Origin of the sequence: Pseudoalteromonas piratica (assembly GCF_000788395.1) — a bacterium.
GTDB lineage: Bacteria > Pseudomonadota > Gammaproteobacteria > Enterobacterales > Alteromonadaceae > Pseudoalteromonas > Pseudoalteromonas piratica.
The window spans coordinates 1,983,656-2,214,341 of the sequence record NZ_CP009888.1 but is presented as its reverse complement, the minus strand read 5'-3'; the positions used below and the strand labels follow the sequence as shown (position 1 = coordinate 2,214,341).

The 230,686-nt window shown below is 39.6% G+C and carries 207 protein-coding genes, 3 tRNA genes and 1 pseudogene (2 of these 211 cut by a window edge); 95 read left to right on the top strand and 116 right to left on the bottom strand.

The annotated features are described in order from the left end of the window. The 4 genes in view from gltS to OM33_RS10300 are tightly spaced (each overlapping or abutting the next) and all read right to left on the bottom strand, a layout consistent with a single transcriptional unit that may run on beyond the window. Positions 1–307: the 5' end (the start) of a sodium/glutamate symporter gene (gene gltS / locus OM33_RS10315; RefSeq protein WP_038641446.1), read on the bottom strand. Its footprint begins 899 nt before the window's first position; only the first 307 of its 1,206 coding nucleotides appear in the window; its start codon is at positions 305–307; its stop codon lies beyond the left edge, outside the window. Beyond that, the gene (locus tag OM33_RS10310; protein WP_038641444.1) at positions 308–1,537 is read right to left on the bottom strand and encodes an FtsX-like permease family protein; all 1,230 of its coding nucleotides are present in this window, start codon (positions 1,535–1,537) and stop codon (positions 308–310) included. Beyond that, complete coding sequence (gene lolD / locus OM33_RS10305) at positions 1,534–2,217, bottom strand: lipoprotein-releasing ABC transporter ATP-binding protein LolD (protein WP_038641442.1); 684 nt, start codon at positions 2,215–2,217, stop codon at positions 1,534–1,536. Before lolD ends, OM33_RS10310 begins: the two co-directional genes overlap by 4 nt. Further along, positions 2,210–3,406 carry a lipoprotein-releasing ABC transporter permease subunit gene (locus tag OM33_RS10300; RefSeq protein ID WP_038641440.1) on the bottom strand — a complete coding sequence of 399 codons (1,197 nt, stop codon included), beginning with the start codon at positions 3,404–3,406 and terminating at the stop codon, positions 2,210–2,212. The genes lolD and OM33_RS10300 overlap by 8 nt, the downstream gene beginning before the upstream one ends. Positions 3,407–3,609: 203 nt before the next feature. On the opposite strand from OM33_RS10300, the gene OM33_RS10295 reads away from it, so the two are divergent. From OM33_RS10295 to OM33_RS10255, 9 genes are all read left to right on the top strand, one after another. Continuing rightward, positions 3,610–5,271 carry a SulP family inorganic anion transporter gene (locus OM33_RS10295; RefSeq protein ID WP_038641438.1) on the top strand — a complete coding sequence of 554 codons (1,662 nt, stop codon included), beginning with the start codon at positions 3,610–3,612 and terminating at the stop codon, positions 5,269–5,271. 79 nt (positions 5,272–5,350) lie between these two features. Continuing rightward, positions 5,351–5,932, top strand: a complete 582-nt coding sequence (locus OM33_RS10290) for a PilZ domain-containing protein (protein WP_038641435.1) — start codon at positions 5,351–5,353, stop codon at positions 5,930–5,932. A gap of 60 nt (positions 5,933–5,992) precedes the next feature. Next, entirely contained in the window at positions 5,993–7,030 is a 1,038-nt protein-coding gene (locus OM33_RS10285; RefSeq protein WP_038641433.1) for an agmatine deiminase family protein, read from the top strand. A gap of 2 nt (positions 7,031–7,032) precedes the next feature. Next, a complete protein-coding gene (locus OM33_RS10280; RefSeq protein WP_038641431.1) occupies positions 7,033–7,920 on the top strand; it encodes a carbon-nitrogen hydrolase in 888 nt (295 codons plus the stop codon). Positions 7,921–7,938: 18 nt separating this feature from the next. Then, positions 7,939–11,406 carry a transcription-repair coupling factor gene (gene mfd, locus OM33_RS10275; RefSeq protein ID WP_038641429.1) on the top strand — a complete coding sequence of 1,156 codons (3,468 nt, stop codon included), beginning with the start codon at positions 7,939–7,941 and terminating at the stop codon, positions 11,404–11,406. Beyond that, positions 11,406–12,479, top strand: coding sequence for a CsiV family protein (locus OM33_RS10270; RefSeq protein WP_038641427.1), 1,074 nt, complete (start codon positions 11,406–11,408; stop codon positions 12,477–12,479). The genes mfd and OM33_RS10270 overlap by 1 nt, the downstream gene beginning before the upstream one ends. A gap of 9 nt (positions 12,480–12,488) precedes the next feature. Next, the gene (locus OM33_RS10265; protein ID WP_038641424.1) at positions 12,489–12,737 is read left to right on the top strand and encodes a lipoprotein; all 249 of its coding nucleotides are present in this window, start codon (positions 12,489–12,491) and stop codon (positions 12,735–12,737) included. A gap of 98 nt (positions 12,738–12,835) precedes the next feature. After that, positions 12,836–13,780, top strand: a complete 945-nt coding sequence (locus OM33_RS10260; protein ID WP_038641422.1) for a LysR family transcriptional regulator — start codon at positions 12,836–12,838, stop codon at positions 13,778–13,780. Between the two features lie 122 nt (positions 13,781–13,902). Then, positions 13,903–14,355, top strand: a complete 453-nt coding sequence (locus tag OM33_RS10255) for a hypothetical protein (protein WP_038641421.1) — start codon at positions 13,903–13,905, stop codon at positions 14,353–14,355. On the opposite strand, the gene OM33_RS10250 is transcribed toward OM33_RS10255, so the two are convergent. The 4 genes from OM33_RS10250 to OM33_RS10235 form a co-directional block, all read right to left on the bottom strand. Then, complete coding sequence (locus tag OM33_RS10250) at positions 14,344–15,456, bottom strand: isocitrate/isopropylmalate family dehydrogenase (protein WP_038641418.1); 1,113 nt, start codon at positions 15,454–15,456, stop codon at positions 14,344–14,346. The genes OM33_RS10255 and OM33_RS10250 overlap by 12 nt on opposite strands. A gap of 55 nt (positions 15,457–15,511) precedes the next feature. Beyond that, on the bottom strand, positions 15,512–16,621 hold the full coding sequence (locus OM33_RS10245; RefSeq protein WP_038641416.1) for a DUF3083 family protein: 1,110 nt from the start codon (positions 16,619–16,621) through the stop codon (positions 15,512–15,514). Positions 16,622–16,860: 239 nt separating this feature from the next. Beyond that, positions 16,861–19,449, bottom strand: a complete 2,589-nt coding sequence (locus OM33_RS10240; protein WP_038641414.1) for a TonB-dependent receptor — start codon at positions 19,447–19,449, stop codon at positions 16,861–16,863. A 398-nt stretch (positions 19,450–19,847) separates the two neighbouring features. Further along, complete coding sequence (locus OM33_RS10235) at positions 19,848–20,252, bottom strand: hypothetical protein (protein ID WP_199922443.1); 405 nt, start codon at positions 20,250–20,252, stop codon at positions 19,848–19,850. Positions 20,253–20,578: 326 nt separating this feature from the next. Between OM33_RS10235 and ccoN the strand changes: the two genes are divergently transcribed. The 12 genes from ccoN to OM33_RS10175 all read left to right on the top strand — a co-directional run bounded on the left by ccoN (position 20,579) and on the right by OM33_RS10175 (position 31,532). Continuing rightward, positions 20,579–22,009: a cytochrome-c oxidase, cbb3-type subunit I gene (ccoN, locus tag OM33_RS10230; protein ID WP_038641411.1), complete on the top strand. Its 1,431-nt coding sequence runs from the start codon at positions 20,579–20,581 to the stop codon at positions 22,007–22,009. 10 nt (positions 22,010–22,019) lie between these two features. Next, a complete protein-coding gene (gene ccoO, locus OM33_RS10225; RefSeq protein ID WP_038641409.1) occupies positions 22,020–22,670 on the top strand; it encodes a cytochrome-c oxidase, cbb3-type subunit II in 651 nt (216 codons plus the stop codon). A 6-nt stretch (positions 22,671–22,676) separates the two neighbouring features. Further along, positions 22,677–22,865: a cbb3-type cytochrome oxidase subunit 3 gene (locus OM33_RS10220; protein WP_038641407.1), complete on the top strand. Its 189-nt coding sequence runs from the start codon at positions 22,677–22,679 to the stop codon at positions 22,863–22,865. Continuing rightward, entirely contained in the window at positions 22,862–23,815 is a 954-nt protein-coding gene (ccoP, locus tag OM33_RS10215; RefSeq protein ID WP_038641406.1) for a cytochrome-c oxidase, cbb3-type subunit III, read from the top strand. Before OM33_RS10220 ends, ccoP begins: the two co-directional genes overlap by 4 nt. Positions 23,816–23,975: 160 nt before the next feature. Next, positions 23,976–24,467 (top strand): FixH family protein, encoded by a 492-nt coding sequence (locus OM33_RS10210; RefSeq protein ID WP_038641404.1) that lies wholly within the window; start codon positions 23,976–23,978, stop codon positions 24,465–24,467. A gap of 3 nt (positions 24,468–24,470) precedes the next feature. Next, complete coding sequence (locus tag OM33_RS10205) at positions 24,471–26,840, top strand: heavy metal translocating P-type ATPase (protein WP_038641402.1); 2,370 nt, start codon at positions 24,471–24,473, stop codon at positions 26,838–26,840. A 12-nt stretch (positions 26,841–26,852) separates the two neighbouring features. Then, positions 26,853–27,023: a cbb3-type cytochrome oxidase assembly protein CcoS gene (gene ccoS / locus OM33_RS10200; protein ID WP_038641400.1), complete on the top strand. Its 171-nt coding sequence runs from the start codon at positions 26,853–26,855 to the stop codon at positions 27,021–27,023. Then, entirely contained in the window at positions 27,013–27,675 is a 663-nt protein-coding gene (locus OM33_RS10195; RefSeq protein ID WP_038641398.1) for a sulfite exporter TauE/SafE family protein, read from the top strand. Before ccoS ends, OM33_RS10195 begins: the two co-directional genes overlap by 11 nt. A 47-nt stretch (positions 27,676–27,722) precedes the next feature. Next, positions 27,723–28,454 carry a fumarate/nitrate reduction transcriptional regulator Fnr gene (fnr, locus tag OM33_RS10190; protein WP_038641396.1) on the top strand — a complete coding sequence of 244 codons (732 nt, stop codon included), beginning with the start codon at positions 27,723–27,725 and terminating at the stop codon, positions 28,452–28,454. Positions 28,455–28,535: 81 nt separating this feature from the next. Then, positions 28,536–29,465 (top strand): universal stress protein UspE, encoded by a 930-nt coding sequence (gene uspE / locus OM33_RS10185; RefSeq protein ID WP_038641394.1) that lies wholly within the window; start codon positions 28,536–28,538, stop codon positions 29,463–29,465. Positions 29,466–29,523: 58 nt separating this feature from the next. After that, positions 29,524–30,426, top strand: a complete 903-nt coding sequence (gene ttcA / locus OM33_RS10180) for a tRNA 2-thiocytidine(32) synthetase TtcA (RefSeq protein WP_038641392.1) — start codon at positions 29,524–29,526, stop codon at positions 30,424–30,426. A gap of 113 nt (positions 30,427–30,539) precedes the next feature. After that, positions 30,540–31,532 (top strand): ATP-dependent 6-phosphofructokinase, encoded by a 993-nt coding sequence (locus OM33_RS10175; RefSeq protein ID WP_038641390.1) that lies wholly within the window; start codon positions 30,540–30,542, stop codon positions 31,530–31,532. A gap of 26 nt (positions 31,533–31,558) precedes the next feature. On the opposite strand, the gene OM33_RS10170 is transcribed toward OM33_RS10175, so the two are convergent. The 6 genes from OM33_RS10170 to OM33_RS10145 form a co-directional block, all read right to left on the bottom strand. Continuing rightward, the gene (locus OM33_RS10170) at positions 31,559–32,383 is read right to left on the bottom strand and encodes a LytR/AlgR family response regulator transcription factor (RefSeq protein WP_038641388.1); all 825 of its coding nucleotides are present in this window, start codon (positions 32,381–32,383) and stop codon (positions 31,559–31,561) included. Positions 32,384–32,385: 2 nt separating this feature from the next. Continuing rightward, entirely contained in the window at positions 32,386–33,450 is a 1,065-nt protein-coding gene (locus OM33_RS10165; protein WP_038641386.1) for a sensor histidine kinase, read from the bottom strand. 161 nt (positions 33,451–33,611) lie between these two features. Next, positions 33,612–35,168, bottom strand: coding sequence for a SulP family inorganic anion transporter (locus OM33_RS10160; RefSeq protein WP_038641384.1), 1,557 nt, complete (start codon positions 35,166–35,168; stop codon positions 33,612–33,614). A 185-nt stretch (positions 35,169–35,353) separates the two neighbouring features. Next, the gene (locus OM33_RS10155; RefSeq protein WP_038641382.1) at positions 35,354–35,812 is read right to left on the bottom strand and encodes an Lrp/AsnC family transcriptional regulator; all 459 of its coding nucleotides are present in this window, start codon (positions 35,810–35,812) and stop codon (positions 35,354–35,356) included. Positions 35,813–35,918: 106 nt separating this feature from the next. Continuing rightward, positions 35,919–36,563: an MBL fold metallo-hydrolase gene (locus OM33_RS10150; RefSeq protein ID WP_038641380.1), complete on the bottom strand. Its 645-nt coding sequence runs from the start codon at positions 36,561–36,563 to the stop codon at positions 35,919–35,921. A gap of 3 nt (positions 36,564–36,566) precedes the next feature. Then, entirely contained in the window at positions 36,567–38,324 is a 1,758-nt protein-coding gene (locus OM33_RS10145) for a M14 family metallopeptidase (protein WP_038643257.1), read from the bottom strand. Positions 38,325–38,430: 106 nt separating this feature from the next. Between OM33_RS10145 and OM33_RS10140 the strand changes: the two genes are divergently transcribed. Then, on the top strand, positions 38,431–39,258 hold the full coding sequence (locus OM33_RS10140; protein ID WP_038641379.1) for an SDR family oxidoreductase: 828 nt from the start codon (positions 38,431–38,433) through the stop codon (positions 39,256–39,258). Positions 39,259–39,431: 173 nt separating this feature from the next. Here the strand turns inward: OM33_RS10140 and rplT are convergent, their stop codons facing one another. The 4 genes from rplT to thrS form a co-directional block, all read right to left on the bottom strand. Then, positions 39,432–39,791, bottom strand: a complete 360-nt coding sequence (rplT, locus tag OM33_RS10135) for a 50S ribosomal protein L20 (protein WP_010387194.1) — start codon at positions 39,789–39,791, stop codon at positions 39,432–39,434. Positions 39,792–39,806: 15 nt separating this feature from the next. Then, on the bottom strand, positions 39,807–40,007 hold the full coding sequence (rpmI, locus tag OM33_RS10130; protein ID WP_010560234.1) for a 50S ribosomal protein L35: 201 nt from the start codon (positions 40,005–40,007) through the stop codon (positions 39,807–39,809). 170 nt (positions 40,008–40,177) lie between these two features. Continuing rightward, positions 40,178–40,735 (bottom strand): translation initiation factor IF-3, encoded by a 558-nt coding sequence (infC, locus tag OM33_RS10125; protein WP_081991049.1) that lies wholly within the window; start codon positions 40,733–40,735, stop codon positions 40,178–40,180. Positions 40,736–40,797: 62 nt separating this feature from the next. Next, positions 40,798–42,708, bottom strand: coding sequence for a threonine--tRNA ligase (thrS, locus tag OM33_RS10120; protein WP_038641376.1), 1,911 nt, complete (start codon positions 42,706–42,708; stop codon positions 40,798–40,800). A gap of 228 nt (positions 42,709–42,936) precedes the next feature. On the opposite strand from thrS, the gene OM33_RS10115 reads away from it, so the two are divergent. Next, a complete protein-coding gene (locus OM33_RS10115) occupies positions 42,937–43,860 on the top strand; it encodes an endonuclease/exonuclease/phosphatase family protein (protein WP_199922442.1) in 924 nt (307 codons plus the stop codon). 88 nt (positions 43,861–43,948) lie between these two features. Beyond that, the gene (locus OM33_RS10110; protein WP_038641372.1) at positions 43,949–44,389 is read left to right on the top strand and encodes a DUF3010 family protein; all 441 of its coding nucleotides are present in this window, start codon (positions 43,949–43,951) and stop codon (positions 44,387–44,389) included. A 36-nt stretch (positions 44,390–44,425) separates the two neighbouring features. On the opposite strand, the gene OM33_RS10105 is transcribed toward OM33_RS10110, so the two are convergent. The 4 genes from OM33_RS10105 to cobU all read right to left on the bottom strand — a co-directional run bounded on the left by OM33_RS10105 (position 44,426) and on the right by cobU (position 48,265). After that, positions 44,426–45,667, bottom strand: coding sequence for an amidohydrolase family protein (locus OM33_RS10105; RefSeq protein WP_038641370.1), 1,242 nt, complete (start codon positions 45,665–45,667; stop codon positions 44,426–44,428). A gap of 11 nt (positions 45,668–45,678) precedes the next feature. Further along, entirely contained in the window at positions 45,679–47,061 is a 1,383-nt protein-coding gene (locus OM33_RS10100; protein WP_038641367.1) for an amidohydrolase, read from the bottom strand. 105 nt (positions 47,062–47,166) lie between these two features. Next, positions 47,167–47,760, bottom strand: coding sequence for a histidine phosphatase family protein (locus OM33_RS10095; RefSeq protein ID WP_052140973.1), 594 nt, complete (start codon positions 47,758–47,760; stop codon positions 47,167–47,169). Further along, entirely contained in the window at positions 47,741–48,265 is a 525-nt protein-coding gene (gene cobU / locus OM33_RS10090; RefSeq protein ID WP_038641365.1) for a bifunctional adenosylcobinamide kinase/adenosylcobinamide-phosphate guanylyltransferase, read from the bottom strand. Before cobU ends, OM33_RS10095 begins: the two co-directional genes overlap by 20 nt. A 42-nt stretch (positions 48,266–48,307) precedes the next feature. Here cobU and cobT point away from each other — a divergent pair, with 42 nt between their 5' ends. The 4 genes from cobT to OM33_RS10070 all read left to right on the top strand — a co-directional run bounded on the left by cobT (position 48,308) and on the right by OM33_RS10070 (position 51,275). Further along, complete coding sequence (gene cobT, locus OM33_RS10085; RefSeq protein ID WP_038643248.1) at positions 48,308–49,348, top strand: nicotinate-nucleotide--dimethylbenzimidazole phosphoribosyltransferase; 1,041 nt, start codon at positions 48,308–48,310, stop codon at positions 49,346–49,348. After that, positions 49,348–50,115, top strand: a complete 768-nt coding sequence (gene cobS, locus OM33_RS10080) for an adenosylcobinamide-GDP ribazoletransferase (RefSeq protein ID WP_038641363.1) — start codon at positions 49,348–49,350, stop codon at positions 50,113–50,115. Before cobT ends, cobS begins: the two co-directional genes overlap by 1 nt. Before the next feature lie 2 nt (positions 50,116–50,117). Further along, complete coding sequence (gene cobO, locus OM33_RS10075; RefSeq protein ID WP_038641361.1) at positions 50,118–50,714, top strand: cob(I)yrinic acid a,c-diamide adenosyltransferase; 597 nt, start codon at positions 50,118–50,120, stop codon at positions 50,712–50,714. Between the two features lie 210 nt (positions 50,715–50,924). Beyond that, the gene (locus OM33_RS10070) at positions 50,925–51,275 is read left to right on the top strand and encodes a DUF3718 domain-containing protein (RefSeq protein ID WP_038641359.1); all 351 of its coding nucleotides are present in this window, start codon (positions 50,925–50,927) and stop codon (positions 51,273–51,275) included. Positions 51,276–51,336: 61 nt separating this feature from the next. Here the strand turns inward: OM33_RS10070 and OM33_RS10065 are convergent, their stop codons facing one another. Beyond that, positions 51,337–52,041: a cation diffusion facilitator family transporter gene (locus tag OM33_RS10065; RefSeq protein WP_038641356.1), complete on the bottom strand. Its 705-nt coding sequence runs from the start codon at positions 52,039–52,041 to the stop codon at positions 51,337–51,339. Between the two features lie 204 nt (positions 52,042–52,245). Between OM33_RS10065 and OM33_RS10060 the strand changes: the two genes are divergently transcribed. Together OM33_RS10060 and OM33_RS10055 are read left to right on the top strand one after the other, a co-directional pair. Then, entirely contained in the window at positions 52,246–53,121 is an 876-nt protein-coding gene (locus OM33_RS10060; protein WP_038641353.1) for a fructosamine kinase family protein, read from the top strand. A gap of 69 nt (positions 53,122–53,190) precedes the next feature. Beyond that, the gene (locus OM33_RS10055) at positions 53,191–53,394 is read left to right on the top strand and encodes a CPXCG motif-containing cysteine-rich protein (RefSeq protein WP_038641351.1); all 204 of its coding nucleotides are present in this window, start codon (positions 53,191–53,193) and stop codon (positions 53,392–53,394) included. Between the two features lie 258 nt (positions 53,395–53,652). Here the strand turns inward: OM33_RS10055 and OM33_RS10050 are convergent, their stop codons facing one another. Then, positions 53,653–54,282, bottom strand: a complete 630-nt coding sequence (locus OM33_RS10050) for a riboflavin synthase (RefSeq protein ID WP_038641349.1) — start codon at positions 54,280–54,282, stop codon at positions 53,653–53,655. Between the two features lie 66 nt (positions 54,283–54,348). On the opposite strand from OM33_RS10050, the gene OM33_RS10045 reads away from it, so the two are divergent. The 7 genes from OM33_RS10045 to OM33_RS10010 all read left to right on the top strand — a co-directional run bounded on the left by OM33_RS10045 (position 54,349) and on the right by OM33_RS10010 (position 61,824). After that, positions 54,349–55,707 carry an MATE family efflux transporter gene (locus OM33_RS10045; RefSeq protein ID WP_038641348.1) on the top strand — a complete coding sequence of 453 codons (1,359 nt, stop codon included), beginning with the start codon at positions 54,349–54,351 and terminating at the stop codon, positions 55,705–55,707. Beyond that, positions 55,676–56,695 carry a DUF3080 family protein gene (locus OM33_RS10040; RefSeq protein ID WP_038641347.1) on the top strand — a complete coding sequence of 340 codons (1,020 nt, stop codon included), beginning with the start codon at positions 55,676–55,678 and terminating at the stop codon, positions 56,693–56,695. Before OM33_RS10045 ends, OM33_RS10040 begins: the two co-directional genes overlap by 32 nt. A gap of 98 nt (positions 56,696–56,793) precedes the next feature. Beyond that, a tRNA-Val gene (locus OM33_RS10035) sits at positions 56,794–56,870 on the top strand. A gap of 465 nt (positions 56,871–57,335) precedes the next feature. After that, positions 57,336–58,454: a hypothetical protein gene (locus OM33_RS10025; RefSeq protein WP_038641342.1), complete on the top strand. Its 1,119-nt coding sequence runs from the start codon at positions 57,336–57,338 to the stop codon at positions 58,452–58,454. After that, positions 58,451–59,095, top strand: coding sequence for an LOG family protein (locus tag OM33_RS10020; RefSeq protein ID WP_038641340.1), 645 nt, complete (start codon positions 58,451–58,453; stop codon positions 59,093–59,095). Before OM33_RS10025 ends, OM33_RS10020 begins: the two co-directional genes overlap by 4 nt. Positions 59,096–59,110: 15 nt before the next feature. Beyond that, positions 59,111–60,817 (top strand): bifunctional isocitrate dehydrogenase kinase/phosphatase, encoded by a 1,707-nt coding sequence (gene aceK / locus OM33_RS10015; RefSeq protein ID WP_038641338.1) that lies wholly within the window; start codon positions 59,111–59,113, stop codon positions 60,815–60,817. Between the two features lie 65 nt (positions 60,818–60,882). Then, on the top strand, positions 60,883–61,824 hold the full coding sequence (locus OM33_RS10010) for a LysR family transcriptional regulator (protein ID WP_038641336.1): 942 nt from the start codon (positions 60,883–60,885) through the stop codon (positions 61,822–61,824). A 41-nt stretch (positions 61,825–61,865) separates the two neighbouring features. Here OM33_RS10010 and OM33_RS10005 read toward each other — a convergent pair whose 3' ends face one another. Together OM33_RS10005 and OM33_RS10000 are read right to left on the bottom strand one after the other, a co-directional pair. Continuing rightward, positions 61,866–62,198, bottom strand: coding sequence for a lipoprotein (locus tag OM33_RS10005; protein WP_038641334.1), 333 nt, complete (start codon positions 62,196–62,198; stop codon positions 61,866–61,868). Positions 62,199–62,260: 62 nt separating this feature from the next. Continuing rightward, positions 62,261–62,539, bottom strand: coding sequence for a hypothetical protein (locus tag OM33_RS10000; protein ID WP_038641332.1), 279 nt, complete (start codon positions 62,537–62,539; stop codon positions 62,261–62,263). An 80-nt stretch (positions 62,540–62,619) separates the two neighbouring features. On the opposite strand from OM33_RS10000, the gene OM33_RS09995 reads away from it, so the two are divergent. After that, on the top strand, positions 62,620–63,960 hold the full coding sequence (locus OM33_RS09995) for an O-antigen ligase family protein (RefSeq protein ID WP_052140971.1): 1,341 nt from the start codon (positions 62,620–62,622) through the stop codon (positions 63,958–63,960). Here the strand turns inward: OM33_RS09995 and OM33_RS09990 are convergent. The 29 genes and pseudogenes from OM33_RS09990 to glk form a co-directional block, all read right to left on the bottom strand. Next, positions 63,957–64,628, bottom strand: coding sequence for a hypothetical protein (locus OM33_RS09990; protein WP_038641330.1), 672 nt, complete (start codon positions 64,626–64,628; stop codon positions 63,957–63,959). The genes OM33_RS09995 and OM33_RS09990 overlap by 4 nt on opposite strands. Further along, complete coding sequence (locus OM33_RS09985) at positions 64,622–65,350, bottom strand: tyrosine-protein phosphatase (protein ID WP_038641328.1); 729 nt, start codon at positions 65,348–65,350, stop codon at positions 64,622–64,624. The genes OM33_RS09990 and OM33_RS09985 overlap by 7 nt, the downstream gene beginning before the upstream one ends. Then, the gene (locus OM33_RS09980; protein WP_038641326.1) at positions 65,351–67,501 is read right to left on the bottom strand and encodes a GumC family protein; all 2,151 of its coding nucleotides are present in this window, start codon (positions 67,499–67,501) and stop codon (positions 65,351–65,353) included. Positions 67,502–67,509: 8 nt separating this feature from the next. After that, the gene (locus tag OM33_RS09975) at positions 67,510–68,028 is read right to left on the bottom strand and encodes a polysaccharide biosynthesis/export family protein (protein ID WP_038641324.1); all 519 of its coding nucleotides are present in this window, start codon (positions 68,026–68,028) and stop codon (positions 67,510–67,512) included. A 9-nt stretch (positions 68,029–68,037) separates the two neighbouring features. Then, a complete protein-coding gene (locus tag OM33_RS09970; RefSeq protein WP_038641322.1) occupies positions 68,038–69,225 on the bottom strand; it encodes an outer membrane beta-barrel protein in 1,188 nt (395 codons plus the stop codon). A gap of 15 nt (positions 69,226–69,240) precedes the next feature. Then, positions 69,241–70,641 carry an undecaprenyl-phosphate glucose phosphotransferase gene (locus OM33_RS09965; RefSeq protein WP_038641320.1) on the bottom strand — a complete coding sequence of 467 codons (1,401 nt, stop codon included), beginning with the start codon at positions 70,639–70,641 and terminating at the stop codon, positions 69,241–69,243. A gap of 448 nt (positions 70,642–71,089) precedes the next feature. Continuing rightward, the gene (gene rfbD / locus OM33_RS09960) at positions 71,090–71,947 is read right to left on the bottom strand and encodes a dTDP-4-dehydrorhamnose reductase (RefSeq protein ID WP_038641318.1); all 858 of its coding nucleotides are present in this window, start codon (positions 71,945–71,947) and stop codon (positions 71,090–71,092) included. Further along, positions 71,947–73,014: a dTDP-glucose 4,6-dehydratase gene (gene rfbB / locus OM33_RS09955; protein WP_038641315.1), complete on the bottom strand. Its 1,068-nt coding sequence runs from the start codon at positions 73,012–73,014 to the stop codon at positions 71,947–71,949. The genes rfbD and rfbB overlap by 1 nt, the downstream gene beginning before the upstream one ends. Positions 73,015–73,028: 14 nt before the next feature. Continuing rightward, positions 73,029–73,574, bottom strand: a complete 546-nt coding sequence (rfbC, locus tag OM33_RS09950) for a dTDP-4-dehydrorhamnose 3,5-epimerase (RefSeq protein ID WP_038641312.1) — start codon at positions 73,572–73,574, stop codon at positions 73,029–73,031. Next, the gene (rfbA, locus tag OM33_RS09945) at positions 73,571–74,467 is read right to left on the bottom strand and encodes a glucose-1-phosphate thymidylyltransferase RfbA (RefSeq protein ID WP_038641310.1); all 897 of its coding nucleotides are present in this window, start codon (positions 74,465–74,467) and stop codon (positions 73,571–73,573) included. The genes rfbC and rfbA overlap by 4 nt, the downstream gene beginning before the upstream one ends. A gap of 4 nt (positions 74,468–74,471) precedes the next feature. Continuing rightward, entirely contained in the window at positions 74,472–74,957 is a 486-nt protein-coding gene (locus OM33_RS09940; protein ID WP_038641308.1) for a glycosyltransferase, read from the bottom strand. Beyond that, positions 74,954–75,406, bottom strand: a complete 453-nt coding sequence (locus tag OM33_RS09935; protein WP_038641306.1) for a glycosyltransferase family protein — start codon at positions 75,404–75,406, stop codon at positions 74,954–74,956. The genes OM33_RS09940 and OM33_RS09935 overlap by 4 nt, the downstream gene beginning before the upstream one ends. Further along, positions 75,403–76,242, bottom strand: coding sequence for a glycosyltransferase (locus tag OM33_RS09930; RefSeq protein WP_052140969.1), 840 nt, complete (start codon positions 76,240–76,242; stop codon positions 75,403–75,405). The genes OM33_RS09935 and OM33_RS09930 overlap by 4 nt, the downstream gene beginning before the upstream one ends. Beyond that, positions 76,242–77,168: a glycosyltransferase family 2 protein gene (locus OM33_RS09925; protein ID WP_038641304.1), complete on the bottom strand. Its 927-nt coding sequence runs from the start codon at positions 77,166–77,168 to the stop codon at positions 76,242–76,244. Before OM33_RS09925 ends, OM33_RS09930 begins: the two co-directional genes overlap by 1 nt. A gap of 8 nt (positions 77,169–77,176) precedes the next feature. Next, positions 77,177–78,082, bottom strand: coding sequence for an endonuclease/exonuclease/phosphatase family protein (locus tag OM33_RS09920; RefSeq protein ID WP_038641302.1), 906 nt, complete (start codon positions 78,080–78,082; stop codon positions 77,177–77,179). Beyond that, complete coding sequence (locus tag OM33_RS09915) at positions 78,075–79,280, bottom strand: O-antigen ligase family protein (protein ID WP_038641300.1); 1,206 nt, start codon at positions 79,278–79,280, stop codon at positions 78,075–78,077. The genes OM33_RS09920 and OM33_RS09915 overlap by 8 nt, the downstream gene beginning before the upstream one ends. Positions 79,281–79,751: 471 nt before the next feature. Beyond that, a complete protein-coding gene (locus tag OM33_RS09910) occupies positions 79,752–80,456 on the bottom strand; it encodes an LbetaH domain-containing protein (protein WP_038641298.1) in 705 nt (234 codons plus the stop codon). 44 nt (positions 80,457–80,500) lie between these two features. Next, complete coding sequence (locus OM33_RS09905) at positions 80,501–81,766, bottom strand: flippase (protein WP_052140967.1); 1,266 nt, start codon at positions 81,764–81,766, stop codon at positions 80,501–80,503. A 97-nt stretch (positions 81,767–81,863) separates the two neighbouring features. Then, positions 81,864–83,030, bottom strand: a complete 1,167-nt coding sequence (locus OM33_RS09900; RefSeq protein WP_038641297.1) for a nucleotide sugar dehydrogenase — start codon at positions 83,028–83,030, stop codon at positions 81,864–81,866. Positions 83,031–83,114: 84 nt separating this feature from the next. After that, positions 83,115–84,032, bottom strand: a complete 918-nt coding sequence (galU, locus tag OM33_RS09895; RefSeq protein WP_038641295.1) for a UTP--glucose-1-phosphate uridylyltransferase GalU — start codon at positions 84,030–84,032, stop codon at positions 83,115–83,117. A 300-nt stretch (positions 84,033–84,332) separates the two neighbouring features. Further along, a pseudogene (gene galE / locus OM33_RS09890) lies at positions 84,333–85,328 on the bottom strand (UDP-glucose 4-epimerase GalE). Between the two features lie 119 nt (positions 85,329–85,447). Next, complete coding sequence (locus tag OM33_RS22050) at positions 85,448–85,918, bottom strand: hypothetical protein (RefSeq protein WP_052140966.1); 471 nt, start codon at positions 85,916–85,918, stop codon at positions 85,448–85,450. Between the two features lie 47 nt (positions 85,919–85,965). After that, positions 85,966–87,957: a bifunctional diguanylate cyclase/phosphodiesterase gene (locus OM33_RS09880; protein WP_038641293.1), complete on the bottom strand. Its 1,992-nt coding sequence runs from the start codon at positions 87,955–87,957 to the stop codon at positions 85,966–85,968. Then, a complete protein-coding gene (locus OM33_RS09875; protein WP_038641291.1) occupies positions 87,941–88,636 on the bottom strand; it encodes a transglutaminase-like cysteine peptidase in 696 nt (231 codons plus the stop codon). The genes OM33_RS09880 and OM33_RS09875 overlap by 17 nt, the downstream gene beginning before the upstream one ends. Positions 88,637–88,862: 226 nt before the next feature. After that, positions 88,863–89,867, bottom strand: a complete 1,005-nt coding sequence (gap, locus tag OM33_RS09870) for a type I glyceraldehyde-3-phosphate dehydrogenase (protein ID WP_038641289.1) — start codon at positions 89,865–89,867, stop codon at positions 88,863–88,865. A gap of 1 nt (position 89,868) precedes the next feature. Next, the gene (locus OM33_RS09865; protein WP_038641287.1) at positions 89,869–90,498 is read right to left on the bottom strand and encodes a bifunctional 4-hydroxy-2-oxoglutarate aldolase/2-dehydro-3-deoxy-phosphogluconate aldolase; all 630 of its coding nucleotides are present in this window, start codon (positions 90,496–90,498) and stop codon (positions 89,869–89,871) included. 12 nt (positions 90,499–90,510) lie between these two features. Beyond that, positions 90,511–92,373 (bottom strand): phosphogluconate dehydratase, encoded by a 1,863-nt coding sequence (gene edd, locus OM33_RS09860; protein ID WP_038643235.1) that lies wholly within the window; start codon positions 92,371–92,373, stop codon positions 90,511–90,513. Between the two features lie 418 nt (positions 92,374–92,791). Continuing rightward, entirely contained in the window at positions 92,792–93,808 is a 1,017-nt protein-coding gene (locus OM33_RS09855; protein WP_038641286.1) for a LacI family DNA-binding transcriptional regulator, read from the bottom strand. Between the two features lie 15 nt (positions 93,809–93,823). Further along, the gene (glk, locus tag OM33_RS09850) at positions 93,824–94,789 is read right to left on the bottom strand and encodes a glucokinase (RefSeq protein ID WP_038641285.1); all 966 of its coding nucleotides are present in this window, start codon (positions 94,787–94,789) and stop codon (positions 93,824–93,826) included. Between the two features lie 250 nt (positions 94,790–95,039). Here glk and OM33_RS09845 point away from each other — a divergent pair, with 250 nt between their 5' ends. Beyond that, positions 95,040–96,059 (top strand): LacI family DNA-binding transcriptional regulator, encoded by a 1,020-nt coding sequence (locus OM33_RS09845; RefSeq protein ID WP_038641284.1) that lies wholly within the window; start codon positions 95,040–95,042, stop codon positions 96,057–96,059. Between the two features lie 31 nt (positions 96,060–96,090). Here the strand turns inward: OM33_RS09845 and OM33_RS09840 are convergent, their stop codons facing one another. From OM33_RS09840 to OM33_RS22555, 6 genes are read right to left on the bottom strand one after another with little or no spacing between them, the layout of a single operon-like run. Continuing rightward, positions 96,091–98,505 carry a glycoside hydrolase family 15 protein gene (locus tag OM33_RS09840; RefSeq protein WP_038641282.1) on the bottom strand — a complete coding sequence of 805 codons (2,415 nt, stop codon included), beginning with the start codon at positions 98,503–98,505 and terminating at the stop codon, positions 96,091–96,093. A 25-nt stretch (positions 98,506–98,530) separates the two neighbouring features. Continuing rightward, a complete protein-coding gene (locus OM33_RS09835; protein ID WP_038641280.1) occupies positions 98,531–100,024 on the bottom strand; it encodes an MFS transporter in 1,494 nt (497 codons plus the stop codon). Between the two features lie 3 nt (positions 100,025–100,027). Beyond that, a complete protein-coding gene (locus OM33_RS09830) occupies positions 100,028–101,830 on the bottom strand; it encodes an alpha-amylase family glycosyl hydrolase (RefSeq protein WP_038641278.1) in 1,803 nt (600 codons plus the stop codon). Then, complete coding sequence (locus OM33_RS09825) at positions 101,831–103,327, bottom strand: tryptophan halogenase family protein (RefSeq protein ID WP_199922539.1); 1,497 nt, start codon at positions 103,325–103,327, stop codon at positions 101,831–101,833. It abuts the gene before it with no gap. A gap of 57 nt (positions 103,328–103,384) precedes the next feature. Continuing rightward, positions 103,385–106,180 (bottom strand): TonB-dependent receptor, encoded by a 2,796-nt coding sequence (locus OM33_RS09820; protein ID WP_038641274.1) that lies wholly within the window; start codon positions 106,178–106,180, stop codon positions 103,385–103,387. Between the two features lie 26 nt (positions 106,181–106,206). Further along, on the bottom strand, positions 106,207–106,350 hold the full coding sequence (locus tag OM33_RS22555) for a hypothetical protein (RefSeq protein ID WP_199922440.1): 144 nt from the start codon (positions 106,348–106,350) through the stop codon (positions 106,207–106,209). A gap of 476 nt (positions 106,351–106,826) precedes the next feature. On the opposite strand from OM33_RS22555, the gene OM33_RS09810 reads away from it, so the two are divergent. Beyond that, positions 106,827–108,428, top strand: a complete 1,602-nt coding sequence (locus OM33_RS09810) for an alpha-glucosidase (protein WP_038641270.1) — start codon at positions 106,827–106,829, stop codon at positions 108,426–108,428. A gap of 104 nt (positions 108,429–108,532) precedes the next feature. On the opposite strand, the gene OM33_RS09805 is transcribed toward OM33_RS09810, so the two are convergent. From OM33_RS09805 to OM33_RS09790, 4 genes are all read right to left on the bottom strand, one after another. Then, positions 108,533–109,153, bottom strand: coding sequence for an SDR family oxidoreductase (locus OM33_RS09805; RefSeq protein WP_038641268.1), 621 nt, complete (start codon positions 109,151–109,153; stop codon positions 108,533–108,535). Continuing rightward, on the bottom strand, positions 109,131–109,574 hold the full coding sequence (locus tag OM33_RS09800; protein ID WP_038641266.1) for an adenylyltransferase/cytidyltransferase family protein: 444 nt from the start codon (positions 109,572–109,574) through the stop codon (positions 109,131–109,133). The genes OM33_RS09805 and OM33_RS09800 overlap by 23 nt, the downstream gene beginning before the upstream one ends. 21 nt (positions 109,575–109,595) lie before the next feature. Continuing rightward, positions 109,596–110,666: a CDP-glycerol glycerophosphotransferase family protein gene (locus tag OM33_RS09795; protein ID WP_038641264.1), complete on the bottom strand. Its 1,071-nt coding sequence runs from the start codon at positions 110,664–110,666 to the stop codon at positions 109,596–109,598. Positions 110,667–110,734: 68 nt separating this feature from the next. Next, positions 110,735–111,808 (bottom strand): CDP-glycerol--glycerophosphate glycerophosphotransferase, encoded by a 1,074-nt coding sequence (locus tag OM33_RS09790; RefSeq protein ID WP_038641262.1) that lies wholly within the window; start codon positions 111,806–111,808, stop codon positions 110,735–110,737. 117 nt (positions 111,809–111,925) lie between these two features. Here OM33_RS09790 and OM33_RS09785 point away from each other — a divergent pair, with 117 nt between their 5' ends. Continuing rightward, positions 111,926–112,939 (top strand): CDP-glycerol--glycerophosphate glycerophosphotransferase, encoded by a 1,014-nt coding sequence (locus OM33_RS09785; RefSeq protein WP_038641260.1) that lies wholly within the window; start codon positions 111,926–111,928, stop codon positions 112,937–112,939. Between the two features lie 59 nt (positions 112,940–112,998). Here OM33_RS09785 and OM33_RS09780 read toward each other — a convergent pair whose 3' ends face one another. Beyond that, positions 112,999–114,288: an NCS2 family permease gene (locus tag OM33_RS09780; RefSeq protein WP_199922439.1), complete on the bottom strand. Its 1,290-nt coding sequence runs from the start codon at positions 114,286–114,288 to the stop codon at positions 112,999–113,001. Between the two features lie 143 nt (positions 114,289–114,431). Here OM33_RS09780 and OM33_RS22045 point away from each other — a divergent pair, with 143 nt between their 5' ends. The 3 genes from OM33_RS22045 (at position 114,432) to OM33_RS09765 (ending at position 115,911) form a co-directional block, all read left to right on the top strand. Continuing rightward, on the top strand, positions 114,432–114,902 hold the full coding sequence (locus OM33_RS22045) for a tetratricopeptide repeat protein (protein WP_052140965.1): 471 nt from the start codon (positions 114,432–114,434) through the stop codon (positions 114,900–114,902). Positions 114,903–114,985: 83 nt separating this feature from the next. Continuing rightward, the gene (locus OM33_RS09770) at positions 114,986–115,423 is read left to right on the top strand and encodes a SulA-like leucine-rich domain-containing protein (protein WP_038641258.1); all 438 of its coding nucleotides are present in this window, start codon (positions 114,986–114,988) and stop codon (positions 115,421–115,423) included. A 29-nt stretch (positions 115,424–115,452) separates the two neighbouring features. Continuing rightward, a complete protein-coding gene (locus OM33_RS09765; RefSeq protein WP_081991044.1) occupies positions 115,453–115,911 on the top strand; it encodes a YchJ family protein in 459 nt (152 codons plus the stop codon). Between the two features lie 129 nt (positions 115,912–116,040). Here the strand turns inward: OM33_RS09765 and OM33_RS09760 are convergent, their stop codons facing one another. Next, positions 116,041–116,550: a VC2046/SO_2500 family protein gene (locus OM33_RS09760; RefSeq protein ID WP_038641254.1), complete on the bottom strand. Its 510-nt coding sequence runs from the start codon at positions 116,548–116,550 to the stop codon at positions 116,041–116,043. A 112-nt stretch (positions 116,551–116,662) separates the two neighbouring features. Between OM33_RS09760 and OM33_RS09755 the strand changes: the two genes are divergently transcribed. Further along, a tRNA-Tyr gene (locus tag OM33_RS09755) sits at positions 116,663–116,747 on the top strand. A 323-nt stretch (positions 116,748–117,070) separates the two neighbouring features. Beyond that, positions 117,071–117,155: transfer RNA gene (locus tag OM33_RS09750), tRNA-Tyr, on the top strand. 16 nt (positions 117,156–117,171) lie between these two features. Here the strand turns inward: OM33_RS09750 and OM33_RS09745 are convergent. Beyond that, complete coding sequence (locus OM33_RS09745; RefSeq protein ID WP_038641252.1) at positions 117,172–117,861, bottom strand: M48 family metallopeptidase; 690 nt, start codon at positions 117,859–117,861, stop codon at positions 117,172–117,174. A gap of 60 nt (positions 117,862–117,921) precedes the next feature. Here OM33_RS09745 and OM33_RS09740 point away from each other — a divergent pair, with 60 nt between their 5' ends. After that, positions 117,922–119,562 (top strand): response regulator, encoded by a 1,641-nt coding sequence (locus tag OM33_RS09740; protein ID WP_038641250.1) that lies wholly within the window; start codon positions 117,922–117,924, stop codon positions 119,560–119,562. A gap of 62 nt (positions 119,563–119,624) precedes the next feature. Then, a complete protein-coding gene (locus OM33_RS09735; protein WP_038641249.1) occupies positions 119,625–120,602 on the top strand; it encodes a pentapeptide repeat-containing protein in 978 nt (325 codons plus the stop codon). Between the two features lie 2 nt (positions 120,603–120,604). Here the strand turns inward: OM33_RS09735 and OM33_RS22550 are convergent, their stop codons facing one another. The 4 genes from OM33_RS22550 to recC form a co-directional block, all read right to left on the bottom strand. Further along, positions 120,605–120,754: a hypothetical protein gene (locus OM33_RS22550; protein ID WP_199922438.1), complete on the bottom strand. Its 150-nt coding sequence runs from the start codon at positions 120,752–120,754 to the stop codon at positions 120,605–120,607. A 211-nt stretch (positions 120,755–120,965) separates the two neighbouring features. Continuing rightward, entirely contained in the window at positions 120,966–122,783 is a 1,818-nt protein-coding gene (gene recD, locus OM33_RS09730; RefSeq protein ID WP_052140964.1) for an exodeoxyribonuclease V subunit alpha, read from the bottom strand. Further along, entirely contained in the window at positions 122,776–126,345 is a 3,570-nt protein-coding gene (gene recB, locus OM33_RS09725; RefSeq protein WP_038641245.1) for an exodeoxyribonuclease V subunit beta, read from the bottom strand. The genes recD and recB overlap by 8 nt, the downstream gene beginning before the upstream one ends. Next, positions 126,332–129,613 carry an exodeoxyribonuclease V subunit gamma gene (gene recC, locus OM33_RS09720; protein ID WP_038641243.1) on the bottom strand — a complete coding sequence of 1,094 codons (3,282 nt, stop codon included), beginning with the start codon at positions 129,611–129,613 and terminating at the stop codon, positions 126,332–126,334. Before recC ends, recB begins: the two co-directional genes overlap by 14 nt. A 144-nt stretch (positions 129,614–129,757) precedes the next feature. Between recC and xthA the strand changes: the two genes are divergently transcribed. The 3 genes from xthA (at position 129,758) to rlmA (ending at position 132,165) form a co-directional block, all read left to right on the top strand. Then, positions 129,758–130,564 (top strand): exodeoxyribonuclease III, encoded by an 807-nt coding sequence (xthA, locus tag OM33_RS09715; RefSeq protein WP_038641241.1) that lies wholly within the window; start codon positions 129,758–129,760, stop codon positions 130,562–130,564. Positions 130,565–130,588: 24 nt separating this feature from the next. Beyond that, positions 130,589–131,236: an energy-coupling factor ABC transporter permease gene (locus tag OM33_RS09710; RefSeq protein ID WP_038641239.1), complete on the top strand. Its 648-nt coding sequence runs from the start codon at positions 130,589–130,591 to the stop codon at positions 131,234–131,236. Between the two features lie 119 nt (positions 131,237–131,355). After that, positions 131,356–132,165, top strand: coding sequence for a 23S rRNA (guanine(745)-N(1))-methyltransferase (rlmA, locus tag OM33_RS09705; protein ID WP_038643229.1), 810 nt, complete (start codon positions 131,356–131,358; stop codon positions 132,163–132,165). 60 nt (positions 132,166–132,225) lie between these two features. On the opposite strand, the gene yfbV is transcribed toward rlmA, so the two are convergent. After that, a complete protein-coding gene (yfbV, locus tag OM33_RS09700; protein WP_324607043.1) occupies positions 132,226–132,660 on the bottom strand; it encodes a terminus macrodomain insulation protein YfbV in 435 nt (144 codons plus the stop codon). 151 nt (positions 132,661–132,811) lie between these two features. Here yfbV and OM33_RS09695 point away from each other — a divergent pair, with 151 nt between their 5' ends. From OM33_RS09695 to OM33_RS09680, 4 genes are all read left to right on the top strand, one after another. Further along, a complete protein-coding gene (locus tag OM33_RS09695) occupies positions 132,812–134,008 on the top strand; it encodes an acetate kinase (protein ID WP_038641235.1) in 1,197 nt (398 codons plus the stop codon). After that, complete coding sequence (gene pta, locus OM33_RS09690; protein WP_038641232.1) at positions 134,008–136,155, top strand: phosphate acetyltransferase; 2,148 nt, start codon at positions 134,008–134,010, stop codon at positions 136,153–136,155. Before OM33_RS09695 ends, pta begins: the two co-directional genes overlap by 1 nt. Positions 136,156–136,233: 78 nt before the next feature. Next, on the top strand, positions 136,234–136,620 hold the full coding sequence (locus tag OM33_RS09685; RefSeq protein ID WP_038641230.1) for an ACT domain-containing protein: 387 nt from the start codon (positions 136,234–136,236) through the stop codon (positions 136,618–136,620). Continuing rightward, the gene (locus OM33_RS09680) at positions 136,620–137,129 is read left to right on the top strand and encodes a PTS glucose transporter subunit IIA (RefSeq protein WP_038641228.1); all 510 of its coding nucleotides are present in this window, start codon (positions 136,620–136,622) and stop codon (positions 137,127–137,129) included. The genes OM33_RS09685 and OM33_RS09680 overlap by 1 nt, the downstream gene beginning before the upstream one ends. Positions 137,130–137,183: 54 nt before the next feature. Here OM33_RS09680 and OM33_RS09675 read toward each other — a convergent pair whose 3' ends face one another. After that, positions 137,184–138,662, bottom strand: coding sequence for a KAP family P-loop NTPase fold protein (locus OM33_RS09675; RefSeq protein WP_038641226.1), 1,479 nt, complete (start codon positions 138,660–138,662; stop codon positions 137,184–137,186). Positions 138,663–138,920: 258 nt separating this feature from the next. Between OM33_RS09675 and OM33_RS09670 the strand changes: the two genes are divergently transcribed. The 3 genes from OM33_RS09670 to OM33_RS09660 are packed head-to-tail and all read left to right on the top strand — an operon-like array spanning position 138,921 to position 141,066. Then, complete coding sequence (locus OM33_RS09670; protein ID WP_038641224.1) at positions 138,921–139,265, top strand: ArsC family reductase; 345 nt, start codon at positions 138,921–138,923, stop codon at positions 139,263–139,265. Then, positions 139,262–140,395: a succinyl-diaminopimelate desuccinylase gene (dapE, locus tag OM33_RS09665; RefSeq protein WP_038641222.1), complete on the top strand. Its 1,134-nt coding sequence runs from the start codon at positions 139,262–139,264 to the stop codon at positions 140,393–140,395. The genes OM33_RS09670 and dapE overlap by 4 nt, the downstream gene beginning before the upstream one ends. Beyond that, a complete protein-coding gene (locus tag OM33_RS09660) occupies positions 140,383–141,066 on the top strand; it encodes a M15 family metallopeptidase (protein WP_038641220.1) in 684 nt (227 codons plus the stop codon). Before dapE ends, OM33_RS09660 begins: the two co-directional genes overlap by 13 nt. Here the strand turns inward: OM33_RS09660 and OM33_RS09655 are convergent. Both OM33_RS09655 and OM33_RS09650 read right to left on the bottom strand, forming a co-directional pair. Next, positions 141,047–142,264 (bottom strand): pyridoxal phosphate-dependent aminotransferase, encoded by a 1,218-nt coding sequence (locus tag OM33_RS09655; RefSeq protein ID WP_038641218.1) that lies wholly within the window; start codon positions 142,262–142,264, stop codon positions 141,047–141,049. The genes OM33_RS09660 and OM33_RS09655 overlap by 20 nt on opposite strands. 205 nt (positions 142,265–142,469) lie before the next feature. Next, positions 142,470–142,811 (bottom strand): Hpt domain-containing protein, encoded by a 342-nt coding sequence (locus tag OM33_RS09650; protein WP_052140963.1) that lies wholly within the window; start codon positions 142,809–142,811, stop codon positions 142,470–142,472. A gap of 128 nt (positions 142,812–142,939) precedes the next feature. Here OM33_RS09650 and OM33_RS09645 point away from each other — a divergent pair, with 128 nt between their 5' ends. Then, entirely contained in the window at positions 142,940–144,847 is a 1,908-nt protein-coding gene (locus tag OM33_RS09645) for a putative bifunctional diguanylate cyclase/phosphodiesterase (protein ID WP_038641217.1), read from the top strand. 61 nt (positions 144,848–144,908) lie between these two features. Then, positions 144,909–145,499: a tRNA-uridine aminocarboxypropyltransferase gene (locus OM33_RS09640; RefSeq protein WP_038641214.1), complete on the top strand. Its 591-nt coding sequence runs from the start codon at positions 144,909–144,911 to the stop codon at positions 145,497–145,499. Position 145,500: 1 nt separating this feature from the next. Here OM33_RS09640 and dcd read toward each other — a convergent pair whose 3' ends face one another. Both dcd and apbC read right to left on the bottom strand, forming a co-directional pair. Then, complete coding sequence (gene dcd / locus OM33_RS09635; RefSeq protein WP_038641212.1) at positions 145,501–146,091, bottom strand: dCTP deaminase; 591 nt, start codon at positions 146,089–146,091, stop codon at positions 145,501–145,503. 2 nt (positions 146,092–146,093) lie between these two features. Beyond that, entirely contained in the window at positions 146,094–147,206 is a 1,113-nt protein-coding gene (gene apbC / locus OM33_RS09630; protein WP_038641210.1) for an iron-sulfur cluster carrier protein ApbC, read from the bottom strand. A gap of 169 nt (positions 147,207–147,375) precedes the next feature. Between apbC and metG the strand changes: the two genes are divergently transcribed. Next, positions 147,376–149,403 (top strand): methionine--tRNA ligase, encoded by a 2,028-nt coding sequence (metG, locus tag OM33_RS09625; protein ID WP_038641208.1) that lies wholly within the window; start codon positions 147,376–147,378, stop codon positions 149,401–149,403. Between the two features lie 88 nt (positions 149,404–149,491). Here the strand turns inward: metG and OM33_RS09620 are convergent, their stop codons facing one another. From OM33_RS09620 to OM33_RS22040, 4 genes are all read right to left on the bottom strand, one after another. Next, positions 149,492–152,143, bottom strand: coding sequence for an ATP-binding protein (locus OM33_RS09620; protein ID WP_052140962.1), 2,652 nt, complete (start codon positions 152,141–152,143; stop codon positions 149,492–149,494). A gap of 20 nt (positions 152,144–152,163) precedes the next feature. After that, positions 152,164–154,392, bottom strand: a complete 2,229-nt coding sequence (locus OM33_RS09615; RefSeq protein ID WP_038641206.1) for a TonB-dependent receptor — start codon at positions 154,390–154,392, stop codon at positions 152,164–152,166. 71 nt (positions 154,393–154,463) lie between these two features. Further along, positions 154,464–154,736, bottom strand: coding sequence for an acylphosphatase (locus OM33_RS09610; RefSeq protein ID WP_038641204.1), 273 nt, complete (start codon positions 154,734–154,736; stop codon positions 154,464–154,466). 35 nt (positions 154,737–154,771) lie between these two features. Continuing rightward, complete coding sequence (locus OM33_RS22040) at positions 154,772–155,395, bottom strand: dienelactone hydrolase family protein (RefSeq protein ID WP_052140961.1); 624 nt, start codon at positions 155,393–155,395, stop codon at positions 154,772–154,774. Between the two features lie 97 nt (positions 155,396–155,492). Between OM33_RS22040 and OM33_RS09600 the strand changes: the two genes are divergently transcribed. Next, positions 155,493–156,683: a class I SAM-dependent methyltransferase gene (locus OM33_RS09600; protein ID WP_038641202.1), complete on the top strand. Its 1,191-nt coding sequence runs from the start codon at positions 155,493–155,495 to the stop codon at positions 156,681–156,683. A gap of 59 nt (positions 156,684–156,742) precedes the next feature. On the opposite strand, the gene OM33_RS09595 is transcribed toward OM33_RS09600, so the two are convergent. The 4 genes from OM33_RS09595 to OM33_RS09580 all read right to left on the bottom strand — a co-directional run bounded on the left by OM33_RS09595 (position 156,743) and on the right by OM33_RS09580 (position 162,560). After that, positions 156,743–157,018, bottom strand: a complete 276-nt coding sequence (locus OM33_RS09595) for a hypothetical protein (protein ID WP_038641200.1) — start codon at positions 157,016–157,018, stop codon at positions 156,743–156,745. Positions 157,019–157,155: 137 nt separating this feature from the next. After that, positions 157,156–157,452: a PilZ domain-containing protein gene (locus tag OM33_RS09590; protein ID WP_038641198.1), complete on the bottom strand. Its 297-nt coding sequence runs from the start codon at positions 157,450–157,452 to the stop codon at positions 157,156–157,158. 92 nt (positions 157,453–157,544) lie between these two features. After that, positions 157,545–161,438 (bottom strand): ATP-dependent RNA helicase HrpA, encoded by a 3,894-nt coding sequence (hrpA, locus tag OM33_RS09585; protein WP_038641197.1) that lies wholly within the window; start codon positions 161,436–161,438, stop codon positions 157,545–157,547. A gap of 105 nt (positions 161,439–161,543) precedes the next feature. Continuing rightward, positions 161,544–162,560 carry an isoaspartyl peptidase/L-asparaginase family protein gene (locus OM33_RS09580; protein WP_038641195.1) on the bottom strand — a complete coding sequence of 339 codons (1,017 nt, stop codon included), beginning with the start codon at positions 162,558–162,560 and terminating at the stop codon, positions 161,544–161,546. Between the two features lie 153 nt (positions 162,561–162,713). Here OM33_RS09580 and OM33_RS09575 point away from each other — a divergent pair, with 153 nt between their 5' ends. Together OM33_RS09575 and OM33_RS09570 are read left to right on the top strand one after the other, a co-directional pair. After that, positions 162,714–163,028, top strand: coding sequence for a TraR/DksA family transcriptional regulator (locus OM33_RS09575; protein ID WP_052140960.1), 315 nt, complete (start codon positions 162,714–162,716; stop codon positions 163,026–163,028). A 12-nt stretch (positions 163,029–163,040) separates the two neighbouring features. Then, positions 163,041–163,289: a YdcH family protein gene (locus tag OM33_RS09570; protein WP_038641193.1), complete on the top strand. Its 249-nt coding sequence runs from the start codon at positions 163,041–163,043 to the stop codon at positions 163,287–163,289. A gap of 61 nt (positions 163,290–163,350) precedes the next feature. Here OM33_RS09570 and OM33_RS09565 read toward each other — a convergent pair whose 3' ends face one another. After that, a complete protein-coding gene (locus OM33_RS09565; RefSeq protein WP_038641191.1) occupies positions 163,351–164,061 on the bottom strand; it encodes a SapC family protein in 711 nt (236 codons plus the stop codon). Between the two features lie 249 nt (positions 164,062–164,310). On the opposite strand from OM33_RS09565, the gene OM33_RS09560 reads away from it, so the two are divergent. Genes OM33_RS09560 through OM33_RS09550 form a run of 3 tightly spaced genes read left to right on the top strand, consistent with a single transcriptional unit; the run spans position 164,311 to position 168,103 of the window. Further along, complete coding sequence (locus OM33_RS09560) at positions 164,311–165,855, top strand: tryptophan halogenase family protein (RefSeq protein WP_038641189.1); 1,545 nt, start codon at positions 164,311–164,313, stop codon at positions 165,853–165,855. A 5-nt stretch (positions 165,856–165,860) separates the two neighbouring features. After that, positions 165,861–167,360: a tryptophan halogenase family protein gene (locus tag OM33_RS09555; protein ID WP_038641188.1), complete on the top strand. Its 1,500-nt coding sequence runs from the start codon at positions 165,861–165,863 to the stop codon at positions 167,358–167,360. Positions 167,361–167,419: 59 nt separating this feature from the next. Next, positions 167,420–168,103 (top strand): DUF6445 family protein, encoded by a 684-nt coding sequence (locus tag OM33_RS09550; RefSeq protein ID WP_199922437.1) that lies wholly within the window; start codon positions 167,420–167,422, stop codon positions 168,101–168,103. A 129-nt stretch (positions 168,104–168,232) separates the two neighbouring features. On the opposite strand, the gene OM33_RS09545 is transcribed toward OM33_RS09550, so the two are convergent. The 4 genes from OM33_RS09545 to pgi form a co-directional block, all read right to left on the bottom strand. Further along, a complete protein-coding gene (locus OM33_RS09545) occupies positions 168,233–170,833 on the bottom strand; it encodes a TonB-dependent receptor (protein ID WP_038641184.1) in 2,601 nt (866 codons plus the stop codon). Between the two features lie 901 nt (positions 170,834–171,734). Continuing rightward, on the bottom strand, positions 171,735–172,448 hold the full coding sequence (gene pgl, locus OM33_RS09540) for a 6-phosphogluconolactonase (protein ID WP_038641183.1): 714 nt from the start codon (positions 172,446–172,448) through the stop codon (positions 171,735–171,737). After that, entirely contained in the window at positions 172,448–173,917 is a 1,470-nt protein-coding gene (zwf, locus tag OM33_RS09535; protein WP_038641181.1) for a glucose-6-phosphate dehydrogenase, read from the bottom strand. Before zwf ends, pgl begins: the two co-directional genes overlap by 1 nt. Before the next feature lie 677 nt (positions 173,918–174,594). Continuing rightward, on the bottom strand, positions 174,595–176,256 hold the full coding sequence (gene pgi, locus OM33_RS09530; RefSeq protein ID WP_038641179.1) for a glucose-6-phosphate isomerase: 1,662 nt from the start codon (positions 176,254–176,256) through the stop codon (positions 174,595–174,597). Between the two features lie 287 nt (positions 176,257–176,543). Between pgi and OM33_RS09525 the strand changes: the two genes are divergently transcribed. Beyond that, positions 176,544–177,575, top strand: coding sequence for a LacI family DNA-binding transcriptional regulator (locus OM33_RS09525; protein WP_038643217.1), 1,032 nt, complete (start codon positions 176,544–176,546; stop codon positions 177,573–177,575). Positions 177,576–177,624: 49 nt separating this feature from the next. On the opposite strand, the gene OM33_RS09520 is transcribed toward OM33_RS09525, so the two are convergent. Together OM33_RS09520 and OM33_RS09515 are read right to left on the bottom strand one after the other, a co-directional pair. Then, positions 177,625–179,472, bottom strand: coding sequence for an aminotransferase class V-fold PLP-dependent enzyme (locus OM33_RS09520; RefSeq protein WP_038641177.1), 1,848 nt, complete (start codon positions 179,470–179,472; stop codon positions 177,625–177,627). 159 nt (positions 179,473–179,631) lie between these two features. Then, on the bottom strand, positions 179,632–180,969 hold the full coding sequence (locus tag OM33_RS09515) for an ankyrin repeat domain-containing protein (RefSeq protein ID WP_038643215.1): 1,338 nt from the start codon (positions 180,967–180,969) through the stop codon (positions 179,632–179,634). 133 nt (positions 180,970–181,102) lie between these two features. On the opposite strand from OM33_RS09515, the gene OM33_RS09510 reads away from it, so the two are divergent. Continuing rightward, positions 181,103–181,282 carry a DUF2897 family protein gene (locus tag OM33_RS09510; RefSeq protein WP_038641175.1) on the top strand — a complete coding sequence of 60 codons (180 nt, stop codon included), beginning with the start codon at positions 181,103–181,105 and terminating at the stop codon, positions 181,280–181,282. Here OM33_RS09510 and OM33_RS09505 read toward each other — a convergent pair. Beyond that, positions 181,279–182,679 carry a YjiH family protein gene (locus OM33_RS09505; protein ID WP_038641173.1) on the bottom strand — a complete coding sequence of 467 codons (1,401 nt, stop codon included), beginning with the start codon at positions 182,677–182,679 and terminating at the stop codon, positions 181,279–181,281. The two genes, OM33_RS09510 and OM33_RS09505, sit on opposite strands and share 4 nt — an antisense overlap. Positions 182,680–182,836: 157 nt before the next feature. Next, positions 182,837–183,901 carry an outer membrane protein assembly factor BamC gene (gene bamC / locus OM33_RS09500; protein ID WP_038643214.1) on the bottom strand — a complete coding sequence of 355 codons (1,065 nt, stop codon included), beginning with the start codon at positions 183,899–183,901 and terminating at the stop codon, positions 182,837–182,839. Positions 183,902–184,155: 254 nt separating this feature from the next. On the opposite strand from bamC, the gene OM33_RS09495 reads away from it, so the two are divergent. Together OM33_RS09495 and bcp are read left to right on the top strand one after the other, a co-directional pair. Next, a complete protein-coding gene (locus OM33_RS09495; protein WP_038641171.1) occupies positions 184,156–184,689 on the top strand; it encodes a glycine cleavage system protein R in 534 nt (177 codons plus the stop codon). An 11-nt stretch (positions 184,690–184,700) separates the two neighbouring features. Continuing rightward, positions 184,701–185,174: a thioredoxin-dependent thiol peroxidase gene (gene bcp, locus OM33_RS09490; protein WP_038641170.1), complete on the top strand. Its 474-nt coding sequence runs from the start codon at positions 184,701–184,703 to the stop codon at positions 185,172–185,174. Between the two features lie 75 nt (positions 185,175–185,249). Here bcp and rluB read toward each other — a convergent pair whose 3' ends face one another. From rluB to rnm, 5 genes are read right to left on the bottom strand one after another with little or no spacing between them, the layout of a single operon-like run. Beyond that, positions 185,250–186,125 (bottom strand): 23S rRNA pseudouridine(2605) synthase RluB, encoded by an 876-nt coding sequence (rluB, locus tag OM33_RS09485; RefSeq protein ID WP_038641168.1) that lies wholly within the window; start codon positions 186,123–186,125, stop codon positions 185,250–185,252. A gap of 53 nt (positions 186,126–186,178) precedes the next feature. After that, positions 186,179–186,757, bottom strand: coding sequence for an SMC-Scp complex subunit ScpB (gene scpB, locus OM33_RS09480; RefSeq protein ID WP_038641165.1), 579 nt, complete (start codon positions 186,755–186,757; stop codon positions 186,179–186,181). 17 nt (positions 186,758–186,774) lie between these two features. Next, on the bottom strand, positions 186,775–187,569 hold the full coding sequence (locus OM33_RS09475) for a segregation and condensation protein A (protein WP_038641164.1): 795 nt from the start codon (positions 187,567–187,569) through the stop codon (positions 186,775–186,777). 24 nt (positions 187,570–187,593) lie between these two features. Further along, a complete protein-coding gene (locus OM33_RS09470; protein ID WP_038641162.1) occupies positions 187,594–188,214 on the bottom strand; it encodes an L-threonylcarbamoyladenylate synthase in 621 nt (206 codons plus the stop codon). A gap of 9 nt (positions 188,215–188,223) precedes the next feature. Beyond that, the gene (gene rnm / locus OM33_RS09465; protein WP_038641160.1) at positions 188,224–189,078 is read right to left on the bottom strand and encodes an RNase RNM; all 855 of its coding nucleotides are present in this window, start codon (positions 189,076–189,078) and stop codon (positions 188,224–188,226) included. 156 nt (positions 189,079–189,234) lie between these two features. Here rnm and OM33_RS09460 point away from each other — a divergent pair, with 156 nt between their 5' ends. The 9 genes from OM33_RS09460 (at position 189,235) to OM33_RS09420 (ending at position 198,456) form a co-directional block, all read left to right on the top strand. After that, positions 189,235–190,080: a DMT family transporter gene (locus OM33_RS09460; RefSeq protein ID WP_038641158.1), complete on the top strand. Its 846-nt coding sequence runs from the start codon at positions 189,235–189,237 to the stop codon at positions 190,078–190,080. Between the two features lie 393 nt (positions 190,081–190,473). Next, a complete protein-coding gene (locus OM33_RS09455; RefSeq protein ID WP_038641156.1) occupies positions 190,474–192,057 on the top strand; it encodes an anthranilate synthase component 1 in 1,584 nt (527 codons plus the stop codon). Then, positions 192,057–192,656 carry an aminodeoxychorismate/anthranilate synthase component II gene (locus OM33_RS09450; RefSeq protein WP_038641155.1) on the top strand — a complete coding sequence of 200 codons (600 nt, stop codon included), beginning with the start codon at positions 192,057–192,059 and terminating at the stop codon, positions 192,654–192,656. The genes OM33_RS09455 and OM33_RS09450 overlap by 1 nt, the downstream gene beginning before the upstream one ends. Then, the gene (trpD, locus tag OM33_RS09445) at positions 192,656–193,663 is read left to right on the top strand and encodes an anthranilate phosphoribosyltransferase (RefSeq protein ID WP_038641153.1); all 1,008 of its coding nucleotides are present in this window, start codon (positions 192,656–192,658) and stop codon (positions 193,661–193,663) included. The genes OM33_RS09450 and trpD overlap by 1 nt, the downstream gene beginning before the upstream one ends. Continuing rightward, positions 193,656–195,017, top strand: coding sequence for a bifunctional indole-3-glycerol-phosphate synthase TrpC/phosphoribosylanthranilate isomerase TrpF (trpCF, locus tag OM33_RS09440; protein ID WP_038641151.1), 1,362 nt, complete (start codon positions 193,656–193,658; stop codon positions 195,015–195,017). The genes trpD and trpCF overlap by 8 nt, the downstream gene beginning before the upstream one ends. A 1-nt stretch (position 195,018) precedes the next feature. After that, positions 195,019–196,209, top strand: a complete 1,191-nt coding sequence (trpB, locus tag OM33_RS09435) for a tryptophan synthase subunit beta (RefSeq protein WP_038641150.1) — start codon at positions 195,019–195,021, stop codon at positions 196,207–196,209. Then, positions 196,206–197,012: a tryptophan synthase subunit alpha gene (trpA, locus tag OM33_RS09430; RefSeq protein ID WP_038641148.1), complete on the top strand. Its 807-nt coding sequence runs from the start codon at positions 196,206–196,208 to the stop codon at positions 197,010–197,012. Before trpB ends, trpA begins: the two co-directional genes overlap by 4 nt. Before the next feature lie 115 nt (positions 197,013–197,127). After that, positions 197,128–197,709 (top strand): inner membrane-spanning protein YciB, encoded by a 582-nt coding sequence (locus tag OM33_RS09425; RefSeq protein WP_038641146.1) that lies wholly within the window; start codon positions 197,128–197,130, stop codon positions 197,707–197,709. Between the two features lie 507 nt (positions 197,710–198,216). Further along, on the top strand, positions 198,217–198,456 hold the full coding sequence (locus OM33_RS09420) for a hypothetical protein (RefSeq protein ID WP_199922436.1): 240 nt from the start codon (positions 198,217–198,219) through the stop codon (positions 198,454–198,456). Between the two features lie 225 nt (positions 198,457–198,681). On the opposite strand, the gene OM33_RS09415 is transcribed toward OM33_RS09420, so the two are convergent. Together OM33_RS09415 and OM33_RS09410 are read right to left on the bottom strand one after the other, a co-directional pair. Next, on the bottom strand, positions 198,682–199,245 hold the full coding sequence (locus OM33_RS09415) for a hypothetical protein (protein WP_038641140.1): 564 nt from the start codon (positions 199,243–199,245) through the stop codon (positions 198,682–198,684). 152 nt (positions 199,246–199,397) lie between these two features. Further along, a complete protein-coding gene (locus OM33_RS09410) occupies positions 199,398–200,834 on the bottom strand; it encodes a sodium-dependent transporter (protein ID WP_038641138.1) in 1,437 nt (478 codons plus the stop codon). A gap of 149 nt (positions 200,835–200,983) precedes the next feature. Here OM33_RS09410 and OM33_RS09405 point away from each other — a divergent pair, with 149 nt between their 5' ends. The 5 genes from OM33_RS09405 to OM33_RS09385 all read left to right on the top strand — a co-directional run bounded on the left by OM33_RS09405 (position 200,984) and on the right by OM33_RS09385 (position 204,037). Then, entirely contained in the window at positions 200,984–201,283 is a 300-nt protein-coding gene (locus OM33_RS09405; RefSeq protein ID WP_038641136.1) for a YciI family protein, read from the top strand. Positions 201,284–201,350: 67 nt separating this feature from the next. Then, positions 201,351–201,662, top strand: coding sequence for a PepSY domain-containing protein (locus tag OM33_RS09400; protein WP_052140958.1), 312 nt, complete (start codon positions 201,351–201,353; stop codon positions 201,660–201,662). Next, complete coding sequence (locus OM33_RS09395; protein WP_038641134.1) at positions 201,662–202,336, top strand: response regulator transcription factor; 675 nt, start codon at positions 201,662–201,664, stop codon at positions 202,334–202,336. Before OM33_RS09400 ends, OM33_RS09395 begins: the two co-directional genes overlap by 1 nt. A gap of 62 nt (positions 202,337–202,398) precedes the next feature. Next, entirely contained in the window at positions 202,399–203,655 is a 1,257-nt protein-coding gene (locus OM33_RS09390) for an ATP-binding protein (RefSeq protein ID WP_081991040.1), read from the top strand. Then, the gene (locus OM33_RS09385) at positions 203,648–204,037 is read left to right on the top strand and encodes a hypothetical protein (protein ID WP_052140957.1); all 390 of its coding nucleotides are present in this window, start codon (positions 203,648–203,650) and stop codon (positions 204,035–204,037) included. Before OM33_RS09390 ends, OM33_RS09385 begins: the two co-directional genes overlap by 8 nt. A 43-nt stretch (positions 204,038–204,080) precedes the next feature. Here the strand turns inward: OM33_RS09385 and OM33_RS09380 are convergent, their stop codons facing one another. Continuing rightward, the gene (locus OM33_RS09380; RefSeq protein WP_038641130.1) at positions 204,081–204,836 is read right to left on the bottom strand and encodes a Nif3-like dinuclear metal center hexameric protein; all 756 of its coding nucleotides are present in this window, start codon (positions 204,834–204,836) and stop codon (positions 204,081–204,083) included. Between the two features lie 152 nt (positions 204,837–204,988). Here OM33_RS09380 and OM33_RS09375 point away from each other — a divergent pair, with 152 nt between their 5' ends. Continuing rightward, positions 204,989–205,381 carry a hypothetical protein gene (locus OM33_RS09375; protein ID WP_038641129.1) on the top strand — a complete coding sequence of 131 codons (393 nt, stop codon included), beginning with the start codon at positions 204,989–204,991 and terminating at the stop codon, positions 205,379–205,381. Positions 205,382–205,455: 74 nt separating this feature from the next. Here the strand turns inward: OM33_RS09375 and OM33_RS09370 are convergent, their stop codons facing one another. From OM33_RS09370 to OM33_RS09360, 3 genes are read right to left on the bottom strand one after another with little or no spacing between them, the layout of a single operon-like run. Continuing rightward, positions 205,456–206,436 (bottom strand): glutathione S-transferase family protein, encoded by a 981-nt coding sequence (locus tag OM33_RS09370; protein ID WP_038641127.1) that lies wholly within the window; start codon positions 206,434–206,436, stop codon positions 205,456–205,458. Between the two features lie 10 nt (positions 206,437–206,446). Next, a complete protein-coding gene (locus OM33_RS09365) occupies positions 206,447–207,145 on the bottom strand; it encodes a pirin family protein (protein WP_038641126.1) in 699 nt (232 codons plus the stop codon). A gap of 16 nt (positions 207,146–207,161) precedes the next feature. Continuing rightward, entirely contained in the window at positions 207,162–207,614 is a 453-nt protein-coding gene (locus OM33_RS09360; protein ID WP_038641124.1) for a DoxX family protein, read from the bottom strand. A 141-nt stretch (positions 207,615–207,755) separates the two neighbouring features. Between OM33_RS09360 and OM33_RS09355 the strand changes: the two genes are divergently transcribed. Then, complete coding sequence (locus OM33_RS09355) at positions 207,756–208,667, top strand: LysR substrate-binding domain-containing protein (RefSeq protein ID WP_038641121.1); 912 nt, start codon at positions 207,756–207,758, stop codon at positions 208,665–208,667. Between the two features lie 141 nt (positions 208,668–208,808). Here the strand turns inward: OM33_RS09355 and OM33_RS09350 are convergent, their stop codons facing one another. After that, positions 208,809–209,630 carry a M90 family metallopeptidase gene (locus OM33_RS09350; RefSeq protein ID WP_038641119.1) on the bottom strand — a complete coding sequence of 274 codons (822 nt, stop codon included), beginning with the start codon at positions 209,628–209,630 and terminating at the stop codon, positions 208,809–208,811. Between the two features lie 63 nt (positions 209,631–209,693). Further along, positions 209,694–210,641, bottom strand: coding sequence for a TRM11 family SAM-dependent methyltransferase (locus tag OM33_RS09345; protein WP_038641117.1), 948 nt, complete (start codon positions 210,639–210,641; stop codon positions 209,694–209,696). Positions 210,642–210,706: 65 nt separating this feature from the next. Here OM33_RS09345 and OM33_RS09340 point away from each other — a divergent pair, with 65 nt between their 5' ends. Next, a complete protein-coding gene (locus OM33_RS09340; RefSeq protein ID WP_038641115.1) occupies positions 210,707–213,073 on the top strand; it encodes a helicase-related protein in 2,367 nt (788 codons plus the stop codon). A gap of 21 nt (positions 213,074–213,094) precedes the next feature. On the opposite strand, the gene OM33_RS09335 is transcribed toward OM33_RS09340, so the two are convergent. The 3 genes from OM33_RS09335 to OM33_RS09325 form a co-directional block, all read right to left on the bottom strand. Continuing rightward, positions 213,095–213,742: a CatA-like O-acetyltransferase gene (locus tag OM33_RS09335; protein ID WP_038641114.1), complete on the bottom strand. Its 648-nt coding sequence runs from the start codon at positions 213,740–213,742 to the stop codon at positions 213,095–213,097. Between the two features lie 106 nt (positions 213,743–213,848). Continuing rightward, on the bottom strand, positions 213,849–214,889 hold the full coding sequence (locus OM33_RS09330) for a Leu/Phe/Val dehydrogenase (RefSeq protein WP_010560366.1): 1,041 nt from the start codon (positions 214,887–214,889) through the stop codon (positions 213,849–213,851). 449 nt (positions 214,890–215,338) lie between these two features. After that, complete coding sequence (locus OM33_RS09325) at positions 215,339–216,865, bottom strand: fumarate hydratase (protein WP_038641112.1); 1,527 nt, start codon at positions 216,863–216,865, stop codon at positions 215,339–215,341. A gap of 156 nt (positions 216,866–217,021) precedes the next feature. Here OM33_RS09325 and pabB point away from each other — a divergent pair, with 156 nt between their 5' ends. The 3 genes from pabB to OM33_RS09310 all read left to right on the top strand — a co-directional run bounded on the left by pabB (position 217,022) and on the right by OM33_RS09310 (position 220,442). Beyond that, positions 217,022–218,377, top strand: a complete 1,356-nt coding sequence (gene pabB / locus OM33_RS09320) for an aminodeoxychorismate synthase component I (RefSeq protein WP_038641110.1) — start codon at positions 217,022–217,024, stop codon at positions 218,375–218,377. A gap of 20 nt (positions 218,378–218,397) precedes the next feature. Then, positions 218,398–218,970, top strand: a complete 573-nt coding sequence (locus OM33_RS09315; protein ID WP_038641108.1) for an NUDIX hydrolase — start codon at positions 218,398–218,400, stop codon at positions 218,968–218,970. A gap of 95 nt (positions 218,971–219,065) precedes the next feature. Next, the gene (locus OM33_RS09310) at positions 219,066–220,442 is read left to right on the top strand and encodes an L-serine ammonia-lyase (RefSeq protein ID WP_038641105.1); all 1,377 of its coding nucleotides are present in this window, start codon (positions 219,066–219,068) and stop codon (positions 220,440–220,442) included. 63 nt (positions 220,443–220,505) lie between these two features. Here the strand turns inward: OM33_RS09310 and cysB are convergent, their stop codons facing one another. Further along, the gene (gene cysB, locus OM33_RS09305) at positions 220,506–221,483 is read right to left on the bottom strand and encodes an HTH-type transcriptional regulator CysB (protein WP_010560371.1); all 978 of its coding nucleotides are present in this window, start codon (positions 221,481–221,483) and stop codon (positions 220,506–220,508) included. Between the two features lie 168 nt (positions 221,484–221,651). Here cysB and OM33_RS09300 point away from each other — a divergent pair, with 168 nt between their 5' ends. The 3 genes from OM33_RS09300 to OM33_RS09290 all read left to right on the top strand — a co-directional run bounded on the left by OM33_RS09300 (position 221,652) and on the right by OM33_RS09290 (position 224,799). Further along, positions 221,652–223,241 carry a response regulator gene (locus tag OM33_RS09300; protein ID WP_038641103.1) on the top strand — a complete coding sequence of 530 codons (1,590 nt, stop codon included), beginning with the start codon at positions 221,652–221,654 and terminating at the stop codon, positions 223,239–223,241. A gap of 2 nt (positions 223,242–223,243) precedes the next feature. Then, entirely contained in the window at positions 223,244–223,927 is a 684-nt protein-coding gene (locus OM33_RS09295) for a sensor histidine kinase (RefSeq protein WP_038641101.1), read from the top strand. A gap of 110 nt (positions 223,928–224,037) precedes the next feature. Next, on the top strand, positions 224,038–224,799 hold the full coding sequence (locus OM33_RS09290) for a hypothetical protein (protein WP_038641100.1): 762 nt from the start codon (positions 224,038–224,040) through the stop codon (positions 224,797–224,799). A 61-nt stretch (positions 224,800–224,860) separates the two neighbouring features. Here the strand turns inward: OM33_RS09290 and OM33_RS09285 are convergent, their stop codons facing one another. From OM33_RS09285 to OM33_RS09275, 3 genes are all read right to left on the bottom strand, one after another. After that, on the bottom strand, positions 224,861–225,457 hold the full coding sequence (locus OM33_RS09285; protein WP_038641099.1) for a CBS domain-containing protein: 597 nt from the start codon (positions 225,455–225,457) through the stop codon (positions 224,861–224,863). 87 nt (positions 225,458–225,544) lie between these two features. Next, positions 225,545–227,695, bottom strand: coding sequence for a response regulator (locus OM33_RS09280; protein ID WP_199922435.1), 2,151 nt, complete (start codon positions 227,693–227,695; stop codon positions 225,545–225,547). A gap of 227 nt (positions 227,696–227,922) precedes the next feature. After that, complete coding sequence (locus OM33_RS09275) at positions 227,923–228,723, bottom strand: M48 family metallopeptidase (protein ID WP_038641096.1); 801 nt, start codon at positions 228,721–228,723, stop codon at positions 227,923–227,925. A gap of 200 nt (positions 228,724–228,923) precedes the next feature. Here OM33_RS09275 and OM33_RS09270 point away from each other — a divergent pair, with 200 nt between their 5' ends. Then, positions 228,924–230,102 carry a multidrug effflux MFS transporter gene (locus OM33_RS09270; protein WP_038641092.1) on the top strand — a complete coding sequence of 393 codons (1,179 nt, stop codon included), beginning with the start codon at positions 228,924–228,926 and terminating at the stop codon, positions 230,100–230,102. Between the two features lie 70 nt (positions 230,103–230,172). On the opposite strand, the gene grpE is transcribed toward OM33_RS09270, so the two are convergent. Then, positions 230,173–230,686 carry the 3' portion of a nucleotide exchange factor GrpE gene (gene grpE / locus OM33_RS09265; protein ID WP_038641091.1) on the bottom strand. It continues 68 nt past the right edge of the window, so 514 of the gene's 582 nt are visible here — the last part of the coding sequence; its start codon lies off the right edge, out of view — the gene reads right to left on this strand; its stop codon occupies positions 230,173–230,175.

Here is a 230,686-nt window from a genome sequence, read left to right as displayed (position 1 = left end):
ACCCAACCGCGAGCACTAATAACACCAATAAGCTTTTACCCCCTGTAATCAGGCTGCTTAATTGTGCATTTAAGCCAATTGTGGTGAAAAAGATAATCAGTAAAAGATCCCTTTGTTCAAGAGAAAAGGTCACTTCGAGGTTAAATAAATAAAAAAGTAAAGCAAACACGGATGAAGCAATGATACCGCCCGTAACCGGTTCTGGAATATTAAAGCTTTGTAACGGCTTATAACGGCGATTCAACCATTTACCCAAGAAGTAAACTAAAATTGCCGTCATTAATGTAAGCCGTTCATCAATTATCATTTAATGTCCTAGTATTTTGGCAGGGTCTGTTTTGCTGGCTTTAATCGCCGGGTAAATGCAAGCTAATATCGCCATAACAAACGTAATTCCTGCGGTGATGGCAAGGTCTTGTATCTTAATTTCGCTTGGCAGATAATCGATAAAATACACACCAGAGAGTACGTTTTTACCCATTATTTCACTTGTGAACAAGTAAATATCACTGATTGATAATGACAGTAAAATCCCCAAAGCCAGTCCTAAACCTAAGCCAATCGCAGCTTGGTGAACACCTTGCAAAATGAAGCAGCGAATAATAGTGCCATCAGTTGCCCCCATGGTTTTTAAAATTGCAATACTTGATTGCTTTTCTTTTACTTCCATAACCAGTGTAGAAACAATATTAAAACTCGCGACAGCAACAATTAAAAATACGGTTATATAAACAATTAATCGCACCATCTGAATGTCTTGATAGAGATTACCTTGCGAACGGTACCAAGTCTCAATATAGACTAATTCATCAAGTAATTGCCCAATAGCCAATGCGCTTTGTCTTGCAGCAAAGACATCCGCCACTTTTACTTGAAGTCCGTCAAACTGTGAATCTGAAAACTGCTTTAATTTTTGCGCTTGGCGCAACGATATTTGGCCAAAATTCATATCCAGTTGGCCGCCGAGGTTAATTGTGCCGACTAAGGTTAAGCTGATACGGTTGATACTTGCGAGTGATTGCGTTCCGGGTTCTGGTAATAAAACATTTACCTTATCGCCAACGGTTAGTTCAAGCTGCTGAGCGAGTGCCTCTCCTAAAATAATCTCGCCTTCATCAAGATGATTAAAACTTTGTGCTGGTACAACGTATTCACTACTTTTTGAAACTGATTGCTCACGCATTGAATCAATGCCTTTTAACACCACCCCATGCATTTTGCTCTGATGAGAGACCATGGCATTTAACTTTATGTAAGGTGCAACCGCTTTAACTTCGGCGTGAGTTAATAATTTCGTTTGGTGATGTGCAAAATTATCTAACGGTTTAGACGGAGCGTAATACTCAATATGCGGTATCACACTCAATAACCTATCTTTAAGCGCTAATTCAAAACCGTTAATTACTGACAGTGCTAAAATCAGTACGGATACACCCAAAGAGATACCGATGGTCGAAGACTTATTGAAGAACCCGCTTACAGACTGTTCTCCCTTGCCCCTTCTAAAGCCTTTAACTAAATAAATACTTAAACTCATTCGCTAGCCAACTTGCCGTCTTTGATAAACATCGTTTTATCGAGTTTCGCAGCCAACGCCAAATCATGGGTTACAACAACAAACGCTGTGTTATGACTTACTTTTAATTGATTAATTAATTCGTAAATTTTTTCACCATTGTCTTTATCTAAATTACCCGTTGGTTCGTCAGCCAATACCAGCGCAGGTTTTGTAATGAGTGCTCGAGCAATGGCAACACGCTGTCTTTCGCCACCTGATAGTTGATCGGGTTTATGCGATACACGGTGACTTAACCCCACATTCTCTAACATCGCAATTGCTTGTTTTTTTGCGTCAGATTTTGACACACCCGCTATCAATAATGGCAGCATCACATTTTCAAGCGCGCTGAACTCCATTAATAAATGGTGAAATTGATAGATAAAACCGATGTGTTTATTTCGAAAATCTGCTTGCTGCTTGCGATTTAACTGGGTGGTGTCAGTATCTTTTATTTTGATCGAGCCATGATTTGGCTTATCAAGCGTACCAAGTAAATGCAATAAAGTACTTTTGCCAGAGCCTGAACTGCCAACAATGGCTAATGTTGTTCCAGCTTCAAGTTCTAGATTTAGATCATTTAATATATCAAGCTGAACGTCGCCATCTTGGTATGATTTAGTTAAATGCTCACATTTAACAACAACGTGATTATTCATAGCGTAATACCTGTGCTGGAGCTAATTTAGACGCACGTCTTGCTGGGTAGAAGGTGGCAAGATAGCTCATAATAATGCTGAGATAGAAAATAATTAAAACTTGCAGAAGTGACACGTCCACGGGTAATTGCATGCCAGCAATAATTTGAATGCCCAGTAATGCTAAAATCTCATTGATATTCATTGCGACACTCAAACCCAACGCCACACCTAATATACTTCCGACTAATCCGTTAAACAGTCCTTGCACCATAAACACTTGCAAAACACCATTAGGCGTTAGGCCGAGAGTTTGCAATATTGCAATTTCAGATTGTTTTTCTGACACCATCATGGTGAGCGCCGAAAGTATATTAAAAACTGCCACTAAAATAATAAGCCCTAATAATAAGCTCATAATGCGTTTTTCCATGGCGACAGCAGAAAATAATGAACCTTGGCTATCTGTCCAATCTGCCACTTTTAGAGGCTGCAATTGTGGTATTTCAGTGAGCAGTGCATCTAATTGGAATGGATCGTTCAAATAAACAGCATACTCATTAAACTCTTTTGACTTTATGCGATTCAAACGTAGTAAATCAGCCGTATTGGTTAATACAACTTGAGCGTGAAACGCCGGATTGTCTATTAACACTGATATTGTAAAAAGTCGCTGCGACGGCATACGACCTACCGGCGTAAACGTTGTGACACTAGGTAGCATCAACCGCACTTTATCACCAACCTTAACATCTAATTGTGTTGCAAGACGCCTTGTAATGGCAATTGAATATTTGTCACTGGTTAGCTTTTGAATAATCGTCGGGTTTAGCATAGTAACAAGCGGGTTTTGTTGTGCCTTATCAACACCATATATTTGGGCGGCTAACAACTTGCTATTTGATACAATAAGGCCTTCACTGTTTTTGAACTTTGAAACAGACGCCACTTTACTATTCGTTTTAAGTAAATCGATTATTGAATGATGATTTTCATTTTTAAGCGACAGTGTTAAGTGCGGCACAATCTGCAACATGGATTGTTTTAAGCGATTTTCAAAACCATTCATAACACTGGTTACACAAATAAGCGCAACCATGCCAAGCGTAATTCCTGCAATTGAAAAAAATGAAATAAAAGAGATAAAGCCATTGCCTTTGGCTAATTTCGCATAGCGCATGCCAATAAACAAACTAGCTGGCTGAAACATAGATTAATGATTGTTTAATAAGTGTAATTTGCAGAAAGTTTAACATTTCTTTTTGATAAATGTATTTTTTTCTAGTGTATGAATTGTTTTGTTACACAACAGATCTGATCAGTGCTGTTTTATGCTTTAAATCGCATTAAGCTACTGTAACTTATTGGAGAGTCTAGGTAGAATACCGCGTCTGAAAAATTGGGGTAAAACTTTTGATTGAGCGATTTAAGCATTTTCAACTTCGTGGTGACCTATTCGGTGGTGTCACTACAGCAATCATTTCATTACCACTCGCCCTTGCATTTGGTGTTGCCTCTGGCGCAGGCGCTGAGGCAGGCATTTGGGGAGCTATCCTAGTTGGTTTGTTTGCTGCCTTATTTGGCGGTTCTAACTCGTTAATATCTGAACCGACTGGTCCCATGACAGTGATCATGACAGCAGTGCTGACTGCCATGATGGCGAAACACCCAGAACAAGGTGTAGCCATGGCATTCACTGTGGTTATGATGGCTGGTGCATTTCAATTTTTACTCGGTTCTTTGAAGCTCGGCAAATACGTAACTTTAATGCCTTACAGTGTGATATCTGGCTTTATGTCAGGTATTGGGGTTATTTTAATTATTTTACAGTTTGCTCCCCTGCTCGGTCACACACCGCCATCAGGTGGCGTTGTAGGCACGTTATCTGAGTTACCTAACTTAATTGCTAATTTACATTTTTCTGAACTATTTTTAGGACTTGCGACTCTGGCAATCCTATTTTATTTTCCAAAGAAATACCGTAAATACATCCCTGCTCAGTTAGTCGCACTCATCACAATCACCCTTGTGTCAGTCATTTTATTTAGTGATGATGGAATACGTCGCATTGGCGAAATCCCAAGTGGCTTACCTAATATTGTTTTCCCTACATTTACTACAGACCAGTTTGTTACCATGATAATTGAGGCCATGGTTCTTGGCACTCTTGGTTGTATTGATACACTTTTGACTGCAGTTATTTCAGATTCACTTACGCGTCAAGAACATGATTCAAACAAAGAATTAAAAGGCCAGGGTATTGCGAATATGATCTCAGGATTGTTTGGTGCATTGCCTGGAGCCGGTGCAACAATGGGAACGGTTGTCAGCATTCAGGTTGGCGCCCGCTCTCCTGCAGCGGCTATTATACGTGCCTTGATCCTTATGTTGGTGGTGCTTGTTGCAGGCAGCCTTATAGAACCTATCCCAATGGCAGTGCTTGCTGGTATTGCTGTTTATGTGGGTATTTCGATTCTCGACTGGAGTTTTTTACAACGCGCTCACAAAGCCAGTTTGCAACAAACTGCAATCATGTATGGTGTAATGTTGTTAACTGTTTTTGTTGACCTTCTAATTGCAGTCGGACTGGGGGTTTTTATCTCCAATATTATTGTGATTGAGCGGTTGAGCCGTGAACAAGCTAAACAAGTTAAAGCAATTAGTGATGCCGATGATGACGATGTGCCACTGAACCAAGCGGAACGTGCCATTTTAGATAAAGCAAAAGGCAAAATTTTATTCTTTTACCTGTCTGGCCCAATGATTTTTAGTGTCTCGAAAGCAATTTCGCGTCAACACTCATCAGTACATAAATACAAATCAATGATCCTCGACTTAAGCGATGTGCCTATGATTGATATGACTGTAGGCTTAGCACTCGAAAATGCAATTAAGGATGCCATAGAAGCCCATTGTGAAGTATTTTTGTATTGCCCTAATCAAGACGCTAAACACCAACTTGAGCGACTCGGTATTGATGAATTGATTGGTAAAGATCGTTTTGTTGATAATCGTTTAGATGCACTTAACCAGTCGTTAGAAGTAGTTGAAAACGTCCCTTTTACGGGTAGCTAACAATCAATGCATAAAGTCTTTGCCTGAACTGAGTTGTTCAGGCTAAGATATTTATTTATTTACTTAAATAGCACCGTATATGTCTAACTTGCTCGAGCAATTCAACCAATATTTTCAAATTGAACACGTTATTGCTGTCCATTTAGAACCCGTCGATGATGCACAGCTGCCAACGGATAACAGCGACATAGACAAACTTATCCCGCCTTTATTTAAGCTCGCAAACGAAGTAAACGTATTGGAACAAACGGCATTGCGCCCTTTGCGGCAGCTTGGCGATGTGGCTGAAGACCTAGCCCAATACTTAAAACTTCAATCACGTAAAATAGACCTGATCTTGTCGCATATTCTAGCGAATGAAAATCAGCAAGACGACAACCTCGAAACTCATAGTTTTGGTGGAAGTGGTTTTACCTTATGCACAAACACACCGTATAAACCGAACCAGTTCTATCGTTGTAAACTGTTTTTGGAGGACGAAGCTGCTGCTGTATTTTGCTTTGCTCAAGTGATTGATTCTGAACCGTTCGAAGAAGGTTTTAAAACACGCTTTGTATTTAGTCATATACGCGAAGAAGATCAAGAACTTATGGTGAGAGCGAGCCTGCATGCCCAAGCAAAAGTGTTAAAAAAGAAGCAATCAACGAAAAACATTAATTAAACACTAATAAATACGCTGACCATTTGCTAATATTGGCCAAAATTATCCTTTTAAATCACTATGAACACAGTATTCCCAGCTGAATGGACAGCCCAAGATGCCGTACTCTTAACTTGGCCACACCAAGATACCGATTGGGCCGATATCTTAACCTCAGTTGAAGTAACCTATATTGCAATTGCACGCGAAATTTTATCAGAACAGAGCCTAATTATTGTTGCCCATAATGACGCGCTTAAAGCGCATATTATTGAGTTATTTAAAAACAATCACGTAGCGACAGAAAGGCTTCATTTCGTTACTTGCCCCACTAATGACACTTGGGCTCGCGATCATGGTCCAATTAGCACCTACCAAGGTGAAAAATTACATGTGCTTGATTTTACCTTTAATGGTTGGGGTAATAAGTATCAATCGGATCTCGATAACGCGATTAACCAACATTTATTTAATTCTTTGCTATCTGCTGAGGCCTCAAGCAACAAAATTGACCTTACTTTAGAAGGCGGCGGTATTGAAACGGACGGTAAAGGTACTTTGCTGACTACCAGTGAATGCTTGTTAAACCAAAACCGTGGCAACAATCTCTCAAAGCAAGCGCTTGAAGCTCGACTTAAAGAAGTATTAGGGATTAATCATTTTCTTTGGCTTGATCATGGTTACCTCGCAGGTGACGATACAGATAGTCATATTGATACTTTAGTACGTTTTGCACCGAATGATGCCCTGGTCTATGTTGCCTGTAATGACCATGAAGACGAACATTTCTCTGCTTTGGCAGAAATGGCTGAGCAACTTAAAACGTTCAGAACACAAGATAACAAGCCGTATACCTTATATGCTTTACCTTGGCCAAGTGCAAAATATAATGATGAAGGCGATCGTTTGCCTGCGACCTATGCAAACTACTTAATTATTAACAACAAGGTGCTAGTGCCTACCTATCAGGATAAGAATGACCAAACTGCACTTGATGTTATCGCTAATGCTTATCCAGAGCATCAAGTCATTGGAATTGATTGTGTACCATTAATTCACCAGTTCGGTAGTTTACACTGTATTACCATGCAATTACCTAAGGGTTTTTTAGGGAGCTAATCATGACTCAGACAATTAAGGTTGCTGCGATTCAGCATTCAAACAGCAGTGATTTAAATCATAACCAAGACAAGACTGTTCTTGGTATAAAAGAAGCGGCCAAAAATGGCGCCAAACTCATTGTATTACAAGAGTTACACCGCAGCTTGTACTTCTGCCAGGTAGAAAGCACCGAGTGTTTTGATCTTGCAGAGCCAATTCCAGGTCCGAGCACTACGCTTTATGGTCAACTCGCAAAAGAGCTTAACGTTGTTATTGTGACTTCGCTTTTTGAAAAGCGTGCCACTGGTTTGTATCACAACACCGCTGTTGTGCTGGATACTGACGGTGAAATTGCGGGCACCTATCGCAAAATGCATATTCCCGACGATCCGGGCTTTTATGAGAAGTTTTACTTCACACCAGGCGATCTCGGCTTTCAGCCAATTGAAACATCAATTGGTAAACTCGGTGTGTTAGTGTGTTGGGACCAATGGTTCCCAGAAGCTGCGCGCTTAATGGCCATGGCTGGCGCAGAGTTTCTTATTTACCCAACAGCGATTGGCTGGGATCTTGATGATGAACAAGCTGAACAGCAACGTCAACTTGATGCCTGGGTTATTGCACAACGTGCACACGCCGTTTCGAATGGTTTACCGGTTATTGCCTGTAACCGTCAGGGCCATGAAAATGATCCAAGCGGCCAATCAAAAGGCATTCAATTTTGGGGCAACAGTTTTATAACAGGCCCACAAGGTGAAATCCTGGCGCATGCATCAAATAATGACGATGAAATTCTTTATGCCGATATTGATAGAGAACGCAGTGAATCTGTTCGCCGTATTTGGCCGTATTTACGTGACCGTCGTATCGACCATTACCAAGATTTAACCAAATTATACCGAGATTAATACTAAGGAGTGACATTAATGCAAAGTCAGTGGCTTAACTTACCTTGGGTTAAAACACAAAACGACAAAATTGCTTGGGGCAATTTAGTTGGTTCAGCCCTAAGTTTAGCAATTTCAGATGCAGTACAAAGCCATACTGGATTTAAATTAATTGTCACTCAAAATACGCAACAGGCGCTAAAGCTTGAAGCTGAATTACATTATTTATTGCCAAATACGCCTGTTAATTTATTTCCTGACTGGGAAACGCTGCCTTACGACCATTTCTCACCACACCAAGATATTATCTCGCAGCGTTTAAGTTTGCTTAGCCAACTGCGAACGCAAGAAAACGGTGTGTTGATTGTGCCAATCGCAGGCTTAATGCTTCGCACAGCACCCTGTGACTTTATTTATGGTAAAGCCATTAAGTACCGTGTTGGCGATACGCTTGATAGCATGTCACTTCGTAAAGCACTTGAATCAGTAGGTTATATCAATGTGCAACAGGTAATGGCACATGGTGAATTCGCGATTCGTGGATCAATTATTGATTTATTTCCAATGGGCAGTGATACGCCACTGCGCATTGATTTATTTGACGATGAAATTGATTCAATTCGTCAATTTGATCCGGAAACGCAGCGCTCCCGTGACAAAATTCAAGAAATTGACTTATTACCAGCCCACGAGTTTGGTACTGATGAAGAAGACATTGAGCGTTTTCGCATTAATTACCGTGAAGCTTTTGGCGTTGCCCATGAGAAAGGCTCGATTTATTCGCAAGTAAGCCAAGGTAGTTTGCCCGCTGGTATTGAATATTACTTGCCGCTCTTTTTTGATAACACAGCGACTTTGTTTGATTATTTACCGTCTGATAATGTGATTTTCACATTAGGTGATATTGAGCACAGTTGTCGCGAAACCTGGTTAGACATTGAGAAACGTTTCGAAAATAGAAAAGTTGATCCACTTCGCCCACTGCTTGAGCCAACTAAGTTATATCTCAATGTCGAGAGTTTATTTTCGAAACTCAATGACTCACCGCGTATTGCTTTGTCACAAGGTCAGTTGGGTACTAAAGCAGGCCATAGTAATTTAGCACTGCAAGCATTACCGGATATTCGAGTAAACCATCAGTTAAAACAGCCGTTTGAGTCCGTTTTAAATTACATTTCTCAGCTTAAAAGTGACAAACATCGCGTGTTATTTAGTGTTGAAAGTGATGGGCGTCGAGAATCATTGCTAACACTATTAAAACCAACTGGTTTAAAGCTAGCCGAGTTCGATACTATATCGCACTTCTTTGCTTCGGATAGTGATGTTGGCCTTATTGTCTCACCACTCGAACAAAGCATTTCGTTAGCAAAAGAAAAGCTCACTATTTTAACCGAGCAAGAATTACTGGGCGTAAAAATTTCTCAGCGTCGCCGTCGCAAACACAAATACGAAGTAAGCCAAGATGCCATAATTCGCAACCTTGCTGAGCTGCAAATTGGTCAGCCTATTGTTCATCTGGACCACGGGGTTGGCCGCTATCAAGGCCTTGAAACAATTGATGCCGGTGGTGTTAAAACTGAGTTTGTGACCATTCATTACCTTAATGAAGCGAAGCTTTACGTACCAGTTGCCTCTTTGCATTTGTTATCACGTTATTCAGGCGGTGATTTAGAAACGGCGCCATTGAATAAACTCGGCTCTGATACCTGGGAAAAAGCGAAACGCCGCGCTGCTGAAAAAGTCCGTGATGTAGCAGCAGAATTATTAGACATTTATGCACAGCGTGAAGTAAAACCGGGTTATGCCTTTAATCACGATAGCAATGCCTACCGTCAATTTGCAGACAGTTTTCCATTTGAAGAAACTGACGACCAACAAAATGCTATTGGTGCAGTGCTTAACGACATGCAAAAAGCCCAAGCGATGGACAGACTTGTGTGTGGTGATGTTGGTTTTGGTAAAACTGAAGTGGCCATGCGCGCGGCTTTTGTTGCGGTAAATGACTCAAAGCAAGTCGCAGTATTAGTGCCAACCACCCTACTTGCTCAACAACATTTTGAAAACTTTAAAGACCGATTTGCCAACTCTGCAGTTGAAGTTGCCCTCTTGTCCCGCTTTAAAACAGCAAAAGAACAAAAACAAACATTAGAAGGATTAGCTGAGGGTAAAATTGACATTGTTGTGGGTACCCACAAATTACTGCAACAAGACATTAAGTTCGATGATTTAGGCCTGCTTATCGTTGATGAAGAGCACCGCTTTGGTGTTCGTCAAAAAGAAAAAATAAAATCATTACGTGCCGATGTCGATATTTTAACCCTGACGGCAACCCCTATTCCACGTACCCTAAATATGGCAATGAGTGGTATGCGGGATTTATCAATTATTGCAACGCCTCCAGCCAAACGCTTGGCAGTTAAAACCTTTGTTCGACAAAATGACGATGAGCTGACAAAAGAAGCGATCATTCGTGAAATTAAGCGCGGTGGTCAAGTGTATTTCTTACATAATAATGTCGAAACCATTGAAAGCTTTGCTAACGATATCGCTGCCTTAGTGCCGGAGGCGAACGTGCAATTTGCGCATGGTCAAATGCGTGAAAAAGAACTCGAATCTTTGATGTCAGATTTTTACCATCAAAAATTCAATGTACTTGTGTGTACTACAATCATCGAAACGGGTATTGATATTCCAACTGCGAATACCATTCTTATCGATAGAGCTGACCGATTTGGTTTAGCGCAATTACACCAGTTACGTGGTCGTGTAGGACGAAGCCACCATCAGGCTTACGCATATTTATTAACGCCACACGAAAAGCTATTAAGTAAAGATGCTAAAAAGCGCCTTGAAGCCATTTCATCTTTAGAGGACTTAGGTGCTGGCTTTACACTTGCAACCCACGATTTAGAGATCCGTGGCGCCGGTGAATTACTCGGCGATGAGCAAAGTGGTCAAATTGAGAGTATTGGCTTTAGTTTGTATATGGAGATGCTCGACCAAGCGGTTGAAGCGCTTAAGCAAGGTAAAGAACCTAGTCTCGATAACTTATTGCGTAAACAAAGTGATATTGATTTAAAAATTCCTGCACTAATTCCTAACGATTACATCAATGATGTAAATACCCGTTTAAGTATGTATAAACGCATTGCGAGTTGTACAAATAAAGATGCAATTGATGAGTTAAGTGTTGAATTAATTGACCGATTTGGTTTACTACCAGAAGGGTTGAAAAATTTATTTGCTATTCAGCAGCTCAAAGTGACTGCTAGCGAGCTAGGCATTAATAAAATTGATGCCAATATGAAAGGCGGCTATTTTGAATTTAGTCAGGATACGAAAGTCGATCCAAGCTTTATCATTGGCCTACTTCAATCAAACCCTCAGTTCTATAAAATGGAAGGTGCGAGTAAATTACGCTTTATGATCGAAGAAAAGAATAATCAAGAGCGCTTAAAGCTTGTTACAGCAATGCTGAAAGACTTTGCACAAAAGGTTTTAAAATAATGATAACAAAATACGTTTTGCCAATTGTCCTGCTAAATGCAAGTTTTATGGCCAACGCTAACTTGCGTTGGTTTGACATAGAACTCATCTTCTTTGAAAGACAATTAGACAGTGAACTAAAAGAAGATTTATCAGCCGATGATTTTGCAGCGATTGATTATTCGAAAACAAAAGACATCATTGCTGAAGCTTACCAAGAAATTCAGAACATTAAGTATAAAGAATGTACAGGTGAATTAGACATCACATTGTTGCAGGATGAGTCGTCCCTTGTGGGTGAAGACCGCTTTGAGCGAAAGGTAATTGAATCAAGCGAAGCTAACTTCTCTGAAACCCCACCAGAAGACGAGCCTCTTTCTGAATATGATGACAACCAGTTAGACTGTGAGAAAAACACCAATATCACTAAGCTCGAATCGCTGCCGTTAACACCAGAAGCACTGACTCAGGAACATACCGACTATATTTATTTGCTATCTGAAGAACAGTTAGAACTCAATGAAACGGTGAAAAGATTAAAACAGCGCGGGCTAAAACCTCTGCTTCACACCGGTTGGCGACAGCCTGAAAGTAACATCCGAAATGCAACCCCCATGTATTTATACGGTGGTAAAAATTTGTCAGCCGTTGTGAGTGAAGATGAAAACGATAAATCATTAGAGCAAATGTTAGAAGAATACACCCAATTCGAAACAAGTTATGAAATGGGTTATACCAGTGAAGAGGGTTTAACAGAATCCTATGCGCAAGATGTTACTGATACGAATAAGAATCAAGTCACACCTCTACTAACGCAACAAACATGGCAACTACAAGGTAAATTTAAAGTATTTATACGCCATAACTATCTGAATATTGAAGCTGATTTCGATTTAAATGATTTAACTGAGCAAACTGTAGAACAATTGGACTTTGACCAAGTACAAGGTTCATTAATGCCAGAACAACTAACAGAAACCGTATTAAAAACAGATCGTTTTTCTCAATTTCGCCGTGTGATAAGTTCGGAAATTCATTATTTCGACCATCCAAGGCTCGGTGTGATTATGCAAATTCGACGCTACAACCACTAAGGAATTCATATGAAAAAATTACTTATTACTGCTGCAGCACTGCTTACACTTACTGCGTGTTCAAAAGTAACTTTAGAAAACTACGAAAAAATTAAAGTTGGACAGAACAAAGAAGAAGTTGAAGCGATTCTAGGTGGTGCATCAAAATGTGAAGAAAAAACAATGCACACTGATTGTACTTGGGGCAATGATAGTACAAATATCAAAGTAACATTTGTAGGTGGTAAAGTTACTTTATATTCAGAAAAAGGCCTGTAATCAGACTTTTTACACAATAAAAAAAGCCGAATCTCTCGGCTTTTTTTATTTTTCAATACGTTGTACTCTAAATCAAATTTTAGTTTGTACAGTCACTTATGAATATTCGCAATATTGATCTCAATCTACTGGTTTACCTTAACGTTCTACTCGAAGAAAAAAGTGTATCTCGTGCAGCTAATAAACTGGCATTAACTCAGCCTACCGTAAGTGCAGCATTAAAAAGATTAAGAGAGTATTTTTCAGACCCACTATTGGTTAGAACATCCGGTGGTATGCAGCCAACAGAAAAGGCATTAGCTTTAAAACCGCAGATCAGTGAATTTATTCGTTTAAGTGAGTCTATTACCCAATCTGATAGCCATTTTGAGCCAAAAACTGCAAACCATACATTTAAAATTCTGACTAATGACTACATAGAAAGCTGTTTATTATTTCCTTTTATCGCAAGCACTGCCGCAATCTATCCAAACTTAAGCTACAACATTACTTCACCTGGCGATACACACCTTACCGAGCTACAGGAAGGCAGTGTTGATCTTGCAATTAACCGCTTTAAACAAGCACCCACGTCATTTCATCAAAAACGCCTTTGGCGAGATAATTTCCGCGTTGTATGCCATCAAAATAACCCTTACGCCGCGACTCAAACTCTCGAAACCTACTTATCGCAACCGCATATATGGGTAAGTAGAAGTGGCATAACAAGTGAAAATCGCATTTCAGTAGACAGTCACCCTAACAAGCTTGGTGAATTAGATGAAGCGTTATGGCAATTAGAAAAACGACGGAATATTCAAGTGTTTACACGACACTTTCAAGCTCAAAAATTGATCACACAGTCGCCATCTTTATTACTCACAATCCCTAATAGATTAGCGTTAGCCAGTTTCCAAACTGAACAATTGGTGACTCTGCCCTTACCTTTTCAGATGGTTCCACAAGAAGTATCTATGGTTTGGAGCCCAATTAAACACTACGATCCAGCGCATTCTTGGCTAAGGCAACAACTCAGTGAATTTGCAATGACATTAGCAAGTTAGCCAAGTACTATAGATAGCTTCTATATCAGAAATCGAATTATTCAATTTTTAAATTGTCATCGGGTTGTTTACTCTTTTTGTTAAGGCAAACGTCTTTAATTAAATTTACGAGGAACATTACGATGAGCACAGGTCAATTTCACAAACATCAATTTTTATACATTGAAGAAAACTTATTTAATCAATTAAACAAAACTTATCATTTAGAAAACCAAGAATGCCAAGCGCTGTTTATAGAAAACTACATCAAGCTATTGAAAGAGTTTGGTGGGCAAATTAGAAAAACTATTAACGAAACAACTAATCATACAATTAGTAATGAAAGTTTATGTGAACTTGCAAGTGTTTCAACACCACTCATTACAGAGCGTCTATTAACAGGTGAAACACTAGAAATTAAAGATAAATACAGCTGCCCAACTCCCACGTTAGTGTTTGCGGCATTTATTGCAGCCTCAGGTAGCGCCCAGGTCGTAGAAACATCTCAATTGCCAGCAAAGTTAGCGGCAATTTATGAACAGTGTGTCAGTTATTTACGCCCGTTTTATCAAGCACAATTAAAGCTATCTGCATAACGACAACTCCAATGTTTCTTGAAACTGCTTAAAGGATATCGCTTTATCCTTTAAGCTTTTTTCTACTTCAAATACGGCTTTTGCCAAAGTACTGGCTGCCAGATCACAATCAAGATGATAAAGTAATGAAATAATCGCGTTTAAAAGCGCTATTGGAGTAATATCATCACTTCCCACAAGTGCGTGTAGCGGCCCATGTTTTGGTTCAAAAATACGTATATTATTACCGAAATTGGTCTGACTCACTTTATTTATCAAGCCTAAACTACCGGTAAAAAACTCATTGATAATGGTTGCTAAATAATTAGCGCAAACATATATCGTATCTTGTTTAAGATGGTTTTGATGACTGAAAAACTGCAACAATGAACACACGTCTACTTGAATATTATCAAGGTGTATGGGAGGCGTTACATGCTGTTGTCCGTCCTCATTATTGCTAACTGATGCCAGTGCCCATCTGACAAAGCTTCCCTCTGAAATGGGTAAACTATTAGCGTGATGAATAATTATAACATTTTTAATTTTACGCGATTTTGCAAGCTCAATCGCTGAAGATAGCAGTTTTTCGCTACGCGCTTTAGATAAATATTTAAGTGCCATCACACTTTTTTCAGCAAGCGGTATTTTATTTACACCTAATTCATCTTTTAGAAAGTTAGCTAATAATTCACCGTCAAAAGAATCTGTTTGCCATTCAAGCTTTACGGGTAAATCTTCACTATTATCGCGGATAACATAGATATCGCTTTCGTTATCTGTTTGATAACGAGTATAAGACGTGGTTAATCCAAGTTCGTGACGCAGCGCAACATTTAGCGATTTAAAACCATAACCAATGGGTGCAGTAATTGGCCCAATTAACGCACACTGCCTAAGTTCTATCATATTCAGTGTGTGCTCTGGAAACCAATCACCTTGATATACTTCCGCCGCTTTTTCACCACATAGCAGCGCTTGCCATTCAATGGTGCGCTCGCCATTGTAACATTTTTGCATCACCTTATCGGCTATATCACGGGCATAATTAATTAATTGTGGGCCGACTCCATCGCCTTCCACATAAGGAACGGTATAGCTTATGGCATCAGGTGTTGTCATAGTATAAATTGTGGCTCTTTTTTGTTTACACTATGACAAATTTTACCTGTTAGATTCAAGCTTTATAACTAAAGTGCTGATAGAACCTCAGCAACATCGCTTTGTCGTGTTCAGTTAAATGCAGTTTTTGGCTTAATCTATCGAGTAATTTAATGACTTTATTGATGTAAACCGCATAACCAAATTTCACTACTGTATTTTCTGGCATATAAAACACTATGTGGGCGCTACTATTAATGTAGTCATCATCAATCTGTTGTATGACTTCGTGTTCCGTATTACCAAAATTTAAACTAATTAGTTCACCCTTTTGATTGCCACTGCCGACCACAAAATTTGATTTAACGACTGGATAACGTTTAGAAGCAATGTAGGCCATGTGATTAATGCCTACTTCTTGCGCTAATTGAATTAATAAATGCGATATTTCTGCATGCATATGACTTACATCATAATTTTGATTAAGTACTTTTTCGGTTAATAATTCACTAAAATTAGCCTTTACAACTATAAATGCTTTACTGTTACGTTCATCTGGCAATACCAAACCTGAGCTCTCATAGCGCTTTTCAATAACGCGAAAACCATGTGCTTTTGAATTGGTTGATGACGAGTGTTTTTCTAAGCTAAAGCTGATGTGTTGATGATCTTGAACTTTAATCGCTTCAATGAAATCAAACGACTGTTTTAAATCCGATACTAAGTTTGTCACTTTTTGATGAAATAGCGCTGCATTTTCTCGCAAGTTATCGCCTGTTGCAAAACACACCACTCTAATCGATTTTAGAGATTGTGTATCCTCTGGGCAAAGACCGATAACGCCTTTACTCTTTTCCGGGTTGTAATAAACAATGTGCTGTTCTTGTGTAGTGTTTATTTCATTATCAACACCATAGCGTACACGGATAAATTTATTCGATGCAACTACAGCAACATAGTCAATTTCATGCTGTGCGATTACACGACGCACTTTGTTTAGTAATAAACTCAGTAATTCTTTTGGTGTAGGGTTGAGTGAGTGATCTGAGACCTGTGCAATTAAATTATCATTAATTGCTAGCTCTGCGATAATGTATTGGTTGTCCCTTGCTTCGGCCGGTACATACACGCGATTTTCTTGCTGTTTTACGCGACTGATTAAACTTCGATTCCTGATGATACCCATTTACTTTCAACTCATTAAACAATTTGCCGAGAGCATAGAGGTCGAGTATGACATTTAGCTTTCAGCTAGGTGACGCTTTAGTGAAATCCTACCAAGCACTTATTTAAACGCTGTTAAAAATAAGTTTTGTGAATATTTCACCCCATATAATGACACTAACATGACGCTTTAATGTCATTTTTTTAAACGCAAAAAAAAGCCGCACTCATATAAGTGCGGCTTTAACTGATTAAATGTTATTAGAACTTAACATTTACACCAGCGTAGAAATAACGACCTAATACATCGTATGTGTAAGGGTCGGTATTTGAATCATTGTTACCTGAATAGTATGGCGGTTGCTTATCAAATAAGTTATTGATACCAGCTGATACTTTTACAGTTTCTGATACGTGGTATGCACCACCGATATCATGATATACAACAGAGCCTGTGCTTGGTGCATAACATTTAGCTGGGTTATCTAAACATGAATAGCTGTCCATACCTGAGATGTAACGTGCTTTGTAGTTAGCATCCCATGAATCACCTTTAACAGATAGAGATAGGTTTGATTTGATATCAGCGTAGCCACCTGAACCAGATGTAATTAAGCCAACATAATCAACAGTTTCATCAGTTAATGTTACAGTTGTTTCAATCAGGTAAGTTGTATCTAAAGCTGTGCGCCAGTCTAAACCAAATGCATCAAATGAATACGCTAGGTTTAAGTCGATGCCCTGCGCAGTTTCAGCACCAATGTTTTGTAATTGGTTGTTGAAAGAGATACGGCCCGAGTTATCCATTGAGATATCAGCTGACTTACATAGTGCTGTTTCTGTATTGATTGGGTTACCCGCTGCATCAATACAGTTATCAACAATATACTGGTTGTCTACAGTTGCAATTGAGTTTTCAATTGAAATATCGTAGTAGTCTACCGTCATTGAAGCGCCATCTAACCAGCTTGGTTCATATACAAAACCAACTGTTAGTGTATCTGCTTCTTCAGGTGTTAATGCTGCGTTACCACCAACAGTTACTTCAGCTTGGTCTTGACCTACTGGGTGAGAAACTTGGTTAAACGAAGGTGATTTACCACCGTATAATTCATCAACGGTAGGCGCGCGGAATGCAGTCGACGCTACACCACGGAACATGATGTCGCTGTTCACTTTCCAAGTGAAACCAAGCTTCCAAGTTGCATCGCTACCAAATGTTGAGTAATCAAATGCACGAATAGCTGCACTAAGTTCAAGGTTTTCAGCAAATGCTTTATCAGCTAAAACTGGAATAGCAAGTTCAACAAACGCTTCGTTTACATCATAACGGCCTTCAGTTGGTTCAACTTTAGGGTCGTTAGCAAGACCTTGTGCAGTAAGTGAATCAGGAATGTACCATGCTTTTTCAGAACGGTGTTCAACACCTGCTGCAAAGCCTAAGTAACCTGCTGGTAATTCAAGTAGTTCACCTGCAAGCGAGCCGCTGAACATTAACATTTGGCTACCGCCAGTATTTTGCTCAGTGTATAGGTAACCTTGCATGTTGTCATACTGCCAAGAAGTTTGATCAAGCGGGTTAAAGTTACCTAACTCGATATCTTCTTGGATTGACCCCATATTGTGAAGGTTGGTTAAACGGTCAACTGAGTCATTACGACCAAAGTTAAGTGCTGCATCCCATGACCAATCATTTGATAACACGCCTTCCGCACCGATTACAACACGAACTGTATCAACAACTTGAGAGAAATCACGCGTACCAGTATCGCTCATACGACGGCCATAAGAAATCTCATCACCGTAGTTAACACCATGTTCAATAAGTGAATCACCCATCCAATCTTGGTAAGTGAAATCAAACCAAACTGGTTGTGGTGCCATTTGTTGCTCTGACCAACGCTTTGAGTACATGCTTTCAGCGAATAACATGGTATCGTCAGATAATTCGTAAGTTGCAAGACCTGTTAGGTTTAAGCGCTTCATTGGTGTGAATAAGTAACTATCTGCTGAGTAGTTATACTTGTCTTCATCACCAAAGTCGTTCCATGTATTGTCCGGGTTACCTTGAAGAGATTCATCACCTGACCAGATATGGCCGTAAGGCGTGTAACTTGAACCACCACAATATAACTCTATCGCGCCCGAATCATTTGTGCGTTCTGATACAGGACACGAAGAGAAGTCACGATCTGCTTGTGATGCTTCACCGCGGTCCATGTACTGTACGCCAAGAACGATATTACCTTTATCGAATGAAGTACCTACAGTAAAGTCAACTGAGCTTTCTTCCGCATCACCTTCGCCTGACATACCCGTTTGGGCATTCATGTCTAGCCCTTCAAAGTCCTTTTTAAGAATGATGTTTACAACACCTGCCACAGCATCAGTACCGTATACTGCTGATGCACCGTCTTTTAGTACTTCAACACGTTGGATCATAGATACAGGAATCGTATTTAAATCTACCGTTGATGCAGCGCCTGTACCTGAGTTGATCATACGACGGCCGTTTACAAGAACTAATGTACGCTGCGCACCTAAACCACGTAGGTTCATGCTTGCATTACCGCCAGAACCATTATTAATGCCTGGGTTAACCATCGCACCGCCAGCAGCAGTCATGTCTTGTAAAATTGAGTCAATTGATGTTGCACCTGATGCACGAATTTCTTCTGCACCAATTACAGTTACTGGGCTTGCCGTCTCCATGTCAGCGCGCTTAATACGTGAACCTGTTACTTCAATGCGCTCTACGGCGTCTGCTGAGCTCTCGGCTGCCATTACATTAGTTGTTGAAAACAACGGTAACGCGGTAGCAATTGCTAAACCCAATTTAGTTTTATTCATAATAAACCTTTATTAGTTGTATAACCCTATTAGTTGAAAACACCTCAACTAAAGCGAATAACTTGTTGCATTAACCGTTATAAGAAAGTGACTTTTTGTTTCTTGTATCACATGAGAAACAAGGCTTCGGATAAAAAACCAAGGAGAAATCTTACAACGGACGCTGCAAACTAGGCTTCTGAAAATGAACGAAAACTGAATGAGCGTTCAGCTTTTATTCAGGCATAAAAAAAGGCGCTTAAGTAGCACCTTTTGTTATTAATATATTAACAGTAGTAACATCTAAAAATATTTAAAATCAACGATATAAACTATTATGCAGTTAGTTTCGTGACATTCGTTTTACTACGTTATCGGATGTAATCAATTGTAACCGAGGCAAAACTGTAGACCGCCAGTTAAACATTTGTTGCAACAAAGTTTAGGGTTGCGGTTTTTTGTTGCTGTAATGTCATATCTTTATAAAAGATCTGAATTTGCCACTCCATTTCTTTTTCACTGCAAACCCCAACCATGCCAATTGCTTTATGTGAACCGTTTTGCGTTTTCTTAAAAAACAGCGGGATTTTCCCCATATACATACTGGCACCTACAATATGAGCTTCTGTGATTTCAACTTGTTCTGATGGTGCAAAGATAATTTCAAATTCTGATTCAGGTATTACTTGCGCACTACTAATCGACAGAAAAGCTGAATCTTTGATTGTATGTTCACTCTCAACCGCCATTCGATGGTTAAAATCCCCACAACCTAGGGTTAAAAGTGCACTAAACAGCAGCGGACAGAATCGTAATATTTTCATTTTTTATTTGGCCTATTTTATGTTGGCCGCGAATTTAGACTAAATTTGCACAAAAATAAATCACCCTCACTGAGAATATTTGATTGAGGTCATAATTTTGGGTAAATGCGCTATCTTTTTAAAAGCAAAAATTTTATTATTTCTCATGCAAAAAAAGGGTTTTACCGGGTTGGTTTTCTTGCTAACTCTAATTACGACATCAATTGATGAAATAAGTTCGAGTAAGTAAGGTAACGAATTTGGTAAATTTTTAGAGGCCCCATTTCTTTAATTAGAATTGGGTAAATTCATTTCTTAATGCAATTTATTGCAGCGGAAACCGGAAAATGAGCCAAACAACAGTAGCATCACAAACAGAATACAACTATAAAGTTGTACGCCAATTCGCCATTATGACGGTGATTTGGGGCATTGTTGGCATGGGTGCCGGGGTTTTCATCGCAGCTCAGCTAGTATGGCCTGCGTTAAACTTTGACATTCCATGGTTAACTTACTCTCGTCTACGTCCGTTACATACGAACGCAGTTATTTTCGCATTTGGTACAAGTGCACTATTTGCAACGTCTTACTACGTTGTACAACGTACCTGCCAAACGCGTTTATTCTCAGATAAGCTTGCATCTTTTACCTTCTGGGGCTGGCAGCTTATTATTCTTCTAGCAGCAATTACACTGCCTCTTGGTTTTACAAGTGGTAAAGAGTACGCTGAGCTAGAGTGGCCTATCGACATTCTAATTACGGTTGTTTGGGTTGCTTATGCGGTTGTATTCTTTGGTACATTAATCAAGCGTAAAGTGTCGCATATTTATGTTGCTAACTGGTTCTATGGTGGTTTCATTATCACTGTTGCTGTTCTTCATATTGTTAACAGCATGGCAATTCCAGTTTCATTGACTAAGTCATACTCTATCTACGCGGGTGCGGTAGATGCCATGGTTCAGTGGTGGTACGGTCACAACGCGGTAGGTTTCCTGCTTACTGCTGGTTTCTTAGGTATGATGTATTACTTCGTTCCAAAACAAGCTGGTCGTCCGGTTTATTCTTACCGTTTATCAGTAGTTCACTTCTGGGCACTTGTTTCACTTTATATTTGGGCAGGTCCTCACCACTTACATTACACTGCACTACCTGACTGGACTCAGTCACTAGGTATGGTAATGTCAGTAATTCTATTTGTTCCATCTTGGGGTGGTATGATCAACGGTATCATGACACTGTCTGGCGCATGGCATAAGCTTCGCCACGACCCAATCCTTCGCTTCTTAGTTGTATCACTATCGTTCTACGGTATGTCAACGTTCGAAGGTCCGATGATGGCAATCAAATCTGTAAACGCATTATCTCACTACACTGACTGGACTGTAGGTCACGTACACTCAGGTGCACTAGGTTGGGTAGCGATGGTTTCAATCGGTGCGGTTTACCACTTAATTCCTAACCTATTCGGTCAGGCTCGCATGTACAGCACTAAACTAATCAACACGCACTTCTGGTTACACACAGTAGGTGTTGTTCTGTACATCGTAGCAATGTGGATCTCTGGTGTTATGCAAGGTCTAATGTGGCGTGCAGTTAACTCTGACGGTACATTAATGTACAGCTTTGTTCAATCACTAGAAGCGTCTTACCCATTCTACTTCATGCGCTTTGTAGGCGGTGTATTCATCGTTGTTGGTATGCTAATCATGTTATACAACGTTGTTAAAACTGTTGCAGCTGAAAAAGGTGCATTACAAGCTGAAGCTCAGCCTGCTTAAGGAGTAATGTATGAGTCAGAATAATTCACAAAATAAACACGAGATTGTTGAAAAGAACGTTGGCCTTATGGCTATCTTAACGGTTTTCGCAATCAGCTTTGGTGCACTTGTGGAAATTACACCACTTATGTTCCAAAAAGACACTACTGAGCCTGTAGATGGTCTACGCCCACTCACTGCGTTAGAAATGGAAGGCCGCGACATTTATGTACGTGAAGGTTGTTACAACTGTCACTCACAAATGATCCGCCCTTTCCGTGACGAAGTTGAGCGTTACGGTCACTACTCAGTGGCTGGTGAAAGTGTGTGGGATCACCCATTCCAGTGGGGTTCTAAACGTACTGGTCCAGACTTAGCTCGTGTAGGTGGTCGTTACTCAGATGATTGGCACTACGCTCACTTGGTTAACCCACGTGATGTAGTTCCAGAGTCAAACATGCCAGGTTACCCTTGGTTAGCGAAAAACGAAGTTGATACAACACATACACTTAAAAAACTACAAGTGTTCCGTGACAACTTTGGTATTAACCAAGAAGCGTATCCAGGTCGTGGTTACGGCAGTGATGCAGAACTTCAAGCTGATGTTGATTCCATCAAAGGCAAAACTGAGATGGAAGCGCTAATCGCGTACCTTCAACAGCTTGGTACTCACTTGAAGTAAACCACTATGGATTACGGCACATTCAGAGGCATATTTACTCTGGTATTATTAGTACTTTTTATTGCCATTGTATTGTGGGCATACAGCAAACGTTCTAAAAAGAACTTTGATGAAGCAGCAAATGCGATTTTCGAAGATGAGAACGTACATAACAATACAGTTGGCGAAAAGGAAAAAAAGGAGTCTGAGAAATGACTACGTTTTGGAGCATTTGGGTTATTGTTTTAACCCTTGCATGTTTAGCGCTTTGCTTCGGCCTACTTGTGTGGAATCTTAAGAACTACACAGGCGTTGAAGAAGGCGAATCTTGTGGCCATGAATTTGATGGCATCGAAGAGATAAACAATCCACTACCTCGTTGGTGGACAATTATGTTCTTTGCGACTTTCGCATGGGCAGCAGTATACCTAATCCTTTATCCTGGTATGGGTAATTTTGAAGGTATTTCAAAGTGGACAAGTTCAAACCAAGGTGTTAAATCAATTGCAGAATCTAAACAAGCTGTCGTTGATAATGAAGCTGCAGGTAAACGTGTTCAACTTGACCAAGAGATCCGTAACGCAGATGAGCGTTTTGGTCCAGTTTTCCAACAATTCGCTAAGCAAGATGTTAAAGACCTTGCAAGAAATGAAGAAGCCTTGGAAATTGGTCAGCGTTTATTCTCGCAAAACTGTGCGCAATGTCATGGTTCAGATGCACGTGGTGGCCAGGGCTTCCCGAATCTGACTGACAATGACTGGTTATACGGCGGTACACCTGACGCAATTAAAGCTTCACTTCTTCACGGTCGTGTTGCTGCTATGCCTGCATGGCAAGATGCACTAGGTGACCAAGGTATTAAAGAAATGACTGCGTATGTACTTAGCCTTTCAGGCCGTACTGTTAACCAAAAAGACGCAGCTGCAGGTCAAGCGAAATTCGCTATGTGTGCTGCATGTCACGGTATGGACGGTAAAGGTAACTATGCATTCGGTGCTCCGAACCTAACAGATAACATTTGGTTATATGGTGGTTCGCAACGCGCTGTTGAAGAAACTCTTCGCAATGGTCGTGCTGGTGTAATGCCGGCTTGGAAAGACATTCTTGGCGAAGATAAGGTTCATATTCTTACTGCATACGTGTACAGCTTATCTCAAGATAAGTAATTGATTAGTTATACTTAATGCGTTTTTTAAATTAATTTTAACTAACCATTAAGAGACCCAATCTAGATCAAAAAAGCTCCCATTTTGGGAGCTTTTTTTTACCCTTTTCACACCACTTCAAGTAGAATAACGCCACGTTTGTTTTTTAGTATAAATCGCTATGTCTACAACTCCTTGGTATAAACAATTTTGGCCTTGGTTCATTATTTTCATTCCTGCCGGTACTATCGTCGCCTGTATTACGTTACTTGTTTATATGTCAGACAAAGGTCCTTCAATGGTCGTTGATGACTACTATAAAAAAGGCAAAGCCATTAATTTAGAGTTATCTAAATTCGATCGTTCAAAAGCACTTTACTTACATGCTGACCTGTTTATTAATGATGGTGTAGTTAAAGTCAGCTTCACTAAGGGCGATTCACTTAACCCGCCTGCTCTAAAAACATCGTTTTATCACACAACGCTCAAAGATAAAGACGTTGAATTAACCCTTACACCCAACGCAAACGGTGACTATTCAGGTGTCACTGATTTACTTGAAGACGGTCGTTATACAATTTTCATCGAACCGATCAATGGCGAATGGAAATTAAAAGAAAACATTACGTTACCATACGAGAGTGCATTTAAGATTAAGCCGGAATATAAGTAATATATGGCAAATAACTGTTTTCACTGTTTGGAACCTATTCCAAAGGGTATTTCTCTATCAATTGAATTCGAAAATGACACGAAACCTATGTGCTGTTTGGGATGTCAAGCAGTTGCCGAAGCCATTATTGACCAAGGCATGTCTGATTATTACAAATACAGAACTGAGAGCGCAGGTAAAGTTCAAGAGCTTGTACCGGAACAAATTAAAATGTTCCAAAGTTATGATGATGAAGATATTCAATCTGAGTTTTTAACAAAACAAGGTGATATTGCTGAAATACTTCTGAGTGTCGAAGGCATCAGTTGCGCAGCGTGTGCCTGGCTTATCGAAAAACAGTTACTTAATCTAGGTCACGTTGTGCGAGTTGATGTGAATACGTCAACCTATCGCGCCATGATCAAATGGGATCAATCAGCACTTAAACTTAGTACCATTATTGAATCACTAGCCCGAATTGGGTATCGCGCTTACCCTTTCCAACAAGATCACGAAGAACAACAAAAAAAACAAACAGCTAAATCCTATGTCCGACGCCTCGGTGTCGCGGGCTTAATGACAATGCAAGTCATGATGTTTGCTTTTGCGATGTATTTTGGCATGTTCTCAGGCATGGATGAGGATTTTGAACAGTATTTTCGCTGGATCAGCTTTGTGCTTGCCACACCAGTTATTCTGTATTCAGCACTGCCCTTTTTAACGTCTGCTATACGCGGTTTAAAAGCCAAACAGTTAAACATGGACTTGCCCGTTTCCCTCGCTATTTTCGGTGCGTACGCCGCCAGTAGTTGGGCGACTATTTTTGAAACTGGCGAGGTGTATTTTGAATCAATTTGTATGTTTACCTTCTTGTTATTGCTGGGTAAATACCTTGAATTTAGAGCGCGTTTAAAAGCGTCTGAGTTTACTGCTAATTTACAAAAACTGTTACCACTCACAGCCCGTTTAGTGAATAATGAAGAAGAAATCATTGCCGCCAAGCGTCTAAAGTTAGATGACAAAGTAATGATTAAAGCAGGTGAAACCATTCCTGCAGATGGTGTTCTGCTTAACGGAAAAACAACCGTTGACGAAGCCATGATGACAGGTGAGCACGCAGCCGTTAGCAAACAAACAGGTGATCAAGTTTATGCCGGTACTGTTAATCACGACGGTGTAATAACAATTTCTGTCAACCAGATTGGGCAAGACACATTAATAAATCAAATTGTCCGCCTACAACACCAAGCGTTAACATCACGCCCTAAAATTGCCGAAATTACCGACAAAGTTGCGCAGTGGTTTGTTGCTTGTCTGCTAATTTTTGCATCAATTACCGCTTTTTCGTGGTACCACATCGACCCTGAGCAAGCATTTTGGATTACTATCGCTGTGCTTGTTGCAACGTGCCCATGTGCACTGAGTTTAGCTATTCCTACAGCCCTCACCTGTGCAGTAGCGAAACTTACTCAACAGGGAGTGTTAATAAAACAGTCGCATGTACTTGAGACACTGACAAAAGTGACCAATATTGCCTTCGACAAAACAGGCACTCTCACCGAAGGTAAATTTACTCTATTAGATACCAAGCTAATCGATACTAATTACCCGTTAGACTCTGTTTACAGTATTGCTAAAGCGCTCGAAAGTTATTCTGAGCACCCAATTAGCAAAGCATTTTTAGAGCTCAAAGTTGCACCAGTTTCACTGCAACATGTTGAAATTAAGACCGGTAAAGGAATATCTGCACAGTGGGAAGGACGCACAGTAGCAATAGGTAAAGCAAATTGGCTATGTGATGTGCAAGCACTTGAGTACGATGTATTTTTATATATTGATAACCAAGTTATCGCAGCTTTTAAATTGCAAGATAAAATTCGCGATCGTGCAGAAGCCACGATAAACGATTTAAGAGACAATAATCTTGATTTGCAGGTATTAACGGGTGATCCTTCAAATGCTGGTAAAGAGCTTGTTCACAGCCTAGGTATTAGCAATATAGAAACAGGCTGTAGCCCTGCTGATAAACAAAATGTAGTAGAAAAACTCGCAGCTAAAGGCAAAATTGTTGCAATGGTGGGCGACGGTGTAAACGACAGTCCAGTATTTAATAGCGCGCATTTGTCTATTGCCATGGCATCTGGCGCTGATATCTCAAAAAATACAGCCGATGTGGTGTTATTAAACAGTGAATTAAACGCCATTAGCGGTTTATTTGATACTGCCAAACTAACACGTCGTGTTATTAAACAAAATTTAGCCATATCACTATGCTATAATGGCTCAATTCTACCATTAGCTGCAATGGGGCTAGTGCCACCATGGGTCGCGGTTATCGGTATGTCAGCAAGTTCACTTATCGTAATTGGCAATTCATTACGACTACTTAAGTAAGGGGCACGAGTTGTGAGCATCATTTATGTATTAATTCCAATTGCGATATTACTCGTCATCGTTGCAATTGGCATCTTTTTTTGGGCGGTACGTAGCGACCAATTTAATAATTTAGACAAGCAAGCTCACAGTATTTTATTTGAAGACGACAAAGAGCAGCACAACAAAAGTAATGACAACTAGTCAGTTAATATCTGCGTTGATAATGGGCTTACTAGGCAGTGGACACTGCTTAGCAATGTGCGGCGGTGTGGCCTCATCGTTAACCTTAGCGGTAAAAGATAAATCGCAAGTAAAGCGCTATACCCTACTCTATAATCTTGGCCGCACCTTAAGTTATTGCATTGCTGGTGCACTTGCAGCCGGGATAAGCCAGCAATTTGCATCTCGTTCTACCTCTTTTTCATTTGTCCTATCAGTATTAAGTGGCGTGTTTATGATTTTAGTTGGCCTATACATTATGCGACTAACATTCTCACTTAACTGGATTGAAAAAGTCGGTAAATTTGCAATTTGGCAGCATTTAGTCAAATTGAATAAACGATTATTGCCTGTCAATAGTAACGCAAAAGCGTTAGCTTACGGTATGTTGTGGGGTTGGTTGCCCTGTGGCTTAGTCTATTCTGCCTTGCTTTTTTCTATTTCGATGCAGTCAGCTGTATATGGTGCAAGCTTTATGTTGTTGTTTGCTATAGGGACTTTACCGGCCATGGTTGGACTTGCTTTTGCTGCAGATAAATTCAAACAGATACTTAACCATAATGCAGTGCGAATGGTGTTTGGTAACATCTTCATTTTCTACGGTTTATACCTTTTGATAATTGCGTTATTATAAGGTTTTAGTATACATTATTCTCGTTTTACGTTTTCTCTAGGTGTGTCATGGAATTGAGCAAAAAATCAGTGTCAAAAAACTGCGCTATCAAGTGTCAGGATTGCAGTATTAGTCAACTGTGTATTCCTGTTTCGCTTAACAGCGAAGAAATGGGTAAATTAGACGATATTATCGAGCGTAAAAAACCACTTCATAAAGGGGATTACCTTTTTGAAGCTGGCCAACCTCTTCGTTCTATTTACGCTGTTCGCTCAGGTTCATTTAAATCATACACACTCACTGAAAGCGGTGAAGAACAAATAACTGGATTCCATCTCGCTGGCGATATTGTCGGCTTTGACGGTATTAGTACCATGAGCCATCGCAGTTACGCGCAAGCAATGGAAACGGCCATGGTATGCGAAATTCCATTTACAACCCTGGATGACTTGTCAGGCAAATTACCGAAATTACGCCATCAAGTTATGCGAATGATGAGTAATGAAATCAATTACGACCAAGAGATGCTGTTAATGCTTAACAAAAAAACAGCAGAAGAACGCCTGGCCGCTTTTTTAGCGAACCTTTCAACACGCTTTGGTGAACGCGGATTTAGTAAAAAAGAATTCCGTTTAACAATGACCCGTGGTGAGATAGGTAACTACTTAGGTTTAACGGTTGAAACCATCAGTCGCCTGCTTAGCCGTTTCCAAAAAGCGGAAATCATTAAAGTAGAAGGCAAGTTCATTACAATTCTAAATACTGACGAATTATTCAAAGTCGCTTCTATTAAGTCTTGATCTAAAACAAAATATTCTATTAGAAACCTTTCAAATTAGTTTAAATCCATTACACTGGATTTATAGTTTGGGAGGTTTTTTATGAATACCATCAAAAAAATTCTTGCGGTTATCGACCCAAGTAAAGAAAAACAAATTGCATTAAATCGGTCATTTGAGTTGGCTAAAAAGTCCGGCGCACAAATTACTGCTTTTTTATCTATCTACGATTTTTCCTATGAAATGACGACCATGTTAAGTCGTGAAGAGCGTGATGCAATGCGTGATGCAGTGATTAACGATCGAAAAGAGTGGATTAATTCTCTTATTGCAGAACAAGCGAGTGATATTCATGTCGACTGCCAAGTAGTTTGGCATAACCGCCCTTTCGAATCGATTGTTGAAACGGTATTAGAACAACAATATGACATCGTCGTAAAAGGCACACACCAACACGATACCTTAAAATCTGTAATTTTTACACCAACAGATTGGCACCTTATTCGTAAATGCCCTGTGTCGTTATTGTTAGTAAAAGAACACGATTGGCCAGCTGGCGGGCAAATTTTGGCAGCTGTGAATGCGTCAAGTGAAGAAGAAACTCATCAAGCACTAAATCATACAATTTTACAAGAAGCTAAGTACCTCGCTGATTTAATTGATGGAAATTTAAATGTTGTGAATGCATACCCAGGCACACCAGTTAATATTGCTATTGAGATACCAGAGTTTGACGCGGGCCAATACAGCGAATCAGTTAAGGCGCATCACATTGCTGCAACTCAGAAATTAGCAGAACAATATGACATTGAGTCAGATCATTGCTTTGTCAATGAAGGACTCCCTGAGGATGTGTTACCCCAAGTCGCAAACAAAATTGATGCCGAGCTCGTTGTGATGGGCACAGTGGGACGTACCGGTATTAGTGCAGCATTAATTGGTAATACAGCAGAGCATGTGATTGATAGTCTTAACTGCGATGTATTAGCACTTAAACCAGAAGGTTATAAAAGCCCGTTAGATAAGTCTTAACCTCAATAAAATTTTCACCTATAATACGCCCCTTTATTTGTTCTAGGGGCGTATTTGTATGTCGCATTCAGCAGAAGCTAAAGCGAAATATAACCTTAATAAGTTACAGAAACGACTTCGTCGTTTTACTGGTCAAGCAATTGCAGACTTCAATATGATTGAAGAAGGCGACCGTATTATGGTGTGCTTATCAGGCGGTAAAGACAGCTATACGCTGCTTGATATTTTGCAGAACTTGCAGCGTTCAGCACCTGTAAACTTTGAGCTTTTTGCAATCAACCTAGATCAAAAACAACCGGGGTTCCCTGAGCATATTCTACCTGAATACCTCGAGTCTCTGGGCATTGAGTATAAAATCGTCGAAGAAGATACCTACAGCATCGTAAAAGATAAAATTCCTGAAGGTAAAACCACCTGCTCGCTTTGTTCGCGTCTTCGCCGAGGTATTTTGTACCGTACAGCAAAAGAAATGGGCGCAACTAAAATCGCCCTTGGCCACCACCGTGACGACATGATTGAAACCATGTTCTTAAATATGTTTTATGGTGGCAAATTGAAAGGCATGCCAGCAAAGCTATTAAGCGATGATGCTCAGCATATGGTGATACGTCCACTTGCCTACTGTAAAGAAAAAGACATTGTTAAATACGCTGAAGCCAAAGAGTTCCCAATTATTCCGTGTAACCTCTGTGGCTCACAAGAGAACCTACAACGTAAACACATTAAAGCGATGCTTAATGAATGGGATAAAACTCACCCAGGTCGTGTAGAAACCATTTTTACCTCAATGCAAAATGTAGTGCCATCTCACTTGGCAGATCCTTCAATATTCAATTTTGCAGAGCTTAATAAAGACTCGCAAATTGATGAAGGTGATATCGCATTAGATAAACCAGATGTTCCCGCAGTGCCCGTTGGTCTTGAGATTGAAGAACAAGACGTAAACGTCATTCAACTGTAAAAAAAGGAAGCTGATGCTTCCTTTTTTAATAACTTCAAGCCACCACCCCTATTTAATTTAACGCTATTTTTTACTAGTATGAAAGCATACGCGCTACTAACTGTATGTAAATTATGACTAAAAGAATCGCACTTATCACTTCAGGCGGCGATGCACCAGGTATGAACGCCGCCATTCGTGCTGTCACCTTGCAAGCTGAAAAATTTCAATATCAAGTATTAGGATTTGTCGGTGGATACAATGGCTTGATTGAAAATAATTTTATTGAGCTAAACCGACATCGTGTTGATGATATTGTGCGAAAAGGCGGCACAATTTTAAAGTCTGCACGCTGTAAAGCAATGTTATCTGATGTTGGCCCTAATAGCGTTGTTGAAACGCTCAAAGTAAATAAAATTGATGCGCTCATTGTGATTGGCGGTGATGGTAGTTTTAAAGGTTGTCAGGCGATTAGCAAGCTTTGGCAAGGTAATATCATTGGTATTCCTGGAACCATTGACAACGACATAAATGGGACTGACCAAACCATCGGATTTTGGACTGCGGTAGAAACTGCTTTAGACAGTATTGATAAAATACGCGACACTGCGAATGCATTCGAACGTATCTTTATTGTTGAAGTAATGGGTAGAAACTGTGGTTTTCTGGCCGTCGAATCAGCAATTGCTTCCGGTGCAGAACACATTGTCTGTAAAGAAGTAATCGAAGATGAAGTACAATTTATCGATAACCTGCTTGTCAATATTAACACTGCCATCAAAAATCATCGTACCGATAGCTATATTATTGTGATGGCTGAGAACTCTTTGAACTTTAGTGCCGATGCGCTAAGTAAAAAAATTGAGCGATACACTGGGGTAGACAGTAAAGCAGCCATTCTTGGTTATATACAGCGTGGTGGCAGCCCTGTAGCATCAGATAGAGTATTAGCTACTCAGCTTGGTGTTGCCGCAGTGGACGCAGTAAGAAATAATAAGTCCGATATTATGGTCGGTATGTTAAATAATCGAGCAACGGAAACCGCTCTCTGTGCAACCAGCTACAATAACACCTACAATCAAGAAATCATTCGTAGACTAAATCAACTAAATTTTAATCTAGACTAAAAAGCGCGGATATACCGCGCTTTTTGTTAGCTTGCCAACGCTGCTTTCACTTTATCTCGGTAACTACGGCTTACTTTTAACTCTTGGCCATTTTCTAAAACCAGTAAGTATTCGCCACTTACTTGCGTTACCAATTTATTAATTTGCTTACTATTTACAATTGCACTGCGATGCACACGTACAAACTCTTTTGGGTCTAGCTCTGCTTCAAGCTCTTTCATTGTTTTACGAAGAATATGCGTTTTACCATCTGCGCAGTGTAAACACATATAATCACCAGCAGCATCTACCCATTGAATACTGCTAACTTGGACACGTACAATTTCGCCCTGCTCTTTTACAGCAATTGACTCTGGGAAACGTGTTTCTTCAAGCTTATCGCCTGCAGCAAGTTTTTTAAGGATCTCTTCACAGTTGTTTCCAGTAATACCCGCTACAAAACTAGCAAGTTTACGTTTATGGCTCGTATCTTCTTGTGATTTTAAATATGTTTGCACTTTTTCTACCGCCTTCTTCAATCTGTTGTCGTCTACTGGTTTCAGAAGGTAGTCTAATGCATGAATTTCAAACGCTTTGACCGCGTATTGATCAAATGCAGTAACAAACACAATAGCAGGGATCCCTATCGCCGAATCAGAAAGGTGTTTAACCACTTCTAAACCCGACAACCCTGGCATTTGGATGTCTAAGAACATTAAGTCTACTTGTTGGCGTTTACACTCCGCCAACGCTTCTTCACCGTTTTTACAAAGGCCCACAACTTCAATGTGTGGGAAATCTCTTAACCTTATTGATAAGCCTTTTCTTGCGAGAGGTTCGTCATCAACAATAAGCGTTTTTATTGTATTCATGGTTATCCTTTTTCAAACGGAATACGTATATTAACAACAAGGCCTTGCGGCTGGTTGTTAGATAATACAAATGAATAGTTATGTTCGTAAAGTGTCTTTAGGCGATCTTGCGTGTTTGCAAGCCCGACACCAGAATTTTTAACTAACACACCATCACTGATATCTGTACCAGGACCGTTATCGGATACTTCTAATAATAATTCGTTGGCAAAAACCTGACCTTTAATTGAAATCTCCCCGCCACTTTCTAAATTGGCAATGGCGTACTTAATTGAGTTTTCAATTAATGGTTGCAAAATCATACTTGGCACGAGTGCATGCTTTGCTTCATCACTCACATCAATGTGAATACTTAAGCGGTCTTCAAAGCGCACTTTTTCTATATCTAGGTAGAGGCCTAACACATGCAATTCTTGTTCAAATGGCACGCGTTTAATTGGATCTGTATTGAGTGTGTAACGCAAAAACTCACTGAGCTTCGCTACCATTTGATTTGCGTTTTTGTTTTCTTCTACCAATATCAGGGTTGAAATCGCATTAAGCGTATTAAATAGAAAATGCGGATTTAATTGATAACGCAACATTTTAAGTTGCGCTTCATGTGCCATGGTATTTGCTTTTAGTGCTTTTTGTTTCTCACCTTGCAGCAATTGATAATATTTAATACCAAAGTACAGACCACTCCAACATAGCACAATGTAAACTGAATCTAGACCTTGTTTAAAGTAGTAAAACCATTCATCAGGGCGATATCCGTGGCGGTAAATTTCCCATAAGTTAAACTTTTGAATAACTGACCAAGTGGTACCAACCAGGTAAGATGCGACAAACACAACAAAGATTAAGAAAAGAGGTTTTGCGTTCCACGCTTTACGATACAAATAACGAAGAGGAATGGTCAATAAACACCCTGCATAGGCGTTTAACACAATAACAAAAACATAGATGTCACGCATTTCAAATACACGTGAGCCAATGTAGTTAACTAAGGCATAGCCAACCCAGCCTGCAATTTGCAGAACCCAAAAAAACTTTTGTCTATCTTCTACTAGTCTTTGCCAGTTCAAAATGTCTACATTCTTTTAACTTTAATAGCTTTATTATAAGAACCTAGCTAAATAAAGGCACTGATAGCCATCTTAGATTCCCTGCATTTCATCGCATGCCAGTTGCAATTTGACATAAAAAAAGCTGGCTTAAGCCAGCTTTTTCTCAATACGGTTAGTAATTAACCGAGTTTGTCTGATGCAACTTTATAGGTTGGATCTTCGATTACATTCACTTCAACAAGGTCTTTGGCACGTGATAGCAGCTTTTGACAATCTTTTGAAACATGACGTAAATGCAGTTGCTTGCCTTGCTTCGTATAGCGTTCTGCTAGGCTATCGATTGCTTCTATTGCACTGTGATCAGCTACACGGCTATGTTTAAATTCAACGATTACATCTTGTGGGTCATTTTTAGGGTCAAATAGCTCTAAAAAGTTTTTCACTGATCCAAAAAACACAGGGCCGTGTAATTCATATACTTTTGAACCGTTTTCATCGATATAAGATGTTGTGTAAATGTGTTTTGCATGCTCCCAAGCAAATACTAAAGCGGACACAATAACACCAACACATACCGCAACCGCTAAATCTGTGAATACCGTTACGCCTGACACTAACACAATAACGAATGCGTCCGTTTTAGGTACTTTTTTCATAATACGGAAGCTAGACCATTCAAATGTGCCTAACACAACCATAAACATTACACCAACAAGTGCAGCAAGTGGGATCATCTCAATTAGGCTTGCAGCGAACAAGATAAACATTAACAGCATCACAGCAGCCGTAATACCAGAAAGACGAGAACGACCGCCAGAGTTAATATTAATCATTGACTGACCAATCATCGCACAGCCACCCATTGCGCCAAAAAAGCCACACGTTACGTTTGCAGCACCTTGACCAATACATTCTTGGTTACCGTTACCACGTGTTTCAGTAATTTCATCAATCAACGTCAGTGTTAGTAAAGACTCGATTAAACCAATTGCTGCAAGTACTAATGCGTAAGGTAAGATAATCCATAGTGTTTCAAGGGTGAACGGTACATTTGGAATATGGAATTCAGGAAGCCCCCCTGCCATGGTTGCATTTGCATCACCGGTCATGTCTTTTAAGAAATCAACCACTGTGCGAGCTTCTAAATCTAAGCCAATTACTAAACCAGTAACGACAACAATTGCTGCAAGAGAAGAAGGAATTGCTGAGGTTAACTTTGGTAAAAAATGAATAATACCCATGGTAAGCGCAACGAGGCCCGCCATAATCATCATTGGCTCACCTGTCATCCATTGCATCTCACCATTTGCATCAGGAGCTTTAAACTGCCCTAATTGTGCGAGGAAAATAACAATTGCCAAACCATTTACAAAGCCGAGCATCACAGGGTGCGGTACCATACGAATAAATTTACCCAACTTCATGACACCGGCGAGAATTTGTAAAATCCCCATCAGCAGCACAGTAGCAAATAAATACTCGACCCCATGTGTTACAACAAGGCTTACCATCACAACCGCTAAAGCACCGGTTGCACCTGAGATCATGCCTGGACGACCACCAAATACCGCAGTAATTAGACCAACAATAAATGCAGCATATAAACCAACTAATGGCTCAACATGTGCAACAAATGCAAAAGCAACAGCTTCAGGTACTAAGGCTAACGCAACCGTTAGGCCTGATAGAATATCATTTTTAGCCGATTTCGGGGCTCTTGATAATAAGTTAAACATGGATCTCCCATTGAGTAGCACAACTTCACGCTAACAGATAAGCTATTAGCCTAGGTGAGGTTTATTTTTTGTCTAGTTTTAAGGGCGCGAATTTTAGCAGAATGACCGATTTATAACAATTTAATAAATTTCACAAAAAAACCGCCTAAGTGGCGGCTTTAAAAAAGATAAAAACGTGTGAACGATTAAATTGGTAACGACGTTGTCCGTTTTACACACGTCATAGTCACGTTTGAATGAACTTCTTGTACATAATCTAAACTTAGTAGCTTATCGCGAACAAAATGTTCATATCCTTCAATACCCTTTGAAATAATACGAAGCATAAAGTCCATGGTTCCTGCCATAGTGTAACACTCAGTCACTTCATCATAGCTTTGGATCAGTTCTTCGAACTCAGCCAATTGAGATCGACCATGACTTGATAGCCTTACATGTGCGTAAACCAACATATCAAAGCCTAACTTTTTAGGCTCAAGAATGGCTACTTTGCCTTTGATATAGCCCTCTTGCTCTAAACGCGATATACGGCGCCAACAAGGTGATTGAGACAAACCTACTTGGTCTGCAATTTCAGCAGTTGATAAACTCGCGTCTTTTTGAATTAATGCGAGTATTTGACGATCTACTTGGTTTAATGACATAGCTTATTCTTAAATTAACTCATTAAGGATTAAATAATACTATATAATCCCAAATCCGTCTGCCAATTTATTAATAATTTGGCCTAAATTTGGGGAAGTAAGTTAACTAACCAAAACGACCACTGGTAAATGGGTTTGTTTGTTTTTCATAACCGACAGTTGTAGTAGGCCCATGTCCCGGAAATACCGTATAGTCATCCGGTAAACTATATATCTTTGATTCAATAGACTGTTTTAACTGAGCAGCATTGCCCCCGGGGAAATCAGTTCTACCTACGGAACCCTTAAACAACACATCCCCGACAAAAATGCGCTTTGTGCTATGTTCAACAAAGATGACATGGCCAGGGGTATGTCCTGGCGTAAAGCGTACCTCAAGCGTTAACTCACCAAAGGTAAATTGCTCACCTTCTTCAAGCCATTTAGCAGGAGAAAAAACCTCTGCCATGGGAAAATTAAACATTTCACTTTGTTTTGGCAACGCGTCAAGCCAAAACTTATCACCTAAGTGAGGGCCCACAATATCAATATTACAGTGTTGTGCTAGTTGCTCAGCACCTCCCACGTGGTCAAGATGACCATGTGTTAGTAATATGGCAATCAGTTTACAATTTGCGCTTTCAATAACTTGCATCAGCTTCTCAACGTCACCACCTGGATCGATGATCACAGCTTGACGTGTTGTTTGACACACTAGGAGATTTGAATTTTGTGCAAAAGGCGTAACAGGCTGTGTAATAACTTCTAACATTACTTACTCATAATCAATTAATATTGGGTAGGTTAAATAGCCACCATCGTAAAATGGTGTTTTACTGTATAACCAATCTAAACGTTTTTTCGCATTGTTTTTAAAGTCTTTATCATTTGCTAACTTGTCTTCAAACTCACGCTTAAGCTTTGGATTTGAAGCAAGCATTTTCTCTGCAAAGGGTAATAATGCGTAATTTTCTGAATATTCGGTGCGCTGGAAAATGCTATTAAAAAAGCCCCAGCTGAAAAAAGAGTCTTCTGCTTCTGGTTGTAACAAATGCACTGCTAGCTTACCACTTAACTGCGCTGTACTTATCTTGAAATAGCCACTTAAGTCAATATTTGATATGTCCTGATATTCAAAGACACCTGAAACTTGTAAGCGATTTTCAAAAGGTGCTCTTGCAAACTGATGATCGACTACCTTAATTTGCTTTAAGTGGTTAACCACACCATAACCGCGTTCTAATGTAATTCCATGATTCTGTAGTTTTGCTGCTATATTACTCCACGATTTTGGCAAATAATATGCAGTTGGCACTTTGACTTTCTCAACCACTTCTTCGCGCCAAAATACAGGTAAATTCTCAAATGTTTTAACTTTACCGGTATAGCGTACTTCTTGTTGATTACTCAGTTCACTAAAGAACTTTTCGTATTCTATGCCTAAAAAGTCAATGTGTTTAGGCGTTTTACTGTAGCCACGCGCAACCACTAATTCACGTGGCATAAACTCTTTTTCAATTTTAACTACTCGGCGTAATTTCGTTAAATTAGTTGATACCGCATCAATAACACCATCTAAAAAGACATAAGTACCAAGTACACGTTGTTTATAGGGTTTTAGTGAATGGTTTTCTAACAAAATGGTTGGTAAGTTATTAAGGTCTCCCCAGCCGTTAGAATACCGTGGTGTTGCAACCCAACCTGCTAAACCTTCACTCAGCTCACGTTTATTCATGACAAAGATTAACGGGCCAGGAATATGACCAAACCGTGATAGCTTTGCATCTATAACTGGATTAATTTTTTGTTCGATAAACTCTGCAATTTTAGGCGAGTCTGAGGCAAAACGTGGCGTTGAGCCATACGTAATATCGTACTGATAATCAGCCCCATCAGTCACATGCATATCAACATATATATCGGGTTGATATTGATTAATCACTCGCATAACTGCTTGAACGCCAGGGGTTTCAAGCTTAGTGTAGTCACGGTTTAAATTTAAATTACGGCCATTTGTACGGAACCCCATCACCTCAGGTCCACGTTGGTTTATGCGATTAAAGCGACTTGCATTTTCATGTCCATCAACATTCAAAATGGGAATAAACAAAATATTGACCCGCTTTAGAATATCATTTCGCTGTCCTTGAGCAATATCGCGAAGCATCATAAACGTTGCGTCTTTGCCGTCAATTTCACCTGAATGAATACCTGCTTGCAGTAAAAGAGTCGCTTTATTTTTATCGATTTGACCATTTTCACTCGCAATAAGCATTTTAATTGCGCGACCAGCATCACTGGTGCCAATTGTCTCAAGTTTGAATTGGTTCGAGTTGCTAGCAACTAATCTATCAAGGTAAGCCATGCTCTCAATATAAGTTGGTGATACTAACCCATTAGATCGTTCAAACTCTGTAGCCAGTGGATTTGTCGGTTGTAACAAGCGTTCACTTTGTCCTTGCCACTGTGTTAAAGGCGGTAAATGATCCACTGCAGAGATTGCTGCAGTGAGTAGTAAGGCATTTAAAAACATGTGGATTAAGTCTTTATTATAATTTGGCTTTACGGTAATCAAATTAACTTGAATTTGCAATTGAACACGTTAATGTAGGGCCAATTATTCTCTAAAATCAGAACATATGACTAAAACAGTTTTAATCACCGGTAGTTCAACAGGCATTGGCTACTATTGCGCAAAAGCGCTCGTTGAACGTGGCTACAAGGTCGTTGCCAGTTGTCGAAAACAAGCTGATGTTGAGCGCTTACAACAGCAAGGTATTCATAGTGTTGTCATTGACCTTGCTGATGAGGCAAGTATTGAAAATGGTTACTGCCAAGCACTTGAAATACTCGGTCATATTGATGTGTTGTTTAATAACGGTGCATATGGTCAACCTGGTGCTGTTGAAGACCTGCCAACAGATGCGTTAAGAAAACAATTTGAAACCAACCTATTTGGTTGGCATCATTTAACTTGCCTTGCCATAAAACATATGCGTGAGCGTGGTCATGGCCGAATAATTCAAAACTCATCAGTTTTAGGTCTAGTAACCCTACCCTATAGAGGTGCTTATAATGCGAGTAAGTTTGCACTTGAAGGTTTAACGGATACACTGCGTCAAGAGCTTTCAGATACCAAGATTCAGGTTAGTTTAATTGAACCAGGGCCAATTGAATCTAAATTCAGAGACAACGCATTAGCCGCATTTTTTAGTGCTAATATTGACGCTGAAAACAGCCCACACCATGAAAACTATTTAAAACAACAAGCACGCCTTGAAGTAAAAGGTAAAGCGCAACCTTTTACACTTGGTCCACAAGCCGTCTATAAAAAACTTTTACACGCCATTGAAGCAAAGCGTGCTAAACCACGCTACTATGTGACCTTCCCTACCTATTTATTTGGCTATTTAAAGCGTATCTTATCAACTCGTTTAATGGACAGCATTTTAACGAAATCGAGATAGGTTCAGGGTTCAGGGTTCAGGGTTCAGGGTTCAGGGTTCAGGGTTCAGGGTTCAGGGTTCAGGGTTCAGGGTTCAGCAGCATTCTGAAATCTTAAATCTGAACACTCTATACTTAGAAATTAAAAAAGGGAGCAAAAGCTCCCTTTAAATCTGTAAAGCGTTTTAATCAAAGATTAAGCAGCTAGACCTTCTTTTGCTTTAGCAACTAGTGCTGCGAAAGCTACTTGGTCGTATACAGCGATATCTGCAAGGATCTTACGATCGATTTCAACAGATGACTTCTTAAGACCGTTAATGAAACGGCTGTAAGATAGACCGTTCTGACGTGCAGCCGCGTTGATACGTGCAATCCATAATTGACGGAAAGTACGTTTCTTAGCGCGACGGTCGCGGTAAGCGTATTGACCTGCTTTAGTTACTGCTTGGAACGCTACGCGATAAACACGTGAACGTGCTCCGTAGTAACCTTTAGCTTGCTTTAAAACTTTCTTGTGACGTGCACGTGCGATAACACCGCGTTTAACTCTTGCCATGACTAAAAACCCCTATTAAGCGAATGGTAACATACGGTTGATAAGGCCGATATCGTTCTTATGAACCATAGCCTTAGGACGTAAGTGAAGCTTACGCTTAGAAGATTTCTTAGTCAGAATGTGACGTAAGTGCGCTTGTTTACGCTTGAAACCGCCTGAAGCAGTCTTTTTGAAGCGCTTTGCAGCACCTCTGTGGCTTTTTAATTTATAGCCCATTGCAATAACTCCAATTGATATTGCTTTAATATTCAGCAAGTAGGCGGAATTTACATTCACTTTGCAGGCCTAACTTACTACCAATTACCGGTGGAACAAAGTTCACTTTAACCGGCTAAACAAGGTGGAGGCTAGAAGCCTCACTTTATACCTAGTTTATCTTTGCACCATTACTTTTTAGCAATCGGTGATAACATCATAATCATTTGACGGCCTTCCACTTTTTTAGGGAAAGACTCAACTTGAGCGATGTCTTGTAAATCGTCTTTAATGCGGTTTAATAAATCAATACCGATTTCTTGGTGCGCCATTTCACGACCACGGAAACGAATAGTAACTTTTGCTTTATCGCCCGCTTCTAAGAACTTAGTTAAATTGCGTAATTTAACTTGATAATCGCCGATATCAGTACCTGGACGGAATTTAATTTCCTTAATCTGGATCTGCTTCTGCTTTTTCTTTTGTTCTTTTTGTGCTTTGCTTTTTTCAAAGATGAACTTACCGAAATCCATCACTTTACAAACAGGTGGCTCTGCATTTGGGCTGATTTCAACTAAATCAACACCGGCAGCATCTGCTTTATCAAATGCTTCTTGCAGGCTAACAATGCCTAAAGGCTCACCTTCAAAGCCAACTAAACGGACTTCTTTTGCTGTAATTTCTTCGTTGATACGATTTTTTTGAGCCGCTGGGCCCTTTTTTCCGCCTCTAATGGTTCGTTCCTCCACGAAATACCAAGATTAAAAACAAGGTGCGTAATGTACATTATTTATACACACCTTGCACTATTTTATTTTCTATTTTTAACTTCTTCAGCAAGCTTAGCAATAAAGTCATCAACTGATAACTTGCCAAGGTCTTCGCCAGTACGCGTTCTAACTGCTAGCTCTTGTTGTTCTACTTCTTTATCACCAACAACTAGTAAGTACGGAATACGTTTTAAAGTATGCTCGCGAATTTTAAAGCCTATCTTCTCATTTCTCAAGTCAGCACAGGCTCTAAATCCAAGATTATTCAATTTTTCTACAACTTCTGTCACATATTCAGACTGTTTGTCGGTAATATTCATTACCACAACCTGCTTTGGTGCTAACCAAGTTGGGAATAATCCCGCATATTCTTCAGTTAAAATACCGATGAAACGCTCAATTGAACCTAAAATTGCACGGTGGATCATTACCGGCGTTTTACGTTCGTTATTTTCGGCAACGTAAGTTGCACCTAAACGACCTGGTAATGCGAAGTCTAGCTGAACCGTACCACATTGCCATGCACGCTCTAAACAATCGTATAGTGTGAATTCAATTTTCGGACCGTAGAATGCACCTTCACCTGGTAAGTATTCAAACGCAATGCCATTTGCATCAAGTGCATCAGCCAGTGCTTTTTCTGACTTGTCCCACATTTCGTCTTCACCAATGCGTTTTTCAGGACGCGTTGATAGTTTTACCACGATTTTTTCAAAGCCGAATGTTTCGTATGTGTCGTATACCATTTTGATACACGATGACACTTCTTCCATTACCTGCTCTTCAGTACAGAAAACGTGTGCATCATCTTGGGTAAAGCCACGTACACGCATTAAACCGTGAAGTGCGCCCGAAGGTTCGTTACGGTGACAACAACCAAATTCAGCCATACGTAGTGGTAAATCACGGTATGATTTTAAACCTTGATTAAAGATTTGAACGTGGCCTGGGCAGTTCATTGGCTTGATTGCATATTCGCGTTTTTCAGATTCAGTGGTAAACATTGCATCGCCATATTTATCCCAGTGACCTGATTTTTCCCAAAGTACACGGTCCATCATCAGTGGGCCTTTTACTTCTTCGTACTTGTATTCGCGCAGTTTCTCACGAACAAAGTCTTCTAGCTCGCGGTAGATGCTCCAACCGTCATTGTGCCAGAATACCATGCCTGGCGCTTCTTCTTGCCAGTGCCATAAATCCAGTGCTTTACCAATTTTACGGTGGTCACGCTTTTCTGCTTCTTCTAGGCGCTTTAAATATGCTTTTAATTGCTTTTTATCTGCCCACGCTGTGCCATAAACACGCTGAAGCATTTTATTTTCTGAATCACCACGCCAATATGCACCTGCTACCTTCATAATTTTGAAATGGTGGCAGAATTTCATATTTGGTACGTGCGGGCCACGACACATATCAATGTATTCTTCGTGGTGGTATAAACCTGGCGTGTCATCACGGTTGATATTTTCGTCTAAGATTTCCATCTTGTACGTTTCGCCACGCGCTTCAAATGCGTCGCGCGCTTCTTGCCATGTAACAACTTTCTTAACAACGTCGTAATTTGTTTTTGCAAGTTCTAACATGCGCTTTTCTAGTTTTTCTAGATCTTCCGCTGTTAATGAGTGCTCCATATCGATGTCGTAGTAAAAACCATTGTCGATTGTTGGACCAATCGCCATTTTAACATCTGGGTAAAGCTGCTTAATTGCATGGCCTAATAAGTGAGCACATGAGTGACGAATGATTTCTAAACCATCGTCGTCTTTTGCGGTGATGATTTCCAGTTGGCTATCTTCAGTGATTAGCTGGCAAGCGTCTACACGTTCGCCATTAATGCGACCAGCAATGGTTGCTTTTGCTAAACCAGGGCCGATGTCTAATGCAACGTCTAATACAGAAACAGGGTTATCAAATGCTCGTTGTGAGCCATCTGGAAGAGTAATAATTGGCATGTTTTGTCCTTGCTACAGTGGTGATGCCTACGCTGCATCACATGCAGTTAATATAGTGAGTCCAGTATTTAAAACACTTTTACAATAAGTGTGGTTACTTAAATACTCGGCTCATGAAAGTAAAGACGTTATTGTAACTAGCAAATTATGAATTACAAGGAGAAAGCGTATTGATTGACTAATTTAACAAAAGCCACATACTTAACATAAACCTAGTACGAAAGTTTTATGATGTCGCTGACCGTTACCACACTCAATTTATGTAATTTTTGCGCCCCGCCTTACAGCTTTTATGATTTCGAAACGACCTATGCAACGGCGCAGTGGCAGCAAAAGCAAACTTGGTTAACCCAATTACTCGAACTCGTAAAATCAGATATAATCTGCTTTCAAGAAGTTTTTTCAATTCAAGAACTAAACGACATTATTGCACCACTTGGCTTGTCTCATTTTGCCTATTGTGATGAACCTGCGATAGATACAAATAATCCTTACTTATATAAACGCCCGATCGTATTAATGGCGTCACGCTACCCGTTAGTTAATATCCGCAGAATAACGCACCCTTCTTTTTTGAATATGGCGCCCCTATCGCGTGAAGTAATCAATTGCGAAGTGATTCACCCAGAGTATGGTCATATTCGCCTTTATGGCACACATTTAAAATCGAAACGGGCCACTGATTTCGTGCTCGATCACCCTGAGTACCAAAGTCTTCCACAAGCAAGTATTCAACATATTGGTCGTTTACTCTCTGATAAACAACGCAGTGATGAAGCCATGGCGTTATATATTGATTTTATGACACAGCAAGCCAGCCAACCGTTACCTACCTTCATTATGGGTGATTTTAATCAACAAGCGATCCAATCTAATTTAGCATTTTTTACAGAACACACAGAATCGAAAGAAACACTTGAAAGTGACGCTAAGTTACTTGATAGCTTTTATTTAAGTACTTTACAAACACGCAAACCGACACATTATTTTTATGGTAATGGTAGCGTGCTTGATTACATTGTCTGTCCAGAATCAATTCTCAGCCAACTTAATTTGAATGAACTAACGTTTAATGTTCTCGATGACCACATTAGCCAAGATGAAATTAATATGACTACAGATCATGCACTGGTGAGCATTACCCTTTCATAACATCGCTCGGTGTATTTTCTCCTGCTTAACTACTGTTATTTGTTTCGCCTGTGCTAAAATACCTAAAATTTTTAGTTAGGTATGCCCAATGAGAACATGTGGTGTTGAAATTAAAGGCTCTGAAGCCTTAATTTGTGTTTTAGCAAAAGAAAATGATGTATTTGATATTCGTGATGTGCGCCAAACACGTTTTGTTTTGCCAAAAAACGATGACGCTGACACTATCCGAAAATTTCAATTTGATTTTGCAAAGTTAATGCAAGACTACCAAGTTGATACCATCGCAATTAAAGAACGCCAACAAAAAGGCAAATTTGCTGGCAGCCCTCAAGGATTTAAAATTGAAGCTGCGCTGCAACTAATAAATGATCTTCGCGTGGTGCTGCTTAACCCAACAGCAATGAAAGAGCAGTTAAAGAAAAATCCGCTACCAATCGATTTTGAAGACACGGGTCTTAAAAAGTTTCAAGAAACAGCGTTCGTCACTGCGTATATTGAACTGACACATCGCACTTACAACAAAGTATAAAAAAGGCGCTTAAAGCGCCTTTTTTTATATAAATACTTACTTAGTGTAAGCGCGTGGCATATTGGTTTCAGCCATGTAACGATCACGTAACTTATCGTGTCGCGATTCAGTTGACACCTCAACCCCATTAATCATCACTTTTTCAAGTGTCGTGCTAATTTCAAATGGGTCTGCTGACCATAAAGCTAAATCTGCTGCCTTGCCTACTGCAATGCTACCCGCATCTTCAATGTTAAAAATGTCAGCGACATTGCTAGTAATTGCTTTTAATGCACCTTCACGGCTCATGCCATAAGCAACTGCATTACCGGCATCATAACGTAATTGATAAACATTGTGACTGCTATCACCTGCAATCGTTAACGCTACTTGAACGCCAGCTTTTTCTAATTCACCCGCTGTGGTAAGCGATGCATTAAGTGAATCAAAATCGCCAGGTAAATTTGCCATTGCACTTAAGATAACAGGCACCTTCGCTTTGGCAAGTTCCGCTTTTATTGGTAACGCATCTTCAGCACCTGAAATCACTAAATCAATGCCAAAGCGCTCTTTAACCTTAATTAGTTCAAGCATATCTTGTGCACGTGATACACGCACAACAATTGGCTTTTCACCTTTAAGCGCAGCCGTTAAGAGTCTTTCTTCTTTCGAAGGATCGGCTTTCTCGTCTTTTTTGTCAGACTTTTTCGCTAATTTGGTGTGTTGACCTTCAAGCTTGTCAATAAACTTGGCAAGTGATGCCGCACGAGAGCCATCCTTTGTACCACCAAGATTAACAATAATGGCATTTTGACTGTCAACCACGCTACTGCCAAATTCACCACTTAGGTTTACCGTTGAACTCAAACCTACAAACGGACCTTCTCCCCAACCTGGTGCAATTACATCACGTGTTAAACCACCTTTACGAGCATAAGCTATCAAGGTTGATTTTGGGTTAAATGCAAGAGAAGGATCAAATGTAATGCCGCCTTTTTTCTCATTGCCATCACGTGAAGAAGCAACCGCGCCAACTTCCACTAAACCTAGCTGGTTCATGCTACCAATAAAACCAGGTGTTAAAATTTTGCCTTTAGCATCAATGATTTCATCTGCATTAAGCTGTTCATTACTGACAGCCTTAATTTTACCGTCTTCAATTAATACAGTGCCGCTTTTAATTACACCCTGCTCTGTGGCAGTATGTATTTCCGCATTGATAATTGCCGTCGTTTTTGCCATTGCACCTGCAGAACTTAAAACTGCTGCAGCAAGTAAGGTCTTTTTAAATAATTTCATCGTTATCATCCTTATTGCTGACCTAACATAAAGTCACTTTTCGCTTGGTATTTTTCATCAGAACGGTCATATACTTTGGCACCGTCGATGAATACTTTCTCAGCTTTTGCGTAAACACTGAATGGGTTTTGATTCCAAATAACCACGTCCGCTTGTTTACCTGCCTCTATGCTACCAACCTTGTCATCAACACCTAACGATTTAGCCGCATTTTGCGTGATCCAACGGATCGCATGCTCTTCTTTGATATCAAAACCGTTTTCATTAGCGCGGTACATTACTTTTGCTGCTTCTTGGTTTAGACGCTGAATAGTTGTGTCTGAGTCTGAGTGAACAATCGCACATGAGTTTTTAACGGCATCAACAATGGCAATGTTTTCTTGTACCATGTCGTAAGCTTCCATTTTAAAGCCCCACCAATCTGGCCAAAGTGCTGCACAGCTACCATTATCTGCCAGTAAATCAGCAATTTTGTATGCTTCAATACCATGGTGGAAAGTACCCGCGTGATAACCAAACTCATTTGAAAGATCAATCATCATCGCCATTTCTTCTGCTTTATAACAGTGGTTATGGATCATAATCTCACCGTCAAGTACACCGCGTAAGGTATCTAGCTTTATGTCACGCTCAGGCGCATCAACCGCTAAACCTAGCTTGTGATCAGCATCGTATTTTTCCCAAGCACGTTTGTACTCTGTTGCTTCAGCCCATGCGCTGCGATAGCCAGCCATGTTACCCATACGTGTCGATGGTGAAATTTTACGTGAACCATAAACGCGCTTCGGATTTTCACCACAAGCCATTTTTAAACCATATGGCGCTTCAGGGAATTTCATGGCTTGCATCGTATGCGCAGGCACATTTTTAAGTGTTACACCACGACCACCAAATAAGTTTGCAGAGCCAGGTAGAATTTGTAATGACGTAATACCACCAGCACGTGCAGTATTAAAACCTGGATCCTGTGGCCAAACTGAATGTTCTACCCATACATAAGCAGTATTAGGGCTTGTCATTTCATTACCATCTTGGTGCGACTCAACTGATGGGCTTGGGTAAGCACCTAAATGTGAATGCACATCAATAATACCTGGGGTAACCCATTTACCTTTAGCATCAATTACACGCGCAGTGTCATGTGATAAATTTTCGCCAACTTGCGAAATTTTACCATCCAGAATTAAAACATCGGCATTATCTAAACGCTCGCCTGTACCGGTTAAAACAGTTGCATTTTTAATCAGTAGTTTCGCACTTTCATATGGCTGATAAGTACTTGGGTATGGATTTTTGTTAATTGATACATGTTCGCCTTGTGGTGCCTGCTTATTACATGCAGCCAAACCAAGTGACATAGCAACAACTAACGCAGAAGGGATAAATCTTTGCATTATTGTTATTCTCCAAAAAAATACTGTTTAAATGTATCTAATAACGTGATCAATTGCACATTTTTACGGTAAACACACGAGGATTTGCTATAAAAAACTGCTTGTTTACAAGTGCAAACGGAAATAAAGCTGCTCGTTATCTTCAATAACCGATATTTGAATTAAGCTGGCATAGTCTAAGTGGATTGTTTGATGGCATTGACCTTGTTTAATACCCAATACAAACTGCACAATTTCGCGCATTACACCTGCATGAGTCACAATCAACACGTTTTTACCTAACCGTTGTTTACATATTGAATCAAAGCTCTGTGAAACACGGTTGTGAAAATGCAGCATTGTTTCACCATTAGGTGGGTTATTATCATAAGGCGATTCAAAAAATCTCATTACATCATTGTTATCTTCTGAAAATAATGTACTAAAAGGCTGTCCATCCCAATCGCCAAAATTCATTTCTGATAGCTCATCACATACTATTAAATTTATTTTTTGTAAAAGTGATAATTGTTCAGCGAAAGTAAAACAACGTTTAAGGGGAGACGTCACAACTGCATCAAAGCGCAAACTAGATACTGCATCACTCATTTGCATTAAACCTTTCTGGGTAATGTCAAAGTCGGTAACCCCACGTAAGCATTTATCACCCTCAGGCAAGCCATGGCGTAATAGAAAAATATTAGTGTTGTTTGATTGCATGTGGAATTCCAGCGATGGTGAAAGTAACATTACTTGCAAGTGCTGCAACGCCTTGGTTGAGCCAACCTTGTTCGTCTGCAAACTGTCTGGCTAATGGGTTATCAGGTGTGATTGAAAAACCCACTTCATTAGTCACCATAATAACTGTATGTTCGGTAGTCTCTAGCCATTTTAGAAACTGTGATTTTTCTAATTGCCAGTTTATAGCATCATAGTACAAACAATTATTAAGCCACACCGTTAGGCAATCAACCAAAATAACAGCTTGCCTGTCAATTTTTGAAAGAGTATTAACAAGCTCAGGGCCTGTTTCAATTGTTTGCCAATGCTTTGGACGAGAGCGTTTATGATGACAAATCCGTTCTTTCATTTCGTTATCAAAGGCCTCAGCGGTTGCAACATACACTACGTTTAATCCGTCTGACAAAGCGTGTTGTTGTGCGAGTTGTTCAGCATAACGAGACTTACCGGAGCGCACACCGCCAATCACTAAATATTTATTCATTCTAGCTAAAAGCCCTTGTTCCTGTTGGGTTTGTCACGCACAATAGCTAAAAAAGCATTGGAAATCCAGATGTCTAAAGAGTTGGAGTTAACAGAAATAATTCAAAATACCATCAAGGGTAAAATTAAACCGATAGGATCGCTTGGTAAACTTGAAACGCTTGCTCAGCAAATTGCATCAGTTCAAGTCACTAGCTCTAACAACAATAAGTTACAAATACATAACCCGCATTTGCTTATTTTTGCAGGTGATCATGGCATTGCAAAACATAATGTAAGTATCGCTCCCAGTGATGTAACCACCTTAATGGTCAATTGTTTTCTCACTGGCAAAGCGGCAATTAATAGTTTTATTAAAGATTCTGATTGGCAACTAAACGTCGTTGATTGTGGTATTCAAACCGAACTCCCTCAGCATAAACATTTAATTAATGCACGGCTTGGCAATGTTTGTGGTGATATCAGTGAAGAGTCAGCGTTAACCCTGGCACAACTAGCAGAGGCGAAAAGTAATGCTGAACCGTTAATTAGTGACCTAGACACTAACCTGATAGGTATGGGTGAAATGGGTATTGGCAACACTAGCCCTGCCAGCGCATTATTTGCAAAGTTATTTAACTTAGATGTAAACGATGTAGTTGGGGTGGGCACAGGTATCAATGATAAGCAGCTTATGCACAAACAGGCCCTTATTGCCAAAGCCATCGCTCGAGTTGAAACACAAGAACCTTGTGAAATATTACGTCAGTTAGGCAGCTTTGAAATTGCGACCATGACCTTTGCGATGCTTGCCGCCTTTAAACACAATAAATTGATTATCGTTGATGGCTTTATAGTGACGGCCTCAGCAGCAATCGCCCTAGCCATTGAACCTAAACTTAAAAGCCATTTAGTATTTGCTCATGTATCGAACGAAGCTGCTCATAAACGCATTCTTGAAAAATTAAATGTCTCACCCTTGCTCGATTTATCACTTCGTCTTGGTGAGGGAACTGGTGCGGCACTTTCGTTACCACTCATACAGGCTGCTATTAATTTTTATAATCATATGGCAAGTTTTGAAGATCTCGGAATATCACTTTAATGAATCTCTATTACGAAATATCCTTGTTTAAATTGGCGCTCAGCTTTTTAACGCGAATACCCATCACAATTAACGATTATTCCGAACAAAAACTGAATGAAGCAACTGGCTATTTTCCAGCTGTGGGCGCATTGATTGGTGTATTACTCGCACTCTGTTATTACTTTCTTTCATTGGCTTTTCCTACCCCTTTGGCGGTTACAGCGGTTATAGCAATTGGCTTTTTACTGACCGGCGGTTTTCATGAGGATGGCCTTGCCGATGTCGCCGACGGCTTTGGTGGCGCATTTGAGCCAAGTAAGAAACTTGAAATTATGAAAGATTCACGCTTGGGCACTTATGGTACCCTTGCGCTGATATCCTTATTTGCGATTAAATACCAAACCTTAGTTGCAAGCAGTGTTATTCCCATATTATTAATTGGTGCACACAGTATCAGCCGTGTTTTTGCTACCAGTATTATTGGTAAATGTGCATATGTAACCGAAGATGGTTTGAGTAAGGTAAAACCAGTCGCCAAAAAGCTATCCATCAACGCTGAACACCGATTATGGACAACTTTTATTGCTGTTTGCCTGTTACTGTTTGTCTTAGGTGTTACCTTCTTTCAACTTCTTTTTATGATTATGAGCTGCTTTGCCCTCAGGTACGTACTTATAATTTGGTTTAAAAAACATATTAATGGCTATACCGGAGATTGCTTGGGCGCTGCCCAACAAATGTTTGAGGTCTTAGTATATTGCCTTCTATTACTCTTTTTGGATTAACAATGTCAGATAAATTCGACCAACATCAAAAGCGTCAAGAGAAAATTAAAAAAGCCGTTGACGAAAAAGTCGCACAAGCCACAATTGAAAAAGGCCTTTTCCTGGTTATTACAGGTAATGGTAAAGGTAAATCCACCAGCGCATTTGGTACTGTTGCTCGCGCTGTAGGTCATGGACAAAAAGCAGTAGTTGCTCAATTTGTTAAAGGTGGCTGGGAATGTGGCGAGCGTAATTTACTTGAAAATGCCGGCGCAGTTTTTCATGTAATGTCCACAGGGTTTACTTGGGAAACGCAAAACCGAGAAACCGATACTGAAGCGGCACAATCAGTGTGGCAAGCAGTAAAGAAATCACTTAGCGATGAAAACATTGATCTTGTGGTGCTTGATGAAATCACTTATATGATCAACTACGACTATATTGCACTCGATGATGTGCTTGATGCAATAAGCAACCGACCAAAAGAACAATCAGTGATAGTTACCGGGCGCGCTGCTCATCGACAATTAGAAGAGCTGGCAGATACCGTATCTGAAGTACGCAACGTAAAACACGCATTTGATAATGGCGTGAAAGCACGTAAAGGTATCGACTGGTAAAAATTAAAAAAAATTTTCTTAATTTATTGCAAATTACACATATTAACGCCATGAAAAATGGCGTTTTTTATAACTACTCGACACATTTGAAATACTCTTTTACACCCTGTCACGTTAGGTTAACAGCATTTTTCTTATTTTCAGCGACTATATAAGTACGTTCAAACAAAACGTGAACATCTTAAATAATGTTGGAATGAGGAATTTAACATGAAAGTTTTAGCAGCAGCACTGGTAAGCACCACCCTACTTGCATCAGCAAACGCAACAGCAGACACACAGTTTGTCGCTTTAGATAACTCACCAGGCACAGAACTGTGTATGGCCTTTGCATCAAATAAACCACTTGATATGAAAAAAGCGATTAAACAAAATCGCGTTAAGAAATACCAAATTGACGATAAGCTCACATGTAATGATATGTCGTTAGCAGAATTTGCCAGTGTGTACGGGCTAAATCGTACTAGCAACTATATGAATCTAGAAATAAGCACATCTACCAGTATTAAAGATTTAGCGATGGCTAAGAAAGAATTGGTGTATATCTCAGGCAGTAAATAATAATGACAGGTAGATCACAAAAAAACGGAGGGTTGCTACCCTCCGTTTCTCGTTATTCGCTTTATATGAAGTAGGCTATTAAACCAAACAAACCACCAAATACCCCGCCCCACACAACTAGCCAACCTAAATGCTCTTTAATGAGATTCTGAATAAGCTCTTTAACCAGTTGCGGTGTAAGTTCAGCTAAACGCGCTTCAATGATTGCTTCAATTTTTGTTTGCAACTTTTCAGCGCTGGTATTTGACGTTAACTGTGCTTGAACTGTCTTATGGAATACTTCTGAACTACTAATTTCGATAAGTGATGATTGCATTTTGTCGATAAATGGCTGTTTCATTGGCTCCAATACAGCTGTGCCACCAAACATGCCTAACATAGCACCAAATTGTGAGTTTTCGACAACATCTACCAACGAATCAAATGCTGGATTTAAATCGGTATTTTCAATAATAGGGGTAAAATCAATGCCGTTATCAGCATTTTCTAATTCCGCCGACATCAATTTGTTAATATTTTCTTGAGTAAAGAATTGCGACATAAACAACGCTTTAATAGCTTGTTTAATTTGTTCGAATTGATTTGGGATCACACCCGAGCCATAAAGCCCTGGGACTTTTTCAAAAAGCATATGAACTGCAAGCCAATTGGTCAATGCACCAGATAAAGCAAATAAACCAATACTTAACAGCCAAGGCAATGACAAAAAGAAACCTGCAACTGTTAACAATACTGCGACAACATTGGTGATAGCGTGCTTGTTCAACTAACCCTCCACATTCTAGCTAATTCCAAATCGCGGCTATTTTAAAGTTTGCCGTAAACACTCTGCAAGGTTTAAAACGACTTTTGCTAGCAATAAATGTGCTTTTTTGTAAACAAGACTCCAAAACAAACTAAGTTAGCTATAGTTATTGGGAACAACTACTTTGATTGACATTATCTAAAGGTTGAGTTTAAAGGAAACGTTATGTGGAACTCGCTCTTAAACGAACTATCAATTGTGTTACACCGAGATTTCTCAAAAGCGCACAAACACCAACTTGCATCATCAAATAAAGCAAACATATACAAGTTGAGTGATGACAAACAGGCGTTTTTTGTCAAAGTAGCTGCAAAAGACCACCTTGATAAATTTGAACAAGAGCGTATTTGCCTTAATACCCTTACCACAGAAAGTGTTTTTTACGTTGCTGATTCAATTTTAGTTGGGCAAAGCAGTGAGTTTGCCTATCATGTGATTGAGTGGCTTGATTTACAAGAAGGCACTGATAAAGAGTGGTATCAGTTTGGTGTTTCTCTGGCAAAGTTACATCTTAAGCATACGCAAGAAATGTTTGGTTTTGATACCGACAATTACATTGGTGATACACAGCAGCCTAATGAATGGCAAAAGTATTGGCATACTTTTTTTGCCGAAGAGCGTATAGGCTTTCAATTACAGTTATTGGCTGAAAAAGGTGTCCAGCTTGTCGATATAGACAAGTTTGTTGATGTTACAAAACAAGCCCTGCACTCTCATCATTGTAAACCTTCTTTATTACACGGTGATCTTTGGCGAGGGAATATCGGCTTTTGTAATAGCAACCCATCACTTTTCGATCCCGCGTGCTATTATGGTGATCGAGAAGCAGATATTGCCATGACCGAACTATTCGGGAAATTTAATCCGGCGTTTTATCGTGGCTATCAGGATACCTATCCATTACCCGATAAATACCAAGAGCGCAAACATATCTATAACCTCTATCATTTGCTCAATCACGGAAATTTATTTGGTAATCAATACATTGAAGATGCCCATTTAAACATGGTCAAAATTCAACAAAACTATGGCCTTGATTAGCCTGCAAAACAGGTAAAATGTGAGTTTTCCACTACACTTAAATTAGTATTACTGTTGTTGGAAAATGCTATGCGAGACCATAAATTTCAACGTATTTCATGCCCTCACTGTGGTCATCATGTCGATGTTGAACTCGATACCACCGCGGGTGATCAAGATTACTACGAAGATTGTGCAGCCTGTTGCAACCCAATCCATCTCAACATGCACATCGACAGGGTTTATAACAAAGTAGAACTAAACGTTGATAGTGACAACGAGCAAGTGTTTTAAGTTATAACCCTTTTATCACAGTGTTATTTAAAAGAGGTGCTAAGCACCTCATACATCAACCATCTTAATTAAGTGACTTTTTTTAGATGTGAAACACTTGTCGATAGAACTGCTTTCACGTCCTGAAACGCTAAACTACCTATATCCATATAGACAAGGCGAATCCTTATTATAAGGTTGTTCTAAATAACAAACTTTATAACGTAGGTAGCGTCTGTTTTAGTTGCTAAAATGATTGCGAATCATTGATGGTTAGTATTACAACCCTTTTGATTTCATATAACGCTCAATGGTTTCAACAATGGTATAAGTTTGTTGATCAACTTCGATATTAAATTCGCTGCCTATTTGCGCCAATCCTAAGTTGGTTACTTCAAGTGTTTCAGGAATTAAATGTAAGTAAAAACCATTTTTCTGAATTTCACCAACCGTTAAACTACACCCATTTACAGTGATAAAACCTTTGTAATTAATATACTTAAGCCACTTTTCAGGAAGTGATAAGAACATAGCGCAGTTATCTTGTTGGCGCTCAATTGACTCTACCTTAGCAACCGTATGAATATGTCCTGACACAATATGACCACCAATTTCGGTACCAAATGTCACCGAGCGTTCAAAGTTTACTTTTTGCCCCTGCTTAAGCTGACCTAGATTTGTTAATCTTAAAGTTTCATCAATGACATCAAAGTGCACTTGCCCTACTACATCTTTGTGACCCAGTTCATAATGCACCACTGTTAAACAACAACCATTGATTGAAATGCTCGCGCCAATATCCAAATGATTTAAATACGCATTAGGTGTAGACAAAACCAGACGCATCACATCACCGCTAGTGGAAACAGATACCACTGACGCCTTTGTTTGTACAATACCAGTAAACATTTAATTCCTATCTTTCTCTGCATTCAGTAAAATAGGATTTTCCTGATTTTGCTAGAATGCGCAAGTATGACCTTTAATGTTTTTGAAGCGAGATATATTCTTCGCTTGGCTATTCCTGTTTTTATTGCACAAGTCACCATGATATTAATGGGGGTGGTTGATACCGTGATGGCTGGTCAAGTGAGCGCCTATGACTTAGCAGCCCTTGCTATCGCCCTCGGTATTTGGAATCCGGTCTTATTAACCCTACTCGGTGTATTACTTGCGCTCACAGGCATGGTTGCGCAAAATTTTGGCGCGAAAAAGCTGTTTGCGATCCGCGATGATATGTTTCAAGGATTTTTTCTTGCCCTAGCACTTACCCTTTTAGGTTTAGTGGTTATCAATTTTGTTGAAATCCCTTTGTCATACATCAAAATGGAACCTGAAGTAGCCGGTTTGGCACTCGGCTATATCAATTACGTAAAATGGGGCTTGCTTGGTTTTTTAATTTATAATGTGCTGCGTTGTGTGTGCGAGGGCATGGCCTACACTAAACCTGCAGTTTACATTGCCGCTATTGGTCTTGCCATTAATATTCCCGCTAACTATGTGTTTATCTACGGTAAGCTTGGCTTTGATGCATATGGCAGTGCTGGGTGTGGTATTGCAACTTCAATAGTATATTGGTGTATGGCGTTAAGCTTATTTATCTATATGCTCTATTCGAAGCGATTAAAAGGCCGCTTTTTATTTTCACGGGCTATCAAACCAAAGCTCACAACCATAGCAACCATCACAAAACTAGGTACCCCTATTGCACTTGCGCACTTTTTTGAAGTAACCCTATTTGCCTGTATTCCGCTGTTTATCGCACCTCTTGGTGCTATTGCCGTATCAGGCCATCAAGTTGCTGCAAGTGTATCTACGGTATTATTTATGATCCCCCTCAGTTTGGCCCTAGCGATTTGTATTCGTGTAGGTAACTTAACAGGCCAAAAAAATTATTCCGCAGTTAAAAGCACTGTATCAACAAGTTTACTATTAGCGTTGATGATTTCAGCCATTGTGGCATTAATAACATTTTTATCGCGTGGAGTGATTGGCAGTATTTATAGTGACAATGCAGATGTAATTGCTCTGGCAAGCGCTATTTTAATTTTGGCCTGTTTTTACCAACTACCAGATGCATTGCAAGTGTCAGCAACCGGTATTTTAAGAGGTTTAAAATACACTACGCCAATATCGTACATTACCTTTATTTCTTATTGGCTAATCGGTTTTAGTTTAGGTTACGTATTGGCATTAACAGATTTAATCGTAGAGCCAATGGGCCCTGAAGGTTTTTGGCTTGGCATTATTGTCGGGTTATCGACCGCGGCTGTTTTGCTTATTACCACCGTAAGGAGAAGACTTGCAAGCGCTCCGTTTAATATTATCGAGTAGCATCTTACTCGCTTGTGCCATACTTGTTGGGTGCTCCGATGCACCCAATGCAGTGAATTTAGACTATCATCAACGTTTGCAAACTCAGCTAGAATTAGCAGATCTCACACCCTATTCTGATCGCCATAAACTCAAAATACCAGAACTCAAATCTGCTGAATCAAGCACCATAAGCTTAATACAACTGGCCAGACTCCAACATTGCCAAATAGGCCAATTAATAGCTGAACATAATTCGCAGTTGGGTAAAGTCGCTAGCCCTAGTGGTGAATTTTCTTATCAGATTCAATTTCTGCAGCAATTACCAAAGTGCTTGTCCAATCTTGACGATGACACCCTAACAGCAGAATTAAAAAAAGTTTTTAACAACAAGCGCGCAAACTTATTCCTTTATTGGCAGCAGTTGGTGTTTAATGATAAACAGCTAGCCTCGCTATACCTTCCGTTTTCCCACTCGTTATTAGAAGTTAATGAAGAAAGTAAGCAAACAACGTTTAATAGTTTGCAATATTTAGCAGACAGTAAACATGCGGTTATATCCGATAACGTAGACACCATAAAAGTGGCTGCGCTTGAGCAGCAGCTATCTGGATTATTTAAAAACGCTTATCTACCAAGTTTACTGCGCGCGTTGTATGAACAACTTCACCTATTACAACAACAAACAGAACTTCTTAAAACAGTTTCTTTTGACTCTTTATGTAAAAAAGGCCATCACAATCAAAAAGCAGTCATTTTAAGTAATATCTTCAGCAAGTTTTATGGCAGTAAGATTCAGCAATATCACAACATGTTACTGCGTGAATATAGCTATGTTGCACCATCTCTGAAAACACTTTGGCAAGATAAACAAGGACAACCTTATCCCAGTGAGCTTGCTGTGCACCCACTTAAACTGGACGAGGCGTTAAAAATAGCATCAGTTAATCATGTTTCTTGGTGGCAAACCCTTTATAAACAGTGTGGTATACAACCTGGTGGTTACTAAACAGATATTTTGCATATAAATGCACCACTTAAACCGGAATTTATAAATTTCTACTTGTGTCATAAAAATTTCTATGTAGAATGCGAACCATAAATCGAGGGTCTGTAGCTCAGTTGGTTAGAGCGCCACGTTGACATCGTGGAGGTCGGTGATTCGAATTCACTCAGACCCACCATTTATATCTTCTTTTAACACCATTCTATTTAATTTAATTCCTAATCTTTTATTTTCGATAGATTTTCTATTTTTAGTTTTACATTTCCTAGGCTATTAACCAGCTCACCATTAACTAAAAACCGTACGCCTTCGCAAGTATCTATTGGCATCATTTTTACCGCGGCAGTTATACCCTTGTGATGTACTAAAACATTTTTTGATACGATAAAATCACTGTACTTCAATTTTGTTATACAGATTTTTTTAAGGCTGTTTACCATAACCACTCTCCACACTAGTAATGGGAAAATAGTAACAACACCAAGCTGAGTGAAAAATGAACAGAATAATTTTTCGCATTAACGTTTACGCATGTTGTTAATGTTAAGGGCAACCATGCTTGATGGTTAAAGTGGTATTGCTAGAATAAACTTATTTAAAACAGTACACTGAGAGTCAGTTTTTTATTGTTTACTCAACTAGAATGAAATTTTCTTTTTCAACTTTATTATTTTTAAGCCTTGCATTAACACCCTTATCGCTTTTAGCAAATACATTTTCAATTTCCAAACAAACCCCGAGTTCAGCGTTTAAGATCAATACCAACGCCTCTGACTTATGTACAGTGGCAACTAATACCCTTGATTACCTATCAAAAGGGCAGGAATACGATCCGGCGGTTATCCATGCAAATAAGTTATCTGAATTTGGCATTTCACAGTCAGATATTACGAACACCTTAATGTCACTGTGTGAATTTGCTAAAGCCGATGTTAAAAACAACACAACACGCTTAGCAGATATCAATTTTTTAAAACAACATTATGATTTTTACAAAATTAGTTCTGATATAGCTCATGCCAAAGCACTCAGTGAGAAAAAGCCATTGCTTAAAAACCTCACATCAGAAAAAGTGTTAATGACAAAATACTATGTCCATCTTGCCAGCGGCAGTGAACAACGAAACAACGAACATGCTTTTCCACTTTACGCATTGCCATTTGATGAACAAGATTTGTCAATTGAACAAGCCGATAAACACAAAAATAAACTCACCCGCTTTAAGTACGGTAAACAAACTATTCTAAGTGGCGTGTTAGATCAGCAAAACCTTGCCGAACCATTAATTTTTTTAACCCGCGAAGATCTCGAATCGGCCTTATTACAAGGCACTATTGTGGTTGATGTAGCGGGAAAACAACGTGTTTACAATGTGCACCGCAATAATGGTATTGCCTACGACCGCACTCTAAAGCCATATGAGCAAAACCGTTATTGGTACTTCAAACAAGTTAATGGCATATTGGGTTACGGTAAAGATGCTAACCATAAAATAGCGGTATTACCTGAAGTGACCTTTGCGGGCGATCTTTATCAGCTAGGGTTAGGTGCATTGGTATTTGCACAATTTGATTTTAAAAACCACAGTGAATACCGTATGGCAGTTATGGCTGATACCGGTGGTGCATTTGAGGACAACCTCTATCAATTAGACTACTTGGCCGGCAGCTACCCTGGTATTAAAGCGTATTATGACGCTAACCGACATATGCCTGACTATATTGATGCTTGGTTTATGGTATTAAAAGGAGACACAAAATGATCGATGATCTAAAAGGTGATGAATCGTGGCGAATGTTTCGTATTATCAGCGAATTTGCTGACGGTTTTGATAAACTCGCCGAAACAGGTCCGGCAGTGTCAATCTTTGGTTCGGCGCGTTTAGAAGAATCAAGCCCCTACTACCAAGCTTCAGTAAAAATAGCCGAACGGTTTGTTGACGAAGGATTTGCCGTCATTTCAGGAGGTGGCCCGGGTATTATGGAGGCTGCCAACAAAGGTGCTGTAAAAGGGAAAAGTATTGGCCTTAATATCGAATTGCCCCATGAGCAAGTCCCCAACCCTTACCAAAACGAGCAACTAGATTTTCGTTATTTCTTCACGCGTAAGGTAATGTTTCTTAAATATTCAATGGGCTATGTATGTATGCCTGGTGGCTTTGGCACATTAGATGAAACCTTTGAATCACTCACCCTGCTGCAAACTGGCCGTATTTCAAAAATGCCCATTGTGTTATTTGGTACTGAGTTTTGGCAAGGATTGGTCGATTGGATGCAACAGCAGCTGGTTTCTAAAGGCTTAATTGACCAAAGTGATTTTTCACTGTTTACAGTAACTGATGATATTGATGCAGCGGTAGCAACCATTGTTGCCCATTACCGCGCTTCACATAGAGAAAAATAATAAAAGGATAATCCGATGCAGTTGAGCCAAGTTATTGCGAACCTTATTTTAAAGGGGTTTAGTCATCACTACTCTTTATTCCAAGGGTTAACTTCTCAGGCTCAGGTGCATTTTGCCAACGCGGATTGGCAGTCGATGCAGCGCATAAGCGCCGAACGCATTAGTTATTACGATAAGCGCGTTAATGAATGTATAGAGAAGCTTAAGCGCCGCATTGATGCCTCACATATTGATACTGAGTTGTGGCTTGCAATTAAAGCGGATTATACCGACTTAATGAGTTTTCACCCACAAGCTGAGCTTGCTGAAACCTTTTTTAATTCAGTATTTTGTCGTTTATTTCACCGTAAATACTTTAATAATGACTTTATCTTTGTAGAAAGTACGTTAACCGCACCCTTAGTGCCAGTTGAGGAAGAGTATAAGAGTTTTTTCCCTGTGGTGGATGGCTTACTTCCTACCATCAAACAAATATTTGCTCAATTTGATTTAAAAGCACCTTTTATTGACCTTGAAGCCGATATAAAAAATATTGTTAAAGCGTTTGTTAAACAAGCACCTAATATGAATTCACGCAATCATCAAATGCGTTTTGATATTCTTAAAGCCCCATTTTATCGCAATAAAGCAGCGTATATTGTTGGACGTATTGTCAGTAAAAATGGCGTACAGCCTTTTATCATTCCAATATTGCACAACAAAAGCAAAGGGTTGTTTATTGATGCCGTGCTAACTAATTCTGTGCAAATGCGCGTGGTGTTTGGCTTTGCTCGGGCATACTTTATGGTTAATACGCGCTCCCCTTCAGGCGTGGTTAGCTTTTTAAATCAACTGATGCCAAACCGAACTCCGGCGGAGCTTTACAATGCCATTGGTTTTCACAAACAAGGTAAAAGTGAGTTTTATCGTGAATTTTTAAATCATTTAGCATCGTGTAAAGAAGACTTTGAGGTAGCAGCAGGCACACCAGGCATGGTGATGGAGGTGTTTACTCATCCCACTTTCCCTTATGTATTTAAGGTTATTCGCGATAAGTTTGGTGATGGTAAACCATTTGGTAGGCGCACAGTACTTGAACGTTATCAACTCGTAAAGCAACACGATAAAGTGGGACGCATGGCTGACACCATAGAGTTCTCTGATGTAGCCTTCCCTATTTCACGTTTTCCTGAAGCTTTATTAAGTCGTCTTAAAAAGTCGATACCTGGTTCATTGGAGTTTGATGGTGACTTACTAATTATTAAGCACCTTTATATTGAAAGGCGGATGACGCCACTCAATCTATTTTTAAAAGATGCCACCGAGCAAGATAAACGTCACGTAATGCGTGAATATGGCCAAGCGTTAAAAGAAATGATGTCGGCCAATATCTTCCCGGGTGATATGCTGCTTAAAAATTTTGGTGTTACAAAACACAAACGCGTAATCTTTTATGATTACGATGAAGTGCAGTATTTAACAGATATGAACTTTAGAGAGTTACCTAAGTCTGACGGTTACTTTGATTACCCTGATGCCTATTCTGTTGCACCACAAGATGTGTTTATTGAACAACTCACCACTTTTGTTACCACTGACCCACATATTAAATCAATTTTATTAGAGCAGCACCCTGAGCTTAACAGAGCTGGCTATTGGCGCGAGCAGCAGCAAAAAATAAAAGACGGTGTAAGTACAAATATTTACCCTTACCCCGAAAGTCTAAGATTTAAGTCTCGATAAATACTTGTTATTTATACTTGGGTTTATTAAAGTCTTTTATTGAATGCTCTTACGACATAAATAAAATGAATATTAGTAAAGTAGATTTAAACCTTTTAGTGTACTTAGATACCTTGTTGCGCGAATGTAATGTAACCCGCGCAGCAAACCAACTTAATATTACTCAGCCAGCTATGAGTAACGGCCTAAAGCGTTTACGCGCACTTTTAAATGATCCTATTCTAGTTCGCACAAGCGATGGCATGGTGCCAACGGAACGTGCCAAAGAACTGCAACCTGTGGTACGCGGTGTGCTTTTAACACTTGAAGAAACACTTCAGCCTAATCGTGATTTTGAGCCTGCTACCAGTAACCGTGTATTTCGCATAATGGCGAGTGATTACGCAGCAAGCACATTGGCCCCAATGCTATTAAGCCGCTTGCAAACCTTTGCACCAGATACCACGCTCGATATTGTTACCCCGAGTGACGTTACATTCCATGATGTGGAAAACGGCAAAGTAGATATGGCGATTAACCGGTTTGATAATTTACCGCAATCATTTCACCAAAAGCGTATTTGGAAAGACAGCTTTTCTTGCGTAGTAAATGCAAATAACCCTGTTTTAGAAAATTACAGCCTAGATGCATACTTAAAAGCACGCCATATCTGGGTAAGTAAAACCGGCTTTGGTGTTGGTGTTGGCATGGATCCAGCTGATGTGCAAAAACTCGGTTGGGTTGATGAAGCCCTTGCACACTTTGGTAAGCACAGAAATATTGCATCCTTTACCCGTAATTATCACGTTGCAATTCACTTAGCAAAAGCTGAAAACCTTATTGCAACACTGCCAACGAAAGTCGCACAAATTTATAAAAATGATAATGAGCTCAAAATTATGGAACCACCGTTCCCTATTCCGCCTTTTGAACTGGATATGATTTGGAGCCCACTACTTCACCGTGACGCCAGCCACATTTGGCTGCGCCAACAAATTGCCGATGTAGCTGAAACACTTTCAAGTTAATAAAAAGCCGACTTATACGTCGGCTTTATCTTAGCAATTTGTTATTCCTCTCGTTTGGTGAGTTTTACACCATCAACTGTCATTACCCACTGTTCATTTTCAATATAAGGTGTTTCAGACACATCAAAGGTTGTTGTTAAAAAACCAATGCCAACAACAAAATCGTCTCCTTGAAACTCTTTAAGCGGCCCATTAACCTCGGTGCTACCACCGCCTTTTAAGCGTTTATAAGAAACGGTGCCATCAGGTAAAATAAGTAAATACATTTCTTTACTTACCCACTCACCAGCATATGTCATGCGATTTTCAGGCAGTGGTTTACTACATGCAGTTAAAAACAGCGCGGTAAAAATAACAGATAAATACTTTTTCATATTCCCTCAAAAAATATCACAACATTGTAATTCAGTACGTTTGCTTGCTGTGTTCTAAAAAATTAGTTATCACTAGTAAGTTTATTAATCTCAAGTAAGCGATAAATCGCATAGAGGTATAAACAAGGATAAAAGCCACCAATAAATAGAATTAAACTTGATGATATTAAAAAATCTTGAAATGAAAGCGTGCTTAAGGGCTGTTGTACACTAACTTTTTCAAACAACAGCCATATGGCCAGTAACAATACAGCAAAGTGCATTGCTGTGAATAAAATAACACGTGATTTTGATTTTGCAATTGAGCGAGACCATCCAATTGGCTCTGAAATTAAGCTCATAACAATCCTTTGTTTTAGTAGCTAAGCTGAATAATATTGCGATTTTATAACTAAATCAAACTTCTAGCTGAAAAATTTGTATGTTAAAATTTACTCAAATCAAAAAGCCTAGAACCTTGAATAAATTGAATAAAGTTATCTTTGCTATACTGTGCGCATTAATCTTTTGGCTTCCTATTCCATTGGGTAGCTACCGCGTTTGGGCCATTATGTTTTTTGGTTTTGTGGTCAGCGCCACTTTTATTTTACACCTAGTTAATTGCGCGCATTCCAAGCAAGCTATCTTCCCCGATAAATCTAGCTGGCCACTAATGGGCACCCTACTCGCTGTTATATCAGTACTTACTATTCAATTATTGCCAACTTCAGTGCAAAGCATCGATCCTAATCAAACCTTTGTAATGTTGCTTAAAACAATCACCATGTTAATGTTTGCATGGCTGATATTACTTTACGTAAATAATAAAGAGCGCATTAAAACATTAATTTATTGGCTAGTGGCCGCAGGTGTTTGCCAAGCGCTATATGCATTATTTTTATATTTTAATCCAGATTTAAAAAGCTTTGTATTCCAATATGAGTGGAACCCAAGAGCAACAGGCTCATTTACTTATTCTAATTTTTTAGCTAATTACCTTGGTTTATGCCTTTCACTCGGTATAGGGTTGTATTTTACTACTTTCAAAAATACTAACGATTCAAGATCAATAATGCAGAAAGTAAGAGGTTTACTTAATAACTTATTTACAAGAGCACTTTTAATCAGATTTTGCTTAATATTGATAGTTATTGGAATACTACTTACTAAAAGCCGTATGGGTAATGTTGCATTTTTCATTTCTTTGTCATTTGTAAGCTGTATGGCTTTCTTTCTCCTAAAAGATAAACCTAAACAATTCAAAGTTCTTTTAATTAGCTTTTTAGTTATTGATTTTGCAATATTTAGTGCTTTAATTGGATTTGATGATTTAACCAACCGTTTAGCAGAAACTGATTTTATTAAAGAGAGACGTGATGAAGTTTATTTAATAACATTGAATGGAATAATAAATAAGCCTTTATTAGGCCACGGTGGGGGTTCATTTTATACTGCATTCCCTCAGTACAAAGACATATTTTTTTCTGGTCACTACGATAATGCTCACAACGATCTACTTCAATTTGCTCTAGAAGTTGGTATACCAATGACTTTCATATTAGTATTGCTCGTTGGTTGGATGTTTATAAAGTGCATTTGCAATATGCGAATAAAAGCCAGTAGATTCTATCACGGGGTTAACATAGGCATTGCAACTGCACTACTCTATATGTCACTTCATATATTTGTTGACTACCCGCTTCAAAGTGGCGCAAATGGCAATACATTCATTGCAACTCTGAGTCTATTTATACTAATAAACAGATTTAGAAATAAAATTTAATTACAGTAATTACTATATAAACTTGAGTCTTTAAAAGTCTTATAATTGGAATCGTAACGAATTTGAATACAAATTAATTCATGCTTATCTTTGGAATAGGCATATTTCATAATATTCGAAAAAGTAGCGTTATTCCTACTAGCTATTTTTAGGTACGAATAAAAGTTATAGGTGTCTTTCGAATCTAAATTATTCCAGTTTTCTATTAGTATCATCAGATAACTATTCACAAATCCAATTTGTAATCCACCTAATTGTTGAGCTTTATTAAGATAAAACTTTGATTCTGGACTGAAACCTTCTATTTGAATATTAACATAAGCTAAATCTATCCATGTTCCCCACCAGGAGCTTCTTAGCTTAACTGATTGTTGCAAAAGTGATTTTACTTCATGGAGATTGGAGTTTTTAAAATCAATAGAATTTAGAATATTAGCTTTTAAATGCAGATAGTGTGGATCTTTTGGAATAAGATTAATCGCCTTAATAATATTTTCTTCTGCTTTTTTCAGTAGAATAAGATCACCTTCTCTCTCATTTACAGTCAATTTATAAGCTTTATTCGAATTTGAATAATATAAATGAGCAACACCCCGTTTATAAAATTCGTACAAGGACAGTAGGGTTGAAACAGCCAAAATCAAAATAATAAAATATCTTTTCAGCATATAAATAAATTACTTGTAATGTTCTTTGGGTTGTTAATGAAAAGATCATTAGCATATGAGGCTGAATATTTTTTTGATATGTAATTAAATGCTTCTTTTAACTTCGGTGGTCTTCTTTTTAAGTTATGTGCATCTGATGCAATAACATCTACCATATTGTTTGATAATAAAAACTCAGATAATTTGTATGATGAATCACCAAATTGGCCACATACACTGCCAGCAGTTAATTGAAGATAACACCCTAATTTTTTTAATTTGATTGCTAATTGATTGTTTTTTTGTATATCTCTATTTCTTTCTGGATGGGCAATTACTGGAACAATATCTTTATCAATCATCCAAGATATAAGTTTTTCTGTCCCTTGGGGAAAGTGTGAATGAGGTAGCTCTAGTAGAACAATACTCTTATTTTCCAATTGACCTAAAAATGGAATTTTTTTTTGTGAAAATAAATAAATTAGGTCTGCATCTATGCGCACCTCTGCTGCACATGCCATTTCTATTTTTATATTATGATCAGCAGCTAACTGCTTAAAGTCAAAAAAGGTATGATAAATATCAACCTTAGAATTATCGAAACGCCCAATATGCATATGGGGAGTAAAAACAATATGGGTAATACCTTCAGCAACTGCCAGTTTTAATAAAGACAAGGCCTCAGCCTTGTCTTTAGCACCGTCATCTATTGCGGGAAGGATATGACAGTGTATATCATACATTTATGAGTTTTTATCCTCTGCATAACCGTAATAGTCGTAATAGCCACCATATTGTTCTGTTTTATTCACATCAACTTGATTGAGAACAATCCCTGCAATATTAGCGTTAACTTCCAGCAAACGCCCTAAACCTCTTTTTACAAATTGTTGGCGAGTATCATCTGCTTTAACCACATAGATCACAATATCCATGTTCTTTGAAATCATTAAAGAATCGCTAACAGCTTGTGTAGGAGCAGTGTCTAAAACAACTCTATCAAATCGTTGTTTCAAAACAGATAAAAGCTCTGAGAAACGATTATGAGCAAGCAATTCAAGTGGATTTGGAGGAATTTGACCACTCGGCATAATATATACTCCAGATTGCTCGTCCAAATATAAACATTCTTCAAGGCTTGCTGTACCAGCAATAAAATTAGCCAAACCTGGGTGATATTGAGGTATTCCAAAATGCCTACATACACTTGGTTTACGCATATCGGCATCAATTAAAACAACTTTTTCCATTTGAGATAATGCAAAACATAAGTTTATAGATGTTGTTGTTTTACCCTCGTTTGGCACGGAGGAAGTTACCTCAATTAGTTTGTTTGCTTTATCAAGGTGACTAAGCATTAAGTTTGTTCTGAATGTACGAATTGATTCAGAAAAGTGTTTGTTATCATTGTTAAAGAAAGTATGGCTATCAGATACGTGGTTTTTATCGAGTAAAGGAATAACTCCCAGCATACGTTGTGATAAACCATTTTCAACATCACGTGAAGACTTGATAGTATCATTCAATATCGCTAATAGGACAATCAAACCTAATCCAACGCAAAATGAGACAACAAAACTCGCTAAAATAATTAACTTTTTCTTAGGCTTTACAGGAAACGTTGGCACAAATGCTTTGTCGATGACTTTAATCATTGATGAGTGAGAGTCACCAGCAATAGTAGTTTCTTTTGAACGATCTACAAAGGCATTATACAGTTTTCGATTAGATTCAACTTCACGCTTTAACTGTAGATATTCTGTTTCTTTTTTTGCAGTACTTTGAAACTCTACCTTAAGAGACTTTAAACGTTGATTAAGCATTTCAGAATTTTCAATTTCGTTAGATAACTCTTTCTGAACGCTTGAAGTAAGTAGCTTGATTTGTGCTTCTAAATTACCTCTAACGGCTCTTAACTCTGACTGCGCAGCAATTAGTTTTGGGTGTTTTGGACCATAAACTTCAGTAAGTTCACTAAACTTTCGCTCTACTGCAATTACATCTTTTTTCACATTTTGTATTAGTGGGTGCGACGTTATCTCCGGTATTGACTCTAATTGCAAAATATCTGCTTGACCATATTTGTTTATTATCGACTGAATACCTCTCAAGCGAGCTATTTCATTTTGAGATTTAGACAATCGCTCTGAAACAGATGCAATATTCTGAGAAACCAAGCTAACGCTTCCGTCAATTTCAATTAAATTTTCTCTTTCAAGGTACTCTTGTAGTTTGATTTCGGATTCATCTAAAGCTTTACGTAATGTGACTAAGCGATTATTAAGCCAATCGGTCGCCTCTTTAACCTTCTCAGATTTGCTTGATATTTCCGAATTCTGATAAGTGCTGGTAATTGTGTTTACAACTAATGCAGCAAGTTCTGGATCAGCTGAGTCGAAGCTGATTTCAATCAATCTAGTGCCCCTTCTCGAATTAACAGATAACTTGTCGGAAAATTGCTTTAATATTCGTTGCATTTTAATTTCTTGAGAGTCACGAGACGCATCAAGCTGAGGCAAACCTAATAGGTCATAAATAAAAGTTAATTTACTTTGCTCGTTTTCAGAAATGATGAATTCTTCGTTTTCCCACAAAGATAAAGTGCCTATCACATTTCTTGCTAGCGTTTCTGATTTAATTATTGCGAACTGTGTTTCAAAGTATTCTCGCTTTGAAAAATCTGCACCATAGACAGGATCGAAGTTTAATGCTCTGGATTCTGTTGACTCAACATGAATTGTAGCCTTTGCTGTGTATACGGGGCTCATTTTAGAAACAATTACAAAAGTTATTATTGCAACACAAACCGCAAACAATAATACTTTCAAAAAATTTCTTTTTACTGCATTCAGGATAAGTTTAATATCTAAACCATTATTTACATTGCTTTCCATTTACATACCTAAAAGAAGCGTTGTTCAATTTTAATTGTGTCGCCAGCAGAAACTTTTGTATCAAGTTCAGCCGTAATAAAGTTTTTATTGTTACCTTCTTTATAAAGATATATTTTTTCTTCTGAGGCGCGCTCAGTCAAACCGCCAGCAAGGGCAATAGCTTGGTTTACTGACATACCTGGGTTGTATGGGTAAGCACCAGGCTCTTTGACCTCACCATGAATGTAAAATGGACGGTATTCCAATACTTGGGCATAAACACTAGGGTTGATCAGGTAATCGCCCTTAAGGCCACGACTAACGAGATTCTCAATTTGGCTAATAGTCAATCCTGTTACTTTAATTTCACCTAAAAATGGATAGTTAATGACTCCATTGTTACCAAGAAAAGACTCAACAGTAAGGTCATCTTGACCATGTACTTTTATCACAATTTTATCACCTGGCCCTAAAATATATTCATCCTGCGCAGCATGGATTGGCAGGATGAACACTAAAATAAGTGCCAGGCTAAACAGCCTGAACATAATAATTCCTTACATTGATAACGATAAGTTTACACCAACCACGTTTTTATCGAAGTATAGACCTTCACGAGTTGAATCTTTATCGGTGATGTTAACATAACCAGTAATGCCAACCCAGCGCAGCAACTGATAATTAACTTCTGCAACTAATGTGGTTGTATCATCTTCACGAGTTACACCCACATAATCTTCAAGTAAGTAACTGATACCTAATCGAGAAGATAATCGCTCATTCCAATTATGATTCCAACCTAAATCGAAGGTTGTTTCTTCAATGTAATCACCTTCAGTAAGCGGATCTACAGCTGCTTGAGATGTACTTATATCAAAACTCGAGTACGTTAGCGGTGACCAAGTAATGCCTGCTTCCCAGCTTAGGCCTGTGAAGTTATCACGGCCGGTATCATCAAAATCTTTCTTCTGATAACCCAGCTTTGCACTACCAGATGTAAGAGCTGTTGCTTCCCACTCAAAACCAACTAAAGCACGAATATCTTTAGAATCACGGGCTAGCTCGTTAGGTGCTGTAATATCGTAAGAAATGTCTTCATGTGTTAATTCAACAAAGGCATCGCTTCCTGCTTGAGTGTTATAAATAAATTTGCCACCAACTAGCAGTTTATCTAAATTGCGGTATTGAGTTTGTTCTTTAAAGTTTAAATATTCTTTATTGTAATACTGGCCACGCACAGCAACGCGACCAAATGCAGTGCGGGCACCATACTCATAAATACCTTCTAGGTATTGCTCGCTGTAACGTAACGGCTTGTCAATTTCTGAACCAATGCCTTCGGTTAAACCAGTACCTCGAGGTTCAGTTGTCCAAATAGCATCTGCGTTAAGGTCAAAGCGAGACTTTGAGCTAGGCTCAAAATGGCCACTAAATCCTAAATAGCCATCAACATAGTTGTCAGTGCTGTCTTCAGTATAAAAGCCTGATAAAACACCTACGTCAAATGAGTAGCTGTTTACACCATCATCTAACAAAAAGTTTACTGAAGGGTCTACAGTTAAAATGGTGCTGCTTGTTTCATTATTAGAGCGACTATAAATATTGTCGTCTTGCTTTAAACCTAAGTCTAGTAATGGTGTTACAACAAACCCTGATTCCGTTCGAAATGCACCAGGCTCATTATTAGCCTGTGAATTAAAAGATAATAACATTGCCACTGCGCAAGTTAAGATACTTTTTTTCATTATTTTTTCCTTTATTTAGTAAGCATTTTTGCCTACAAACCCTTTAAAAAATGTTAAAAATATAATCTTTATATCAAACCATAACGACCAATGTTTGATATAAAATAAATCGTGCTCAACACGCCTTTCCATTTTTTCTAGCGTATCGGTTTCGCCTCGCCAACCGTTTATTTGAGCCCAACCTGTAATACCAGGCTTAACCTTGTGGCGGAGCATATAAAACTCTACTTTTTGGCGATATTCTTCGTTATGTGATACCGCATGAGGCCTGGGGCCTACAATTGACATTTGACCTGTTATTACATTAAAAAACTGCGGTAATTCATCTAGGCTCGTTCGTCTTAAAAAGCCGCCAAATTTGGTAATCCGTGCATCACCTTTTTTTGCTTGAGTTACAACATCACTATTTTCCATTACAGTCATAGAGCGGAATTTCCATACACGTATTTTTTCGCCGCCAAGGCCGTAGCGATCTTGCTTAAATAGTACAGGACCTTTAGAGGTGAATTTTACACCCAATGCAACAAATAATAAGATTGGTGAAATTACGAGTAGAATAAAGCTACCAACTAAAATGTCTTCTGTGCGTTTTATAAATTCTCTTGCTCCTAAATATGGCGATTCAAACACACTTAGTGTATCTACATCGCCAATATGTTCTATGCGAGCATGTATTAAATTTGAAAGTAAAAAATCGGGAATAAAGTGCACATCGACTGTACTATTACCAAGCTTAACTAAAATATCTGCAATACGTTTTTCAGCTTTGAATGGTAACGCAATAAAGAGCACATCAATGTCACCTTGCTTAGCCTTACTGACAGCGCTGTCTATAGAACCTTCTACATGATAGTGCAAATCTTCAAAAAGGCGTTCTGGCTTTCGGTCTTCATAAAAGCCTACAAACTCATAACCCAACTCATCATGCTCTGTTATTTGTTTAAACAAATTGGCACCAGATTCAGTTGCACCAATAATGGCTACTTTTTTAGTACTTAAACCTAAACGACGACGATTTTTTTTATACGCACGAACTAAAAAGCGGCTTAAAAACAAGCCAATAAAACTAAATGCAAACCATAATACCAAGGTTACACGTGACAACTGTTCTGAGAATTTAAATAAAAAAGCAACTAAAAATAAGGTGCTAAAAGCAACAATTAGACTCGCCCAAGTATAAAAAACCATTTCTCTAAACTTGCCAGCACGCCAGGAGCGATATAAATTTAAAAGCTCCGCTGTATAAAGATAAGTAACTAGAACTACACCTAATACAATTAGATAGCCTTGTTTTATATCAATACCATAAGCAATACCTGCTGCAAACAAAGTAGCAATAAGTACAGCAATATCTGTAGTGCGATAGATACTTGCACCTGAATTGCTCGATGGTTTAAATGTGCGAGTGGGTTTCACCCTACCTCCATGTAGTTTAAAAAGTGCCATTAGAATAACCGCACTATTATATGCAATTTGATATTAAAAAAAAATGAAAACAACAATAAACGTCGTATTTTTTTATAACCAAGTCGAATATTTATAGTATTTTTTTTGCAAAAACAATATGAAAGAAATAACAATTTAGTACGCTACAGGTATTTTTGATAATCTAACTAAGCCATAACTTAAAGTGGCTATTTTACGAGGTTATTCAAATAAGCTGGTTATAGCATGTGAAACTAATTCAACTAATTTAAACAAATGTTTGGTTAGAATCACGTGCTACATAGTATCTAAGTTCAGGCGCATTACCTTACGGCGAAAGTGCACTAATAAATTGCCATTTACAAAAATCATTGGAGAGTATAAATAAGCACCGAATGAAGAATGGCTTCCGAATCATGCCTATTAAGCAAATAAATAACTATTGTTCGTTAATTAACATCCTAAGCATTACTGATAGTTGTTTTCGCCAATGAACTCCAATAGCCATATTATGCTTATCCATCAAACTAAACGCTGGACGCTTCGCTGGTGTTGGATATTGAGATGCCGGAATAGTTGAAATTGGAATGCTTTTAGTTAGCAGGCCTTTTCCTAACGCTATTTCTTGAATCGCAACAGCGAAGTCATACCAAGACGCGACACCTAAATCACTATAATGCTGTATTAACTCCAACGTATCTTGTTCTGCTAAACGCCATAAGTATTCGGCTAAGCCTTTAGCATAAGTTGGACTACCAATTTGGTCACTTACAACATTAAGTGCATCTTTCTCAGCCATTAGACGCAGCATGGTTTTTACGAAGTTGTTGCCATGGCTAGAGTAAACCCAGGATGTACGCACTATAGCGGCATTTTCTGGGTAGATTTCTTGAATAGCCAGCTCACCAGCAAGCTTAGATGCACCATACATATTGATAGGGTTTGGCCTATCATCTACTTTGTATGGCGTTGATTGAGTACCGTCAAATACAAAATCAGTTGAAATATGCAAAAGCCTGATTTTCTGCTGCTTAGCCACATTGGCTAAGTTAGCGACTGCGTCGCCATTAATAGCAAATGCTGCGTCTTTATCAGTTTCAGCTTTATCAACCGCTGTATAAGCTGATGCATTTATAATGACATCTGGTTGTTCTTTTTCAACAACCGCTTGCACAGAAGTGATATCGAGAATATCGATATCACTTCTGCCGTAAGCTACCGCTGAGATGTGTGCAGGGCAAGTTGCCAACAATTCATAGGCAACCTGACCACTTTTTCCGATAACTAGTGCTTTCATTAGCTATCTGCACCTAAGCGTTCACGTTGATAGCTGCCATCTTGCACATGTTTACACCACTCAAGGTTTTCTAAATACCACTTAACGGTTTTTAAGATACCTGAATCAAACGTTTCTTCTGGGTGCCAACCTAACTCTTTATTAATTTTGGTTGCATCAATAGCGTAACGCACGTCATGGCCAGGTCTGTCTTTAACAAAAGTAATGAGCTCTTTAAAGTCATTTAAACCGTTAGGTTTATTACCAATTAGCTCATTGAGGTGGTTACAAATAGTGGTAACCACTTCAATATTTTGTTTTTCGTTAAAGCCGCCAATATTGTATGTTTCGCCAAGTACACCTTGTGTTACTACGCGGTATAGCGCACGCGCATGGTCTTCAACAAATAACCAATCGCGTACTTGTGTACCATCACCATACATCGGTAATTGCTTACCTTCTAACGCGTTTAAAATAACTAAAGGGATAAGCTTTTCTGGGAAATGGAAAGGACCATAGTTATTAGAGCAGTTCGTTAGTACAACAGGTAAGTCGTATGTTCTGTGCCAAGCGCGTACTAGGTGGTCTGAAGCAGCTTTAGAAGCTGAGTATGGTGAACTTGGTTCATATGGTGTTTCTTCTGTAAATAAGCCTGTTTCACCTAAATCACCATATACTTCATCTGTTGAGATGTGGTGGAACCTAAACGTCGCTTTTTTATCCGCATTTAATGTAGCGAAATAACTGCGTGAAGCTTCTAATAACTCGTATGTGCCAACTACATTCGTTTGAATAAATTCACCAGGGCCATCAATAGAGCGGTCTACATGACTCTCTGCTGCAAGGTGCATTATAAAATCTGGTTGGTACTTTTCAAAAGTGCTAGCCACTAATTCTCTGTCACAAATATCACCTTGGACAAAGTGATAACGCTCGTTATTTTCAACAGATGTTAGCGACTCTAAATTACCTGCGTACGTTAATTTATCAAAATTAATAACTGTGTTGTCAGTTTCATTTATTAAATAACGAACAAGTGCAGAGCCAATAAAACCAGCACCACCTGTTACAAAAATTGTTTTACTCATGGTTTTCTCAGTTATTAAAAGTAAGTTGCGTTATCAAACAGTAAGCCAGCTTCGTCTTTAGCTGATAATTTTACGTCTTCATTGGGTACTAGCGGCCAATCAATCGCCAGCTTAGGGTCGTTCCACAATACGCTTTGCTCAAACTCAGGCGCATAGTAATCGGTGCACTTGTAAACAAACTCGGCTGAATCACTGGTTACGTAAAAACCATGAGCAAACCCTGCTGGCACCCATAACTGGCGCTTGTTTTCCTCATTTAGTAATACGCCAACCCATTGGCCAAATGTCGGACTGCTTTTACGCATATCTACTGCAACATCATAGACCTCACCACGAGTAACACGTACTAATTTACCTTGTGTTTGCTCTGTTTGGTAATGTAGGCCACGTAAAATACCTTTGCTTGATTTACTGTGGTTATCTTGCACGAAAATGACATCAGCTACATGCTCTCGAAACCATGACTCACGGAAGGTTTCCATAAAAAAACCACGCTCATCACCAAACACTTGTGGCTCAATTATTTTTACATCTGGTATTTTGGTATCGACTATGTTCACGAAAATACCTTTTGGTTTAGCAAGTTAAGCAAGTACTCACCATAACCACTCTTACGCAGTGGCTCAGCAAGTGCCTTTAGTTGTTCGGCAGTAATGTAACCCATGCGGTATGCTATTTCTTCTGGGCAATTTACTTTTAAGCCTTGGCGTTTTTCAATTGTTTCAATAAATTGTGCAGCTTGCAATAAAGAGTCATGAGTACCTGTATCTAGCCAAGCAGTACCACGCCCCATAATTTCCACATTCAATGTACCTTGAGCTAAATACTGCTCGATAACGTCGGTTATTTCTAACTCTCCCCTCGGAGATGGCTTTACGTTTTTAGCGTATTCAACTACTTTACTATCAAAAAAGTATAAGCCCGGTACAGCATAATTTGATTTTGGCTCAGTTGGTTTTTCTTCGACCGAAATAGCTTTACCATGTTCATCAAACTCAACCACGCCATAAGCAGTTGGGTTAGCAACATGGTATCCAAATACCGTACCCCCTTCTTGTCTTGCAGCTGCATTTTGTAGTGATTTCACTAGGTCATGACCGTAAAATAAGTTATCACCTAGTACTAAGGCTGCGTTTGCTCCATCTAAAAACTCTTCAGCAAGTAAAAACGCTTGCGCAAGTCCATCTGGAGAAGGTTGATCTGTATATTCAATATTAATCCCCCAGTCACTACCATCCCCAAGTAAATCAATAAAACGACTTTGCTCTTCTGGTGTTGTAATAATTAAAATATCTTTAATACCGGCACACATAAGTGTACTGATTGGATAATAAACCATAGGCTTATCGTAAACAGGCATTAGCTGTTTACTAACCACCTTTGTTAAAGGGTATAAACGAGTTCCACTGCCTCCTGCGAGGATAATTCCTTTTGTATTTTTTGTAAGTTTCATTGAGTTAATTCCCTAATATAACTTGTTCTCTAATATAGTCGGTCAGTTCTTCAGGTGCGAGCGAACTAAAATCATGTTCCGAATTTTGAGCTTTTAATGCTTGTTCAATAGCTTCGCATAGCCTTGTTTCATCTTGTGCTGGAAATAACCCTGGCTGCTCAGCAAATTTATTGAAAGTAGCCAATTGATGATCGTTACGATGCTCTCCAAGTGAAAATAGTCTTGGCATGATAACTAAAGGCTTACCTTCACTCAAACAAGACAAGATAGTTCCCATTCCTGCGTGGCCTATGATTACATCAGCTTTATTAAAATAGTCATCTGCCTCATGTCCAGATATAAACTCATGAACAGTGCCAACGCTAGGTTGGTAACCACTTTCACCTACTTGGAAAACGATATCTGTGTAACCTGAATCTAAAGCCCACTTTTCTACATTCTTAACTAAGCGATCAAAGGACAACTGAGTGCCAACTGTGACAAAAATCAAAATACTCTTCCTTTATACAGTGGGCCATCTTCCTTAGCGACCTCAGGCCACTGAGTTAACCATACATCAGCTATTTTCTTAACTTTACTACCTGCCATGGAGAGTTCTTCAGCATTTGCAACAGAGTCTACCCATACTGTTTTAGCACCAATTAACTTACCCCACAATAAAGCGAAAAAGCCTGGTGCAGCACCAGTACTAATAATGACATCTGGACGGTGCTTAATTACCTTAAAGAAAGTTTGTAACGCCAATATAATGAGCCTAGGTTTTTGCTCCATATTTGCATCAATAACCGTTTCAAATTTTGCATCACCAACATGAGAGCGTAGTGAGCTATCATTAGTGATAAATACAACTTCCTGGTCCTGCCAAACAGCACGCAATCGGTTTAGCTGTATCCAGTGCCCACCGCGTGAAGCTACAGCCATAACTTTCTTGTTTTTCATTCGACCTCTCTCGAAGAGCTATCTTTCTGCCAAGTATAACTTTCTAAGCTCGACAAACTACGTTGAGCAAACTTAGTAGCAATAACATTCACCACCCCGTACACTATAAACTCGATTAGGCTAGGTGACTGCTCAAAACGTTTTCCTGTTAAAGGCGCATTTTTTATCAAGCCTTTCTTTTTTAGCTCCATATTACCGAGCTTACTTCTACTCTTTATTTTTATAAGACTGCGTATATCGCGAGGTGCACTCACTATTGAAATACACTCGTTAACGATTGAATGTTGAGAGCTACAAACCACTTCTCTTATAAAGCCGTCGTCCGCAATAATTTTGGGAAACCGTTCAAAGTTGCTTCTAGCTGCTTCATTTAGGCCATAAACTCCACCACCAAAACCTTGCTCTGTATAAAACTTAGTTTTAAACCAAGCTTGATAGAATGCTTTAACTAAAAAGCTAGAGTGGCTAAAGTCCATTTCTGCTTTAGGTGCTGCCAGTAAAGGTTGTTTTGTGCTTGCCAGACGGTCTATCAGTGATTTTATACCTTTTAACGTTAGAACCACGTCAGCGTCCATATAAACTCTTGGAAAGCCAACATTCAGCTTTTCAGCTTCATTGATAGCATTAGTTTTTGAACCTATCTCAATATCTAAGCAATTAACTTTCGGAAAGGTTTGTTTTACAAAATCAACCGTATCATCCGTTGTACCATTAACGGCTAGTACTATCGAAAAGTCTCCACCCTCGATACCTGGATAAATAGGAGTTAATGTTCGTGCAATAACGCTTCTCTCGTTATATGCAGGAATGATAATAACAGGGATATTTTGGTTCATTATATCTTCCAGCTCAGTTGCTGCTTACAAAACTTCCACCATACGCCTGCCTCTGCTCTGTGACGCTTGTTAAAAGATAATAACGTGTATATGCAACCTCTTAATACAGCAGCAAAAAACAAGCTCAACCTAGCTACCAAGAAACTCAAGGGGTGCCAATATTTCTTAATATATTTAAGCTTTGAATGATACAAAAAGTTTAACTTGTTTTGAGAAGTTATTGTTTTACTTCCTTCATGCATAATTACGGCCGAGCTTGTAGACATAGGCTTTGCGCCTAGTTCTCTTGCTCTGCGGCATAAGTCTACTTCTTCACTATACATAAAAAAGCGCTCATCAAAGCCTGCCAGCTTTTGCAATAATCCAGTATCTATTAGTAGGAAACAGCCTGAGATTGAATCAACGTATGGGGAACTTGCTATTTCATCAGGTGTATAAGCATCTGGTATTCTTTTACCCAATTTCTTCAATAAGATATCACCAAAGAAACTCCAGCTAACAACCCCACTTAAAGTAGGCTCTCGCCAAGCATTCTGGCCATCAATAACCCCTTGCGCATTAACAGTTTGGCCACCCCAAATTTTGGCAGCAGGGTTTTCTTCCGAGAAAGAAATCAAGTTAGCTATACTGTCTTTCTCTAATCTGACATCAGGGTTTAAAAACAATGTTTTACCATGTTTTAGATGTGGTAATGCCAAGTTACAGCCACGACCAAAGCCTAAGTTATCAGGTGATGATATAATATTAAGCTCAATGCCATTGTAAGCTTTTAGCAGCTCCACTGAATTGTCGGAAGAACTATTGTCAACCACAATGATATTAAGGTTACCAGTGCTTAAATCTCCATTTCTGATATCTTCCAATGCAAGCAGGATATCTTCGCCACAGTTATAACACACTATAACTATATTAATTTGATTGTTCATAATAATATTTAGCCTTCACAAAAGTTGGCAAAAACCGGATAGTGATCTGAAGTCGTATCGTAGATAATTGTCTCAGCGTTATACTTACAGCCCGCAATATTAGTGAATATATAGTCAATCCTTAAAACAGGATAAATGGAGCCAATTCTGCGTCCCGGCGCTGGAAATGTAGGCTTACAAAATCTGCACAAGTCTATATAACTATTACTCATTTCACGGTAGTACTCATTATATTGAGTCATGTTAAAGTCACCAGCGATAATTGCTGGACCACTATTTACTGCGAAGTGTTCACTTAGCCCTCTAACGTACTGCTGGTATCTATCATAATTAGATATAGACTTTATAGAATGAACATTAGACAACCTAATTTTATACCCTGAAATATCTGCAATTACGGAAAGTAAATTTGAAAAGTTTGCCTCTCTTTGCAATGGATACTTACTTAAAATTAATAACCCTGACTCTAACCGGCTCTCGTGGAATGGGTATAAAGCTTGTATATTATTAGTGAGTAACAAGTTGATATTTGTTACCTCTTGCAAAAATAAGATGTCAGGCTGTTTTTCAATAATGATAGTTTGTATTGGCTGGTAGTTATTATTTCTCCCCATTACACTATGAGTCATTACTGAAAACGCTGGCAGGCCTTTTAATGAATGCAATTTGCCTTCTTCCTGCTTGATATTTATCACTACCGAATAAAACAGTGCACCTGGCAGAAGGCCAAAAAGCATCGCCCTTTTCCCTATAAATACAATTGCAGCTATTGACAAAAATAGAGTCACCAACAAAAAGTAATCTAAAAAGTACGATACTAGCCTTGAAAGAAAAAACGCATCTTTAAATGCATAATTTATCAACAACAAAATATTAGAAATTGCCAAGCATAAATAAATGAGTTTATTACGCATATTTATACCTATTTGGGTTTTCCAAGATGGAAACAGTAAGGCCAAATAAAGCAAATATATAAATATAAACTCCAGCCCAAAAATGCACGGTAAAACCAATTAGCACTATGCCAACGAAAACAGCTAATAGGCCGAATAACATATTATTTTTTTCTGGTACGGATAAAATGAGCTTATGTAGCTCATAAATAAGTAAAATAACAAAACTAAAAATAACAAGTACACCTGGAAATCCATGTCTTACAGCATTAACCAACCAGAAACTATCAATACTTGGCGGCATCCAGAAAGGCCTTACCCAATCATGTAAACCTATACCAAAAATAGGGTTATTCGTAACAGATTGTGATGCAAACTCCCAAATTAGTAATCTAAAATATCCTGTTTGAGGATTAAATGTGAATAGACGAATTAACGCAGTTAAGGCTGAACTACTAGAGAGTAGCTCTAATATTAAATAAAGAAAAAAGAAAGCAATAAATATAATTTTGAAATTAATATAAGCGTATAGCTTCTTAGTATAAAAAAACAAAATTGGTACCATAACTATTAACATAAGTATTGGCGCAGATGAAAGAGCAACTAATGGCATACACCAAAAATAAATTGGCAACTTTTTATTTTTATCACGTAAGTAACCCCATAAGAGAGGTATAAGTAAAGTTAGAAATGTGCCCAACAAAATAGGATGTTCAAATGTGGCTGTTGCTCTAAGTAGCCCCATACGTATATCATTCTTAAAGTGATAGTAGTTACCAGTGATGCTTGACGACAAATCACGGATAAATCTCTCGCCAGTAAAGGCTTCGATAATTGCTAGAATGAACAAAAAAATAGCAACTTTATAGACAACATTTGTGAATGTATATAACGAGCGCCTATTTACTAAAACGATCCGCCCTAATAAGTACGCGCACACGGTTTCAATTAATAAAATAGCACTTGGCTCAATGGCACCTGGTACTGAGTGGTTTACAAACAGTGAAATACAGCACCATAAGACGTATCCCGCCAACAAAAAGTCAAACTTATTCATTTTTACTTCTGTGCTATTCGCAAATTTCACAATGAGTACGGGTAAAAGGCAGATCAAAAACAACCTTAATAAGGTAAATCGTGCACCACCAATTTCTAAAGAGAATTCTATAGGTATAATTAGCGTCAATATGAAAAAAGTCCCAATTAGTGGCTTATCCATGAGTAAGAGACCCTTTTGATGCAGACAGATATTTTCCCGAGAAATACCTCGTTGGAGAAGTATTAAGTTTCCACAAAAATTCAACACACAACTCATCAATTTGTGTTAAATGAAATATAAAATTTAGGTTTTTATCTTGCACAATAGCTAGTAAGTTATAGTTTAATAAATATTTTGTTAGTAAAGGGTACACAGAAAAAACTCTCTATTAGTAATTCTCATTCGATTTTTTATCCTTAACACAATTCCAAACTTCACAATGTGTTTTCAGAGATGTAAACCGTTTTTCCTGGGTGTGTAATTCCATTGACTTATTCATAATAAAATCAAAAAGCACCATTAATATTACCTTTAAGGTCAAATATCACACTAATAACAGTCTTCATGAATCTAATTAGAAAGTTATCCAGAACAAACAAAATAATTAGCAAGCTGAAAATACAAAAAGAGTTTCCCTAAAATAAATTTATTTTATTCAATGTAACTAGAGTACGTCTCTGTAGAATCATCCATGTCTCGATAAACTCCTATTTTAACGACCCTTAGGGGTGAACCAACTAGTAGACTATAAGGTTCAACTTCATATTTCTTTGTTAAAATGCTCCTAGCGCCAAAGGTACAATACTCTACAGTTACTGTGTTTTTCATAATTAATGAACCATTCCCAAACCAATTGTTTTTACCAATAAAAATTGGACCATAAGCTTTGCCTGCAAAACCACCAGATTCAATACTCTTTAACGGGTGGAAACCTGTATCCATGATCATACATTCCCACCCAAAACGAACGTTCTCTTTTATATTAATATAATGATAACAAACCAACTTATAAGAGCTGCTTGCACGAAATTCATCACCTACAACCAATTTCCCTTTACTTCCGATCGAAATAAAGGAGTTACTTCCAATAAAGCAAGACCCTTTGAACTCAATGACACCACCATTATTTTCAAAAGTAATTCCATTGTCAGGATATATTGAAACACAGTGCTTGCCTAACTTAATCATTCCAAACCTAACTTGAGCAGCAGAGATAACTACTTTCCCTTTTAATGATATCAATTTAGGTTTAAAAAGAAGTATAGGTAGTTTTATAGCCTGACACATTGGTAAGTATCTGAAATTAAAATAAATACTCCAAGGCAAACTTATTATTAGTGTAAAGTAAAGTTTCATTTTGTTTAACACTAAAAGCTACTCCAGTTTTAAAGTTGAATAGTCTATCTTTCAACAGTGATTTCACTATATTTTTTATTTGAGCAAAAATAATTTTCACATAATGTAAACAACAAAAAATCGACAAAAACTCTAATAGTCCATGCAATAGCAGCCCCATTAAATGAATATTCTTTTACTAAGAAATACAATAAAAGCATGTATGGTATTAGTTCAGCTAGATGAATGTATGCTGCAACCTTAGAGTGCCCCGCGGCTTGAACAGCCATATATGGTAAACGTGACAGTCCCGCAAAAAAGAGGCCTATTGCTAAAATCCTTAATGTATAAACTGATTCAGAATATTCACTACCAAGCCAAACTGTAATAATCAATTCGGATAGGATTAATATAGTAAAAGTAAATAGCGTCATTAAGATTCCAATGCCAATTCGAATCTTTTTTTTAAGTTCAAAGTCATTCGACCTTGCAAGTCTGGGAAAAGCTGTTCTGGTTATAATTCCAGGTAAAATTAATAGTCTATTAATTAACTCTGAAGGAGCTGTATAAAATGCAACTTTGCTGGCCCCAGACATAGAGGACAAAAGAAATCGGTCAATCGTAGAAAGCAACGGTGAAATCAAATTTGTAAGTGTAAGCCATCCACCATAGCTTAATAACTCTCTGACTTTTCCTAAATTAAAATATCTGCTTTTAACATTGTTCACTTCTGAGAATATGTAACTAACAATAATAATTAAAGAAATAGCTCTAGCCGCTAACAAACCAATTACTGCGTATTCCAAACTTTGCTCGTACAGTACGCAGATTAAGGGTAATACTGATAATGCAGTGCTATTAATAAGCTTTATGATTGATAACTCTTTAAATCTTTCTTTTCCCTCTAGATACCCATACCAAAGAGTAGTTAACATTAGGAGAGGAAATCCAATTGCTACAAGCAATATTGAACTTCTAGCATCATCAAGGTTAGCTTTAGACACATTCAGCAACGTAACTATTTCTTCTGAAAACATGATTAAAACTGATAGAGGCAATACAGCTAAAAAGGAAATTAAAAAACTGGAAGAGAATAAATATTCTTTAACATCTTTATCGTTCTCCCTTGAAATTGAAATACACCTTACTAGTGCTCGTGAAAAGCCCAAGTCGAAAATACTTGCATAACCAAATATAGTAAAAATCAACATAAAAAGGCCAAACCTCTCTACCCCGAGGTGCCTTGCTAAAATACCAAGAATCGGTAGCGCCAATAACATTGGAATTATATATGCTGCCGAATTCCATGATATATCCTTAAGAAATTTCATTTTTACCTTATCTTGTTACTTAATTTGAATAGAAGAACACTTTTAAATGAAATTGAATAAGCTATCGTCGATTACAAAGTTACGCAAAACAATCAACTTAATCGCTACCAAAAAGGTCTCGTGTATAAACTTTATCTGAAACGTCTTGTAGACACTTTTCCAATCTATTTGAAACAATCACATCTGAAATTTGTTTAAACTCTTCTAAATCTTTTATTACACTAGAATTAAAAAACAAATCATCTTCAAGCACAGGTTCATAAACAACTACTTCAATGCCCTTCGCTTTAATGCGCTTCATTATGCCTTGAATACTAGACGCCCTAAAATTATCCGAGCCGGTTTTCATAATAAGGCGATGAATACCCACAACCTTAGGATGTTTATTGATAATTGAAAAGGCAATATGGTCTTTACGTACGGTATTCGACTCTACAATCGAGTTAATCAGCGTGTTTGGCACATCTTCAAAATTAGCGCGAAGTTGCTTTGTGTCTTTTGGTAAGCAATAACCACCGTAACCAAATGAAGGGTTATTGTAGTGTGCACCAATACGTGGATCTAAACTTACCCCATTTATTATTTCTTTTGTATCTAGGTCATGGCTTTCTGCATAAGTGTCTAGCTCGTTAAAGTAAGATACGCGCATTGCAAGGTAAGTATTTGAAAATAGCTTTACTGCTTCTGCCTCATTAGAGCCTGTAAGTAATATTTCAATATTTTCTTTTGAAGCGCCTTGCGCTAGCAGCTCAGCAAAGATCTGCGCTCTTTCAGATTTCTCACCTACGATAATGCGTGACGGGTGCAAGTTATCGTAAAGGGCTTTACCCTCTCTTAAAAATTCCGGCGAGAAAATAATGTTGCTAGAACATAATTTTTGTTTAATGCGTTTAGTAAACCCAACTGGCACTGTCGATTTAATTACCATAATTGCCGCAGGGTTAACTTCGTTAACTTCTTTAATTACAGCTTCAACCGACGCAGTATTAAATTTATTGGTTATCTCGTCGTAGTCTGTTGGTGTTGCAATTACAACATAATCAGCATTTTTATAAGCTAATTGTTTATCAGTCGTTGCTGTTAAATTTAGTTGTTTGTTTGCTAGGTATTCTTCAATCTCTGCATCAACAATAGGCGACTTTTTGTTATTTATTAAATCAACCTTTTCTTGCACTAAATCTAATGCAATCACATTATTGTGTTGAGCTAATAAAATTGCGTTTGAAAGGCCAACATAACCGGTGCCAGCAATTGTGATGTTCATATTTAAATTCTCGAAGAATAAATTTATTAGATACAGATTAATAAGCTTTGTTAAGCTAACTAATAACTAGCCTGACAATATTTTTTATGCGATTTTTAAGCTTTTATTTTCATTAACTAAGAAGTTAGTTAATTCATTTTTAAAATCGGTCCCCAACTTGCCGCAGCGTAATGTGTATTCAACATTTGCCATTAAATAACCAAGCTTAGAGCCACAGTCGTGCGACTTGCCTTTCAAGTGATAGGCCTCAAGGCTTTCAAGCTTGCGTAAGCTGTGTAACGCATCAGTTAATTGAATTTCGCCGCCAGCACCTGGAGGAGTAAATTCAAGTAACTCCCAAGTTTTTGCGCTTAATACGTAGCGGCCTGTAATAGCTAAATTAGAAGGCGCTTCTTCAATAGATGGTTTTTCTACCATATCAAAAATGACAGCGCTGTCGCCTTGCTGCAATGTTACATCTGAGATATCAACAACACCATATTGATTAACTTGTTCAGATGGAACAGGCTCAACCATAATTTGGCTTGAGTTTTTTTCTTCAAAACGAGCAATCATTTGTGCAAGGTTGTCTTGCTTTAAATCACTTTCATATTCATCGATGATTACGTCAGGAAGTAAAACTGCAAATGGTTCGTTACCAACAATTGGTTTTGCACATAACACTGCGTGGCCAAGACCTAGTGGTTGTGGTTGACGAACTGAAATTATGGTTACGTCTTTTGGCACAATTGCACGCACTTCTTCAAGCAAGCTACGCTTAACACGGGCTTCTAGCGTTGCTTCAAGTTCAAAGCTAGTATCAAAATGGTTTTCAATTGAATTTTTAGAAGAATGTGTAACAAGTACAATTTCTTTAATGCCTGCTTCTACAGCTTCTTTAACCACATATTGAATAAGTGGTTTATCAACAAGCGGGAGCATTTCTTTAGGAATGGCTTTTGTTGCGGGCAACATTCTGGTGCCTAAACCAGCTACTGGCAAAACTGCTTTTTGTACTTTCACAATCGTTCCTTAAGTTCAAAATAGCAGTAAAGACTTTTGATGGCTTCCCTGCTAACAAAATTGAGGCGTAATTATACGTTTTTAGAGTATTTTATCAATAATTATTAGTACTTCGGATGAAGTTAATATGCATTATTAGTATAACCACATATTTTAAATAACTTTTATTTAACTTGTATTACACTTTATTACTTATTATTTAGTATTTTTAATTAATAAAGGAACAAAAAAAGCCAGCATTTAGCTGACCTTGATTAATTTTATTTGTGAAGACTATTTATTCTTTTAAGAGCTCTGATATCAATTTGGGATATTGCTTTGCCAACGCCCATGTATCGGCCATCATTTCTTCGAGGCCACGTTCACTTTTCCAGCCTAGTTCGTTAAATGATTTATCTACACTTGCATAACATGCTGCAATATCGTCACTTCTACACGGTTTTATTTCAAACTTAACCTGCTTGTTAGATGCAGCTTCAAATGCATTGATCATTTCAAGCACTGAATAGCCATTACCTGTGCCTAGATTATAAACTAAAGCTCCATAACTCCCTTATAACTTTTTAAGTGCTTTTAAATGACCAAGTGCTAAGTCTACAACATTAATATAGTCTCTAACACCTGTTCCATAAGTTGTTTCGTAATCATTACCCAATACCCCAAGACACGGCAGTTTTCCTACAGCGACTTGCGATATATAAGGTAATAAATTGTTGGGAATGCCATTTGGATCTTCGACAATTAACCCCGAGCTATGTGCACCTACAGGGTTGAAATATTTTAAAATTGCAAAACGCCACTGTTCATTTGATTTAGCAACATCTTGCAAAATAACCTCACCATATATTTTGAAGTACCATAAGGATTAGTTGTACTACCAACAGGTGATGCTTCTGTTAATGGTAACGACTCAGGGTCGTCATACACAGTAGCGGATGAACTAAACATTAACTTATAAACATTTGCCTTTTCCATTGCTCTTAGTAAGTTAAGCGTGCCTTCTACAATATTTTGATAATAGAGTGCGGGCTTCTAACCCGAACTATCAAAAGATTTCAAACTCGTAAAATGAACAACGCTGTCAATATTGTTGTAAGAAAACACACTTTCTAAAGACGCAGTATCTAGTATATAGCCTTCATAAAAACAAACACTTTTCCCAGTGATAGATTCAACGCGATTAATCGAAGCATTAGATTAATTGTCTATTACAATTACCTCATTACCTTCATTGAGTAATTCTAAAACAGTATGCGAGCCAATATACCCTGCGCCACCTGTTACTAAAATTGCCATATAATTCCTTTCGCTATTTAAGAAACTAGATTAAATTATTTTAAAAGTCTGAATTAACCAATAAACTTAAAATATAATAGCTTAAAAAGTAAAAAGCCCTCAAACGAGGGCTTTTAAAATTAATTACCGTTGGTTTCAGAAATACCGCCGCCGCCGCCGCCGCCGCCGTTACCACCTTGGTTACCACGGTTACCTGTGCGACCACCGCCAACACCATTACCAACACCATTATTGTTAGTATTAGCATTTTGACCACCCTGGCTATTACCTGGACCTGCAGCAGTAAATGAATTTGTTACATTGCTTGCAACCGTTGCATCCACACCATTCGCAACTGCGATAGATGTAAATGTATCTGAGTTCATGCCAGCAGCATTTGCAGCATCAGCGATTTGTTGTAACACATCTTCGTTAGAAGCATTGGCTTCTACAAGTTGCGCAACCAATGATTCAAGTGCTGTTGTATCACCTGAAGCTGCAGCTTCTTGTATTTGAGTTGTAACATCCACACTTTCTTCTGCGTTTACAGAGAAACTTGTGTTCGCAATTAAGCCTAAAGCTAATAACGAAGCAGTTGTTAATTTTTTCATTAAAACGTCCTTTAACAAAGCCCAGCAACTAGGTTGCATAAATTTTTTTACAATTCTAAACCTTTGGTATGAAATGTAAACACGTTTTCTTCGGTTTTTTGTGAAATATTTAATGGTTTTTGAATATAGTTTCCTTGTGCACCATCGCACCCTAATTCTTCGATCAAGCTAAGTGTCTCTTTGTTTTCTATTAAACACGTAATTACTTTAATACCTAGGCTGTGGCAAATATTATTAATAGTTTGAATAAAAAAGTTATTTTGTCTATTTATCAGCAGATCTTGGGTGTAGGTGCCGTCAATTTTAATGTATTCAACGTCCAAACCTTGTAGATATTTAAACGAGGTTAGACTAGTACCAAAATGTTCAATACAGGTATCAATACCAATTAATTTGAATTCGGCAATGGCATTTGCTGCTGCGGTTACATCATCAAGTAATACAGACTCTTTTATTTCAAAAATAAGGTTATTTTTAAGCGTGGCTTTTACTTCACTGTACATTTTTAACCAGTTTAAAAATTCTTCTGAATAAAATGCTTCTCGGCTTAGGTTAAGCGCAAAGGTTTTATCATAATGTGTTTCTTTTAACTCAATAAAACTTCTGATGAGTTTTTTATCAAGTTCCATGGTTAGGTTTAAGCGCTCTGCCATCGCAAATAACTGGGCATTGTTTACTTGCTCATTATTGTGAACAAAACGCGAAAATACTTCGTAATAAAGTCCGACTTTGTCGTTACCATTCAATTTAACTGGCTGAAAGCTAAAATTAATCTCGCCCGATGCAATAATATTATTAATAATTGCACGCCATTCGTTTAAACCAAAGCGGGTGTCAACATTGTCAGCACCCTTCACACCCTGCTGCGCAAGTGTTGATGCTGTATCAAGATTACTCAATACATCTTTTAATTCATCATGTTGGTTAAATTCAGTAATGCTTACCGTGGCATAGCCGTGATCGTACCGGTTAGAGTTTCTGTGGTTAAAGGTATGATTTAGCTCGTTTAAAAACCCATTCAAAAAAGCTTTGTCATAATCAAATATAATCGCTAGTGAACCACCTGCAATTCTGAATATTTTACTGCTATCGTATTCTTTAGTTTTATCGATAAGAATATCCGTGACTTCACTTACATATTCATCACCGGCTTGATAACCTTGTTCAGTATTAAGTTGTTGTAGTGAAGGTAAGGTGATCAAACACATACTGTGAACATCATCACTATGAATTTGTGCTTTATTAGCAGCAAAGTAACTACTAAATGCACGTCGGTTGCCAAGCTCTGTTAAGTCATCAACTAATACTTCTTTAGTGAGCTTTTCTGTTTGCTTGGTCATGGCATCGAAGTTTTTTTGTAAATTCGCCACCATTTTATTCATCGCCGCAGTCACCACTCTTAACTCTGATGTAAACGGTACATTTGAGTTTTGCTCAAAGCGCTTTTGTGACACCGCATTAGCTTGGTTTTCTAAGCTATTTAATGGTTTAAATATCGCTTTTAAAATAAAATACGCTAAGAGATAACACACTAAAATAAGTAAAAACGAGCCAATAGCAGCACGTTTTGTGAATTTCCAAATTTTAAAATACGACACACCAGGGTGGCTTGTTACATAGAGTGTTCCGGCAATTTGCCAGCCACTACTCACTTCACTGGTTTGTGTCGGCGCTTGTAAATCAACCCACTCAATAAACCAGTTAGGAACGCCCTCAATGGCCGACGGGTTATTACGCTCTAACATAACATCACCATCAGGTGACACTAATTGCATACTTTTGTAATAACCTGAGTCAAAAATTGCTGCCATCATGGTTTCGGCAATCACAATATTTTCTTCATCCATGTAAGGAGAAATTGAGAGGCCTAAACTGGTTGCAGCATCTTGCGCATGGCTGCTCATTTGCTCTTGAAAATATTCTTTGGTGCTTTCAACATTCACATATAAGCGACCAAAAAACGTGACCGTCGCTAGTAAAAATAGCAGGCCATAAATTTGAACTTTAAGGCTCATTCCCTTGTTAATTAAGCTTTGCATAACTTGCCTCTGATAGATTTGTTTCCAATGTATTTAACTCTCCCTGTTCAATGCGTTCTAGCATTTTGTTCCAAGCAGACACGCCTCTGCTATTTTTAACTTTTTTACCTAAACCTTTTGCTTTTGCAAGCCACAATCCTTGGCCGTTAAAACTGTAAATTGGTTTTAAATCGCGCCTTTTCGTTGCCGCTAAAACTTTGTGATTAAAATTATCGAGAACAAACGGCACATCTCCTGGGCTTTCAAAGTAAATTAGCACCATATGCGGCTCATTTACTGTGAGTTGTCGAACATACATTAAGCGAATTTTGTCTTCCGGTACGCCGAGTGAAATTAAACTAAAGTACTTTGCAATAGCATAATCTTCACAATCCCCCATACCTCTGCCTAGGGTTTCTATTGGGTTAGCCCAATAATCTTTTTTGCCCCAGAGCGCTTCATCCGTTTTGTATTCAATGTGCTTATTAAAGAAGTGGTTCACTTTATTAATTTTTTGCCATTCCGAACTATCGTCATGGTCTTTTAAAAAGGCTAACCAGTCTTGTGTGCGTGTAACCGCGCGTTTACCATAAACCTCTTCTACACGATTCATTAAGTCGCCAAAATTTAGCTGTTCAATATATTTAACAGCTACCACAGCAAACGAAACGAATATTAGCAGTGAAACGGCAAATCGCACTCACAACTCCTTGTTATCTTTAACGTGCGAATAGTAACTAATTTTAGCATTTGAGTCACCTTACTCTTGTTACCGCAATATTAAATATATTTTAGTTTAAAGCGTGTTTAAGTTTCTGTTAGGTTATCGGCAAAGGGTTGGTTAATTTAGAAAAGAAATAGACTGAAATAAGCGCGGTACAAACAAAAACAGCTGCACAAGCAGCTGTTTTTTAATTAAGTGTAAATTATAAGAATTTACCTAATGCTGTAACTTGGTCAAGCATACGGTTTGAGAAACCCCATTCATTATCATACCAAGCCATCACTTTAACTAACTTACCATCAACCTTAGTTTGTGTTGCATCAAATACAGACGATGCTGGGTTGTGGTTAAAATCAATTGATACAAGTGGCGCTTCGTTGTACTCAAGTACTTCTGCCATTGCACCTTCTGCTGCCGCCTTAACTGCTGCATTCACTTCTTCAGCAGTTGTGTCGCGCTTTGCAACAAATGTTAAATCAACCAGTGATACGTTAATTGTTGGTACACGCACAGCCATACCGTCTAGTTTGCCTGCAAGTTCAGGTAATACCAAACCTACCGCTTTCGCTGCGCCGGTTTTAGTTGGGATCATGCTTTGTGTAGCACTACGCGCACGGTATAGGTCGCTGTGGTACACATCTGATAAGTTTTGGTCATTGGTGTATGCATGAATCGTTGTCATGCTACCTTGTTCAATACCAATCGTGTCATTAAGCGCTTTTGCAACTGGTGCTAAGCAGTTAGTAGTACACGAAGCGTTTGAAATAATAATGCTGTCTGCATTTAACACGTCAGAGTTAACACCGTGAACAACAGTTGCATCCATATCAGTACCTGGCGCTGAAACGATTACACGTTTAGCACCTGCTTCAATGTGTTTTGCTGCTGCATCACGCGAAGTAAATAAACCAGTACATTCAAGTACAATATCAACCGCTAGGTCAGCCCAAGGTAAATTCGCAGGGTCGCGTTCTTGTACAAGGGCAATTTCATCGTTGTCGATGATTAGCGTACTCTCAGCAAGCGTTACTTTTTTGCCAAATGTACCGTGTACTGAGTCGTACTGCGTTAGGTGTGCATTTACGTTAGCTGGTGCTAGGTCGTTAATTGCAACAATTTTAATTTCTTGTTCACGATTTGACTCGTAAAGAGCACGTAACACATTGCGTCCAATACGGCCATAACCGTTGATTGCTACTCTGATCATCTTATTCACCCTTATTCACTTCACTTGCTTGGCGCGCTAATTCTTCGATTGCTTGCCAGTCTTTATTTGCGATTAGTTCTTTATCTAACATCCATGTACCACCAACGCATACCACATTTGGTAAGGCTAAGTAGTTCGGCGCACTGTTTAAGCTTACACCGCCCGTTGGGCAAAACTTAACTTGTGGTAGTGGACCAAAAATTGATTTCAACATCGGCACGCCACCGGCAGCTTCTGCTGGGAAAAACTTCAAAAACTTAAAGCCTTTTGCTGCTAACTGCATTACTTCACTTGGTGTTGCAGCGCCCGGTAAAAACGGCACATCCGTTTCGCTTGCAAGTGCTAACAGTTCGTCGTTAACCCCTGGGCTCACCATAAAATCTGCGCCCGCTTCAAGTGATGCGTTAAATGTTGCTTTATCAATTACCGTGCCGGTACCTACGTATGCGTCTGGTAATGCTTGTTTAATTTGTTTTATTGCTTCTACCGCAACAGGTGTGCGTAAAGTAATTTCTAGCGCACGTAAACCACCGTTATAAAGTGCAGTCGCCAGTGGCACTGCATCTTCAAGGTCATTAATTACAACAACCGGTACAACTGGTGCTGCTTGAAGAATGTTCTCAATACTCATTATTACTTCCTGTTAGCGGTTTGTATTTGGGTAGATTAAGCCAAAAGCGCTGGCACCTAAGTCTGCACTAGACACTGTTTGACGAATGCCTTCAAACAACTCACGGCCAGTGCCATAGGTTTGCACTTGTTCACTAATTTCAATTTCACGTTGTGCAAATTCGTTATCTTCAACATGTACTTTTAACACACCATTTGGCGCATCTAAGGTCACTACATCGCCTTCACGGATTTTGGCAATAAAGCCACCTTCTACCGCTTCTGGCGCAAGGTGAATTGCTGCAGGCACTTTACCTGATGCACCTGACATACGACCGTCGGTTACTATCGCAACTTTAAAGCCTTTATCTTGCAGAGTAGCCATAATTGGCGTTAGCTTATGAAGCTCAGGCATGCCTTTAGCTTTAGGACCCTGCTCTTTAATTACCGCAATAAAATCGGTTTCTAATTCGCCGCGAGCAAACGCATCTTGCAGGGCTGCTTGCGAGTTAAATACTTTTGCAGGTGCGGTAACTACTTGGTGCTGCTCTTGTACTGCAGACACTTTAATTACTGCATGACCTAAGTTACCTGTTAGTAGCTGTAAGCCACCTTGAGGGTTAAATGGGTTTTCAATTGGACGAAGCACGTCTTCGTCGTGCGAAGTTTCAGGGCAATCTTGCCATTTAATTTTCGCTGCAATTTGGTTGTCCGTTGCGATTACTGACGTGTCAATAACAGGCTCTTTGGTGTAGTCATTTAGGCTATTACCAACAATGGTTTTCACATCTTCGTGTAAGAAACCACCTTTTAATAATTCTTTCACTAGGAACGGTAAACCACCTGCCGCGTGGAAATGGTTAACATCGGCAGAACCATTTGGATAAACACGTGCAAGAAGTGGTACTACTTCAGAAATATCCGACATGTCTTTCCAAGTGATTTCAACACCTGCTGCTTTTGCCATCGCAACTAAATGGATCGCGTGGTTGGTTGAACCACCTGTTGCTAATAAGCCCACTAAGCCATTAACAATGGTTTTTTCACTTACAATTTCACCAATTGGATTAGCATCTTTTGTACTAATCAATTGGTTAAGCATTAGTTCAACCGCATTTACTGTTAAACCATCACGTAATTCTGTGTATGGATTTACAAATGAGCTACCAGGTAAATGTAAGCCCATAATTTCCATCAACATTTGGTTTGAATTCGCGGTACCGTAGAAAGTACAGGTACCTGCACTGTGGTATGACGCACTTTCTGCAGCAAGCAATTCATCTCGACCAACTAAGCCTTGTGCAAACTTTTGGCGAATACGTGCTTTTTCTTTATTTGGAATACCTGAAGGCATAGGCCCTGCAGGTAAGAAGAAAATAGGTAAATGGCCAAAAGATAGTGAACCAATTACCAGACCTGGGACAATTTTGTCACACAGACCAAGGCAAAAAACGCCGTCAAAAACATCGTGCGACAGTGAAACAGCCGTAGACATTGCAATCACATCACGGGAAAAAAGTGAAAGCTCCATGCCATCACGGCCTTGCGTCACACCATCACACATAGCAGGTACGCCACCGGCAACTTGTGCAGTAGCATTAAATTTGGTTGCAACCTTTTTGATTAGATCTGGGTATTCTTTGTAAGGCACATGCGCTGAAAGCATGTCGTTGTATGAATTGATAATACCAAGATTAGGTTGTTCGTCTTTAGTTAGTAGTGCTTTTTCTGAACTTGAACAAGCGGCCATGACGTGTGCAAGGTTACCGCAACCTAAACCAGCGCGAACGCGCTCCTTTGATTTAGCTGCATCCATGCGCGCAATATACGCCTGACGTGTTGCTTTGCTGCGTTCAATAATTCTTTCGGTTACTTCTTGGATTCTTGGATGTAGCATTTTCGCACTCATTCATAAAGATTTGGGAAAAAGGCTCAGTACTTAAATTAGAGACTCCTACTAGTCTAAGTACCGAGCGTCTTTGTCTACCCGTTCAAAGGTCCGGTATCGAGTGTCTCTCACAACCACTCCATGACACCGGTGTCACAATATTAAAACCGATCCATGACACCGGTGTCAACATTAATTTTAGTGCTTTTCTTGAAATTTGCTCAATTTTGCTGAGGTTTTTCTAGCAAAACGCTTTGAGATGACAATTGAATGACAAAAACAAGAATTAAAGAAAACAAAATGAGTACCAATGTTAGTCATTGTTCTAGCGCAACAAGCACCTAAAAATGACCGTAATTGATGTATAAACACGCAGCACATTTACTGCGTGTTTTATATAAGAGGAGATTAAATCTGAGGGTTTAGTTTAATTGATAAGCTGAGCGGTAGATTCTCGTTCAATTAGTTTACCAGCAAACACTTCTTCAATATCATCGCTTTCTGGCGCATTGATTTTATCAATCAGCAAAGTCACTGCGCGAAATGTCATATCTTCAACAGGTTGTGCAATGGTAGTAAGGCCAGGCCATATATGGCGTGCAATTGGTGCGTTATCAAACCCTGCTATCGACAGTTCTTCGGGTACTTTCAGCGACATTTGCGATGCAACTTTTAACACCGCTGCAGCCATGTAATCATTTGATGCAAAAACCGCGCTTGGTCTTGTGGTAGATTCAAGAATTTGCCTTGCGCTGTCTTCACCAGAGTGATAACTGAAGTTACCCTCGGCAACAAACTCACTTTTAACCGCAATGCCCTGCTCGCCCAGCGCTTTTACATAGCCATCAAAACGTGCTTCGGTTGCACTGTGATCTGGGTGACCTTTGATAAACGCAATTTCTTTATGACCAAGTGATAACAGTAAATTGGTAATTTCGTACGCCGCCTGCGTATCATTACTTTTAATTGAAATTGATTCATCTTCTAACGTGACAGGTGCAACACGTGCATATGGTATGTTGCGCGTTTTCAAATAATCGACTAACTCTTTGTTATCTGAAAACGGTGGCGTTAAAACAATACCATCTAAGCGTGAAGTACTTACCAACGTTTCAATATTATCGATTAGCGGTTCACCACGCAGTTCACAAGGGTGGATCAATAAGTTGTAATTTCGATCTTGGCAAGCTTCAAGTGCACCAGATTGTACGCGTGTAATGTAACTTTTAGATGGATTGTCATATAAACAGCCAATAATAAAGCTGCGGTTATGAGCCAAGCCACGAGCAATCGGGTTGGGACGATAATTTAGCTCTTTAAACGCTTGTTGTACTTTTTCTCGCGTTGCATCAGAAACATTCGGCTCATTATTTAACACACGTGATACCGTTTTCTTCGATACCCCTGCATGTTTAGCCACACTATTAATCGTCACTTTTTCCATATAGGTCTCTAATTATTAATTCTCATCCAAACTGGCTGCTGCGCCGAGTAATGGGATATTGTCTTGGGTAATGAGAACGACGGGAATGTCTTCCACTATATGTTGCATTTTTCCTTTTGCAACAAACCGTTTACTAAACTCACTGGCTAATAATTTATCTTGGAATCGAGGCAAAATACCACCGCCAATGTAAACCCCACCGGTTGCATTGAAGGTTAAACTAAGGTCGCCTGCGACTGCGCCAATCCAATCACAAAATTGCGTAAGTGTTTTTACGCAAATAGTATCATCGTTTGCAAGCGCAAGTGAGGTAATGGTTGGCGCATCAATGTCTTTAGCGTCAACATTGTGTACTTTTGCCATGGCTCGGTATAAGTTTTCAATGCCTTGACCAGAAAACACGTGTTCCACAGAAACGTGTTCAAACTCGTCGCTCAATGCATTTATCAGGTTACGTTCAAGTTCATTACATGCTGCAAGGCTGATATGGCCTGCTTCGCAGCTAAGCACCACATTTGAATCTTCACCTTTAACCAACGCTGCTGCTCCAAAACCAGTACCAGGGCCAATGACAGCAATATTGCCATGTGGATTGGCCTCACCGTTTTTAACCACCAAGTTTTCATCGTTATTAATGTATGGCGCAGCTTCAGCAAACGCAGCAAAGTCATTAATTACTTTAAATTGTTCAAAGCCAAAGCGCGCTTTAATGTCACTCACATTAAACTGCCAGCCAAGGTTTGTTAAAAACACCGTGTCTTGCTTACGCGGACCTGCGACAGCAAAACATGCTTTTTTTGGTACAACGGTTAACGTTCTTACATACGCAGCCAATACATCAGCAAAGCTTTCAAAATCCAAACTCGAAAACTTTTGAATATTATCAAACGTAATTTGCTTAGTTGATTTATCAAACGCACTAACCAATGCAAAACGTGCATTGGTACCACCAACATCTGCAACTATAATAGGCTCAAACATATAAAATCTCTCAATTGAATTGGCTAAGTTTTTTAAGTGCAGAAATTGCAACTCGTTTGGTTTTAATTGAGCCCTGCTACAGACATCAAATAAAATGGCAACAAACCCAATTGACTCCGGTTTAGTTTGCCAATTATGACACCGGTGTCAGATTAAATTCAATATCTCAGAACATAAAGTTAGTTTTTTTATCAAATTTATGGCTAAATTACCCGCTAAATACACATGTTTATAATAAAAAGGTGTTGAGTTGAGTAAATCAAAAGCTACGTCCTTTGATATTGCCCATTATGCAGGCGTATCGCAATCGACTGTATCTCGAGCGTTACGCAACAGCCCGTTGGTGAACGAAGAAACCAAAAAGAAAGTGTTTGAAATCGCCAAGAAGCTTAATTATAAGGTTGATAAAAACGCCAGTAACTTACGTACTCAACAAAGTAATACCATTGCGCTTCTCTTATTTGAAGACCCCACCAGTGATGAATCACATATTAACCCTTTCTTTTTATCTATGCTGGGGTCGATTACGCGCGCATGCGCCAATCAAGGCTATGATTTGCTTGTTTCTTTTCAACAAATGGATCAAGACTGGCAAGCACAATACGAGGATAGCCACCGAGCAGATGGCCTTATTTTGTTAGGCTATGGTGATTACATTGATTATCAGGCGCGCCTTGCAACTTTACTACAGCACGACACCAAATTTGTCTGCTGGGGGGCACAAGTTGACTCTCGCCCTGAGTTATCAATATCTTGTGACAATTACTTTGGTGGTGAACAAGTTGCGGAGTTTTTAATTGCTAAAAAACGCACTCAATGTGCATTTATTGGTGATGCATCCGAGCACAGCCCGGAATTCTTCGCGCGTTTCAATGGTTTTAAAGACACACTACAAAAGCACGGTCTCGATGTGGATGCTCGTCAGATTATTAATGCCATTTCTACTGATGAGTCTGGCTACAATGCAACCAAAACATTACTTAGTTTAAAACGCCCGATAAATGCTATTTTCGCAGCCAGCGACTTAATCGCTATTGGTGCTATTCGTGCGATAAAAGAGGCTGGGCTCAATGTACCAAACGATATTAGTGTGATTGGTTTTGACGATATTCCGGTTGCGAACTTTACTGAGCCATCGCTGACTACGGTGAATCAAAGCACTTCCGTTGCGGGTGAAATGTTAGTTGCTAACCTGCTCGCCCAATTAAAAGATGAGCCACCGCAACAAACCCAACTTAAACCCACGCTAGTAGTGCGAAAATCTGCATAAAAATAAAAGGCGCTTAACGCGCCTTTTTAGTTTAATTTAGTTTTTCTTTCACAACTGGGTAGTAATCCCATACTTGCTTATCAGACATTGAGCGCAATAGTTTAATGTACTCTGCATGAGTCCACGCAAGCGGTGTTGCAGAATTGGTGCCCTCACCAAATGTGTAGTTGTGTGGGTTAACCCCAACACCATCCCACACCTGCTCTGGTAACATTAAACCTTCGTTGGCAAATTGTTCCATGCCTTTTACATAGGTGTTTACCAAGTTTGTTTGCTTTGCTTTATCAAACTGACCTGATTGCGCTAGCTTGGCAATTTCATAATGACCACGTTCACCGGTGAAAAATGGCCAAACACGTCCACGCTGCCCAGGTGTATTGTTACCACCTTCAGCATAGTTAGTGCCCGTCACTTCATCTTCACCATAGCCATCATTACCATATCGACGCCAGCCAGGAAATTCACCTTCAACGCCTGCAAAGGTAAAGTTGTATTTAACTTTAAGGTTTTCCGGTAAGTTAAGCGCATCATATTCATCTAAGGTATCGATAATGTGTTTATCATCAGCACTGCGTACCCCATAACGAACCAACTCTAAAAAACCACCATCAAGAATGCTTTGCTTAACAAGGCCTTTTCGGCCGTTGTTATCGCCTAGCAAAGTAGATGAGTTTGCATCGTCATCTTGGCTGATGCGCACAAAGTGCTGACCATTTGATGCATCGCTTGGTAGTGTACTTTTCGTTGTGTACATACGCGATTCGACTTGGCTATTGTAGCCTTTTGCTACCGTTAAGTATTTTGCTGCAAGGGCTTCATCACCGGCAAGCTTTGCTATTTCACTGGCTGTGATAAGCCCTGCAATCACGGCTGCAGTTGTTGAAGGAGAATGTCCTGCTTGTTCTTCCCAACGTTCCTGCTGGGTAAATGGTGGTTTGATTTCGGTATCATTCCATAAAATTTTGGCAAGGCCACCTTCCACTAAAAAGTCTGCCGCAGGTTTAAGCATTTTGTTAAACCAGTGAACAAGTTCATCTTTGGTTAGTACATCAGCAAGGTAAAGCTTCCAACCAAGCATAATTGGCATGGCGGTTTGGTCTAACTGAACACCAACCCACTCAAGCTCACCATCTACGTGCGTTTTCTGTAAGAACCACCCTGTATCGCCCTGGTTGCCTGGTGTTTTGTTTGTGACTTGTACTTTTTCTAAGTATTCAAATGCGGTTTTGGCCGTTTGTTTATCACCCATGGCTAAAAATGCCATTGCAACTTGATAAAAATCACGAACCCATACCGCTTTATATCCAGTGTGGCCTTCAATTGCGGGTACTGTATCGCCCCAAGGGTTAGACAATGATGCAATCAAGGCACCTGCGTGGGTTTTATCTTCTTGTGCTTTTAATACTAACGCACTGGCATATGCTAAACGGCCTTGATCAGCTGATTGTGTGCTCAGTGACTCCAGGTCAAGTGATGCTAAATAACGCTGCCAGTCTGTACCGTACTCTTTTAGTAGTTGGTCATAGCCTTTTTGTTGGCTATTTTCCGCAGAAGCAACACTTTTTTCTAATGTATTACCAAACGATAGCGTTAAATCAAATTGAGCTTTACTTGATGTTGTACCAAGCAGTGCATCAAGCGATACGTTACCTGGTTTGTCACCCGTTGACGCATAACTTGTTAATTCATTACCAGCGCTAAGTTGTGATATAAGATCTGATTTACCAATAAAGCCAACACTGGTTTGCTCAAACGCTTTGTTTGCCGTAAGCGTTAAATAATTATCACCATCAATGGCAATCAATTTGCCCTCTTTTACCATTGCACTATCACCAACACCATTGTTATTAACGTATGGATTGGCGTGTACGTAAAGTGATAACGGTTTACCGTTTAATGACTCTAAAGCAACACGAACAAACAGTGTTTGATCATTGCTGTCGGTGAAAATATGCTTTTCAATTTTAAAGCGACCTTGCTTGTCAGTATTTACCAATTTGTATGCTAATGACGTTGGTCTACCCAGTGAATCTTTTTGTAAGTAATCAATTTCCCATGCCGTATCATCAAGTTCGGTGGCTACAAAATCATCACCTTTTACCACAAATTGCATTTCTTTTAATTGCGCTTGGTGAATTAAACCAAACATCGTTTCGGTAATAATACCTTGGGCAAGTGAAAACCATACTGTCGATACATCACCGGTTACAGCTTTGTTACTATACGCACCGTCTACATACGCTTCATAGCTGGTACCAATGCCCGTTTTGCCTGAATAAGCCCAATAAGGTTTGTTACCCGGTGCGCCTGGTGCAACCTCTGCAGGAGATGCTGAAGCCTGTGAATTAACATCTTTGGTATTTGGTTGTTCACTTCCACAACCTGAAATAGCCAGTGTTACAGCACTTGCTAGTAATGAGTGCTTAATGAATTTATTTTTGAACATAGTTAATACTTTCACTTGTTGTCATTTACTTGTTATAAGTCACACGCGTTACAGCAATTGCTGCAATCAAATACGAAATACCACCCAAGGTTAAGGCATAAATTGCCTCACCATTAAACACATAACGTACAAGCGAGCCTAAAATTGTGGCCGCTAGCATCTGTGGGATCACGATAAAAAAGTTAAAAATACCCATATACACACCCATTTTGTTACTTGGAAGTGCATTACTGAGCATGGCGTATGGCAGCGATAGAACCGATGCCCACACAAAACCAATTGCAATCATTGCGTAGATAAGGTGATCGCTGTTTTCAATGAACGCAAAACTGATCATTGCCGCGCCACCTAAACCTAGATTGATCATATGGCTTGTTTTTAATCCGAGTTTTTTAACCATCAAGGGGATCACTACCGCTGCAATAACCGAAAAACCGTTATACGCGGCAAACAAGATGCCTACCCAATCGGCGCCATCGTTATAGGCTTTTGATGCCACATCACTGCTGCCGAAATGAAAACTTGTCACCGCAGGCGTGGTGTAAATCCACATGGCAAACAAGGCAAACCAACTAAAGAATTGTACTACCGCTAATTGTTTCATGGTTTTCGGCATGGACATCATATCGGCCATTACCGTGTAAAAACCGTTACTTGTATTACCTTTTGTTTGCATCTGATTTGATAATAAAAATAATGCACCAAACACCACGAGTGCACCGCCAAGAAAGACAATGTCTTTACCAAGCGACAGCACATACACAAACGCTAAAATGACGATCCCTAGACCTAATTGCCCTGTGCCAATTTTGGCAAATGGCAACGTGCTGTTTTGAGAGAACGCTAGTGTGATTTCTGGGTCTTCAAATTTAGCTAATTCTTCAGGGCTGTATTCTTTGGTTGAAACAATGGTCCACAATACTGCAAGTAGTAAAATCGCCGCGCCAAAATAGAATGAATACGTTACCGACTGTGGAATTACTCCGGCTTCTGCCGTGTTGCTAATGCCAAACCAGTTAGTCATCATCCACGGCAGTGCCGAAGCCACAACGGCGCCAATTCCGATGAAAAAGCTTTGCATGGCATAACCTAAACCACGTTGTTTTTTCGGTAAATTATCACCAACCAGCGCACGGAATGGTTCCATAGTGACATTAATCGCAGCATCCATAATCCATAACATGCCTGCTGCAATCCATAAGGTAGGTGAATTTGGCATAATGCATAACGCCAAAGAAGTAAGCAGTGCCCCATACAGAAAAAATGGACGACGGCGACCTAATTTTCCCCAAGTGCGATCGCTAAAGTAACCTACTATTGGTTGTACTATTAGGCCTGTTAAGGGAGCTGCAATCCACAAGATGGGAATATCATCTATATTTGCACCTAAGGTTTGGAAAATACGGCTCACATTGGCACTTTGTAAGGCAAAACCGAATTGGATGCCCATAAAGCCAAAACACATATTCCATATTTGCCAAAACGACAGCGTTGGTTTGTCTTGCACGGATGTTGTCATAAGTTACTCCACAGCCACTACTACTGCACCCTGTGGCGCAAGAGTGAAGTTGGTATTATTGTTATACACTTGAATTTGGTTGTTTCCTGCAAACTTAAGTAAACTGTGTCCTTTGGTTTGGTAAGGTAAACTCACTGAATGTGCTTTATTGTCAAAGTTTGCCAAAATTAATAGTGTCTCTTTGTTACTTTGACGTAAAAAGCCAATAACGTGTTTATTTGCCTTACCGAGTGACTCAGTCAGGTCAATCATTTCGCCGTGTTTAATGGCATCACGTTTCGCTAGATTAAGTACCGTTTTATAAAAGCTTCGCAGTGCTTGTTGTTGTGTTGATAATAACTGACCATCAAATGCACCCTGATTCATCCATTTCTGATGCTCAGGCACACCAATGTAATCAAAAATGCTGGTACGCGTTGCACTACCAAATCCCGCATTTTCTGCACCTGGTTCGCCCACTTCTTGGCCAAAGTAAATTAAGCTAGGTGATTGACTGATTAGGTGAGATACCACCATGGCAGGTTTGCCTTTGTTCATATCACCGACAAAATCAGGACTGGCAATACGTTGCTCGTCATGATTTTCTAAAAAGTTCAGCATATGTGGGGCAATGTCGCTTACTTCATGGTGTACTGGCATTAAGGTGTTTGCTGGCTGCTTGCCTTGCATAATCCATTTTAACGTATCGTAAAAGCCTACTTTATCGTACAAGTAATCCATCTTACCTAAATGAATATAATCGCGATAAAGACTTGGGTTATATACTTCGGCAATCAATGTAGCCTGCGGGTTTTTGAGTTTGATATGGGCATTTAAATAACTCCAAAATTCTACTGGCACCATTTCGGCCATATCGTAGCGAAAGCCATCAACCCCTTTGTCAAGCCAATAAAAAGCGATATCTCGCATTTTTTGCCAACTGCTTGGCAACGCTTTGTCTTGCCAAAATGTCACGATATCTTGGTAACCTTTATGCGCATATTGTTTTGGTAATGGAGCAAAGTCATAGCTACCATCGGGCTTAACACCGTAGTTAACTTTTACCGTTTCATACCAATCATTAAAGTCTGGCTGGGCTTTACGTGAACCATTTCCGGTCCATTTAGCAGGGTTTTCATCAAACTTGCCATCAACAAGTGGATGCGCTTCACCACCTAAAGGTAAATAACTTTCAGGGAACTTAGGCAGTGAAAACGCTTTTCCAGGAATATAGTAAAAATCGTTAGTTTTTGCATAAACCACTGACGTATCATCTTGCGCGCCTAAATCAACAACCCCCTCTGGCTTTGCAAGTGATTGATATCGACGCGCAACATGGTTTGGCACAATATCAATAATCACTTTAAGGCCTGCAGCATGACTGCGTGCAATCAGGGCTTCAAACTCTTCAACACGTTTTGCAGGGTTTTTCGCAAGATCTGGATTTACTGAATAATAATCTTTAATAGCATAAGGTGAGCCCGCACGGCCTTTAATCACATCAGGGTCATCTAAATTAATGCCAAACTCGCTGTAATCATCCGCCATTGCATGGTGTAAAACACCGGTATACCAAATATGACTGACACCTAAGTCTTTAATTTCATTTAGTGCTTTTGGTGTGAAATCGTCAAATTTACCTACCCCATTTTGCGCTTTGCTACCCCAAGGCGCATTCGTTGTATTCGTGTTACCAAATAAACGTGTAAATACTTGATAAACAACTGGCTTTTGCTCTGCGTTTTTTTCTTCAACTATGTTTGATTGGGCACTGCCATTATGAGACGCCAGTAACAGCGCTAAAAAGGCATACATCTTCTTTTTCATTTAATTACCAAATCGTTGTAAAAATTCATTATGGGTCGGCAGTTGCTCACTGGTGTGGGTGATCAGCACTTTTAAGTTTTGTAGCATCTCAGTGAGCTGCTCATCAGTTAAATTGTGTGCTAACGGGTGATACTGCTGTGGTAATGCCCCCTGGCCTAACATTACTTGCTGCCACGCTATTTCACTAAACAACTCATCATCTTGACGGCAAAACAGTCCTTGCTGTTCAAATAATTTCATTTTGTGGGCGAGGCTTTCTGGGATCTCCATTTGCTGACATTGACGCCAAAATGGACTGTCGTCACGCGCCGTTTGTTTGTAATGCAAAATGATAAAGTCGCGAATTCGTTCAAACTCAATTTGGCTTTGTCGATTATATTCAGCCACTAAACTATCGCTGATACCATGTAGCGGAAAATGCTTCACAAGGCGGGTGGCAGCAGTTTGAATAAGGTGAATACTGGTTGATTCAAGTGGCTCTAAAAAGCCACTGGAAAGACCAATTGCCACCACATTTTTATGCCATTGTTTTAAACGTCTGCCAGTTCGAAAGCGAATTAAACGCGGTTCAGCAAGCGCCTTACCTGGAAGGTTATCAAGCAGTAACTGTTTTGCGTCTTCATCAGACAAATGCTTACTGGCGTAAACTAAGCCATTGCCTATGCGATTCGTTAGCGGAATTTGCCACTGCCAACCACTGTTATGTGCAATTGAGCGTGTATACGGTTTAATCGCTTGCTCACCATGTTCGCAGGGTACTGCCAATGCGCTATCGCAAGGTAACCAGTGACTCCAATCCTCAAAACCAACGTTCAGCGTTTTGTCGAGTAATAATCCGTGTAACCCTGAACAATCTATAAATAGGTCACCTGATATCTGCTCTTTATTATCAAGGACTATTTCGTTTACAAAACCGGTTTCTTCATCGGTATTGACGGTTTCAACGGTTCCTTCGACACGCTTTACACCCAGTTTTTCAGCATGGCTTCGTAAAAACTGCGCATACAAGGTGGCATCAAAGTGATAAGCGTAAGTTATGCCAGGTAATTGCGTATTAGGGATCGTATTAAGCTTATTAAAACGATTACGTTTAGCGGCTTGGTAGTTTATTGAGTAATCCCAAAAACTGCTGGTATCGCCAAGCTCTTTTGCCCTTAACCAGTAGTTTAAAAAGTTACAGAACGGAAAGTCTTTACCAAAACCACCAAAGGCATGCATATACTGCTCGCCTTGCTGGCCCCAATTTTCAAACTGAATGCCCAGTTTAATTGTGGCGTTAGTCGCTTTGATAAATGCTTTTTCATCCACGCCAATGGCGGCGTTAAATGGAATAATTGGTGGAATTGTCGCTTCGCCCACGCCAACTGTACCGATTTGCTCCGACTCAACAAGGGTAATAGATAGGTGCTTACCTAACACTTTTGCTAATAAACTTGCGCTTAACCAGCCTGCAGTGCCACCACCTACAATCACAACGTTATTTATTTTATTCGTCATCATTACCTCAGATAAAAACAAAGCCCTTTTCAGGGCTTTGTTAGTGCGTTCAAATAATTAGAACTGGTAGTTAACACCTAGTAAGAACGTACGACCATAATCTTGGTAGTCACGTACTTGTAAAGCATTGTCACCTGATAGCGATACAAACGGTTCTTCAGTGATGTTCTGTACTTGGAATGTCACTGTCATACCTTCCAGGCTTGCTAAACCACTTTCAGAGAAGTCGTAACCAATTTGCGCATCCCAAATTGTCTCACCAAGGATGTCCACTTGTTGTGAATCAAATCCACGGCCGTAAACATCACCTTTAAAGTCATCACGCTTACGCATGCTTGCACGCGCTTGGAAACCATAGTTTTCATAGTAGAAGGTTAGGTTTTGAATGCTCTTAGAAAGACCTGGAATCTCATAATCGTTACCATCTTGGTCAACCATGTCTGAGCTATTCACTGTGTGACTTGCAATAACACCAAAGCCGTCAAGCACATCGCTAAAGTAATTAAATGGTAATGTTACTGAGAATTCAGCACCTTGTACTGTACCGTCACCACCATTTACTTTACCGCTACCTGTACCGTCAGGGTTTGCAGGAATTTCACCTGTTGCAGGATCTGCAACGCCCGTCATATCAATGTAGTAGCTGCCGTCGAAGATCCAATCTTGTAAATCTTTGTGGTAAAGCGCTATCGAGAAATAACCTTCAGGGCTGAAGTAGTTCTCATACGTCAGGTCAAAGTTAATTGCTTGATATGGTTCAAGTGTTGGGTTACCACCGTTAACACTCCAGTTACTGCCATTTTCGTCTGGCTGCTGGTTGTAAGTCGCATTAACCGATGCATTCATTTCGTCCATACGTGCACGCGAGATTGTCTTCGCAGCACCAAAACGAACAGATTGCTCATCATCAATTGATAACGATAGGTTTAAGCTTGGTAATACGTGTGAGTAATCATGCTCAATATGAGTTGGTGACGTAATTACTTTACCGTCTTGTGTATTGAATGCGTTACCTTGAGACTCTTGCTTAGTTTGAACATAACGTAAACCAGCATTACCTGTTAGAGGCATACCTGCAATTTCAGCATCAATATTTGCTTTTACAAACGCACTGGTTAATTGTTCTTTTACTGTCCACGATTTCGTTGCATGACTTGGGTTAGTCAGGCTTTCTGCCAGTAAATCAAAGTAACCATCTGCTACCATTGCACGTGAATCAAAAGCAATCATGTCACCCATACCGATGAAATCTAGGTTAGCCGTACCTAAACGGTACTCTTCTGGCACCATCATCATACCTGGGTTGTCTAGCGAGAAGCTTGAAACTGTTAAGAAGTAACCTTCAGAACGCTTAGTTTTCTCACGTTCGCTGTAAGATAAACCAAATTCAACAGAGCTAATGTAGTCACTTTCAACTACTTTACTTGCAGCAAGACGAAGTGCGTTTAATTCATCGTCTACTTCCGGTGTGTTTAAGAAACCATCTTGTAGTTGGTTTTCGTACTCTGTGCCAACAACACCGTATTTTTCATTTAGTGCAGAACTCCAACCCCATGATAATGGGCCGCCAATTTGAATTAGGTTGTAATCGCTGTAATCAAGCCCGTGTGTAAAGGTTGCACCTGCATTACCTGAATTAAACGTGTAACCAAGGTTATCAGCTACACCGCGTGAATCTCCACGGCCAGTACCTGCATAGCTTTCCATACTCCAGATTTCACGTTCAACGCTTGAATGGCTGGCATCAAACTCAAGTGACCATGAATCATTTAAGTCATACTCAAGGTTAAAACCAAATGACGTCATTTCTGCACTACGGTCTTCGTAGTCGTTACGAACAACTACACGCTGACCTTCAGTAATTGCAGATGTTACAAAACCCGTTGCTGGGTCAACAACTGCTGTATCTGCGCTAATAGAACCTTGGCCCCATGCAAATGGAATTTCGATACCACGTAAGATTTTCTCATCTACAAAATCAACGTAAAGAGTGTCAAACACCATACGTAGTTTTTCGCTTGGCGCGTATTCAATCACTGCCATTACAGAGTCACGTTCAAGCGTTGATGAACGTACAAATGGTTTAGCACCACCTAATACTGAATAAGTTTGGCCATCTTCACCTGTAAATTCAGGGTAACCCCAAGAGTTCCAGCGTTTTTCCTGGTTAGGCGAAGACATGGTATTAAATGCAACAGCCACGCCTAGCGTGTTATCTGCGAATTGATCAATGTATGAAAGAGTGCCACGGAAGCCATTGTCGTCTGCATCTGGATTAAGCTTATCGAAGCTTGTTTGCTCGTACATTGCGTTTACTTTTACAATGCGCTCATCCAATGAAAGTGGCTTAATTGTTTGTAGGTCAATCACACCAGCTAGGCCCGATGCTTCTAAATCTGCACTTGGTGTTTTATATACCGTAACCGCACTCATGATTTCAGATGGGTATAGATCAAGCTCTGCGCCGCGGTTATCCGTGATTGATACTTGTTCACGACCGTTAAACGTTGTGCCAACATGATCTTCACCAAATCCACGAATGGTTACACGGCTTGCACGACCATCTAAGCGTTGCGCAGCAAGACCCGGTAAACGTGCGATTGATTCAGCGATTGATGAATCTGGTAATTTACCAATATCTTCAGCAGAAACTGACTCTACAACTTCTGGTGAAAAACGCTTGGTGTTAATTGCTTTTACTAAGCTTGCGCGAAAGCCCTTAACCTCAATAACTTCAACTTCTTTTTCTTGTTCTTTGTCGTTACTTGCGTTATCAGCTGCATACACATTTGCAGAAGTAACACCTGCTGCCATCATCGCAAGAGTAAGCATGCTTGGTTTAAAAATAGACATAAATTTCTGTTCCCGGTTGACTATTGCTAGTGCAAATCATGGTGCGAAATATCATTACTAATCACGTTACGTTTAGTCACAATACTTGTAGCAGTTGCACCAAATGAGTTCGCGTTTGTTGCCGACAGTGATAGTAACGCTATAAATTTAGCAACCACAACAAAATGCATACGTATTCAAATTTATGCAATGACCGACTTAGTTACAATTTTTTTACATTGTTTTTTTGTTAAACATTGATTCTAAAGGTTTTTTAAAATTATCACTGATTAAAATCAAAACTTTAAACAAATTGACATAAATTGGTCACAACCAAGAGCCATTTCTGTGCAAAACCCCATAAAAGTACACTTAATTGCACCTTAAAAGTGCAGTCTAGCACTTTTGATAAATTGGTCTTACCAATATTTACCTGATAAATAATAGCATTGAGCATAATTTGTTTAAATTGGTAATTTAGTGTGACCAATCAAATCTCATTAAAATGGTAGATCTTAGAAAACTATTTTCAATGCATACGTATGTAGGCTTTTTACTCCTCAGTTAAATATGGCGTAAGCTGAACGTTATTCGCTCGGTGAAACACCAGCGTTTTAACAAAACAAATGAAATAAAACGAATAGCATCAATAAGTAACGAGATCACGATGTCGAATTTAACAGCGCAATTACATTGGTGGCAAGGTGCGGTTATTTACCAAATCTACCCACGCAGTTTCCAAGACACTAGTAATAATGGTGTGGGAGATTTAAAAGGAATTATCAATCGACTGGATTACATTAAAGAGTTAGGCGTTGATGCTGTCTGGATCTCACCGTTTTTTAAATCACCAATGAAAGACTTTGGTTATGACATTAGTGATTACCGTGACATTGACCCGCTTTTTGGGTCACTTGCAGACTTTGATGAACTAATTAAGCAAGCTCATCAACGCGATATTAAAATCGTGATCGATCAGGTTTTAAGCCACACTTCAGATCAGCACCCTTGGTTTTTAGAGAGCCGTGAAGATAAAAACAATGCAAAAGCTGACTGGTATGTTTGGGCTGATGCAAATGATGATGGTTCACCACCCAATAATTGGCTTTCAATTTTTGGTGGCTGTGCATGGCAGTGGGAGCCTCGTCGCTGCCAGTACTATCTCCATAACTTTTTAACCCAGCAACCTGATTTAAACTTCCATAACGAGGAAGTACGTAACGCAGTTTTAGATAATGTTGAATTTTGGTTGCAACGTGGTGTAGATGGTTTCCGTTTAGACGCGATAAACTTCTGTTACCACGACAAAGCGCTAAGAGACAATCCAGCAAAACCTAAACATTTACGCCAAGGCCGTGGTTTTAGTGAAGACAACCCATATGCCTTCCAATACCATTATTACAATAATACGCAACCTGAGAACCTAGCGTTTATGCAAGCTATTCGCAGCTTGATGGATAAATACCCAGGTGCGGTAACCTTAGGTGAAATTTCCTCTGAAGATTCACTCGCGACTATGAGTGAGTACACCTCAGGTGGTAATAAATTGCATATGGGCTATAGCTTTGAACTGCTGACAAAAGACTACAGCCCAAGCTATATTCGCACTACAGTTGAAACGCTAGAATCACAAATGACCGAAGGTTGGCCATGCTGGGCATTTAGCAATCATGATGTTGAGCGTGTGGCATCGCGCTGGAGCAAAGACGGAGTTGTGAATACAGAGCAAGTAAAAATGCTCCATGCCCTACTCGCAACACTGCGTGGCAGCGTGTGTATGTATCAAGGTGAAGAACTTGGTTTAGGAGAAGCAGAAATTAGCTTTGAACAATTACAAGACCCCTATGGCATCACATTCTGGCCGAATTTCAAAGGTCGTGACGGTTGTCGTACACCACTGCCTTGGAGCAACAACAGCGAATTTGGTGGTTTTTCAAATGCAACACCATGGTTACCTGTTGTTGATGCGCATAAATCCGTTGCCATTGATAAACAGCAGGCTGACAGTAATTCGCCATTGGTTCACTGCCAACAGTTTCTTGCTTGGCGAAAGCAAATAGATACTTTGCTTTATGGTGATATTACCTTCATCCAAAGCGATGATCATATCCTTGCTTTTGAACGCAGCTTCGAGGGTAAAACAGTCAGTTGTTACTTTAATTTAGGTTCAGAAAGTCAGCCTCTTGCACTTTCAGGTACTGTGATCAAAGAAAATCATTACGCCAATGCTACACTAAATGGTTTTGGTTACGTGATTATTGAACACTAAAAGATTACTAACGCAGGGTAAATGGAATTACCATTTTATTTGAAGATTTACGTATTGTTCTTCCCATGTGAACGTAAGGCTAACCCAACTGGGTTAGCCTTTTTTTATGGATTGAGTACAAACTCATTTTTGCGAATAAACAGTACATCACCACTTTGATATTTACCAGCCAACACATCAACAACATGTTTGCTAAACTCGCTACACGTCATGATATTGTTGTTAGGAATATTAAACTTATCTCTAAACTTGGTTTCAATCGCTCCTGGAGCCATACAAATTACTTCAAAGCCATCATTTGCCATGCTTTTGCTCAAAGTAATAACACCTGCTTTTGAGCTACAATACGATGACCAATCTTTGTAGGCATTGAACCCTGCTGTCGATGCAATATTAATAATCAGCGTTTTTTGATTATTTTTCAGCGCGTATTTACTTACTAAATACGTACCAATTAAATTCACTGAAATATCTTGTATCCACTCAGCTGAATCGGAATCGAGTAATCGATTGGGGTGAATGCAGCCTGCATTATTTATTACGACATCAAACTGTTTACCTTCGAAATAGTTTGCAACATCAGAGTCTTGCGTTACATCTAACTGTTTTCGCGAAACTAAGGTAATATCAAAAACATCCCTAAACTCATTGGCAAAGCTTTGCGCCCAATCGCCTCCACCACCAGTGATTAAAATTGATTTATTAGACGATATCTGGGTTTTCATGTTTATCCGACTTATCTATTAAGTTTCTATACTGATCGTAAATACGTTCTTTTAAGTTTGAGCTACTAACACCTGCACCGTATGGGAAATAAAATACTTTAACACCGAGATCGCGAAGGTAATCATATTTACCACGCCAATCATCGCCCACAACAAAAATATCGATATTCAGATCTTTAATGCGCTGCGTATGTTCTAACGAACGCTGTGGAATAACTACATCAGGATATTTTAGTGCTTCAACAATCGCAATACGCTCTTCAAACGGAACAGCAGGTGGATTTTTATAGCTGCACACAAGCTCGTCAGTGCTCACCCCGACAATTAAGGTATCACCAAGTCCTCTGCCGTATTCAATCATTTTCAAATGATTGCGATGAAACAAATCAAAGGTACCTGAAACGTAGACAATTTTACTCATAATATATACTTTTAACTCATGTTAATGTGAGATTAAATAATCACAAATACGCTCTGCCGATTTACCATCAAGCTTACCAACGTATTCATCACATATTTGCTTTCTTATTGACTGTTTGATATGCGGGTTTTTAACCGCATTTTTAACTAACTCGTAAAGTTCTTGATAATTAGCTGCTCGATCACATAATTCATTGAAGACCTCAATACTTTCATCAATTCGTTTTTTAAAACGAAAAGAAAATATACCGCGATAACCCCAACGAAGCTTGTAAAAGTCACACCAGATAACCGGTTTATTTAGCGCTGCGAATTCAAAAATTGCAGACGATGCATCTGATAACATAACATCTGAAATCGCCATAAATTCAAGCAAGTTGTATTCATCAACCCTTGCTAAATATACATTATCACTTGCTGCCCAAGATTCTAGTATGGCTTTTTGTTTAGAATAACGATGCTTAGTCAGCGAAAAAAAATGAGGCTTAAGAATAACATTATAGTCCGCATAATCACTCGCAAAGTTCGCAGAAAATAATTCAATTGAACTAGGGTAAAACGTTGGCGCATAAAGAATAGTTGGTTTGGATTCATCTAAACCAAGAGAACTTAATGAGATACTGAGTGAGCTGCGATTGATAGCAGGGTCCAACTTGGCATAGCCACTATCGACAAAATTACCATTGGGAAACATGGCTTGCAGATTACTCAGGCGCTTTTCACCTTCAACAAATCGCACAGTGGTTGGATTTTTAGATACATCATAATAACAACTTTTCGGGCCGACACCGTGTTGCATCAATACGGTTTTACTCACTGTATGGAGCTGTTCTAAATCCGCAACGGCATTGCCAAAGACTAACCAATCTGCTTTTTGCGCTAAGTAATGGGCTAACGCATCTTGCCAATTGTGTACAATTTTAATAGTTAACTTGGTCTCGTTTAATGCGCTCTCAATAATGCGGTTTAAATCTTCGTCGTCAGTTTTGTAGCCAACCAATTCAATTTCTGTGTTGTGCGCTTTGAGTGCATCAATTACCGGTAAATACTGCGGTAAATAATACAGATGTTGAATATCAAAAATAACCTTCATTGAACTGCCTAAACGATTTATGTGACATTTTTATGATCTCACAAAAACTTAACATCAGGCAAAGTTTTTTAATTGAATTTCCAATAATTGAGTTTTTTTCTTAATTTAAGATTACGCAATAAATTGAGTGGTTTCTTTTTTGCGGTGGTGAGATGCCCTTGGAGCACTTGCTCAACTGCTTCGAGTACGCGAGCACTCGAATTGCCATCTCTGTAAGGGTGAAGTTGCTGGATATAATCGCTGACATTTTTTTGCAAACAGGCTGGATACTTAAGGGCATAATCCAGTTTTTCCGCAAGTAATGCGGGGTCAGTAAAATTCACCATATGTGGTTGTGGGTCAATATTGTTAAAGGTCACTACCGGCTTATTTTGAACTATAAACATTTGAATGACCGATGATGTATCGCACAACATAACATCTGCTTGCTTTAATAACGGTAAAACATTGTCAGTCTCAACAAAGGTTAAGTGTTCACTTTCAAGTGTTTTATATTGCTGAATAATCTGTTTTGGCATTTTTGGATGAAATTGAACAAGCCATTGCCACTCACCTGTTGCACTTTCTTTTTTCACTTGCTCAAATAAATGAGGCGCACAAGTTAAATTGCGTGAGAACGTAGAACACATTAATACGGTTTTCTTAGTCTTTGCCTCATTAGCTTTTGATGTAGCACCCTCAACTTTATCAAATAAAGGATCAAGTGTTGGCCAGCCAGTTTCTACCACATTAAAATAGCCATGTTTTTTTGCTAATTGTGAAAATACCGATGTAGTATTTGGGCCTTGTGTACAATAAAGATCAAAACACTGACGAATATTAAAATGGTCATTTTTGCCACGGCGATTTAATTTTCCCGCATCAAAACCGTGAAATACCGCAACTTTAAGTCCTGGAAAAAATCTTGGCACCATATTGCCTGGCACAAATACCGCATCTGGGTGATAGACCTTAACGTCATCTACTGTCTTAATATGACGTTCATTCTCTTTTAAATAACGTGCATTAACCTCATCCCCCCACAAAAACCAAGCCACCTCATCACCGCGACGAATAATTTCTTGTTGTAATGGTCTTAAAATAGCGTAACTGTAGTTTTGAGATATGAAAAACAAGTATTTGCGCACTGCACCGGGATCCATTCGTTAGCTGTTACAACCAATAATACTTAACATTTAATGATCTATTCAACGGCATAAATAAACATTTTGACGTTTTAACTATGTTATTATCAATTTTTCGTGAATTTTGATAGTAGTATGAATAAGCGTTATTTGATGTTTGTAATGCAGCCTTATAGCTATGCTATTTTAAGGCCTTTGCAGTCTGCAATATTAGCTCGTGGTGATGAGGTGGCTTGGTTTTTATCAGGAAATGATGTAAATGCAGCCAGCTTAACTGAACAAGAGCATTACTTATCCACTATTGAACAGGTAAAAGCATACAAGCCCGACGCGGTATTTGTGCCAGGCAATGTTGTGCCTGACTTTATTCCAGGCGCTAAGGTACAAGTATTTCACGGTTTAGAATACAAAAAGAAAGGCCACTTTGCGATTCGAGGCTTTTTTGATCTTTATTGCACACATGGGCCTCTCACCACAGAGCCTTTTCAAAAATTAGCAAAAAAGCATGGCTATTTTAATGTAGTAGAAACCGGCTGGCCAAAATTAGATCCTTATTTTGATTACGCCAGATGCATCAATGACAAACCAGTAATACTGTATGCGCCTACTTTTTCACCCAGCTTATCTTCTTTACCTCATCTTTTTGAGCAGATAAAGCTGTTGGCTCAATCGAATAAGTTCAAAATTGTCATTAAGTTTCACCCTAAAACCAAAACTGAATGGCAACAACTTTATCGCAGCTATAATAATGACAATTTAATTATCGATAATGGTGATAACTTAATTCCACTTATCCAACAAGCTGATATTGTAATTTCTGATACATCAAGTGCTGTGGATGAAGCATTATTGATAGGTAAACCCGTTATTACTTTTAATAACTCATCACCTCAAGCAGCATTAATCAACATAGATAAGCCTTCAGACTTGAACATAACCATTGATAAAGCACTCAATTTGTCTGATGGTCATCAAGAAGAGATAGACAACTACATAAAGCAAGTTCACCCATACCAAGATGGTAAAAGTGCTGAACGAGTTTTGCAGGCTGTTGATGAATTATTGATAAGAGGCGTAAAACGCAAACCGCTTAATTTGATAAGAAAATATAAAATCAGAAAGCTTATGAAATACTATAAATTAGGTTAACACTCGAGAAGTTGTTAATAAAAAAGGCGCCGAGGCGCCTTTTTTATTCTTTCTAAGCTTTATAATACAGCAAACTTAATTACAAATAATATTGATAGAATCCAAACACTAATACTTACTTCGTCGGCACGATTACACATCACTTTTACTGCTGTATAAGCAATAAAACCGAGCGCAATACCATGCGCGATAGAAAATGTTAGTGGTGTCATTAATAGTACAACAGCAACCGGCACAGCTTCTGTCATATCATCCCAATCAATCAGTTTTAAATTTTGTAGCATCAATACAGCAACATATAAAATTGCTCCAGCTGTTGCATAAGCCGGAACCATTGCTGCAAGTGGCGCAAAAAATAGCATTAGTAAAAAGCATAAGCCTACTACAACCGCGGTTAATCCCGTTTTGCCACCAACCGAAACACCCGCAACAGACTCAATGTAAGAGGTCGTGGTTGAAGTACCAAGTGTGGCACCCGCAATTGTTGCACAGCTGTCAGCGCTCAGTGCACGGCCCATACGCGGAATATTGCCCTTCTCATCTGAAAAACCGGCTTTTTGTGAAACCGCCACTAGCGTGCCGGAAGTATCGAATAGATCCACGAAAAGAAACGCAAAAATAACACTTAACATGGACAGTTCAAGCGCACTTGCAAAGTCTAACTCCATCCATGTCGGTGCCAGAGATGGTGGCATTGATACAATCCCATTATATTCCACTAACCCAAGTGATAATGCGATTGCAGTCACACCTAAAATACTAAACAACACGCCGCTTTTAATATCTCGATATAACAGCGCTGCGATAAAGAAAAAGCTAATAATCGCAAGTAACGGACCTGCTTGTGAAATATCGCCAAGCTGCACTAAGGTTGCAGGACTTGCCACAATAATTCCTGAATTTTTAAGGGCAATCAGTGCTAAGAAGGCACCAATACCTGTGGCAATTGCTCGTTTTAGCACTAATGGAATGGCATTGATAATCCATTCTCTAACCTTAAAGAGGCTTAACAGTAAAAATATAATGCCTGAAAAGAACACCGCCGCTAGCGCACTTTGCCAGCTATAGCCCATACCAAGCACCACACCATAGGTGAAAAACGCATTTAACCCCATACCCGGAGCAAGTGCGATTGGATAATTTGCCCAAAAGCCCATAATAAAACAGCCAATCGCGGCAGCTAAGCAAGTGGCAACAAATGCTGCGCCTTGGTCAATACCTGCTTCGGCAAGCATAGCAGGATTAACAAATACTATGTAAACCATAGTGACAAATGTGGTGATCCCAGCGATCACTTCACGTTTAACCGAACTGCCTTGTTGGTTTATTTTAAAAAGTTTTTCGAACATGATTTAGCTACTGTGTCTTAAGGGGAACGTGATCATACCAGTGACACACAAATAATTAAATTTTTAAGTCATTGAGCGATCAAATTAACTGAAAAATACAAAAGCTTCTAAACTAAATAAATGAACATATGTAAAGAGGCATCATGGAAAACACAAATCAACAATTAGAAATTGACTCATTAACCATCGAAGAAGTTGAGCAACTCATACTCTCAACATTATTGGCAATCAAAAAAGAACTAAGCCAAAAAAATACCAGATTGGAAATGAAAGACCCAGAACGCTTATTTGCAACTTCAGTGACCATGTCAAAAGCAAAAAATGATGTTGGAGCGGCAAAATACATGCGTTTTGCTGCGCTGCAAGGCCACGTAAAAGCGCAATTTTACTTAGGAATGATGTTCGCTAAAGGCGCAGGCCTGCCACAGAGCGTTTACCATGCTTATACTTGGTTATGTCTTGCTGAAAGCCAAGGGTCTATTGAAGCAGTAGAAGCCATTGGTAAATTACAGCCACTTTTGCAAGCTAAACAAGTTACGGACGCTAAAAAGCAAGCTGCTGATTTATATGAATATATTCATGACAATCAACTGCAAAGTGAAAAAATTGTGTAAAAAATAACAAATAATGCTTGAAACGAATTACTGTATAAACTACTGTATATAAAAATCTACTGTATATTTAAACAGGTATCGTTATGTTACAAGCTCAACACCTTTCAACACCACACACACAGCAAAGTGATGAACGTGCGACCAACAAACTAAGCGTTATTAATGTGCAAGATGACATTCAAGAAACGATGGCATTGATCGAAATCTTGCAAAAACATACCTGTGAGAATAAATGGACGTTACTCTTAGCGCCTGATGCGGTGCCAAGTAAATCGCTATTAGAAAGTTTATCGATTGACCACAGCAAGTTGCTCATCATTCGAAAGCGCCACTTAATCAATATTGAATATGTTGTCACTTCCGCATTGAAAAATGGTAATTTTGGCGCCGTGATTTCTTGGACAAATATGTTAGACGAAGTGACCTTGAGTGGACTTGCAGCCAACCAAAATCAATTTAATGGTTATTTTTATCACTTTTCAGCGAGTAAAGGGATAACTGCAAACATCAATATTTGTTAACATACACTTTTAATTTTTGATTAGAACCTATGTGCCATTGCGGAAATTCTCAAACGTTTGAAACATGTTGCTCTCCCATTATTAGTGGAGAAATAAAAGCTAAAAATGCTGAACAACTGATGCGCTCACGTTACAGTGCTTATTGCGAAAAAAATAGCGAATATATTCATAATACCTACGCTAACAGTAAACGTGCTGCTAACAGTGTTCGCGAAATTGCTGCATTTGCTGAGTTAGCAGATTTTATAGGCTTGACTGTATACCGCTTTGAAGAAAGCGATAACACTGCAATTGTGCATTTTAAAGCGGATTATCTTTGTGATGGCTACTACTGCCAATTAGAAGAAACTTCAAATTTTACTTTAGAAGATGGTGAATGGCGCTACTTAGATGGTACCCTCACTCCGCACACAGAACAAAAGATAGGGCGTAACGACAAATGCCCATGCGGTAGCGAAAAAAAGTTCAAAAAATGCCATGCGGCTTAGTATTTAAATACACGATTGAAAACATATCTCTGAAATGGCGATCACCTTGGTCGCTATTTTTTATTGAGCGCCCTATATTTTCTAAACATGCATGCTAGATAACAGTTTTTGCCTTACTTATTCGCTTTATTAAGCAACTGATGCGAAGTTATAGTCTTGGCTTTTCTCAATACTATTATAAAAACTATTCACATCCATTTGGTTATTCATTAAAGCCAAATTCTTTTCAATGATGATCTTTTTCTGTGTAGCTGGCGGGCAATTATCAATAACAGCTGGTGGAATATATTTCGTATTGTTTTTAACAGTGTAGGGCTCAGGGTTAAGGCACTCATTTAGTTGAATTGCTGATAACCCTTGTTCAAGCAACATTTTACAGTTATCTGAACCAATTAGGCCATTAAATGGCTCTGCTGCAAAGGGCTTTTTTGGTCCCGCAGCTATTTTAGCAAGTTGCAATAACGGATCTTGCGGGGGCTGTTTATCACTTTTTGGTAACTTAAATTGTGAAAAGTCAGTTGCGTCATGACTTAGCATGGCAAGTAAAAATGCAAAATCACTTTGACGATTAGTAGCAACACTATGAGAAAGTTGTTCGCCTAATTGCGTTTCATGTGTGATGATTTGTTCGATTTGCATTTTAAATAATCAATTTGTTTAATAACAAAGCTGTTATCGACAAAAAGTGAAAAAACTTTAGTTTTAACCTTTACTTAATTTTTTAGTTTGTTAATATTCGCCTCGTTCTCGTGGAGGGGTTCCCGAGCGGCCAAAGGGATCAGACTGTAAATCTGACGGCATTGCCTTCGATGGTTCGAATCCGTCCCCCTCCACCACTTCTCTTTTTGTTCCAAATTCCAAATTCCAAATTCCAAATTCCAAATTCCAAATTCCAAATTCCAAATTCCAAATTCCAAATTCCAAATTCCAAATTCCAAATTCCAAATTCCAAATTCCAAATTCCAAGCAAAATAGTTTCACTATTTAACTAGTCAAGTTTGTTTTTAAATGGTGAGAGTAGAACTTGCCTATATGAAATGGGTACTAAGACTTGGTTGAAATTTGATAGTTGTGATTGGTTTTCGAGCAGTTAAACAGTAATTTATAAAAAACACTTTACAGCGTGATAAAGCTTCTCTAATATTGCGCCTACTTCAGTGGAGGGGTTCCCGAGCGGCCAAAGGGATCAGACTGTAAATCTGACGGCATTGCCTTCGATGGTTCGAATCCGTCCCCCTCCACCACTTTCTTTCTGAAGTTTCATATCTTAAATATATCTAGTTCAAAGCCTTTGTTTTTCAACCATTTCTCTGCATTTAAATAGTCCGGATAAATTCTTTTCACAATTTGCCAAAAGCGCTTACTGTGATCCATCACTTGCAAATGTGCCACTTCATGAGCAACTACATAATCAATCACCCATAACGGCGCACTGGCTAATTGCAAATTAAACTGCAATCGTCCTTTTGAATCACATGACCCCCAGCGACTGCGAATGTGTTTTACACTCACTTTTGAAAAACTGACTCCTAATTTATTTGCCATGTGGCTTGCCTGGATTTCACAGTATTGAGTTAATCGCGTGCTGACAACTGACATTAACAGTTTAAGTTGCTTTTCTTGAGTGTGCTTGACCCGCTTAGACGTGTAAATCTGTATTATTGCATCATCAATAATAACCTCAGATTTTATCGCATGTTGCTCAAATCTAAGCGCATATGTTTGCCCTAATAAAACATAGTTCTGTTGCTGCAAAATAGAGTTAGCAACAGGCCTGTTTTGCTGATTTCTTAAATGTTTTTCAATCCAAACTTGCTTTGTAGAAAGCCAGTCTTCAACCACGTTAATTGGCAAGTAATAAGGTGCATATACCATTACTTGATTAAATTTGATTTTGATTGCGAGCGTTTTTCTTTTTTTACTACGTTTTAACTGATATTTGATCAACATTATTTTCTATTATGTTTAAATTGCTATAGTTATAACTACCTTGCGCTAAAACGAATATAAATGACCCAAATAAGCGAACACCCATTAAAGGACAAATCAATTCTGATCATTGATGATCAGAAATCATTTCAGAAATTACTCAAAGGAATGTTATTACAACTGGGTGCTAACAATATTGTATTTTATGACTCGGGTGAAGCGGCACTTAACAAAATTGATAAAAACTCCGTGGATATTGTCTTTATCGACTATAACCTTGGTCAAGGTAGAAATGGCAAACAATTCCTTGAAGAGCTGAAATATTTAAACAAACTATCTCGTCATAGTATTTCGATTCTTGTGACTGGAGAAAGTACACGGTCAGTTGTGCTTTCAGTACTTGAGATTGAGCCTGATGATTATCTAATAAAACCTTTCTCAACGGGCATGCTTAAAAAGCGGCTTAGTAAATTATCAGCGAGAAAAAAATTATTCTATGATGCGAATCAAGCCATAGAAGACAAACAATTAGCTGTTGCTGTTGAAAAATTTTTAGCACTAGCAGAACAGCATCCTCGTACTTCCCAGTTCTGCTTCAAACGAGCGTGCCAATTATATTTTGAGTTAGAAGAACATCAAAAGGCGTATGATCTACTCAGTCAAATACTTGAAAAAGCAAGGCCTACATGGGCACTTACATACTTGGCTCAAGCTTCGTTACTGTTAAAAAATTACGACGGTGCCATTCGCATATGTGATGAATTACTCGGTCAAAATCGATTTAATATTGATGCTCTCGATATTAAAGCAATTTGTCTCAATAAACTAAATCAGGGTAAGGAATCTCTATTTTTAATCGAGCAAAGCTGTAATATTTCACCACACTCATTTGCTAGACAGCGTAAATTTAGTGATATTGCACACGCTAATAATGACTATAATGCCTTTGTAAAAGCCCAAAATACCTTACTTTTAATGTCTCAGGGTACTGCATTTGCCCATATTGATTATCAATTAAATTATATTCGCGCCATATTCAATCAATTAGAAGCCGCAAATTCACAACAGGAAAGGTCTGAGTTAACCAATCAGATTAAATCTTCGCTCAAAAACGCACAAAGTGACTCAACAGTAGTTGAACAACAAACACTTTTTGATGAGTTTAAAACATTTTGTAAAGCACGTATGAGTGTTAGCGAAGGTGATTTTTTAGAGGCTAAAAAATTAATTGCACCACTGACTTCAGAACAATCTTTAAGCCACTCAGTACTTCCAGACTCGATTATCACCTTATTAGATCTGGGTGAATTTGATGATGCCAAAGCGCAGCTAGATAAATATCAATCTTCCAACCAACATAATAGCCAAATATTATCTCAATTAGCGCAACGTAACGCGTCATTAGCAGATAAACAAAGTCAGTTCGAACAATACAATAACCAAGGTATTGAACTCTACAAAAAGGGGAATTTCCAAGACGCTATCGTACAGTTTGAAATGGCACTTAAAATCGCCCCTATGAATACCGGCAGTGCGTTAAATTTGCTTCAGGCTTTATTGCAGCTACTTCCACGTGCAAACAAATCTGCTGACGTAATCTTAGAAAAATGCCAATACAATTTTACCCTTGTTGATGGCATGGCACTACCACCACAGCACGCTAAGCGACTTGAAGATCTTAAGTTTGAATACAACAAGTTAGCTAAGCTCTATAAGCAATAAAATTAGCAAAATAGAATCAAAGTGCTAGGCTTAAGTTATCTTAACTAGGTTGAATTTAAGCTATGAGTCATGCACCTAAATGCCAGTACAAATCGCCTGAAAATGAGCAATGCTCTGAGCTTGATATGGGGGGGGGTTATTGTTTTTGGCATGATCAAAAGTATGATAAAAGCGGCCTAGCATTAACAGAAAAACTTGAACGTTACGCGCAACGTGGCGGTTTGCTTAAAGGGCTTCAACTAAAACGCGCGGATCTAACCGGGCTGAACCTGGTGAATCATAATGGTCCACATTTTGATTTATCCTATAGCAACTTTTATCGCGCTAATATGCAAAATGCGCATCTTTATAATACATCCATTCGCAACGCTTCTTTAATGAAAGCCGATTTACGTGATGCTAATTTGCACTGTGCCAAATTAGAGGGGACCAATTTACTTGGTGTTAAATTAGTCGGTGCTCGTATTGATAATATGAAGCTTGGTCACACCCTACTTCAAGAAGATCTTGCTCGTAAAGCCGAAAAACAAAAGGACAGCGAAAAGGCTCTTGACTATTTTGAACAGTCTGAAGAAATATATCGTGACCTAAGAAACGCAGCTGAAAACCAAGGGTTATTGGAAGTGTCGGGCAAGTTTAATCATAAAGTGCTGATTATGCGCCGGCATCAATACCCTAAATGGTCACGCCATCGTTTTGCATCAAAATTTTTTGATGTGTTATGCGGCTATGGCGAGAGACCAGTCAACGTAATTTTCTTTTCGATGATGCTGATCTTACTGTGTGCCTTTGGTTACTTTATGTTTGGCGTTAATTTCAACGGTGAGACAATTCAGTTTAGCGCGACACAAAATACAAAAACAAATTTAATGGCACTTGTTAACAGCTTGTATTTCAGTGTTGTTACCTTCACCACGCTTGGCTATGGGGACATCACCCCACTCGGCTATTCGCGTTTAATTGCGGCTTTTGAAGCCTTTTGCGGTAGCTTTTCATTAGCCTTGTTCGTGGTTGTTTTTGTCAAAAAGATGACAAGATAACATTAACTCACATTGCCAATAATAAACAACATCATGAACACCATCGACAGCAATCTGAAGAAGAACAACTGCCCTTTTAAACTTCTTACTTGCTTGTTAGTTTTAAATACTTTCAGTTCAAGTGCTTTACAATATTCTCGACTAATCATCATAGGATCCTCATAGTATTGGGTTAAGCCCTATAACCACAGCCCAATTGGGCATGCTTACTAAGATACATGCATAATTGTGACCAAGTTTTACCGCTCACTACTATTTTCGTTCCATAACCTTGTGTCTTCACTAAACGTGCGTATTTAATTCCATTGTCAATCTTGGTAATACCTATACCTTAATTTCATTATCGGCAACACTGTTTGAAAATTAAGCATTATTATTGGCTTGAAATCGCTCAAACAAACCGGAATAACGCGATACGGTTTTCGCCATTGCTTTTTCCAATCCACCAGCGAGTGACAACAACTCAAATGTGGACTTAGCACGGGTAATGCCAGTGTAAACCAACTGCCGATTAACTACCGGAGAATTTGCCGGTAATACCATAGCAACGTCATTAAATTCAGAGCCTTGCGATTTATGAATGGTCATAGCGTAGACAATATCAAACTGGGGTAAACGGGTTGTAGAAATCAGCCTTTCCGCTCCTTGGTCATCAATGAAACTTGCCATTAATCGACCATTCTCGTCTTGGATTATTATGCCTATATCACCGTTAAATAAGTTTAATTGGTAGTTGTTTTCACTCACCATAATCGGCATGCCAATATAAAATGCACCTGTTCGCTTAATGAGGTTATTGTTAATTAACTGCTTTTCAATTTTAGCATTCAATTCATTGGTGCCGTAGGGACCAACACGTGTGGCACACAGTATTTGATAAGTCGAAAATGCATTATGAATCTCAGTAATGGACGCCCCTTGATTTATCGCAGATAAATATACGGCATAATTATTCGCTGCACGTTCGACAAAGGCTTTAAAACCCTTCTCTAATGCGTTGAACTGTAAGTCACTATGATTAGCCGAATAGACTTGGTGTAACGCATTAATATCATTACTATTAACTGCTTTTGCTAAGCGGCCAATACCACTGTCGGATTTGAATCGGTGGCTTACTTGTAAAAAGGCCAAATTATCATTAAGTAAATAACCACTTTCTTGTGCAGCATGAAAAGAGGTATCAAATAACTGCGCAAGCGCTTTTGCTGTTGTTGCTGTGTAATGATGATCCACGCCTAACATCAATGGCTTACACAAATCAGACAAAACGTTACCAGTATCAACTGACGACAACTGATCTTTATCCCCTAATAAAATCACTCGGGCATGATCAGGTAGTGCATCAAATAGTTTAGCCAGCATCGCCAAATCAACCATAGATGCTTCATCTAAGATAACTAAATCAACATCTAATGGGTTTTGTTTGTTATGACGAAATTTAGTTGATAAATGGATCACGCCCAATAAACGATGAAGTGTTTGAGCGGTATCTGGAATATGCTTTGCAATTTGCGAATCAATCTTCAAAAACTGTTTCGCATTAGCAATTGATTCGCTTAATCTAGCTGCCGCTTTGCCTGTTGGCGCCACTAATTGCACTTTTAGAGGTACCTTGCTGTAGAGTGACTGCAAAATTGCTAATAGTTTGGTAACTGTGGTTGTCTTACCTGTGCCCGGCCCGCCTGAAATAATACAAAAGCGTTTAAGGCACGCTACAGCGCACGCCACTTTTTGCCAATCAATGTCGTTTGTTGGCTCAAAATAGCGTGCTAGTAAATTTTTTAATTGTTCAGTATCTAAATTAGTTTCTAACGCATTGCGCGAAGTAATCGCATTAACAAACACCTTTTCATAATCGTCATAGCGAGCAAAATAAAGGTTGTCGTTATAGAAACGCAAAGGCTTGTTGTCGCCCACAGCCATATGCGATGTCAGTAACTTTGTAAAATCATCTTGTAATGAAAAAGGGGTTTCTTTCTTGCCATGGGCTGTATGAATTAAACCAAATGGATCATTCCTATCGATACTAGAAAGTGGCAGACACGAATGCTGTGCTCTTATTGCGCGGCTTAATAGCAACACCAAATAAAATACGGGAGAATCTGCCTCTGGTACTAATATTTCAGCTAGTTGAATATCAAACGCATCGATTTTGTCATGTTCAATAAGTAACTTACGCATTAAATGTCCCCTTATCGAATAAACTATCGAGCGCTAACACTTGTTCGACACTGGGCGCATTGTAATAAACACCTTGTCCTGATGGCATACCGCGCATAAACAAATAAAAACTGCCGCCCAAATGGGTGTGAATATCATAATTACGAATGCGGCTTTTTAATAAACGGTGCAGTGCAACGGTATACAGTAAATATTGTAAATGGTAGTGGTGGGAACTCATGACACTTTCCATATTATCTTGGTTGTAATCATCCCCACTCTCACCTAGGTAATTGGATTTATAATCGAGAACATAATAGCGGCCGTCATAACAGAAAATTAAATCGATAAAGCCTTTTAACATGCCGCTGATGGTTGCCTGAGTGAGTGGCGTAAAGTGATCGCGGCTTTGTGCTAACAGAATCTCGTTAAGCTTATTAGTTACCAATGTTTTCACTGGCAGCATAAACTCCATTTCAATTAAACACTGCGCCATATCAAGTTCGCTCATCGAAATTGACAGTGGAGTTAATGGAGCTTTCAGCAAATTAACCATCCAGTTTTCAACTACACTTTGCCATTCACTCTCAATTTGATAAGCCAACAGCTGTTTTTCAACGACTTCACTAATAGGTAACTTTTGTTTAAACACCGGTGAGTTAGGAGCATTAAAATCAATTTCTTCCATAATAGCGTGTAAGCAACTACCTGCATTCGCCCCTTTCGGAAAACTAAATTCGTTTTGCACAAGATTATTTGCAGCCGCTTGCCAATCAAGCAAATGCATTTCATCACTGGCACCTTGTTTATAATCAAACGCTTCGCTATCACCATGACTTACCTTTGTAAGTGAAGAGAAGCTGGTTAATCGCCACTGATTAGGCACAGCGTGTTTTTTTTGTTTAACTAAGCACTCAGTATCGTCGGTGCTCTCTAAGGTATAAACCTCAGCTGTTTCAGGCTCAGAGTAACAACTTGCAGTTAATCCAGAATGCTCAGCACAAAAACTGCTGAGCTGTGCAAACCAATCATGGCCAGTATCGATATCATCTTTATCAAACAACAGGTGTCCAAGCGGGGTTTTGCTAATACCAGGGTTTTTACTTCGGCCGTCTTTACAGTTATAAAGTCCCACTACTAAGTAGTGAACAGCACGCGTAAGTGCTACGTAGAGCAAACGCAAATCTTCAGCAAGGCTTTCTTTATTGGCAATAGCTTTTGCATTTTCTGATGGGCTTAAATCATAAATAAGTGTGCCATTTTCATCGTGGTAAACCGCTTCGCTGTTTTCTCTAAAGCTAGCGACAAACGGCATATAAACCACAGGGTATTCAAGGCCTTTTGAACCATGCATCGTCACAATATTAACCAGTTGCTGGTCGGTTTCTAAGCGAAGCTGCGATCCTTCTGCGGCAAATTTAGTAATTTGATCATGCAGCCAATGTAATAAACGATGATAGCTATTCAATGACAACTGTTTTTGCTGTAGTAACTCACCTAAGTGGCGAATATCAGTGAGTAAGCGCGCGACGTCCCAGCCTTTTTGTTGCCAGCGGCTCGGCAGTGCGTTTTGCTCAACCAATGACTCAATAACCGCCATCACGCCTTTTTGCTGCAGCAGTAATTTAAGTGCAGCAAAGGTATCTAAGGTGTCTTCCCACGCTTTGGTATTTTGCGTAAGTTGATGCACATCTGCATAGTTAAGCGCAAAAAGCGGCCCAACTAACACGCCACGAAAAGTTGCTTCATTGTAGGGTGCAAGTAACGCAGACAAAAACGTTAATAAATGACTTGCTAAGGGCGTTTCAAACACACTGTCACGAGAGAGAAACACACTGGCAACACCTAGTTTTTGCAGCGCCGTTTTGATCATATTTGCTTGGTTTCTATCACGCACCAGTACCGCAATATCACTGGCTTTAAGTGGTGTTTTTTCTATTACGGCACGTTTATCTTTTCCAGCTATCAGTAACGATGAAATTTGGGATGCGCAAATGGCGGCGAGTTGATTATCCCCCGTACCTTTAGCAATCGTGTTTTCCAATTCATCAAGTACACAAAAATGAATGCCTGATTTGCCTTTACCATCAACAAATAAACCGTCTTCTTCACTTTTGCCAAAGGCATTTACCTTGGCAAAAGGAATGTCTTTATTGAAAATAAAGCTATCTTCTTTCAGCGAGAAAATACTATTAACACCATCAACAATCTGCTTGGAAGAACGATAGTTGGTATCAAGCGTATAATGGCTATCAATGGGGACTTGGTGCTTAGCATCAATGTAGGTAAATATGTCAGCACCACGAAAGCCATAAATAGCTTGTTTCGGGTCGCCAATCATAATTAGTGCATTGTCTTTGTCTGACACGCTGCTATTGCGTAAATAGATATTGGCAAAAATGCCATATTGTATTGGATCAGTATCTTGGAATTCGTCAATTAACGCCACTGGGTACTGCGCTAAAATAGCATTGGCCAGTTCCCCGCTTTTGTTACTTTCAAGTGCTTGGCTTAAGTTCTTTAGCAAGTCATCAGGGTTAATCAATTGATGCTTTTGCTTTTCGCTTAAAAGCCAATCGACTAAGTAATGATAGGCACTAATTAAAATTGAAACAGGCAACGCAGCTTCGGCTTTTTCTTTAAGCGCGCTTAATTCGTCAAACTCTGTCGCAAGCGTATGAGTAACAGGTATTTTATCTTTTAAATAATTGCCTTTATCGGCAAATGCTTGCTCACCCCAAATTTCAAAGGAGCGTTTAGAAGCACCTTCAAAGATAACCTCATCACTTTCACAATAGGCCTTTAATAAACCCAAGTTTTTACTGCTCGCAATTGGTTTAGACTTTTTAAACGGCGTATTTTCAATAAAACCAATAAATTCTTGGGCTAACACTTTGCTTTTTAAGTTTTTAGCTTTTTCATGTAATTGGGTTTGCAACAATAATGCATCATCAAAGCTGTATTGCGGGGTAATTTCGATGCCTGTGCGACTGAGCAAACCAAACAAGTTTTTTAGAATGATATCTGGGGATGCAAAACAGTTGGTGACGGCTGCGTAGCTTTGTTTATTGAGTGGAAATACAAACTGACGCCAGAAATCTTTAATCGCCGTTTCAAGCAACTCACTTTGATCCATAATGAACTGCAAGTTAAACGCCATACCCGATTCAAACGCATGTTGCTTTAGCATGCGTTGGCAAAAGCCGTGAATGGTAAATATTGCTGCATCATCAAGGGATTTAACAGCACTATCAATGCGATAAAACGCGCTGTGGTGGTCGTCAATCAATTCAAACAGCTGGTTAACCACCTCGTCTTTTGTGTCTTTACCCAGCAGTTTATCGCGCAGAGTAATTAAGCGTTGGCGCACCCGGTCTTTAATTTCAGCGGTGGCGGCCTCGGTAAACGTCACAACCAGAATTTCTTCGATGCTAAGCGGCGTTTGTTTTTCACCGTCTTTGCTAAAGCCCAGTAACAAGCGTAAATAAAGTGCAGTAATGGTGTAAGTTTTACCTGTACCCGCACTTGCTTCTATTAAGTTCGCGCCACACAGTGGCATTGCCATTGGATTAAGCTTTTGCATATTTATGCTCCGTGATAATGGCATCGATTGGTGCAAGGTAAGTTTCTGTTAATGCGATAAATTCATCTGCCACACTCGCAAGCGTGGAGAAATCGAGTGAAATGTAGGGGTCACTTACCTCGTTGCGGCCAACAAACGGCGTACCAGAAAATACCGCTTCAGCTGAAGCAAGCTCTCGCTTTTGTAAATAACTAAAGCCGGCATTAGCGAAAAACGGTAACGGACGCGTGAAGATTTGTTTAAACAGCACTACCCACTTTTCTAATAGCGCATACGCTTCTTGCTGTGTTAATTGTTGGTATTCCAAATAACCATTTAACGATAAAAACAAGGTGGTATTCACATTACCTGATGCACAGCCTGCAAGGTGATACAAATACCCTGCTATTTTATCTTTCGCTTTTAATACACCTGTTGGCCGATAGAGGTATTGATTGGCAAGGGATACTGATTTTAATGTGCCATTAAGCTCTAGTTGATCGAATGCTATGTTTACACGGATTAGTTCGTTCTCTTGCGCTTTATGAGTTATTACTTGATGTCGTTTCAATTCAGATAAGAGTGGCGTTACTACATTAACCATACTATCGAGTGCTAGTTCTGCGCCTGCTCCTTGGGGTAAATCACCTCGGGCAATAAAGGCATCAAGGTTCGGTGTATTTTCAAGGTAATCTTGTTCAATTATTTCTTGATAATAGCGATAGCGTGTTAAGCCATCTAACACAAAGGTTTCATCATCTTGATTGTTATATTGATAATCACCTAAACGAGCACCTATGGTATGGCGATAAAAGGATTGCTGAGGTGTAAGCAATTGCTGAATAAACATAGCAAGGTCAACTTGCGTATCTAATTCAGGTGAAAGCGGTTCGCAATCCATATTGCTCAATTGTTCTTTAGGTAACCAAATCGGGTTATAGCTTTGTATTGTTGAAGCTTGATAATAAGCAGGGTTAAACGGCTGCAAGTAATGATTCACCGTGAGTGAGTCTAAAAGTTCATTTTCTGCATGCGAAAATACGCGCGCTAAATAATCCGTAAGCTCGCTCACCAACACACTCGGGAGACGTTCTGAGTTATCAACGCACGAATTGCCCATATAACTTAGGTACACATGGTCGCGCGCACTTAATAACGCCTCAAGGAAGAGATAACGGTCGTCCATTTTACGTGAACGGTCACCTTTTTGTGGTTTACTGTGTTGCAATAAATCAAAGCCGAGCGGCTGCACACTGCGCGGGTAATCACCATCATTAAGTCCTAAAATACACACCACTTTAAATGGTACAGCGCGCATTGGCATTAAAGTACAAAAATTAACTTGCCCCATAAAAAAGCGCTGACCAACACCTTTTTGCATTAGCTGTTGCTTCAAATTGTGTACCATTAAGGTTTGAGAAACCTGACCACTATGATCGCCATTGTCGAAATGCATTAGCATTTTCTCTAATGCTTTTTGAATAAAGCTTAAATCATTACTTTGACTGGCGTCAGTTGCATAAAAGCGCATCGCCAATTGCTGTAACTGTGCTACTTTCTCAGCTAAATTCCCGCTAACTTTAAGTGCGCTTTGCGTGTCTTCTAGGGCATCGAAAAAGTGAATAAGCTTTGCCAGCGTTTCCACTGCCATGCCTTCAACTTCATCAGCAGCATAAAGCGTATTAAATTCGGTGGTTTCATCTTTCATCGCAAAGCCAAGTACTAAACGAGAAAGCCCTTGTCGCCAACTGTTAATATCGATTTGGGGTTGGTTAAATTCACCTTTATGCTGACCATCAATACCCCAACGAATATTCACTTGTTCTAACCAATAGCTAATTTGATTAAGCTCTTCACTGGTAATGTCGAATTTTGCTGATATTTCGTCAACTTGTAATAAGTCGAGAATATCAGAAACATAAAAACGGCATGACCCCAAGTCGGCAAGCTTGATAAAGCTGTTCACAATCGGTTTTTCTTGTTCCACGCCTAAATCGGATATTGCAAACGGGATATAACGATTGTCTTTGGCACTGCCAAACACCGCTTCAATATAAGGGCTGTATTGCCCAGAATCTGGCATCATCACAATAATATCACGCGGTGTCAGATCGGGGTTTTGATCAAATAAGTTGAGTAGATGATCGTGCAAAGCCTCAACTTCACGCAGTGCATTATGACAACGTGCAAACATCAATGACGGTAACTGTGAGTTTTCACTAAACGGCAGTTTACCCTCATCTGAAACAAACCAGGTTGGATCGCTGGCCAATGGTACGCCTTTAAAGGCTAATTCAAAAATCTCTTGCTGTAATTTTCCGAGCAAATTATCTTCAAATTTTTCAATATACAAATCTGTCCACTGTGCATCGAGTTCTACTAATTGCTCTAAATATTCTCGCCCTAACTTACCCCAGGAGGCTAACAGTGGATTACCAACAATATAGTAATCTTCGCCCTCAGCATCGATACTCGGCTTTACTTCATAATTGGCAATGATTTTTGCTTTGGTTTTTTCATCAACCACATCGCCCCAATAATGTTTACTTGGGTTGCACAAATAAATATATACATCAATGTGCTTTGCCAATGCTTCAAATACTTCCAGTTGTTGGCTTGGAATTGCAGAAAGCCCAAAAATATATAAATTTTCATGGCTAAGTGAAACCGGCTTAGTTGAAAGAGCACTGATTAATTCTTGATGCAAATTAGCTCGGTGATACGGGTTTTGCCCCAAAGTTTGAGTGTGTTCAACTAATTTACGCCAAAGAATTGGCTGCCAAGGTGCAATGGATATATCGACATCAGCTAATTCATCATTCCCTTGTTGCCAACTTTCTAACCACTGTGGGCGATACATTAAATATTGGTCAAACGCATCGGCAATTTTTTCACATAATCCAAATAAGCGCGTGTCACTATCAAGTGCCGTTTTAGTCTCAATTAAATACTGCTTTAACAGAGAGAATTCCGTTTGTTCTAAACAATTTGGTAAAATGTTAAACAGCTTCCACGCCATATTATTTTTATTAAATGACGAATCTTCCGGTACATCAGGCAGTAAATTTTGGTACAAACGCCAGATATAACTGGATGGCAATACATAATCAATTTGCGCAGTCACACCATGTTGCTCGGCAATCAGTACTTTCAACCACTGTGCCATCCCCGGAGATTGCACTAGCACTTGCTCTTGGTCAAAAATGCTGGGATTGGGACTGTGCAGTAACGACTGGGATAAATGAAGCTGAAGCGCTTCCATACGATTTGATTGAATAATATGCAGCATTTTTAGAACAAACTAACTAATTGGTTTACCTTATATTAATTTAAATAAATGCGGCTGACTATGAAAGAGTAAAAAGCTAACGTGCCGCCATTCTTTTTGTTAGACTAAATGCATTTACACACCCATAAATAATTTAGGTGAACAATGAAAGTAATCAGTTTTAATATAAACGGCTTGCGTGCCCGTTTACACCAACTGCAAGCCGTAATTGATAAACATCAACCTGATGTTATCGGCTTACAAGAAATAAAAGTACATGATGAAGCCTTTCCGGTTGCTGATGTGGAAGCAATGGGTTATCACGTGGCCTACCATGGCCAAAAAGCACATTATGGTGTTGCCGTATTAACCAAGCAGGCGCCTATTGCCATTGAAAAAGGTTTTCCAACTGATACCGATGAATCGCAAAAACGTATGATTATCGCAACGGTAGCGGATAAAAATGGTAACCCAGTTAAAATCTTAAACGGTTACTTTCCGCAAGGGGATAATATTGCCCATGAAACTAAATTCCCATATAAGCGTCAATTTTATGCTGACTTAATGACTTACCTAGATGATCATGATCCAAATGAACAGATTATCGTAATGGGTGATATTAATATCTCACCAATTGATTTAGATATTGGTATTGGCGAGCCAAACAAAAAACGTTGGCTTAAAACCGGTAAATGTTCATTCCAACCAGAAGAGCGTGAATGGTTAGCGCGTTTATTAGATTGGGGATTAGTGGATACCTTTAGAGCGTTAACACCTGATGCCACTGAAAAATATTCGTGGTTTGATTATCGTTCGAAGGGCTTTGACGATAACCGCGGCCTGCGGATTGATGTTGTGCTGGCAACCAAAGGGCTTGCTGAAAAGTGTGTCGAGTCAGATATTGATTACGAACTACGCGGCATTGAAAAACCATCGGATCATGCACCAATCTGGGCGACATTCGATATTTAAGTGACTTAACCTTAGGTATGCTTTGTGGAATTTGATTTAGCTGAATTAACATGTTTACTGTTATTTGCTATTGCGCTGATTAAATCGCTCGACACTAAAACACGCCGCATTTTATTTAGCAATCAAGTTGTTCAGCGAAGTGTACTTGCCATCAGTTTAATGCTGGTGGGGTTTTGGTCTTTAAAGGCTGGGCTTTATCCTGGCCTTGATATTCATGTTTTGGCACTAACCGGCGTAACGCTTACACTTGGCCCTCGCCTCTCGATAATTGCCGCGGCACTTAGCCATAGTTTACAACTGGGTCTTGGTTTAGTGCCTATTGAGCAAATAGGCAGCTATGCCCTGCTCACTTCCTTAGCACCAATCTTATTTAGTTATGCGCTCTTTTTGCTGTGCTATCAGTATGTTACTCGCCATTTATTTGTTTATATTTTTGTAAATAGCTTTTTAGGGGCAGGCCTTACCGCCATTTTTCATATTGTTTTAATGACTGGCTATCATTATTTCTCCGGTCATTATGATTGGCACACCCTATTTGATAACTACACGTTCTTGGCAAGCCTAATATGGTTTCCTGAAGCGACTATCAATGGCATGGCAATGACGGTACTGATAATTTACCGCCCGCATTGGGTAAGAACTTTTTACGATAACGAGTATTTGGCAAGATAAGTCTCTTTTTACAATAAAGAGAATTAACCAAGGCAATGTCTATTTTTCAATTGCACACCTCGAATCCATTGCGGGTTTAGGGTTATAATCACTCCATTATTTTCTGCTTTGCTATGCTAATGTCACAAATCTATTTTTGCCCACTTTGCCAAACACCGCTTTCAGATGAGACACATCGTCTTATTTGTAGCAATAACCACAGCTTTGATAAAGCCAAAGAAGGCTATGTTAATTTACTGCCGGTACAAAATAAAAAGAGCAAAGATCCTGGGGATAATAAAGACATGGTAATTGCACGCCGTGAATTTTTAGCGCGCGGCTATTATGATTTTTTACGTGCAGCAATGTGCCAGCAAATAAACGGATTAGCAGGTGAAAATACTTTGTTAGATGTGGGCTGTGGCGAAGGCTTTTACACCCACAAGTTTAATGAGTGTAATAATGTGATATCAACGTATGGCCTTGATATTTCAAAACCTGCGGTAAAATACGCAGCTAAACGCTTTAAAGACTGCCACTTTAGCGTTGCCTCGTCGTCAAATGCCCCATTTGCGGAGAATGCGTTTGATATTGTCACTAGTGTATTCTCGCCACTTTTTGATAAAGAGTTGGCACGTCTAACCAATGACAAGGGTACACTTATAATCGCAAGTCCGGGTGACAATCATTTAACCGAGTTAAAAGCACTTATCTATAAAGAGGTTAATCCGCATCAGGTCGTTGACACACCTGCTGGCTTCGAGCTATTAAATCACAGCTTACATACTGAAGTGGTTGAGCTTGAGCTTGAAGCATTAACTGAGCTGATAAAAATGACACCGTTTGCTTGGAAGTTTAGGCCGGAGCATTGGCAATCGCTTGAGCAAAAAGTACCTTTTAAAGTGACTTTGTCATTCTACGTAAGTAAATTTAAAAAAGTGAACGCTTAACCATAACGCTCAAGCAAAAGTGTCGCTTAAATGCGACACTTTAGTTAATAGTTGGCGTAATTAAAAAATTTCGCGCTTAAAGGCATTATCCATTTTTTCATACACTTCTTTAAGCAAATACGCCAAATCACCATAGCGCGGTTTAGTAATTGATACTGGAGGCTCTACGCCGTGTTCCGTCATTTTGCCGTACACCTCACGAAACCAAATAGCTTCTTGCGGAGGAAGCAAGGTATTTGCGCGTTTGCCCAACCAGTAAAGCCCTTGCACAGGCATAGAAAGTAAGAATAAGGCAAACGTTAAAGCTTGGGGTAAGTAATCTAATGATAAAAAAGTAACTTGTACAAATATACTCAACACAGCAAGTAAAGGGACCACCCTAATTGCCAAATTTGTTGCTTTGATTACACGAAACTCTAAAAAAACAGCACCCAATTTTGGCTCTAGCGGCCATGTTTTGCTGTAATGATGCCCATCAGAAATTTGCGCTAACATAGATTTTTGCATTACCACCTCGAAATTGCATTGAGCCTCTATAATTACCTAACGGAAAAGTAATTTTTAGGGTAAAATTGCAACTATTAAAGTCAAGTATACCATAGTCTGAAATGACTGCCGAAAAATCTGTTTAAGGAAATTATTATCTATGTCGCACAATGTGCTCGTACTAAATTGTGGAAGTTCAAGTTTAAAATTTGCCATTATTGACGCAGCCTCTGGCACTACAAGCCTAACAGGTCTTGCCGAGTGTTTATCACTTGAGAATGCTTCTCTCAGTTACAAACTTAATGGCAAAAAGTACAAAATAGACTTACCAGAAGGCGCACAACACGACGCTGCAATCGCAGAAATAGTTAGTTTAATTAAACAACAGCATTTAGATGATAGCTTAATTGCAGTAGGCCACCGTGTTGTTCATGGTGGTGAAGCATTCACTGGCTCTGTTGTTATCGATAATGCGGTTATTAATGGTATTGAAAACAATGTTGCCCTAGCCCCACTTCATAACCCTGCTAATTTAATGGGTATTCGTGCTGCACAAACGGCTTTTACAAATTTACCGCAAGTGGCAGTATTTGATACGGCGTTTCATCAGAGCATGGAAAAACAAGCCTATCTCTATGCGCTTCCATTATCACTTTACAAAGAGCATGGTGTTCGCCGTTATGGTTTTCATGGTACAAGCCACTATTTTGTTGCAAACGAAGCTGCCAAGTTAATCAATAAACCAATTGAACAAAGCGCGATTATCACTGCGCATTTGGGTAACGGTTGTTCGGTGACTGCAGTTAAAAACGGCAAAAGTGTTGATACCAGTATGGGGCTTACGCCCCTTGAAGGTTTGGTAATGGGCACGCGCTCAGGTGATTTAGATGCCGGGCTTTATAACTATTTATCGTCGACACTCAACTACTCAAATTCGCAAATCGACGCAATGCTTAATAAACAAAGTGGCTTACTTGGTTTAAGTGAACTTTCAAGCGATTGTCGTGAAATTGAAGAAGCCGCGGAAAAAGGCCATATGCAAGCGAAGCTTGCGCTAGACGTATTTTGTTATCGCTTAGCAAAATACATTGCCTCATACGTTGTGCCTCTTGGGCAATTAGATGCCATTGCCTTTACGGGCGGCATTGGTGAAAACTCCTCCCTTATACGCGAGAAAGTCATTAACTTACTTAGTTTCTTTGCGTTTGATCTTGACCATGACGCTAACCTAGCAGCGCGTTTTGGTAACGCTGGGGTGATTGCAACCAACCCATTAGGCGCCAAAGTGTTGGTGATGCCCACTAATGAAGAATGGGTTATAGCAATGGACGCTCATAAACTTGTGGAGGCACAATAATGTCTCATCGCATTATGCTTATTCCGGTATCTACCGGAGTTGGTTTGACGTCTGTCTCAGTTGGCTTGGTCCGCGCGCTTGAAAAAAAGTCAGTAAAAGTAAACTTTTTCAAACCAATTTCACAACCCCGTGGAAAAAAAAGCGGCCCAGAATTATCTTCTGAAATTGTAAAAATTGGCTCTACCATCAACCCAGCTCCTTCAATTGATTTACATACCGCAGAGCAGATGATTGGCGATGGCAAAACTGAAGTATTGCTGGAAGAAATTGTCGGTCGATTTGAGAAAAATGTTGGTAAAGAAGATGTCGCAATAATCGAAGGCATGGTGCCAACTCGCAAACAACCGTATGTTGGTCGTGTAAACCGTGAAATTGCTCAGACACTCGGTGCGCACATTGTGTTTGTTCTAACACCAAGTAACGACAATGTTGATGAGATAGAAGATCGTATTGAGCTCGCAGCCAGTTTATATGGTGGAGTTGAGCACCCTCGCGTACTTGGGTGTATCTTCAATAAAGTGAATGCGCCACTTGATGACGAAGGCAATATTCGAACTGATTTTATTGAGCCAAGCAATGATGAAAGTTTACAAAGTGAGTTAAACCGCATTGCATCACTGCCGCTATTTCGTAAAAAACCATTTAAGCTACTTGGTTCAGTACCTTGGTATCAAGATCTTGTCGCTCCACGTGTAATGGACCTTGCTAAGCATTTAAATGCTGAGATTTTAAATTATGGTGACATTGAACACCGCCGTCTGCGCAGCGTGACGTTTTGTGCCAGAACGGTATCAAACATACTCAATCACTTTTCACCTGGCGCATTACTTGTTACACCTGGCGATCGTTCAGATGTTCTTGTTGCTGCGTGTTTATCGGCAATGAACGGTACTAAACTTGGCGCGGTATTGCTTACTGGCGGTTTCAAACCAGAAGAGCGTATTTTGAAACTCTGTGAGCAAGCATTCGATACTGGCTTACCGATTATCTGCACTGAAAATGATACGTGGCGTACGTCGATTTTACTGCAAAGCTTTAATTTAGAAGTGCCTGTTGACGATGAGCAACGTATTGAAAAAGTGAAAGACCATAATGCTCGTCATATTGACAAAGATTGGCTTGATTCACTAACACAAGGGGTTGCACTCAGTCGGAAAATGTCGCCTCCTGCATTTAGACATTTATTATCGTCGACTGCTCGCGCTGCACAAAAAACCATTGTGCTACCTGAAGGCAATGAGCCTCGCACCATCAAAGCCGCTGCAATTTGTGGAGAGCGCAATATTGCACGTACTGTTTTACTTGGCGACCGTGAAGAAATTGAGCGTATTGCAGAACAACAAGGTGTTCAACTTAACGATAATGTAGAGATCCATGATCCAAACCAAGTTCGCCAAAATTATATTGCGCCTATGGTTGAATTACGCAAGCACAAAGGGTTAACCGAAGTAATAGCAGAAGAGCAACTGCAAGATAATGTTGTACTTGGCACCATGATGCTCGCCGAAAATAAAGTAGATGGCCTGGTTTCTGGCGCTGTGCATACCACAGCTAATACTATTCGACCACCGCTACAACTAATTAAGACCGCACCGAATAGCTCATTGGTTTCGTCTGTCTTTTTTATGCTACTGCCTGATCAGGTGCTGGTGTATGGTGACTGCGCCATTAACCCAGATCCGACTGCGGAGCAATTGGCCGATATTGCAATTCAATCAGCCGACAGTGCAGCCGCATTTGGTATTGAACCTCGCGTAGCCATGATTAGCTACAGCACTGGTACTTCAGGCACAGGGGATGACGTTGAGAAAGTACGTTTAGCAACGGAGCTTGCGCAAGCCAAGCGCCCTGACCTATTAATTGATGGTCCATTACAATATGACGCTGCTATTATGGAAAGTGTAGCTAAGAAAAAAGCGCCAAACAGTAATGTGGCTGGTAAGGCTACAGTGTTCGTATTCCCGGACTTAAATACCGGTAATACAACCTATAAAGCGGTACAGCGTAGTGCTGATCTCATTTCAATTGGCCCGATGCTACAAGGCATGCGTAAACCAGTAAATGACTTATCACGTGGTGCTTTAGTGGATGATATTGTCTACACCATCGCCCTAACAGCGATTCAGGCAACACAAGAAACCCGTTAATTGGGTAAAAATAGCCTTACAGTATTCAATATTTTTGATATTGTAAGGTTCTCTATCTAAACGATAAATGGGAGTTTTATGTCACAGCAAACGTTAGCCGTAATGCAAGAAACTTTTACGATACATAGTTTTGACGTAGACACACCTATTCCTGCTGCCGTTTATCAAACAAACGTGTTTTTTATCGCCCGTACTTACGATGAACTATCTGTCGTATGTCCATCCTATGTTCAATTGGAATCGAATGAGCAAGAAGACGATTGGGCAGCCCTTGAGGTACTTGGCCCGTTAGGGTTTTCAATGACTGGGATCTTATCTAACATTTCGGGTGTACTTGCTGCGGCAAACATATCCATTTTTGCAATATCCACTTTTGATACTGATTATATTCTGGTAAAAAAAGCACGTATTAACGATGCAACTAAACACTTGAGCAAGGCTGGATATAAAGTGGTAAATGGTTGATGCAGGTATTAAAACAAGACTTTTTTGCTGTTAAACGCACAGCCATGGTGATACACGCCCCATTTTCTGGCCGCATTTTACCACAAAGTGAATCAAGCAACCCACTTGTCAGTAACAAATTGCTCGGGCTAGGGGCTGACATAGAAGTATCTAATTATCAGTTGTGTGCTCCTTTTAGTGGCACCCTTGTATCTGTTCGCCAAGCCGGGCTTGAATTTGTGTTTAAGTCAAAGCAAGGACTTAAATTGTTGGTGTTGATTACTTTGTCCAGCAATCAGTCACCAATGACAGGTTATAAACAACACATAAAAATTGGGGCGCAATTTAAAGCTGGAGAACTTATCGCCAGTTTCGATTTTCGCCAACAAAAAACCGTATTTGCCAGTGTGTTAATACTTGACCCCGCACGCATTACAAAAGTAATTGATAAATGTTACTACCAAGCTAATAGAGTAACTGCTGCAAATGACATTCTCTTTAAACTAACTAAACGAATTAACAATGATTAAATTATTTGGCATCCCAAACTGCGACACCATTTAGAGGATTAACCCAAGTTATTATCAATATAAGTTCGAAGCTATTTCCACATAGTTTTTATACCTCTGTAAACTGTAATCGTCCGTCGCATTTAAGCTTTCAAATAAATAGGACGTAAATGAGCTGTAGCTTGAACTTTGTAATCGAGCTTCACGTTCTGACATGATTAGTATACATTCATGAGCAATGGTGTTTATATTTATGGTTCTAAGAGCCTGCCTTGGTTCTCTTGTTCTGCCATTGCGAGACATTCCATTGAAAAATGCAGATTCCATATATCGAGGGCTTACTACAAGGTCGAATTTACGACTATTGTCCATTGTAATGTCATGAAAGTCAGAAGTTGGTTGATGTCCAAATTTATTATTCATTAAACTTTCAAATAGTGTTCTTTTTCTAACACGCAACGCTTCTAAAAATATTAATAACATTACTCCTTTTTCACTTTCATGATTTAATAAAACGCTATTAACTCTTTCAATAATTTGATCTGCGGTTCTAAGGTCGATTCCAAGGTTTTCGAAAATGTAAGCAACCAAAGCAACATTAATATCAAAAGTAAACTCATAAAGACAAAGATTCGAAGTTGAAGATAACCTTTCAGAAATTAATTCAAAAGAGCGATGATTGCTCAGAAACTCTTTTTGGCTTGGTTGAGGTAATGAGAAGCTGCGATTAAAGAATCTCATTAGGTATTTCTCTGCCGCAAAATCATTGCCATAAACTGCTTTAATCGAGTGTTGTAGCTGTTCAGTATCGGTAGCAATTACAAAGATTATTTTTGGTATATCAAATATATGCTTGATAACTTCGAGTAATTCAATCGCAAACGTAGGGCGACATCGGTCTAATTCATCGATAAACACGTACATAGGTCTTCTTTTTCGACGTTCGCTTTCATCATTTGTTAGTACATCTTCAAGAATTAACTCTACTTCATTTTTAAGTGATTCAATTGCTTGTGCTTGCTCGTCATGAAGATCGAGCAATGCCTGTGCCAAAGCAGCTCCTAGTTCACCGCCTACTTTGTTGTCACCGCTTTCTTCCTCATCGGCTTGACCATTCCCAACTAATTCATCGAAGCTTGTTCCAGTTAGTTTCTGAAACACGCCCTTACAAAGGGTTGGTGCTACGCGTTTTAAAACTGTAACTGTTTTATTTTGCAATTCATTTAATTTTTCAGTGTTGCCAGAAATTAGGATTCTAAGGCCTTTAATAATTTCACTAAGGATCAATACTAAGGGTTCGTTATTGTTATCGTGCTTCCAACTATTGAAGTAAATTACAGGGTGCTTTTCGGCTAGTGTATTAGCCCATCGTTTAATGAAATATGTTTTACCAGAGCCCCAAGGACTATTAATATTGAACACATAACTTTCGTTTTTATAATTTTTTAGATAGTTCGTAAGATATTCAGCGTACTTTGCTCTATCTAATGAATCAGGGGTAAATTCTTCATTAGTAAAACTACAAGTTAAATTATCGTTCCAGTCAAAATTCATAAAAGTGCTACCCTGCCTAAAAGATAAAATACTAATTATAATAAGGGAGCAGTATCAATTTTCAATAATCTATTGATTTAAAATGGCTAAAGTATAAGAAAAGCTTAAACTTTTTACAGAATATCAGTTCTAACAACTCTTTATCTAGAGAATTTGTAGTTCTTCTTGTTCATCAGTTTCAACAGCAGTAAACTTGAATGTATTGATAATACTAGTAGTACGGTAATATCTACTACTCACTAACTAAACGAATTAACAATGATTAAATTATTTGGCATCCCAAACTGCGACACCATAAAAAAAGCTAAAAAATGGCTTGAGCAAAACAATATTGACTATACCTTTCATGATTACCGTAAAGATGGCATTAGTACAGAGATGGTATCCGATTTTTGTCAGCAGCTTGATTGGCAACAAGTCTTAAATAAGCGTGGGACAACTTATCGTCAGTTGGACGATGCGACAAAAGAATCGCTCACTGCCGAATCTGTCATCGCGCTATTAGTTGAACATCCTGCGATGATAAAGCGCCCTATTTTACAAAAAGACAACGAGCTTTATTTAGGCTTTAAAGCAGAACAATATCAAAGTATTTTCTCATGAGTGATTTTAGTGTAGTAAGCCTTACTCAAGCGCTTATTCAAAAGCAGTCAGTAACGCCAGACGATGCAGGTTGCCAAGAATTAATGGCTGATATGCTCAAACCTCTTGGCTTTAATATCGAATCGCATTTTTTTACTGATACGCTCAATATGTGGGCACGTAAAGGTAATTCTCAGCCTGTTTTTTGCTTTGCCGGTCATACCGATGTAGTACCCACAGGGCCCGTTGAAGAATGGCACCAACCACCTTTTTCAGGTAATTTACTTGACGGTTATATTCATGGGCGCGGTGCAGCAGATATGAAAGGCTCTCTTGCCGCCATGTTGATAGCAACTGAGCGCTTTATTAATGCATACCCAGACCATAAAGGCAGCATTGCATTTCTAATTACCTCTGATGAGGAAGGCCCTTTTATTAATGGCACGACTAAAGTGGTCGATTTATTAGAAGCGCGCAATGAAAAAATCGATATGTGCCTTGTTGGCGAGCCATCATCAAGCCACACGCTTGGTGATGTCGTTAAGAATGGTCGACGCGGTTCCCTTACTGGTTTTGTTACTGTTAAGGGTATTCAAGGTCATGTTGCCTATCCGCACTTAGCGAAAAACCCAATTCATCTCGTTTCACCCGCGCTTGATGAGCTAGCAAATACGCAATGGGATAAAGGCAATGATTTCTTCCCAGCGACTAGTTTTCAAATTTCTAATATTAATGGTGGCACCGGCGCCGGTAATGTCATACCAGGCAGTGTTGAGGTACAATTTAATTTCCGTTACAGCACCGAAGTTACCGCAGATGAACTGACAGCGCGTACCGTGGCAATATTAGATCATCATGGCTTAGATTACGATATTAGATGGGTATACAATGGTTTACCCTTTTTAACTGATCATGGTCCTTTGCTTGATGCAACAGTATCGGCCATCAAAGAAATACAGCATATTGATACCTCAGTTGAAACAACTGGTGGCACATCAGATGGCCGGTTTATCGCGCAAACAGGTGCACAAGTTGTTGAGCTTGGACCAATCAATGCCACAATCCACAAAGTAAACGAATGCGTTAATGCACGCGATCTTGAAATACTTGCTGATATTTACGAAGCGATCCTAATTAAATGTTTAACCTAAATCAGCAGGCCGCACTGGGTTTAACACAAGCTCATTTGTGTGATTTTCAAGGTCGTCAAATTGAAAAAACGATTCAACGCGACCTTGAACAAATGATTCAAGGGGCAAGAAAAAGCGGGATCACTCTCTCGCTTGCGTCTACCTTTCGGGATTTTGATAGACAATCATTAATATGGAACAACAAGTTTAATTTAATTCGTCCGGTGTTTGACAGCCATGACAAACCTGTCGATATGTCATCTCTCAATGATGCTGAAAAGTGTTTTGCTATTATGTTATTTAGTGCGATGCCCGGGGCCAGCCGCCATCATTTTGGCACAGATATGGATGTGTTTGATGCAGATAAAGTCAGCGATGATTACCAGTTACAATTAAACCAAGCCGAATACGGTGAAGGTGGCCCATTTGAACAGCTGTCACAATGGTTAGAAACACATGCTGAACGTTATGGCTTCTTCTTACCTTACAAACACTTTAATGGCGGGGTTGCTAAAGAGCCCTGGCATATCAGCCATATTGAACGTTCTCATTTCTATACGGGTGTGCATTCACAGCAATTATTAGCTGATGCATTGAAGTGCTCAAATGTAGCAGGTTGGCCAACCTTAGTTGACCAACTTGATGGTATTTACCAACGTTTTGTAACTAACATTACACCTGCTGGTAATTAGAAAAGAAGCGTTGAATCCCTTCTATTGCTGGCTTTAGCTGATCTTGATGTGGTAAAAAAACCAATCTAAAATGATCTGGCTTTGGCCAGTTAAATGCACGGCCATGAACGAGTAAAATACGTTCTTGTTTAAGTAGGTCGAGTATCAATTTTTCGTCATCATTTACATTAAACCGTTTACGGTCAAACTTAGCAAACGCATAGAGCGCCCCTTTTGGTTTAACGCACGAAACCCCTTCAATTGCATTCAATCCTGCAAAAGTAATATCACGCTGTTGATACAAACGACCACCCGGTAAAATTAACTCATCGATTGATTGTACGCCCCCTAATGCTTGTTGAATGGCATATTGTGCAGGCACATTTGCACATAAACGCATTGACGCGAGCATTTCTAAACCTTGGATATAATCATCAAGCTGATTTATTTTACCACTTAATACCATCCAGCCCATTCGTAAACCAGCCGCACGATAAGTCTTGGCAAGGCCATTAAATGTTATAATTGGAACATCATCACACAGACTCGCTATTGAAGTATAAGGGGTGTTGTCATAAATTATTTTTTCGTAAATTTCATCACTAAAAACCAGTAAGTTATGTTCTCGTGCCAGGCCTAATAAGTCATTCAGTAATGCCTCATCATATACTGCACCTGTTGGATTATTCGGATTGATTAATACTATCGCTTTGGTTTTAGGTGTGATTTTACTTTTAATGTCATTAATATCAGGGAACCAGTCTTGCTCTTCATCACAAATGTAATGAACTGGATTACCGCCCGCTAATTTCACTGAGGCAGTCCAAAGCGGATAATCTGGCGCAGGTATTAGCACCTCATCATTACTGTTGAGCAATGCTTGCGTCGCCATTTGAATCAGTTCACTCACCCCATTGCCAATGAAAATGTTATCGATTGATAAGTTAGTGAATTTTTTGTTTTGGTAGTACTGATAAATAGAGACTCGGGCCGAATACAATCCCTTAGAATCACAATACCCTTGTGCGGCGCTGATGTTGCGAATAATGTCTTTTAACATATCTTCAGGCATGTCAAAGCCGAAGGCGGCTGGGTTACCAATATTTAATTTTAATACTTGCTCCCCTTGATCTTCCATTTCACGTGCCATTTTTAAAACTGGCCCACGAATGTCGTAACAAACCCCTTGTAATTTATCGCTTTTATTTAACACTGCCAAACATCCCCGAATACTAATAAAATGAGCGCATGTTTACTGGCGCTCGTCATAAGAAAAACTGTCGCGGTGCGCTGAAGCGTTTATTGAATAATAAACAAGAAAACCAAACTGGAAAGCAGGTAATAAAATAGCGCACACTCAACAAAGCAGGCTACCTTATTTGCATTGAAAGAAAAAGCATTAAGCGCTTTAAGGTATAAAATAATTAAATAGCTTTATTAATTTGTTCTTTGGTAGCAGAAATATGCGCAGGCAATGCTTGTTTCAGACTTAATGCATGAGCACTATCACCCTGGCCTAATGCATGCTCAATCTCTCTCGCTAACTGAGCTAGAGACTCTGCACCAAATTGTGCAGCATTTGATTTTAAACTGTGTGCATGGCGAATCGTGTCTGTAACATTAACATCAAAATCGCGCTCAAGATCCGCGTGTAAGCGGTCAAATTCTGTTAAGCAAAATTCAAGCGTCGGCAAAAACTGATCCTGCAGTAAGTCTTGCATGGCAAACAGGGCTTCTTGGTTAATTTTTACGTCGATATCACTCATGATAATTTAATTTATTATTTTACTTACGTTAACCTTAAACCAAGTTGTGCGAATTTTCTATCACGATTTGAAAACTTCCAAATTCCTCCTATATTTACGTTAACAAGCATAATTATAAAAACACAAAAATGATTAATAGGATTGATACTGAATTAACGGAACTATTTTTTAACAGTCACCAAGCTGGTGTATTAATCGTTTCTGAGTCACACCGTCTGCTCTATTCAAATGAGCAAGCTTCTCGCCTTAATTGTAAAAATAATCCGTTATATTGCGCACATTCAGAAAAACTAACACACAGTAAATTAAAAGAACATTTACAAAGCCATAAAAAATTTACGCTCAATAACCTTACTATTTCGATAGTCCCTGTCGAGTTTAATGAACAATTATGCAAATTAATTAAACTAAAAACCAACTCACCGCAAAATGATGTTGTGAGCAAACTTAACTTAGGTCTGATTTCATTTGATCTCAACGGCAATATCATCTCAACGAACGATTACTTTGATGATATTTGTAAAAGGCGAATAAATCACATTGAAGAACTGCTTTACGACCCCTCTTCGCAAATATTTAAAGCTGCTGAACAGCGCGCATCTACAAGCTGTCATTGGCAAAGTATAAAATTGAAGCACCTACCGCGAAATCATCATTATGAATATGTCATAAAAAAGCACCATCAACATTATTTGATGCAAGTAAGGGACGTCACACAACTGACATTAAAACATCGTGAATTAAAGCAACAAGCAGCACTCGATCCGCTAACAGGCCTTGCCAACCGCCAAGTATTTGAAGACAGGTTGAGCCAAGCATTAATTAGAACAAAGCGAAATCAGCAAAAAATAGCGCTCGCCTTGCTTGATTTAGATGATTTTAAACAGATAAATGATTCGCTTGGTCATCATGTTGGCGATCAATTGTTAAATGCAATTGCACAACGCCTGAAAGAACATGTACGAAAATCCGATACCGTTGCACGTCTTGGCGGTGATGAGTTTTGTATTATTTTCGAACAAGTCAACTCAGAACAATCAGTACGCACTAAGCTACGAAAATTAAATGATGCACTGTCTCGCCCAATCATGCTTCAAGGTCATACCCTCTACCCAAAAGCCAGTTTGGGGGCGTGTATAACTGATGGGCAACTTGACGAAAACGAAGTTTATAAACGCGCCGATGCTGCAATGTATGGTGCTAAAAATATGAAGCGTGGCTCGGTAAAGCTTCACCAAGTTACCGAGAGTTTTAATCACAGCTCATCAATTAAAGAACAACTTAATAACGAAATTGACTACAGCCAATTCGAGCTTTTCTTTCAGCCATCAATCACAACCAATGAGCAACAGATATGTTCTATTGAAGCCTTACTTAGGTGGCGCGAAAATGGCAAGCCGAGTTTACCAAAAGAGTTTTTCACTGTAATAGAAAGCGAAGGGCATGCTAACAAAATAGAAAGCTGGGTGATCCACGAAGCGTGCCGCTGCCGAAAGACATGGGCTGAGAAAAAACTAATCGAAAACACGGTGCCTATCAGTATCAATATTTCCAAATCCTATTTCTATCACCCTAACTTCTTACCGCATTTACATAATGAAATTGCACGTTTTAATATTAAACCTGAAATGATAGAACTTGATATAGAAGAGTCATGCTTAACATCTTCTGAAAAAAAATCTTTTCAAATTACTAAAAAACTCGCTGACTTAGGAGTGAAAATTGCCATTGATCACTTTGGTTCAAGTTACACATCTTTGCGTACACTGCATGAATACCCAATTAATCGGATTAAACTTGATCGCAAGTTGGTGTCAAACCTCGACACTATCAATAGCTCTCTAGTAAAAAGCATTATTAATGCCGCGCAACAGCTTAATATTGAAGTAGTCGGTGAAGGAGTTGAATCTGACGAGCTTGTGGATTTTTACACAGATTGTAGTTGTGACGCTTTACAGGGTTACATGATTTCAAGACCCGCAAAACAGCAAAGTTTAGAACTGTTTTTGAAAAACCATTGTGAAGCTGTTTATTGATATCCCTTGAAAGCCTTATTGCACGCAATTAAAATAAGGTTTTTTCTATCACAGCCACCTTATGTCCCGTTCTCTTTGTGAAAAATGTCAATTTATAGAAGTTGACTGCATTTGCCATCACATACAAAACATTAACAATCGAACGCATATTATTGTGCTGCAACATAGTTCTGAACAAAAAAATGCCAAAAATACAATCCGATTAGCAAGCATGCTTTATCAAAAAGTGACCGTTTTAATCGGTGACAAGAACGATGACTTTGCTGAGTTAAATCATCTACCGCTCGATACAACCGCACTGCTTTACCCTAGTGACAATGCATCGAAATTAGATACCAATAACCAAAAGCAGAATTTAACGCACCTCATTGTATTAGATGGTACTTGGAAAAAAGCGAATAAACTGTTTTTTACAGTGGATGTGCTCAAGCAACTTCAACAGGTAAGTTTTAAACAACTACCAGAAAACCAATATCACCTAAGAAAAGCAAATCGTAGTGATAGCTTATCAAGCCTTGAAGCGATAGCCTATGCGTTGCATTGTTTAGAAGAGTTACCAATGAAGCCAGCTTATCAAGCACTGAATGCCATGATGGAAAATCAATTTAAATACATGCCCGCTGATGTGCGAGCACGTTATAAATCAAAATAAATTAAGATTGGCTATCGTCGCTAATTCGCGATGCGACTGCACCCGATTGGCCTTTATACTTAGCATCTTTTCGACGATTATATGGGCTTTCTGCAGGACCTGACATGGTTTCAAAGCTTAAAGCACCAATTTTCATATAAGGACGAAGTGCTAAAGGTAATTTTCCTGAGTTATAAAATTCAAGTACGATATTGCCCGACCAACCAGGATCGATACGGTGTGCTGTTACATGCACCATTAAGCCTAAACGCGCTAATGATGAGCGACCATCAAGCCAACCGACTATGTCATCAGGTAAAGTGACACTTTCATGGGTAATTGCTAACGCTAACTCACCTGGGTGTAGAAAAAACGCTTCACCTTCTTCAAGAATTATTTCATCGCTCATAATCGATTCCATGGCCGCTGAAACAAGCTCTTTTGGTCCGCTTAAATCTACATAAGGGGCTTTATGATCCTGAAAAACACGAAACTTATTTCCTAATCGTAAATCAACAGTGACACCCGAAATCATGTCTTCTTTTGGCGCAGGTTCAATGTTGATCTTACCTGCTTTTAGGTATTCTTTTATATGTGTATCACATAATCGCATAGTTAGTCGTCCGTTATAATGATTTCGACGGGATTGCTGCCACTTCCTTGATAAAACAAATGACTAGCAACAAGTTTTGCCGCTCGATTATAAATGGCAACGAGCGCCTTGTCAGCATTATGTGAAAGAAACTCACCTTGCTCACCAACTTGTCTAATACGATGCGCAAGAGGAACCTGTCCGAGTAACGGGACCGCTATATGCTGAGCTAAGTCTTTGCCGCCATCTTCGCCAAAAATATGATTAACACCATTACAATGTTGGCAATGGAAGTAACTCATATTCTCAATTAAGCCTACAATGGGCACTTTCACTTTGTTAAACATATCAATGCCCTTTTTAGCATCCGCTAATGCTAAGTCTTGCGGCGTAGTAACAATTACAGCGCCACTTGCAGGAATTTTTTGTGACATGGTTAACTGAATATCACCTGTGCCAGGGGGCATATCAACAACTAAGTAATCAAGTGCAGGCCATGACGTCTCATTTAGTAGCTGCATCAAGGCTGTTGATGCCATAGGGCCACGCCAAACAGTTGCATCTTCTTTGCCTAATAAAAATCCAATTGACTGAGTCGCCAAACCATTTTTATCCATAGGTAATAGCGTTTTGTCATCTTTTGCCTCTGGTTTTGCATCTTCAAGGCCAAGGAGTAAAGGAATTGATGGGCCGTAAATGTCAGCATCCAAAATACCTACCTTTGCACCATTTTGTTTTAACGCGTTCGCTAAATTAACGGCACTTGTTGATTTACCAACACCGCCTTTGCCACTGGCGACTAAGACAATATGCTTAATATTTTTGTGCCTAGTTGGTTCTAACAAATTGACTTGTACACTTAACGCGACTTGCTTACCCAACTTATCAGACAAGAATTTAGCAATGTCAGGCTGTTCACTGCTCGCTGCAAAATGTAGTAACAACTCTACTTTTATTGTGTCACCATCGGTAACAGATACTAAGCTAGTAGCTTGTTGCAAACCAACAGGAAAAATGTCAGAACGATAATCTGCCAACAACTGATTAATGCGAGTAAACAAGGCTGATTCCTGCCCTTCAGTTACAGCTTTATCAGCTTGTTTTGACCCAGAGAAAAGATTTTTAATATTAAACATGTAAATCTGCATTTGGCTAATGAAATACGCGCTGGAATTATGTAATATTCCTGTCCTTAACTCCAGTTATATACTTAGCCTGTTACTTTTTGTATGAGTACGTAACAAGCAAAGATTACCCAAGGGTAAATTTTTGGTGTTGTCACCACACTAGTTTACGGTAAACGATATGTCGCAAAGAAAAATCTTAATTACAAGTGCATTACCTTATGCAAATGGCCCAACGCATTTAGGTCATTTACTTGAATATATTCAAACTGATATCTGGTCTCGTTTCCAGAAGTTACGTGGTCATGAAACGTATTATGTGTGTGCCGATGACGCACACGGTACGCCGATCATGCTAAATGCTCAAAAGCAAGGGATCACACCTGAAGAAATGGTTGCCAATGTAAGTGTTGAGCGCCAACGCGACTTTGCCGATTTTCATATTAAGTTTGATAACTATCACAGTACGCATTCAGAAGAAAATAAAGCCTTTTCTGAGCTTATTTATAATCGTTTAAATGACGGTGGTTACATCAAAAAGCGTACTATTTCGCAATTATTTGATGAAGAGAAAGGCATTTTCTTACCAGACCGCTTTGTAACAGGTACTTGCCCTCGCTGTAAAGCCGAGGACCAAAATGGCGATAGCTGTGATGTATGTGGCGCAACTTATAGTCCAACGGAGCTTGAATCACCAAAATCAGTGATGTCAGGTTCAACCCCAGTATTAAAAGATTCAGAGCACTATTTCTTCGACTTACCTGCGTTTGAAGAGATGCTTAAAGCGTGGCTGACATCTGGTGCAATCCAAGGTGAAATGGCAAACAAGCTAAATGAATGGTTTGAAGATGGTCTACAACAATGGGATATTAGCCGCGACGCGCCTTACTTTGGTTTTGAAATCCCTGGCGCACCTGGTAAATACTTTTATGTATGGTTAGATGCGCCAATTGGTTACATGGCCAGTTTTAAAAACTTATGCGATAAAACAGGCCTTGATTTTGATGCGTTTTGGTCAACTGATTCAGATGCTGAGCTTTATCACTTTATCGGTAAAGACATCGTCTACTTCCACAGCCTTTTCTGGCCAGCAATGCTTGAAGGTGCCGGTTTTAGAAAGCCAAATAATGTATTTGCTCATGGTTTTGTTACGGTTAATGGCGCAAAAATGTCTAAGTCCAAAGGTACTTTTATTAAAGCGCGTACCTACCTGGATCACATTGCTAACCCTGAGTATTTGCGTTACTACTTTGCAGCCAAACTTAATTCAGGCATTACCGATTTAGACCTAAACTTGGAAGATTTCGCACAGCGTGTGAACTCAGATCTGGTAGGTAAAGTTGTTAATATTGCAAGCCGTTGTGCCGGTTTTATTGCTAAGAAATTCAACGGTAAACTGAGTGATGAAATTGCAGAGCCTGAGCTACTCGCTGAATTTGTTAATGCGCAAGAATCAGTTGCTGCGTCATTTGAAAACCGTGAATACAGCCGTGCAATTCGTGAAATTATGGCGCTTGCAGACAAAGCAAATCAGTACATTGATGCCAAAGCACCTTGGGTATTAATTAAAGATGAAGCAACACAACGAGATGCTCACTTGGTTTGCTCTATGGGTATCAACCTATTTAAGTTATTAATGACTTATTTAAAGCCTGTGTTACCTGCAATGGCAGAGCAAGTTGAAACCTTCTTAAATACAGAATTAACCTGGCAAAGTATCAATACTGCGCTAACTAATCACGAAATCAGCAAGTTCAAAGCATTAATGCAACGTGTTGAAATGGATAAGGTAAACGCAATGCTTGAAGAATCAAAAGAAAGCCTGGCACCTGCAAAACCAGCGATTGATCCTAACAGTCCTCTAGCCAAAGAGCCGATTGCAGATGAAATTGAATTTAATGATTTTGCAAAAGTTGACCTACGCGTAGCTAAAATTGCGAAAGCAGAACACGTTGAAGGCGCGGATAAACTGTTAAAGTTAACATTAGATCTCGGCGGTGAAACTCGCCAAGTATTCGCAGGTATTAAATCAGCGTATCAACCAGAAGATATTGAAGGCAAGCTAACCGTAATGGTTGCAAACCTTAAACCTCGTAAGATGCGTTTTGGTATGTCTGAGGGTATGGTACTGGCTGCAGGCCCTGGCGGCAAAGAAATCTACATCTTAAACCCAGATGAAGGTTCAGAGCCAGGTATGCGCGTAATGTAGCCCACAGCCGACTTAAAACAAAAAACCGCTTAATTGCGGTTTTTTTGTGTCAAAACAAGACGATTATAGCAACACAGCACAAAGGAAATTAAGCATGGATCTGTTTAATTGAGCGCATAAATGACTGATACGCAGTACTGATTTCTTTTTGTGAATCGTTTTTCAGCGCAGTTTCAAGGCTTTTTGCCATAACGCCAAGCTCTTCAAAGCCAAACATTCCCGCAGCGCCATAAATTGCATGGCACAGTTTGGCAAGTTCTGGATTGTCTCCCAAGCAAAACAAATGCTCAGCAAGGGCTTTTTGTTCAGTGAGATTATTTATAAATTGCAAGCGCATTATCTCAAGGTCTTGCTCAGGAATAGCTGCAACTTCAATAGGTACATCAATGTATTTACTTAGTTTCTCATAAAACTCAGTTTGGTCGATTGGTTTAGCGATATGATCGTCAAATCCCACAGACAAATAATGTTTGATTTCATCCGTCATGGCATTGGCTGTCAGTGCTAAAATCGGACAAGAAACGCCGGTTGAGCGCATTAAGTCATGGGCTTCTAAGCCATCCATAACCGGCATTTGAATATCTAATAATATAATATCAAATTCATCATTCAGGGTTGCTTCAACCGCTTCTTTACCATTATTAGCACAGACAATACTAAACCCTAAATTTTCTAACATGCGTTTTATTAATACGCGATTGTCTGGGTGATCTTCAGCTAATAGAATTGTTCCTTCAAGCTTTTTAATTGCTGAATTGCGCTTACTCTTATATTCCGTTTCTTTAGTAATTTGATAGGAATCTAGCCATTGTGTCTCAGTCGTGAGGTAGCAAGGTAATGTAAAGCTAAATTTTGAACCTTTATCCACTCTACTCGATACCTGCATCACACCACCGAGACGTTCGACCAGATTTTTTGAAATATGAAGACCTAGCCCTGTACCGCCAAATTGCCGTGTCGTTGATAAATCACCTTGATGAAACGGACTAAATAACTTATCTAGTGCTTGTTGATCCATGCCAATCCCAGTGTCAACAATGGTTATTTTTAAGTCTTCATCTTCCATTTCAACTTTAATACTCACACTACCCTTTTTAGTAAACTTTACCGAGTTACTCGCTAAGTTAAGTAAAATCTGACGGAGCCTTACGGGATCTGACATTATTTGATTTGGTAACGGAAAGTGATAATCAATATTAAATTCGAGCCCTTTATCACGTACTTGACGACCCAGTACAGATCCCACTTCTGAGAGAAGCTGAAAAATATTCGTCGGCACTTGCTCAATGGTTAACTTGTTTGCTTCAATTTTTGACACATCTAAGATGTCATTAATTAAACTTAATAAATGCCGGCTGTTTTTTTGAATTACACTTAAACCATGTTTTTGCTCATCGGGGGTTAACGAATCATCACTGTTTAACGTATCTATGTAACCTAAAATTGAGGTCATTGGAGTGCGAATTTCATGGCTCATATTAGCCAGAAAACGTGATTTAGCTTGGTTTGCGTCTTTCAGTTCTTCGGTTAGCATTTCAAGTGCTGTAGTACGCTCTTTTACTTTTAATTCTAAGTTTTGGCTTAAATCGAAATTTTGTTTATTGATTAAACGAAGTTTGTCTGCAACTGCAAATGCTAATAACAAGGCATCAAGAGTGGTACCTATTAGACCGTATAAATAAAAATTGGCATTAACATTTGAAAATAGCCCGAGGTTATTTAAGTTCCCTACCATATTTGGCACTAACATCGCGATGTAAGCCAAAATAAAATAACGGGCTGGTTTGAAACCATTTTGCCAACTCAGGATACCTGCTGCCATCCCAATCACCATCATAATGCCAGTGACAAGTGTTGCCCAAATAAAGCCAAAGCCAGGTATAAAGACACTAATTGGAATACCGATTAACGCGCCAACGCCCACGCCAATAGCAACTTTAGATAGTTGTGGAAAATACTTATCTAATCTGAGAAAGGGTATGAAAAAGAGTGCATTTGTTAACGGCAACAAAATAAAACCAAGCCAATGGTACGGTGCTGAGTTAACACCAAATAATTGCTGCGGGATTAAAAAGAAATGGCTCCAAGCAAACACCCACGATGCTGTAAACAAGGCATAGTGAAGGTGCATTTTTTCTCTAGAAACAAAGAATATAAGTAAGTTATATAAGCCAAGAGCGATGCCAATTCCAAAGCAAAGTAACATGATTGTTGATGTCACAGTTGCTTGTTGTTGAAAATCTTTAGCTTGGTAAAGCATCAGCTTAGGAGATGTATAAAAATAATCACTGGTAATACGTACAATTACTATGTATTGCTCGCCACTAACTAACTGAACTTCATTAGTAAAATGAAATGGTGTATCCAGGGAATGCTCAGCACCTGAAAAAGAAATCTGCGTGTTATTTTTATCAAACACCCTGACTTCAATTTCATCTGCCATAAAATTTGAAGGAGCAAAAATATAATCACCTGACGCTAATTGGTGAACAAGTGGAAATGCATACCAGACCTCATCACCAAATATATGAGGTCGCTTTTTAAGGTGTTGTTTATGCTGCCACGTTTTGGCTTCAGCATAACTAAGTGGAAAGCTGAGACGTTGTTCAGAGTTTATCTGGACTGAATCTGTTAATAAATTGGTTGCAAGAAGCTTGTCTGGTGGTGTGGTAGAAGCAAACAGTTGCTTGCTGAGCAACAGAAAAAAAATAAAAACAAAGATAACGCCTGTTTGTTTCATCTACCACTTTCCGGAATAAATCAAAATTGATAACGAAGGTTTATACCATATTGGCGACCCTCAGCTTTGAAATCTTCTAACATGCCCAAAAATGAGCTTAAGTCGAATTTCAAGTGGCTATAGTGTTCATCTGTTAGATTTTTACCCCAAAGATTAACATGCCAAGCTGCAATACTATACGAAATATTCGCGTGCCATAACAATACATTATCTTGCATTGCAGACTCATTCATATTTTGATCAAAATAGTATTCAGACTGATAATCATTGCCGAGGGAAATAGCTAACTCGCCATCACTGATATTCAACCGGTAATTTATGTTACTCGCAATATTCCACTCAGATGTAAATGGTAAACGGTGATCAGTTAACGCATTACCCAAGGGATCAACATACTCGTCAAACTCTGCATGAGGTAAGTATCCAACATTGAATGTGATATCTATATCGCTACCCAAAAACCACGTATTTTCAAGCTCTGCACCATAAATTGTTGAAGACGCAACATTTTCAAGCAGCTGTAACGGTGGTGCACCGGGCGTTGCACTCGCCTGATTCATAAACACTTGTTGGTCTTGATAGTCATAATGAAACACGGCTGCAGCGATTTTCCACTGGTTATCAAACAGTTCTGTACGTAGGCCAAGTTCATTAGCTAGTATATATTCGGGACCATACGCCGCAAGTTCCGCTTGCTCCGGAGTCGCAATGAATCCGCCATAATAACCACCACTTTTATAGCCATTTGATAATGAATAATATAATTGCGTTCCATCTAATGTTTGGTAATTAAGCGCCAATTTACCAGACACTTGATCATCCGTCTCACTACCTGACACGGTATAATAATCTATGGTTTGTCCTGCTAAATCACTCGGGTCTAACACAATATTCAAATCGCTATGAGATTCATACTGTGTTGTCTCATCGGTATAACGCGCACCCAGTACCACAGTGAATTGATTATTTATTTGCCAGTCGAATTGACCGAAAATTGCCGTTGATTCAATATTTATTGTATTGTCGTAATAAAAAGTCGTTGTGAGGGATGGATCCAAAATCCCCCTTAAATCGCGGAGAATATCATTAAAATTATTTTGTTTAATATCTTCATGTAAATAGTAAATACCTGCCATTAAATGGCCAATATCAAATGTCGACGATAGACGTAATTCTTGGCTAAACGCATCATCTTTTGTGCCCAAGTGCCCTTCACATAACTGCGCTGGACTGCCATCACAATTAAAACCATGATCTCGATTTAGCGAGTTATAAGCGGTAATACTGGTTAACTCTAGCGTGTCGTTTAATTGATAATTAAGTTTTAAAGAAGTCCCAATATTCTCAGTGTCGTGTTCCTGTTCATTATTTACCATAACATCAAAAAAACGTTCACTGCCGTCATTAAAACCAAAAGCATCAAAACAATTGTTAGAGCCTAACTCTTCAACACTACACAGCACACCGTTTACAGGATCTTTAAAAATACCAATGGAACCTACAGGATTAACTGTGCCATTCCAATCATTACCATTGAGTTTGAAATGTAAGTCAAACTTGTCCCACTGCCCAAGTAAGGCAACGCGATAGTCTGTTTGCACCATGCCAGCTTGCTCTGAACCAGGTAATAAGTTATTGGTTGAGTAATCATATTCTTTACTGCTTACTGAAATTCGAGTTGCTATATTTTCGCTAAGCGGTATGTTTGCTACGCCTTCTAATAAGCCAAAATCGAGATTACCACGGCCTACCTTTATATAACCATCGAGTGTGTTAAGTTCTGGCAGTTTATTACGAATTAAAATTGCCCCCCCAGTGCTGTTACGTCCAAACAGTGTGCCTTGTGGTCCGCGAAGAATCTCAATGCTTTCTATATCAAACAAATTAACTAACTGATTATTTGCCGCACCTACCGTGACATCATCTTGATAAATAGCAATTGGCGAAGTATTGGATGTGTTGTAATCAATTAAGCCAACCCCGCGAATGTTGATGGCAGGTGTAGTACCCTCTGCAGCATTTTGAGAGATTTTAACGTTAGGAATTAAATGCCCTATTGCAGTAACATCTTTAAGCTGCTCTTTATCAATTTGTTCTCCATCAACCGTTGATAACGTAACTGTAACTTGTTTGATGGGTTGGGCACGTTTGGTAGCATAAACTTCTATAACTTCCATATCGTTTGATACTTGTGCGTAAGAAGGGGCGCAAGCGAGTGCACAAGCAACATAAAGTGAGCGTAATTTCATCCGAATGCAATCTTTTTGTTAGTTATAAACCTAAGTATAATCAATGAATTGCAAAGGTACTAATTTTTTAATTATTGTACCTCAAATCCATCAAATTGTTTGGTTTGAATGTAATCCCACGAGACTTTCTCAACATCTGCTTGGCTTGGGCCTTGTTCAAGAAACTCGGTAAACTTAATCAATTTGAGATCTTGCCCTGTGGCTTCCACTTCAACTTCACCATTAGCTAAATTTTTGGCATAACCACAAATTCCCAGCTGCTCAGCTACTTGTTTTACCGAAGCGCGATAAAATACACCTTGCACTCTGCCAGCAACAATAGCTTTTAGTGTTCGCTCAGACATAACAACACCTATTTAAATCGATTGTCTAATCAAACTTAGTCGGTGACCATCGGATTGCCAAATTTTTCATAATTTTTTGTAAATTCAGTCGCTAATTCACCTTTATTAGCGGTTACATCAATATTTGCTAGACAATCTAATGCTTCTCGTCTCGCTGATAAATTGAACTGTTCTGAATCTGGGTTGATAAAGCCATGCTGATAAGGCGCTCGATAGATGGATAAGCTCGTATTTTTAGCAAGCACGCCGATAACCTCATCTTGATCAAAATGGCGCTCAAACTTTGCAAATACCACATGCCAAGGAACAGACACTTTTGTTTCAAGATAATGCCGAATCTGACCTGGATAAAATGCAATGCCTTGACGCAATGCAGTAAAGACATTTTGGCAAGCCCAAATAGCAGCACCGCCGGCACTAAAACCGATGGTAATTTCTATCTCATTGACATTTTTTAGATTTGCTATGCGCGCTAAGTAGTTATCCATACCGCCCATATTTATAAAGTATTGATATGCATCTGTTTCATTAGCAAAAATGGGAGGTTCTTTATGATAGGGAGAAATTGAGGTTACTTGATGCTTGTTACCTAATAATTCACATATCTCAATATGCGCTTCGGTTTCACCGAAAATATCACTGGCTATCAGTATTTTCATTGTTATAAGCCCTTTCTCAAAAGCGTATTCTACTTGTAAGCGAGTAAGAGGTTAACTAAAATAACGACCTTTTTTATCTGCAGCAACCGGAGCCACTATGTCTGGGGTTATTTATCTTCAACCAGGGCGTGAAAAGTCATTAAAACGCAAACACCCTTGGATTTTTTCGAAAGCCATTAAGAAAGTAAAAGGCAACCCAGGTTTAGGGGATACCGTCAGTGTTTATGACGCGGATGGCAAATTTCTAGCCATTGCGGCATACAGTCCTCAATCGCAAATCCGTGCGCGAGTATGGTCATTTGACGAAAACACAATAGTCGATACTGACTTCTTCTATAACCGTCTTAAACAAGCACTGAGTTTGCGTGATTACGTTATTGATGAAGGTGGCCTCACTGGCTTTCGACTATGTGCTGCTGAATCAGATGGTTTACCGGGTATTACTATCGATAAGTTTGATAACTATCTTGTATGTCAGTTATTAAGTGCAGGTGCAGAGCGCCATAAGGGTGAATTAGTTCAAGCTCTTATTAAGTTGTTTCCTGGTTGTAACGTGTATGAACGCTCTGATGTAGATGTACGTAAAAAAGAAGGTCTTGAGCCTATCACGGGTGTATTGCACGGCAACGCACCAACAGAGCCTGTAAGAATAATGGAAAATGGTCTGGCATTAGAAGTTGATATTTTAGGCGGCCACAAAACCGGCTTTTATTTAGATCAGCGTGATAGCCGTAATGCGTTGAGTCGTTTTTCTAAAGATAAAACGGTACTTAACTGCTTTAGCTATACCGGTACATTTAGTTTATATGCACTTAAAGCAGGCTGTGAAAAAGTGACTAATGTGGATGTATCTGAAAGTGCATTAGCAATTGCTAAACGCAATGTTGAGCATAACAATTTAGATTTATCTAAAGTCGATTTTATCAAACAAGACGTATTTAAACTGCTTCGCGAATACCGTGAGAAAGGTGTTCAATTTGATACCATCGTAATGGATCCACCAAAGTTTGCTGACAGCAAAGCACAGTTAACGGGAGCATGTCGAGGTTATAAAGACATTAACATGATTGCCATGCAAATTCTAAAACCAGGTGGTACCTTACTGACATTCTCATGCTCTGGCTTAATGGAACAAAATCTGTTTCAAAAAGTAGTAGCAGATGCCGCACTCGATGCAGGGCGAGAACTTCGCATTATGGAGCGCTTAAATCAGGCACCTGATCACCCTATTGCCGGTGAATACCCTGAAGGCTTCTACTTGAAAGGGCTTATTTGTAAAGTGCTTTAAGCCTAAATTCTGTCAGATCCTATTTATGGATCTGACAGTTACTTTTATATGGTTCTGGATTAACAATCACCGCCTCCACCAGAACAATCACTACTCCCGTTTGAACCACCGCTGCCACTTATAAAGCCACCACCCCCTAAAAACCCGCTGCTATCTGAACTACTGCGATTACTGTTAGTAAAACTTGGGTTAATTGTGGCTTTTAAAATTGAAATCATAATAAGCAGTGTGAAAATAATTGGACAAACAATGGCTTGCATCGTCGAATCGGAATACACATCAGTAAAATACCCTGAAGCCACTAAACCAACTAAAATGATTATCCATGTTCTCATATTTAAATCCTTTGTTTAACTCACAGCATCCTCAACAGTATCAGTTAAAGTAGTTAAATTTAAAGCGTGAGATACTCAAGAGATTGGGTTTGCTATGCGTATTTTGAACATTAAAAAAGGAGCATTTAGCTCCTTTTTTAATTTATCTCTAATACTTCTAACCCCAGTAGGTATTCTTTTTCTTCTACTTCACTGCACCGTACTACTCTCGCTAACGCATCAAGTGACGGCACACTGTTGTTACTGGCATCAATTCGCACCTTTACTTCTGTTGTTACTTCTAAAGGCTCGTCAATTTCAATCGACATACCACTGGCACTTAGGTCACGACATACTCCATCAATTTTTCTTCCGGCTTCAGAATCTAAAATGACAAGCTGCGCTTCTGCATTGACCAGCATGCGAAAAAAATTACGTTTATCTTCATACAACATTAGATTTCCCCTAAACTTCCTGTCGCAGGACTATTATTACCACAGCAAAATGCGTTTTCCAATAACAAAAAATTTACATTTCTTGCGATTTTTTATTCAGAGCTACACTCTTTAATTGCGTTTTGTATACGCTTCAAAGAGATAGGATACGCTGTTCCTAAATTCTGGGCAAATAAAGAAATGCGTAACTCTTCTACCATCCACCTAATTTCTTCAAGTTTTTGCTTTTCTGTATTAGAGCGCGCCTTGCCAATGGCCTCTTTTAAAATGTGCTCAGCCTTTTCAACATCCAGCATTTTTAATTTATCTTGATGTGGATCGATAGGTAGCTTCTCTAATCGGCGCTCAATACCTTTCAAGTAACGAATAACATCTTTAATGCGCGCTGCACCATGGCTGGTAACAAAGCCTTTAAATATCAGCTTTGAAAGCTGATCTTTAATATCCCCTTGTGCCATGATCATGGTGAAATCCGATTTGCCTTTGAGCTTTTTATTGAGGCTACTCACTAAACTCAATGCCGCTTCAACATCGAGGGCAATGGCCACAACGGCATCGCCAAGCTCGCCACGGATGGTTTCTTTCACATCATTAAATGACTGTTCATCACGTATAGTGCTACTCGATGCCAAAATAGAATCTATCGCAGCAGCAATACAATCATCGATAAGTTCGTTAATTTTACCAAACGGATTAAAATAAAGGCCTAGCTTGGCTTTGTTTGGCAACTTTTGCTGTAAATATTTAATTGGTGATGGAATATTTAATAGCACTAAACGACGCAGGCCTTTCAAATGTGCCTCATCCGCTTTTTCTTTAGCATCAAACAACTTAATGCTGGTTGCTTTACCATCATCAACCAATGCCGGATAGGCTTTAACTTCATATTGGCCTTGCTTTTGAACATAGGAAGAAGGCAACTCACCAAAAGACCAATCAACTAAGTCGGTTTGTTCAATGCCCTTCTCTGCCACTTTGGCAAGGTTATCGTTAACCTTGCCCTTAAGCTTTTCTTTCAGTTCGTCTAAGTCAAACCCGCTTGCAAGTAATTTATTCTTCTCATCTTTTACCGCAAATTGCAGTTTCAAATACGCAGGCAATGCGCCAAAGTCCCACTCTTGATTTTTAATTGTGATACCCGACATACGCAATAACTGCTTGCTAATTGCGTCAATAAAACTGCCCTGCATTGGCTCAAGTGAGGCCATAACGGCATCAGCATAATTGGGTGCTGGCACAAAATTACGGCGTGTGGTTTTTGGCAATGATTTAATCAGTGCAGTAATTAATTCATGACGAAAGGCCGGTATATGCCAATCAAACCCGGTATTTTCCACTTGGTTTAACAAGGCCAATGGAATTTGCACCACCACGCCATCAAGCGCCTGTCCTGGTTCAAAATGATATTCTAGTGGTAAAAATAAGTTGTTTTGCTGCCAAACGTCAGGGTAGTTTTCTTTACTAATATGCGCGGCATCATGTTGCATTAATGCCGCTTTATCCATATGTAAGAATTTAGGTTCCGCTTTTTTCTGTTTCTTCCACCACGTATTAAATTCTACACGGCTAGTGACGCCCTCTGGCAAGCGTTGGTGGTAGAAGTCCATTAAGGTTTCTTCATCCACCAAAATATCACGACGGCGTGCTTTGTGTTCAAGATCTTGCACTTCATCAATGAGTTTTTGATTAAAGTTTAAAAAACTCTCACTCTGGCCAAGTTGTTGTTCCACCAAAGCGCTACGAATAAAAATTTCACGGCTTAACTTGGCGTCAATCTTATTAAACTGTACGCTTTTACGTGAAACTATCGTCAGTCCATAAAGCGTTTGTTGTTCAAATGCCATAACAGCGCCGACTTTCTTTTGCCAGTGCGGCTCACTGTAGCTGCGATTAACTAAATGCTGAGCAAGCGGTGCAACCCAAGCTAGATCGATTTTGGCATTAATACGGGCAAACAGTTTGCTGGTTTCAACCAGTTCAGCTGCCACCAACCATTTAGGAGATTTTTTGAAAAGACCAGAGCCTGGGAATACAAAAAACTTGCTTTGACGCGCCCCTGTGTAGATTTGGTTATCGTCTTTCATACCAATGTGGCTGAGCATACCCGCCAAAATTGATTTATGAATTGCTTCATAATCACTGGGGTTTTGATTAATCTTAAAACCCATCTCTTCACAAGTAGACACCAACTGGTAAACAATATCTTGCCATTCACGCACACGCATATAGGCTAAAAACTCCGTTTGACAGAGCTTTCTAAATTGATTGCGCGACAAAGCTTGTTGTTGTTCTTCTAAGTAACGCCATAAGTTTAAAAAGGCAATAAAGTCAGAGTCTTTATCGGCAAAGCGGCCATGGCTTTCTTGTGCTTTGGCCTTTTTATCCTGCGGAAATTCGCGCGGATCTTGAATCGATAACGCTGCAACAATAACGATGGCTTCAAACATCGCATTAAAACCATTTGCTGCGTGCACTATTTTGGCAAGACGAGGATCAACAGGTAAGCGGCTCAGCTCGCGACCCGCTTTTGTGAGTTTGTACTCTTTTTTTCGTGTGACTGGCGTAATTGCTTGAATTTCTTCAAGTAATCGTAAGCCATCCGTAATATTACGGTTATCAGGTGCTTGCACAAATGGGAATTCACTAATATCACCTAAACCAAGAGCAAGCATTTGTAGAATAACTGACGCTAAATTAGTACGCAGAATTTCAGGATCGGTAAATTCTGGACGACCTAAAAAATCTTCTTCTGAATAGAGACGAATACAAATACCTTCAGCCACACGGCCACATCGCCCTTTTCTCTGATTAGCACTGGCCTGCGAAATAGCCTCTATAGGAAGGCGCTGTACTTTGGTGCGATAGCTGTAACGGCTTATGCGCGCTGTACCTGGGTCAATAACATAGCGAATGCCCGGTACCGTTAACGAGGTTTCAGCCACGTTGGTAGATAACACAATACGACGGCCCGAGTGCGAGGCGAAAATGCGGTTTTGCTCTGCATTGGAAAGGCGTGCATAAAGTGGCAACACTTCGGTATTTGCAAGGCCGCGTTTTGTGAGTGCATCGGCAGTATCGCGAATTTCACGCTCACCATTCATAAAAATAAGAATATCGCCCGGCCCAGCTTGCATTAGTTCATCAACTGCATCAAAAATCCCTTGTAGCTGATCGCCCTCAGCTTCCATTTCGGTTTTGTTGATTTCAGTTAACGGACGATAACGCACTTCTACTGGATACGTACGGCCCGAGACTTCAATAATCGGCGCATTATTAAAATGTTTTGAGAATCGCTCTGGGTCGATGGTCGCAGAGGTAATAATCAGTTTTAAATCGGGGCGTTTCGGTAACAGGTTTTTCAAATAACCTAAAATAAAGTCGATATTTAAACTGCGTTCGTGCGCTTCATCGATGATAATGGTGTCGTATTGATTTAAAAATCTATCTTGTTGAATTTCTGCAAGAAGCACACCGTCAGTCATTAGTTTTAAATAGCTTGAGTTTGATACTTGGTCGCTAAAACGAATTTTAAAACCGACTTTCTCACCAATAGTAGTGCCAATTTCTTCAGCAACACGGGCAGCTACGCTGCGCGCCGCCAATCGGCGCGGCTGGGTATGGCCAATTAGCCCGGCAACGCCGCGGCCTAATTCCATACAAATTTTGGGCAACTGCGTAGTTTTACCTGAACCGGTTTCACCTGCCACAATCACCACTTGGTTCTCACTAATGGCTTTTTTGATGTCGTCTTTTTTCTGACTAACCGGTAAGTTTTCTGGGTAACTTACTTTCGGCAGGTTTTTTAAACGTAATTCACGCGCTGCAATGCTTTTCTCAATATCTGAGGTGATACTTGAAAGTACTTTAAGTTGTTTTGCTTCATCGCTAATTTTTTTCACACCATCGAGTCGGCGCTTAAAGAGAAACTGATCTTTTTTAAGGCAATTTTTGAGAAGTGAATACAGTTGCTGTTGTGGATTAGCCATAGATAAATAAAGCGGAAATTCAAAAGCCTAATAATACCAAAATGATAACCATAAAATAAGGGAAGCATTGCGCTTCCCTAATTTAAATTTTTACCAAATAAGTATTTATTCGTCTTTAAAAATTGCCACATAGGTTGGCTGATTCGCCATTTTAGATGCGCGATACATGCCTTTGGTGTTAAATGGCAAACTGATATTACCTTTATTATCAACAATAATTACGCCCCCAGTGCCCCCAATTGGCTTTAGCACCTCATGAATAACCTCATCGCCTGCTTGTTTAATGGTTTTGTTTTGATATTGCACACGTGCACAAATATCTGACGCCACACTGTAGCGAATAAAATATTCGCCATGGCCGGTTGCAGACACAGCACAAGAGCGATTGTCGGCAAATGTGCCTGCGCCAATTACCGGTGAATCACCAATACGACCAAAGCGTTTAGCAGTCATGCCACCTGTAGAGGTACCTGCGGCAAGGTTTCCGTGTTTATCTAAAGCAACAGCGCCTACTGTGCCCATTTTATATTGTTCAGGCAGTTCGCGATGATTGGCTTGATAATTTTCAGTTTTATTAAGTTTCTTTTTGGCTCGTTGTAATGCTTCAAAACGATGTTCGGTATCGAAAATGGTATTCTCAACCAGACTCATGCCATTTTTCTTAGCAAACTGCTCTGCGCCTTCACCGCTTAGCATCACATGCACTGACTCTTCCATCACCAAACGCGCTAAATCGATAGGGTTTTTAATATGTTTTACACCCGCAACTGCACCTGCTTGACGGTCACGCCCATCCATAATTGAGGCGTCAAGCTCATGGTGGCTATCATAAGTATAGACAGCACCGATACCTGCATTAAAAAATGGCGAGTTTTCTAAAATATTAATTGCAGTGGTCACTGCTGTTAAACTCTCACCACCGTTTTCAAGCACTTTATAACCTGCCTCTACCGCTTCTTGCAGTTTAGCGCGATAAGCCGCTTCTTTTTCAGGTGTAAATTTACTTTTATCTATGGTGCCAGCACCGCCATGAATAGCGATAGAAAATGGCTGCTCGTTTGCAGCAAACGCACTGGTAGATAAAAGCGCTGTAAAGAGCGCCGTTGCGAGTGATTTATTCATTAGTATTTTCCTTTTGTTACTGTCTAATTTGCAAGGCAATTGGCTTTATTTCAAGCATTTTCGATGAACCACATAAAGACAGTCTTTTTTGTTCTAGATCAACGCAATTGCTTCACAGCGGCGTAGATTAATAAGTAAAGAATAGGAGGCATTATGAACAAAAACGCGATTTTAATTGAGCTTAAAGAAAAGCAAATCGAACTAAGTAAACGCATTAATGCTATTGGTTCAGACTTTAAAAAAGGTCGTTCGCAAGATTTTGCTGAACAAGCCACTGAAAGTGAAAACGACCAAGTGCTCGATGGTATTCGTCACGAAGCAAATTTAGAACTTCAACAGGTCAATGCTGCCATCACTCGCTTAGAAAATGATAATTATGGCATCTGTAGCCGTTGCGATAATCCAATATCAAGCGAGCGTTTAAACGCATTACCCTATGTACAAACTTGTATTAACTGTGCCCAATAAGGATTAACAACCATGTTTATCGAAAAACACGACATGCATCATGAATTCCCTGAATTTAATGAAGAAATTCGCGAATTAAAAATGACAAATGCGCACTTTTCTAAACTATTCAAAGAGTATCATGAGCTGGATCATGAAGTGATCCGCATCGAAGAAGGGGTTGAAAATACCACGGATGCGTACTTAGAAAAGCAGAAACTACGTCGTTTACACTTAAAAGATGAGCTTTATTCAATGCTTAAAGCGCATAAAGAAAACTAAATACACATGCATAAAAAAAAGCGCCGATTGGCGCTTTTTTATTAACGTTTTATAAGCTCAATTAAGCTTCTTGCTCTGCTTTAAGACGTGCAAGACGGTTAACTTGAGGCATTGACGTTAAGAATGAGTAGATTGGTGGTAAGTAGCCACGCTTACGAAGTTCTAGAAACTCTTCGTCAGCCATTTCATTTAGCTTCTTCTCGTCGATTAGGTAGATACCGTTGATATCGCGCTTCTCGCCTTTGATTTCAAGCGTTAGAGTTTGTGCGATAAGTAGTTCTTTATCTGCTAAGAATTTTGTGAATGCCGCAGTTACTTGCGAGAATTCAACAAATGCAATTAAACCTTCTTTACGACGCTTAAGGTAATCTGTCTCTTCACCTTTCTCATCGAAAAGTGCATTACCTTCTTCTTTATTTACAAGATCGCTTGATTCGTTAATACCAACGAATAACTGGTCTTCATTCTCTGGGTTTTTGCTAAGTACTAACGGGTAACGCGTTAGTGCGTGAGGAAGGTAAGCACCTTGCCATTTGCCGTCTTTCACAAACAGGTTTTCATTTGGCTCTAAACCAAGCATTGCAACTGGCTGGAATTCACCTGTTTCGTTATTTTTTACAAATACGATTGGGTATTCGTTAGCTACACGTGCAAATTCGTGTGCAACAACTGGTACTAAATGTTGATCTTTAACTAGGTCTGTGTTGAAACCGTTTTTAATTTTAACATCTTTGTGTTCAACATTATGAAGAGGCTTTACTACGTCCGTCATCTTACTGCTCCAATAGGATTCTAATTATTTATAATAGTGCTGCTAGGCTAGCGGTTTTGATTGTAAAAAGAAAGTAAAAACCTCGTTTCTTTTTAATGTATGTAAACGTCTATTTGATGCCCAACATTTCATTACAAAATGATATAAGGACGAACAATTATTTTTCAAGGGAACGGGTGACAAAAAGCCACAATTTGTGTCTAATTGATAACAACAAAACAGCGCTGTCATTTATTAAGAAGTGTCGAAATGCAAACTAAGTCGATTCAATCAATTATTATTTTAGGTGGTGGTACAGCCGGTTGGCTTGCTGCTAATCATTTAGCAATTAATCTAAAACCTAAAGAACAACACGGTATTAAGATTACAGTAATTGAATCCCCCGACACTCCAACTATTGGTGTGGGCGAAGGCACCGTACCTTTGATGCGAAATACACTTAAAGAGTTTGGCATCAGTGAAGAAAAGTTTATTAAAGAGTGTGATGTTTCCTTTAAACAAGGCATTCAATTTGATAACTGGATGAAGCCTGTAGATGGCAAAATGCACTCGTACTATCACCCTTTTGACTACCCTATTTTAGATAATGACAGTGTTGCCGCTTGGCTTCAAAACCCAGTAATGCCCTTTGCGCATGCCATGAGTCGTCAAGCGCTGTTGTGTGATAATCATAAATCTCCCAAAGCCATTACTGACCCGGAATTTTCTGGGCAAGCGGCGTATGGCTATCACTTAGATGCGTACAAATTTTCAGATTTACTTAAACACCATGCGATTGACAATTTAGGTGTTGAACACCTAATGGCACATATTGAGGATGTGACGCTTTCAAGTGATGGTACAATCGACACTCTAATTAGTTTACAAGGCGATGTATTTAAATCAGATTTTTATATTGATTGCTCTGGCTTTTGCAGCCGTTTAATCGGGCATGCGTTAAACGTCCCTTTTATTGGGAAAAGTGATGTGTTATTTGTCGATAAAGCACTTGCGATTCAAGTGCCACATGACAACGAAATGCCAGAACTCCCCTCATCGACTATTGCAACAGCATGTGATGCCGGCTGGATATGGGATATTGCACTGCCTACAAGGCGTGGTATCGGTCATGTGTTTTCTTCAAAGCATTGCAGCGTTGATGAAGCAAAGGCCACGCTTGCAAATTACTTAAATAAACCAGTGGAAGAAATACAACCACGTTTGATAGATATGAAAATTGGCCATCGTGAAAAATTTTGGCATAAAAACTGTGTTGCCATTGGTTTATCTCAAGGGTTTGTTGAGCCTCTTGAAGCCACTGGTCTACTTGCTTTTGATGCTACCGCTAAATTACTTGCTAAATCCTTCCCCACCAATACAGCACAATTAGCCCAAGCTGAAAAACGCTATAACAACTATGTGAGTGGTTTATGGCAAGGGGTAATAAACTTTATCAAAATGCATTATGCCGTATCCGACAGGGACGATACCGCATTTTGGCGTGATAATCGTGATACAGCTAGTTGGCCTTTGGAATTACAAGAAAAGCTTGCACATTGGCGTACGCATATTCCAAGCTTATATGATTTTGAACGTGGTTTTGATGCGTTTCGCTTAGAAAATTATTTGTACGTTTTATACGGGATGAATTTCCCGACAGACATTGGTGATATCGCTTATCGTTATCAAGCACCAGACATTGCACAAAAGCAGTTTGGTTTAATCCAAAGGCAAGCAATTCAGGTTGCTGACTATTTAGAAGATAATTTAACGGTGATTAATAAAATCAAGCAATTTGGCTTAAGTAAGGTGTAATCGCGATGGCAATCCCAAAGAGAATAGTCGTGCTTGGTGGTGGCTCAGCCGGATGGATGGCAGCAAGTTTGTTACATCACAGCTGGGCAAATAAAGGTGCTGAAATCACCTTGATTGAATCAGACATAATTGGCGTTGTTGGCGTAGGTGAAGGCTCGACGCCATCACTCAAATATTTTTTTGAAAAGTTACAAATTGCCGAAAATGAATGGATGCCATTTTGTAACGCTACCTATAAGTGTGGCATAAGCTTTCCGGACTGGACGTCACATTTAGATGAAAACGAATATTTTCACCCCTTTTACTCTGATCATGATTGGAAAACAGGCCAAGCGTTTATTCACAACTGTAATGTAAGACGTCAAGGGTTTGACATTGAAACAAGGCCTAATCATTACTGGTTACAAGCTAAACTAGCTAAAAATAATCTCAGCCCTAAACTCAAACAACCGCAAAATAAAGAGCTGGATTATGGCTATCATTTTGATTCGCAAAAGTTAGGCGAGTTTTTAAAAAATCGTGCTATCAAGCTAGGTATAAAGCACATTATTGGTACCGTAGAGGTTGTTAATAATGATGATGAAGGCGTACACAGCCTAACATTAAACTGTGGTAAAACCATTGCTGGCGATTTATTTATTGATGCCACAGGTTTTGCCAGCTTATTGCTACAAAAAACGCTTAAAGTGCCTTTTATTTCATACAAAGATTATTTATTGAATGACAGTGCGATTGCCATCCCAACCGAGACGCGAACAGATGACGATATTTCTCCACAAACGGTTTCTCGCGCATTAAGTGCTGGTTGGGCATGGACAATTCCCCTAAGAAACCGAAACGGTAATGGCTATGTGTATAGCAGCAAATATATTTCACCAGAAGATGCTGAAGCTGAGCTGCGCGCTTATTTAGGCATTAGTGATCGCCATGATATTAAAGCACGTCACATAAAAATGCGTTTAGGGCGCGTTGCAAAACACTGGCATTTAAATGTACTTGGCGTTGGTTTATCTCAAGGGTTTATTGAACCGCTAGAAGCCACAGCCTTAAGCTGTATTCAATACACCGTAGAACATTTTATTGAAACAATAGAAAAAGGCGGTGACGTTTCAGCACTGCAAGAACCATTTAACCAGCAGATCAATACTGTTTATGATGCGATACGCGACTATATTAGTGCCCATTACCGCTTAAATACACGTATTGATTCAGACTACTGGCTCGCCAATAGAGAGGCCGATTCTCCTGAGAAACTCATCAAAATACTAAGCGCTTGGGATGATCCAGCAAGCCAATTTGAAAGTACATTAAAAAGGTTAAATGCAGAAGTGATGTACTTCTCACCCAGTTGGTATTGTTTGTTAGCAGGTAAAGGGCGATTTAAGCATAAAGCGCAAACACTTTCCTCTTCAATTAAAACCGCAAATGTGGCTGATATTGATAATTACTGCGAACAACAAGCCACACATTTTAAGCCACACCATCAGGCCCTAAGCAATGATTAACAACTAAGTTGTAAAATATTAGTCAAGGGATCTGACTGTTAAATTAATAAAGGATTATTTTGTTTTCCATAAATAAAAACTTTACCGTGTCTGAGTCATTGATTGCTGATTCTGAACATAAAGTCATCGTTATTGACAATGCATTCAATGATTTAGATAAAATTATTGATTACGCCAATACAACCGCCTATTTTCATCCACCGGGCAATGATGGCACCCTTTACCCTGGTAGTCGTGATGAAATGCCTGCCCCCTACTACGAGGCATTTTCAGCACTTTTGAAATCAGTTTTTCCATCGAGTATAGAACATCAAGTTGCTCGCTGCTGGTTATCAAAAATTACGCTTAAACCTGACCAACTTTCCCCCATGCAAACCATGCCCCATTATGACTCATTGTTACATGAAGATATGGCTGCGGTTCATTATTTATCTGGCAGTGAGCTAGGTGGTACCAATTTTTATCGCTATCGCAAAGGTAAGAACCTAACGCTTTCGAAAGAGGATGAACCAATAATTTTAGAGATGTTAAAACAGCATCAATCATCGAAGGCCAAAGGGTATATTGAACAGTCTAACGAGGTATTTGAGAAAGTGCACACTGTTGAGGCACAGCCTAACCGTGTTGTTATTTACTCAGGCAATATTTTACACAGTCCATCTGTTACTGCGCGTGTGGAATTTGATAAAAAAAGTGCAAACAGTCGTACTTCAATTAACTCCTTCTTTAAACGTTTAAATTAATCTTTGGTATTGCTATAAGGCTGGGGTAATAGACTCAGCCCATCACTTTGCACTACGCCAACAACTTCGAATTTTAGGCATAAAAAAGCCTCGCAATTGCGAGGCTTTTTTATAGGTTAACTTTTTTGCTTAGAAGCGGAAAGCTACACCCACTTTATAGCGTGCTTCACCTTCAAAGCTCCACGCTGGGTAACCGTTACGAAGGTCAGCTTTAACTTCTGCATCACCTGTCGCAGTACCAATTTGGATGCTGTCTTCTTCAGTGATGTTAACAGCTTCAAATGTTAGGTCTAGGTAATCAGTAACTGAGTACTTAGCAGTTAGGTCAAGTGTACCGTAGTCTTGGTGCTCGCGGTTACCGTAGAAACCAGGTAATTCACGTACCATGTACTCTGAACGCCAGTTATACGCTAAACGTACGCTGTATGTTTCAGTCTCGTAGTAACCTACTAGGTTAACTGTGTGATCTGAAGAATCAGAGAATAATTCGATACGGTCTGGGAAGTTTTCCGCAGGCGCTTCTGAATCTACGTAAGTATAGTTAGCTTGGTAACCAAAACCATTGTCAAAGCCATCTTGAATTTGTAGCTCTAGACCTTGGATTTCACCACCAGAACCAGTGCCTTTAGTTGCAACAGTCCAGTTATCTAAACCTGTATCAGGGTCGATGATACCAACACTTTGGTTAAGCTTTTGGTCAACCTTAGTGAATGATGAAATATCTTTGATGAAGTAAGTAGCACTGATCATGCCATCGCCATCAAAGTAGTATTCAACACCTAAGTCTGCTTGAGTTGCTTTGAATGGCTCAAGACCGATATTACCAGTAGTAATAACTTCGTTACCTAACGTACCATCTTCATAACCAGCTAATGTAGAAGCTGCAAACATATCAGTGTAGTTAGCACGTGACATTACCTGCGCTGCTGAGAAACGTAAGATTACGTCTTGCGTTAGGTCAAATGCAACGTTAACACTTGGTAGTACTTCGCTGTAATCAGCTGAGTCAGTGCTTAAACTGTTCGCGTAGTTACCATTTGCATCAAGTGCATAGTAATCAGATGATGCATCAGTTGTAACATAACGTAAACCGAAGTTACCACGTACACCTTCACCTGAGAAATCAGCCATTGCGTATAGTGAAATATTTTCTTCGTTTACTGTGCCGTAACCAGACTTGTAAGCAATTGATGTGTTATCAAAGCTAGTAATAGCCGCGTAACCATCAGCAAGCATTTGGTCTAGGTTTGGTTTAGGTAATGTGTAACCAGCGCCAGAGCTGATAGTACCTGAATAGTAATGTGACGCATCGTATGCTGGGATGCTATCAACTAAGTTTGCAGTGTAAGTTTCCTGTTTAACATCGTGGTCAGCCCAACGGAAACCAGTTTTGATTGCCGTGATTGCACCAAAATCCACAGGGAATTTTAAGTCAAACTGTGCATACGTCTCTTCATCAGAGTTAGGTTGCTTTTTAAGTGCCCAACCAGCTGAAGATAGTTGACCTTGGAAGTCATCTGCAGTGAAGTTTTTGTTAGCAACATCAATTTTAATAACATCACCAGTTGCATCGTAAGTACCTGCATAATCAGCTGGTGTACCTAACCAGAAACCGTAGTTTGAAGTAAGATCTGTACCACCGTCAGATTGTGTATTACCTACACGACCTTCAAGTTCAAAGTTTTCGCCAACATATTTAAAGTCGAAGTCAACAGTGTCTGATGTCATCGAACCTGCACGGCCCCATGTTTGTGCCCAACCAGGGTTAGCACCAGTACCTGTGCGACGGTAGAAAGTACATGTACCATCAGCATTTACTGACTCACATGCAGCTTCTTTATCATCTGGGAAAATAGCAAATAACGACGTGTTTGCGTTGTTTGCAGAAAGCTCTAGGCTCATGATATTTAAGCCAAGCTCTAAGTTATCTGTTGGGCGGTATTGGAATGCAGCATTAATCGCAGTACGCTCACGCTCTTGTTGGAACGTTGTAGGTACAATGTCACCCCAACCAACAAGTGATTCGATACCGTTACGTTGGTAATTAGTTTCTGAGTATGCTGCAGCAACTAATGCACCGAATGTTTCGTCATCGTTTTTCCAGCTATATAAACCAGAAACTTCAGGATCTGTCTCTTCAGAAATTGTACCGTAGTCAGCTTTAACGCTACCGAAGATAGTATTTGCATCTAAATCTAACGGCTTACGCGTATTAACAATAACTGTACCACCGATACCACCTTCTACAACGTCAGCTTGTGACGACTTGTATACTTCGATACCGCCAACCATTTCAGGTGGAAGAAGTGTGTAGTTAAAGCTACGGTCGATAGCTTGTTGGTCATACCAACCCGTAGAAGCTACTGAGTGACCGTTAAGAAGTGTACGTGTTAATTGTGCAGACGCACCACGAATTGAAACCTGCTGGCCTTGACCGAATGCACGGTTAACAGCAATACCAGAAATACGACCAAGTGCTTCACCTACATCGCTATCTGGAAATTTACCAACGTCTTCTGCTGAAACTGCATCTACTACAGAGTCAGAGAAACGTTTTGTATTAAGAGAAGCTTCTAGTGAACGGCGAATACCGCGTACTTCAATTACTTCTACATCTTCTTTTGCTTGAACTTCTGAATCAGCTGCAACAGCAACGCCTGAAAAACCAGCGCCCATTGCTAAACCGATGTTAACTGCTAATAAGCTTTTTTTGAAATTTTTAGCTAACACAGGATTCCCCTTGAATCATTTTGTTTTGGTTTAATTCACTTTCTGCCCAGTGAGGATGACAGCGTTGTCATCTACTAACAAACCTTACACGTAAAATTACAATATCGCTACAACTTTTTTTGCATTTTTTAAACAATTCGACCCTTTTATATATAACAATTGAGAACAAATTATTTACAAACGCAATAAAAAATTATCATAAACCCTTGTAAATAAAGGGCTAACGACGCAAATACTATAACACAATGGAGTAATTAACTGTAAAGTGAAATGTGTAAGAAAAGATTATTATGATAGAGGTCGGAGCAGAAAATAATGCCAACAAACGATTTGATAGAAAAAAACAGGCAATAAATTCTTATTGCCTTAATAAGCGCTTTGCTTAGCTTAGTTGGTTAAACTCAAAACTAATTGAGGGCCCCTATCACTGGGCAGAATGATAGAAGTGGAGCCCTCAAATCTAAATTCAATTAACTTAGGGGAACATAAATGACAGCGCTGTCATTTGTTAATAAGAATGATAAAGACACCGGTGTCATTTGTCTACTCTTATTTGAATTATTTTTCATTTTAGCCTCTTAATTAAGGTAAGGATTATTATATGACGTCAGAATAAGTACTAATTTAGGTTAATTTCGTCAGGTATCGCTTGTACAAACTTTATTATTCTGATTGGAAGGTGGTTTTTGAGGGTGCCAAAGTGGTTAAACTTGCGGTATATGTCAACCTAGTTTAGGAAACTTTAGGTCGTGATACATCGATTATAATCTCGACTTTAAACTGCGAAATGAATTGTCGTGTTCTAAACAAATGATTAATAGTAATTTTTCTCAATAAACGCTATTAAAATAAAAAAGCCCAAACATTCGTTTGGGCTTTCCAAGCTTATCATAATAGCGGCTTAAGCCGTCCAATACACTTCTACAGGCACTTCAGTTTGCTGCAAAATAGCGCGAAGCGGCATATCTGCGACTTCACCACCCGCTTTTGCTGTTTTGTAGACTGCCAGTTTTTCTTCACCACTAATCAAAAGTTTAATTACTTTTGATTGTAAAATAGCTGCTCGCGTTAATGTCATACGCTCAGTAATATCACCTGTCACATCGCTTTTGATTGCTTCAATTGCAGCAACTAAGTCAGATGTTGTTAGCGCATTATCTAGGCCTTCAGCATGTGGGAATAAAGAAGCTGTGTGACCGTCTGGTCCCATACCCAAAATTGTCACATCAAAGTTTTGTTTCAGTGATGCATACGCTTCTTGGCATTCAGCTTGGCCCAACTGTGCTGTCTCAGCGGCGTTTTTCATCGTAACTAAATTTGCTACCGCAGCTTTGCCTTGTAATAACGTTGATTGAATAAAAGCTTCATTACTTTTTTCGTGATCCGCATCGACCCAGCGCTCGTCTACCATAGCAATGTCAATTTTATCCCATGCCATATCCAAGCCACTTAAATAGCGATAGGCAGGCGCTGGCGATGAACCACCTGATACCATTAAAACAGCACGGCCATCTTGCTCAATACCGTTTGCTAAACATGCTGCTAAGTCTTCACCAAGTGCTTTATTGTAAGCATCTTTTGAATCAAAAAACTTTTCAATAATATTGGCTGACATTAGTCTTTGCTCCCTGCGTTGTACCACGTGTGGTTATTTTCCGCTAACAGTTCATCGGCATCGTCAGGACCCCAAGTACCTGCACGGTATAGTGCAGGCATGCCTGCTGTTTTCCAGTGGTTGATAATTGGATCAATCCACGCCCATGCTTGACGCACTTCGTCACGGTGAATAAATAGTGACGCATTACCCGATGCTGCATCTAACATTAAACGCTTATAAGCATCTGAATGGAAACCATTTTCATAGTTTTTAGATAAATCTAAATCAAGGGTTACAGGTTCTAATTGCATCTCTAAGTTGTCTAAGCGCTTAGACATTAACGTTAATTGAATGCTTTCTTCCGGCTGTAAACGAATAACCAAACGGTTTGGTTCAATACCACCTACAGTTTCATCATAGACATTGTGCGATACATTTTTGTATTCAACGATAATTTCAGCGCAACGCTTCTTCATACGTTTACCTGTTCTTAGATAGAAAGGAACGCCTGACCAACGCCAGTTATCTATATGTGCACGGATAGCTACAAAAGTTTCGGTTTCACTATTCTCGCCAAGTTCCTCAAGGTAACCAGGTACTAATTTGTCATCTAACTGCCCTGGTACATATTGACCACGAACTGTGTTTGCCTCAACATCTGCATCCACTAATGGACGTAACGCTTCTAGTACTTTTAACTTTTCAGTGCGAATACTTTTTGCAGTCAGTTTGTTAGGAGATTCCATCGCGACTAAGCAAAGTAATTGTAATAAGTGGTTTTGTACCATATCGCGAAGTGCACCAGCCTTGTCATAAAAGCCTGCGCGGCTTTCTAAGCCAACGGTTTCAGAAATACTGATCTGAATATTATCAATGGTTTTTGCATCCCACATATTTTCAAACATCACATTTGAAAAACGCAGCGCCATTAAGTTTTGAACCGTTTCTTTACCTAAATAGTGGTCAATACGGTAAATTTGGCTTTCTTTAAAATACTCTGCAATCTTTGCATTGATTTCTTCAGCTGATGCGCCGCAATAACCAATTGGTTTTTCAACAACAACACGCGTTGTGTCAGTAATTAGTTGGTTATCTGATAATAACTCGCTACAACGACCATAAACGGCAGGTGGTAAAGAGTAATAGAAAACTCGCGCTTTATCGTCAGCGTCTGATTCCAGTAATTCTTTTAACTGTAACCAGTTATCGTCTTGCTCGGTAACATTAACAACCATAGGTTTTAAAAACGTTGAAAATGCCTTCCAGTCTTTAGCGTTATATTCGCCCTTAGCTAAAAACGATTTTAAGCTTTCTTGTACTTTGTCGATAAACTCCTGTTCATTTGCTAATGCCCTCACCGTTGGCACAATACGTGTTCCTTCCGGTAAATTTCCTTCTTGATAAGCACGGTACATCGCAGGTAGCAGTTTTCTCAGTGATAAATCACCACCACCACCAAAAATAACTATATCGAATGGGTTTAGCATAATTGTTCTCTTGGTTTTAGTAACTTGTTGTTAAGTACAATATAGAAGTAGTTTTTAGTTCGCTATGTTAGCACTAATTGCGTTTTGGGTAAGCAATTTATACATGCTAATTTATAATGAATTCGTATGTAACTGATTTAAGATTAAAATGTAATCCGAAAAGAGTTTTCAGGAGTAACGATGCTCTCACCCACCGTTACCCCTGAATACTCAGCGCTACTCAGTTCACTGTGTTAAACGGATATGAGCATTGGAAACGTCAACTCTCTCACCAACTGACGTTCCAATTGACTCAGCGCTACCCGTTCAAAGGTATTTGTTCACTTTGTATATCTACAACAGTGCAGTTCAAAGTGTATTGTGTGCAAATTTTAGCTGTTGCTATGACTCAACAGCAGTAGGTAGAAAGGAGTTTTGGGAACATCAACTCTCTCACCAATTGAAGTCCCAAATAACTCAGCGCTACCCGTTCAAAGGTATTCTTCTAAGCGTTCTTTCGCTTTTAATTCTTTTAGCAATGTGTATTAACACATTAAATTCAAACGGATATGAGTGCTGGAAGCGGCAACTCTCTCACCAATTGACGCTCCCAAAAACTCAGCGCTACCCGTTCAAAGGTATTTATTATTCACTGTCAGTGGCAGAAAAGCCGCGCAGTTTATCTCAACATCAGCGACTTAACCCTGACATTTATCCGCTTTTTGACGTTTATTTTTATATAACGCAATTAAGCCTGCTGTTGAACTGTCATGTTCAAAGCACTCGTCTGTTTCAAGTTCTTTTTGAATCGCGTTAGCTAGACCTTTACCGAGTTCAACACCCCATTGATCAAATGAACAAATTTCTAAGATAATGCCCTGACAAAAGATTTTATGCTCATAAAGCGCTATCAATCGTCCTAAATGCTTTGCATCAATTTTGTCTAATAAAATAGATGTAGTTGGGCGATTACCTTTATGAACTTTGTGTTCAACCAGTACATCAATCTGCGCTTGAGATAACCCTCTGCCTGACAAATCGGCAATAACCTGCTCTTTAGTCACACCTGTCATCATTGCTTCTGTTTGCGCAAAAAAGTTAGCCATTAAGATTTCATGATGATTATTAACATCTGTCACAGGTGTTATAGAACCAATAAAGTCTGCTGGCACAATCGTAGTACCTTGGTGAAGGTACTGATAAAACGCGTGTTGACCATTGATACCAGTCATACCCCAAATCAGTGGTACGCTTGTATAGTTAATTTCTGCACCATCAAATGTCACCGACTTTCCATTACTTTCCATTTCCGCCTGTTGTAAATAGGCTGGTAACATATGCATGCTTTGATCGTAAGGCAAAATAGCTTGAGCACGGGCATCCAAAAAGCTGGTATTCCAGACACTTAGTAGTGCCATTAATACAGGAATGTTGTCTTCAAAGTCTGATTTTAGGAAGTGTTCATCAACTTCAAATGCACCTTCAAGCAACTCTACAAAGGTATCGAAGCCAAGATAAAGCGCGATGGGTAAACCAATAGCTGACCACATTGAAAAGCGACCGCCAACCCAATCCCACATGGTAAAAACATTGTCCGGGTTAATGCCAAATTCAGATGTTTTTTCTAAATTGGTACTTACCGCTGCAAAATGCTTAGCAACTGCACTATCACACCCTGCTGCACCTTTTAACCAGGCAACGGCTGTTTTTGCATTTGCCATGGTTTCTGAAGTTGTGAACGTCTTGCTTGAAATAACAAATAAGGTTGTTTCAGGGTTTACTTTGTTTAGTACTGCGGCAATTTGCATACCATCAGCATTAGATGCGTAATGAACGTTTAATGTGTTATCTGCATAAGCGGCTAACGCTTCTGTTGCCATTTGAGGGCCCAAGTTTGAGCCACCAACACCAATACTAACAACATCAGTAATACGCTTTCCTGTATAACCGAGCCATTCGCCACTGCGGACTTTCTCCGTAAATGCTTTTATTTTTGTAAGTTCAGCATTCACAGCGTCAACAACATTTTCGCCATCTACATAAATGGCTTCATTACTACGCTTGCGAAGCGCTGTATGCAACACCGCACGATTTTCTGTGAAATTAATTTTTTCACCCGAAAACATTTTGTCGCGCCATGAAGCCAAATCGACTTCATTTGCCAAAGTCAGTAAGGCATTTTTAACATCTTGAGTAATCAGGTTTTTTGAGTAATCAAAAAATACGCCGTCGATCTGTGTTGAAAAACGTTCAAATCGCTCCGCATCATTAGCAAACAAATCAACTAAGTGTTGCTGTTTTATCTCACCTGCCAGACTTGCTAGTGTTTGCCAACTTGCTAAAGAAGAACGTCCACTCATATTTTACCTTTACTCTTATTACATTAAAGCAAATATTTATACCTTGAATTTGGCTTAACACTTGCTAATGTTATTAGTTGTTAATTTTTGTACGTTAACAATAAGTAAAAATGACAACGCTGTCAATTGGCAATTTAAACTTTTTGACACCGGTATCAACACCATGATTCTGTATAAAATATGAAACATAACTACAGACTTGAAAAAAAAACAGTTAGAATGGCAACTTGTGTGCTATTTAAACCATGCATTACGCAGGAACCATCAGCAAAAGTAATAATAACAATATGAAAGTGACCATAAACGATGTTGCTCGCCTCGCTGGCGTATCAATGAAAACAGTATCTCGTGTTATGAACAACGAGCCTTCTGTTAGAAAAAAAACCTCTGATAAAGTGATGGCTGCCGTTAAAGAGCTTAATTACAAGCCTAACTTAGCTGCGCGTAGTTTAGCGGGTACCAAATCATTCGCCATTGGCCTAGTGTATAGCAACCCCAATGCTTACTACGTTATTGATATGCAAAATGGTATTTTATCGCGCTGCAAAGAAGAAGGTTACGAACTGCTTATTCACCCATGCAGCAATACCGACGAAAATGTATTGGATGAAATCCAAACCATGATTGAGCGTTCACGCTTATCAGGTTTAGTGTTAACACCGCCACTTTCAGAGCGTCAAGATGTGACTGATCTTTTAGATTCAATGAACATCAATTACGTACGAATTTTATCTGGTCGAGAACCAACTGAAGAGCAAACAAAAAGCAACGCCATTTTTGTTAATGACCATGACGCTGCATACCAAATTACTGAACATTTAATTTCATTAGGCCACAAGCATATCGCCTTTATCACAGGTGAAGAAGAACACAAATCGACGCTTGAGCGTTTAGATGGGTACAAAGCGGCATTGAGTGCACATAATATTGACGTTGATGACGCACTTATTTTCCCTGGAAAGTATTCATTTGAATCGGGGGTTGAAGGCGCTAAAGCACTTATGAAACAAGATAGCAAGGTAACGGCAATCTTTGCGTGTAACGATGAAATCGCGGCAGGTGCATTATTTGCCTCACGTCTAATGGATATAAAAATTCCCGAGCAACTATCAATTACTGGATTCGAGGATTCACCATTCTCGAAACAAACATGGCCAAAATTAACTACGGCACATCAATCAAACCAAGATATTGCGACCCAAGCTGCCAAGTTGTTATTTGCAAATAGCCGCCCGACTAAAATCAAAGAAGACAAGATGGCTATTTGCTTTACACCAGAACTCGTCGTTCGCGACTCAACCGGGCGCATTATGCAATAAGTAATAAAAAAGCAGCGAATCCGCTGCTTTTTTATTAGAACATTTGTGTCTAAATAAACGCGACACCACCTGCCAAATTACTCACGTTTGAGTATCCAAATTCATTAAGAAGCTCACAACACGCTTTTGAACGACGCCCACTACGACACACAAGTATATAATTTTGCTCTTTAGTAAGTCGCCCTTCAAAAACCTCATTCAATAAACGATGGCTTGGAATATTGCTCACCAGATCACTGGGCACTTTTAAGTAATCACTTAACTCCCCTTCTTGATGTTCGTACTTTTCACGAATATCAACAATCCCATCAATACTCTGTGACGAAAGTGCTACCTTTAATGATTGGCTATCTAATTCATTAATTTTTGCGTTGTTTGAAGTCACCAAAGGCATGGCAAAACGCTGTTGATTGTTTAACTTGTAAAGTGTGTTTTGGTTAATTTCAAGATTAAACTCTGTTAGCAATTGATCGCTATTTAAATCAAACGTCGTAGCGTCGCTAAACGCCGCGGTAATATCACTGTCAACGTTAATTAAACCAGTAACCGTCAAACCTTGGTTTTTGAATAAACGTTGAATTTTGTTCAGTTCACTGGCCTTTGCGTTTATTAGTAATGCATCCAGTGAGTTATTTACCACTAAATACATTATTTCATTATTTAGCACGAACTGATTAACACCAACAGCACATGGAATGTCTTTAGTTTGACCAAATACCATACACGCATTTGCTAACTTATCTTTTAGCGCACGAATACGCTGGCAAGCATCATTAATTTCTTGTGTTGTCGCCATTGGTCCAAATGATAAGCGAATCGCATTGCCACTTTGCCAAGCTGGTAAATTCATTGCGTCTAGCACAAAGCTGCTCGCTGCGCCCGAACTACACGCTGAACCTGCACTAACACGAATACCAGCAGCATCAAACAAATTCATAACTTCACTGCCCGCAATATTGGCAACGCTAAAATTAATTGTCGTCGGCACTGATACAGAAAAATCATTGTTAAATACAATTTCGTCAAAAGTATACGAGAGTGCTGACGCCAATTGCTCACGATAGCCATTCAGTTCGTTCACTGACTTAAACACGCTATCAGTGCTTTCTAGCATTAATTCAAACAGCTTTTTAAGACCTGCGATGCCAGGTAAATTTTCGGTACCAGAACGCGCGCCACTTTCTTGCCCGCCGCCTGCTATAAAAGGTGTTAATGGTGCATTTTCACTTAGATATAAAAAACCAATGCCTTTAGGAGCATACAGTTTATGGCCAGAAAACGGCGCATAATTGATGCTTGTTTTATCAAGGTTTAGCGCTTGTTTACCTAATCCTTGTACACAGTCAACCATCCAAAACACATTTGGGTTGTGATCACGGATCACCTTATCAAGGGCAGTAATATCTTGTGCTGCGCCGGTCTCGTTATTGACCATCATAGTGCAAATAAGCAGTGCATTTTTTATGTGTTTTGCAATAAAGTCGTGATCAAGAATGCCTTTGCTATCGACCGGAATGGCGAGTATTTCAGCATTAATTTCAAGCAGTTCATTCCAATGTTTTAGGGTATTTGGCACTGCTTTATGTTCAGTTGCACCGTACAGTAATACAGGTTTTTCGATTGTGTGCGTTCGCGCCGCAATAAGCGCAGAAACAACGGATGTTTGGATCCCTTCGGTCGCGCCTGATGTAAATAATAAACGACCTTTTTCAGCGCCAATTAACTGTTTACCTAGTTGGCGAGTATCTTCCATTAAACGTTTCGCTTTTAAGCCAGTTATATGTGAGGAAGAAGGATTACCAAATTCCACTTCCATACAGTGCATCACTTCTTTTGCAATTTCACTATACACGGGGGTGGTTGCATTGGCATCAAGGTAAATTAATGACTGAGACATATCTACTGCTTTATTACTTTATGGAATAACTTATAACATTGTTTCAAATATTCTTTTGAAAGGCTAATAATATTTCGTTTGGAATAAGCCGCTTTTTATAAAGCTTTTAGTAAAAACAAAAAGGCCGCTTTGAAAGCGGCCTTTAAAATCTGAATTGGGTTAGCTGAGTACCGTTGTGAGTATAACTAACAACAATAGCAAGGTTAGGATTAAACAAACCGGTGATAAAAACCGTATTAAGGTCAAGGCAAACGGGTGTTTAATATTGGGGTATAAATTACTACGTTTTAGTGAAAGCGCATAAGCAAATGCACCTAAAGAAACTAATGTCGATACTATGCTAATTTCCGTTTTTATTGATATTGAATCAGAAAAAATTAAAAAGAGTTGTAACGGGAACATAAAACACACGAGCGCGTGTAATAAGTGAACCATCTGGATGAGTTTTAATTTACCTTCTTCACTGAGTTCTTTGATGCCAAATTTATGCTCAAAATGCTTAACCACTTCATGCAGTTCCAATGTTACAGCTAAGCGGTATGGACTTAACCCTTCTGCATCTTTTTGCTGATAATTTACGCCTCCATTGAGGGCTTTACTTATAATATCTAAGCTGCGCGCCCTTACAGCAAAGTGCAGTAAATTATTCCCTTTTAAATCACATTCGCCTGCGCGTTCTTTTGTTAACAAGGCATCAAATACATTGGCAAAACCTTGTTTTGCAGACCAAATTAACGCTGTTAGACCATCTTCGTCAGTGATCTGCCCTTTCGCACCTTGCTCAATAAAACGCATACAGAGGCTTTGTTTAGCATCCGATTGGGAAATATGTGACAACAAAGCACGCTCTAACAATCGATTATCAACCTCGTCATCAGACAGGGCTAACAGCAAATCAAAAAAGTCTTCGCCTTGGCGTAATTTCTCCGCAATTTGCTCAGCCAATTGCGCAGGGTCGTCGTGCAGGTTTGATTTTATAAATGGCAACGCAACATCACGAAAATCGGGGTCAGCCCAAATAGCAAGCACATCATCATGCTTAAGAGGCATGCCTAAACTCAGAAACTGCTGAAATAATTTGAATACGCGTAAATGCATGCAAAGAGCAGTCAAAGACAATTCGTTTGGTATGCTAACTTGCTGACCAATCGAAGCGTATTGATCTATGCGCGAAAGCAATAACTCTGATGTCGCTTCTTTACCACCCAGTTGTTGCTGTAAATGTTGTAATGCTGATTCGATATACTGCTGTGCTGTGTCATCATATTCAAAAATATGTTGATAGAAGCATTGCTCAAAAGGTTCGGCTGGTTTCAACCAAAGCAGGTAATAAATTGGCGGTAAAACACTGGTGCTTATCCCCTGTGCATCTTTGGTCACTTCACATTTTGGCCATGCTTCAAGCGCATCTAAAATAAATGCACCATTTTGCTCCAACAAGCCTTTTAATAAAAGTGGATAAGCTTCAGGCCAAACTAATACTCGCTCAAGTGACAACGCAGTGCTCCATAGAATTTTAAATAACGCGAAACGCGCTAATAGTACCAACTATTTTGTTGATGAAAAAGAACTTATTAAGTTCCATTTAGTGAGTTAAACTAGCCTTAATTTATTACAAATAGGTAATGTTATGAGTATTTGGGCCACACTTTTAATAATTGCAATTGTGCTCGGGGTTGTTTGGAGCAATATCGCATTATTAAAACACTCAGCAAAAATGGATATGAAAAACTTTAACCAAGATCCGATTGAAAAAGCTCGTCGCTCTCTTGAAGAGAAACAACGAGCAGAAGAAGATAAGAAGGATTAACCTACCAGCCAGTGACCCATTAAAGCAATTACCGGGAGCGTCACTAATGTACGCAATACAAAAATCATAAATAACTCAAAGATATTTACTGGTATTTTGCTGCCAAGCAGTAATGCACCTACTTCTGACATATATATCAGCTGAGTTACACTCATTGCGGCAACCACAAAACGCGTAAGCTCACTGTTAATGTTTTGTGCTGCTAGGATTGACGGAATAAACATATCAGCAAAACCAACAACCACCGTTTGCGCTGCTTTTTCAGCTTCTGGGATCTGCATTAATTCAAACAATGGAATAAAGGGTGTGCCTAGCCATTGAAACACAGGTGTATATTCAGCAATTACCAAGGCTATCGTGCCAATTGCCATAACAACTGGCAGTACAGCGAATACCATATCAACCGCATTTTTAAGGCCATCAAGCATCGTTTCTTTAATCGTTTGAGCATGGCGCGCTTTATCAAGTGCCACATCAAGAGAATGTTTTAAAAGTGTTTTACCTTCAGGTAATGCCTCTGGGTTACCTTTTACCTCTTCTCCATCAATATACACATCTTTTTTGAATCTTAGCGGTGGTAAACGCGGTACAATAAGTGCTGCAGCAATACCCGCCATACACACAGTTAGGTAAAACGGTGCAAATAAATGTGCCAATTTGACTTGACCAATCACAACCAAACAGAACGTAATTGAGACTGCTGAAAAGGTTGTGCCAATTATCGCAGCTTCTCGTTGCGTGTAGTGTTTTTCTTCATATTGTTTTGCTGTCATTAAAATGCCAACACTGCCATCACCTAGCCAAGAAGCAACACAGTTAACAGCACTTCGACCCGGCACACCAAAAAGCGGTCTCATTACTTTGGTCAGTAGCGTACCGACTAATTCAAGCAAACCAAAATTGAGTAATAATGGCAGTAAGAGACCAGCAAGAATAAACACAGAAAACAGTATTGGCATTAACTCATGCAGTACCAAGCCGCCCACCGCATCAGAGTGAATTTCAACTGTCGTGTCGCCAATCGAAAAAGCCCCCACTTTTAAGTAGGTCATCAGCACGAAAATCGCACCGAGTGTACGTGCAACTAACCAAATAGGACTGACAACTAAAAGATGGCGAATAAAACTCCCTTCTTTTAAAAACTTTGGTTTTAGTGCTGAAGCAGCAAGCGAAACAACCGACATGGATACAATTACAGCTGTCACTATTAAGGTAATGTGCTCTGCCAATAACCCTTTTAAAAGTTTCGCTAGAATAGCAATTGGAATCGTAAATTCACCACCATGGTTAATCGGTGTCATAAATAAAAACACACCAATTAAAGAGGGAATAAGAAAAATCATGATGGTCGCAAAATTACTGCGCGGCGCAGTCGCGTTGTTAGCTTCCAAACTCATACATGTTACCTTTAAAGTGATAGCGGTGATTGGCTTGCATAACTGTGCCAACAATATGCATAACCATTTACTTTTTTTCTAATATATTCGCTATTTTTTATACCGACAAAAAGCAAAAAAGAGCCTTAGGCTCTTTTTTGCTAAACTGCAATTTAATTTATTGAACGTCTAATCCACGCTCTTTTAACATAGCAAGAATCACTTGCAACGTGTCGCTGAGTGTACCCGGCTCCAAAGTTTCACCTTCAGAATCCAACCAAGTGATCGAAGTGCCACCCGTGCTCGACTCAGCAACCATTAACTGGTACTGACCTGGTTCAAGTGGCAATTTGCGAACATCATCGCCCCATATTGAATCCCACACACTCTCATCAGGACTTTCATAGGTTGCGAATATCAGGTTACGCGATTGCTCAATCTCATCAATAGTAAAGCCTACACGCTCTAAGAAACCTGGGAAACGCTCAAAAATTGCGCGTGCTTTTTGTTCTGTCACAAAGGCTGCGTTGCCCTTATCATCAAAGCCCATTTGTAATGAAACAATGCCGCGTGCTTTGTTTAATTCAACCATTAACTGGCGGTAGTTAAAATCAAATTGTTCAACAAATGCATTTAACGCCGCAACTTCTAAACGCTGCTGTAAAACGGCTGTTAAATCATCATACTTAGATGCAAAGTCTGTCAGTTCTACTTTTACCGAAGCGGTACGTTTATGCTCTTCGGTTTCAACAATAAATTTAAACTTTTGGCGGCTTAACTCGCGCTCTTCTTCCCACCACCAAACATCGACTGGCTTTTCAATTGAGTGCCAGTTAGTAGTGATGAAATTATCAGATTTGTTTTCAGAAGTTACTTGGCGTTCAATAAATAAATCGTCTATGGCTTGCCAGATAAAGCTTTCTAAGTCTTGAATGCCTTCATTTTTATCAAAGAAAATTCGCGCTTCTTTATCGCCTTCATTAATCCAAGACCCCTGAGCAAAAGTCAGTACTTGCGCAGGCGCTTTGACAAGGTAGTCAGCACTTTCTTCTGCTGAGGTGTACTGCGCAACGGTGAGATCATAAGCAGGATCTTGATATGGTTGTGACAAGTGGCTAGGCACTTTAAGTTCATCATTAACACGATAATTGCGTTTATGATGCGAATCATTGGTAAACACTGAACACGCTGTAATCGCCATTGAAATAGCGACCACCAATGAATTTCGGATCAAATACTGCACAAATTTCTCCTTGGTGTGCTTTTTCTTATTTGCATGGTTTGATGAAGCACACGCTGTTTGGTTCATAATTTTTTTCTCAAAATTGCCGCCTATGTTACTTTTCCTCAAGAGTAAACACAAGGAAGCGCCGCGTTAACTTTAATTAATTATTTACAATTCGCTATAATTTTCACCACATCATAGATTTACAATGGTTGTAGCGAGATATATTTGCTAAAATTCGCCGCCACGTTATTAACCCGTTGAGACTAAAAATGACGTTAAACCCAGGAAATCAACTTGTTGTCACAGCCATTGGCGAAGATCGCCCCGGCATCGTTAGTGAGCTAACAAAACTTGTTAGTGAGACTAATTGCAATATTATCGATAGCCGTATTGCAATTCTTGGCAATGAATTCACCTTTATCATGTTGCTTGAAGGCGACATGGCCGCCATTAGTCGTGTTGAATACAACATTCCAACGAAAAGTGTTGAGCTCGGTCTTTTAACCATGATGAAGCGAACAAGCCAACATCAAGAAAAACAGTATAAAGCCGGCTACAAACTCACCTACCATGGCCCTGATACGCCAGGCACATTAAGCAAAGTAACACAGTTAATGGCAGATTATCAGGTTAACATCGCTGCACTAAAGTCCGACAGCTTGGAACAAGATGGTGAAATGGTAATGCGCTCGGAAATCGACATAAACTTTTCGCGCGAAGTGGATGAAGCTGAATTTAAACATCAACTTGAGATCATTTTCTCAAAGTCTAACGTAGAACACATTTTAAAACGTATTCGATAGGAAATTGTAATATGAACACGCTAAAAGCTGGCGATAAAGCCCCCCTTTTTAAATTAGCAGATCAGAACGGTGACATCGTAGAGCTTGCTGAATTACTTAAAGAAAATAAAGTACTTGTTTATTTTTACCCAAAAGCATCAACACCTGGCTGTACCGTTCAAGCTGAAAATCTTCGCGATCATAAAGAAGAACTTGCGGCACTTAATACTGTTGCTGTTGGTATTAGCCCCGATCCAGTGAAACGCCTTAAAAACTTTGAAACAAAGAAAGAGCTTAACTTCCCACTACTATCTGACGAAGACCATGCAATTGCCGATGCATTTGGTGTTTGGGGTCTGAAAAAGTTTATGGGTAAAGAATATGACGGCATTCACCGTTTATCTTTCCTTGTTGGCCAAGACGGTACAATTGAACATTTCTTTAATAAGTTTAAGACCAAAGATCACCATCAAGTAGTTATTGATTACTTAAAAGAAAATGCTTAATTAAGAAAAGAATTCATAATTAAAAAAAGCGCCAATTGGCGCTTTTTTATGTCTGTAATTCAGTTACTCACAGAATTACTTTTTTGGTGCACGGCGTTTATTACCTGGCGCCACACGTTGATTATGCTTTTTCACCGCTTTACGGATTTTATTGATCTTAGCGCGGCGATCTTTACGCTTCTCAGGCATTACCGATAGTTTTGTTTCGGTTTCGCGGCGAAGACCAACCGTTTGACGTAAATAGTTTACATCTTTTAGGTTAAGTTCTTCCCAACCACCTTGTGGTAAACGTTTATTCAGTAGTAAGTCACCATAGCGAACACGAATTAGGCGTGACACTTCTACTGCCTGTGATTGCCATAAACGGCGTACTTCTCGGTTACGACCTTCGGTTAAGGTCACGTTAAACCAGTTGTTTAAGCCGCTTCCGCCTTGCGGTACTGCCGATAAGAATTTGGCAAAGCCATCGTCTAGTTCAACACCATTGGTCACGTTATTAAGTGTTTGCTGAGTCACTTCACCAAACACGCGCACTGCGTATTCACGTTCCACTTCATAACTTGGGTGCATTAAACGGTTGGCCAGTTCACCATCATTGGTAAATAGCAGTAGGCCTGAGGTATTGATATCTAAACGACCAATGGCAATCCAGCGGTCATTTTCAAGCGGTGGTAAACGGTCAAATACGGTGCGACGACCTTCGGGATCTTTACGTGTACACAGCTCGCCTTCTGGCTTATGGTACATTAATACACGGCAAACACGTTCGTTTGACGCTTCAATTTTAACAACGTGCCCATCAAGGCGAATGCGTTGTGTTGGCTCGACACGATCACCTAGTCGGGCAACTTTGCCATCGATACTAACACGGCCTGCTTCAATGAATTTTTCACATTCACGACGTGAACCTTTACCCGCACGTGCTAATACTTTTTGTAACTTTTCGCTCATTATTTTCTCATGTAACTTCGCAGCTAGGAATTGTTGGCTATTCTAGCACAGAGCTAATCAAGTTGCGCAGGCTCACTGAGGATTTGTGAGATTTTTTCGTCTTGCACCGCAGGCAATGGCGGTAATTCATTCAATGATGACAACGAGAAATGATCTAAGAATTGTTTGGTGGTGCCATAAAGTGCCGGTTTACCCGGTACCTCTTTGTAACCAACCACTTTAACCCAATTATGCTCAAGCATGGTTTTAATAGTTTGGCTGCTTACGGTAACACCACGCACTTGCTCGATTTCGCCCCGCGTGATTGGTTGGCGATACGCAATTAAACTCAATGTTTCTAAAAACGCACGGGAATATTTAGGGGCTTTTTCTTGCCATAGTTTATTAAGCCATGGCGATAGACTACTGCATGCTTGAAACCGATAACCTGACCCAACTTTTACTAAACGCACACCGCGCGTCGCGTAGTGCGCCATAATGGCATCGATAGCGCTTTGAATACGTTTTAATGAAATAGAGAAGTCACTTAATACAGTGTCACGCAACTTGTCTTTGGTTAATGGCGTATTCGCAACAAAAATAGCCGCTTCGATTAATTCAATTAACTGCTCATCAGAAAGTCGCTTCGCCATAATACCCTATTTTGTTTTTATTTTAGTTTAAGGTAGATTAGCGAGTTTATATCGCTTTGCTGAACCACAATCAAGCTTTCCTTTACCAGCTCTAAAATGGCGATAAAACTCACGACTACTGCCGCTTTACCTTCAACATGTTCAAACGCCTGCGAGAATGGCAAGAAGCCATCATTGTCGGTTAATAGCGCTAAAATATGCGACATTCGCGCACGTGTTGAAAGCACTTCGGCACTGACTTGGTGATGTGTTAATGTTTGCGCTCGCGCCATTACATCACTGAGTGCCAGTAATAACTCTTTTACACAAAGGTCAGGCAGTTCAACATCTTGCGACTGCGTTTCATCCAACAGCGCGTTTGCAATGTAAATATCGCGTTCTACCCGTGGTAACGCATCGAGGTTTTCGGCCGCTTTTCTAAATTGTTCGTATTCTTGCAAACGCTTAATCAGCAGTGCCCGAGGGTCATCTTCCTCTTCTTCCAGCTCTTTATGTACCGGTAATAATAAGCGCGATTTAATTTGTGCCAGTAACGCTGCCATCACTAAGTATTCTGCGGCAAGCTCTAGCTTAAACTCTTTCATCATCTCAACATATTGCATGTACTGCCCAGTGATCTTGGCAATCGAGACATCAAGAATATCGAGTTTGTGCTTTTTAATCAGATACAGCAATAAATCAAGCGGACCTTCAAATGCTTCGAGTGCGACTTCAAGTGCATCGGGCGGAATATAAAGATCTTCAGGTTTATCGGTTACCGCTTTGCCATGTAAAAAACCAAGCGGTAACTTTTGCTGCTGCATTTCGCTCATGGGCGTTGTTTAAACTCTGTATACTTATTCAAATGGTGCTGGGTCACCTGCACCGACACGAATAATTTCTACTGAATCTTCCGAGAAATCAACAACGGTTGTTGGCTGTTCAGACAAATAGCCACCGTGAATAATTAAATCCACTTGTTTTTCTAATTGAAAACGAATTTCTTCAGGATCCGCCTCGGCAAATTGTTCACCCGGTAAAATTAACGAACATGACATTAATGGTTCGCCCAATTCCTCCAAAATCGCTTGGGTAATAATGTGATCAGGCACACGCATACCAATGGTTTTCTTTTTCTCATTGAGCAAGCGACGTGGCACTTCTTTGGTACCTTTAAAGATAAAAGTATATTGCCCTGGTGTATTATTTTTGATTAATCGAAACAAACTGTTATCGACCCGTGCATAAGTGGCAAGCTCAGATAAATCGCGGCAAACAAGGGTAAAATTATGGTGTTTTTCTAAACCGCGAATACGCGCAATACGCTCCATTGCATTTTTATTACCGATACTACAGCCAATTGCATAACCTGAATCGGTTGGAAACACAATTACCTTGCCTTGCTGAATCATATCAACCGCTTGACGCACTAAACGCGCCTGTGGGTTTTCTGGGTGAATATGAAAAAATTGACTCATTGGATATCCTTAATTTAATTCTTGTTCTTTGGCCACCGCCCAATCCTGCCAAATTGGCACACTGGCTTTAGGTAAGTATAAGTTCTTTCCCAGTTCTAACCAGTTGGTAGCAAAATGAAAATCAGAACCTTGCGACGAAAGCAGCTGATATTCTTCTGCAAGCTGCGCTAAAAATTGACGATCACTTGGTGCTTGTTGCGGCAGTGCCACTTCAATGCCATCGCCACCAGCGTGTTTAAATTCTTCAAGTAAACGGCGCAACCATTTATTGGATAATTTATAGCGACTTGGGTGAGCTAATACCGCTTGACCACCTGCGGCTTTAATTGCTTTAACAGCAGTTGCAATATCGCACCACTCGCTCATTACATAACCCGGTTTACCGCGCACTAAAAACTTCTTAAACACCCCTTGCAAGGTGTTTGCGGCCCCTTGCGCTTGAATTACTTGAGCAAAATGAGCGCGGGTCAGCTGCCCTTTATTGGCTAAAGTTTTGGCTTCTTCGAGTACATTTTTAAACCCGCGTTTTTCAAGCTTTTCAGCCATTTTTTCAGCGCGTATTGCGCGTTTTTCTGTTTGCTCAGCAATCAAACATGCCAAAGTGCTATCTTCAACATCAATATTCAAACCAACAATATGAATTTCAAAGCTTTCCCACTTGGTTGAAAACTCGATGCCTTTAACAAGTGTTAGCGGTAACGCATTTTTTTCGATATGTTGCTGTGCAATTGGCAGCGCCTTAACGGTATCGTGATCGGTAATCGCTAATATATTAACGCCCTTTTCAACGGCGCGTTCAACTAAGTCTTCTGGGGATAGCTTGCCATCGGAATAATACGTGTGGCTGTGTAGGTCAAATTTCATAAATATGGTTTTCGTTTGTACTGCGTGTAATCATACCAAATTCAGTGACTAATTACTCTTGCTGATTTGTTTGCTTTCATTTGGGAAATTAATATTTGCGAATAAAGGTCTTTATCTGTTTAAACTCGATTAATAATAAACAGCGCGCTTTAATTTATGAGAATACTGTTAATAACCCTACTTTCACTTATCGCCTTTGCAGGGAACTCCATTCTTTGCCGAATAGCCCTTGGTCAAGGGTTAATTGACGCTGCAAGCTTCACCTCAATTCGTTTATTCTCAGGAGCGATAACGCTTTTTATTCTTTACGCCCTATTTCATAAAAATAAACAAACAGCGAGCAAAGGTTCATGGCTTGGCGCTGTTTATTTGTTTATTTACGCCGTAACCTTTTCCTATGCCTATATTTCACTTGAAACCGCCATTGGCGCGCTTGTGCTTTTTTCATCGGTACAATTTAGCATGTTTGCTTATACCTTTTTTTCTGGTACCAAAATTTATCCTATCGAATGGTTCGGCGCGCTAATTGCGTTTATTGGTTTTAGCTATTTAGTGCTGCCAGATATTTCATCACCTTCACTGATTGGTTTTGTGCTTATGGTGATCTCGGGTATGGCGTGGGCGGGCTATACCTTAGTTGGCAAAAAATCATCTAACCCCCTTGCCGATACAGCCTTTAATTTTATGCGCACCTTACCTTTTATAACGTTACTAAGCCTGATTACACTCAACTCAATTACTGCCTCAACCACAGGGGTTTTACTCGCCGTGATAGCCGGCAGTGTGACGTCAGGTATTGGTTACGCCATTTGGTATTTTGCACTAAAACACTTAACTTCAGTGCAAGCAGCTGTATCGCAGCTCTCGGTACCCATTATTGCCGGTATTGGTGGCTTTTTGTTTTTATCCGAACCCATTAGTGAACGCCTCGCAATTTCTGGAGCTATTATTCTAATCGGGATTTTGCTAGTTGTACTCAGTAAAAAGCCACTAAAATCTTGATTTTATAACTGTTTAAACACTGCTTATAACCAATAAACACTAACAAATCCGATTAGTTATAAAAAATGGCGGTTTTGTGTTGACTCATGTATACAATCTGGGGTTTACTATGGCTGAAACATTTTAGGAATCGTTTAAATGCAATTAGTAACTTCACAAATCAAAACAGTATGGTGGTGGCACTCGTAATCGCGGGTGGGAATAATTGTATCTAAACTATTCTTAAAACCCGCACAATGTGCGGGTTTTTTTATGTCTAATTTGAGGTGAATAATGAGTAATAACAAACAACTAATCCAATGGTGGTGGTTCCTGTAATTAACGCGGGAGGATTTTGTTTGTCTATTATTCAGCCCGCCTTCTAAGCGGGCTTTTTTGTATAAGGAATGAGGCGTGATATTTAGTCATATATCAACCGAGGTCGGTAAAGTTACCAGCATTTCGCTGGCGCGGGACTATATTGAGAGTCCACTAGCACTTTACAGCGCGGTATGTAACAACCCGACTAACTTTAATAGCTTATTGTTAGAATCAGCGGAAATTGATTCGAAAGATAATGTAAAAAGTTTAATTTTAGCCGATGCTGCTATTCGTATTGAATGTAATGGTGACACGGTAACGTTTGACGCAAAAAGCAATAACGGCAAACAACTACTACCCCATCTAGCTGGCTTTTTTAAAGATCATCAGGTTGAACTTACAGACTCTAGCCTACGTGTTGTGTTTGAACGCGATACCAGTTTGATGGATGAAGCTAGTCGCTTAGTGGCAGACAATGCATTTACCGCATTAAGACAATGTATCAATAATATTGAAAGCACCACTGAGTCACCTTTTGCAGTATTTTTAGGCGGCACCTTTGCCTACGATATGGTAGCGAATTTTGAGTCACTGCCTAACGTGCCAAACGGCGATAACACAACTCCTGATTTTGTTTTTTATCTTGCCGAAACACTGATTGTTATTGACCATCAAGCAAACACCACAGAACTAATTGGCAATGTATTTAGCGGCCCCGACGCACATGCCAACTGTTTTGAAGTAGGTCAAAAGCTCGAAGCACTTAATAAACTGTGTGACGATTTACCAGCTTATAATGCCCCAACCTTTCCAGGCGCTGTAAGTGAAAGTGTTGATATTGACGACGCAACCTTTTGTCAGCAAGTCGAAACCCTTAAAAAACACATTGTTGATGGCGACATTTTCCAGGTAGTGCCGTCTCGCTGTTTTTCATTACCCTGTGCTGACTCGCTTGCAGCATATCACCAACTTAAAACACAAAACCCAAGCCCTTACATGTTCTACATGAAAGATGAAAACTTTGTGTTATTTGGTGCATCACCTGAATCTGCGCTTAAATATTGCCAAAGCACCAATCAAGTAGAGGTCTATCCAATTGCCGGTACGCGTGCCCGTGGAAAAAATACTGATGGCAGCATTAACTTTGACCTTGATAGCAAAATTGAACTGGATTTGCGCGATGATAAAAAAGAGCGCGCCGAGCACATTATGCTGGTTGATTTAGCGCGCAACGACATTGCCCGTATCTCAACGCCGGGGTCGCGCTACGTAAAAGAGTTATTAAAAGTTGACCGCTACTCACAAGTAATGCATTTAGTGTCGCGCGTGGTCGGCCAATTAAAACCTGATCTGGATGCACTACATGCCTACCAAGCGTGCATGAATATGGGCACCTTGGTTGGCTCACCAAAAGTAAAAGCAGCCGAGCTAGTGCGCATTACCGAAGGTAAACGCCGTGGCAGCTACGGTGGTGCTGTGGGTTATCTAACTGGTGATGGTGCAATGGACAGCTGTATTGTTATTCGTAGTGCCTTTGTTAAGGATAATATGGCTTACGTGCAAGCTGGTGCAGGCGTCGTATATGACTCAGTACCGCAACTCGAAGCAAACGAAACTCGCCAAAAAGCACAAGCGGTTATTCGTGCAATTAAGTCTATCTACCAAGGAGAAGCCTAATGGCGCAGGCAAAAATTTATTTTATCGATAATTTTGATTCGTTTAGCTACAACTTGGTGGATGAATTCGAGCAATTAGGGTTTGAACTGGTGGTTTATCGTAATCATGTTCCGGCCGACACCATTTTAAACAAAATGGCAGAGGAATCTTGCCCTGTAACATTAGTACTGTCACCTGGCCCTGGCACCCCAAAACAAGCAGGCAATTTAATTGAGCTAATCAATAAAGCGAAAGGCCGCTACCCTATGCTGGGTATTTGTTTGGGCCACCAAGCAATTGTTGAATGTTATGGCGGTGTGGTTGGTCACGCAGGTGAAACAGTGCATGGCAAATCATCACTTATTGAACTTAAAGAGCACGCAGTATTTAGTGGCTTAAATTCGCAAATTCCAGTGGCACGTTACCATTCATTAATGGCAACCGAAGTACCAGAAAGCCTTGATGTCATTGCCAGCTACGACACTATTCCTATGGCAATTATTCAAGAGCAAGATAAAGTAATTGGGTTTCAGTTTCACCCAGAATCAATTTTAACGCCTAATGGCTCACAGCTGTTAAAGCAAAGCCTAGCGTATTTAGCCAATGTGGAGGGCGCATAATGCAGCCACTTGTTAATCTATTAATCGAACAACAAGATTTAACCTTTGAGCAAAGCAGCGAGTTTTTTAATCTTGTAATGACAGGCCAAGTAAGTGAAATTGAGCTTGCAGCAGCGTTAACTGCACTTAAAATTAAAGGCGAAACCGACAACGAAATCGCAGGTGCTGCCAAAGCCATGCGCGATAATGCAGTAACATTTACTAACCCAAGTGCCATTAGTTTTGATTCATGTGGCACAGGTGGTGATGGTGCCAATTCAATTAACGTATCAACCACTGCTGCCATTGTAGCCGCGAGCATGGGCGTTAATATGGTAAAACACGGCAACCGCAGTGTTTCAAGTAAGTCTGGCTCGTCTGATTTACTCAATGCCCTTGGTATCAATATTAATATGAGTGTGGTACAAGCAGAAAACTGCCTCGCGAAAACCCATTTTACCTTTTTATTTGCACCGCTTTACCATGCTGGTGTGAAATATGCGATGCCAGTACGTACCACACTTAAAACACGCACCTTATTTAATATTTTAGGGCCGTTGGCAAACCCTGCAAAACCAAGCCACCAACTGCTTGGTGTTTATACCCCTGAATTACTGCGCCCAATGGCGCAAACACTAAAACTACTTGGCTGTGAGCGTGTTATGGTAGTCCACGGCGCAGGTACCGATGAAATTGCCCTTCACGGTGAAACACAAGTTGCCGAGCTAAAAGACGGCGAAATTACAGAGTACACCTTACAGCCGCAAGATTTTGGCCTTGATAACTATGCTATTTCAGATATTGAAGGCGGCGAGCCTGAATATAACGCAGCGGCAAGCCTTGCAATATTAAAAGGTGAAGGTAAACCTGCGCACAATGCAGCGATTGCCGCAAATGTTGCAGCCGTGCTGGTAATGCAAGGCGACTACAATAATTTCAAAGACGCAACACAGGCGGTACAAAACCACTTGGCAAGTGGCGCCGCGTTTTCACACTTATCACGCATTATCGAGGTGTCTCATGGCTAATGTATTAGAAAAAATTGTTGCTGATAAACGCATTGAGCTTGAATCGCGTAAAGCCAATAAGCCACTTGAAAGCTTTATTGATGAGGTTGTACCAACCGAGCGTGATTTTTATGGCGAGCTGGCAAAACCCGGCACTAACTTTATTTTAGAATGTAAAAAAGCCTCGCCATCCAAAGGGCTTATTCGTGATGATTTTAACCTTGACGAAATTACTGGTGCTTACAAGCACTACGCTGCGTGCATTAGTGTACTGACTGACGAGAAATACTTTCAAGGCAGTTTTGATTACTTAACCAAAGTTCGCTCATTGGTGAATCAACCGCTTATTTGTAAAGATTTTTTCATTGATGAATACCAAGTGTATTTGGCACGTCTGCACGGTGGTGATGCAATTTTATTGATGCTAAGTGTGCTAAATGATGATGAGTACGCCGCCCTTGCTAAGGTGGCAAAATCGCTCAATATGGCAATTTTGACCGAAGTGAGTAACGAAGAAGAAGTACACCGCGCATTAGCACTCGACGCCGAGATTATTGGTATTAATAACCGTAACCTGCGTGATTTAAGTACCGATCTTGCCACGACAGAAACACTTCGTACGTTTATTCCTGCAGGGAAAGTGGTAATTTCAGAGTCAGGTATTTACACCCACGCTGATGTAAAACGCTTAAAATCACTGTGTAACGGCTTTTTAGTTGGCAGCTCACTGATGGCTGAAAGCAACCTTGATTTGGCCTGTCGTAAACTAATTTTAGGTGAAAATAAAATTTGCGGCTTAACGCGCTCGCAAGATGCGATTGCCGCATATAATGCGGGCGCAGTATTTGGTGGCCTAATTTTTTATGCCAAATCGCCACGTTACGTTGATATTGACTGTGCAAAACCGATTGCAGATAGCTGCGATTTAGGCTTTGTTGGCGTATTTGTAAACGAAACGATTGACACCATCGTACATATTGCCGTTGAGCTAAAACTAGTTGCAGTACAGTTACATGGCGATGAAGACGAAACCTATATTGCTACGCTTAAAAAGGCGCTACCAGCGAGCGTGCAAGTATGGAAAGCCGTTGCGGTAAGTGATGTGATTGAACATAAGAGCCAAGGGGCTGATCGCTATTTGTTTGATACCAAAGTCGGTAATCAAAGCGGTGGTACGGGGCAAACCTTTAATTGGGATGTGCTGATTAACGAACGTAACTACATGCTCGCAGGCGGCTTAAATAACGACAATATTCTTGATGCGCTTTCAACCCAAGCAATTGGTCTTGATTTAAATTCGGGCATTGAAACAAGCCCAGGTAAAAAATGTCATCAACAAATTAATTCTGTGTTTTCTAAGATAAAGGAATCTTGAGGTGGAAAATAATAACCCAGCCTATTTCGGCGATTTTGGCGGCATGTACGTACCAGAGCTTCTGGTACCCGCCTTAAAACAACTTGAAAGTGAATTTAATAAAGCAAAGAACGACCCTAGCTTTCATGCAGAGTTTGAAAAGCTGCTTAATGAATATGCCGGTCGCCCTACGCCACTGACGCTGACACGCAACTTAGTGAAAAACCCTAAGGTAAAGCTTTACCTTAAGCGTGAAGATTTACTGCACGGCGGCGCACATAAAACTAACCAAGTGTTAGGTCAGGCGCTACTGACAAAACGTATGGGCAAAAAAGAAGTTATTGCGGAAACCGGTGCTGGTCAGCACGGCGTAGCAACAGCCCTAGCCTGCGCATTACTTGGCTTAAAATGCCGGGTTTATATGGGTGCCAAAGACGTAGAGCGCCAACAACCAAACGTATTTAGAATGAAATTAATGGGAGCAGAAGTGATTCCTGTTACAGCAGGCTCTGGCACATTAAAAGACGCGGTTAACGAAGCAATGCGTGACTGGTCAGCAAACTACGATACAGCACACTACTTACTTGGTACAGCAGCAGGCCCGCACCCATTCCCAACTCTTGTTCGCGACTTCCAAAAAATGATTGGTGAAGAAGCAAAACAACAAGTACTTGATACAGAAGGCCGTCTGCCAGATTACGTGGTTGCGTGTGTTGGTGGTGGCTCTAATGCAATTGGTATGTTTAATGACTTCATTAAGGAAGAAAGTGTAAAACTAGTTGGTGTAGAGCCTGCAGGTAAAGGCCTTGATACTGAAGAGCATGGTGCAGCAATTTGTAAAGGCACTAAAGGCATTTTACACGGTGCATACACCTTTATTATGCAAGACAACAATGGCCAAATCGAAGAGTCTTACTCTGTATCTGCAGGCCTTGATTACCCAGCGGTTGGCCCTCAACATGCACATCTCGCTGAAACAGGGCGTGCTCAATACGTTGGCATTAGTGATGATGAAGCGCTTGAAGCATTCCAGTTACTAGCGAAAAACGAAGGGATTATTCCAGCACTTGAATCAAGCCATGCCCTTGCATACGCATTAAAGCTGGCTGAAGAGCAAAACGAAGAAACCATAATTGTAGTGAATTTAAGTGGCCGTGGTGACAAAGATTTAGCACACGTGCATACCGTGTTAAATGAAGGAGGTAAACTATGAGCCGCTATCAGCAAACATTCCACGCGTTAAATGAAGTTAACCAAGGCGCATTTGTGCCGTTTGTTACCATTGGCGACCCAAACAAAGAATTGAGCTTTGAGATTATTAAACGCTTAATTGATGGCGGTGCTGATGCGCTCGAGCTTGGTATTGCATTCTCTGATCCAATCGCTGATGGCCCGGTGATTCAGGCGGCCAATATTCGCGCGCTCGAAAATAAAATCACCACAGCTGAGAGCTTTGAAATAATTCGTAAAGTACGTGAGTACAACGCGGATATTCCAATTGGTTTATTGCTTTATTCAAACTTAGTATTAGCACAGGGCATTGATAACTTTTATCGCACAGCCAAAGAAGTGGGCGTAGATTCAATTTTAGTCGCTGATGTACCACTGCATATGTCAAAAATGTTTAGACAAGCGGCCATGCAAGCAGAGATAGAGCCTATCTTTATTGCCACACCAAATGCCGATGACGATACATTACGTCAGTGTGCGTCTTACGGCCGAGGCTATACCTACTTACTCTCACGTGCTGGTGTAACGGGTACGGAAACTAAAGCACAAATGCCAGCTGATTCAATGATTAAGAAGCTATTAAACTTCCATGCAGCGCCAGCCTTACTGGGCTTTGGTATTTCAACCCCTGAAGATGTAAAAGCAGCAATTGCTTCAGGCGCCGCGGGTGCTATTTCAGGCTCAGCAGTGGTTAAAATCATTGAGCGTAACCTTGAAACGCCAGAAACTATGCTAAGCGAACTTGAAAGCTTTGTACGCGAGATGAAAGCTGCAACACAAAAGTAAAATCGAGTTTATAAAACGTAAGGGCGCTGAGCGCCCTTTTTTTAGTCCTAAACTCTGGTGTTTCATATTAACTCTGGTGTAAGGTAAATATTCAGCATAATTTAAGAGGTAAACAATGCTCGCATTATTTGAATATGCTCCCCTGATCTTATTTTTTATTCTTTATAAAACCATGGATATTTTTTGGGCGACGTCAGTACTTATTGGTGCGTCAGTTCTGCAAATAGCCTATTACTTCTTTATCGAGAAAAAAGTCGCCACTAAACATTGGGTACTATTTGGTTTAGCTGTTGGCCTTGGTTCACTGACTATTCTTTTCCAAGATGAGCAGTTTATTAAATGGAAAGCAACCGTCGTTTATGCGGGTTTTGCTACCATTTTATTGGTATCTCGTTACTTATTTCAAAAAAATCTGATGGCGAAAATGTTGGGCTCTATTCTAGCTTCAGCAAATGACTCTGAGCAAAAAATAGAAATTCCAGAACCGCTTTGGGACAGGATAAATCTATTTTGGAGCCTATTTTTATACCTAATCGCAGCTGTTAATATTTACGTTGCATATGCATTTTCACTCGATTTTTGGGTTAATTTCAAAGTATTCGGTATTACTGCTGCCACCTTTGTTGGTCTAATAATTACCATTTTTATGCTTTATCAATACCTACCCGATGATGATGAAGAACAAAAGACCGAGTAATACTGCTTTGTACTGAGTAGTTATAATTGTTTGAAAGGAGCGAACATCGCTCCTTTTTTATGTCTAATCACCTTATCTTTCTGCCAATAATACCAATTCTGTTAACTGTGTGATTAGGCATAGCGCTGGTTAAATTAAATGATAACAAGGCAAAACTTTTCTTATGCTGTTGTTCTACATTGATACATGTCTAACGCAACTAGCATGATATTTAGTCAGCCCCAATGTTTAGCTACTTAAACGAATTGGTATAACTGCACTTGCATTAATTCACGCCCATCATTTAATAATCTTATTCATTTAACCTCTGTACAAAGTACAACCACCATCGAAATAAACTTTAAACATTGATAATTAGGAAAATTGTGCAAATCGATCTAGTATTAAACTGAACATTTTATGACCTGTTACGTTGTATCTAAGATTTATTAAGAGTTAAACAGGCCCTAAGAAACTAAAACACAACCACGTTAGATGGTTAAAACAATAATATTAGTTGAGGCTTTAATGAAAACAGTGAACGAACAAGAAATGGAATACGAAATACCCAATGAGAACTTATTTAAAACACTACTGTGTTTGCCAATAGGTATTGGCTTTGGTGCATTTATGATGAGTGCATTTAATGAGTCAGGGTTTAATGTTGGCACCTTCTTACTCTTTGTACTTACTATGTACTTTACCCTAAGCGGCATCGCCTACGCGGCGTTTTATACCAATGAGAAGTTTGATTGCACCCCGCATTAACCTAGATTGTATTTCAACATAATTTTAGCGGGCGTTTAAAAGCGCCCTTTTTATAAAAAATATATAGCCCCTCTCATCCAACCGCCATTGTCAGTTTATTTTTCTTGCTATCTGATGCAAAATGAATTTTTACAAAGCGAAATCAAAAGTTTAAAGCAGCTTTATATAGCTAAATACTTCTAACCTAACTCACTACTAAAACGGGTACAAATTCAGTAAACGCACCTACAACATCCTTACTTTCGGATCGCGCACATTCAAGCGATAAGTGCGTTTCACCTCTTGCATGTTTTCCACATAACTTATCGAGAGATAACAACGGGAGCCCGTATGAAACTTAATTTGTGTGGGCAGTGTAAAGGTGAAATCAAGCAAGGTGGTATCGCCGTCAAAATCAAATTTTAATGGTAATGTATCTGACCACACCTCATTTAAACCGCTTTCATAACCTGGCACGAGAATTTGAAGCCTTGCTTGATTAAACTTCTTAAAATCTGGCTGATTAATGACTATCTGCCCTTTCGTCTCGACACCTAGCATCACGATATTATTATCCAGTATTAAAGGTGCCTTACCTAACGTAAGAAAACGATTAGTTGCCGCTTGTGAAGCGATTAGAAAGCCAACAATACATAGCATTACAATTACAATTACAATAAGCAGCCAATTGAGTGCATTATTTAACGTAAGAGCAAACAGACATCCAGCAATTAAAACCACAGAGAGCGTGTAAGCTATAAACTTAAATTGCGCGCTTCGCTTACTTTGTTCACTATTTATTTTGACCATTCTTCGACTCTATCTAACTAGCTAATTCTATTACGTATTCTACATTTTATGACTTTTATAATTCGACCTTCCATCCTCTTATTTTGCCGATAAACACAAAAAAGCGGAGCAATTGCTCCGCTAATTTAGTTTATTCTTTTATTTATAACTATTTAGAACCCTAATAAGTTATATGCAAAGAACTTATTAGCAACTGTATTAATAAAAATCAGCGCCAAAATAAATGGGATAAAGGTAGACAGAGAGAAGTTTACATATTTCTCTGTAAAGCTGCCTGCATAGTTAGGCGCGCCTTGACTAAGCTCTTCTGTTAGTTTTACTTTCTTCCAGCGGTACATTACGAATAAACACACCATTAAGCCATTTAAAGGTAAGATGGTGTCGTAAAATACATCATAAATAAAATCAAATAAGCTCTTTTTCGTAGCAGGATCATGATCGCCATAGTTAAACATTGTGCTTAACCATTCACTCATACCAAATGACATGGTACATAAAATAGTTAATATGCCCATGCTACCAGCTAAAATCATTAACGCTTTAAAACGCGAAACGCCTTTTTCTTCGATTAATGTCGCAGTTGGTACTTCAATAATTGAAACCAGTGATGTAATTGCTGCGAAAAATACCAATAAAAAGAAAACAACAGCAACAATACTCGCGCCCATGTAGCCAATATCTTGCTGCATCGCGAGGAAAATCTTAGGTAAATAAACGAAAATCATTGAGACCGATGAGTCTGATAATTCTGCCGGGTTGGTGTTTGGATTAAAGCTAAAAATAGCCGGTAACACCATTAAACCAGCAATAAATGCCACGAGTGAGTCAGTCACAGCAACCATTTTAGCGCTGCCGACGATGTTTTCTTTTTTCGAGATATATGAGGCGTAGGTCATTAAAATACCCATGCCCAACGACAGTGAGAAAAATGCTTGTGACAGCGCACCATTTAACACACTCGCGTTTACTTTTGAAAAATCAGGCACAACGTAATAGCGTAAGCCTGCACTTGCATTATCGAGGGTTAACACGTAAGCAACTAAGGCTACCAGTAATACAAATAGCGCTGGCATAAGCACTTTCGCAGCCTTTTCAATACCTTGCTTAACACCGCCAAGCAGAATAAGGTTAACCAGTACGCCCACACCTATCATGTAGTAAAACACGCTAGTTTGGTTAATAAACTGGCCAAAATTACTTGGATTTGCCAATGCATCAAGATTGCCCATTGCTGCTTGTACCAGGTAACCAAAAATCCATACGGTGATTACCATGTAAAACACACCAATCATAAAGGGTGTTAGCACAGCAAGAAAACCTGGATAACGCCATTTAGAACTATTATTAGAAAGCTTGTTGTATGCGCCTAGTGGATCTTTTTGTGCGCTCCGACCCATGGCCATTTCAGCCATCATTACCGGTAAGCAAATAAATATCACGAACAAGGCATAAACCACTAAAAACGCACCACCACCATTTTTGGTAGCTGATACAGGGAAACCAACAAGGTTTCCAATGCCAACTGCACTTCCTGCAGCGGCTAAAATAAATCCGAGTTTGGAGCTAAAATGCTCTCTCGATGCACTCATGCTGAACCTTAGTATTATTGTTATCAGTTCTGGATGCTAACAGTGTTAAACCTACTGTTTCAAGTTTTCGCGAAAAATGATTTTTAGTTTTATCCTTTCTATTGATAGAATTATTTTTATATTCAAAGAAATAACCAAACAGGTGCTTTATGTGGTACATGATTTACTCGATAGATGTTGAAAATAGTTTAGCAATGCGAAAAGAAGCTCGCCCTGCTCACCTTGCACGATTAGAAGCATTAAAAGCTGACGACCGTCTTTTATCTGCTGGTCCATTACCTGCGATTGACAGTGAAGAACCGGGTGAAGCTGGTTTTACAGGCTCACTTGTAATAGCTAAGTTTGATTCGTTAGAAGATGCACGCAGCTGGGCTGCCAATGACCCATACATTGAAGCAGGCATCTACAAAGAGTCTATCGTTAAACCATTTAAATTAGTTTTACCTTAGTTGATTCATAATAAGTTCAGTGAAAAAAACATACACTGAACTTAGATAACGTTTTGGTGAGTAGGAAATGAGATATTTAATCGGCCTTTTTAGTACATTAGCGCTATTTTGCGCGCAAAGTTTTGCCAATAATCTTGATCCCCAAAAACCGTTACACTCGAAGAGAACAGTCAATCAAGCACATAAAAACGTCAATACTATTTCACTCAATAAACGAGGTGCTGCGAGAAAAGTGTCGCAAAAGTATCCTGGAAAAGTATTAAACGTGAAAGAAAGCTCCCATTTTTATAAAGTAAGAATGTTAAAACCTCAAGGCAAGGTCGTGGATTATAAAGTATTAAAATCAAACGGCACGATAAAAAAGGAACATAAAAACTAATGCGTATTTTAATAATTGAAGATGATCTTCAACTTGCTGATAACCTAAAACATGCGCTAGAAAAAGCACGTTACAGCGTTGATGTTTGTAATGATGGCGAAGCTGGCCTGTTTCACCTGACAGAATATCCATTAGATTTAGCCGTGGTTGATCTTGGTTTACCAAAAATGGATGGCATTGAGGTAATAAATAAAGCGCGAAAAGAAGGCATTGATATCCCTATTTTAATTTTAACAGCCCGCGACCGCTGGCAAGATAAAGTTGAAGGGTTAGATGCAGGTGCTGATGATTACTTAACAAAACCGTTTCATAACGAAGAGTTAATTGCCCGTTGTAATGCACTTATCAGACGTAGCGCTGGTAAAGCAGACCCAACCATTACCGCAGGTCCTATTCGTATACATACCCGCTCACAGCAAGTGTGGGTTAACGAACAAGAACTAACGCTTACCGCATACGAGTATAAAGTGCTTGAATACTTAATGGTCAACCCTGAAAAAGTAATTTCAAAATCAGAATTAACCGAACACATTTATGATCAAGACTTCGATCTTGATTCAAACGTGATTGAAGTGTTTGTACTTCGATTACGTAAAAAGCTTGATCCCGATGGCTCTATCGCCCCCATTGAAACCCTTCGTGGGCGTGGCTATCGCTTAAGCGGCAAGCTGTGATCCATCGTATATCACTTAAAATTAGGCAAGGATTTATCCTTGTCTTTTTGCTGTTGATACTAATGCCTGCCATGTTTTTTTCAATTGGTAAGGCACTTTATGCAAGCTTGGTGGATAACACGGAGCGCACACTTGAGGCGCACCTTTACTCACTAATGGCCAAAGTTGAAATCGAGCAAGGTGAGCTGGCTCCGATTAATCTGATTGCCCCTGAGCTCACCCGCCCTGTCTCTGAAACATTTGCCTACATTTACCTCAATAAAGAAATTGCTTGGCAATCCGAATCTACCCTCGGTTATCAATATATTCCCAAACATGTTGCCAGTGCACCTGGGGTCAAAGACTTTTCAAAAATTGAAGAACTCGACAAAGAATTCCGCCAACTGAGTTTTTTATTCTTAATGGATGCTGACGGCATCGAATATCAAGTCACCGTGCTAGTGTTGAAAGATGAGGAGTCTATTCGCTCACAGATGCAAGACTTCCGCGAAACCTTACGTTATTGGTTAATCATAATTGCACTAGTAATGGGCTTGCTGATTATGCTCGGCTTTTTGTGGAGCAGTCACCCGCTCAAGCGTCTTGATAAAGAAATTGTTGCCATCGAAAGTGGCGAAGCCGACCAAATCACAGGTGAGTACCCTGAAGAGCTGGAAAAAATACAGCAAGACCTCAACTTACTATTAGCAACCCAACAACGGCAAAAAGATAAATACCGCGCTTCATTGAGTGACCTAGCCCATGCCCTAAAAACACCATTAGCAGTTTTAAAATCAAGCGAACTGGCACGTCATGACGATGGACAAGAGCAGCTCGACCGCATTAGTAATATGATTGAACATCAACTAAAGAAAGCGGCTTCTGGTGGCACAGATACTTGGAAAAAGCAGACCAAAGTAAAGCCAGTACTCGATGCTATTTTAAATGCCATGGGTAAAGTCTACCGAGACAAAAACATTCAGTTTATTCAATCCATCGATGCTGATAGCGTATTTATGGGTGATAAAACAGATTTAATGGAATTGCTTGGCAATATTCTCGACAATGCCTGTAAAGCCTGTGATGCTTTAATTGAGATAAAAATAAAACAACAAGGCCAAAAACTGATCATTGATATTGCTGACGATGGCCCTGGTATTCCAAAAGATAAAATAGAAGAGCTCGCAATTCGTGGCAAACGCCTAGATACCTATGAACATGGACACGGCGTCGGCATGGCAATTGTAAGTGATTTAATAGAGGCCTATAACGGCACAATGACAATTAGCACCAGTAATCTTGGTGGCGCATTATTTACCTTGGTTTTTAATTATGAATAAATACGTTTTACCTGTTTCAGCTTTATTACTTGCAAGCCTAAATATATCAGCAAATACTGATGAGCAGCACTGTGGTAAGGGTCAAATTGTTACCCAGCTTCAATGTTTAGATCAGGCCATTATTGAACATAAACGCACCCGACAAACTTGGTTAACTAAGTTAGAAAAGCAGGTGGAAGTAAAACAAAACAATACTGGTAATACACAACTATTCTTAAGCTTTCAGCGAAGTAAAAATAGTTTTGACAGCTATATTTCTGATAACTGCCAATGGCGTTATCTTAATGAACTACCTAACTCTCAGCAGGCTGCTTTAACCTATAAACGGTGTGAACTTGCCGTTATTGAACAACAAATAAACATATTAAAGCTCGGTTATTAACCGAGAAAAATAAAAAAGCAGCTAAATTAGCTGCTTTTTTTTATTAAACTGGATTGTCTATATCAATAAATTCAACGTCTAAATCAAATTTTTCCGCTAAATATTCACCCACAGCCTTTACACCATAACGTTCAGTTGCATGATGACCTGCTGCAAAAAAATCGATACTTTGTTCGCGCGCACTGTGTATCGTTTGCTCTGATGCTTCACCCGTCAGGTAGGCATCAATGCCTTGACTCGCAGCTAAATCAATATAGCCTTGGCCACCGCCTGTACACCAGGCAATGGTCTCTATGTTCTTGCCACGTACACTTTCAACTAACGGTTTGCGATTGAGCACGCGTTCTATTTTATCGGCAAACTCTTCAGCGCTCAGTGGTGTTTTTAAGCGCCCTTTCACTGCAATGCTTGGGTCACTGTAAGGATCAAGGCCTGCTTCATACTCAATATCTAATAACTCAGCGAGTTTGGCATTATTGCCAAGGGTTGGGTGCACATCAATTGGCAAATGATAGCCAATTAAGCTGATGTCATTTTTGATTAAGGCACCAATGCGACGCTTTTTCATGCCCGTAATCGGATAGGCTTCGCCTTTCCAAAAATAACCATGGTGAACCAAAATCGCATCCGCATTTTTCTCTATTGCGACATCAATTAACGCTTGGCTTGCTGTTACGCCAGTAATAATTTTGCTAACGGTGTCTTTTCCTTCTACTTGAAGGCCGTTTGGACTAAAGTCTTTTACCTTGTGGGGGGCGAGTAAACTATCTAATTCTTGGAGCAATTTAGAAAGTTGCATTATGCATACCTATAAGTTGTTTTTGATCATTGAATTGTCCTTAACCTACCGCTAAAAATAAAGAAAATTCTCAAAAAATTGAAAAATGGCGTGAAACTAGGTATAAATGTATTTTTAACAGTAATCTTCGTATCAAATAAACGGGATATACGATGAGTAAACTCGATAAAACTGAAGTGCTAGCTGCGTTTGAAAAAGCGTATGAAGCAGCAAATGGTAAGAAACCTGAGATCACAGCAAAAAGTGGTTGGTACAGTGTAGATGGCGGTAAAAACGTTCGCCTTGCTGATTTAGTAACGCTAACAGAAGAACTTTCTTCTGGTGCAGCACCGGCAGCAAAAGAAGAAGCGCCAGCTAAGCCTGCTGCTAAAAAAGCACCGGCTAAGAAAGCAGCGACTAAAAAAGCAACGCCAGTAACTGCAACTAAACAACAAGAATACACAGTTACTAAGCCAAACACTGATGGTTTTACCGCTGAAGAGTTCTGGATTAAAGAGCTTGCAGAGCGTGACCATGACACACGTCTTCCACGTGGTGTTGTTTAATAGCTAATTCGTTATTAAATATAAAAAAGGCAGCTTACGCTGCCTTTTTTATTTCTCTTATTTCAATAAATTCATCACGTCAATCTGTCGCGATTATGTTCCGCATCATAATCAACTTTAGGCCCGACCGGCACCACTTGGGTGGGGTTAATCATGGTATGGCTAAAGTAGTAATGGCGTTTAATATGATAAAAGTCGACCGTTTCAGCCACGCCCTTAACTTGATATAGCTCACGAATATAATTTGCAATATTCTGATACGACTCAAGCATACGTTGATTACATTTAAAATGTGAAAAATAAACCGCATCAAAACGAATTAAGGTCGTGAACAAACGCCAGTCTGCCTCGGTAATTTGTGTACCCACCAAGTAGCGCTGTTTAGCCAAAATAGCTTCAACTTTATCAAGCGCATTAAAAAGCGCATTATACGCCCCTTCATATGCGTCTTGTGTGGTCGCAAAACCTGCTTTGTATACCCCGTTGTTAATATTCTGATAAACAAATTCGTTAATTTCATCAATTTCAGCACGTAAATGTTCAGGGTAATAGTCATGCTCGTTGCCTGTTAAATGATTAAAGGCGGTATTAAACATGCGAATAATCTCTGACGACTCATTGCTGACGATACAGTTTTGTTTTTTATCCCACAGCACTGGCACGGTAACACGGCCGCTGTAGTTTGCGTTATTACGCGTATATATTTGATGCATGTAATCAAAATCAAATAATGCATCACCCGTGCTGTGCTCTGTTTTATCAAATGTCCAACCATGCTCTAGCATATCTGGGCTAACAACTGATACAGAAATATGCTGCTCTAGCCCTTTTAATGCTCGAAAAATAAGGGTGCGGTGCGCCCACGGGCACGCCAGCGACACATATAAATGGTATCGACCCGATTCTGCGACAAAACCACTTGTACCTGAAGGACCTGCTTCACCGTCTTTTGTTACCCAATTACGTAATTGCGCAGCTTCACGTTCGAATTTACCTTTACTGTTTTTGGTGTCGTACCACTTATCGTGCCATTTACCTTCAACTAATAATCCCATGATCTGCTCCTTAAACCTGTGGTAATTCAAAAATAATTAATGTCGCTGGGGTGTTAGATTCGTTTTCAAATACTAATTCAGTTTCATCTAACACTTTTGCACCATCACCACTTTCAATTTGAATAGCATTCACTAGACTGCTGCCTGAAACTTGATGTACATACACATGTGCATTATTTGATTCAAATAGATACTGCTGTTTTGGCTCCAGGATCAGTTGATGTAGCTTTGCATCCTGTTTTATCGCAAGCGTGCCATTTTCGCCATCTGGCGTCAAAATCGTCGTTAAACCAACTTCTTTACCAAAATCTTTTTGTTGATAACCGGGTTTGTCGCCAAAACTATTCGGCTCAATCCAGATTTGTAAAAATCTAAGTTCTTCTTCATTTGATGCATTGTATTCACTGTGAAAAATACCTTTGCCTGCCGACATTAATTGAAATTCACCCGCGGGAAGCGTTTTGATATTGCCCGCACTGTCTTTATGTTCAATGGTGCCTGACAATACATAGCTAATAATTTCCATATCACGGTGGCCATGAGTATCAAACCCAGCGCCCGGTGCCACAACATCATCATTGATAACACGAAGGGCTGAAAAGCCCATGTGTTTTGGGTCGTAGTAATTTGCAAAAGAGAAAGTATGTTTGCTCTTAAGCCAGCCATAGTCAGCGCCGCCGCGCTCATTTGCTTTTCTAAGTGTGATCATCGTACTTTCCCCCTAATTAAGCGTGTTGTGTCAATTTATCTGAAATAAGCGCATCCAGTGAGGCTTTACCCGCACCCGAGAACAGCAAAGAAATACTTGCTGCCAATAATGCTAAGCCAAACTCATAGCCATTGTTAGACATAAACAGTCCGTTTTCAAAATGCACAGTAAAGATTGCAACAATCATCGTGCTTGCAAGTGCTAACGCCGCTGGACGAGTTAATAAGCCAAGTAAAATAAATAAACCGCCAAAAAACTCCGCACTGCCTGCCATTAGCGCCATTAAATAGCCAGGTGCCAAGCCAATAGATTCCATCCATGCACCCGTGCCCTCAAGGCCATAACCACCAAACCAAGCAAATAATTTTTGCGCGCCATGTGCCATAAAAATAATGCCGATAGGTAATCTTAACCCCAGTGCTGCGTAACCGGCTGTGCTTGATGTCAGTGTTGTTAATAGTGTTTTCATATTTTATTCCTCAAAAATTTTAAACTTATTTAATTTGTTAAAGCACCTGCTTAACTGATGAAATTAAGTATAAGCATGCTAAACTCAATAAAAAATCGGAACATTTTGAACCCTTAGTTCAAATTTTTTGAATAAAGAATTATGTATCAAGCCATCACTATTGACGCCCTAAAAGCACTCGATGCTATCGATAAAAAAGGCAGTTTTGCCGCCGCAGCTGAGTCACTTTATAAAGTTCCTTCGGCGCTCAGCTATACCATCAAAAAACTTGAAGAAGACATTGGCACGCCACTGTTTGACCGTTCAAAACAGCGAGCCGTACTTACCCCCGCAGGTAAACTGGTGTTAGAACATGGCAGGCAAATTTTGCATTCCACCAGCAAAATGCTCGATGCCGTAAGCCAATTAGAATCGGGCTGGGAAAAACGGCTGCGCATCGCCCGTGATACCGTGATCCCAGAAGATGTCATTTTTGAGTTATTAAAAGAGTTCACCAAACGGCCTGAACAAGTTGATATTCAACTAAGCGTAGAGGCCTTAGGTGGCGGCTGGGATGCCCTACATAGTAAGCGTGCCGATATTGTTATTGGTGCAACAGGCGAACTGCCAAAAGGCGTGTATCGCACCCACAAAATCGCAGAGCTAAGCTTTATCTTTGCTGTGGCAGCATCGCACCCATTGGCAAAAGTTACTACACCACTGGACGACGATAACCTAAAACACTACCCAGCGATTGTGGTATCGGACACTTCTACTTTGCTGCCAGAGCGAAGTACCGGGCTATTTAGTGCCAAGCAAGTAATCAATGTTAATTCAATGCAAGCAAAACTCGCAGCTCAACTTGCCGGTATTGGTGTGGGATTTTTGCCAAGTCATATTGCTAAACAATATCTTGCAAACGGCGAGCTAGTACAAAAAGAGTGCACCATTCCAAGACCAAAACAAGACTTATACATTGCGTGGCATAAAGATAATCAAGGCAAAGCCTTTCAATGGTTTATTGAACGGCTATGCCAAGCTAACTGGCAGATTGATACCGATTGCATTAATTAGCTGGTCATTTATTGCGACAGAGAAATGGCTCAGAAACAAGGCTTATAATTCGGCATGTAGTTGTTCTACTTAAGAATTTTAAAACGCAGTTTATGGGTCATTTAACTCGCTAGAATGATCAAAGGATTAATAAAATTGGTATTAGTTCCAGCGCCTTGGATCAAAGCCAAAGTAATTAAGTAACAGATCAAAAATGACCGGATCATATGCTTTTAATTCGCTGGGTTTTTCAATGTAGGTTTCGGTGATCACCGCGAAAAACTCCGCTTCATTGGTGGCACCATAACTGTGAATAACGTGGGGCATGCCATATGCCACATGCGCTTTTAACACATTATAGGCACGAGAGAATTCTCGTCCCCAACTTTCATAGGTGAGTTTGTCTTTTAACAGTGGCGTGCCTGTTGTTGCACCAGTTTCTTGATCGAGTTGATGGGCAAACTCATGAAAAACTAAATTGTGGCCATCGTTTGGTAAACGGTTACCGTTAAGTACATCATGCCATGAAAGCACCAAAGTCCCTCCGGGCCACGACTCCCCTTGCCTAACCGTTTGGTGAAAACTTACAAGGCCTGCGCCATCTCGGCTTTCTGAATTTGCATAATAGGCGCTTGGGTAAAGCAAAATTTGCTTTACATTTTTATAAAGCGGCCAAGGTTTATTTAGCACCAAGACACAAGCATCGGCCGCAACAATCAACTTCATTGCGTGGTTTACCACTAGGCCATCGCGCCCTAAAAAGTCTTTGGTCGCTAAAAACCAGATGATGTGTTTTTCTAATCGTGCGCGTTCGCTATCTGTCATTCGGCGATAAATCGGCATGTACTTGAGTAATACATTGCGATCGCTCTCGCTTAATGTGCGATCTTTTAGTTTATGTTCCCAGTAAATATTGCGTAGCTTATCGAAATGCCAATAAACAACGATAAATACTAGGGTAAGAAATATTAATATGAAGTCCATGCTTCCCCCTTCTCTATTTAATTGGGTGAAGCATGGTATTGTTCAAGGCAGGGAATATATTTTTTAGTTCTTTCTTAAAACAACAACGTCACGGAAAATTGATTCGCTCATGCGATGTGGCGCTTCAAACTCAAGCGCGCTAAGGCCTGCCGCTTCAAAAACCGCAATTAGCTCTTTGCGTTTTGGAATGTACTTATTAAACGCAATAACGCAAATACCGTCTTTGTGCAGTAAATCGGCCCATTGCGGTGCACATTCTTCTAACACAGCAATCGGGTTACGGGTTTTTTCAGTCGTAAAGTGCTGTACACCGTAGGGAATATCACTAATGATTAAATGCTGCTTTTCACGTTTTAATAAATCACACGCGGTCGTAGCATTACCATTAATTATACGGGTATTAACGCCATTAGCAGTAAAGTCAATAAACTTACCCTTGTTTTGTTTATTGGCTTTACCAATAAAGCCTTCTTTTAGCTCGTGCTTTTGGCGGTGAAGCTTAGTCCATTTTTTGGCAAAGGTTCTAAAGTCCAATACCGCATTAGGATCTTGCTCAATGCCTTTTGACTTAATGCCATAACGCATTGCCCACATTAAAGTGGTGCCGCGCCCGCACATAGGGTCGAGCAATTTAATCTTGCTGACGTCTTTTTCTTTACAGAAACTTAAACCCACATTGAGCAGCAACTGCGTTAAAATTTCATTAGTTTTGCCTTTGTACTTGCTACCAAATACAAAATCACTGTGTAAGTTAAAATCTGTATTTAGCGATAGCGGTGTTAATGTGCCCGAATCATAGCTAAAAATGCCTTGTACAAATGATAAACGAGCTAGCGCCTCAAGTTTTTGCTCTGGCAGTTGGGTTTGCAAAAATTGCATGCCACCAATCTCGTTTAGTGTCAGATCATACTCGCCAATACACTGTTTAAACTCTTTTTGTGCAATATCGATGGTTTCGTTAAAATAAGCACCGTTTGCAACAGGTGATATCAAAATCGCAATGTCTTTCAAAACATTATCCTAATAGACAAATAATACTGTCAATTATATCGCGACTCGGACAAAGAAATAAACGCATGCTACCAATCAACCAGATTAAAACCGATTTTTTAGCCCATATTGGCAACAACAATAGCTATCAACCGATTATTGTGAGCGCCAACACGGGTACGGGTAAATCGACCCAATTGCCACAATGGTGCACACACACAGGCAAAGTATTGGTCATTGAGCCAAGGCGTATTGCATGTACTAGCCTTGCCGAGCGCGTCGCAAACGAAATGCAAACACCCCTTGGCGAAAAAGTGGGTTATGCCATTCGCTTTGAAATACAAGCAAACGACAACAGCGAAATAGTGTTTGTTACCCCGGGTGTGGCACTGCGCTGGTTAAATGAAGGGTTATTAAACGATTTCAATACCATTATGCTCGATGAGTTTCATGAGCGCCGCTGGGATACCGATTTACTGCTGGCTTTACTGCTTGAGCATAATAAAACCAGCAATCAGCCCTATCAGCTGGTGATCACCTCTGCCACATTAAACGCTGAGCAACTCATTAACTATTGCCAAGGCACGCATTTACATGCCGAAGGTAAGGTGTTCCCAGTAGATGAGCATTACCTTGCCCCCGCTATGCGTGATATGCCACATAAAGACAACCTCACTGAGCGCATGGCATTTGCCGCTGAAAAAGCGTATCAACTTGGCAGCCAAGATGTATTGGCATTTTTACCTGGCAAAGGGGAAATTCAACTGTGTGCCAGTTATTTGCGGGCACGATTGAACAACCAATTCGATATAATCACCTTGCATGGTGCAAGCCCCATCAGCGAGCAAAAACGCGCTTTGCAACAAGGGGATAAACGCCGCCTTATTTTAGCGACTAACGTGGCAGAAACATCTTTAACCATACCCGGTGTTGATGTGGTGATTGATTCGGGACTTGAACGCCGCACGCATATTCGTAACGGCCAAAGTGTATTGGATTTAACTGCGATTGCCAATGACTCCAAACTACAACGCCGCGGTCGCGCTGGGCGCATTAAACAAGGTGTTTACTTAGCCTTGTTTGGTCAACATGCACCGCTTGAAGCCCATACACCACCTGAAATCCAACGTGAAAATTTAACAGATATGATGTTGGCAGCCGCGGCAAATAATAATGCTCTTGGCAATTTACGCTTTATCAATCCACTATCACAACAAGCCCATGATTTAGCGTTTTCAACGCTTAAATCCATCAATGCCATTAACGATGCGGGTATTGCAACTGACTATGGTAAAGCCCTTGCGCCACTGCCCATTGACGTTTCGCTTTCCCATTTAGTGGCAAGCATGCCGAATAACCGCCTAAAGCAGGCAATGGCCGACCTTGCAGGTGCCCTAAGCGTGCCAGCCAAACTGTACACTCTAGATAAGAATGCAGAAAAGTTCCTGCAATTAGAAAATGACTTTCCGAACCTCTGTGACTTTAGCTTGCTCATTGGCTTAGTGCGCGGCCAGTTTTTAGAGTATATCAGCGCAGAAGAAAACGCCCTGATTGAGGCAAAGCAATTTGCCAGCCAGCTGCGCAGCCATTTCGACTTACCCGAGCTTAGTAAATACGCCAGTTACAACATCACTGAATTGCAACACGCTATTGCCGCCTTGCTGCCTAGCTGCGTGTATATAAAAAAGCAAAATCGCCGTGGTAGTTACAACAATGGTCAGCAAGAAGTGGTGATTGCTAAAGACAGCTACTTAAGTAATGAACCCGACGCCTTGTTAGTACTTAAAACCTACAGCCTTGCTGGGCGTGCAGTAAAAGACCGCAAAACACTGGCAACCAAGGTAAGCCCCATCACCACCAGCATTATTATTGATAATGACTTAGGTGAAGCAAAGCTATGCTCCTCTGAGATTACTGAGCAAAATGAACTGCTTGGCAATTACCAATACCACTACGCAGGCACATCTTTAAAATCGTTTAGCGATGTAATTAAAAGCCATGAATTTATTGCCGCCACCGTTAACCTAATTGAAACTGGTGCACTTTGTGAATCGCTTTTTGAAAAATTAACACAGGAATTCCAGCAACTTTGTCTATACCAAAACGTACACAGCACCGACTGGCAATTATTAGCACCACACAAACATATCGCACAAGTATTAAGTGATTTAGAAATAAGCTCGCTTGATGAGCTGGCACTTCTTGATAACAGTGATTTTGCCTATGGCTTAGTTGATGACTACACATGGCAGCAATTTTGTGAGCTGTACCCGCTAACAGTGGTGTTGCCACAGCAACAACTCAGAGTGGAATACTTTATTAGCGCAAAACGCGTGGTGCTTCATTACATGAGTGGCAAACGAGTTGAAGCACCTAAAAAGTGGGAACTACCTAACTTTAATGGCGCAAAAATACAATATCGCCGCGCCAGTAAATTGGTGGATATTAAATAACTGGGTTTTGATTAACTAAATTCACCTTAAGCTTTTAGCAAGTGCTGCCATTTCTTGCTGTAGCACATTAACAAACTGCGCAACATGAAAGCCGTCCATTAAGCCGTGGTGTACATCAATATTGAGTGGCATGGTGCCAAGTTGTATATCGAATTTACCAAACACATATTTGGGAATGCCATTTTGCTCACCAAACGGTGTCGCGTGAGAAAAGCCAGTAAAATCAAGCCAAGGTAACACCGACACATGAATACAGTTAAGGCGCCCTTCTATTGAGTTGAATTGCTCTGAGAAAAATGGCTGACTTATTGCTGTTTCAAATGCAATTTTGCCTTTTTCACTAAAGTCAGCAAAGCCTTCCGCATAAGGTAAGTACGAAATTTTAAAGAGGTTTTGCTCATCTAATTGCACCGCGTTGATTTCAATTTTATCGCACAACCATACTTGGTTGTTATCAATACGATGACAAACGGGTTGATAGCTATTATTGGCACGCAGCAAGGCGTAAAGGCAAGCTAAATAGAAAGACTGACCACTTTGCTTACATGCAGCAAACAATTCACCCGCATCTATACGCACACAGACCGAAAAATACGGGTTTGCTAAGTCTTTAAAAAATGAAAAGTGTTCGGCACGTTGCCAAGTAGAAAGGTCGATTTGAGTTGCCATAATCTTAAAATAAAAATGCCCGCAATTGCGGGCACCTTACCGAGCATAGCATGAACTTTCAAGCTCATTCTTTTACTCGTTTTTTTACAAGTAACAAACGGGTAAATTACAAACCGTTTTCGATGATTTCTTGTGCTAGTTCGTCTGCAATGATATGCGTTGACTTTTGCTCGTCTTCAGAGCGCTTGAAGATTTCGCTAAGTGTATCGAAAATACCTTCAACGTGCTTAGTTGCAGCTTCTGCACTGTAACCTTCTGGCGCCGTTTCGTAGTAAACGTTAATGATACCACCTGCGTTAATCACGTAATCTGGCGCGTATAAAATGCCTTTTTCACGAATAATTTCACCGTGGCGTGGCTCTGCAAGCTGGTTATTCGCACACCCGGCGATAATGCCTGCTTTAATGCGAGGAATCGTCTCATCATTGATTGTTGCACCCAGTGCACACGGCGCGTATACATCAACATCTAGGTCGTAGATTTCGTCAATGTTAACTGCAGTTGCGTTAAAGTCGTTTACTACACGGCTAACACGCTCTTCGTTGATGTCTGTTACAAACAGCTCAGCACCTGCTTCGTGTAGGTATTTGCACAGTGTATAAGAAACCGCGCCAAGGCCTTGTACTGACACTTTTACGCCCGCTAAGTCTTGATGACCGTGCTTGTGCTGGTAAGCCGCTTTAATACCTAAGAACGTGCCTAATGCTGTAAATGGTGATGGATTACCGCTCTTACCTTCAAGGCCAAGCACATAGTTTGTTTCAGTATTCATTACTGCAACGTCATCACAGGTGATGTTTACGTCTTCTGCTGAGTAGTAGCTACCACCTAAACGCTCTAAATGACGACCAAACGCTTTAAATAATGCATCTGATTTGATTTCTTTAGCGTTACCGATGATTACCGATTTACCGCCACCGAATGGTAAGCGCGCAACAGCATTCTTATATGTCATGCCTTTTGATAAACGCAGTACATCGTATACTGCATCTTCGTCACTTGCGTAATCCCATAAACGACAACCACCCACTGCTGGGCCTAATTTAGTGCTGTGTACAGCAATAATTGCTTTTAAGCCAGTTTCTTTGTCTGCACAAAAAACAACGTTTTCGTGGTTATCAAATTCAGTACGATTAAAAACAGTCACACGACTCTCCAACTTGTAAATGTTTAACGCATATAATAAGTATGGCGTTAAATGAACGGGTTATTCTTGGTTTGCACCGACTCTAACATTATCCTTTCATCAAGACTACAATTTTAGATGAACAACCCAGTTAAACTTACAATTAAACATATTCAATTCCATTTAACACTTACATAACGATAAACAATGCAATTACAGCGCTATTCCAAGCAAAATATCGCAAAGATCCGCTAATATTTAAATTGTAGATTGACGTTTACGTAAGCGATAAGCCAGTAAGATGGGAGAGCGTAAAGAAGAAATTACAGGGTTCAGAGCTTAATCAATGTGCAAATACTGCTCAAGCATAATTTCCAATCGTTTTTATCAGTTAAACTCTAGAGCGATGCAATAAAAAAAGAGCGCATAAGCGCCCTTTTACTTTGTTAAACTTGTTGCTCAACCAAAAATTATTTTAGTTTTGCGTCTAGCTCTTCAATTTTTGCTTTCCAGATTGCAGGGCCTGCGCTGTGCGCGTTGTTACCTTCGCTATCTACCGCAACGGTTACTGGCATATCTTCTACTTCAAATTCGTAGATTGCTTCCATACCTAAGTCTTCAAACGCAACAACTTTTGCTTTCTTAATTGCTTTTGATACTAAGTACGCTGCACCGCCCACTGCCATTAGGTAAATTGACTTGTTGTTTTTGATTGATTCAACTGTTGCTGGGCCGCGCTCTGCTTTACCAATCATGCCTACAATGCCAGTGTTCTCAAGCATTAAGTCAGTAAATTTATCCATACGCGTTGCCGTTGTCGGACCCGCAGGACCTACTGCTTCGTCGCCTACTGCATCTACCGGGCCTACGTAGTAGATAAATTTATTGGTGAAATCAACACCTTCAGGTAAGCCTTCACCTGAATTAATCATGTCTTGTAAACGCTTATGCGCAGCGTCACGACCAGTTAAGATTTTACCGCTTAACAGTACGGTTTCGCCCATTTTCCAATCGGCTGTGTCTTCTTTTGTTAAAGTATCAAGGTTAACACGGCGTGTGTCTTCACCTACTTCAAATGTTACTTCTGGCCAATCTTCTAGCTTAGGCGCTTTAAGATCAGCAGGGCCTGTACCATCTAATGTGAAGTGAACGTGACGCGTTGCCGCACAGTTAGGGATCATCACAACAGGCTTAGATGCCGCGTGTGTTGGTGCTGTTTTGATTTTAATATCAACAACGGTAGTTAAACCACCAAGGCCTTGTGCGCCAATACCTGTTTTATTTGCGCGCTCAAAAATCTCTAAACGAAGCTTCTCTTCCGCTGTTTCCGCGCCGCGCTCCATTAACTCATGAATATCGACCGGATCCATCAGTGATTCTTTTGCAAGTACCGCTGCTTTTTCAGCTGTACCACCAATACCTATACCTAACATGCCAGGTGGACACCAGCCCGCACCCATTGTTGGTAGCGTCTTTTCAACCCAAGCTGCTACATCATCTGATGGGTTAAGCATAACCATTTTAGTTTTGTTTTCAGAGCCGCCGCCCTTAGCAGCAATCATTACTTCAACTTCAGCGCCTGGCACCATGTCGATATGCACAACTGACGGTGTGTTATCTTTAGTGTTTTTACGGCTGCCTGCTGGGTCTGCTACGATTGAAGCACGCAGTGGGTTATCTGGATTAAGGTATGCGCGGCGTGTGCCTTCATCAACCATTTGCTGAACCGTCAGATCGGTTTTATCCCATTTAACGTCCATACCCACTTTAACGAAACACGTTACAATACCCGTATCTTGACACAGTGGGCGCTTACCTTCTGCCGACATACGCGAGTTAATTAAGATTTGTGCAATCGCATCTTTAGCCGCTTTGCTTTCTTCTTTTTGGTACGCTTTATCAAGCGCTTGTACGAAATCTAATGGGTGATAAAACGAAATGTATTGCAATGCATCTTCGATGCTGTCAATAAAGTCTTGCTGACGGATAGTGCTCATTATGTATCCTTATTATATGCCGTGACGGTGGCAAATGTTTACAGTGTGAATAGTGTCAAACACAGCTTACTCATGCAATCTGTGCAGTAATTCGTTAAACTATGCATGTATAATAACCTCCCAACTCGTTTGCGACCAGTCTGGTAGTTAAAGTTAATGATAAATGAACAATTAATATGCAAAAAATTAGACTTAGCGCTAACTAGCGAGCACGTTTTTAGTTTTTTTGCAGATTTGCAGTATGCCATTTTCTTAGATTCGGCAAACCCAGCACACCCAAATAACCGCTTTGACATTATTGTTATTGATCCCATTTCACTGATTGAAGTAAAAAACAATGTGACTTTTGTTGATAATATCCAAGCTGAGTGTGATGGGTTTAGTGCAATACACAACGCAATAAGCCCATTCGTAAAAGACAAAGCCCCATTTGATTTACCGTTTTCAGGCGGCGCATTAGGTTTGTTCAGTTACGATTTAGGCCGCTCAATCGAAGTGATGCCAGAAATTGCGAAAAACGATATCGATTTAGGCCAAATGCTCGTGGGTATTTACCCCGACGCCCTGATATTTGATCATCACGAAAACCAGTGGTTTTATATCGCGCAACCATGTTGCGATAGCGAAACACGGCTTAATAATTACCTTGCACCGCTTACAGGCGCTGAAGGCGAGCGTAAACCCTTTGCCTTAACAACTAAGTGGCAATCAAACCTGAGTAAAGGCTGTTATGGTGAGCGTTTTAATAAAGTGCAGGAATACTTAAAAAGCGGCGATTGCTACCAAATAAATTTGGCACAGCGCTTTGATGCGAGCTTTACTGGTAACCCTTGGCTTGCCTATTGTAAGTTGCGAAGTGCTAACCAAGCGCCCTTTTCGGCTTATATTAATACCGGAGAGCAACAAATACTCTCACTTTCGCCTGAACGTTTTATTCAGGTAAAAGAGCGTCAGGTTGAAACTAAGCCGATTAAAGGCACAGTGCCACGCAGTCAAGATGCACATATTGATGATGATAATAAAGCACGCCTTGCAAATTCAACCAAAGATCGCGCTGAAAACGTGATGATTGTTGATTTACTGAGAAACGATTTAGGCAAAGTAGCTAAGCCGGGTACCGTTGAAGTGCCTAAGCTCTTTGATATTGAAAGCTTTAACGCAGTGCATCATTTAGTATCAACGGTTACATCTACCCTTGCTGACGGTTACAACTCGATTGATCAATTAAAAGCAGCATTTCCCGGTGGCTCGATAACTGGCGCACCCAAAATCCGAGCAATGGAAATTATTGAAGAATTAGAACCTCACCGCCGCTCAATCTATTGTGGCTCAATTGGCTATATTTCTGCCTGTGGCACCATGGATACTAGCATAACCATTCGTACCTTGGTTTGTGAAAAAGGTAAAATTTATTGCTGGGCTGGCGGTGGCGTGGTTGCCGATTCAACCCTTGAGTCTGAGCTGCAAGAAACATACGATAAGGTAAATCGTATTTTACCTGTACTTGAATAAATGCTCGCTTAGGACGTGTTATGCAGTTAAGTGAATTTCTAGCCCGTTTCCATATTCAGCAGCCAAGCAATGACGTTGGCTTTCCAATACAAATGCGCAATATTGCTAAGCAAAGCGCTGTATTGGTGCCGCTGGTTAATGTAAGCGGTGAAATTCATCTATTGCTGTGTAAACGTCCTGACTATTTAAAGCATCACCCAGGGCAAATTTGCTTTCCCGGTGGTAAATTTGAAGATTCTGACGCCAACTTACTTACCACAGCGTTGCGTGAAACCTTTGAGGAAATTGGCATTGAGGTGGACGATAACCATGTAATTGGTGATATGGACAGTTATTGGACGCTCACCGGATTTGAAATAAAACCCTACATTGCCCTACTTCCCGAAAAACCCAATTTGCTACTAGCAACCAATGAAGTCGCCAGTGCATTTTATCTTCCGCTGTCACAGCTTATAGATCAAAAAAATTGGCAAGATATTCAATTCACACGTCAGTTTTCTGCCTATACTCTAACTGGGTTTCAAACTGAATACGGCTTGCTTTGGGGTGCCACCGCGCAAATCATTCGCAATTTGATTAAACATCTAAATTAAGCACATAAGCATTAATCATACTAATTAAAGTTAACATGATTATAAATTAGAGTTATGATATCCGGCCGTTCAAAGATTAAGTAAGAGATATTCGTATGATAAGTGCATTCGATATGTTTAGTATCGGCATTGGTCCTTCCTCATCACATACTGTGGGCCCGATGCGCGCTTCAAGACTGTTTGTAAAGTCATTACAAGAGCAAGCGCTATTAGAGCAAGTAACCAGTGTTCGCTGTGAATTGTTTGGCTCACTCGGACAAACGGGTATTGGTCATGGTTCGGGTAAAGCAGTTATTTTAGGCCTTGCTGGTTACGATCCAGAAACCATTGATGCCGATCTGGTACCAAGCATTTTAGATAAAATCGAAAAAGAAGAAACTATCTATCTTGATCAAAGCCATGCTGCGGCATTTCCCAAAAAAGACGCTATCGTATTCCACCGTCGTAAGACCTTGCCAAAGCATTCAAATGCAATGGAACTACAAGCATTTAACGGCGAAGAATGTGTTTTCAGCGAGATTTTCTATTCTATCGGTGGCGGCTTTATTGTTCGCGACGAAGATTTCGAAAAAGAAAAGCAAGCTGCACTAACAATTCGCGAAGAAAACCCTGCACCATACCCATTTGATACGGGGGCAGAGTTAATGGCGCAGTGTAAAGAGCACGGTTTAAGTGTGCCAGCCCTAATGATGGCAAACGAAAAAACCCTTAAAACAGAGAGCGAGATCACAGACGAGCTATACAATATTTGGCTTGTGATGAAAGCGTGCGTTGAGCGCGGTATGCGCACTGAAGGTATTTTACCGGGCGGTTTAAAAGTAAAGCGTCGTGCACCGAGTCTGCACCGTCAACTGAACATTGAAACACATAACGATCCGCTGCGTGCAATGGAATGGGTTGATTTATTTGCCCTTGCGGTAAATGAAGAAAATGCTGCTGGCGGTCGTGTTGTTACCGCGCCGACAAACGGTGCAGCAGGCATACTTCCAGCGGTGCTAATGTACTACCACACATTCATTAAAGAAGTAGATAAAGACATTGCAACGCGTTACCTGCTAACCGCTGCTGCGATTGGTATTCTTTACAAAAAGAACGCATCAATTTCAGGTGCAGAAGTAGGCTGTCAAGGTGAAGTGGGCGTTGCTTGCTCAATGGCTGCGGGCGCACTCACTGAAATTTTAGGCGGCAATGTTGAGAAAGTTGAAAATGCCGCTGAAATTGGTATGGAGCACAACCTGGGATTAACCTGTGATCCGGTTGGTGGCCTTGTACAGGTACCGTGTATTGAGCGAAATGCGATGGGTGCTGTGAAAGCAATTAATGCATCTCGTCTTGCAATGCGCGGCTCTGGTGAACAAAAAGTATCCCTTGATAAAGTAATCAAAACCATGTGGGATACGGGTAATGATATGAAAACCAAATATAAAGAAACTGCCCGAGGCGGTTTAGCGGTTAACATTATTGAATGTTAATCACCAAAAACACTACAAAAAACGCCACTTAAAGTGGCGTTTTTTTATGCTTTGTAAGACGAATTATCGTACTGGTAACTCGATGTCTTTAAACAGATAATCAACATCATCTTGATTACGTAGCATACATGCACGCTCAACGATGGTTTTATCTAAATGAGGCGCGAATCGCTCGATAAAGTCATACATGTAGCTGCGCAGGAAGGTGCCTTTTCTGAAACCAATTTTGGTGGTACTTGCTTCAAACAAGTGACTCGCATCAATGACTACTAGGTCTTTATCGTTCATTTCATCAATGGCCATAGAAGCAACAACACCCACACCTAAGCCTAAACGCACATATGTTTTAATTACGTCAGCGTCCGTTGCGGTGAACACAATTTGCGGCTCTAATCCGTGTTTAGTAAATGCTTTATCTAATTCAGAACGCCCAGTAAAACCAAATACATAAGTGATTAAGGGGAATGCAGCAACATCTTGAATTGTTAAATTATTCGCCTTAGCCGCCAATGGATGATCTTTAGCCACTACAATACTGCGGTTCCAGTGATAACACGGCAACATGATTAAATCAGTATAAAGATGAAGTGCTTCAGTAGCGATTGCAAAATCTGCATCACCACGTGCTGCAGCGTCGGAAATTTGTTGCGGTGTACCTTGATGCATATGCAGTGACACTTTCGGGTATTTATTCATAAACCCTTGAATCACATTTGGTAATGCATAACGTGCTTGGGTATGTGTGGTAGCAATATTTAACTTACCTTGATCAGGTAAAGTATGCTCATTTGCAACCGCTTTAATACTTTCAACTTTGGCCAGTATCTCACGGGAGATATTAATAATATCTTTACCTGCAGGGGTAACATGCGTTAAATGCTTACCGCTACGACCAAAGATTTGCACACCTAGCTCATCTTCAAGCATACGTACTTGTTTTGAAATACCAGGTTGCGATGTATATAAGTTTTCAGCGGTTGCTGAAACATTTAAGTTGTGATTGAGTACTTCAACAATGTACTTTAGCTGCTGTAATTTCATAGCGAGTATTTTGTATTTATTATTACCTTTATTTATATACTTTTGTCTCTTTTATGCCAAGCATAAATTCAAATCTTGCGTATATATTCCAATATTAACTACTACACTTTTGTAAAAATAAGAAAAAAGCGTCTAAATTATTAGTATCAAAAATAATTTTCGGTAAATATGGTCAACTCACTGCAACGATATAAATCTGTCTCTGTGCTGATTCTGGATGATTACTCAGAGTTTCGTCTCTCATTAAAACAAATGGTAGAAAGCTTTGGGGTTAACCATATAGATGTGTGTACAAATGCTGAAGATGCACTCGCCTGTTACAGTGAACACTATCATGACATCTTGTTAGTGGATTACAACTTAGGTGATGGCCTTAATGGATTACAATTACTTGCCGAGCTTAATCACCGTAACTTGCTAAAGTACGGCACTAATTATGTACTAATAACAGGTGAAACAGCGTCTGATTTAGTGATGGGCGCACTCGAATATCGCCCAGATGATTATCTAGCAAAACCTTTTACCAAAACCACTTTAAAATCTCGCTTGGATAAATTGGTAGAAAAAGCGCTGGCATTTAAGCCAATTTATAATGCACTGAATCAAAAAAAACCGAAAACGGCCCTCTCCCTTTGCGACCAGCTAATGGCGGAAAATAAACGTGTGAGTATTGAATGCCTACGCTTAAAAGCGGATATTTACCTGAAACAGCTTAATTACGCGCAAGCCTTAAGTATTTATAACTCTATTTTACACAAACGTGAGCTCAGTTGGGCACAAATGGGGGCTGCAATATGCTATTTAGCTTTAGGTGAAAGCCATCAATCGCTCGAGCTATGTAAATTAATCGTCACCAAAAACCCAAGTGCAGTTGAGGCCTATGATTTAGCTTGTGAATGTTTTATCCAGCAACACGATTTTGAATCCGCTTATGCGATTACCCAAAAAGCCATTGCTCATTCACCAAACTCAATTATAAGACAACGACAACTGGCTAAATTAGCAACTCGATATAATGAGCTTGAGATAGCTTTTAACGCCTACAAACGGGTTTTACAACTTGCAAAATATTCCTGCTTAGCGCAGTTAGATGATTATTTACACCAACTCTGTGTATGCACCTTAATTCAACTCGGTGAACAAAACGCGCTTGCAAGGCGTGTTAAAAAAGACTTTTCAAGTGTCTATCGTGCAATGACAAAGTACTACCCTGGTATTCAATCGCAGCTTATTACTGAATTACACCAACATTTCATAGAGTATCTCGTCGATAAAAGCGGTAAAACTGGTGAAAAGTTAATGAAAACAGCAGATAAAGTTGCCAGTTTTCCCGACCCGCTTAACCCTGTATTTGTAGACTTATTAGAAATTGTGATGAAACATGCCGATATTGAGCGAGTTACCAACACCTTAGACCCACTTGTAACCAAAGAAAAAGCGAAACTAATTGCCCATGATGACCCTGAAAAGTCTGAAAACTTCAATCAACAAGGCATGGTGAAATATAAGGAAAAAGCGTTTGAAAGTGCTCAAGGAGCATTTGCAACAGCCTTGGCAAATGCACCAAATAACCCCAATATAGCGTTAAATTTGTTGCAAGCTGTATATCAGCTTTATAAACAGCAGCAAAAATTTTCATTAACTAAACGTCAATTTGCGCTCTCATTTAATGCTTTAAAAGCCTTAGCGCCAAATGACCATCGCTATAAACAAAGCCAAAGTTTATTAAACTTTGCCAAAGCAAAACTCACGGAGTAAGCATGGATAATAACAAGCTTGATTTTTCAGTGGTTCTCGCTGCCAGCATGCATGATATGAAAAATTCATTATGTATGCTTTTGCAATCAATGGAAACAATCAGTGAATCAATTGAACATACTCCCGAAGCACAATCAGAATTTGCCAAGATCCATTATGAAGTAGCGCGTGTTAATTCCAACTTATTGCAAATGCTCGCACTCTATAGAGAAAACAATGCTCAGTTACCCCTTAATATTGAGGAACATTTTCTCGATGAATTATTTGATGAATTACTCGCGAAAAATGAGCTTTATATAACCAATAAAAAAATTACTGTTAGGTGTGAAATTGAAGAGGACTTGGCCTGGTTTTTCGATGCAGACCTGATATCAAACTTACTCAATGATATTCTTATTAATGCATTAAAATATACATCCAATGAAATGTTCATGACGGCGAAACAAATTGATGAATCCTTAGTGATTGAGATTCATGATAACGGTGATGGCTACCCTGACAGCATGTTACAAAAAGCAAATAACGAAATGACATCTGCACTGCTCAGCCAAGGACGAACTGGCTTGGGCATCTATTTTGCTAATTTAATTGCTGGTGCGCACATTAATAAAGAAAAAAAAGGGTACATATCCCTTGATAATCATAGCTGCCTAGGTGGAAGTCGTTTCACTTTGGTTTTACCGTGAATTAAAGCTGATAATAAAGTGGTAATATTAGTATTTTCCTTTTTAGAACACTACACTATATAAATAGAATTAGTTAAGATTAAGCGAATTATAATAATGAGAAAGACTCTATGGTAGTTTACATAATCATTACGCTGATAGTAGCTTTGATTGTTGTTGGTGTTTGGGTCAATGCTGTTCAACAGCATAAAGAAAAACAAAATGCTGAGCGCCGCCTTGAACTGACGAAGCAGAAAAAAGTGATTGAGGAAACTGAAGAAGTGCTCATGAATTCTGCTAATATCCCAATGTCAAAAGCGCTTTATACTGTTTTATATCAACGTATCTATGCCGCGTTAGTGATTATGGCTGAACTTTCCCCTACATCCAAAGAGATCAAAAATCGTTTGGTTGAAGCAAAAAATCGTATTGAAAACTCCAACAGCCAAGACACAAATGCTGATCGTGTATCTCTACCTGATAATGAAAAACAAGTTATCGCTCTTTTACAAGGCGTAAAAAAGCTTCGCAGTATAGTACGCTCTGAACATTCTAAGGGAAAAATGGATACACAGGTTTTTCTTAATGAAGATAAACGTTTAGAAAAAATGCAGTTACAAGTCAACATTGATAGCCAATTAAAACGAGGCAAAGCTGCTCGAAGTGCTAATATGCTGGGCTCTGCGCGCCAATATTTTGAAAAAGCGCTCGCAGTAATAAACTCTTTGAACTTTAGTGACGAATATATCGTTTCTCGAAAAAATGAGTTGGAAGACTTGCTCAGCGAGATTATGAGCGAATTGAAAGCAACTAATGCCAATGATGCTAAGAAAAAACTGGATGACGAAAAAGATGATTTAGATGAACTTTTTGCGCCTAAGAAAAAATGGTAAATAAAATTAAGTGCACTTAATTCATTTGGAAAAGGCGTTTTAAACGCCTTTTTTACTTACATCAATTTGCTTTATTTTTTTCTAATTGTGAAAACACAACATCAAATATTTCCTTAAAGGTATGCGCTTTTTCGTTAATATTAATTGGAATATGAAGTGCCCTTGCAATATCACTTGCCGATATCAAACCACGTAGTGTGTTTTCTTTATCAATTAATAATACATGTTGTTGCCCCATATTACGCAGTGTTGCAAGAACATCTCCAATCGTATAATTACTGATCTTAGAAAAGTTAATAGCTCGCATATCTTCTTTTTTAATCATCAAATTTTCAACAGTAAGATCTGCGCGGGAAACATTTCTTAGCTGGGCAATATGCAGTACCTTGTAAGATGCTAAGTCACTCGAGCTTATCACCCCCATTAAATTTTCACTTTGGTCTATCACAATCTTCGAACGTACATGACCCATTTTCATCATATAAAGTGCTTCATTAACTGATACATCTTTTTCAATGAGTTGGGGGCGTTTATGGTTAAAGTCTGTCACTATATGAGAGGCATTACTTGTAATATCAAGTGCCTCAGAGCTGCATAAACTGGATATAGATGTAACACCATTTAAAGAAATGGTATCAATTACTCTAAAATCTGTCATATCACCTCCTCATAGGTGGACGTGAGTTTAAGCACAAAGCTCAGGCTCTAAAATGTATTTGTCTATTATCTATAATGGTAAAACATTCTAGTTTTTCAAATTATTCAAAGCATGATGTTGTTCAATTCGGGTTTTAAATTGCGATAGCACATCAAGTAACTCAACAGGTAAAAACGGTTTGAATAAGACTTCATCGATACCAAATGACTTACAATAATTATATTCATCTTCGCGGTCACTCGCGGTCACAGCAATAATTGGTACGCCAAGTATATCGGCGGGCTCTGACATTCTAATTTTTTGTGCTGCCTCATAGCCACTCATTCTGGGCATTGTACAGTCCATTAAAATTATATCTATTTCGTGTTTGTGTTGTTGCCATAAATCAATAACTTCTTCACCGTTATTAGCAATCAGCACCTTATCTCCACGTTTTGTTAATATCGCACTTAAAACCCGTTGACTGATCGGCGCATCATCCGCAATTAAAACGGTGAGAGAGGAGGTATCCGTTGTCACAGGATAACGGTTAGTATTTATCTGATGAATAAGATCCGCTTTTATATCTTTAGGGTGTTTGGGTAGTTGCCACACATTGTTATAGCCAATATTGAGCGCTTTGCTCATTTCGCTATCATTAATATCATCACCAAACACAATCAAAGTAGCTGGTCGGTTAAAGCGATGACGATTAATTTTGTCATAAAAACTCACCAGTTGGTCATCAAGTTCTTGATACGATATCAATACAAAATCAAAACTAGCCTGACGTAAATCATCACCCAGCATATAATCAAGAGCCAACTCAGCATCTTGAACATGTGTGACCTGCATCTGAAAGTCTGCAAACAATTCGCCCAAATAGCGTGCTAGAAACATCCGATTATCTAAAATTAGTACACGTTTATTTATAAGTAACGAATCATCATTTAGGTTATTTTCAATCACTGAACTATTTGGTAAGCCAAGGGTAAATCGAATATCTGTACCTAGGCCTACTTTGGAATTAATGAACAGTTTACCTCCCATCAAACTAACTAAGTTTTGAGAAATAGTTAAACCAAGTCCACTACGATGATTTAATTTATTACGTTTCACTTTCGATTGATTAATTTTTGCTAACGTTTGCTCATCTATCCCTTTACCACTGTCTCGTACGCTAAATGTTAATTCAGATAGCCCAGCGGTCACTTCAGCATCCACCGTTAAACTGATTTCGCCTCGCTCTGAGTATTTAATTGCCTTAGCCACTAAATTGCTTAGCACTTGTTTTAAACGAACCGAATCACCAACTAAGTAGTGATTAATTGCAGGATCCACATAGGTTAACAAGCGCAAGTCTTTCTCAAGTGCTTTAAATTCAGACTCCTGAAAAACTTCGTTCACTAATTCGTGTACATCGAAAATATGTTGATCAATTGCTAACTTGCTCTGCTCAATTTTAGAGAAATCCAATACACTGTTTAACAATTCCAACATATTGAACGCACTTTTTTGAATAACGTTAACGTAACTGTGCTGACGGTGATCAAGCTTTGTCTCAGAAAGTAAGTGCGTCATTCCAAGTAAACCATTCATGGGCGTTTTTACTTCCATGCTGATATTGGCAAGAAACTCCCCTTTTAACTTATTGGCATTTTGAACCGATTGTTTTTGTTTTTTTAGATCAGCAAAGGATTTAGACAATGCCGCCATCATTGCATTGAACTCGATCACTAAACGGTTTATTTCATCATCCTTAGATTTTTTTCTGTCGAGCTTAAATTCCTCAGGTGTCGACATATTTACATGACTCATTGCATAAGCAAGATGATTTAAATGTCGCGTAACCAGCAAGTGCACCAAAGTAAAAATAATGAGCGATACAATAAAGGTTTTTGCCCCTTGGGTAAGTAAGGTCACAACGACTTTGTCTGCTAGATAACCATAAACACCTGACATATCCATCACGACGATTAACTCACCCAAGTGATATTTAGTACGGTTAAATCGATAATCAACAGCCCAAGACTTTCGCTTGGCATATTTTGTATCTGTTTTATTTACCGAGATGCGGGTTGCATTATCTTGTCTTATAAATACTGATGATACATTGGGCAATTCACTGATACCTTGTAGCAATAATTCCAATTGCTTTTCATCTTCAGCCCAGAGCGCATTTGTTACAGAAGGAAGGTGACTTTTTTCGATTTGCGCGAAGCCTTGATCAATTACACCAAGATCACGTTTGTAATCCATCCATATGATGGTGCTTGTAATCATCAAGGTCAGAAGTGAGCTTGTAAGTAATATGCCAACGAGAAGCTGTTTGGCTAAGGGATGTTTAAGTTTCAATGGACTACAGTAAATTATAATAATTATTATTTATAAATGTAGACCAATGTGTCGCTTTTTTAAACTTTTTGTTGCAATTTCTAATTGAGTAATTGGCAAATTACTCAATTAGAAGTAAAAATCTTTAACGTTTATTCACAGTGCGGTTTTTTGTTTTGTGACTTTGCCTGATTGTGCAAAACCATGGCATTTGGCATCCAACTGCGCAAATCACTGATACGCGTATCAGAAGAAGGGTGAGTTGATAAAAATTCTAGTGGCGCACCAGCACTATTAGCAGCCATGTTTCGCCATAATTCTACTGACTCTTTAGGATTAAATCCTGCTTTTGCCATCAGGTCTAGGCCTATTTTATCTGCTTCACTCTCATGCATACGGCTAAAAGGCATCATTCCCAAATATTCAGTGCCTAGCCCCAGCGCCATCATGGTTTCATTATGTAAACGGTTTCCTTGCGAGCGGCTGTAAGCATCAGCAACTTGTAAGCTTGCTTGCTTAATGCCTGCCGCCGTCATTCGTTCATTTGAGTGCTCAGCGATAACGTGCCCCACTTCGTGACCTAAAACGGTAGCAAGTTGGTCTTGCCCTTTGGCCACTTTTAATAATCCTGTGTGTACACCAATTTTGCCACCAGGTAGAGCGAACGCATTGGCAGATGGTTCTTCAAAGACCACAACTTCCCATTGTTGATTTGCGTATTTTGCCGGCAGCACAGAAATCACATTATCAGCAACACATTGCACATAACGGTTTATTTTTGCATCCTGATTGATAGGCTGCTGCTTTTTCATTTGCGCAAAGCTTTGCTTGCCCAGTTGATTCATTTCGGCTTCTGAGTACATTGCAATCTGAGTGCGCCCCGTTGGGCTTGATTTACAACCAGCAAGTGTTGCCGCCAATGACAATGAAATCACTAAATGAGATAGTTTCATACCCGTTTCCCTAGTGTAATTTAGGTCGTTTTTGTGACGTTAAACTCTTTGTTCCAGACAAAATAACAGTGGACTTTTCGCTCTCTGAATAAGCTTCATACACTGTTACATTTTCACTATTGCTATTCAACGCTCACGGTTTTAAAGACTTTATTTTACACGTAAAATACACAAGCACTATACCCTGATTAAGAAATTACGTGACAGATAAAACCCTATCAAAAACAATCCTGCCGCTGTTGTCAGCTTTGGTGGCAACAACACCATTAGCAATCGACCTCTACTTGCCTGCATTTGTTGCTATCTCCGCTTATTTCGATACAAATATGGCAAATGTGCAATTATCCTTAAGTAGTTATTTAGCCGGATATGCCATTGGAATGATGTTGTTCGGTCCTTTAATTGATCAAAAAGGCCGACGCATGTTTGCGCTTTTTGGTTTGCTCGGTTTTGCTGTGTGTTCGTTTCTAATTACAGTAACACAATCAATTGATACGTTTATTGCATTGCGGTTTGCACAAGCGTTTTGTGGCTCTGCAGTGACAGTAGTGGTCCCTGGTATCATTCGCTATATGTATCAAGAAAACACCGCAAAAGGCATGTCCTACGTGTCTATGATCATGATGCTCGCGCCCCTTCTTGCTCCGAGCATAGGCAGTGTGTTGATGATCACCTGGCATTGGCATGCAATTTTTTACGCACTGGCTATCTATGCAGTAATACTTTTCGTGCTTGCATTCTGCTTTTTAAAAGAAGTGCCAATTCATCCGAGTAAATTGAAAGGCCTCGCTTTATTTTTTTCTAATTACCGAATTGTATTGACCAATTACAAAGCCCGCTTTGATATTGTGATTTCGATGCTGGCATCATTTGCGTTTTTTTGTTTTTTAACCAAAGTGTCGGCTATATATATGGCGCATTTCAAGGTGACAGAAACAGAATTTGGCATACTCTTCGCCTTTAATGTATTGGCGCTTATGCTAGGAAATTTTATTAATACACGTTTGGTACCGCGCTTTGGTTCTCGCAAAATGCTCAACCTCGGCCTGATGATCAGTTTTATCTCAGTATCGAGTTTAATCTTTGTCAGTACCTTTGCTGAGAATGTTTATTTGGTCGCTGCGTTTATCGCACCTTTGATGATGAGCCTAGGCATTATGGCCACTAATGCAGATGCCTTAATATTGATAAACTTTAAGAAAAAATCAGGTACCGCAACTGCGGTGATTGGCACATTACGCTTTGGCAGTGGTGCACTTGCAGGGCCAATTTTGGCATTTATCCCGTTACCTCCGAGTACTGGGTTTGCCGTTGCAATGGCGATCGCAGTAACAGGTATTTTAGTTTGCCAACTAAAGCAAATTAAGCATGGTCACTAGAAGTGAGGCACAAAAATTAGACATAAAAAAGCTGTAACCTTGTTACAGCTTTTTTTTAAAATTAAAACGCTTACTCAGCCGCTTTAGACACCATTACCATTGCTGGACGAAGTAAACGACCATTTAATAGGTACCCTTTTTGCATCACAGCAATTACAGTATTTGGTTCTACGTCAGCTGATGGCTGAATTGACATTGCTTGGTGGAATTCAGGGTTAAAAGTTTCGCCTTGCGGTGATACAACTTCAACGCCAAATTTAGCAACTGCGTCAACAAAACTCTTCGCAGTCATCTCAACGCCTTCAATCACAGACTTAATTGCGTCATTTTCTTTATCAGCAAATTCAATAGCACGCTCTAAGTTGTCAAGTACAGGCAATAATTCATTTGCAAACTTTTCTAGTGCAAACTTATGCGCTTTTTCAACATCTTGTGCTGTTCTACGGCGAATATTTTCAACTTCAGCAGCAGCGCGAACTACACTGTCTTTTTGATCTTCAATTGTTTGTTTAGCCGCTTCAAGCTCAGCATGTAATACTGCGATTTCTGCTTCAGCGCTTAACTCTTCACTTCCTTGAAGTTCT

Bases quoted from the DNA above. Each gene is read 5' to 3' on its own strand.
- OM33_RS10310 (WP_038641444.1), bottom strand. From the start codon at position 1,537: ATGAGTTTAAGTATTTATTTAGTTAAAGGCTTTAGAAGGGGCAAGGGA.
- lolD (WP_038641442.1), bottom strand. From the start codon at position 2,217: ATGAATAATCACGTTGTTGTTAAATGTGAGCATTTAACTAAATCATAC.
- OM33_RS10300 (WP_038641440.1), bottom strand. From the start codon at position 3,406: ATGTTTCAGCCAGCTAGTTTGTTTATTGGCATGCGCTATGCGAAATTA.
- OM33_RS10290 (WP_038641435.1), top strand. From the start codon at position 5,351: ATGTCTAACTTGCTCGAGCAATTCAACCAATATTTTCAAATTGAACAC.
- OM33_RS10285 (WP_038641433.1), top strand. From the start codon at position 5,993: ATGAACACAGTATTCCCAGCTGAATGGACAGCCCAAGATGCCGTACTC.
- OM33_RS10280 (WP_038641431.1), top strand. From the start codon at position 7,033: ATGACTCAGACAATTAAGGTTGCTGCGATTCAGCATTCAAACAGCAGT.
- mfd (WP_038641429.1), top strand. From the start codon at position 7,939: ATGCAAAGTCAGTGGCTTAACTTACCTTGGGTTAAAACACAAAACGAC.
- OM33_RS10270 (WP_038641427.1), top strand. From the start codon at position 11,406: ATGATAACAAAATACGTTTTGCCAATTGTCCTGCTAAATGCAAGTTTT.
- OM33_RS10265 (WP_038641424.1), top strand. From the start codon at position 12,489: ATGAAAAAATTACTTATTACTGCTGCAGCACTGCTTACACTTACTGCG.
- OM33_RS10260 (WP_038641422.1), top strand. From the start codon at position 12,836: ATGAATATTCGCAATATTGATCTCAATCTACTGGTTTACCTTAACGTT.
- OM33_RS10255 (WP_038641421.1), top strand. From the start codon at position 13,903: ATGAGCACAGGTCAATTTCACAAACATCAATTTTTATACATTGAAGAA.
- OM33_RS10250 (WP_038641418.1), bottom strand. From the start codon at position 15,456: ATGACAACACCTGATGCCATAAGCTATACCGTTCCTTATGTGGAAGGC.
- OM33_RS10245 (WP_038641416.1), bottom strand. From the start codon at position 16,621: ATGGGTATCATCAGGAATCGAAGTTTAATCAGTCGCGTAAAACAGCAA.
- OM33_RS10240 (WP_038641414.1), bottom strand. From the start codon at position 19,449: ATGAATAAAACTAAATTGGGTTTAGCAATTGCTACCGCGTTACCGTTG.
- OM33_RS10235 (WP_199922443.1), bottom strand. From the start codon at position 20,252: ATGAAAATATTACGATTCTGTCCGCTGCTGTTTAGTGCACTTTTAACC.
- ccoN (WP_038641411.1), top strand. From the start codon at position 20,579: ATGAGCCAAACAACAGTAGCATCACAAACAGAATACAACTATAAAGTT.
- ccoO (WP_038641409.1), top strand. From the start codon at position 22,020: ATGAGTCAGAATAATTCACAAAATAAACACGAGATTGTTGAAAAGAAC.
- OM33_RS10220 (WP_038641407.1), top strand. From the start codon at position 22,677: ATGGATTACGGCACATTCAGAGGCATATTTACTCTGGTATTATTAGTA.
- ccoP (WP_038641406.1), top strand. From the start codon at position 22,862: ATGACTACGTTTTGGAGCATTTGGGTTATTGTTTTAACCCTTGCATGT.
- OM33_RS10210 (WP_038641404.1), top strand. From the start codon at position 23,976: ATGTCTACAACTCCTTGGTATAAACAATTTTGGCCTTGGTTCATTATT.
- OM33_RS10205 (WP_038641402.1), top strand. From the start codon at position 24,471: ATGGCAAATAACTGTTTTCACTGTTTGGAACCTATTCCAAAGGGTATT.
- OM33_RS10195 (WP_038641398.1), top strand. From the start codon at position 27,013: ATGACAACTAGTCAGTTAATATCTGCGTTGATAATGGGCTTACTAGGC.
- fnr (WP_038641396.1), top strand. From the start codon at position 27,723: ATGGAATTGAGCAAAAAATCAGTGTCAAAAAACTGCGCTATCAAGTGT.
- uspE (WP_038641394.1), top strand. From the start codon at position 28,536: ATGAATACCATCAAAAAAATTCTTGCGGTTATCGACCCAAGTAAAGAA.
- ttcA (WP_038641392.1), top strand. From the start codon at position 29,524: ATGTCGCATTCAGCAGAAGCTAAAGCGAAATATAACCTTAATAAGTTA.
- OM33_RS10175 (WP_038641390.1), top strand. From the start codon at position 30,540: ATGACTAAAAGAATCGCACTTATCACTTCAGGCGGCGATGCACCAGGT.
- OM33_RS10170 (WP_038641388.1), bottom strand. From the start codon at position 32,383: ATGAATACAATAAAAACGCTTATTGTTGATGACGAACCTCTCGCAAGA.
- OM33_RS10160 (WP_038641384.1), bottom strand. From the start codon at position 35,168: ATGTTTAACTTATTATCAAGAGCCCCGAAATCGGCTAAAAATGATATT.
- OM33_RS10155 (WP_038641382.1), bottom strand. From the start codon at position 35,812: ATGTCATTAAACCAAGTAGATCGTCAAATACTCGCATTAATTCAAAAA.
- OM33_RS10150 (WP_038641380.1), bottom strand. From the start codon at position 36,563: ATGTTAGAAGTTATTACACAGCCTGTTACGCCTTTTGCACAAAATTCA.
- OM33_RS10145 (WP_038643257.1), bottom strand. From the start codon at position 38,324: ATGTTTTTAAATGCCTTACTACTCACTGCAGCAATCTCTGCAGTGGAT.
- OM33_RS10140 (WP_038641379.1), top strand. From the start codon at position 38,431: ATGACTAAAACAGTTTTAATCACCGGTAGTTCAACAGGCATTGGCTAC.
- rplT (WP_010387194.1), bottom strand. From the start codon at position 39,791: ATGGCAAGAGTTAAACGCGGTGTTATCGCACGTGCACGTCACAAGAAA.
- rpmI (WP_010560234.1), bottom strand. From the start codon at position 40,007: ATGGGCTATAAATTAAAAAGCCACAGAGGTGCTGCAAAGCGCTTCAAA.
- thrS (WP_038641376.1), bottom strand. From the start codon at position 42,708: ATGCCAATTATTACTCTTCCAGATGGCTCACAACGAGCATTTGATAAC.
- OM33_RS10115 (WP_199922442.1), top strand. From the start codon at position 42,937: ATGATGTCGCTGACCGTTACCACACTCAATTTATGTAATTTTTGCGCC.
- OM33_RS10110 (WP_038641372.1), top strand. From the start codon at position 43,949: ATGAGAACATGTGGTGTTGAAATTAAAGGCTCTGAAGCCTTAATTTGT.
- OM33_RS10105 (WP_038641370.1), bottom strand. From the start codon at position 45,667: ATGAAATTATTTAAAAAGACCTTACTTGCTGCAGCAGTTTTAAGTTCT.
- OM33_RS10100 (WP_038641367.1), bottom strand. From the start codon at position 47,061: ATGCAAAGATTTATCCCTTCTGCGTTAGTTGTTGCTATGTCACTTGGT.
- OM33_RS10095 (WP_052140973.1), bottom strand. From the start codon at position 47,760: ATGCAATCAAACAACACTAATATTTTTCTATTACGCCATGGCTTGCCT.
- cobU (WP_038641365.1), bottom strand. From the start codon at position 48,265: ATGAATAAATATTTAGTGATTGGCGGTGTGCGCTCCGGTAAGTCTCGT.
- cobS (WP_038641363.1), top strand. From the start codon at position 49,348: ATGAATCTCTATTACGAAATATCCTTGTTTAAATTGGCGCTCAGCTTT.
- cobO (WP_038641361.1), top strand. From the start codon at position 50,118: ATGTCAGATAAATTCGACCAACATCAAAAGCGTCAAGAGAAAATTAAA.
- OM33_RS10070 (WP_038641359.1), top strand. From the start codon at position 50,925: ATGAAAGTTTTAGCAGCAGCACTGGTAAGCACCACCCTACTTGCATCA.
- OM33_RS10060 (WP_038641353.1), top strand. From the start codon at position 52,246: ATGTGGAACTCGCTCTTAAACGAACTATCAATTGTGTTACACCGAGAT.
- OM33_RS10055 (WP_038641351.1), top strand. From the start codon at position 53,191: ATGCGAGACCATAAATTTCAACGTATTTCATGCCCTCACTGTGGTCAT.
- OM33_RS10050 (WP_038641349.1), bottom strand. From the start codon at position 54,282: ATGTTTACTGGTATTGTACAAACAAAGGCGTCAGTGGTATCTGTTTCC.
- OM33_RS10045 (WP_038641348.1), top strand. From the start codon at position 54,349: ATGACCTTTAATGTTTTTGAAGCGAGATATATTCTTCGCTTGGCTATT.
- OM33_RS10025 (WP_038641342.1), top strand. From the start codon at position 57,336: ATGAAATTTTCTTTTTCAACTTTATTATTTTTAAGCCTTGCATTAACA.
- OM33_RS10020 (WP_038641340.1), top strand. From the start codon at position 58,451: ATGATCGATGATCTAAAAGGTGATGAATCGTGGCGAATGTTTCGTATT.
- aceK (WP_038641338.1), top strand. From the start codon at position 59,111: ATGCAGTTGAGCCAAGTTATTGCGAACCTTATTTTAAAGGGGTTTAGT.
- OM33_RS10010 (WP_038641336.1), top strand. From the start codon at position 60,883: ATGAATATTAGTAAAGTAGATTTAAACCTTTTAGTGTACTTAGATACC.
- OM33_RS10005 (WP_038641334.1), bottom strand. From the start codon at position 62,198: ATGAAAAAGTATTTATCTGTTATTTTTACCGCGCTGTTTTTAACTGCA.
- OM33_RS10000 (WP_038641332.1), bottom strand. From the start codon at position 62,539: ATGAGCTTAATTTCAGAGCCAATTGGATGGTCTCGCTCAATTGCAAAA.
- OM33_RS09995 (WP_052140971.1), top strand. From the start codon at position 62,620: ATGTTAAAATTTACTCAAATCAAAAAGCCTAGAACCTTGAATAAATTG.
- OM33_RS09990 (WP_038641330.1), bottom strand. From the start codon at position 64,628: ATGCTGAAAAGATATTTTATTATTTTGATTTTGGCTGTTTCAACCCTA.
- OM33_RS09985 (WP_038641328.1), bottom strand. From the start codon at position 65,350: ATGTATGATATACACTGTCATATCCTTCCCGCAATAGATGACGGTGCT.
- OM33_RS09980 (WP_038641326.1), bottom strand. From the start codon at position 67,501: ATGGAAAGCAATGTAAATAATGGTTTAGATATTAAACTTATCCTGAAT.
- OM33_RS09975 (WP_038641324.1), bottom strand. From the start codon at position 68,028: ATGTTCAGGCTGTTTAGCCTGGCACTTATTTTAGTGTTCATCCTGCCA.
- OM33_RS09970 (WP_038641322.1), bottom strand. From the start codon at position 69,225: ATGAAAAAAAGTATCTTAACTTGCGCAGTGGCAATGTTATTATCTTTT.
- rfbD (WP_038641318.1), bottom strand. From the start codon at position 71,947: ATGAAAGCACTAGTTATCGGAAAAAGTGGTCAGGTTGCCTATGAATTG.
- rfbB (WP_038641315.1), bottom strand. From the start codon at position 73,014: ATGAGTAAAACAATTTTTGTAACAGGTGGTGCTGGTTTTATTGGCTCT.
- rfbA (WP_038641310.1), bottom strand. From the start codon at position 74,467: ATGAAACTTACAAAAAATACAAAAGGAATTATCCTCGCAGGAGGCAGT.
- OM33_RS09935 (WP_038641306.1), bottom strand. From the start codon at position 75,406: ATGAAAAACAAGAAAGTTATGGCTGTAGCTTCACGCGGTGGGCACTGG.
- OM33_RS09930 (WP_052140969.1), bottom strand. From the start codon at position 76,242: ATGAACCAAAATATCCCTGTTATTATCATTCCTGCATATAACGAGAGA.
- OM33_RS09925 (WP_038641304.1), bottom strand. From the start codon at position 77,168: ATGAACAATCAAATTAATATAGTTATAGTGTGTTATAACTGTGGCGAA.
- OM33_RS09920 (WP_038641302.1), bottom strand. From the start codon at position 78,082: ATGCGTAATAAACTCATTTATTTATGCTTGGCAATTTCTAATATTTTG.
- OM33_RS09915 (WP_038641300.1), bottom strand. From the start codon at position 79,280: ATGGATAAGCCACTAATTGGGACTTTTTTCATATTGACGCTAATTATA.
- OM33_RS09910 (WP_038641298.1), bottom strand. From the start codon at position 80,456: ATGAAACTTTACTTTACACTAATAATAAGTTTGCCTTGGAGTATTTAT.
- OM33_RS09905 (WP_052140967.1), bottom strand. From the start codon at position 81,766: ATGAAATTTCTTAAGGATATATCATGGAATTCGGCAGCATATATAATT.
- OM33_RS09900 (WP_038641297.1), bottom strand. From the start codon at position 83,030: ATGAACATCACAATTGCTGGCACCGGTTATGTTGGCCTTTCAAACGCA.
- OM33_RS22050 (WP_052140966.1), bottom strand. From the start codon at position 85,918: ATGAAAAAATTAACAACTGCTTCGTTATTAGCTTTAGGCTTAATTGCG.
- OM33_RS09880 (WP_038641293.1), bottom strand. From the start codon at position 87,957: ATGCAAAGCTTAATTAACAAGGGAATGAGCCTTAAAGTTCAAATTTAT.
- gap (WP_038641289.1), bottom strand. From the start codon at position 89,867: ATGATCAGAGTAGCAATCAACGGTTATGGCCGTATTGGACGCAATGTG.
- OM33_RS09865 (WP_038641287.1), bottom strand. From the start codon at position 90,498: ATGAGTATTGAGAACATTCTTCAAGCAGCACCAGTTGTACCGGTTGTT.
- edd (WP_038643235.1), bottom strand. From the start codon at position 92,373: ATGCTACATCCAAGAATCCAAGAAGTAACCGAAAGAATTATTGAACGC.
- OM33_RS09855 (WP_038641286.1), bottom strand. From the start codon at position 93,808: ATGGAAAAAGTGACGATTAATAGTGTGGCTAAACATGCAGGGGTATCG.
- glk (WP_038641285.1), bottom strand. From the start codon at position 94,789: ATGTTTGAGCCTATTATAGTTGCAGATGTTGGTGGTACCAATGCACGT.
- OM33_RS09840 (WP_038641282.1), bottom strand. From the start codon at position 98,505: ATGTTCAAAAATAAATTCATTAAGCACTCATTACTAGCAAGTGCTGTA.
- OM33_RS09835 (WP_038641280.1), bottom strand. From the start codon at position 100,024: ATGACAACATCCGTGCAAGACAAACCAACGCTGTCGTTTTGGCAAATA.
- OM33_RS09830 (WP_038641278.1), bottom strand. From the start codon at position 101,830: ATGAAAAAGAAGATGTATGCCTTTTTAGCGCTGTTACTGGCGTCTCAT.
- OM33_RS09825 (WP_199922539.1), bottom strand. From the start codon at position 103,327: ATGACGAATAAAATAAATAACGTTGTGATTGTAGGTGGTGGCACTGCA.
- OM33_RS09820 (WP_038641274.1), bottom strand. From the start codon at position 106,180: ATGTCTATTTTTAAACCAAGCATGCTTACTCTTGCGATGATGGCAGCA.
- OM33_RS22555 (WP_199922440.1), bottom strand. From the start codon at position 106,350: ATGCATTTTGTTGTGGTTGCTAAATTTATAGCGTTACTATCACTGTCG.
- OM33_RS09810 (WP_038641270.1), top strand. From the start codon at position 106,827: ATGTCGAATTTAACAGCGCAATTACATTGGTGGCAAGGTGCGGTTATT.
- OM33_RS09805 (WP_038641268.1), bottom strand. From the start codon at position 109,153: ATGAAAACCCAGATATCGTCTAATAAATCAATTTTAATCACTGGTGGT.
- OM33_RS09800 (WP_038641266.1), bottom strand. From the start codon at position 109,574: ATGAGTAAAATTGTCTACGTTTCAGGTACCTTTGATTTGTTTCATCGC.
- OM33_RS09795 (WP_038641264.1), bottom strand. From the start codon at position 110,666: ATGAAGGTTATTTTTGATATTCAACATCTGTATTATTTACCGCAGTAT.
- OM33_RS09790 (WP_038641262.1), bottom strand. From the start codon at position 111,808: ATGGATCCCGGTGCAGTGCGCAAATACTTGTTTTTCATATCTCAAAAC.
- OM33_RS09785 (WP_038641260.1), top strand. From the start codon at position 111,926: ATGAATAAGCGTTATTTGATGTTTGTAATGCAGCCTTATAGCTATGCT.
- OM33_RS09780 (WP_199922439.1), bottom strand. From the start codon at position 114,288: ATGTTCGAAAAACTTTTTAAAATAAACCAACAAGGCAGTTCGGTTAAA.
- OM33_RS22045 (WP_052140965.1), top strand. From the start codon at position 114,432: ATGGAAAACACAAATCAACAATTAGAAATTGACTCATTAACCATCGAA.
- OM33_RS09770 (WP_038641258.1), top strand. From the start codon at position 114,986: ATGTTACAAGCTCAACACCTTTCAACACCACACACACAGCAAAGTGAT.
- OM33_RS09765 (WP_081991044.1), top strand. From the start codon at position 115,453: ATGTGCCATTGCGGAAATTCTCAAACGTTTGAAACATGTTGCTCTCCC.
- OM33_RS09760 (WP_038641254.1), bottom strand. From the start codon at position 116,550: ATGCAAATCGAACAAATCATCACACATGAAACGCAATTAGGCGAACAA.
- OM33_RS09745 (WP_038641252.1), bottom strand. From the start codon at position 117,861: ATGTTGATCAAATATCAGTTAAAACGTAGTAAAAAAAGAAAAACGCTC.
- OM33_RS09740 (WP_038641250.1), top strand. From the start codon at position 117,922: ATGACCCAAATAAGCGAACACCCATTAAAGGACAAATCAATTCTGATC.
- OM33_RS09735 (WP_038641249.1), top strand. From the start codon at position 119,625: ATGAGTCATGCACCTAAATGCCAGTACAAATCGCCTGAAAATGAGCAA.
- OM33_RS22550 (WP_199922438.1), bottom strand. From the start codon at position 120,754: ATGATGATTAGTCGAGAATATTGTAAAGCACTTGAACTGAAAGTATTT.
- recD (WP_052140964.1), bottom strand. From the start codon at position 122,783: ATGCGTAAGTTACTTATTGAACATGACAAAATCGATGCGTTTGATATT.
- recB (WP_038641245.1), bottom strand. From the start codon at position 126,345: ATGCAAAAGCTTAATCCAATGGCAATGCCACTGTGTGGCGCGAACTTA.
- recC (WP_038641243.1), bottom strand. From the start codon at position 129,613: ATGCTGCATATTATTCAATCAAATCGTATGGAAGCGCTTCAGCTTCAT.
- xthA (WP_038641241.1), top strand. From the start codon at position 129,758: ATGAAAGTAATCAGTTTTAATATAAACGGCTTGCGTGCCCGTTTACAC.
- rlmA (WP_038643229.1), top strand. From the start codon at position 131,356: ATGTCACAAATCTATTTTTGCCCACTTTGCCAAACACCGCTTTCAGAT.
- yfbV (WP_324607043.1), bottom strand. From the start codon at position 132,660: ATGTTAGCGCAAATTTCTGATGGGCATCATTACAGCAAAACATGGCCG.
- OM33_RS09695 (WP_038641235.1), top strand. From the start codon at position 132,812: ATGTCGCACAATGTGCTCGTACTAAATTGTGGAAGTTCAAGTTTAAAA.
- pta (WP_038641232.1), top strand. From the start codon at position 134,008: ATGTCTCATCGCATTATGCTTATTCCGGTATCTACCGGAGTTGGTTTG.
- OM33_RS09685 (WP_038641230.1), top strand. From the start codon at position 136,234: ATGTCACAGCAAACGTTAGCCGTAATGCAAGAAACTTTTACGATACAT.
- OM33_RS09680 (WP_038641228.1), top strand. From the start codon at position 136,620: ATGCAGGTATTAAAACAAGACTTTTTTGCTGTTAAACGCACAGCCATG.
- OM33_RS09675 (WP_038641226.1), bottom strand. From the start codon at position 138,662: ATGAATTTTGACTGGAACGATAATTTAACTTGTAGTTTTACTAATGAA.
- OM33_RS09670 (WP_038641224.1), top strand. From the start codon at position 138,921: ATGATTAAATTATTTGGCATCCCAAACTGCGACACCATAAAAAAAGCT.
- dapE (WP_038641222.1), top strand. From the start codon at position 139,262: ATGAGTGATTTTAGTGTAGTAAGCCTTACTCAAGCGCTTATTCAAAAG.
- OM33_RS09660 (WP_038641220.1), top strand. From the start codon at position 140,383: ATGTTTAACCTAAATCAGCAGGCCGCACTGGGTTTAACACAAGCTCAT.
- OM33_RS09650 (WP_052140963.1), bottom strand. From the start codon at position 142,811: ATGAGTGATATCGACGTAAAAATTAACCAAGAAGCCCTGTTTGCCATG.
- OM33_RS09645 (WP_038641217.1), top strand. From the start codon at position 142,940: ATGATTAATAGGATTGATACTGAATTAACGGAACTATTTTTTAACAGT.
- OM33_RS09640 (WP_038641214.1), top strand. From the start codon at position 144,909: ATGTCCCGTTCTCTTTGTGAAAAATGTCAATTTATAGAAGTTGACTGC.
- dcd (WP_038641212.1), bottom strand. From the start codon at position 146,091: ATGCGATTATGTGATACACATATAAAAGAATACCTAAAAGCAGGTAAG.
- apbC (WP_038641210.1), bottom strand. From the start codon at position 147,206: ATGTTTAATATTAAAAATCTTTTCTCTGGGTCAAAACAAGCTGATAAA.
- metG (WP_038641208.1), top strand. From the start codon at position 147,376: ATGTCGCAAAGAAAAATCTTAATTACAAGTGCATTACCTTATGCAAAT.
- OM33_RS09620 (WP_052140962.1), bottom strand. From the start codon at position 152,143: ATGAAACAAACAGGCGTTATCTTTGTTTTTATTTTTTTTCTGTTGCTC.
- OM33_RS09615 (WP_038641206.1), bottom strand. From the start codon at position 154,392: ATGAAATTACGCTCACTTTATGTTGCTTGTGCACTCGCTTGCGCCCCT.
- OM33_RS09610 (WP_038641204.1), bottom strand. From the start codon at position 154,736: ATGTCTGAGCGAACACTAAAAGCTATTGTTGCTGGCAGAGTGCAAGGT.
- OM33_RS22040 (WP_052140961.1), bottom strand. From the start codon at position 155,395: ATGAAAATACTGATAGCCAGTGATATTTTCGGTGAAACCGAAGCGCAT.
- OM33_RS09600 (WP_038641202.1), top strand. From the start codon at position 155,493: ATGTCTGGGGTTATTTATCTTCAACCAGGGCGTGAAAAGTCATTAAAA.
- OM33_RS09595 (WP_038641200.1), bottom strand. From the start codon at position 157,018: ATGAGAACATGGATAATCATTTTAGTTGGTTTAGTGGCTTCAGGGTAT.
- OM33_RS09590 (WP_038641198.1), bottom strand. From the start codon at position 157,452: ATGTTGTATGAAGATAAACGTAATTTTTTTCGCATGCTGGTCAATGCA.
- hrpA (WP_038641197.1), bottom strand. From the start codon at position 161,438: ATGGCTAATCCACAACAGCAACTGTATTCACTTCTCAAAAATTGCCTT.
- OM33_RS09580 (WP_038641195.1), bottom strand. From the start codon at position 162,560: ATGAATAAATCACTCGCAACGGCGCTCTTTACAGCGCTTTTATCTACC.
- OM33_RS09575 (WP_052140960.1), top strand. From the start codon at position 162,714: ATGAACAAAAACGCGATTTTAATTGAGCTTAAAGAAAAGCAAATCGAA.
- OM33_RS09570 (WP_038641193.1), top strand. From the start codon at position 163,041: ATGTTTATCGAAAAACACGACATGCATCATGAATTCCCTGAATTTAAT.
- OM33_RS09565 (WP_038641191.1), bottom strand. From the start codon at position 164,061: ATGACGGACGTAGTAAAGCCTCTTCATAATGTTGAACACAAAGATGTT.
- OM33_RS09560 (WP_038641189.1), top strand. From the start codon at position 164,311: ATGCAAACTAAGTCGATTCAATCAATTATTATTTTAGGTGGTGGTACA.
- OM33_RS09555 (WP_038641188.1), top strand. From the start codon at position 165,861: ATGGCAATCCCAAAGAGAATAGTCGTGCTTGGTGGTGGCTCAGCCGGA.
- pgl (WP_038641183.1), bottom strand. From the start codon at position 172,448: ATGTCAGCCAATATTATTGAAAAGTTTTTTGATTCAAAAGATGCTTAC.
- zwf (WP_038641181.1), bottom strand. From the start codon at position 173,917: ATGCTAAACCCATTCGATATAGTTATTTTTGGTGGTGGTGGTGATTTA.
- pgi (WP_038641179.1), bottom strand. From the start codon at position 176,256: ATGAGTGGACGTTCTTCTTTAGCAAGTTGGCAAACACTAGCAAGTCTG.
- OM33_RS09525 (WP_038643217.1), top strand. From the start codon at position 176,544: ATGAAAGTGACCATAAACGATGTTGCTCGCCTCGCTGGCGTATCAATG.
- OM33_RS09520 (WP_038641177.1), bottom strand. From the start codon at position 179,472: ATGTCTCAGTCATTAATTTACCTTGATGCCAATGCAACCACCCCCGTG.
- OM33_RS09510 (WP_038641175.1), top strand. From the start codon at position 181,103: ATGAGTATTTGGGCCACACTTTTAATAATTGCAATTGTGCTCGGGGTT.
- OM33_RS09505 (WP_038641173.1), bottom strand. From the start codon at position 182,679: ATGAGTTTGGAAGCTAACAACGCGACTGCGCCGCGCAGTAATTTTGCG.
- OM33_RS09495 (WP_038641171.1), top strand. From the start codon at position 184,156: ATGACGTTAAACCCAGGAAATCAACTTGTTGTCACAGCCATTGGCGAA.
- bcp (WP_038641170.1), top strand. From the start codon at position 184,701: ATGAACACGCTAAAAGCTGGCGATAAAGCCCCCCTTTTTAAATTAGCA.
- rluB (WP_038641168.1), bottom strand. From the start codon at position 186,125: ATGAGCGAAAAGTTACAAAAAGTATTAGCACGTGCGGGTAAAGGTTCA.
- scpB (WP_038641165.1), bottom strand. From the start codon at position 186,757: ATGGCGAAGCGACTTTCTGATGAGCAGTTAATTGAATTAATCGAAGCG.
- OM33_RS09475 (WP_038641164.1), bottom strand. From the start codon at position 187,569: ATGAGCGAAATGCAGCAGCAAAAGTTACCGCTTGGTTTTTTACATGGC.
- OM33_RS09470 (WP_038641162.1), bottom strand. From the start codon at position 188,214: ATGAGTCAATTTTTTCATATTCACCCAGAAAACCCACAGGCGCGTTTA.
- rnm (WP_038641160.1), bottom strand. From the start codon at position 189,078: ATGAAATTTGACCTACACAGCCACACGTATTATTCCGATGGCAAGCTA.
- OM33_RS09460 (WP_038641158.1), top strand. From the start codon at position 189,235: ATGAGAATACTGTTAATAACCCTACTTTCACTTATCGCCTTTGCAGGG.
- OM33_RS09450 (WP_038641155.1), top strand. From the start codon at position 192,057: ATGGCGCAGGCAAAAATTTATTTTATCGATAATTTTGATTCGTTTAGC.
- trpD (WP_038641153.1), top strand. From the start codon at position 192,656: ATGCAGCCACTTGTTAATCTATTAATCGAACAACAAGATTTAACCTTT.
- trpCF (WP_038641151.1), top strand. From the start codon at position 193,656: ATGGCTAATGTATTAGAAAAAATTGTTGCTGATAAACGCATTGAGCTT.
- trpA (WP_038641148.1), top strand. From the start codon at position 196,206: ATGAGCCGCTATCAGCAAACATTCCACGCGTTAAATGAAGTTAACCAA.
- OM33_RS09425 (WP_038641146.1), top strand. From the start codon at position 197,128: ATGCTCGCATTATTTGAATATGCTCCCCTGATCTTATTTTTTATTCTT.
- OM33_RS09420 (WP_199922436.1), top strand. From the start codon at position 198,217: ATGAAAACAGTGAACGAACAAGAAATGGAATACGAAATACCCAATGAG.
- OM33_RS09415 (WP_038641140.1), bottom strand. From the start codon at position 199,245: ATGGTCAAAATAAATAGTGAACAAAGTAAGCGAAGCGCGCAATTTAAG.
- OM33_RS09410 (WP_038641138.1), bottom strand. From the start codon at position 200,834: ATGAGTGCATCGAGAGAGCATTTTAGCTCCAAACTCGGATTTATTTTA.
- OM33_RS09405 (WP_038641136.1), top strand. From the start codon at position 200,984: ATGTGGTACATGATTTACTCGATAGATGTTGAAAATAGTTTAGCAATG.
- OM33_RS09400 (WP_052140958.1), top strand. From the start codon at position 201,351: ATGAGATATTTAATCGGCCTTTTTAGTACATTAGCGCTATTTTGCGCG.
- OM33_RS09395 (WP_038641134.1), top strand. From the start codon at position 201,662: ATGCGTATTTTAATAATTGAAGATGATCTTCAACTTGCTGATAACCTA.
- OM33_RS09390 (WP_081991040.1), top strand. From the start codon at position 202,399: ATGCCTGCCATGTTTTTTTCAATTGGTAAGGCACTTTATGCAAGCTTG.
- OM33_RS09385 (WP_052140957.1), top strand. From the start codon at position 203,648: ATGAATAAATACGTTTTACCTGTTTCAGCTTTATTACTTGCAAGCCTA.
- OM33_RS09380 (WP_038641130.1), bottom strand. From the start codon at position 204,836: ATGCAACTTTCTAAATTGCTCCAAGAATTAGATAGTTTACTCGCCCCC.
- OM33_RS09375 (WP_038641129.1), top strand. From the start codon at position 204,989: ATGAGTAAACTCGATAAAACTGAAGTGCTAGCTGCGTTTGAAAAAGCG.
- OM33_RS09370 (WP_038641127.1), bottom strand. From the start codon at position 206,436: ATGGGATTATTAGTTGAAGGTAAATGGCACGATAAGTGGTACGACACC.
- OM33_RS09365 (WP_038641126.1), bottom strand. From the start codon at position 207,145: ATGATCACACTTAGAAAAGCAAATGAGCGCGGCGGCGCTGACTATGGC.
- OM33_RS09360 (WP_038641124.1), bottom strand. From the start codon at position 207,614: ATGAAAACACTATTAACAACACTGACATCAAGCACAGCCGGTTACGCA.
- OM33_RS09355 (WP_038641121.1), top strand. From the start codon at position 207,756: ATGTATCAAGCCATCACTATTGACGCCCTAAAAGCACTCGATGCTATC.
- OM33_RS09350 (WP_038641119.1), bottom strand. From the start codon at position 209,630: ATGGACTTCATATTAATATTTCTTACCCTAGTATTTATCGTTGTTTAT.
- OM33_RS09340 (WP_038641115.1), top strand. From the start codon at position 210,707: ATGCTACCAATCAACCAGATTAAAACCGATTTTTTAGCCCATATTGGC.
- OM33_RS09335 (WP_038641114.1), bottom strand. From the start codon at position 213,742: ATGGCAACTCAAATCGACCTTTCTACTTGGCAACGTGCCGAACACTTT.
- OM33_RS09325 (WP_038641112.1), bottom strand. From the start codon at position 216,865: ATGAGCACTATCCGTCAGCAAGACTTTATTGACAGCATCGAAGATGCA.
- pabB (WP_038641110.1), top strand. From the start codon at position 217,022: ATGATAAATGAACAATTAATATGCAAAAAATTAGACTTAGCGCTAACT.
- OM33_RS09315 (WP_038641108.1), top strand. From the start codon at position 218,398: ATGCAGTTAAGTGAATTTCTAGCCCGTTTCCATATTCAGCAGCCAAGC.
- OM33_RS09310 (WP_038641105.1), top strand. From the start codon at position 219,066: ATGATAAGTGCATTCGATATGTTTAGTATCGGCATTGGTCCTTCCTCA.
- cysB (WP_010560371.1), bottom strand. From the start codon at position 221,483: ATGAAATTACAGCAGCTAAAGTACATTGTTGAAGTACTCAATCACAAC.
- OM33_RS09300 (WP_038641103.1), top strand. From the start codon at position 221,652: ATGGTCAACTCACTGCAACGATATAAATCTGTCTCTGTGCTGATTCTG.
- OM33_RS09295 (WP_038641101.1), top strand. From the start codon at position 223,244: ATGGATAATAACAAGCTTGATTTTTCAGTGGTTCTCGCTGCCAGCATG.
- OM33_RS09290 (WP_038641100.1), top strand. From the start codon at position 224,038: ATGGTAGTTTACATAATCATTACGCTGATAGTAGCTTTGATTGTTGTT.
- OM33_RS09285 (WP_038641099.1), bottom strand. From the start codon at position 225,457: ATGACAGATTTTAGAGTAATTGATACCATTTCTTTAAATGGTGTTACA.
- OM33_RS09280 (WP_199922435.1), bottom strand. From the start codon at position 227,695: ATGGATTACAAACGTGATCTTGGTGTAATTGATCAAGGCTTCGCGCAA.
- OM33_RS09275 (WP_038641096.1), bottom strand. From the start codon at position 228,723: ATGAAACTATCTCATTTAGTGATTTCATTGTCATTGGCGGCAACACTT.